General features: G+C 48.8%; 194 protein-coding genes, 1 tRNA gene, 2 other RNA genes and 1 riboswitch (1 of these 198 cut by a window edge). Of the genes, 100 read left to right on the top strand and 97 right to left on the bottom strand.

Features of this window, described 5'->3' with window-relative positions:
- Nucleotides 1-207: 207 nt before the first annotated feature.
- Nucleotides 208-1194 (top strand): nucleoside hydrolase, encoded by a 987-nt coding sequence (locus S7335_RS05290; RefSeq protein ID WP_006457614.1) that lies wholly within the window; start codon nt 208-210, stop codon nt 1192-1194.
- Between the two features lie 121 nt (nt 1195-1315).
- Here the strand turns inward: S7335_RS05290 and S7335_RS05285 are convergent, their stop codons facing one another.
- From S7335_RS05285 to S7335_RS05260, 7 genes are all read right to left on the bottom strand, one after another.
- Nucleotides 1316-1792 carry a hypothetical protein gene (locus S7335_RS05285; protein WP_006457579.1) on the bottom strand — a complete coding sequence of 159 codons (477 nt, stop codon included), beginning with the start codon at nt 1790-1792 and terminating at the stop codon, nt 1316-1318.
- A 316-nt stretch (nt 1793-2108) separates the two neighbouring features.
- On the bottom strand, nt 2109-2960 hold the full coding sequence (locus tag S7335_RS25735) for a low-complexity tail membrane protein (protein WP_006455628.1): 852 nt from the start codon (nt 2958-2960) through the stop codon (nt 2109-2111).
- Nucleotides 2961-2985: 25 nt separating this feature from the next.
- Complete coding sequence (gene infB, locus S7335_RS05275; protein WP_006455324.1) at nt 2986-6066, bottom strand: translation initiation factor IF-2; 3081 nt, start codon at nt 6064-6066, stop codon at nt 2986-2988.
- A 216-nt stretch (nt 6067-6282) separates the two neighbouring features.
- Nucleotides 6283-6561: a YlxR family protein gene (locus S7335_RS26650; RefSeq protein WP_071776908.1), complete on the bottom strand. Its 279-nt coding sequence runs from the start codon at nt 6559-6561 to the stop codon at nt 6283-6285.
- Nucleotides 6562-8115, bottom strand: a complete 1554-nt coding sequence (nusA, locus tag S7335_RS05270) for a transcription termination factor NusA (RefSeq protein WP_006454359.1) — start codon at nt 8113-8115, stop codon at nt 6562-6564.
- A gap of 67 nt (nt 8116-8182) precedes the next feature.
- Complete coding sequence (gene rimP / locus S7335_RS05265; protein ID WP_006456125.1) at nt 8183-8647, bottom strand: ribosome maturation factor RimP; 465 nt, start codon at nt 8645-8647, stop codon at nt 8183-8185.
- 307 nt (nt 8648-8954) lie between these two features.
- Nucleotides 8955-10430, bottom strand: a complete 1476-nt coding sequence (locus S7335_RS05260; protein WP_006455891.1) for a hypothetical protein — start codon at nt 10428-10430, stop codon at nt 8955-8957.
- Nucleotides 10431-10540: 110 nt separating this feature from the next.
- Between S7335_RS05260 and S7335_RS05255 the strand changes: the two genes are divergently transcribed.
- Nucleotides 10541-11524 (top strand): alpha/beta fold hydrolase, encoded by a 984-nt coding sequence (locus tag S7335_RS05255; protein ID WP_006454522.1) that lies wholly within the window; start codon nt 10541-10543, stop codon nt 11522-11524.
- Here S7335_RS05255 and S7335_RS05250 read toward each other — a convergent pair.
- Nucleotides 11483-12007 carry a DUF1643 domain-containing protein gene (locus S7335_RS05250; RefSeq protein ID WP_038015682.1) on the bottom strand — a complete coding sequence of 175 codons (525 nt, stop codon included), beginning with the start codon at nt 12005-12007 and terminating at the stop codon, nt 11483-11485. The two genes, S7335_RS05255 and S7335_RS05250, sit on opposite strands and share 42 nt — an antisense overlap.
- Before the next feature lie 42 nt (nt 12008-12049).
- Between S7335_RS05250 and S7335_RS05245 the strand changes: the two genes are divergently transcribed.
- Nucleotides 12050-13360 (top strand): MFS transporter, encoded by a 1311-nt coding sequence (locus S7335_RS05245; protein WP_006457208.1) that lies wholly within the window; start codon nt 12050-12052, stop codon nt 13358-13360.
- Nucleotides 13361-13494: 134 nt separating this feature from the next.
- Here S7335_RS05245 and S7335_RS05240 read toward each other — a convergent pair.
- A tRNA-Arg gene (locus S7335_RS05240) sits at nt 13495-13568 on the bottom strand.
- A gap of 68 nt (nt 13569-13636) precedes the next feature.
- On the opposite strand from S7335_RS05240, the gene moaC reads away from it, so the two are divergent.
- The 4 genes from moaC (at nt 13637) to S7335_RS05220 (ending at nt 15523) form a co-directional block, all read left to right on the top strand.
- Nucleotides 13637-14170 (top strand): cyclic pyranopterin monophosphate synthase MoaC, encoded by a 534-nt coding sequence (moaC, locus tag S7335_RS05235; RefSeq protein WP_006456086.1) that lies wholly within the window; start codon nt 13637-13639, stop codon nt 14168-14170.
- Nucleotides 14171-14218: 48 nt separating this feature from the next.
- The gene (locus S7335_RS05230) at nt 14219-14482 is read left to right on the top strand and encodes a 2TM domain-containing protein (RefSeq protein ID WP_006454386.1); all 264 of its coding nucleotides are present in this window, start codon (nt 14219-14221) and stop codon (nt 14480-14482) included.
- Between the two features lie 68 nt (nt 14483-14550).
- Complete coding sequence (locus tag S7335_RS05225; RefSeq protein ID WP_006454803.1) at nt 14551-14859, top strand: DUF3181 family protein; 309 nt, start codon at nt 14551-14553, stop codon at nt 14857-14859.
- Nucleotides 14860-15091: 232 nt separating this feature from the next.
- On the top strand, nt 15092-15523 hold the full coding sequence (locus S7335_RS05220; protein ID WP_006456503.1) for a hypothetical protein: 432 nt from the start codon (nt 15092-15094) through the stop codon (nt 15521-15523).
- Between the two features lie 288 nt (nt 15524-15811).
- Here S7335_RS05220 and S7335_RS05215 read toward each other — a convergent pair whose 3' ends face one another.
- Complete coding sequence (locus S7335_RS05215; protein WP_006455540.1) at nt 15812-17161, bottom strand: MATE family efflux transporter; 1350 nt, start codon at nt 17159-17161, stop codon at nt 15812-15814.
- 299 nt (nt 17162-17460) lie between these two features.
- On the opposite strand from S7335_RS05215, the gene S7335_RS05210 reads away from it, so the two are divergent.
- Nucleotides 17461-17949, top strand: a complete 489-nt coding sequence (locus tag S7335_RS05210; RefSeq protein WP_038017142.1) for a DUF3122 domain-containing protein — start codon at nt 17461-17463, stop codon at nt 17947-17949.
- 12 nt (nt 17950-17961) lie between these two features.
- On the opposite strand, the gene lipA is transcribed toward S7335_RS05210, so the two are convergent.
- A complete protein-coding gene (gene lipA, locus S7335_RS05205; protein WP_006456407.1) occupies nt 17962-18921 on the bottom strand; it encodes a lipoyl synthase in 960 nt (319 codons plus the stop codon).
- Nucleotides 18922-19195: 274 nt separating this feature from the next.
- On the opposite strand from lipA, the gene S7335_RS05200 reads away from it, so the two are divergent.
- Nucleotides 19196-19735 (top strand): PleD family two-component system response regulator, encoded by a 540-nt coding sequence (locus S7335_RS05200; RefSeq protein WP_006455121.1) that lies wholly within the window; start codon nt 19196-19198, stop codon nt 19733-19735.
- A gap of 109 nt (nt 19736-19844) precedes the next feature.
- On the opposite strand, the gene xth is transcribed toward S7335_RS05200, so the two are convergent.
- Both xth and S7335_RS05190 read right to left on the bottom strand, forming a co-directional pair.
- Nucleotides 19845-20630 carry an exodeoxyribonuclease III gene (gene xth / locus S7335_RS05195; protein WP_006455022.1) on the bottom strand — a complete coding sequence of 262 codons (786 nt, stop codon included), beginning with the start codon at nt 20628-20630 and terminating at the stop codon, nt 19845-19847.
- A 101-nt stretch (nt 20631-20731) separates the two neighbouring features.
- Entirely contained in the window at nt 20732-21415 is a 684-nt protein-coding gene (locus S7335_RS05190) for a cation diffusion facilitator family transporter (RefSeq protein ID WP_006455518.1), read from the bottom strand.
- Between the two features lie 226 nt (nt 21416-21641).
- On the opposite strand from S7335_RS05190, the gene S7335_RS05185 reads away from it, so the two are divergent.
- From S7335_RS05185 to S7335_RS05165, 5 genes are all read left to right on the top strand, one after another.
- The gene (locus S7335_RS05185; protein WP_006453416.1) at nt 21642-21938 is read left to right on the top strand and encodes a hypothetical protein; all 297 of its coding nucleotides are present in this window, start codon (nt 21642-21644) and stop codon (nt 21936-21938) included.
- Nucleotides 21939-22132: 194 nt separating this feature from the next.
- Nucleotides 22133-24757, top strand: coding sequence for a DUF4912 domain-containing protein (locus tag S7335_RS28750; RefSeq protein ID WP_006455199.1), 2625 nt, complete (start codon nt 22133-22135; stop codon nt 24755-24757).
- Nucleotides 24758-24888: 131 nt separating this feature from the next.
- Nucleotides 24889-25953 carry an ABC transporter substrate-binding protein gene (locus S7335_RS05175; RefSeq protein ID WP_006456271.1) on the top strand — a complete coding sequence of 355 codons (1065 nt, stop codon included), beginning with the start codon at nt 24889-24891 and terminating at the stop codon, nt 25951-25953.
- A complete protein-coding gene (locus S7335_RS05170) occupies nt 25953-26849 on the top strand; it encodes an ABC transporter permease (protein ID WP_006457722.1) in 897 nt (298 codons plus the stop codon). The genes S7335_RS05175 and S7335_RS05170 overlap by 1 nt, the downstream gene beginning before the upstream one ends.
- Before the next feature lie 3 nt (nt 26850-26852).
- The gene (locus S7335_RS05165) at nt 26853-27644 is read left to right on the top strand and encodes an ABC transporter ATP-binding protein (protein WP_006457617.1); all 792 of its coding nucleotides are present in this window, start codon (nt 26853-26855) and stop codon (nt 27642-27644) included.
- Nucleotides 27645-27731: 87 nt separating this feature from the next.
- On the opposite strand, the gene S7335_RS05160 is transcribed toward S7335_RS05165, so the two are convergent.
- From S7335_RS05160 to S7335_RS05150, 3 genes are all read right to left on the bottom strand, one after another.
- On the bottom strand, nt 27732-30845 hold the full coding sequence (locus S7335_RS05160; protein WP_038017135.1) for a GAF domain-containing protein: 3114 nt from the start codon (nt 30843-30845) through the stop codon (nt 27732-27734).
- Between the two features lie 195 nt (nt 30846-31040).
- Nucleotides 31041-32186: a response regulator gene (locus tag S7335_RS05155; RefSeq protein WP_006453925.1), complete on the bottom strand. Its 1146-nt coding sequence runs from the start codon at nt 32184-32186 to the stop codon at nt 31041-31043.
- Nucleotides 32187-32258: 72 nt separating this feature from the next.
- The gene (locus S7335_RS05150) at nt 32259-35471 is read right to left on the bottom strand and encodes an ATP-binding protein (RefSeq protein WP_006455770.1); all 3213 of its coding nucleotides are present in this window, start codon (nt 35469-35471) and stop codon (nt 32259-32261) included.
- 245 nt (nt 35472-35716) lie between these two features.
- Between S7335_RS05150 and S7335_RS05145 the strand changes: the two genes are divergently transcribed.
- From S7335_RS05145 to S7335_RS28365, 3 genes are all read left to right on the top strand, one after another.
- On the top strand, nt 35717-37294 hold the full coding sequence (locus tag S7335_RS05145; protein WP_006454937.1) for an ATP-binding protein: 1578 nt from the start codon (nt 35717-35719) through the stop codon (nt 37292-37294).
- Nucleotides 37295-37815: 521 nt separating this feature from the next.
- Entirely contained in the window at nt 37816-39984 is a 2169-nt protein-coding gene (locus tag S7335_RS05140; protein WP_006454538.1) for a response regulator, read from the top strand.
- A 188-nt stretch (nt 39985-40172) separates the two neighbouring features.
- The gene (locus S7335_RS28365) at nt 40173-40310 is read left to right on the top strand and encodes a hypothetical protein (protein ID WP_006456138.1); all 138 of its coding nucleotides are present in this window, start codon (nt 40173-40175) and stop codon (nt 40308-40310) included.
- A 56-nt stretch (nt 40311-40366) separates the two neighbouring features.
- Here the strand turns inward: S7335_RS28365 and S7335_RS05135 are convergent, their stop codons facing one another.
- From S7335_RS05135 to trxA, 4 genes are all read right to left on the bottom strand, one after another.
- Entirely contained in the window at nt 40367-40792 is a 426-nt protein-coding gene (locus S7335_RS05135) for a biopolymer transporter ExbD (protein ID WP_006454129.1), read from the bottom strand.
- A gap of 51 nt (nt 40793-40843) precedes the next feature.
- Nucleotides 40844-41227, bottom strand: coding sequence for a MotA/TolQ/ExbB proton channel family protein (locus tag S7335_RS05130; protein WP_006454032.1), 384 nt, complete (start codon nt 41225-41227; stop codon nt 40844-40846).
- 125 nt (nt 41228-41352) lie between these two features.
- Nucleotides 41353-41478 carry a hypothetical protein gene (locus S7335_RS29170; RefSeq protein ID WP_006453825.1) on the bottom strand — a complete coding sequence of 42 codons (126 nt, stop codon included), beginning with the start codon at nt 41476-41478 and terminating at the stop codon, nt 41353-41355.
- 72 nt (nt 41479-41550) lie between these two features.
- Entirely contained in the window at nt 41551-41871 is a 321-nt protein-coding gene (gene trxA / locus S7335_RS05125; protein WP_006456924.1) for a thioredoxin, read from the bottom strand.
- A 310-nt stretch (nt 41872-42181) separates the two neighbouring features.
- Here trxA and S7335_RS05120 point away from each other — a divergent pair, with 310 nt between their 5' ends.
- The gene (locus S7335_RS05120; RefSeq protein ID WP_157620096.1) at nt 42182-43084 is read left to right on the top strand and encodes an SMP-30/gluconolactonase/LRE family protein; all 903 of its coding nucleotides are present in this window, start codon (nt 42182-42184) and stop codon (nt 43082-43084) included.
- A 26-nt stretch (nt 43085-43110) separates the two neighbouring features.
- Here the strand turns inward: S7335_RS05120 and S7335_RS25725 are convergent, their stop codons facing one another.
- Nucleotides 43111-43494 carry a nuclear transport factor 2 family protein gene (locus tag S7335_RS25725; RefSeq protein ID WP_006456557.1) on the bottom strand — a complete coding sequence of 128 codons (384 nt, stop codon included), beginning with the start codon at nt 43492-43494 and terminating at the stop codon, nt 43111-43113.
- A gap of 295 nt (nt 43495-43789) precedes the next feature.
- On the opposite strand from S7335_RS25725, the gene S7335_RS05110 reads away from it, so the two are divergent.
- Nucleotides 43790-44374 (top strand): antibiotic biosynthesis monooxygenase, encoded by a 585-nt coding sequence (locus S7335_RS05110; RefSeq protein ID WP_038015675.1) that lies wholly within the window; start codon nt 43790-43792, stop codon nt 44372-44374.
- 223 nt (nt 44375-44597) lie between these two features.
- On the opposite strand, the gene S7335_RS05105 is transcribed toward S7335_RS05110, so the two are convergent.
- Nucleotides 44598-46526, bottom strand: coding sequence for a transketolase C-terminal domain-containing protein (locus S7335_RS05105; protein ID WP_006454234.1), 1929 nt, complete (start codon nt 46524-46526; stop codon nt 44598-44600).
- 197 nt (nt 46527-46723) lie between these two features.
- Complete coding sequence (locus tag S7335_RS05100) at nt 46724-47353, bottom strand: DNA-3-methyladenine glycosylase I (RefSeq protein WP_006457071.1); 630 nt, start codon at nt 47351-47353, stop codon at nt 46724-46726.
- A gap of 351 nt (nt 47354-47704) precedes the next feature.
- Here S7335_RS05100 and S7335_RS05095 point away from each other — a divergent pair, with 351 nt between their 5' ends.
- Nucleotides 47705-48181 (top strand): hypothetical protein, encoded by a 477-nt coding sequence (locus tag S7335_RS05095; protein WP_006457067.1) that lies wholly within the window; start codon nt 47705-47707, stop codon nt 48179-48181.
- Nucleotides 48182-48344: 163 nt separating this feature from the next.
- Here the strand turns inward: S7335_RS05095 and S7335_RS05090 are convergent, their stop codons facing one another.
- On the bottom strand, nt 48345-48854 hold the full coding sequence (locus S7335_RS05090) for a GNAT family N-acetyltransferase (RefSeq protein WP_006455368.1): 510 nt from the start codon (nt 48852-48854) through the stop codon (nt 48345-48347).
- 152 nt (nt 48855-49006) lie between these two features.
- On the opposite strand from S7335_RS05090, the gene ilvA reads away from it, so the two are divergent.
- Nucleotides 49007-50518: a threonine ammonia-lyase, biosynthetic gene (ilvA, locus tag S7335_RS05085; RefSeq protein WP_006453526.1), complete on the top strand. Its 1512-nt coding sequence runs from the start codon at nt 49007-49009 to the stop codon at nt 50516-50518.
- A 33-nt stretch (nt 50519-50551) separates the two neighbouring features.
- On the opposite strand, the gene S7335_RS05080 is transcribed toward ilvA, so the two are convergent.
- Complete coding sequence (locus S7335_RS05080; RefSeq protein WP_006456185.1) at nt 50552-51991, bottom strand: cold shock domain-containing protein; 1440 nt, start codon at nt 51989-51991, stop codon at nt 50552-50554.
- Nucleotides 51992-52320: 329 nt separating this feature from the next.
- A complete protein-coding gene (locus S7335_RS05075) occupies nt 52321-54321 on the bottom strand; it encodes an FAD-dependent oxidoreductase (protein ID WP_006457451.1) in 2001 nt (666 codons plus the stop codon).
- Nucleotides 54322-54752: 431 nt separating this feature from the next.
- On the opposite strand from S7335_RS05075, the gene S7335_RS05070 reads away from it, so the two are divergent.
- Nucleotides 54753-56012 carry a lipid-A-disaccharide synthase-related protein gene (locus S7335_RS05070; RefSeq protein WP_006456501.1) on the top strand — a complete coding sequence of 420 codons (1260 nt, stop codon included), beginning with the start codon at nt 54753-54755 and terminating at the stop codon, nt 56010-56012.
- Between the two features lie 48 nt (nt 56013-56060).
- Nucleotides 56061-57857, top strand: coding sequence for an ABC transporter ATP-binding protein (locus S7335_RS05065; protein WP_006457502.1), 1797 nt, complete (start codon nt 56061-56063; stop codon nt 57855-57857).
- Nucleotides 57858-57936: 79 nt separating this feature from the next.
- Here the strand turns inward: S7335_RS05065 and S7335_RS05060 are convergent, their stop codons facing one another.
- Nucleotides 57937-58812 carry an ABC transporter permease gene (locus tag S7335_RS05060; protein WP_006455438.1) on the bottom strand — a complete coding sequence of 292 codons (876 nt, stop codon included), beginning with the start codon at nt 58810-58812 and terminating at the stop codon, nt 57937-57939.
- Nucleotides 58813-59226: 414 nt separating this feature from the next.
- Between S7335_RS05060 and S7335_RS05055 the strand changes: the two genes are divergently transcribed.
- The 5 genes from S7335_RS05055 (at nt 59227) to S7335_RS05035 (ending at nt 64031) form a co-directional block, all read left to right on the top strand.
- Nucleotides 59227-60459 (top strand): hypothetical protein, encoded by a 1233-nt coding sequence (locus S7335_RS05055; protein WP_227499950.1) that lies wholly within the window; start codon nt 59227-59229, stop codon nt 60457-60459.
- 60 nt (nt 60460-60519) lie between these two features.
- Nucleotides 60520-60963: a hypothetical protein gene (locus S7335_RS05050; RefSeq protein ID WP_006457180.1), complete on the top strand. Its 444-nt coding sequence runs from the start codon at nt 60520-60522 to the stop codon at nt 60961-60963.
- A 41-nt stretch (nt 60964-61004) separates the two neighbouring features.
- A complete protein-coding gene (locus tag S7335_RS05045; RefSeq protein WP_006455299.1) occupies nt 61005-61454 on the top strand; it encodes a hypothetical protein in 450 nt (149 codons plus the stop codon).
- Nucleotides 61455-61557: 103 nt separating this feature from the next.
- Nucleotides 61558-63336: a hypothetical protein gene (locus tag S7335_RS05040; RefSeq protein ID WP_006457708.1), complete on the top strand. Its 1779-nt coding sequence runs from the start codon at nt 61558-61560 to the stop codon at nt 63334-63336.
- A 335-nt stretch (nt 63337-63671) separates the two neighbouring features.
- Nucleotides 63672-64031 carry a Fur family transcriptional regulator gene (locus S7335_RS05035; protein ID WP_006453599.1) on the top strand — a complete coding sequence of 120 codons (360 nt, stop codon included), beginning with the start codon at nt 63672-63674 and terminating at the stop codon, nt 64029-64031.
- Nucleotides 64032-64090: 59 nt separating this feature from the next.
- Here S7335_RS05035 and dnaN read toward each other — a convergent pair whose 3' ends face one another.
- Complete coding sequence (dnaN, locus tag S7335_RS05030) at nt 64091-65227, bottom strand: DNA polymerase III subunit beta (protein WP_038015664.1); 1137 nt, start codon at nt 65225-65227, stop codon at nt 64091-64093.
- A 570-nt stretch (nt 65228-65797) separates the two neighbouring features.
- Complete coding sequence (gene dnaA, locus S7335_RS05025) at nt 65798-67180, bottom strand: chromosomal replication initiator protein DnaA (RefSeq protein WP_006456575.1); 1383 nt, start codon at nt 67178-67180, stop codon at nt 65798-65800.
- A 586-nt stretch (nt 67181-67766) separates the two neighbouring features.
- On the opposite strand from dnaA, the gene S7335_RS05020 reads away from it, so the two are divergent.
- Nucleotides 67767-69125, top strand: a complete 1359-nt coding sequence (locus S7335_RS05020) for an HhoA/HhoB/HtrA family serine endopeptidase (protein WP_006457408.1) — start codon at nt 67767-67769, stop codon at nt 69123-69125.
- Between the two features lie 87 nt (nt 69126-69212).
- Nucleotides 69213-69743 carry a peptide deformylase gene (gene def / locus S7335_RS05015; protein ID WP_006454411.1) on the top strand — a complete coding sequence of 177 codons (531 nt, stop codon included), beginning with the start codon at nt 69213-69215 and terminating at the stop codon, nt 69741-69743.
- A gap of 37 nt (nt 69744-69780) precedes the next feature.
- Here the strand turns inward: def and mug are convergent, their stop codons facing one another.
- The gene (mug, locus tag S7335_RS05010) at nt 69781-70323 is read right to left on the bottom strand and encodes a G/U mismatch-specific DNA glycosylase (protein WP_006457567.1); all 543 of its coding nucleotides are present in this window, start codon (nt 70321-70323) and stop codon (nt 69781-69783) included.
- Nucleotides 70324-70420: 97 nt separating this feature from the next.
- Here mug and S7335_RS05005 point away from each other — a divergent pair, with 97 nt between their 5' ends.
- The 3 genes from S7335_RS05005 (at nt 70421) to S7335_RS04995 (ending at nt 74407) form a co-directional block, all read left to right on the top strand.
- The gene (locus tag S7335_RS05005; protein ID WP_006456927.1) at nt 70421-71068 is read left to right on the top strand and encodes a Uma2 family endonuclease; all 648 of its coding nucleotides are present in this window, start codon (nt 70421-70423) and stop codon (nt 71066-71068) included.
- A gap of 135 nt (nt 71069-71203) precedes the next feature.
- Nucleotides 71204-72961, top strand: coding sequence for an arginine--tRNA ligase (argS, locus tag S7335_RS05000; RefSeq protein WP_006454784.1), 1758 nt, complete (start codon nt 71204-71206; stop codon nt 72959-72961).
- 351 nt (nt 72962-73312) lie between these two features.
- On the top strand, nt 73313-74407 hold the full coding sequence (locus S7335_RS04995; protein ID WP_006456381.1) for a TIGR00341 family protein: 1095 nt from the start codon (nt 73313-73315) through the stop codon (nt 74405-74407).
- A gap of 99 nt (nt 74408-74506) precedes the next feature.
- On the opposite strand, the gene S7335_RS04990 is transcribed toward S7335_RS04995, so the two are convergent.
- Nucleotides 74507-75817: an NRAMP family divalent metal transporter gene (locus S7335_RS04990; protein WP_038015658.1), complete on the bottom strand. Its 1311-nt coding sequence runs from the start codon at nt 75815-75817 to the stop codon at nt 74507-74509.
- A 118-nt stretch (nt 75818-75935) separates the two neighbouring features.
- Here S7335_RS04990 and S7335_RS04985 point away from each other — a divergent pair, with 118 nt between their 5' ends.
- The gene (locus tag S7335_RS04985; protein WP_006456583.1) at nt 75936-76916 is read left to right on the top strand and encodes a methyltransferase domain-containing protein; all 981 of its coding nucleotides are present in this window, start codon (nt 75936-75938) and stop codon (nt 76914-76916) included.
- 229 nt (nt 76917-77145) lie between these two features.
- Here the strand turns inward: S7335_RS04985 and S7335_RS04980 are convergent, their stop codons facing one another.
- Nucleotides 77146-78312 carry a radical SAM/SPASM domain-containing protein gene (locus tag S7335_RS04980; RefSeq protein ID WP_157620095.1) on the bottom strand — a complete coding sequence of 389 codons (1167 nt, stop codon included), beginning with the start codon at nt 78310-78312 and terminating at the stop codon, nt 77146-77148.
- Nucleotides 78313-78408: 96 nt separating this feature from the next.
- On the opposite strand from S7335_RS04980, the gene S7335_RS04975 reads away from it, so the two are divergent.
- On the top strand, nt 78409-79059 hold the full coding sequence (locus tag S7335_RS04975; RefSeq protein WP_038015656.1) for a hypothetical protein: 651 nt from the start codon (nt 78409-78411) through the stop codon (nt 79057-79059).
- Nucleotides 79060-79307: 248 nt separating this feature from the next.
- On the opposite strand, the gene S7335_RS04970 is transcribed toward S7335_RS04975, so the two are convergent.
- From S7335_RS04970 to S7335_RS04945, 5 genes are all read right to left on the bottom strand, one after another.
- Nucleotides 79308-81155, bottom strand: a complete 1848-nt coding sequence (locus tag S7335_RS04970; protein WP_006454049.1) for a diguanylate cyclase — start codon at nt 81153-81155, stop codon at nt 79308-79310.
- Between the two features lie 364 nt (nt 81156-81519).
- Entirely contained in the window at nt 81520-81804 is a 285-nt protein-coding gene (locus tag S7335_RS04960; protein ID WP_038015650.1) for a metalloregulator ArsR/SmtB family transcription factor, read from the bottom strand.
- 236 nt (nt 81805-82040) lie between these two features.
- Nucleotides 82041-83261 (bottom strand): tetratricopeptide repeat protein, encoded by a 1221-nt coding sequence (locus S7335_RS04955; RefSeq protein WP_006453569.1) that lies wholly within the window; start codon nt 83259-83261, stop codon nt 82041-82043.
- A 554-nt stretch (nt 83262-83815) separates the two neighbouring features.
- Entirely contained in the window at nt 83816-84895 is a 1080-nt protein-coding gene (acsF, locus tag S7335_RS04950) for a magnesium-protoporphyrin IX monomethyl ester (oxidative) cyclase (RefSeq protein ID WP_006456008.1), read from the bottom strand.
- A gap of 301 nt (nt 84896-85196) precedes the next feature.
- Nucleotides 85197-86924, bottom strand: a complete 1728-nt coding sequence (locus S7335_RS04945) for a M48 family metallopeptidase (RefSeq protein WP_006454534.1) — start codon at nt 86922-86924, stop codon at nt 85197-85199.
- A 204-nt stretch (nt 86925-87128) separates the two neighbouring features.
- Here S7335_RS04945 and S7335_RS04940 point away from each other — a divergent pair, with 204 nt between their 5' ends.
- The 3 genes from S7335_RS04940 to S7335_RS04930 all read left to right on the top strand — a co-directional run bounded on the left by S7335_RS04940 (nt 87129) and on the right by S7335_RS04930 (nt 89883).
- Nucleotides 87129-87605, top strand: a complete 477-nt coding sequence (locus S7335_RS04940; RefSeq protein ID WP_038015647.1) for a DUF4079 domain-containing protein — start codon at nt 87129-87131, stop codon at nt 87603-87605.
- Between the two features lie 178 nt (nt 87606-87783).
- Entirely contained in the window at nt 87784-88242 is a 459-nt protein-coding gene (locus tag S7335_RS04935) for an NUDIX domain-containing protein (RefSeq protein WP_006453679.1), read from the top strand.
- Nucleotides 88243-88248: 6 nt separating this feature from the next.
- Nucleotides 88249-89883 (top strand): cation:proton antiporter, encoded by a 1635-nt coding sequence (locus S7335_RS04930; protein WP_006457311.1) that lies wholly within the window; start codon nt 88249-88251, stop codon nt 89881-89883.
- Nucleotides 89884-90001: 118 nt separating this feature from the next.
- Here S7335_RS04930 and S7335_RS04925 read toward each other — a convergent pair whose 3' ends face one another.
- From S7335_RS04925 to mnmG, 4 genes are all read right to left on the bottom strand, one after another.
- Complete coding sequence (locus tag S7335_RS04925; RefSeq protein WP_006455663.1) at nt 90002-91108, bottom strand: ABC transporter ATP-binding protein; 1107 nt, start codon at nt 91106-91108, stop codon at nt 90002-90004.
- 61 nt (nt 91109-91169) lie between these two features.
- Entirely contained in the window at nt 91170-92108 is a 939-nt protein-coding gene (locus S7335_RS04920; RefSeq protein ID WP_006456818.1) for a carbohydrate ABC transporter permease, read from the bottom strand.
- Nucleotides 92105-93088, bottom strand: a complete 984-nt coding sequence (locus tag S7335_RS04915; RefSeq protein ID WP_006454838.1) for a carbohydrate ABC transporter permease — start codon at nt 93086-93088, stop codon at nt 92105-92107. Before S7335_RS04915 ends, S7335_RS04920 begins: the two co-directional genes overlap by 4 nt.
- A gap of 52 nt (nt 93089-93140) precedes the next feature.
- Nucleotides 93141-95030, bottom strand: a complete 1890-nt coding sequence (mnmG, locus tag S7335_RS04910; protein ID WP_006457036.1) for a tRNA uridine-5-carboxymethylaminomethyl(34) synthesis enzyme MnmG — start codon at nt 95028-95030, stop codon at nt 93141-93143.
- A 213-nt stretch (nt 95031-95243) separates the two neighbouring features.
- On the opposite strand from mnmG, the gene S7335_RS04905 reads away from it, so the two are divergent.
- Nucleotides 95244-96476, top strand: a complete 1233-nt coding sequence (locus S7335_RS04905) for a HAMP domain-containing sensor histidine kinase (RefSeq protein WP_006454804.1) — start codon at nt 95244-95246, stop codon at nt 96474-96476.
- Between the two features lie 186 nt (nt 96477-96662).
- Nucleotides 96663-97223, top strand: a complete 561-nt coding sequence (locus tag S7335_RS04900; RefSeq protein WP_038015644.1) for a sugar O-acetyltransferase — start codon at nt 96663-96665, stop codon at nt 97221-97223.
- On the opposite strand, the gene S7335_RS04895 is transcribed toward S7335_RS04900, so the two are convergent.
- Nucleotides 97224-98432, bottom strand: coding sequence for a transporter substrate-binding domain-containing protein (locus S7335_RS04895; protein ID WP_006457671.1), 1209 nt, complete (start codon nt 98430-98432; stop codon nt 97224-97226). It abuts the gene before it with no gap.
- Between the two features lie 290 nt (nt 98433-98722).
- On the opposite strand from S7335_RS04895, the gene S7335_RS04890 reads away from it, so the two are divergent.
- The 3 genes from S7335_RS04890 (at nt 98723) to S7335_RS04880 (ending at nt 101729) form a co-directional block, all read left to right on the top strand.
- A complete protein-coding gene (locus S7335_RS04890; protein WP_038015641.1) occupies nt 98723-99622 on the top strand; it encodes a bile acid:sodium symporter family protein in 900 nt (299 codons plus the stop codon).
- Between the two features lie 156 nt (nt 99623-99778).
- The gene (locus tag S7335_RS04885) at nt 99779-100552 is read left to right on the top strand and encodes an HAD family hydrolase (protein ID WP_006453791.1); all 774 of its coding nucleotides are present in this window, start codon (nt 99779-99781) and stop codon (nt 100550-100552) included.
- A 7-nt stretch (nt 100553-100559) separates the two neighbouring features.
- On the top strand, nt 100560-101729 hold the full coding sequence (locus S7335_RS04880) for a DNA double-strand break repair nuclease NurA (RefSeq protein WP_006456214.1): 1170 nt from the start codon (nt 100560-100562) through the stop codon (nt 101727-101729).
- 194 nt (nt 101730-101923) lie between these two features.
- Here the strand turns inward: S7335_RS04880 and S7335_RS04875 are convergent, their stop codons facing one another.
- Entirely contained in the window at nt 101924-102328 is a 405-nt protein-coding gene (locus S7335_RS04875) for a hypothetical protein (RefSeq protein ID WP_038015638.1), read from the bottom strand.
- Between the two features lie 205 nt (nt 102329-102533).
- Here S7335_RS04875 and S7335_RS25720 point away from each other — a divergent pair, with 205 nt between their 5' ends.
- Complete coding sequence (locus S7335_RS25720) at nt 102534-105422, top strand: M14 family zinc carboxypeptidase (RefSeq protein ID WP_198011348.1); 2889 nt, start codon at nt 102534-102536, stop codon at nt 105420-105422.
- A 7-nt stretch (nt 105423-105429) separates the two neighbouring features.
- On the opposite strand, the gene S7335_RS04865 is transcribed toward S7335_RS25720, so the two are convergent.
- From S7335_RS04865 to S7335_RS04845, 5 genes are all read right to left on the bottom strand, one after another.
- Entirely contained in the window at nt 105430-105909 is a 480-nt protein-coding gene (locus S7335_RS04865; protein ID WP_006456650.1) for a GNAT family N-acetyltransferase, read from the bottom strand.
- 102 nt (nt 105910-106011) lie between these two features.
- Entirely contained in the window at nt 106012-106284 is a 273-nt protein-coding gene (locus S7335_RS27240) for an SDR family oxidoreductase (protein ID WP_006456592.1), read from the bottom strand.
- A 34-nt stretch (nt 106285-106318) separates the two neighbouring features.
- On the bottom strand, nt 106319-107767 hold the full coding sequence (locus tag S7335_RS25715) for an AAA family ATPase (RefSeq protein WP_006453445.1): 1449 nt from the start codon (nt 107765-107767) through the stop codon (nt 106319-106321).
- Complete coding sequence (locus S7335_RS04850; protein WP_006457296.1) at nt 107757-108179, bottom strand: VOC family protein; 423 nt, start codon at nt 108177-108179, stop codon at nt 107757-107759. Before S7335_RS04850 ends, S7335_RS25715 begins: the two co-directional genes overlap by 11 nt.
- Before the next feature lie 57 nt (nt 108180-108236).
- Entirely contained in the window at nt 108237-108746 is a 510-nt protein-coding gene (locus S7335_RS04845; RefSeq protein WP_006456317.1) for a TIGR02652 family protein, read from the bottom strand.
- A 135-nt stretch (nt 108747-108881) separates the two neighbouring features.
- On the opposite strand from S7335_RS04845, the gene S7335_RS04840 reads away from it, so the two are divergent.
- The 5 genes from S7335_RS04840 to S7335_RS04825 all read left to right on the top strand — a co-directional run bounded on the left by S7335_RS04840 (nt 108882) and on the right by S7335_RS04825 (nt 111847).
- Nucleotides 108882-109445: a gamma carbonic anhydrase family protein gene (locus tag S7335_RS04840; protein WP_006455757.1), complete on the top strand. Its 564-nt coding sequence runs from the start codon at nt 108882-108884 to the stop codon at nt 109443-109445.
- Between the two features lie 161 nt (nt 109446-109606).
- A complete protein-coding gene (locus tag S7335_RS04835) occupies nt 109607-110527 on the top strand; it encodes a hypothetical protein (protein ID WP_006457704.1) in 921 nt (306 codons plus the stop codon).
- 131 nt (nt 110528-110658) lie between these two features.
- Nucleotides 110659-110756, top strand: an RNA gene (gene ffs / locus S7335_RS26640) — signal recognition particle sRNA small type.
- Nucleotides 110757-110925: 169 nt separating this feature from the next.
- The gene (locus S7335_RS04830) at nt 110926-111297 is read left to right on the top strand and encodes a phasin family protein (RefSeq protein ID WP_006456626.1); all 372 of its coding nucleotides are present in this window, start codon (nt 110926-110928) and stop codon (nt 111295-111297) included.
- A 97-nt stretch (nt 111298-111394) separates the two neighbouring features.
- A complete protein-coding gene (locus tag S7335_RS04825) occupies nt 111395-111847 on the top strand; it encodes a hypothetical protein (protein WP_006453437.1) in 453 nt (150 codons plus the stop codon).
- On the opposite strand, the gene thiD is transcribed toward S7335_RS04825, so the two are convergent.
- The 4 genes from thiD to S7335_RS04805 form a co-directional block, all read right to left on the bottom strand.
- A complete protein-coding gene (gene thiD, locus S7335_RS04820; RefSeq protein WP_006457705.1) occupies nt 111835-112647 on the bottom strand; it encodes a bifunctional hydroxymethylpyrimidine kinase/phosphomethylpyrimidine kinase in 813 nt (270 codons plus the stop codon). The genes S7335_RS04825 and thiD overlap by 13 nt on opposite strands.
- A complete protein-coding gene (gene ftsZ / locus S7335_RS04815) occupies nt 112644-113882 on the bottom strand; it encodes a cell division protein FtsZ (protein WP_006457598.1) in 1239 nt (412 codons plus the stop codon). Before ftsZ ends, thiD begins: the two co-directional genes overlap by 4 nt.
- Nucleotides 113883-114283: 401 nt before the next feature.
- Nucleotides 114284-115111, bottom strand: coding sequence for a cell division protein FtsQ/DivIB (locus S7335_RS04810; protein ID WP_038017096.1), 828 nt, complete (start codon nt 115109-115111; stop codon nt 114284-114286).
- Nucleotides 115112-115555: 444 nt separating this feature from the next.
- Nucleotides 115556-115981, bottom strand: a complete 426-nt coding sequence (locus tag S7335_RS04805; RefSeq protein ID WP_038015634.1) for a hypothetical protein — start codon at nt 115979-115981, stop codon at nt 115556-115558.
- A gap of 343 nt (nt 115982-116324) precedes the next feature.
- Between S7335_RS04805 and psaK the strand changes: the two genes are divergently transcribed.
- On the top strand, nt 116325-116579 hold the full coding sequence (gene psaK, locus S7335_RS04800) for a photosystem I reaction center subunit PsaK (RefSeq protein WP_006457607.1): 255 nt from the start codon (nt 116325-116327) through the stop codon (nt 116577-116579).
- A gap of 134 nt (nt 116580-116713) precedes the next feature.
- Here the strand turns inward: psaK and S7335_RS04795 are convergent, their stop codons facing one another.
- Nucleotides 116714-117028: a hypothetical protein gene (locus S7335_RS04795; protein WP_006454460.1), complete on the bottom strand. Its 315-nt coding sequence runs from the start codon at nt 117026-117028 to the stop codon at nt 116714-116716.
- Nucleotides 117029-117077: 49 nt separating this feature from the next.
- Between S7335_RS04795 and coaD the strand changes: the two genes are divergently transcribed.
- The 3 genes from coaD to ruvA all read left to right on the top strand — a co-directional run bounded on the left by coaD (nt 117078) and on the right by ruvA (nt 119064).
- Nucleotides 117078-117563 (top strand): pantetheine-phosphate adenylyltransferase, encoded by a 486-nt coding sequence (gene coaD / locus S7335_RS04790; RefSeq protein WP_006456486.1) that lies wholly within the window; start codon nt 117078-117080, stop codon nt 117561-117563.
- A gap of 140 nt (nt 117564-117703) precedes the next feature.
- Nucleotides 117704-118444 (top strand): hypothetical protein, encoded by a 741-nt coding sequence (locus S7335_RS04785; RefSeq protein WP_006456788.1) that lies wholly within the window; start codon nt 117704-117706, stop codon nt 118442-118444.
- Nucleotides 118441-119064, top strand: coding sequence for a Holliday junction branch migration protein RuvA (gene ruvA, locus S7335_RS04780; RefSeq protein WP_006456646.1), 624 nt, complete (start codon nt 118441-118443; stop codon nt 119062-119064). The genes S7335_RS04785 and ruvA overlap by 4 nt, the downstream gene beginning before the upstream one ends.
- A gap of 167 nt (nt 119065-119231) precedes the next feature.
- Here the strand turns inward: ruvA and S7335_RS04775 are convergent, their stop codons facing one another.
- The 3 genes from S7335_RS04775 to S7335_RS04765 form a co-directional block, all read right to left on the bottom strand.
- The gene (locus S7335_RS04775) at nt 119232-119783 is read right to left on the bottom strand and encodes a hypothetical protein (RefSeq protein ID WP_006453510.1); all 552 of its coding nucleotides are present in this window, start codon (nt 119781-119783) and stop codon (nt 119232-119234) included.
- A gap of 340 nt (nt 119784-120123) precedes the next feature.
- Nucleotides 120124-120810 (bottom strand): ribonuclease III, encoded by a 687-nt coding sequence (rnc, locus tag S7335_RS04770; protein WP_006455764.1) that lies wholly within the window; start codon nt 120808-120810, stop codon nt 120124-120126.
- 26 nt (nt 120811-120836) lie between these two features.
- Nucleotides 120837-122675 (bottom strand): N-acetylmuramoyl-L-alanine amidase, encoded by a 1839-nt coding sequence (locus S7335_RS04765; protein ID WP_006455097.1) that lies wholly within the window; start codon nt 122673-122675, stop codon nt 120837-120839.
- Between the two features lie 190 nt (nt 122676-122865).
- On the opposite strand from S7335_RS04765, the gene S7335_RS04760 reads away from it, so the two are divergent.
- From S7335_RS04760 to S7335_RS04750, 3 genes are all read left to right on the top strand, one after another.
- Nucleotides 122866-124509 carry a CTP synthase gene (locus S7335_RS04760; protein ID WP_006457021.1) on the top strand — a complete coding sequence of 548 codons (1644 nt, stop codon included), beginning with the start codon at nt 122866-122868 and terminating at the stop codon, nt 124507-124509.
- Nucleotides 124506-126203 (top strand): glycosyltransferase family 39 protein, encoded by a 1698-nt coding sequence (locus S7335_RS04755; RefSeq protein ID WP_006456498.1) that lies wholly within the window; start codon nt 124506-124508, stop codon nt 126201-126203. The genes S7335_RS04760 and S7335_RS04755 overlap by 4 nt, the downstream gene beginning before the upstream one ends.
- 137 nt (nt 126204-126340) lie before the next feature.
- Nucleotides 126341-127312: a Sll0314/Alr1548 family TPR repeat-containing protein gene (locus S7335_RS04750; protein ID WP_006454678.1), complete on the top strand. Its 972-nt coding sequence runs from the start codon at nt 126341-126343 to the stop codon at nt 127310-127312.
- A gap of 98 nt (nt 127313-127410) precedes the next feature.
- Here the strand turns inward: S7335_RS04750 and S7335_RS04745 are convergent, their stop codons facing one another.
- Complete coding sequence (locus tag S7335_RS04745) at nt 127411-127995, bottom strand: thioredoxin family protein (protein WP_006454928.1); 585 nt, start codon at nt 127993-127995, stop codon at nt 127411-127413.
- 176 nt (nt 127996-128171) lie between these two features.
- Between S7335_RS04745 and S7335_RS04740 the strand changes: the two genes are divergently transcribed.
- Together S7335_RS04740 and S7335_RS04735 are read left to right on the top strand one after the other, a co-directional pair.
- The gene (locus tag S7335_RS04740; protein ID WP_038015631.1) at nt 128172-128576 is read left to right on the top strand and encodes an NIL domain-containing protein; all 405 of its coding nucleotides are present in this window, start codon (nt 128172-128174) and stop codon (nt 128574-128576) included.
- A 43-nt stretch (nt 128577-128619) separates the two neighbouring features.
- Nucleotides 128620-129051, top strand: coding sequence for a hypothetical protein (locus S7335_RS04735; RefSeq protein ID WP_006454861.1), 432 nt, complete (start codon nt 128620-128622; stop codon nt 129049-129051).
- Nucleotides 129052-129328: 277 nt separating this feature from the next.
- Here S7335_RS04735 and S7335_RS04730 read toward each other — a convergent pair whose 3' ends face one another.
- From S7335_RS04730 to S7335_RS29165, 5 genes are all read right to left on the bottom strand, one after another.
- Complete coding sequence (locus S7335_RS04730) at nt 129329-130327, bottom strand: alpha/beta fold hydrolase (RefSeq protein ID WP_050765777.1); 999 nt, start codon at nt 130325-130327, stop codon at nt 129329-129331.
- The gene (locus S7335_RS04725) at nt 130328-131599 is read right to left on the bottom strand and encodes a pitrilysin family protein (RefSeq protein ID WP_006456610.1); all 1272 of its coding nucleotides are present in this window, start codon (nt 131597-131599) and stop codon (nt 130328-130330) included.
- Between the two features lie 486 nt (nt 131600-132085).
- Nucleotides 132086-132286: non-coding RNA, 6S RNA (ssrS, locus tag S7335_RS26635), on the bottom strand.
- 112 nt (nt 132287-132398) lie between these two features.
- On the bottom strand, nt 132399-133580 hold the full coding sequence (locus S7335_RS04720; RefSeq protein ID WP_006456036.1) for a 5-(carboxyamino)imidazole ribonucleotide synthase: 1182 nt from the start codon (nt 133578-133580) through the stop codon (nt 132399-132401).
- 118 nt (nt 133581-133698) lie between these two features.
- Entirely contained in the window at nt 133699-133860 is a 162-nt protein-coding gene (locus S7335_RS29165; RefSeq protein ID WP_255346471.1) for a hypothetical protein, read from the bottom strand.
- Between the two features lie 6 nt (nt 133861-133866).
- Here S7335_RS29165 and S7335_RS04715 point away from each other — a divergent pair, with 6 nt between their 5' ends.
- Both S7335_RS04715 and S7335_RS04710 read left to right on the top strand, forming a co-directional pair.
- The gene (locus S7335_RS04715) at nt 133867-134133 is read left to right on the top strand and encodes a hypothetical protein (protein ID WP_038015628.1); all 267 of its coding nucleotides are present in this window, start codon (nt 133867-133869) and stop codon (nt 134131-134133) included.
- Nucleotides 134134-134165: 32 nt separating this feature from the next.
- Nucleotides 134166-135239: an isochorismatase gene (locus tag S7335_RS04710; RefSeq protein ID WP_038017083.1), complete on the top strand. Its 1074-nt coding sequence runs from the start codon at nt 134166-134168 to the stop codon at nt 135237-135239.
- A gap of 132 nt (nt 135240-135371) precedes the next feature.
- Here S7335_RS04710 and S7335_RS04705 read toward each other — a convergent pair whose 3' ends face one another.
- The gene (locus S7335_RS04705) at nt 135372-136334 is read right to left on the bottom strand and encodes a hypothetical protein (protein ID WP_006454220.1); all 963 of its coding nucleotides are present in this window, start codon (nt 136332-136334) and stop codon (nt 135372-135374) included.
- A 121-nt stretch (nt 136335-136455) separates the two neighbouring features.
- Complete coding sequence (locus tag S7335_RS04700) at nt 136456-137244, bottom strand: TIGR01548 family HAD-type hydrolase (protein ID WP_006456422.1); 789 nt, start codon at nt 137242-137244, stop codon at nt 136456-136458.
- Nucleotides 137245-137256: 12 nt separating this feature from the next.
- Here S7335_RS04700 and S7335_RS04695 point away from each other — a divergent pair, with 12 nt between their 5' ends.
- From S7335_RS04695 to S7335_RS04635, 14 genes are all read left to right on the top strand, one after another.
- A complete protein-coding gene (locus tag S7335_RS04695; RefSeq protein ID WP_006455718.1) occupies nt 137257-138177 on the top strand; it encodes a DMT family transporter in 921 nt (306 codons plus the stop codon).
- A gap of 423 nt (nt 138178-138600) precedes the next feature.
- The gene (locus tag S7335_RS04690) at nt 138601-138888 is read left to right on the top strand and encodes a hypothetical protein (protein ID WP_006456671.1); all 288 of its coding nucleotides are present in this window, start codon (nt 138601-138603) and stop codon (nt 138886-138888) included.
- Nucleotides 138889-139088: 200 nt separating this feature from the next.
- A complete protein-coding gene (locus tag S7335_RS04685) occupies nt 139089-140744 on the top strand; it encodes an ABC transporter substrate-binding protein (protein ID WP_227499948.1) in 1656 nt (551 codons plus the stop codon).
- Nucleotides 140729-141760 carry an ABC transporter permease gene (locus tag S7335_RS04680; protein WP_227499947.1) on the top strand — a complete coding sequence of 344 codons (1032 nt, stop codon included), beginning with the start codon at nt 140729-140731 and terminating at the stop codon, nt 141758-141760. Before S7335_RS04685 ends, S7335_RS04680 begins: the two co-directional genes overlap by 16 nt.
- A complete protein-coding gene (locus S7335_RS04675) occupies nt 141757-142623 on the top strand; it encodes an ABC transporter permease (RefSeq protein ID WP_006453420.1) in 867 nt (288 codons plus the stop codon). Before S7335_RS04680 ends, S7335_RS04675 begins: the two co-directional genes overlap by 4 nt.
- 24 nt (nt 142624-142647) lie before the next feature.
- Nucleotides 142648-143577, top strand: a complete 930-nt coding sequence (locus S7335_RS04670; protein ID WP_006455150.1) for an ABC transporter ATP-binding protein — start codon at nt 142648-142650, stop codon at nt 143575-143577.
- The gene (locus S7335_RS04665; protein WP_006453840.1) at nt 143564-144232 is read left to right on the top strand and encodes an ABC transporter ATP-binding protein; all 669 of its coding nucleotides are present in this window, start codon (nt 143564-143566) and stop codon (nt 144230-144232) included. The genes S7335_RS04670 and S7335_RS04665 overlap by 14 nt, the downstream gene beginning before the upstream one ends.
- A gap of 353 nt (nt 144233-144585) precedes the next feature.
- Nucleotides 144586-145518, top strand: a complete 933-nt coding sequence (locus S7335_RS04660; RefSeq protein ID WP_038017073.1) for an MbnP family copper-binding protein — start codon at nt 144586-144588, stop codon at nt 145516-145518.
- Between the two features lie 54 nt (nt 145519-145572).
- Nucleotides 145573-146799, top strand: a complete 1227-nt coding sequence (locus tag S7335_RS04655; protein WP_006455115.1) for a methanobactin export MATE transporter MbnM — start codon at nt 145573-145575, stop codon at nt 146797-146799.
- Nucleotides 146800-147005: 206 nt separating this feature from the next.
- Nucleotides 147006-148907 (top strand): glutamine--fructose-6-phosphate transaminase (isomerizing), encoded by a 1902-nt coding sequence (gene glmS, locus S7335_RS04650; protein ID WP_006455377.1) that lies wholly within the window; start codon nt 147006-147008, stop codon nt 148905-148907.
- Nucleotides 148908-149069: 162 nt separating this feature from the next.
- Nucleotides 149070-149222, top strand: coding sequence for a hypothetical protein (locus S7335_RS27690; protein ID WP_006457557.1), 153 nt, complete (start codon nt 149070-149072; stop codon nt 149220-149222).
- 152 nt (nt 149223-149374) lie between these two features.
- On the top strand, nt 149375-150682 hold the full coding sequence (purD, locus tag S7335_RS04645) for a phosphoribosylamine--glycine ligase (RefSeq protein ID WP_038015622.1): 1308 nt from the start codon (nt 149375-149377) through the stop codon (nt 150680-150682).
- Nucleotides 150683-150795: 113 nt separating this feature from the next.
- Nucleotides 150796-152814 (top strand): two-component system sensor histidine kinase NblS, encoded by a 2019-nt coding sequence (nblS, locus tag S7335_RS04640; protein WP_006455653.1) that lies wholly within the window; start codon nt 150796-150798, stop codon nt 152812-152814.
- A 154-nt stretch (nt 152815-152968) separates the two neighbouring features.
- Nucleotides 152969-153964, top strand: a complete 996-nt coding sequence (locus S7335_RS04635; protein WP_038015619.1) for a transaldolase — start codon at nt 152969-152971, stop codon at nt 153962-153964.
- 150 nt (nt 153965-154114) lie between these two features.
- Here S7335_RS04635 and S7335_RS04630 read toward each other — a convergent pair whose 3' ends face one another.
- From S7335_RS04630 to S7335_RS27685, 3 genes are all read right to left on the bottom strand, one after another.
- Nucleotides 154115-155122: a homogentisate phytyltransferase gene (locus S7335_RS04630; protein ID WP_006454849.1), complete on the bottom strand. Its 1008-nt coding sequence runs from the start codon at nt 155120-155122 to the stop codon at nt 154115-154117.
- A gap of 54 nt (nt 155123-155176) precedes the next feature.
- Nucleotides 155177-156889 (bottom strand): iron ABC transporter permease, encoded by a 1713-nt coding sequence (locus tag S7335_RS04625; RefSeq protein ID WP_006453987.1) that lies wholly within the window; start codon nt 156887-156889, stop codon nt 155177-155179.
- Nucleotides 156890-157091: 202 nt separating this feature from the next.
- The gene (locus S7335_RS27685; RefSeq protein WP_157620092.1) at nt 157092-157349 is read right to left on the bottom strand and encodes a hypothetical protein; all 258 of its coding nucleotides are present in this window, start codon (nt 157347-157349) and stop codon (nt 157092-157094) included.
- Nucleotides 157350-158146: 797 nt separating this feature from the next.
- Here S7335_RS27685 and S7335_RS04620 point away from each other — a divergent pair.
- From S7335_RS04620 to S7335_RS04605, 4 genes are all read left to right on the top strand, one after another.
- Nucleotides 158147-158602 (top strand): Fur family transcriptional regulator, encoded by a 456-nt coding sequence (locus tag S7335_RS04620; protein WP_006454999.1) that lies wholly within the window; start codon nt 158147-158149, stop codon nt 158600-158602.
- Nucleotides 158603-159282: 680 nt separating this feature from the next.
- A complete protein-coding gene (locus S7335_RS04615) occupies nt 159283-159726 on the top strand; it encodes a Fur family transcriptional regulator (RefSeq protein WP_038015617.1) in 444 nt (147 codons plus the stop codon).
- Nucleotides 159727-159971: 245 nt separating this feature from the next.
- Nucleotides 159972-160850 carry an alpha/beta fold hydrolase gene (locus S7335_RS04610; protein WP_006454914.1) on the top strand — a complete coding sequence of 293 codons (879 nt, stop codon included), beginning with the start codon at nt 159972-159974 and terminating at the stop codon, nt 160848-160850.
- Between the two features lie 68 nt (nt 160851-160918).
- Nucleotides 160919-161575: a Crp/Fnr family transcriptional regulator gene (locus tag S7335_RS04605; RefSeq protein WP_050765776.1), complete on the top strand. Its 657-nt coding sequence runs from the start codon at nt 160919-160921 to the stop codon at nt 161573-161575.
- A gap of 721 nt (nt 161576-162296) precedes the next feature.
- Here S7335_RS04605 and S7335_RS04595 read toward each other — a convergent pair.
- Nucleotides 162297-162836: a Dps family protein gene (locus S7335_RS04595; protein WP_006455399.1), complete on the bottom strand. Its 540-nt coding sequence runs from the start codon at nt 162834-162836 to the stop codon at nt 162297-162299.
- Nucleotides 162837-163384: 548 nt separating this feature from the next.
- On the opposite strand from S7335_RS04595, the gene S7335_RS29420 reads away from it, so the two are divergent.
- Nucleotides 163385-163687 (top strand): Asr1405/Asl0597 family protein, encoded by a 303-nt coding sequence (locus S7335_RS29420; RefSeq protein WP_369791673.1) that lies wholly within the window; start codon nt 163385-163387, stop codon nt 163685-163687.
- 211 nt (nt 163688-163898) lie between these two features.
- Here S7335_RS29420 and S7335_RS25710 read toward each other — a convergent pair whose 3' ends face one another.
- Nucleotides 163899-164537, bottom strand: coding sequence for a (2Fe-2S) ferredoxin domain-containing protein (locus S7335_RS25710; RefSeq protein ID WP_006457453.1), 639 nt, complete (start codon nt 164535-164537; stop codon nt 163899-163901).
- A gap of 336 nt (nt 164538-164873) precedes the next feature.
- On the opposite strand from S7335_RS25710, the gene S7335_RS04585 reads away from it, so the two are divergent.
- Nucleotides 164874-166094 carry an acetamidase/formamidase family protein gene (locus S7335_RS04585; protein WP_198011347.1) on the top strand — a complete coding sequence of 407 codons (1221 nt, stop codon included), beginning with the start codon at nt 164874-164876 and terminating at the stop codon, nt 166092-166094.
- A 20-nt stretch (nt 166095-166114) separates the two neighbouring features.
- On the opposite strand, the gene bioA is transcribed toward S7335_RS04585, so the two are convergent.
- From bioA to S7335_RS04565, 4 genes are all read right to left on the bottom strand, one after another.
- On the bottom strand, nt 166115-167398 hold the full coding sequence (gene bioA / locus S7335_RS04580) for an adenosylmethionine--8-amino-7-oxononanoate transaminase (RefSeq protein ID WP_038015611.1): 1284 nt from the start codon (nt 167396-167398) through the stop codon (nt 166115-166117).
- Nucleotides 167399-167529: 131 nt separating this feature from the next.
- Nucleotides 167530-168366 carry a metal ABC transporter permease gene (locus S7335_RS04575; protein ID WP_157620380.1) on the bottom strand — a complete coding sequence of 279 codons (837 nt, stop codon included), beginning with the start codon at nt 168364-168366 and terminating at the stop codon, nt 167530-167532.
- An 86-nt stretch (nt 168367-168452) separates the two neighbouring features.
- Nucleotides 168453-169343, bottom strand: coding sequence for a metal ABC transporter ATP-binding protein (locus tag S7335_RS04570; protein ID WP_006456649.1), 891 nt, complete (start codon nt 169341-169343; stop codon nt 168453-168455).
- A gap of 126 nt (nt 169344-169469) precedes the next feature.
- Nucleotides 169470-170480: a metal ABC transporter substrate-binding protein gene (locus tag S7335_RS04565; protein WP_006455275.1), complete on the bottom strand. Its 1011-nt coding sequence runs from the start codon at nt 170478-170480 to the stop codon at nt 169470-169472.
- Nucleotides 170481-170754: 274 nt separating this feature from the next.
- Between S7335_RS04565 and S7335_RS04560 the strand changes: the two genes are divergently transcribed.
- Together S7335_RS04560 and S7335_RS25705 are read left to right on the top strand one after the other, a co-directional pair.
- Nucleotides 170755-171378 (top strand): TetR/AcrR family transcriptional regulator, encoded by a 624-nt coding sequence (locus tag S7335_RS04560; protein WP_006455224.1) that lies wholly within the window; start codon nt 170755-170757, stop codon nt 171376-171378.
- Between the two features lie 96 nt (nt 171379-171474).
- On the top strand, nt 171475-174180 hold the full coding sequence (locus S7335_RS25705) for a PAS domain S-box protein (RefSeq protein WP_006454182.1): 2706 nt from the start codon (nt 171475-171477) through the stop codon (nt 174178-174180).
- A 434-nt stretch (nt 174181-174614) separates the two neighbouring features.
- On the opposite strand, the gene S7335_RS04550 is transcribed toward S7335_RS25705, so the two are convergent.
- Nucleotides 174615-175040 (bottom strand): response regulator, encoded by a 426-nt coding sequence (locus tag S7335_RS04550; protein WP_038015608.1) that lies wholly within the window; start codon nt 175038-175040, stop codon nt 174615-174617.
- A gap of 531 nt (nt 175041-175571) precedes the next feature.
- Here S7335_RS04550 and S7335_RS04545 point away from each other — a divergent pair.
- Nucleotides 175572-176540 carry an aldo/keto reductase gene (locus tag S7335_RS04545; RefSeq protein WP_006454818.1) on the top strand — a complete coding sequence of 323 codons (969 nt, stop codon included), beginning with the start codon at nt 175572-175574 and terminating at the stop codon, nt 176538-176540.
- Nucleotides 176541-176612: 72 nt separating this feature from the next.
- Here S7335_RS04545 and dnaB read toward each other — a convergent pair whose 3' ends face one another.
- The 5 genes from dnaB to mutS all read right to left on the bottom strand — a co-directional run bounded on the left by dnaB (nt 176613) and on the right by mutS (nt 186889).
- The gene (gene dnaB / locus S7335_RS04540) at nt 176613-177974 is read right to left on the bottom strand and encodes a replicative DNA helicase (protein ID WP_006455842.1); all 1362 of its coding nucleotides are present in this window, start codon (nt 177972-177974) and stop codon (nt 176613-176615) included.
- A gap of 256 nt (nt 177975-178230) precedes the next feature.
- The gene (gene rplI / locus S7335_RS04535; protein ID WP_006453892.1) at nt 178231-178692 is read right to left on the bottom strand and encodes a 50S ribosomal protein L9; all 462 of its coding nucleotides are present in this window, start codon (nt 178690-178692) and stop codon (nt 178231-178233) included.
- 84 nt (nt 178693-178776) lie between these two features.
- A complete protein-coding gene (gene gloB / locus S7335_RS04530; protein ID WP_038017044.1) occupies nt 178777-179550 on the bottom strand; it encodes a hydroxyacylglutathione hydrolase in 774 nt (257 codons plus the stop codon).
- Between the two features lie 367 nt (nt 179551-179917).
- On the bottom strand, nt 179918-183223 hold the full coding sequence (locus S7335_RS04525; protein ID WP_006454853.1) for an alkaline phosphatase: 3306 nt from the start codon (nt 183221-183223) through the stop codon (nt 179918-179920).
- Between the two features lie 780 nt (nt 183224-184003).
- Complete coding sequence (gene mutS, locus S7335_RS04520; protein WP_006457703.1) at nt 184004-186889, bottom strand: DNA mismatch repair protein MutS; 2886 nt, start codon at nt 186887-186889, stop codon at nt 184004-184006.
- 263 nt (nt 186890-187152) lie between these two features.
- On the opposite strand from mutS, the gene deoC reads away from it, so the two are divergent.
- The 5 genes from deoC to S7335_RS04495 all read left to right on the top strand — a co-directional run bounded on the left by deoC (nt 187153) and on the right by S7335_RS04495 (nt 192362).
- Nucleotides 187153-187869 carry a deoxyribose-phosphate aldolase gene (gene deoC, locus S7335_RS04515; RefSeq protein ID WP_006453582.1) on the top strand — a complete coding sequence of 239 codons (717 nt, stop codon included), beginning with the start codon at nt 187153-187155 and terminating at the stop codon, nt 187867-187869.
- Nucleotides 187869-188975 (top strand): DNA repair protein RecO, encoded by a 1107-nt coding sequence (gene recO, locus S7335_RS04510; RefSeq protein ID WP_006453949.1) that lies wholly within the window; start codon nt 187869-187871, stop codon nt 188973-188975. The genes deoC and recO overlap by 1 nt, the downstream gene beginning before the upstream one ends.
- Nucleotides 188959-190398, top strand: a complete 1440-nt coding sequence (locus tag S7335_RS04505; protein WP_006456201.1) for an MFS transporter — start codon at nt 188959-188961, stop codon at nt 190396-190398. The genes recO and S7335_RS04505 overlap by 17 nt, the downstream gene beginning before the upstream one ends.
- A gap of 151 nt (nt 190399-190549) precedes the next feature.
- A complete protein-coding gene (locus tag S7335_RS04500; RefSeq protein WP_006456942.1) occupies nt 190550-191701 on the top strand; it encodes a glycosyltransferase family 4 protein in 1152 nt (383 codons plus the stop codon).
- A 151-nt stretch (nt 191702-191852) separates the two neighbouring features.
- Complete coding sequence (locus tag S7335_RS04495) at nt 191853-192362, top strand: molybdenum cofactor biosynthesis protein MoaE (protein ID WP_006455350.1); 510 nt, start codon at nt 191853-191855, stop codon at nt 192360-192362.
- Nucleotides 192363-192527: 165 nt separating this feature from the next.
- On the opposite strand, the gene S7335_RS04490 is transcribed toward S7335_RS04495, so the two are convergent.
- Nucleotides 192528-192707, bottom strand: a complete 180-nt coding sequence (locus S7335_RS04490) for a hypothetical protein (protein WP_038015605.1) — start codon at nt 192705-192707, stop codon at nt 192528-192530.
- 20 nt (nt 192708-192727) lie between these two features.
- Here S7335_RS04490 and S7335_RS04485 point away from each other — a divergent pair, with 20 nt between their 5' ends.
- Entirely contained in the window at nt 192728-193387 is a 660-nt protein-coding gene (locus tag S7335_RS04485) for a hypothetical protein (RefSeq protein WP_006454774.1), read from the top strand.
- Between the two features lie 27 nt (nt 193388-193414).
- On the opposite strand, the gene S7335_RS04480 is transcribed toward S7335_RS04485, so the two are convergent.
- From S7335_RS04480 to S7335_RS04465, 4 genes are all read right to left on the bottom strand, one after another.
- Nucleotides 193415-194893, bottom strand: coding sequence for a mechanosensitive ion channel family protein (locus tag S7335_RS04480; RefSeq protein WP_006455188.1), 1479 nt, complete (start codon nt 194891-194893; stop codon nt 193415-193417).
- A gap of 71 nt (nt 194894-194964) precedes the next feature.
- On the bottom strand, nt 194965-197064 hold the full coding sequence (locus tag S7335_RS04475) for an adenylate/guanylate cyclase domain-containing protein (protein ID WP_006457654.1): 2100 nt from the start codon (nt 197062-197064) through the stop codon (nt 194965-194967).
- Nucleotides 197065-197146: 82 nt separating this feature from the next.
- Nucleotides 197147-197581 (bottom strand): NUDIX hydrolase, encoded by a 435-nt coding sequence (locus S7335_RS04470; protein ID WP_006453864.1) that lies wholly within the window; start codon nt 197579-197581, stop codon nt 197147-197149.
- A gap of 16 nt (nt 197582-197597) precedes the next feature.
- Nucleotides 197598-198044: a DUF3531 family protein gene (locus tag S7335_RS04465; RefSeq protein ID WP_006454183.1), complete on the bottom strand. Its 447-nt coding sequence runs from the start codon at nt 198042-198044 to the stop codon at nt 197598-197600.
- 163 nt (nt 198045-198207) lie between these two features.
- Between S7335_RS04465 and S7335_RS04460 the strand changes: the two genes are divergently transcribed.
- Both S7335_RS04460 and rsmG read left to right on the top strand, forming a co-directional pair.
- Complete coding sequence (locus S7335_RS04460; RefSeq protein ID WP_006454472.1) at nt 198208-198870, top strand: ABC transporter ATP-binding protein; 663 nt, start codon at nt 198208-198210, stop codon at nt 198868-198870.
- Between the two features lie 65 nt (nt 198871-198935).
- On the top strand, nt 198936-199748 hold the full coding sequence (gene rsmG / locus S7335_RS04455; RefSeq protein WP_006456424.1) for a 16S rRNA (guanine(527)-N(7))-methyltransferase RsmG: 813 nt from the start codon (nt 198936-198938) through the stop codon (nt 199746-199748).
- Nucleotides 199749-199955: 207 nt separating this feature from the next.
- On the opposite strand, the gene S7335_RS04450 is transcribed toward rsmG, so the two are convergent.
- A complete protein-coding gene (locus S7335_RS04450; RefSeq protein ID WP_006457695.1) occupies nt 199956-200405 on the bottom strand; it encodes a DUF4278 domain-containing protein in 450 nt (149 codons plus the stop codon).
- Nucleotides 200406-200442: 37 nt separating this feature from the next.
- Nucleotides 200443-200525, bottom strand: a riboswitch (Glutamine riboswitch).
- A gap of 361 nt (nt 200526-200886) precedes the next feature.
- Between S7335_RS04450 and S7335_RS04445 the strand changes: the two genes are divergently transcribed.
- Nucleotides 200887-201756: a 6-carboxytetrahydropterin synthase gene (locus S7335_RS04445; RefSeq protein WP_038015602.1), complete on the top strand. Its 870-nt coding sequence runs from the start codon at nt 200887-200889 to the stop codon at nt 201754-201756.
- Nucleotides 201757-201929: 173 nt separating this feature from the next.
- Here S7335_RS04445 and ftsH3 read toward each other — a convergent pair whose 3' ends face one another.
- From ftsH3 to S7335_RS29160, 4 genes are all read right to left on the bottom strand, one after another.
- Entirely contained in the window at nt 201930-203771 is a 1842-nt protein-coding gene (gene ftsH3, locus S7335_RS04440) for an ATP-dependent zinc metalloprotease FtsH3 (protein ID WP_006453661.1), read from the bottom strand.
- A 184-nt stretch (nt 203772-203955) separates the two neighbouring features.
- Nucleotides 203956-204810, bottom strand: coding sequence for an aminotransferase class IV (locus S7335_RS04435; protein ID WP_006454781.1), 855 nt, complete (start codon nt 204808-204810; stop codon nt 203956-203958).
- A gap of 18 nt (nt 204811-204828) precedes the next feature.
- Nucleotides 204829-206493, bottom strand: coding sequence for an MBL fold metallo-hydrolase (locus S7335_RS04430; protein ID WP_006454823.1), 1665 nt, complete (start codon nt 206491-206493; stop codon nt 204829-204831).
- 150 nt (nt 206494-206643) lie between these two features.
- A complete protein-coding gene (locus tag S7335_RS29160) occupies nt 206644-206766 on the bottom strand; it encodes a hypothetical protein (protein WP_006454305.1) in 123 nt (40 codons plus the stop codon).
- A gap of 85 nt (nt 206767-206851) precedes the next feature.
- On the opposite strand from S7335_RS29160, the gene S7335_RS04420 reads away from it, so the two are divergent.
- Entirely contained in the window at nt 206852-207526 is a 675-nt protein-coding gene (locus S7335_RS04420) for a DNA-3-methyladenine glycosylase (protein ID WP_006456922.1), read from the top strand.
- A gap of 69 nt (nt 207527-207595) precedes the next feature.
- Here S7335_RS04420 and S7335_RS25700 read toward each other — a convergent pair whose 3' ends face one another.
- Complete coding sequence (locus tag S7335_RS25700) at nt 207596-208243, bottom strand: hypothetical protein (RefSeq protein ID WP_050765775.1); 648 nt, start codon at nt 208241-208243, stop codon at nt 207596-207598.
- Nucleotides 208244-208419: 176 nt separating this feature from the next.
- Between S7335_RS25700 and S7335_RS04410 the strand changes: the two genes are divergently transcribed.
- A complete protein-coding gene (locus S7335_RS04410) occupies nt 208420-209451 on the top strand; it encodes an aspartate carbamoyltransferase catalytic subunit (protein ID WP_006457341.1) in 1032 nt (343 codons plus the stop codon).
- A gap of 98 nt (nt 209452-209549) precedes the next feature.
- Here S7335_RS04410 and S7335_RS04405 read toward each other — a convergent pair whose 3' ends face one another.
- The gene (locus S7335_RS04405) at nt 209550-210212 is read right to left on the bottom strand and encodes a hypothetical protein (RefSeq protein ID WP_038015600.1); all 663 of its coding nucleotides are present in this window, start codon (nt 210210-210212) and stop codon (nt 209550-209552) included.
- 359 nt (nt 210213-210571) lie between these two features.
- Here S7335_RS04405 and S7335_RS04400 point away from each other — a divergent pair, with 359 nt between their 5' ends.
- From S7335_RS04400 to secG, 3 genes are all read left to right on the top strand, one after another.
- Nucleotides 210572-212302: an ABC-F family ATP-binding cassette domain-containing protein gene (locus tag S7335_RS04400; protein WP_006453388.1), complete on the top strand. Its 1731-nt coding sequence runs from the start codon at nt 210572-210574 to the stop codon at nt 212300-212302.
- A 779-nt stretch (nt 212303-213081) separates the two neighbouring features.
- A complete protein-coding gene (gene gpmI, locus S7335_RS04395; protein WP_006455744.1) occupies nt 213082-214695 on the top strand; it encodes a 2,3-bisphosphoglycerate-independent phosphoglycerate mutase in 1614 nt (537 codons plus the stop codon).
- An 83-nt stretch (nt 214696-214778) separates the two neighbouring features.
- The gene (gene secG, locus S7335_RS04390; RefSeq protein WP_006456759.1) at nt 214779-215018 is read left to right on the top strand and encodes a preprotein translocase subunit SecG; all 240 of its coding nucleotides are present in this window, start codon (nt 214779-214781) and stop codon (nt 215016-215018) included.
- A gap of 120 nt (nt 215019-215138) precedes the next feature.
- On the opposite strand, the gene S7335_RS25695 is transcribed toward secG, so the two are convergent.
- Together S7335_RS25695 and S7335_RS04380 are read right to left on the bottom strand one after the other, a co-directional pair.
- On the bottom strand, nt 215139-216038 hold the full coding sequence (locus S7335_RS25695) for a lipopolysaccharide assembly protein LapA domain-containing protein (protein WP_006453477.1): 900 nt from the start codon (nt 216036-216038) through the stop codon (nt 215139-215141).
- A gap of 118 nt (nt 216039-216156) precedes the next feature.
- Nucleotides 216157-218274: a tetratricopeptide repeat protein gene (locus S7335_RS04380; RefSeq protein WP_006456961.1), complete on the bottom strand. Its 2118-nt coding sequence runs from the start codon at nt 218272-218274 to the stop codon at nt 216157-216159.
- Nucleotides 218275-218629: 355 nt separating this feature from the next.
- Here S7335_RS04380 and S7335_RS04375 point away from each other — a divergent pair, with 355 nt between their 5' ends.
- From S7335_RS04375 to S7335_RS04365, 3 genes are all read left to right on the top strand, one after another.
- Entirely contained in the window at nt 218630-219370 is a 741-nt protein-coding gene (locus S7335_RS04375) for a phycocyanobilin:ferredoxin oxidoreductase (protein ID WP_006453724.1), read from the top strand.
- A 58-nt stretch (nt 219371-219428) separates the two neighbouring features.
- Entirely contained in the window at nt 219429-219995 is a 567-nt protein-coding gene (gmk, locus tag S7335_RS04370) for a guanylate kinase (protein WP_038017026.1), read from the top strand.
- A gap of 323 nt (nt 219996-220318) precedes the next feature.
- Nucleotides 220319-223087, top strand: coding sequence for a hypothetical protein (locus S7335_RS04365; protein ID WP_006454811.1), 2769 nt, complete (start codon nt 220319-220321; stop codon nt 223085-223087).
- A 114-nt stretch (nt 223088-223201) separates the two neighbouring features.
- On the opposite strand, the gene drmC is transcribed toward S7335_RS04365, so the two are convergent.
- The 4 genes in view from drmC to S7335_RS04345 are tightly spaced (at most 20 nt apart) and all read right to left on the bottom strand, a layout consistent with a single transcriptional unit that may run on beyond the window.
- Nucleotides 223202-224041: a DISARM system phospholipase D-like protein DrmC gene (gene drmC / locus S7335_RS04360; protein ID WP_198011346.1), complete on the bottom strand. Its 840-nt coding sequence runs from the start codon at nt 224039-224041 to the stop codon at nt 223202-223204.
- Nucleotides 224019-225884, bottom strand: a complete 1866-nt coding sequence (gene drmB, locus S7335_RS04355; RefSeq protein ID WP_006457014.1) for a DUF1998 domain-containing protein — start codon at nt 225882-225884, stop codon at nt 224019-224021. The genes drmC and drmB overlap by 23 nt, the downstream gene beginning before the upstream one ends.
- A 20-nt stretch (nt 225885-225904) precedes the next feature.
- Nucleotides 225905-229825 carry a DISARM system helicase DrmA gene (gene drmA, locus S7335_RS04350; protein ID WP_006455375.1) on the bottom strand — a complete coding sequence of 1307 codons (3921 nt, stop codon included), beginning with the start codon at nt 229823-229825 and terminating at the stop codon, nt 225905-225907.
- Nucleotides 229822-230686, bottom strand: the end of a protein-coding gene (locus S7335_RS04345) for a UvrD-helicase domain-containing protein (protein ID WP_006454894.1). Its footprint extends 1280 nt past the window's final position; only the last 865 of its 2145 coding nucleotides appear in the window; the start codon falls outside the window, past its right edge — the gene reads right to left on this strand; its stop codon occupies nt 229822-229824. The genes drmA and S7335_RS04345 overlap by 4 nt, the downstream gene beginning before the upstream one ends.

Here is a 230686-nt window from a genome sequence, read left to right as displayed (position 1 = left end):
AAGGAGATAAGGGTTATCAGACTTGGACTTAAGAAGTAGTAGAAACCCCTATACGGAGCAGGCGCCGAAAGAGTCCTAAAAATATAGTTCGGCCCATTGTAGAGTAAGGCTTTAAGATCACTTGATTTGTCTTACTGTCGATCGAGTCTACTTCTTAACAAAAGAATAGTTGTATCATCGGCCTTTGGAAAGACTAAGAGTTCTGATATGTCCCCATCTCCGATAGCAGCGACCAAGATCATCATAGACACTGACCCTGGCGGCGATGATATTTTTGCCATTCTGTGGGCGCTGAGCTTGGTTAGACAACAGCATGCTGAGCTAGTTGCTATTACCACTGCAGTAGGCAACGTCGCTGCTCACCAAACCTTTAGAAATAGCAACCAAATCCTTGAACTGACTGGTTTTTCTAACATACCTGTGGGGCGTGGGGTTTTGATTCAAGAAGATTCAAAAGATGCTGCTCACATCCATGGAGCAGACGGTATGGGAAATTTATCTCGAATTCTACCGCCGTCAACCAGCGACTATGAGTCTGCTATCATGGCTGACGAATTACTAATAGAACAGTTAAATAGCAACCCCGGCACTATTACTATTGTTGCTATTGGGCCCTTAACCAATCTAGCTGCGGCTGAGATCAAACAGCCCGGCATTCTTAAACAAGCTAAGGAAGTTGTAGTGATGGGAGGGGCATTTCACTGTTCAGGAAATGTCACACCAATCGCAGAGTTCAACGTTTGGTTCAATCCTAAAGCCGCTCAGGTGGTATTTGATAGCCGCGATGATATTGTTGTATTGCCCTTAGATGTAACTCAAAATTTGGTATTCACTCAAGAGATGGCTAAGGCGGTAATTGAGCCAAATCCCCACAGCCAGCTAGCTCGGTTTATAGTGCAGCTCTGTCAATTCATGGTTGAAACCGCTCTGAAATATCGGGAAACTAGCGGAGAGTTAGGCTTTTTAATTCACGACGCGGCAACCTTGGGCTATCTTTTCTATCCTGATACGCTGGTAATGCAACGCGCGAAGATTCGAATCGAAACCCAGGGCGAATGGACGAAAGGGCAAGCTTTAATAGATACGCGTCAGTGCGCAAAGCCTAATTCAAATGCCTGGGTTGCCTTGCAAGTTGATGCTATAAAGTTCTTCACTAACTTTATCGAGGATTTGAAGTATCTGATAGCCGAGTGAGTGATCGAAGCGAGAGTGGTCACGTTAGAAAGCCTAGACTTCTAAGGTCTAGGCTTTGACGGCATCAGCACAACAATGCGTCATTCGATTCTATTGTTCAGGAATGAGTGGCGGGCGCATGTTAAATGTTGTTAATGGCCTTAGTTTGGCTATCTAGGTGCTCTAGACGGACTTTTTGAATATCGCCAACGGCTTTAGTTTGGTTGTCGAGAAATTCTAGTCGGGTAGTCTGAACGTCTTCAACCGCTTTGGTTTGGTCGTCTAGAAATTCAAGGCGTGATTTTTGAACGTTTTCAACCGCTTTAGTTTGGCTATCTAGGTGCTCTAGACGAACTTTCTGAATATCGCCAACGGCTTTAGTTTGATTGTCGAGAAATTCCAAACGTGTAGTCTGAACGTTATCAGTCGCCTTGGTCTGGCTGTCTAGGTGCTCTAGACGAGATTTTTGAACGTTTTCAACCGCTTTGGTTTGCGTGTCAAGCACCTCTAGGCGACGTTGCTGGACAGAAGTAGAAACAACTTCGGCTGCATTGGCAACAGGGGAGAGAACTAATGTAGCAGCAGTCAATGCAAGAGTGGAAATGAATAGGGTTTTCATGAGTTGGCTCCTTTAGAAATCAATATGTTTGCTTCATTGATTTAAGAATGCCAGCTACAAGTAATGGGCTGGTGAGGGTAGAGTAAGGGGTATCTAAGAACAAACGAAATGATTCAGAAGAAAGTATATAGGCAATCTTCAGCTTCCACTCATAAAGCAACTCCTGGTCACGCTAATAGCGACTGCTCTTGGACAGAATCTGTTAGGCCCGAAGAAGACGAAGTCGGTACATACTATAGATCTCCAAGAGTTGTTCTACCTATGAGGCAAAGGAGTTCTCGTGTTCGAGAGGGCGCTAACCCGAGCCCAAATTCAACTATGGTGATGAACCTTCTTCAGGGGGAAGGCTTTCAGGAATGACAACTTCTACTTCACTAGCCTCATCCGCTGGCGACTCTACATCTACTGATGGTTCTGATGGTTCTAGGACTTCTGCCGGTTCGCTATTAGAGGGCTGTATGTCTTCACCTGGTACTTCTACCGAAGAAGTTTGATCCGGTTCGGCTATCACTGTCGTTTCATGAGCTGCTTGAATCTCTTTATCGAATTCTGTAGCCATCTCCTCTAGGGCTATTTTCCCCGTTGCTGGCGGGTCAGGGACCGCTGGTAAGAGTTGATTAAGCCGGATACCTAGAATGAGAAAGTCAGTGGCGATCGCACTTTCGTCTACAGCAGGAACTCGCTTTAAGGCCGTTGGCCCAATTAGCAACGCTCTTCCTGCACTGATAGAAATTTGCATGAAGCTAGAAGCTATGAAAAACGCGATCGCGCCCCAAATCAATCCAGCGTTTGGCGTCATTAGCGGACTAATCTGCGGCAGCAATAGGTAGATCTGCTTCAATAGCCATAGTGAGAAAATAGCCACTATCACTGATAAGGCTTTGATCTGCCAAGATTTAAAAATCTGTAAACACCGTCGCTGATCTTCACTTAGTGCAGCGGGACTTAAAGCAGAAGGTGGCAAACTGAAAATGTAGAAGGGTTTGAACCACTGCATAGCTAAAGCGGGGACGATTCCAACTAGGGCGATCGCCCAGAACTGCCCATGAAAAGGCAAAGCAGGCCCTGCCGAAGCAAGCCCTGCTAAGCAGACATCCAGCAGCAGAGGAACAAACGCCAACCCGGCGAAATGTATCCAAAGGTAGCGGTTCTGCTGCAACTCAATCATCGCTATTTAGGTCTGTAGTGAGCCTCTACACTCGTGCCAGTGTCCGCCGCTGAGACACCATCTTGAAGGCATCGATAATGTCGCCTTCTTTCCAGTCATTGAAGCCACCGACCGCGATACCGCATTCAAAGCCAGCGTTAACTTCTTTAGCATCGTCTTTCATCCGTTTGAGCGAATCCAGGTTGCCTACGTAAACAACGTCACCACCCCGATTAACCCTAACTCGGCAATTACGCGTTACCTTACCAGAAAGCACATAGCAACCAGCAACCGTTCCTTTGCGCACAGGGAAGACAGCACGGACTTCCACTTGACCCAATGATTCTTCAACCATCTCAGGCTCTAGCAGACCCTCCATCGCGCCTTCGATATCCTCTAGGAGCTTATAGATGATGTCGTAGTCTTGGATGTCCACACCCATATTGTCAGCTTCTAGGCGCGCACTGTTCGAAACTGTGGTGTTGAAGCCGATAATCACCGCGCCACTGGCTGCCGCTAGATCTACGTCTGTCTCGCTGATTTCACCCGGCGCTGCCATCAGCACTCGAATTTGGACTTCATTTTGAGGCAGCTGCTGTAAAGATCCAAGAATAGCTTCTAAGGAGCCCTGTACGTCTGCTTTTAGAATCAAGTTCAACTCTTTGAGCTCACCTTCTTTAGCTTGCTCCGACAAAGAGTTGAGAGTGACGCGGCGTGAAGCCATCGTTTGAGCTAGACGAGACTGCCGCTGTTCAATGGCCTTTTCGTCTGCTGCTGCGCGAGCATTGCGCTCTTCTGAATACACCTCAAACTCTTCACCTGCTGGGGGCACGTCGTTTAGGCCGAGCACTTCCACCGCAAAAGAGGGTTTGACTTCTTCAGAGCGATGGCCTCGGTCGTCAATCATCGCTTTTACTCGACCAAACACAGGCCCCGCGGCAAAAGCATCACCGATCTTTAGCGTACCATTCTGAACTAGCAGCGTCGCCACAGGGCCGCGAGCTTTGTCCAGATGCGCTTCAATTACAGTGCCGCGAGCCAGACGCTCAGGGTTAGCCTGAAGATCTTCTACTTCCGCGACTAGCAGCAGCATCTCTAGAATAGTGTCTACGTTCTCGCCTGTAATCGCACTCACCGGCACCATAATGGTGTCGCCGCCGTACTCTTCAGGCACAAGCTCATATTCCATCAGCTCCTGCTTCACGCGATCTGGATTAGCCGCCTCTTTATCAATCTTGTTGATAGCGACCACAATGGGTACACCAGCTGCTTTAGCATGACTAATCGCCTCAATGGTCTGCGGTCTAACGCCATCGTCAGCGGCCACTACCAGGATGGCAATGTCTGTCACCCTAGTACCTCGCGCTCGCATAGCGGTAAAAGCTTCGTGGCCCGGTGTATCTAGAAAAACAATCTGACCAGATTTGCGATCGCTATTTGGGTTCGACTTTAGATCGACATGGTAAGCACCAATATGCTGTGTAATCCCCCCTGCTTCACCTTCTGTGACCTTTGCCTGACGAATATAGTCCAGCAGACTGGTCTTACCATGGTCGACATGGCCCATGATGGTAACGACAGGCGGACGGGCAACCAGGTTATCGAGATCTTGATCATCAATCATCTCGGTGACTTTACGAGCCTCTGGCGCTTCTTCGGCCGTCACTGCTTCTACACCAAATTCAGTAGCTACCATCTCAGCAGTTGGCATATCTAACGTCTGGTTGACGTTAGTGGCAATCCCTTTGAAGAACAGCAGCTTGATGATGTCGGTTTGAGGAACTGAGAGCTGCTCTGCTAGATCGTGAACGCTTATCCCACCAGTCAAAACGATCATTTCCGGCTTTTCAGGCACCACTTCTTGTCTACGCTCACGTCGTTCGCGGCGAGATGGCGTCCGCTGCTTCGATTTTTTGGTAGTTGGTGCAGGTTTTGCTTGGCGCTGCCCTCTAGGCTTAGGCGGACGCATCAGCGAAAGGCTCATTTGCTCTTGTGAGACATCGCTGCTGGCCGACTGTAGCTCTTCAAAGTCATCGTCATCATCGACAATGACACGCTGACGCTTCGTCTTAGTAACTTTCTTAGGCCGGATCTCCTGCTCGTCATCGTCTTCCACGGCGGTCCGATCACGCCTTTTCGGTGGACGCGGCGCAGTTGGACGACGCAGTTCCAGCGCAGGATCTACGAACGACTGATCGTCATCAGTATCTGTTTCATCGTCGGTATCAGTGCTCTCGACAGCCGTTTTCCGAGAGACCGGACGACGCAGCTCCAAGACAGGCTTTTTGGGTGCGGGTGGTGCAGATAGGCCATCATCCCCACTGCTATCTAATCTAGGGCGGCCCGGACGAGGCTCTCTAGGGCCATTATCGTCTGAGCGACTAGGACCACCGCGATCACGCTTCAGCACAGGCCGAGCAACCCGGCTACTTCTGTCGTCTTCCTCGCTTCTCCCAGCTGGCTTGTTAGCAGGGCGTGAAGGGGGGGCTACCAAACGAGGCTTAAGCTGATCTGGGCGAGTAGCACCAGATGTAGTTACGATTCGCTCTAGGGGTGGTGCCGCGGCTTTCGGCGCTTCAGGCGGCGAGGCCGGAACAGCCGGAGCATCAACACTACCGGCACTATTGGGCGGCTGACTGATCGACGGGCCGCTGTTGGCCTGATTAGACGGTCTACCAGCAGAGGCTGCTGTTCGGCTGCCAGGTCTTGGAGGAGGCGCTGATAGAGTAGGTGGCTTAGGCGTGGCGGACTTAGCATCAGCACTAGGTTTAGCACCTGGCGCTGATGAAGGTTGTGAGCGACTCGCTCCCGGCGGCGTAGCGGGCTTAGGATATCGCCGAATTTCCAGAATCTGCTGCTCGCGAGGCGGGCGAACGGGCTTAGCAACCGGCTTAACGCCAGAGCTACGAGTAGGCTTGTCAACTTTAGGAGGACGCGCCGCGCGGCGAGCGGGCTTGTAATCAGATGAAGTTGCTACTTTTCTAATTTGCTCAGCGTCTTCTTCTGAAATAGTGCTGCTATGACTTTTGACCGCGATGTTTAGCTTTTCGCAGATCGCCAAGATATCCTTATTTTCCAGTTCTAAATCCTTTGACAGCTCATAGATTCTCACTTTGCCTTTGTTCATCCTTATCCTCTTAAAACCTGACTTGACGAATGTGTTTTACATAAGACCTTTTGCCCTTATCGAATCAACACGCTTGGCCCTTAAGCATAAAGTAAAGCGGTTGCTGTTCTATAACTTTAATACAGCAATGCACATTGACTCATGCTCTCGTACTTAATCGATGAGCACTTATTCTAATCAATACGCTCTGTAATGTGGGCTATTTTCACTCAGATATCAGAACTCGGAAGTTATGTTTGCTGATTGACTTTGTAGTCTAGCTTCTAATATCTGATAGATTTCGGATGGCACTGCCGTTCTTAGTGCTTTGGCTAACCCATTTTTCTTTTTTGCCATGCTAAGACAATTAGCATTAGGACAAAGATAAGCAGAGCGTCCTATTCCATAGTCTAATTGTACTTTACGATGGGGGTAGGTACGGACTACTCGCCATAGCTGGTCGCGGTGAGCCGTTTGTCGACAGCTCACGCACAGTCGGTGGTTTTTCCCTGCCATTTATTCTTCTTCAGCATCAGCGCCCTCAGCAGTTGTCTCTAGCACGGTAGCGTCTGCGACGTCGAAAGGCTCTTCGGCGGTAGGCTCTTCAGCGCTCGCCATCTCTGTCTGTTCATCGTATAGACCATCACTTTCATACCCAGCCGCTTCATAATCAGCCGCAGTTGCCTCGGCCGCTTCTGCTAGGGCCGCTTCCTCTGCAGCCTGCGTCACTGCTCGAACTGCTCTTAGCTCTTCTACGCTGATTCCGGCTTCAGCGGCTTCGGCCACTAGCTGCTTCTCTTCTGCGACCGCTCTGGCTTTCGCTCTCCACTCTTCCGCCTCTGCGATTTCGGCCGCTTCTTCGGCCGCTAGTCTTTCGGCTTCTTCGGCCGCTAGTCTTCTCGCTTCAGTAATTTCTGACATCTTTTGGTTTTCGGCTTCGTAGTCATACTTAGCCGAATCCTTGATATCTATTTTCCAGCCGGTTAGCCGCGCTGCTAGGCGAACGTTCTGCCCTTCTTTACCAATCGCCAAACTCAACTGGTCTTCGGGGACTAGCACATGGGCTTGACGGCCCTCGGAATCCATCAAACGAACTTCATCCACACGCGCTGGACTTAGCGCATTGGAAATATAGGTAGAAGGATCGGGCGACCAGCGGATCACATCAATCTTCTCACCGCGCAGCTCGTTGACGACGACTTGAATTCGAGATCCCCTTGCACCAATACAGGCGCCTACCGGATCGACATCACTTTCTGCGGTGTCAACAGCGATCTTCGTGCGAGGACCCACTGAGCGAGAAGGTGGATTTGCCTCACGCGCGACAGCGACGATGCGAACAATTTCGTCTTCAATCTCAGGGACCTCGTTAGAAAATAGTTCAACGACCAAACTGGCATCCGATCTAGATACCAGCAGTTGCGGTCCTCGATGAGACCCTTCTGAGACCCTTTTGAGCGCAACCCGAAAAGTAGCGTTGGCACGGTAATTATCGTTAGGTAACTGGTCGCGCTTGAGCAATTCAGCTTCTGTATCAGGCTGGCCTATACCGCTACTAACGGCCATGATTACAGATTGCCGTTCAAACCTCAGCACTCTAGCATTCAAAATAGAGCCTTCTAGATCTTGAAATTCTTCTTGGATAAGACGGCGCTGCTGGTCTCGTAGCTTTTGAGCGAGTACCTGCTTAGTTTGAATCGCGGCCATGCGGCCAAAGTCATTTTGCTCAGGCGTTACGTCTAAAACAACCGTATCGCCAGCAAGCGCTTCAGGAGCGACCTGTTGGACCTCGGCTAAGCCGATTTGGTGATCGGAATTTTCGACAGCCTCAACGATGGTTTTGTTAGCCAGAACCCGAAAACCCTCGTCGTCGGTATCAAGTTCTACATAGAAGTTATCGAAATATTCTTCGTCGAACTGGCCATCTATTCTCTGGGTGCGGCGGTAGCGTTCGTAGCCTTTCAACAGAGCTTCTTGAAGGGCCATCTCGACGGCGCTTTTGGGTAGATTACGTTCCTGGCTGATCCCATCGATCATCGCTTGTAAACCGGGCAAGGCGACCATGGACATAGGCGTTTCTCCTTAATTGTCAGGGAATGAGTTTAGGCTTTTTCAGTATGGTTGTTCTTCAGTACACTTATTCTTCAGTACTCAGTTGAACAGATTGGACCAGCGCTTGAGGGATTTTGACAGGTCTGCCCTTTAGATTGAGAGTAAGCTTGTCATCGTCACGACCGATGAGACTACCTCGCCAGATTTGTTTGCTTTTGTAAGGTTCGCTAAGTCGGACTTCGACAGGGAATCCTTTAAAGACTTTGAAGTCGCGATCGCTCGATAGGACATCAGAGACACCTGGACTAGACACTTCGAGTACGTAGGCATCTGGAATCAAATTGGACTCATCTAGCGCCTCGGTTAGCGCGATACTCAGCCGTTCGCAGTCGTTTAAGCCAGTATCTTCTTGAGTCGGATTGCGGACATCTAAGCGCAAAACAGGCGGGCTTTGGTTGGTTTGAAAGACCGCGTCGACAATTTCTAAACCAACCCTGTCGGCAACAGGGGCAGCCAGCTCAAGTACCTGAGGAATTAAAGGATGCGTCATAAAACGGCCCAGAGAACAAAAATCCTAGGGAAGAACAATCAAAAAACAACCAATAAAAAAAGCGGGCTTCTCTCTAAAGAAGCTCCCACTTTTCGCAGCGGTCCGAACAGACCAGACGAATTAGGGCAGATCAAGCATTAACTAAGCGTCAACTCAATCTGCAGCAGTTAATTGTTTTGGCATGATACCTATCAAACCGCACGTAGAAACTGCGTAAGATACAGTCTAACCTATGGATAGCGTAAAGATACAGTTCTAGTACCTACGACCTATCAAGTTTATCCTCAGTAATGTTACAGAGCAGTAGTTACATGGAAGCGGGAGGAATAGGACGTCGTGATCGCCTTGAGACCTCATACACGCGATAGCGAGACTCCTCTAATTGCTCTACATCTTCAGCGGCAATTTTATCTACGTAGTTAATTTTTATTTCTTCTAATAAGTCTGAAACCAACATGCGAATCTCTTCTAGCGTTTCTTCGCGCTGTAGCTCACTACGCAAATTACTACCAAAGCTAGCGACTAATTTGTTAGTCAACTCTCCCCCTTTCTGATCGGCAAAGGCGCTTTGCAAAGCTGAGTTTAAGGTTCTAGAAAGCTCAGCGACTATCTGTCCAGAAATTTGGGTAGCAAACCCCTTGAATCCCGGCATTGCCTTTAGCCCTTGATAGGCCGGAGCCTGATGTAGGGCGCTGATCACGCTATGCTGCAAAAGCGCGTCTAGCTCTGGCTTTATCTTTGGCAAGACCTGATAAACCACTACGTCAGATAGGCGCTTGGCAATGGTTTGGACTTCATCGATGCCATTGATGTCAACATATTGACTGCGGTCAGTAGCTGCTAAAATCCAGCGACTGATGTCACCATCACGGATGAGTCTTTGCACTTGATCAATTACCCGTAGTAGAACGATTTCGGTTAGTTCTACTGCAAACTGACTCACGATTGCGCGGCTAATGCGATTGCGAACAGGTTCTAGATTTATCCAGCGCGCTCGGTGAAGTCGCACGGTGGTAGGGATAACACGCAGCCAACGCCAAAAGCCTAGAAACATCGGTAAGTCATAGATCCGCCATAGCATGGCATCTAGCCAGCTAGTCCCTAAACGACGACGACTCAGGACATAGGTTCGAGCTAAAAATTCAGCGGCGAACAGAGCCATAAACCAGATGTCTATTCGCCAGAATAAGTCGGTAGGATTCCCACGTTCGTTGATACCGCGATAGTAGTTAGTCTCCATCAGCGGCCTGATCTCTTCATCGAAAAAGACAATGTTTTCAGCTAAGCCTGAGTCCTCATAGGAGCCACTAGTTGAGGTTAAATCAGCACGCCAAAATTCAGCGAAAGCAGCTTTAGATGATTCTTCATCCATGCGATCGCGCATTGCATTTTTGATCTGTTCTAAAGTGCCAGACTTGTTTGCAACTGCAAAGGGATCCTCATCGATAATCGCGACGCTTTGCTCTCGCAGCTGTGCTAATAGCCTATCTACCCTTAGCTGGTCGGCGGGCGTATCGACACTGGCGATCTGCGCTGATAGCTGATCAACCACTGTTAGATAGCCTGTCGTTGTTCGCTCTGGCTCGATACCTTTTAGCGTTTCTCCGTACCAGATCGTAATTTGAGGCATCGTCTTTAGGTACAAATCGCGAAAGCGGATATAGCTCAGATCGAATAGAACTAACCCAAGATTGACTAGGGCGATCACCGCCATTACTCGTTCAAACCAAGTAACAGTTGAGCTGACTTTTGCGCGGCGAGGTTTGAACGGATATAGCGTCATGTGATCGCTCCAAAGATAGAAATAAGGCCGGAGAATAGGGTCTATGCGGCGGTCTTCTATTGACCACGATAGACTAAACACAAAGACATTTACTTTTCTTTACAGTCCTCATGGTTGCTACCGCTCCTGACCCTATTACTCCCTCTATTCCTTTTGTTGTTCCACCCGCACGTAACGGTGCCTACTGGACCTGGTCTGGCTATAGAATTCATTACGTACATGCTGGAGAAACGCTTAGAAGCGAATACCCGGAACGTCCCCCACTACTATTCATCCATGGCTTCGGTGCGTCTACTGACCATTGGAGGAAAAATATCTCTGGGCTGCAAGATCGCTTTGAGGTGTATGCGCTCGACCTGATTGGCTTTGGCCGCTCATCTAAGCCCAGCAGCGGCTACAGTCCACAGCTATGGCGAGACCAGATCTCAACTTTTATCAAAGACATCATCGGCAGACCTGTCGTCGTTGCAGGTAACTCCATTGGGGGCTACAGCAGCCTATACACGGGCGCAACCTGCCCAGCAGAAGTGGTCGGCGTCTGTATGCTCAACGGCGTGGGCTCTTTTAGCGAACAGCAGCTTGATCAAGCGCCTAATCCCTTTCGAGAAGCCATAGGACAGCTCATCAAGACCGTCGTTCTTTCACCGTTTCCTAGCTGGGTCGTTTTTCAGTTTGTCCGCAAAAAGTCATATATCCGTAGAACGCTAGAGCAGGTATATGTCAACAAAGAAGAAGTAACTGAGCAATTAGTCGAAGATGTCTATCGACCGGCCACTGATCCCGAAGCGCCTGCAGCATTCGCTGCTTTATTCAAAGCAGAGCGCGGCGAGTATGTAGACGTTTTGCTCTCCCAGATGAGCTGCCCGCTGTTGCTGATCTGGGGAGATGCTGATCCCTGGATGAACACCTACAGCCGAGGCGAATTGTTTCAAAAGCACTACGCAAATCTAGAAGAGCACCATATCAATGCGGGTCATTGCCCTCATGATGATGCACCTGTAGAAGTCAACGCACTGCTAAGCGAATGGGTAATGCAAAAAGTTATTGGCAGCTCAGCTAATCAGGTGGCTGGAAACTGGGTACCGTTGAGGTAGAACGCTGCGTTTGATGTATAGCGGATGGCGCGGCTGACCAGAGCGGTTGAGCTGTAGGTAGGTAAGTTTCTCTCGGTAGGGCGCTAATAGCGACAAAATAGCGCGATCGCGTCCTGACAAACAGCCCCAGTTACCCCAAGCTAACACCACCCGCTCGGCCGCTTCGACGGCCTGTCGCAAATAGCGATCGTTTTGATCACCGATAGGATCGTCCACTTGCTTCAACTTCGTCGGATGCGGCGTGCGATAGCCAAACAAGTTCACAACGTCAAGCGCTGCATACTCCCAGCGCTGAGCGAATTGCATGCAGGCTCTAAGCGTTGGGTCATCACGGCTAGCATCCGCCTGGCTAGGATTTAGCATGACAAACGCAACAGAGCTGCCCCCAGATTGCCATCGTCTCCCTAAGCAATATCGATATTGACCCGTCTGATCAAAGATGGCTGTCCTTTCGACAAGATCACCATTAGCGAATTCTCTCATCTTTCAATCCTGATCACCTCGACCATTCAATAGGGCAGTCTCTTGAACGTATTTCGCAAGCTAGAACCTGAGCTTCAACGCAATCTAATTATCTTCTTTTGTGCATCGCTGTGCTTTTGGGGCGGACTAGCAGGCATGATTCCTAACCTGGCGCTATACATTGGCAGTTTTGGCGCTAGCAACCAAGAAATTGGTTGGGTGATGGCCTCTTTTGCGGTCGGACTGCTGTTCTTTCGGCCACGCATGGCTAGATTGACCGACCAAGTAGGCCGCAAGCCCGCGCTATTGACCGGCGTTTTAGTGATTGCGATCGCTCCAGTCCTATACCTAGCAGTGGGGCAACTGCCACAGGGAGTTTGGACACTACCCGTTCTAGGCTGGCAGATAAAGAGCATCACCGTTCTACTAGGATTAGTTCGGATGTTTCATGGCCTTAGCATCGCCGCATTCTCGACAGCCTACACAGCAGCAGTCGCTGATCTAGCCCCCCCTCAGCATCGAGGCGAGCTAATTAGCACAATGAGCCTTGCTAATCCGGTGGGTTTAGCGCTAGGTCCGGCGTTAGGGGGCTATCTATCCGGGAGCTTCACGTTGGCCTTCTTGACGATGACCGGCATGGGAAGCATCGGAGTGCTCTGTGTGTTATCGGCTAAAGAGCCCTCCCGGGAGGTGCTAGATAGCGCTATCCCGGCCAAAAGTACCACCAACCGCGATGAAGCCTCTAGAGCGTCCCCTTTCTGGAGTTTGCTGCTCACCCCACCCATTCGAGTCCCAGCGCTGATCTTACTGATGGTAGGGATTTCTTTTGGATCAATCGTGACCTTCATGCCCCTGTATGTGCAGTCGCAAGGATGGCGGTTCAATATTGGCTTGATCTACACAGCCAGTGCGATCGCCTCTTTTTCGATTCGTGCGTTCACTGGTAGTGCGAGCGATCGGCTTGGCAGAGGGCGATTTATCAGTCTAGGCATCCTCTGCTACAGCCTTTCAACGTTCACTTTATGGTTATCGAGTGGAACGCAAACCCTACTCCTTGCAGGCTTGCTTCAAGGTGCTGGCAGCGGCACCACAATCCCGATCATTGCGGCGCTAATGGCTGATCGCTCACTACCCAACCAGCGTGGTCTTACCTTTGGTCTATGCATGACCGGCTTTGATCTAGGCATTGCTTTGGCAGGTCCGCTGATGGGACGGGTCGCCGACTACACAGGTAGCTACGCCGTTGTCTTTGCGATCGCTAGCTCAATGACCCTGCTGGGTCTCATTATCTTCATCACAACCTCTAGTAAGGATGTTTCTCATTCCATTCGTTTTGCACTCAACGGCGGACGTGATGTTTACGCTATCAAGTGATAGATACTGACATGTCAGCGCCTTCAAGTCCCTTTGCAAAAAAGAGTGCTAGATCAGCAGTAGAAGGCTTCAATCCCTAAAGAACAAAAAAACGGCGATAGATTTTTAATAATCTATCGCCGTTTTCCTATGAGCGAGCCTGGAGAGATTTGAACTCCCGACACCGTAGTTCGTAGCCACGTGCTCTAGTCCACTGAGCTACAGGCCCACATCGGGTTTTAATAGTAGCACAAGACTAGTGCATCCTAGCGGCTCAAAATTCATATTGTTTTCGCCATGCAAAATCCAGACATTCACCCAGATACCAAGCCAACGAACAGCCCAACGCTTACCCACCTAGACCGTCAGGGGCAAGCCCAGATGGTAGATGTCTCTACCAAACAAACAAGTGACCGGCAGGCGACGGCAACCGGCTCGGTTTCTATGCAGGCCAAGACATTAGCAGCTATCCAATCAGGCAATGCGCCCAAGGGAGACGTTATCGGCACCGCCAGGCTCGCAGGCATTATGGCAGCGAAGCAAACCGCTCTACTGATCCCGCTGTGTCATCCACTGCCTCTTAAGAAAATAGAAGTGACTATCGAGCCAGACGACGAGCTACCTGGCTATCAGATCTATGCCACTGTCAAAACAAAGTCCGAAACGGGTGTTGAGATGGAAGCACTAACTGCCGTTTCTGTCGCAGCGCTTACCCTGTATGACATGGCCAAAGCGCTAGAGAAATCCATGTGCATTCGTGATATTCACCTAGTCGAAAAAATTGGCGGCAAATCTGGGCATTGGCAAGCCGCTTCCCCCACACCCGCTTGATCCCTACTCCTTATACTATAGAAGTAACCTATCTAGACCACACTGCTTATGCCTCCCCGCTGGCCCCGCAAACCTGACCGCGCCGACCCTGAATACAGAAAACTAGAAGACCGAATCAACTTTGCGGTGCATTTTGCCATCTTTGGGGCAGTCAACTCATGCATGGGATTTTTCAACACCTTAAACCCCGGATCGCTACCGCTAGCTAAAACAATCTCCTTAGTTTGGACCTGTGGACTAGCCGCGCACGCAATCTACTTCTTTGTCATTGCAGACTACTCAGCTCAACCTGCTGACCAATCTAAAAGCTGATAAAACGGGCTGATAAACCTAAGTAACCTAACTCCATCGAACAACGATCCCTTATCCACAGAACGCTTATGGCTACCCCTAACGCCTCTGAAAATATCGAAGCACTAGCCGCAGAAATTGGCGAAAATATCTATATGGACATCGCTAAATGGCACCTGTATCTAGGCGTGGCTAAGCTGCATACGCCATTGGCAGAAAAACTGATGCCGATGGTAGCTAGTGACGATATCTCTGAAGATAACGTCACCAAAATTCTTGCAGATATTCCAATTAAGCTAGGTGGCGGACGAAAAACCGTTGCTCTAGCCGACCTACTGCCGATGCAGTGCTTAGTCAATCTGCTTGATTTATTAGAAGACTATCAGCGCAATCTCTAAGTAGTCTTCTTTCATTTTCTCAGAAACCGGCGATAGTTACTGGAGTAACGACTAGAACATCTGGCCGATGGATCAGTTTGAACGACCGCACTCGAACGAATGTAGATGTCGAAGGTCTTTCTGGTAGGGACTCATTTGAATAACAAATTCGTACTTTTGTCTTTCTAATAAACGAAATAAAAGTTAGTATAAGTACACATGAAGTTCAACGCTTTCAGAAATTAGGAGAACAATGGGAATTCTAGAATTTGTGTTTGGTAAGAGCGCACCTAAAGACGATACTGCGCCTAAGCAGGCTTATTACCTTAATGATGATGACGCTAAGACCTTTGGCAACATTGACTATATGCGCTCTTCAAAAACAGTAAGGCGGACCTTCGCCAAGAAGAAGGGTCAGGCTGAGCACATGGAGAGCGTTAGGCAAATCTCTTCGACAGCAGCGAAAGTGATTGATGCCAACACCAATTTTTCGACGTCTTCGCAACCTGCTGCCACCTTCAGCTCTTTCAGTACTCCTAGTGTGGCACCAAAGACTGAAAGCACTGCACCTGCTGCTGAAAGCACTGCACCCGCTGTTGAAAGTACTCCTGCGCCTGCTCGTCGCAAGCCTGCAAGCAGCGATATGGATATGTTCCGTAACATGGCGAAAGACATTCGCAAGTAGTAACGCTTCGTTTGTGAATCTAGCCGGATGCTCTGCTTTGTCTGTTAGGAGTCGTATGGCTATTTAGTTATATAGACTTATATAGACAGAGTAAGCGTGCGTTTCTACTTTTGTCTAGGTTAGCAATTGGCACGACAGATGCAACAGCTTTTATGAGATGGATGAGCTTATGAGATGGATGAGCTAAGGAAAGATTGCTGCTGCTGAGAAACAACTTGTATAAAGCGGTGGTCTATCGAGTTAGGTAGGCCACTGTTTTTGTTTTAAACCGTTTTTCTGTAAATGCCTTTAGTGAGTTACTTCAGGCGCTTGGAGCAACAGTTGTTGATTTACAATTGGCACCTGACGGATCAAGGTTGCGCTGCGCAGTACCATTAGCATCGTTAGAGCTAGCCAAAGCAACTGTGAGCTATTCAACCAACTAGCGAGTAGCGCCAGGGGAAAGAAGCCGATTAGTACTGCTATTAGGGTGCTATTGCGTAAAGTTCGCCCGAAGGTGAGTCCTAGAAAGTAGCCGTCTAGCGTAAAGGCAACACCGCCGAAGCCCAAGACGGGGATCAGCCACAACACAGAAGTGGGGATTTGGGTAAGCAGATGCTCGTGTTTGGTTAATAAGCTAAAGAATGGAACAGGCCAGATGGTTAGGGCTAAGGCGATCGCAACGCCTAGAGATACACTTCCGCCTGCACCTATCCACAGCAGCCGTATTAAATTATCAACTGATCTTTGTCCATAAAATCTACCTGCGTAGCTTTCTACCGCGAGTGCAATTCCGTCCATAAAGTGAGCAGACATCAAGACGACTTGCATTAGCAAAGCGTTGACGCCAAGGACTGTCTCACCTAATCCCGAGCTTAGGTTAGTGAAGCTTGACATTGCTAATACCAGTGCAAAAGTGCGAATCAAGATATCTCTGTTCAAGCCAAACAGCAGGCGCAAATCCTTTGGTTGCCACAGTTTCTTTTTGATCTGCGCTAGCAAATGCCAGGGCACTTTACTAGCAATCACGATGCCACACCCTACCCCTAGCATTACGTACTGACTCAGCGCAGTGGCCAACCCTGCGCCATAGCTCTGCCAGCCTAACTGGCGAATAAACCAGTAGTCTAAGACGATGTTGCTACCGTTGCCGATTACCGATAGCCAAACAACTTGAGCACCTTGGCCACGGCCTAGCAGCCAACCCAATAGAACAAAGTTGACTAGAACAGCGGGCGCACCAACAATACGACCATTAAAGAAGGCGATCGCGGCGTCTCTCACGCCTGGGCTCATCTGCAAAAAGTAGAATCCAATCTCTGCGATGGGCTGTCGCAACAGTAAAACAGCAACGCCCGCACCCAGAGCCAGCAGAGAATTTCGGCATAGAATCAGCCAAATGTCCAATTTGTCATTACGACCAGCTGCCTGAGCGACCGGCCCCGTCGTTCCCATCCGGAAAAAGTTGAAGCCCCAGTAGATCACGTTGAAGACGATCGACGCTAGCGCCACACCATTTAAATAGCGAACGTCAGATAGATGCCCTAAAAAGGCGGTATCAATCAGACCTGCTAGCGGCACCATCAAACTAGAGGTTGTATTGGCGATCGCTAGCTTACAAAATGGCCGAATCCAGCTCGGAGCGTGGTTAAACAACAAGATAGGTAGTTCCCTTTAGTTCGTTCCCCTACGCGAATGGGCAACTCAGGCTAGTGATGGCTGATGACAAGATATCTAAAATCATCGAACAGTAACTAATTGTATGAGCAGACTGTAGATTTCCATCGAATCGCAGTAGCGGAAGTCTAGGTCGCTCAAAAGAGAGCTGTACACTAAAAGCAGCCCTCTTTCCTATGCCTATAATGATTTGGCGCTTGGTTGCTTTGGTATTTTCGCTGTGCTGCTTTCTGCTACCTACAACATCTGCAAGGGCATCTTCGCCTACAGTCTCGCTGCCTATGATCTCACTGCTTATGATCTCGCCGCCCGTGATCTCTCTGCCTGTAGCTTCATTGCACACTTACAACGAGAAACCCGAACAGACAACCTTTCGCTCGAAGCAGAGTTTGCGCGATCGCACTGACCGGTCTTGGCAAATCATCCTCTTCAAACGATACGAGTCAGAGCAGCTACAAGGACTCTACCTCAGACTTGTAGGCTTTCCAGGACTGGTCACCGTCGATAGCAAAAAACCCCTCATGATTGCTACCGGGTCTAGTTTGCAGTGGCAAGCGACCGCTGAGTTAGATCGTCAAACCGCAGAATTACCCGACTACGCAGGACAGTACAATGTTGCCACAGTTCTATCAGATCTTTCAGGCGACATTCCTTTGCAAATGAACATTACTTTGGGTGACGGTAGCACCGCCGAGATAGTGGTTCCTCCGTTTGCCGTCCACGAGTGGCGAGAGCTAGCAGCACTCGCTCCTGACGTTTCTGCTATCTGAGGTTTATTTCTTCTAGGGCTGTTCACCCGCGTGATATGAGCTACGCACGAGTGGGCCAGAGCGAACATGAGAGAAGCCTAAATCGCGAGCGATCGCACCTAACTGCTCAAACTCTGCTGGCGTCCAGTACTTTTGAACCGGAAGATGAGCCAGAGATGGACGCATATATTGACCGATAGTGAGACGATCGCATTGCGCGCTCCTTAGATCTTCCATCGCCTCTACGAGCTCTGATAGCGTTTCACCGTGGCCTACCATCAGTCCTGATTTAGTTGGAATAGTAGAATCAGCGGCCTTCACATAGCGTAAGACATCTAGCGATCGCTCGTACTTCGCACCTCTTCGCACCGGTCCTTGCAAGCGCTTTACGGTCTCTATATTGTGATTAAAACAGGCTGGACGAGCAGCTACAACCTTTTCTACCCTCAGCCGCTGTTGAACTTGGGCATCAGGCCCTCCCCAAAAGTCCGGAGTCAACACCTCAATTTCTGTTTGCGAATTCAGCTGACGAATAGCAGCCATTGTCTTGACAAACCAACTAGCACCGCCATCGGCTAGATCATCACGGGCCACTGCCGTTAAGACCGCATACTTTAAACCGAGTAACTTTACAGACTCTGCTACCTTCATTGGTTCGTCTGGGTCTAATGGCATTGGCACATGCCCCTTATCCACCTGGCAAAACGCACAGCTCCGGGTGCAAGTTGGCCCCATTAGCAAAAAAGTCGCCGTTTGATTGGCATAGCATTCACCTCGATTTGGACAACGTCCTTCCTCGCAAATTGTGTGAATTTGCCGCTGCTTTACTACCTTTTGCACAGCGGATATATCGCTTGCCTTTCCGATCGGTCGACGCAGCCAAGTCGGCATCGCTAGAATCTCAGACCGCATCTGTCTACTCATAGATTGCCTTTCACTCGATTGAATCTCTAGCAACGGATCAGGAGAGGTGCGATCGCGAGACATAGACATGAAGTAAAACAGCTTGCCACTAACAACTCATACACATTCTAGCGACTTCGCCCGCTAACCCGTTCTTATGTTTGCTGCGCTCTAACCCTTTTCTAGCTTTGTTCTATCAACCTGGTAATCTGGGCAACTTTAAACTAGGACTAAAGCGGTCTTAAAGCGAAGATTTTAACTTGTTACAAAAACGACTTGTTACGAAAACGAGATCTCGCCTCGCACACGCATTAGTTTGCTAGTTGTCAACTTGACAGTCATCAGATAAAACGGAGAGCTCGTCGTGGCCAATCACAAAATTTTAGTAATCGACGATAGCAGAGTCATCCGCGCTCGGGTACGTGATATGTTACCGAACGGAAATTTTGAAGTCATCGAAGCGACCGACGGAATCGAAGGCATTGATGCCATCCGCAATCAAAAGCCAAACCTAATCATGCTGGACTTTTTGTTGCCTAGGAAGAGCGGCTACGAAGTTTATCAGGAAATCCAGGCAGTCCCTGAATTTCAAAGCATCCCGTTGGTGATGATGTCAGGCCGCCGCGAAGAGCTAACGGAAAAGATTAGCGAACCCTTCGAATTCTTTGAATTTATTGAAAAACCCTTTGAGCAAAAAGAGCTAATCGGTGCAATCAAAGGAGCGATGGCTAAAGCTCGCAGGGCACGACCTCAAACACTCACGCCCACAGCAGCTAGCGATGAAGACACTTCTACTGAATTTGCAGTCCTACAAACGCAAGTTGAAGCGATCGCTCAAGAAGTCGCTGCTCTCAAGGCTCAAAACAACGAGATTCTTGCGTTTATTAAAGAAAAGCTAGCATAAGCGCTCTTACTTAGGGCTAGCTATTGACCAGTCTCTAAATTCCGATAGAGCGCGAGCTTACCAAGACTGGATTTAGTCGGTTTATCAAGCGCTTGGCCAGTAGCTCAATCTAGTACTCTACTGTCACCGGAGCGTGATCACTGGGCCTTTCTAACCCACGAGGAACGGTATCGATCGTGCAACTCGTTGCTATTTCGTAGAGCGAGGGTGAAAGGTAGTGATGGTCAATGCGCCAACCCGTATTGCGAGCGAAAGAGTTGGTGCGATAGTCCCACCAGCTAAAATGACCGCCTTCGTCTGTGAATTTTCGAAAGGCGTCGGATAGACCAACAGAGAGCACATCGCGAAGGGTTTGTCTTTCGACAGGGGAAGACATAATGTGTTTATCTCTGTTTTTGTCTGTATAAATATCTTTATTTTCGAGGGCGATATTAAAATCGCCGCAGACGTTAAGTTTGGGATGCGCTTCTAGCTGGTGAACTAGATATTGTTTTAGCAAGGCGAGCCAGCTAAGCTTGTATTCATATTTCTCGCTGTTGATAGACGAGCCATTAGGAACGTAGAGATTAACAATTCGCACATTGCCAAGAACGCCGCTGATAACTCTTTTCTGGGCATCTAAATCGCCAACAGTAGCTTCATCCAGAATGGCTCCAAAGCCCATCTGCACCGATTCTAGAGGTGCTCTACTCACTAGGGCGACGCCGTTATAAGATTTCTGGCCATAGAAGTAAGCGTGGTAGCCGATATCTATGAACGCTTGCGCCGGAAAATCTTTGTCGACAACTTTGGTTTCTTGAAGACAAAGAACATCAACAGGATTCGCTTGTAGCCATTGAGTAACCTGCTCTAGACGAGTGCGAATGGAGTTGACATTCCAGGAGGTGACTTTCATAGCGGTAGTGTGTAGACCAAAGACGCAAGACTTTTGTATTCTAAGCGGTGAGGTCCGCTAGAACGCGTTGACGACGAAGTCTTTCAGTCTGTTGCTATCACTCAGTTGGTAAGAATGGCCTTAGAACTAAGAGTAGACCAGCTCTGGCGGATGAGCGGAATAGCACTTGAGGTAATGAGCAGAGCGATCGCACCACTGACCACACCGTCGGCCCAGTACCACTGATAGTTGGCAATCAGCACCGCTCCTACCAACACCCCTAGGCAGCTACCGGCATCTGCAACCATGTGCAAGAAAGCGCCGCGCATATTCAAGTTATCGTCAGCATGGCTATGTAATAGATAGGCGTTGAGTCCGTTGATGCCCAAACCAACCGCGGCAGTGGCAGCCACAGGCTGACTTAATATTTCTGTAGGTAGCATTTGCAGCGCCTCGATAGCTTCTCGGGCTAGCCAGCCACTGACCACCAGCAACAGAATGCCATTTACTAGCGCGGCGATCGCCTGTAGCCTTTCAGGACTCGTATTTGAACGTGTATCTGTCTGTGACTTGCTCGCAGCCCATAACGAAAGCAAAATCGCGCCGACATCACACGCCATATGTCCAGCATCTGCCATCAAAGATAGGCTATTCGTATGCAAGCTTACCCAAAGCTCAGCAATAGAGAAGCTAGCAATAAACACGAGGGCAATTCTAAGCGAGCGCACCTGCTGGGGCGTCGACGGTACGCCGTGATGATGGCACCCCGCCGAATGGCAATCTTCAGAATGATGATGCTCAGACATAGCTGATCTCACGTAAAGTCAGTAACCGGATAGCAAACGTAAGCAAGATAAAATGAAGCATACCCTCAAAGGCGTTCAAAAATAGTCGCAGATAGACGGTTTTTGTGACGGCCCGCCTGATGACTCAAGATCGGCAACCAAAAAGGGCACAAAACTTGAGAGCGAAGGACTTTAGCCAAGATCCGAAGCTTCAGTCCAACTCCTGTCATACGCAATTCAAAACATCATGGCCAAATCCAAGCAGCCTAACAAACCACTAGAAGGTGAAGACTTAGTCAAAGAAACCTGTCGTCGAATCCGAGCAGCAAAGGGGCTATGGGATGCACATCGCAACGCGGCCTGTCGGCATGAGCGCGAAAAGGCATTAGCACTCTATCAACAGCTGACCAAAACGCAAAAGGATAAAGTTCCTCAGCAGCTCAGAATCTGGTTGCGCTATCGAAGCGAGAAATACTTTGGAGCCCATCAAACTGCGCCCGGTCAAAACAAACGCTCTGGCAAAAGGAAAGGACAAACTCCTTGATAAAGCTCGTGGGTTGAGAGCGCTTTGTCCTCTTCTACCGGTCTAGATTAACGTTTCATCAACCTGGTAGCTTTAGTCGCAGGTTAGTCGCAAGATCGTTCGGCCTTCTAACAAACGTAATTGACTCGCTGATGATTCACTGAGATATTAAAGTAATTTCATAGATGTGAAAAAATTTTGAAACTTCAGGCTTTATGATGCGTGTCAACCGTTCCACCTTTGCAAAGCTCTGCTTGTTGACGGCCCTTGCTGTTCCGATTCAGCGGTCGGCCTTTGCAACCGGTGCTCAGGATGTCCCGAGGATAGACACTACCGAGCGCTTAATCGCTCAAGATTCTGAGGCGCTAGAGCCGACAACAACAGCCACTAGCCCAGAAGGAAATTTGACGGCGACGACGGATGCGGATGGCCTTGTCATCATCGAGAACGCTGCAGGTGAGGTAGTTGCGGGCCCTTTAGATGAAACAGGTGGACCGGTAACGGCACTAGCATTCAGCGACAATGGTGAAATCCTAGCTACAGGCACCCAGACAGGACAAGTACGGTTTTGGAATACCGATGGTGAACCGCGAGGAGATGTTTTTCAGCCGGTGGTTGGCGACGATAGTGCGATCACTGAGCTGAGATTTGAAGATAATGAGACGCTCTATGTAGGGGCTAGTCAGGGTCGGCAGGGCCTATGGGGACTTGATGGACTGCCGCCAGATAGCGCAGTCATCGGCCAGACAGAAACGCCAGCTACAGAAACGCCAGCTGTAGATACCGCAGCCGATACGGCCGAAGTCGAGGTTGAGGGAACGCCCTGGTGGGTATGGTTAATCCCATTAATAGGAATATTGGGCTTGGCTTGGCTGTTTTTGGGTAGGCGTCGTTCGCAATCAGACCCTACCGAGGCACGTCGGCAAACTTCACCAACTGCGACCGTTGAACCCCCTATAACTGACTTAGAGCGTGATAGAGAAGTATCGAACAGAGCGCAGACAATTGTCTTGAGTGATCGGGTGGTAGATGAGTCTAGAAATGATCTACCTACCGCCAGTACTCCTGAGGCTGAAACCTTATCACTACAAGAATCAAATGATTTGGAATCATCGCCCGATCTAGAAGGCACTAATCTAGATCTACCGGCAGCTTCTATGGCTTTAGAAGGAGTCGCCATAGAGGGAGCAGACTTAGATGGCACAGGCCTAGACGGTGATGCGATATTAGGGGATGAAACACTAAATAATCAGATCGAAGCTGAGCTTGAAGCTGATCCTTGGGACGACGACCTAGGACTCACTTTAGAAGACGCTGAACCAGCAGCAGCAGCACCCGTAGAACTGGCTGAGTCGATACTTGTAAGCAGCCTCGAGCAAGAACCTACTGAGAGTCCTGCGATTGAAACGCCTGCTGTCGAAGCGTCTATTGCCGACACCGCCTCTGTCGAAACACAGCCTCTTGAAGCGCCTCCTGTTCCAGCTTCCCCCACAGCTGCAAAGGCCGAAACGCCACTTGCCGAAGCACCTGCTACTGCGGCCGTGTCGATCTCCACCACGCCGGGTGATCTCGATGCCAGCGGTATCAATGCCATAGAACCCACTCGTGATACGGTCATTGCTGAGATCGAGACTGCCCTAGACATCGAACCCAATAGGGAGACGATTATTGGCGATAGCGCCGTGATCTACGATGGCGTTTCAGCAGCAGCTACGGAGGAATCTACCGCAGAAGTCCTACCTGATACACCTGATACAGCGGAAGAAGAAGAGGCTGAAGTATTGACCAGCAATGGAGAATCATCCCCCTTGACTATTGAAGATCTTGCTAGCGTAGACAACGGTCTCGCAGATTTACCTGAAGGATACGGTGAAAGCCGGATCGTTTTACTGCCTCGCGATCCTGAATGGGCCTATGCCTATTGGGATGTCTCTAATGAGCACAAAGAAGAGCTTCGTCAGCAGGGTGGCCAAAGGCTGATGCTTAGACTGTATGATGTCACCGATTTAGACATAACCTCGCAAGCGCCTCATAGCATGCAGCAAGTGGACTGCCATGAGATGGCAAGATCGTGGTATCTGGAGATGCCGGTGAGCGATCGCGACTATCTATGCGAGATTGGCTATCTCACAGCGGATGACCGTTGGCTGCTATTAGCTCGCTCGACTCCAATTCGAGTTCCTCCAATCTATCCATCAGAATGGGTGAAAGATCAGTTTGTTAGTATCGATTGGCAAGAGCAGCTAGTAGGCCGCAGCTTCGGCGATTTGGGTCAGCCTTATAGCCTAGACTCAACAGAGCCTGCCGAAGTAGGTGAAGCCACAGACCTACCAAGAATCTATGACAACTTATTCGCACTAACCCAAAGTCAAGCGGCGCTACGAGTTGCTGGTTCACTGTACGGTTCAATGCAGCAAAGTGCGCCTGGTGCACTATCACCCTCTGGAGGCCCAATTGGGTTAGAGCGCTTGATGGGTCCACTGGGGCTCCCTGCATCAGGATTGAACATGTCGGGCCTAACGATGTCTGGGATTGGCTCTGGTGGGTCAGTGCTGCCGGAGCGATCGCGCAAATTCTGGCTAGTCGCCGACGCAGAGCTGATTGTCTATGGCGCTACTGAACCGGATGCAACCCTCACGATTGGAGACAAAGTTGTTCCGCTCAACCCCGACGGCACTTTCCGGTTCCATATTGCCTTCCCTGATGGCCAGATTGACTATCCCATTCGCGCGGTAGCAGCTGATGGCGAACAAACTCGCGCCGTTCATCTGCACTTCAAGCGAGAAACCCCAGAGCGCAACACTAACACTAAAGATGAGGCTAAAGACGAGTGGTTCTAGGGAAGTTAGCTAAAGAAGTTGGCTAAAATTACTGCTTGCAAAACTATCTCTCAGCTGTCTGTACGGTAGGTATTTATACTTCTTACACTTTCGAAAAAGCGATACAGTCTCTGCTAAAGAGGAGATCCTTTATGACCTATCGGCCTTACAAAATTCGCCGTCGCTATGCTTTACAGCTGTTAGCAGGTGCTTCTGGAGCCGTCTTACTCAAGGCATGCAACCCACAGAACGACGCTCAAAGCGACACTGCTGAGGATACCTCTGCTGAGGGCACGCAGCCGGCTAGTCTATCACTCACTATGGGCAGTATTCCTTGGGCTGGTCAGGTTCCTATGTACATTGCCCAAGATAAAGGGTACTACGAGGAAGAAGGCCTAGACTTTGAGCTGCGTCTGTTCGGCTCAGGCAGTGAGTACATTGCCGCTTTCTTGAGCGATCAGTTAGATGCGGTAGCACCGGTTACTTCAGAAGCGGTCTTAATCAAATCACAAGGCAAAGATTTCAAGATTGTTATGGTGCAGGATAATTCCGTTGGCATCGATGGCATCTTAGCTAGAGATAGCATTACTAGCATCGAAGACTTTAGAGGAAAAAGGGTTGCTGTAGAAACTAGCGCGGTTGGGTACTTCTTTTTGCTGCAGGTGCTCAAAGAAGCTGGGCTGAGCAAAGACGATATCACTGCGATTAATACCGAGCCTTCAGCCGCCGCCGCGGCCTTTCAGTCGGGGAATGTCGATATTGCGGTGACCTACGCACCTTTTTTACAGGAGGCAGCAGACGCTACTGAAGATGGCCGTATCATCTATGATTCTTCTCAAATGCCGACTGCTATCTCTGATCTCTATGTGTTTGATACAGCCTTTGCAGAAGAGAACCCTCAGACGGTACAGGCCTTTGTCAATGCGACGCTGCGTGGCGTTGAATACTTAAAGGAAAACCCAGACGAGGGGATTGAGATCGGCGCTGCTGTTTTAGAAATGGAAGCGGCGGATCTTGAAAGTGATTTGAGCGGTCTAGAGCTGCCTGATAAGGAAGCAAATCTCGAAATGCTAGCTCAGCCAGATAGCGATCTGTATCTAGGCAAGCCGTTGGCAGAGCTATCCGCCTTTTTGCTTGAAGAAGGTCAGATAGAGTCAGATCCTGGCGATTTGTCTACGCTGATTGAGCCACAGTTTGTTGAGGCAGCAGACGTGTAATGGCGGCTAGCCAACTATCTACCCACCAGCCGGAAGAGAGCCCCCCAGAAAAGCTTAGCCAAGAACGCAGAGAACCTAGATTAGATCGCCGCTATCTACGGCCCTCAGTATTCTGGAGTATTCGTCAGGGTTTTCCTGGATGGCTGCAAGCTTTGCTGGTGATAGTGTCTCTTACAGTTCCAGTCTTAATCTGGGCGGGCCTAAGCTATGGCGAGTTTGTCAATGCTAAGTTCTTGCCAACACCTACTGCTGTGGTTGTGCGCGGCTTTTCGATGCTGCTTGATGGCGATTTGATAGTTGATATCTTCGCTAGCTCGGCGCGGGTGATAGCTGGCTTTACCTTTGCAGCACTGGTGGGCATTCCGGTGGGCTTAGCGATGGGCACCTTTTATAGCATGGATAGCTTGCTAGGTGGATTTATTCGCACAGCCCGCTACCTACCAATTGCGGCGTTCGTCCCGCTGATCATTATCTGGGCAGGGATTGATGAAGCTTCTAAGATCATTATCATCTTTTTGGGAATTGTGTTCTACAACGCCACGATGATTGCAGATGCAGTCAAGTTCATTCCCAATGAGACGCTCAATGTCGCTTATACGCTCGGGGCGACTCGTTGGGATGTCGTGCACCGGGTCATTTTACCGGCAACGCTACCCAGCATTTTGGACACGCTGAGAGTGAATGTTGCAGGCGCGTGGAACTTTTTGGTGCTCTCTGAGCTGATTGCAGCCGAAAATGGGTTGGGATTTACGATTGTGCGATCGCAACGATACTTGCAAACCGATCGCGCCATGTTTTGTATCCTCATCATTTGCCTGATTGGACTAGCTACAGACTTCGCCTTCAAGCTACTGTTTCGGCTGTGGCTTCCCTGGGCCGATTCTAAGATGAGCTAGCCTATGCATCCAACAACATTGCCATCGTCAGAGCCAGTACAGCCACCAGTTCATAAGCTTGAGATTCGCAATATTACCAAAGTCTTTGGCCAGGGCAAGCGAAAGATAACGGCTGTAGATGATGTGAGCCTATCGCTGGCACCCAACGAATTTAGCTGTATTGTGGGCCCTTCAGGCTGCGGCAAGTCCACACTGCTAAGTATTGCGGCTGGGCTGAGTAAGGCAACTAGTGGCACAATCATGGTCGATGGTGCACCTGTCCCTGGCCCCGGGGCCGATCGAGGAATGGTATTTCAGAACTACACGCTTTTTCCGTGGCTGTCAGTTGCCGAGAATGTAGCCTTTGGGCTGAGGCTCAAGGGCATGGCCAGAGCTGAGCTGAATCGCAGAGTTGCTCACTATCTAGACATTGTTGGATTAAGTAGTAGTGCTAAAGCCTATCCAAAGGCACTATCGGGTGGCATGAAGCAGCGTGTGGCGATCGCCCGGGCCCTTGCCAACGAGCCAGAAGTGTTGCTCATGGATGAACCATTTGGCGCACTCGACTCGCAAACCAAAGAGCAGCTTCAGGCCTTTTTTCATGACCTATGGGTAAACAGTCAAATCACGGTGCTGATGATTACTCACGATGTAGAAGAGGCCATATTTCTCTCACAGCAAGTGCACATCATGGATAGAACTGGCAGACTGAGCGAAACTATCCCAATTAATCTGCCCACACATCGCGAGCTAGACATGAAGCTAACTTCTGAGTTTTTGGACTATAAGCGTCACATCGTCCATGCGCTGCGATAAACAAAGGCGATCGCTTTGGGGCCTGGTTGAATACGCTTAGCGGCGTTTTGCTTACCTGATGAGCAGACCTGATAGGCAGACCTGGCCCTAATGAGCCATCTCTTTCTGCTCAATTGGAATTTCTATAACGAACTCTGTTCCTTGCGCCTGCGACGAATGGCAGTACAGTTTGCCATTATGCTTTTCAGTGACAATCTGGTAGCTAATTGATAAACCTAATCCGGTACCTTTGCCCACTGGCTTAGTCGTGAAAAATGGATCAAACACGCTATCAAGCATCTCTTGAGGCATGCCGCTACCATTGTCGGCTATACGAATCGCTACGCTATCAGGCTGATGCACGGATGTTGTAATTTCGATCCGACTAGGATCTTCCTCAAGAGAGTCTTCTGAGCGATCTTGGTTGCGTTCTTCTAAAGCGTCGATAGCATTCGCTAATAGATTCATGAAGACTTGGTTGAGCTGACCTGGGAAGCACTCTACTTTAGGTAGCGAGTCGTAGTTCTTGATGATGTGGATACCTGGCTGGCTAGGTGAGGGCTTTAGGCGGTTCTGCAGGATCATCAGCGTGCTGTCAATTCCTTCATGAATATCGACAGTTTTGGGTGCAGATTCGTCCAACCGCGAAAAGTTACGCAATGAGCTGACAATCTCACGGATACGCTGAGTACCGACCTGCATAGACTGAAAGAGCTTCGGCAAATCATTTCTAATGAAGTCCGCGTCTATGCTGCTTAGGCAGGCTGTGACGCTGCTCTCAGGCGTTGGATAAGCGCTTTGGTAGCAGTCTATTATCTGAAGGAGGTCAGTAACATAGTCTTCTGCGTGCGTTAGATTGCCATAGATAAAGCTGATAGGGTTGTTAATTTCATGAGCAACGCCTGCTACTAACTGACCCAAACTAGCCATCTTCTCTGACTGAATGACTTTCAGTTGAGCGCTCTGTAGTTCTTTTACGCTTTCTGCTAGCTGTTCGGCTTGCTTTTGAGTCTGTGCGTGTAGGCTAGCTTGAAGCAGCGCTACGCTAAGCTGGACGGCGACTTGTTTGACAAATTCAACAGCGCTATCTGCCCAGTGACGAGTATGTTCGCACTGATGAATACAGAGCAACCCCCATAGCTCTGTTCCTTTCATTAGAGGCACAACGATTTGGGCCTTGATTTGCAGCCGTTCTAGAAAATTGACATGACAAGCTTGAAAGTTGGCCGTCAAGACATCAGCAATGATTTGCATTCTACCTTTGGAATATTGGGTAGCATAGCTGTCACCAAAGCAATGATCTTCTAGCATCAAGTTCATGGCTGAACCAAACTTGTACAAGACATCTTCTGCAACAAACTGGCCCCTGCAATAGTTAGAGTCATCTTCAAACTTGAAGATACCTACGCGGTCTGCCCTAAGCGATCGCCGAACTTCTTGAGCGGTAGTATTGAAGATAGTCTCTAGATCTAAAGACTCTCGAATCTTGGCTACGACATCGAACAAGATTTCGCGTTGTTCAGCCGCTTGTTGCAAATCTTCTGCGCGGATCTGACTATCCTTCAAGGTTTTAGCGCTTTGGATAGCCACGCCAAGTTGATTGGCAACTTGAGAAAGAAAATCAACTTCGACTTTCTGCCACTCATAAGGTGCTAGGTGCTGATAGGCCGCAAGTAAGCCCCAAAGCGTTTGTCCCACAAAGATAGGCACTAGCGCGTAGGCTCTTACTTTGTACTGCTCTAGTAGATCGATATGGCAGCGAGCATAGTCTGCTTTGTAGATATCGTTGATGGCGAGCGTCTCGTTGTTGCGATAGCGGCCTCCTTGCGTTTCTTGTAGGTGAGTATCTTCCCAAACAGGTGTCTGTCCGAAGGGAATGCTGACTTCTGCATCAGGATCTTGCCGGTAGAAACTACTGACAAATTGTCCACTCCAGTCTTCATTGAAGCGATAGACGGCGACGCGATCCACTTCTAGTAAGTTGACAGCCTCTTTGCAGGTTGTTATGAGAATAAGATCAATATCTAGTGCTGATCGCACTTTGCTGACGACTTCGGTGAGCGCTTTTTGACGAGATACTGACTTTTCAAGGGCGATCGCCTGTGTCTTTGAATAGCCAAGCAGTTCAGCTTGCTGAATAGCCACCCCAATTTGAGCAGCTAGCTGAGTCAAAAAGTCAATTTCGTAGCCCTGCCAATCGTGTGTAGTCGTATGCTGGTAGGCTCCGAACAAACCCCAGAGACGATCTCCTACAAAAATGGGCGCGAGTGCATAGGCGCGGATCTTGAACTGCTCTAATACATCTAGATGGCAGCGAGCATGATCGGCCTGATAGATATCTGCGACTGTAAAACTTTCATTATTGCGATAGCGGCCCCCTTTGGTTTCCTTCAAGTGGGTATCTTCCCAGACCTGATTCTTCCCAAAAGGATTGACACCGTCTAGCTGAGAATAAGGGCTGTGCTCACAAACAAAATTACCGCTCCAGTCCTTGTCAAACTGATATACAGCGGCTCTTTCTACAAACAAAAGATTGCAGAGTTCTTCACAGGCTGTTTCTAGGATGGCCGAAACGCTGAGCGAAGAGCGAATCTTACCGACAACCTCACTCAAAGAGCGCTGCCTCGCCGCTGAGGACTGTAGCTCTAGAGAGTGCTGGAACGCAATTCCTAAGTAGTCTGCGGCTTGGGCAAGAAAATCGATTTCGTAGTTGCTCCAGTCGCGAGGAGCTGAGTGCTGATAAGCCGCGAGTAGCCCCCACAGTTTATTGCCTGCAAAGATCGGTGCGATCGCATAGGCGCGAATCTGGTACTGTTCGAGCATCTCTATGTGGCATCGTGCATGGCCTGCTTCATAGATATCAGGCACCGCAAACGGATCGTGCGTTTTGTATCGGCCTCCTTGAGTTTCTTGTAGGTGCGTATCTTTCCATACCTGATGCTGACCAAATGCTTCGATTTGATTCCAAGGCGAGCCGGCATAGCCATATTCATCGATGAACTGTCCACTCCAGTCTGCATCAAATTGATAAAACGCTATTCGTTCTACGTTGAGTAGCCGTACAATCTCTTGGCTTGTAGTCATGCAAATAGCATCAAGCGAAACAGAGTTGCGAACTTTATGAAGAATGCGTCCAAGGACCTTCTGATATTCTAGATTGCGAGCTAGCGCCTGTTGGCAATCATCGGTTGAGACAGTTGAAGCAGTAGAGGATGCATACATAGAGAGAGCAACAGTAAGTTTCGATCTTTCTTCTGTAATCAACATGCCCCATCTATCGATACAAACATCGAGCGAGTAAGCCTATCCCTTTGTTTCATAATTGATATTCACTTTTGGGTAGGCGCAACCGGAGCATAGCTGGTTTACAAAGCCATTCCAGCTCTAAAGGTATTGATGCATATAGCTTTTCGTCTACTATCCCAAATCACTAGTGCGCAGTTCGATCCAAAACCGACTTCCTTTGCCTAGCTCGGACTCAACGCCACAGTAGCCACCTAGTTGAGTGATGCCACGCTGCACGATGGCTAGTCCAAAGCCTGTGCCTGGATATGACTCACTACCGTGCAAACGCTCGAACGGCTTAAAGATTCGGGCTTGATCGTCTTCACTAATACCAATGCCGCTATCTTGAAAAAACCAGCGAACGGTTTGTTGTTTTCTCTCAGCGCCAATATAAACTCTCGGAAAGCTACCGGGTTCGACGTATTTCAGCGCATTGGTCAACAAATTACTAGCGACCCTTTCTAGAATTAAAGAGAATCCAACAACACTAGGTAAATCTGGCTGAACTTCAATATCAGCCCCACTGCTCTCAATCGTAGAGCGCAGAGTTTGTAGCGTATTGGCAACAACCGCTTGTAGTGAAACCGGGCCGACTGAGAATTCGGTGCGACTCATCCGGCTGTAGTCCAATAGCGTCTTCAGTAGTAAGTCCATCTCTATAGCGGTTGAACGGATCCGATGTAGATACGTTTGACCTAACTCATCAAGGCGATCGCCATAGTCCTCTATCAGAACTTCTGATAGGCTTTGCAGTCCCCGCAAAGGCGCGGTGAGATCATGGGAAGCGGATGAGGAGAAGAACTCTAGTTCTTGATTTGCCATCTCTAACGCCTGGGCCCTTCTTTGAAGCTGCTGCTGCTGCTCTTCGGCCTGCCTCTGAAGCTGTCTAATCTGTAGCTGATGGCGCACCCGAGCCAGCACCTCAGGAACCTGAAAAGGCTTTGATACATAGTCAGCGCCGCCGACATCAAATGCTTTTACCTTATCAACTGGATCATCTAAGGCACTTAGAAAAATGACGGGGATATCTCGTGTTCGTTTATTAGTTTTGAGCTGGCGACAAACTTCGTATCCATCCATGTCTGGCATACGAATATCTAGCAAGATTAGGTCGGGCGGATCGAACTGTGCTACCTGAATGGCTAGCTGTCCACTGAGTACGCGGCGTAACTCATAGCTTTGGCGACTTAAGGTATCAAGTAGCAGCTGTAAATTCTCGGGCTGATCGTCAACAATTAAGATATCGCCAGTCGTTCGCAAATCATGGGCCGAAGTCATGTATTGGGATCAAGCACTACTGATAATTATACGAGGTAGCGCCAGGTGATTACTCGCCCCTTCAAGTTAAGATTAGCCAGATAACGGTTCGATCAGTTGCTGAAGTAAGTCAAACCGAAGCTGTCCTAGACAGGTTCGTAGCGAATCAGCAACATTCTTCGCTGACAACTGCTCAATGAGCTGTTCGATCTTGTGCTCTCTAGCGCCTAGAACCGCATGGTGGAAATCAACCTGCCAGGCTTCGGGTTGGGCTAGAAGCTGCGATCGCAATGCTGCTATCTGCTCTGGTTCTATCGGCAATACCATCTTAGGCGATGTATCGGTATCGATGTCGCTACTATTGTCGTCTGCGTATTCGTAGAGAGCCCCTGTATGTTCAGCTATTTTCTCGAGAATGACGTTGATTTGAAAGGGTTTAGAGACATAGTCATCAAACCCGAAACTGACTAAGTCGCTGCGAAAGTGATCAATTACAGAAGCGCTCAGCGCGATGATAGCTGGCGGAAAAGTCAATTCGATCGCTGCTTGCTCAGCGCGGATTTGCTGAGTTGCTGCGTATCCATCCATCCTTGGCATGTATAAATCCATCAAAATGCAGTCGGGATGCCATTGCCGCCAGAGGTCTACAGCCTCTTTTCCATCGTTAGCAGTGCAGACCTCAAAGCATATAGTTGTCAGTAGAGATATCAGCAGCTGGCGATTCTCAGCTACATCCTCAACAACTAGAATCCGATAGTCTCTTTGACCTGCGGCAAGCGCGACAACTCGCCGTAGTGGCTGTTTTGGTGCGGTAAGGTCATTTGCTGTCCTCAGGCCTAGCTGGACGTGACAAACAAACGTTGAACCCTCGCCCAACTGTGAGTGCACCTCAATATCTCCTCCCATTAGCCGGGCGTTCTGACGACTAATCGAAAGCCCTAGTCCCGTCCCTTCGTATGCCCGACGGCCTGCTTTAGTCTGCTTGAAGGGCTCGAAGATAGCGTCAAAGTTCTCAGATTTGATGCCGCAGCCAGTATCGCTTACTTCAAATTGAATGCAAGCAGTATTAGATACTTTTTCAGTGATGCTTACGCCTTCTATCTCATTAGTTAGGACTTCTTCAGTGAGGACTTCTTCCTGCTCTTCTGTTAACTTTGCAATAGGCGCCTTACCCATTCCTGACAAGCAGGAAACCCTTATCCTAACTTCTCCATTGTTAGTGAATTTGATGGCATTTCCCACGAGATTGATAATTACTTGCCTAAGCTTGATCTCGTCGCCCCATACGTATTGAGGAACCCGAGGAGTTTGATTGACCTTCAACAACAGATTCTTGTTGCTGGCGCGCAGCGTCAACATCTCTCGTATTGACTCAATAAATTGATGCAGATCAAAACAGCTCTCGTTTAGTCTGAGCTGCCCAGCTTCAATTCGAGAAGTTTCTAAAACGTCGTTGATCAGCGATAGCAAATGCTCTCCGCTACGATTGATAATATTCAACCGATCTCGCTGCTCAAAAGAGAGTGTCTCATGATAGTGGAGCAGTTGAGTAAAGCCTAAAATCGCGTTGAGTGGCGTTCGCAGCTCATGGCTCATTTTTGCCAAGAACTGGCTCTTTGCCCGGTTGGCAGTATTCGCTTCACTGGCAACTCGTTTTAGCGAAGCTTGAGAAAATTCTAACGCTGCTAATAGCAACGTCGAATGCAATTCGTGCGCTGCGACGACTTCGTTACTTTGCCAAGGGAGGGATTGATTGTGTATTGATTCTTTCCAACGCTCAAATGACTGACGCGGAGACAGATACAAGCTGCCGTCTTCACCGACAGTTGTTGACTTTGAGGGGTTGCCAGCCCACTCGACCAATTGAACTAGTTCGGGCCTAAACCACAGCACGTGGTAAGAGGACTGGGATAGGAAGATGGATATGCTCAGTAGTCCACAGGCACGGTTCTGTTCAGACTCAGGTAGCGTAAATTCTTGTACAAGCGAGTGGGTACAGTAAACGTCCTGTCGCTTCTGCACTAGCCACGTTGCTAGCGCATGGACGCTCTCGGCAGCAGGTGTATCGCCTATCAACGTCAGATGCTCGTCGAAGACGATAGCCGCACCGGTAGCATGAACTAGCGCTAACAGTGCCTGCTGATGCTGCTTTAGTACAGAATCAATGGCATAAGTAGGATGCGATCGCATCAACGTCTGCCGAATTTGCTGCTGAATGCTACGAACCTCTGCTAGGTAGCGCTTTTCTGTCCGTATCTGTTGACGAAACAGCTCTAGAGAAGCTATCTGTCCGAGAAACTCACAGGCATTTCGGATATCCAAGCTCACCGATCTAGGCTGAGAGTGATGGCAAGCGATCAGGCCCCACAGACGATTCTCTACAATTAGCGAAATTGACATCGACGCCCGCACGCCCATGTTCTGTAGGTACTCTAGGTGCATTGGCGATACGCTTCTTAGCTCCGCTGCGCCTAGATCGAGCGGACTGTGCGTCAGCGGATGCAAATCTGGAACGATCCCAACTGGCTCGTACCCAACATCTGGAATGGTCCGCGACCAGTTTTTGAGATAAAGATCGCGAGCTTGGGCTGGAATATCAGTCGCGGGATATCTTAAACCAAAGAAGCTTGATGCTTCTAGCGACGGTGCCATTACCTCCGCTATCACCGTCCCGCTGTAATCGGTGGCAAACTGATACACCATAACCCGATCAAATCCGGTTAGTTCTGCTACCGCCTGTACAATCTGATTGGTGAGCGCTGTCAAACCGTCTGCTAGTTGAAACTGGCTAACTTTCTGATGCAGCTTAGTGAATATGTTTTCAGGCTGCTTAGCAGAAGCTGCTGTGGCATCGGGAACAAGCTCTAGAATGATGCTATCTGCACTGACGTGCAAAAGTCCGCGCCATGAAGATACCGGTGCTTCTACCACATCAGTTTGCCTAGCAGTACCAGACAAAATCACTGAGTCTAAAGAGATAGGTGCGCTTCGTCCAGAAGGCTGATTAGACGTCTGTAGCGCTTGGATTGTCTGTCGAATAGACTGGCACTGCTGTTCTTCTGCTATCCGACTTAGCGGCTGACCTAGCAATTCGGCCGGTTCTAGACCTAGAAAAGACCTGACGTTTTTACTTACCTGCAAGATCTCTAGGGTCTTGTCGGCAAGTACTAGTAGCAGTCCATAAGGCTGAATCTGGCCTGGTATACGGATGGGCTCGCGATCGCAAATTGTCAGCGTGACTTCTGGCGGTACCACCGAGCTAGTCGTATCACCAGAAGATAACAGAGCAGGCGGGCGAGCAGACATAGAATTATCCTGGGCTATTGAACTTTTCGCTCATATCAGTTTGTTTATGCTCCTTGAAGATTGTTTATGCTCCTTGGAGATTAGGCGAAACAGTCACTGTTATCGACACCGTTCGATAACAGAACGTACTAAAGCTGACCGATTGAAAGTAACGCGCTTCTGTAAGGTAGCGTTAATAGACATAAGATGATCTTTTTAGACTATTCGTAGTTCTGTATCTAGTCAGCTAAGGCTGCAATTGGCCAATGAACGAGGCTCGCCTCCAAACTATTCTGTTAATAGATGACAATCCCAACGATCGGCTAGTTGTAAAACGCGAGCTTAATCGTGAGTTTGAAGACATCACTATACAAGAAGTCATCGACCAAAAGCAGTTTGATTCAGCATTAGAGAAAGCAGACTTTGACTTTGTTATCACTGATTTTCAACTAGGCTGGTCAAACGGACTGAAGACGCTAAGTGCCATCAAAGAACGCCTGCCTGATTGTCCTATCATCATGTTCACAAACACAGGCACACAGGAGATCGCTGTAGAAGCGATGAAGTCTGGACTTGATGACTATGTAATCAAATCTCCACAGCATTTTGTTCGCCTTCGTCAAGCAGTGCGCTCTACTTGGCAAAAGTTCCAAACTCAGCGCAAAGCTAGTGAGCTAGAGCAACGGCTTCAGTCTTTGCTCAATCAGTTAGACATTGGTATCTTTAGAGCCAATCAATCAGGCCAGCTACTTGAAGCAAATACGGCTGTGCTCAACATGCTAGGGGTAGAGTCGCTAGAAGCAGCGCAGGTGGCACTGAGCCAAAGGCTTGCGGCTCCTCAGCGGCCCCTTGGTGTTTCTTATACTCGCGAAATCGAGCTTAGTCAGTCTTATGAAAATGAGCGATCACTATGGCTAAAGATAATTGCCACACCTAGTCTGATTAATAGCAAAGTGATCATCAACGGTTTGATCGAGGATATCTCAGCTAGAAAGCAGGCAGAGCAAGCACTTAACCAGCTAAATCAGACCTTGGAGCTACAGGTAGGACAGCGCACCGAGCAGTTAGCAGAAATTAACAGGGAGCTAGAGCTATTTGCCTATTCTATTTCTCACGACCTACGGACTCCGATTAGACAGATTGATGGGTTTGTAGGCTTACTCGAAGAAGCGCTCAGGCAGTATGACCAGCATCAACAGTCTGCTAATCAATCTGACATCGGCCAAAAAGCGGACAAGCAGGTAGGGCACTATCTCGAGGTTATCTTAGACTTAGCTAGCCAAGCAAACAAAATGATTGATGCTTTGTTAGCGTTTTCTCGGACCGGACGCGCTGAGATAGTCTATGAACCCGTAGACATGGGTAAAGTTGTGCAACAACTGGTATCTCAAGCAGTAGATAACATGCCAGAGCGTAGTATCTATTGGCACGTTTCACCGCTACCAACGGTAGTTTGCGATCGCTCGATGATAGTTACTGTTTGGCAAAATCTGATCGACAATGCGCTCAAGTTTACAAAGGATCAGGCAGAAGCCCACATTCATATTGGCACCTGGGCAGGCGATCTAGAAAACACTACTAATCTAGAAGCCGCTACGCGATCACAACAAAAGACAATCTTTCTTATTGAAGATAACGGTATTGGCTTTAAGCCTGAAAAGGCCGATCAAATATTTGGCATGTTTCAGCAAGCGCATAATAGTGAGGTCGCGAAGGGTACGGGGATTGGATTAGCGAGCGTCAGGCGCATCATCGCTCGTCACCAAGGTGAAACCTGGGCTGAGGGAAAGATGCATCAAGGTGCTACTTTCTACTTTTCGCTGCCAGCTGTTCCTGACCCATAGATAAAGTATAGTAAGCTATACTACTAACATAAGAACCATACGCCCAAAGGTAGAAGACAGCTTTGGTTTAAGCGAAAGTTTATCGCGCTTTACAAATTGCTAGGAAATAAGAACGACGATAGTTACCCTATCAAGCATAATAAATAGTTGTTTCATAGCAGTCTGCATCTAGCTTGCACTATCACTAAGAGTCCAAGTCTTCACAAGCGAATCTACGTAGATAGCATTCTGTCAATTACCAGCCAACTAAATATCTAACGCCAGTTAGCTAGCTGATATCTGTATTTATGTGCCGAACCACGAGCTTCGCCTTCTTAACAAGTAGCTAGAGCAAATTTAGAATCCAGGCGCCGCTCGGTTCTAGATTTTTGCTCAGACTTGCGCACTTAGACCTGCGCACTTTGCTCAAGCTTCTGCACACAGGAATATCGCTGCTAGCTACAGACGCACTTGATGACTGCTCGGCAACAGAAGTTGATAGTGACTAATCGCAGTGTTAGATAAGCGCTTACGTGAGAGACATGAATCGAGTATCAAATGACTCAAATCAGCTGCGGTGTCTGCTACTCGAAGATAGCACTACTGATGCCGAGCTTATCGTTGCGATTCTTACCAATGCGCAGGTCAGTTGTGATTTTACGCGAGTCGAAACCGAATCTGAATTTCGTTCAATAATAGGATCTGAGCGGATCGATCTGATATTAGCAGACTATTCACTTCCTACCTTCGATGGTCTTAGCGCTATTAGAATTATTCAGGATATATGTCCTGATGTTCCATGCATTCTAGTATCAGGCATTCTAGGTGAAGAAAGAGCCGTAGAAGCGCTTAAGGCAGGAGCAACAGACTATATCGTTAAACAACGCTTAGAGCTATTGGCACCGGCTGTTGAAAGAGCGATCAGAGAAAAGCAAGAGAAACAGGCCCTTCGGCTAGCAACGCTTGAACGAGAAGAAAGCGAGAAGAGTTTTTATACATTGACCGAAACGATGACAGATCCGTTAGCTGTTGTTGTTGCTCAAAGAGATGAAGGCGTAGTAAAGGACTTTGTGATCCGCTATCTTAATAAAGCAGCTTGCAGCTATCTATCACTCCATGTGGAAGAGGCAATCAGCAAATCTATATACGCTGCGGTTCCAGCCTTTAAACGAGCAGGCGTAGGAGATAGCGGTAATAGCTTATTCAGTAAGCTCTTTGGCGTTTTAGTTTCGGGCCGACCTTTGGCACAAGAGATTGTTTTGCAAGGGCACGAGTCAATAACTCAACAGGTTGTTATAGATTTACGAGCTGCCAAGCTTAAGGATAGTCTTGTTCTGACGTGGCGGGATATGACCGAACGCTATCAGCTTGACGAACAGCGCCAACAACTCCTAGCTGACGCTGACGCCGCCCGCAACGAAGCGGAACAAGCTAATCGATTTAAAGATGATTTTTTGGCGACCGTTTCTCATGAACTGAGATCTCCGCTCTCAGTCATTAGAGGTTGGGTGGCCCTTGTAGAGAGTCAACCTGAAGAGATGGGCATTGTCCAAAGCGCTTTCAAGGTGATTGAGAAAAACACCGTGGTGCTAGAGAACCTCATTGAAGATCTTCTAGATGTTTCGCGTATTATGGAGGGAAAGCTTTCTTTCACTCCAGAGCTGCTCTCTTATGATCAGCTAGAGCAGATAGTCGCCCAAGCGGTCGATGCTATCAACATAGTAGCTAGCTCAAAACAACTTCATATCTCATTCCAGGCTCAGCCTCTTCCTACACAAGCGGTGGGCTCAATCTTGAGCGAGGAAAAATCCATTGAAAGTAACACAGACAAACTACCTCCTCAAGTATATGCGTTGTCAACACACATAATGGCCGATGTTGTCAGGCTGCAGCAGGTTATTCGGAACTTACTGTCTAATGCTGTGAAGTTTACTCCTGCTAACGGGCAAGTAGAAGTCTGCTTGAAGGTTGAGGAAAGTGCAATTTCGATTTCGATCAAAGATACTGGCCGTGGACTTAAAGAAACAGAAATTCCTCATCTCTTCAAGCGTTTTTGGCAGGTGCCGGACACCTCAGCAGAGAACAAATATCGACGAGAAAAAGGACTAGGGATAGGACTTTCAATCTCACACTACATCATGGAACTTCATCAAGGTAGTATCCAAGTAGCAAGCGGTGGATCTGGTAAGGGAAGCACCTTCACTATTCAGCTGCCGACGCTCTCTTGCGAGTTGGTGCCAGTTCTAGCTTCAAAAGATGCTGTTGGTTCTCAGATTGATTCTAGAAACATTGGCAGTCGAAGAGCTTCAGGGGAAATAGAAGATTCTCTTCTTCGAGGAATCAAGGTGCTGGTGATAGAAGATTATCCAGATGCATTAGAGATGTACAAGCTAATGCTAGAAGCTTATGGTGCAGAAGTAAGAGGGGTGGCCTCTGCTGAACGTGGGCTAGCGACTTTCGAAACTTTTAAACCAGATATTCTTGTTGTTGATATTATCTTACCTGACTCAGATGGGTACGCACTTATTAGGAACATTCGCGCTCGAAGAGCTCACCAGGGAAGTGATGTACCAGCGATCGCCCTGACAGCTCTTGCAGAACATCAATACCGCACCAAAGCGCTTTTAGCCGGATTTCAGGTACATGTTCCTAAGCCCATTGGACTACAGGAGATTGTAGACGTTGTTGCCCAGCTGACAAAGCGAAGGTAGGTAATGATTTGATCGTATCCTGCCCACCCATAACAGAGCAACAATGCCAGGTTTTGCTTATGAGCACTTATAGCAAGGTGCGGATGCATTCGCGCATTGCGAGTCACTTAGCCTGTTGAAGCACAAGGGTTATAGCCAATGACCATGCCGTAAGCTAAGTGACCAAAGCTATAGTTTGAGAAGTTCCCATGTCAGGAATGCTCGTGTTCAATGATCGAATGCCTATTCGACAAGCAGTTGACGAGCTGTTACTTCCAGTAGACTGTAGTAAGTCAGCAGAATGGAAAGAGATCGTGCTGTACCTACCGCCACAGTTAGATATCTGATTGCGCTCAAAGATTGTGCTCAAAGTATGAATCTGAATTTAACCACACCCTTTATTTTACTGCGCTGCTTCCGTCTGAACTGGCTGCTGGGTCGCCATTCCTAGGCTCGTACCCTCGACCCTTCTTACCCTATCCATCACGGCAATTACGCGGCCATAGTCGATTGTTTCATCCGCCTGCACGGTGACTAGTGCGCCTTCATGGTCGCCAACCTTTTCCCGTACAGTTTCAGCCAACTGGTCTAAAGTCACTGGTTCTTTATCTATAGAAATATCGCCATTTTGCTCAATAGTCACAGTCACCAGTACTTTCGTCTGAGACTGGGCAGTTTCGGCTTCTGGTAGGTCTACAGAAAAGCCTTCTGAGCGGGTTAGAAACAGCGTCGAAATAATAAAGAAGGCTAAGATCGCAAAGATGACATCAATCATCGGCAAAATGTTGATTGTTAAAGGCTCATCCGCTTCATTATCAATTACTCGCATAGGTCGCCTCTTTGCCATTGACTGCCTGGTAGTGCCACTCGTATAGAATCTCTAACTAACCGCCATATTCTTGCAGCAGCGCAACTTGGCGCTTGTAAAAGCCGCGAAACAGATTAGCAAACAGCAGGGAAGTTCTGCCTGCGTAGCGCTTTCTAAAGCTAGCCGAAACTGATTAGGAGAAGCGCCTTTCAGCTCTAGCGCTTCTAGAAAAATACGAGAGACTGGCAGGTCGATATGCTGCTTCAGTTTGGCAAAAACAGCATATGGGTTGGCCCGGTAGATCTGCAAAATGTCTTTGGCAAAATCACGTTCTTGCTTCTTGATACGAAACCAGAACAGACCGCGCTCGATAGTAACCGCGATCGCACACAAAGAAAACAGCAGCAGCGGCCACATGACCACGCCACCAGCCGAGAAAATTTCGGTTAAAGACATACGAGCTGATCAGAAGATGTAGACTGCCACCCTACATCTAACCTTAAGTAGGAATAGATATCAATAGAAGTCCTAACCGTGAGCAAGCGACACTACTAGCTCAACTATAGGGCCTACGATGCTATCTAGTGCGAAATGAAACCAACTAACAGCAACGGCACCAGGAGCGCTACCACCAGAAGCGCGAACAGTGTCTCTGGTGGCGTCTTGATTAGATTTGGATCTTCTTTCTTTTTGTTTGGATTACCCATACAGCTTCTAGACCTTACTCTTTCAAATATAATTGCTCCTATCCCTACAAGAAACAGCTTCTAAAAAAGCTCCTATAGATAGGAAGTCACTGCTTCACTAAAGGTAGAGTAGGGCTTTACACCGATTAGAGTATCCATCAGTTCGCCATTCTTAAAGAACATCACAGCAGGAATGCTCTTGATACCAAACCGATTAGCAACCGCTTTATTGCTATCTAGATCGAGTTTGGACACGGTTGCTTTTCCGTCAAATTCTTCTGAAAGCTGATCCATTAGCGGGGCAACTAGTTTGCAAGGTCCGCACCAGCTAGCTGTGCAATCGACAACCACGACAGAATCCTCTTTGATCAATGTATCAAACGCGGCTTCGTCGGCTATGTATTCTGCGCTCATGATGCGATCGCTCCAAATTTCTTCTCAACACAAGGATCATACACCTGCGGCTAACCCGTTTACCCTCAAACCGCCGTTTGGAAGATAAGTCCCCTCGTTTTTTGCAGTCATTTGCAGTCAATAGAGCTTACCATCTTGCTATTGAGCTTCTTATCACTACGCTAAGGGAAAGCACCACCGAATGAACGTTATTATGTTTGGCCCATAACATCCAGTACTGAATCTTCTGTTAATTTTAGTCCGAAAGGCTCTAGAAGAGCCCTCTCGCCTTACCAAGGAGCCATCGGACTAGATCATCGCGAAGACTGATATGATTAACAGCCAGATTGAGATGTTTGTCGAAAGTATGCATGAGCTGATCTCTTCGGAGGCCCTTCTGGTACAGCTCGATGGCGATTCCCGACATGCCGAAGGACCTGTCTATATTCCTTCGGATGGAAGTGTCGTATGGAGCGATGTGAAAGGCGATCGCATGCTCCGCTGGCATGATGGCAGCGTTAGTGTCTTTAGAGAACCGTCTCACTTTCAAAATGGGAATGCGCTTGACTTAGAAGGTCGTATTGTCGCCTGTTCACATGGCGATCGCGCTATCGTGCGTCAAGCGAAAGAGGGGCAGTGGCGTGTATTAGTTGATCGCTACCAGGGAAAGCGGCTAAACAGCCCAAACGATTTAGTCGTCAAAAGTGATGGGACACTCTGGTTCACCGATCCACCTTTTGGCCTAACTCAGCCGGAAGAAGGCTGTGGCGGTCAGCAAGAACAATCGGGCAGCTTTGTCTTTCGCTTCGATCCAGGCACAGGTGAAATCAATGCCGTTATCACCGACATGGAGCGGCCTAACGGTCTAGCATTTAGCCCCGATGAGACGCTTCTTTACGTCTCTGATACCTCTGCTGTCGAAAGGCCACAGATGTGTCATGACATTCGGGTATATGACATTATCAACGGACGTAAAGCCGCTAACATGCGGATGTTTGCGGTAGTTAAACCGGGTCAACCAGACGGCTTTTGTGTAGATGCAAAGGGGAATATCTTCACTAGCTCTCAAGACAGCGTTCAGATATATTCGCCTGCTGGTGAACTGCTAGGTAAGATACCAATTCCAGAAGTATGTACGAACGTAACATTTGGAGGAGTGAACCGCGATCACCTATTTATTACCACTAGCCATTCTCTCTATCGGATCAAGACTAAAACTAGAGGAGCCTGCTAGCCGTCGGTCGTCAGGAGCACTGTGCACTATACGCCTAAGTCGCCAAAATATTCCCGAAAACCGACGACTTTACCTGCTTCGATTTCGAAGGCGATCGCATTGTGTCCGCGATAGGGTTCACCCACATAGAGTCCCTCTGCCTCGAACTCAAACATCACAGAAGCGCCATCAGTCAAGGTATATTGCGGCGGATGAAGGGTTAGCCTATCTCCTCCAACGGTGTGGTCTTGGCATTTAGCAATCATTTTTTGTCGACCCGTCACACCAGTAAACTTGCCCCTATGAGCACCAGTAGGAAACCAGAAAGTCATCTCCTCAGCTAGTAAAGCGATGTAAGGATCAAAGTTGCCGGTAGCCCAGCCTTGGGCGAACAAATCAAAGGCCTTTCGAGCCGTAGCTGTATCTGCCATCGGTCATATCTAGTCAATTACGCTCCTACTTTACTAGAAAATTCTGGGAGGATAGGCAATGCTAACTAGTCAGCTAGTGTGTGTAGGCTTAGCCTTCTTTACTGAGTATGCATCCGAGGCTAGTTATAAATGGTCAGCACTATCCCGCTGCGATACATCAGCGGGATAGTGCTGACCATTTACAGAACAAGCGTTATTGCTTCTAGTGATGGCTTGAGCTAAGTGCCGATTGTTATATCATTTGGGTGGCGATCGGTACTTAGCTCAAACTGTGGCTCTATTTACAGGAATTATTATGGAGAGAATCTCTGAGACTGCGCTTGATACCCACGAGCAGCAGGTAACGGCGGTCATTTCACATGCTGTCAAGCCGAACAAACAACAGGAGTATGAGCAGTGGCTGCGTGATGTTTCAGCAGTGGCGCAACAGTTTCAAGGATATTGCGGGGTTAGTTTCATTCGCCCTCAAGATTCTACATCTTCTGAGTATGCCATTATCCTCAAGTTTGACGCCTACAAACATCTCAAGCAGTGGATAGATTCACCCATTCGCAAACGCTGGATAGAAAAGGCTCAGCCGCTAGTTCAACGCGATCAAGATATTCAAATTCTGACGGGTTTCGAGACCTGGTTTACCCTACCAGGGAGACTAGCTACGCAGCCGCCTAAGCGCTATAAGATGGCGATTTTAACTTCCTTATCTGTGTTCGTAGTAGCTCAGCTATTAGGCTATGCGGTTGGGCCGCTGTTGCAGTTCATGCCTGCTTTATTGCGTGCTTTGACTTTGGTGACGCTGACCGTTTTCCTATTGACCTATGTGGTCATGCCACGGATAGCTCGCTTGTTTCGCGGATGGCTTTATCCTAAAGCCACACACTAGGTGTTTAGCCCTTGCTATAAGTCCTCTCTGCAACCCCCTGAGGTTGCGAGTTCTCCGAGTGGAAAATGAAGCCATGCACTATTGAACTTAGAAGGATTAGGCGAGCACAGTAGCTAATAGCAACGCACTAGAACGCACTAGATAGTGTAGTAGTAGAGATTTTAGGGACTATCACCTGCGGTAGGTAGTAGCATGTCGACTTCCTACCGCAGGCAACGCCGGTCTACTTACCAGCTAGTTTCTTCACTTTTTGCATGATGCTCTCAGGATCGAGTCCTTGGTGATAGAACTGCTCCCAAAGGCCACCGCCGCCTTCCTCGTGTGTACCCGCGTGGGCAAACTTAGGCGTGTAGCCGCGCTCCAGCAGCCAAGTACCATAGCGAGCACCTAGACCAGTCTTCTCGTTGAATGATTCAACCACCATGACCAAAGGCGACTTGCCGACTTTTTCTAGCATCTGCTCATCGACAACGTTGAGCGTAGACTTATTAATTAGGCCGATATTCAAACCCTCTTCTTTCAACCGCTCGACCGCATCCAACGCGCGATAGAGACCATCACCAAAGCTAACGATGTAGCCATCGGTGCCTTCGCGAATCACGTCATCTTTACCAGGAACAAAGGTGTAATCGCCATCGTACAAAGTCTGACCGCTATCATCTTGTAGCATGGGGACTTTTGCTCGAGTAGAGAAGATGAAACGCAAACCGGGATCGTGGAAAACCTTTTCTACACAAGCCTTCATCTGGTGGGCGTCGGCTGGGAAGTACAAGCGAGTTTCATAGCCGTCGTCTAGGCCATTATCAGCAAACATATTGTTGATACCAAAGTGGCAGGTATTGTCTGCCATATCATCGATACCAGAGTGAGAGAAGTGGCAAAGCAGGTTAGCTTTGTTCAGCCTCGCCATCGTAATTTCAGAGATACACATTTCTAGAAACGCGCTGAAAGTGGCAAAGACACCTTGCTTACCTTCTGCCATACCAAAGCCTGCCGCCGCTGAGAGGTTGCCCCGCTCCATGATGCCGCCGCTGACGAAGATTTCGGGATACGCCTTGTGAATGTGATTTAGACCACAAGAGCCTTCTAGGTCACAGTCAACAACTAGCACCTTCTCTTTGCGCTCAGCATCGCTCATTTTGCTTAGCACTTCTACCGTCGCCTGGCCAAAGACATTGCGGTTAGAGCCGACCTCATCGCTAGAGCCTTTGAACTCATAGCTGTGCTTAGGCTTTTCAATGTTCTTAAGATAGTCGGCGGCTTCTTGGCGACCATGCTTCTCTAGGTACTTTATGGCCAAATCAGTTGGAATCACGTCATGGCCGTGAGTGCTCCCTTCTAAGCCTTCAATGCCAACTGTCATGGGGCGCTTACAAATCACGGCAATGGGGCCGTCAGTGGCGATCGCCTCACAGATATTTGCATACAGCGCATCAATATCTTCACCGTCATTCACGAGTGTCTTAATGCCATGACCTTCTAGCGTTCTTTGGACGCTGTAGCCACCTAAATACTCAGAAGGGTGACCAGCGATCGTCACGTCGTTGTCATCAATGATCAGCTTGACGTTGATGCCTTTGGCCACGGCTAAGCGAGCTGCTTCTGCATCGTCACCCTCTTGCTGCGCGCCGTCAGAGCCCAATAGGAAAGTCGTTTTACCCGGATTCGCCAACGCTACACCATTTACAAACGGCCACATATGACCAAGACGACCAGAGCTAAACTTTACGCCGGGTGTCAGACCTAGCTCGGGGTGGCCAGGTAGCTTTGAATCCGCAGCGCGGTACTGCATTAGCTGCTCGGCAGGTAAATCACCATTGAGCGTAGACATTAGATACTGTGTCCCGACCCGGTGGCCGGCTTCATCGAAGAAAGTCGGCACAAACTTGTCAGGATTGCCTCTAAAGAGAGCGTCTAGGACCATCACTTCAGGCACGGTGTCATAAGGACCGCCAGTATGACCACCCACACCCCGCGCTCCGCCGGTTGCGGTAAAGAAAACGATGGCCTCACGACAAAGTTGAATATTGGCCTGTAGAGCATCGCGCTGTTCGTCGGTCAGCTTGTTATTAGAAGGGTCAAGCGAGATTCGCTTGTAGGCACTTAAATCTATTGGAAAAGCAGATTTGGGCTTAGCTTGGGTTGCTGTCATTAGAGCTATGTCCTAAACACATCTATCTCTTTCAAGCCTATGAAGCGTTCGATGCAGTGAGCAGCGTTTTCAAAGAAGGCTTAGAAAAAGTTAATATTTCCATTCTCCCTGATCATGCCGCTGTGGTTAAGGGCAAACTGAAAATTTGTGATGCAGGCTACTAGATCTACGCGCCCTATCCCTTCCATGTGCTTAACCTACAACACTGGCCTCCTAAACGTTTTTCGCAACTCCTCGGTGCGTGATCGCCACTCACAGCCCTCTACGTGGTCATTTACCATTCCCACGGCTTGCATGAACGCATACGCCGTGGTCGGACCCACGAAAGACCAGCCACGCTTTTTTAGATCTTTACTCATCTCCACTGAGGCAGGCGTCTGACTAAGCGTCATCAGCGTTTCATAGTCGCAGCGAGAGGGCCGATCCGATGGCTTAGGCTCGTACTGCCAGAGATAAGCTGACATCGAGCCGACCTCTTCAACTAGCTCACAGGCGCGTTTGGCATTATTAATCACTGACTCTATTTTTTTGCGATGTCGCACAATCCCCTTGTCTTGAACCAGACGGTCTACATCTGCATCTTTGTATAGAGCAACCTGTCTGTAGTCAAAGTCAAGAAAAGCAGCTCGAAAGTTTTCTCTTTTGCGCAGGATCGTCAGCCAGCTTAAACCTGATTGAAACCCTTCTAGACAGATCTTTTCGAATAGGCGCTGATCATCGGCAACAGGTACGCCCCATTCACTATCGTGATAGTCAATATAGTCTGTCTTATCTTTTGGCCACCAGCATCTACAGCGCCCATCTTCACCTACCATGAGTCCATCCATTGTCAGCTCTCTAAAAAGGTTTGATCAACAACAGCCCTTTTAGAAGTACCGCTCCTCAAGGTAATTAGCAAGTTGTTGTAGCGAAGTAGGCCATCGTGTTGCTCAAGAACGAAGAACAGCCATTACCCCTAACTGGCACACAGAAAAACAGCGATTTTACGCCTATAGAGGGAGATATTTCCTAGTCCACCTCTACAAAGTGTCCATAGCGAAAACGCATTTAATCTCTCCAAGCGATACAACTTAAACATGCGAAACGGAACAACGTTTCTAAACCAAACGCTTCTTGCCTTCGCACTCTCAATTCAACAGCTTCAATACTGTTACTTTTAACCTTGTGAGGACCGTTCCATGAAACTCTTTTCTCGTTTGTCGGCTACTGTTGCGATCGCTGCTACTGCCCTTCTAGCCGTCCCTTTCACAGCTCAGGCACAAACTTTTCCTAACGACAGCTACATCGGCATCGGCGGTAGTGAGGATGGCCTGGTTATCAATGGCAAGCTTTCTATTGTCGACAATCTTTCTGTTCGTCCTTCTATTGCTACAGATTTTAACTTCGACGATGATGAGGATGTCTCTTATTTAGTTCCTATCACTTACGACTTCTCTGTCGGAGCTGGTAGAGCAACCTTCGAGCCCTTTGTCGGTGCAGGTATCGGCGGAGAGCTAGGCGGCGATGGTGACGATGACGCGATTGATTTTGCATTGGTTGCAGGAACTGACTATCGCTTCGCTCGTAACTACGTTGCGAACGGCTCTATCAACTACAAGCCGTTCGCAGGTGATGAAGAAGTTGGCTTTACTGCAGGCATTGGCTACTTGTTCTAAATCATCGATTCCTAACTAGGCTTTGTGCCAATAGGACCAATTTCGTTTCTTTCTTCTGACCAAAGTCTCTGACTTGAGTGTACTGGCTTGAATGTAAAGACTCCTGACACTATCGCCTTTGAAAGCTGCAACGCTTTCGAAGGCGACTTTCTCATAATATAGCCTACCTATCTCCAATTGTTTTCTCAAACCAAGCTACATCCCAGTATTTTCCAAACTTTCGACCAACCTCTTTAAACAGCCCTACTTGCTCAAATCCAAATTTTTGGTGAATGCCAATAGAAACATCATTTGGCAGTGTGATACCCGCATAGGCACGATGCACATCTTCTTTAGCTAACGCACCAAAAAGAGCAGTGTAGAGCTGAGTACCAATGCCTTTAGCGCGAAATGACATATCTAAATAAATACTGGTTTCCACAGAAGTGTCGTATGCAGCTTTTGTGCGAAACTGGCTGCTGCTAGCGTAGCCAACTACTTTGCGATCGCATTCAGCAACCAACAGTCGATGTCTGCCAGAGGCGTGATAGTGAGACATCCAATGTTCTCTACGATACTCAATAGTGTGCGGCGTAATGTCAAACGTGATTGTTGTTTCTTCGATATAGCGATTGTATATATGGACTAAAGCCTCGATATCGCTAGGGTGAAAGTTTCTAATGCGAGTAGACATGATAGATATATTGGAGATAAGCCGCGATGGTGTGTAGCCAAGTCGCACTATGCTACCGCGCTTGTAAAGTAGTTAGGGTCGAATTAGACACATCAGCCGTACAGTATAGGGCGTACAGTATAGAGTGACGCTCATCATCCATTGGCATCCTAGTGGTTTATTCTGACTATTTAGAACGCATTTTGAAGGCCCGCGTTTATGACGTGGCGCAAGAAACGCCTTTAGATATCGCGCCGAGGCTATCGGAGCGGCTAGGTAATCAGGTGCTGCTAAAACGGGAAGATGTACAGTCTGTTTTCTCCTTCAAACTACGCGGTGCCTATAACAAAATGGCGCAGCTACCTTCAGAACTGTTGCAGCGTGGGGTGATTGCAGCTTCTGCGGGCAACCACGCACAGGGGGTGGCGCTAGGCGCTAGAGAATTGGGTACGTCAGCGGTAATTGTTATGCCGATCACGACGCCGCAAGTCAAGATTGATGCGGTGAAGGCCAGAGGCGGACTCGTTGTCTTACACGGTGACACCTACGACGATGCCTATGCACACGCACGCCAGCTAGAAGTGGAAAAAGGACTTACCTTTGTGCATCCGTTTGACGATCCAGACGTCATTGCCGGGCAGGGAACGATCGGCATGGAGATCTTGCGACAGCATCAGAAGCCGATTCATGCCATTTTTGTTGCGATTGGGGGGGGTGGTTTAATTTCGGGCATTGCCGCTTATATCAAACGCTTACGTCCTGAAGTTAAGATCATTGGTGTGGAGCCGGTGGATGCTGATGCCATGCGTCAATCATTAGCAAAAGGGAATCGTGTCAAGTTGGATCAAGTAGGCCTGTTTGCAGATGGCGTAGCGGTGCGCCAGGTCGGGGAGGAAACGTTTCGTCTGTGCCAACAGTATGTCGATGATGTGTTGCTGGTAACTACAGATGATACCTGCGCCGCGATCAAGGACGTATTTGAAGATACTCGCTCAATTTTGGAACCCGCTGGGGCGCTCGCGATCGCAGGTATCAAAGCCTATGTAGAGCGAGAAGAAATTCAGGGAGAAACGTTGGTGGCGATCGCTTGTGGGGCCAATATGAACTTTGATCGTCTGCGCTTTGTAGCCGAGCGAGCCGAGCTAGGAGAAGGAAGAGAAGCCGTCTTTGCCGTTACGATTCCAGAGCGGGCAGGCAGTCTCAGCAAATTTTGCGATATCCTCGGTAGCCACAGCCTTAGCGAATTCAACTATCGGATTGCAGATGCCGATCAAGCTCATATTTTTGTGGGCATTCAGATAGAAAATAGAGCCGATGCGCAGGCGATCGCCCACAAGTTTAGAGACAATGGATTTAAGACGCTAGATCTAACTGATGATGAGCTAGCCAAGATGCATTTGCGGCACATGGTAGGCGGCAAGTCACCGCTAGCTCAAAACGAACTGCTCTATCGGTTTGAATTTCCTGAGCGACCGGGCGCATTAGCTAACTTTGTCACGAAAATGAGCCCAGATTGGAACATCAGCCTATTCCACTACCGCAATCACGGCGCAGACTACGGCAGAATCGTCGTCGGGATGCAAGTCCCTCCACAAGAGATGGCTCAGTGGGAATCATTTCTCAAAACCCTGGGCTATCGGTACTGGAACGAAAGTGACAATCCAGCCTATCGACTCTTCTTATAGCGTTTCATACAGATCTTCAAGAGAGATAAAGGCTCATAAGAGATCTACGTGGGTCGCATAAGCTTTTCCAGCCATCACCTTAACAGTGGCAATCACAGAAGAACCTCGCTCTATCTTGTCAAAAATATCGGCGTTTATATACCTTTGATGGAAGAGAATATCTTTTGAGCCGTCGTCTGGCGCGATGTAACCGTGGTAGTTTCCTGGTTTAATCGTAAACAGCAGCTTGACTGTACCAGACTTAGATTCAAGCTCTTCTGAATTAGTCTGATTTGGTTCCTGACGTGCCGCAGGGATAGCAGTTAGCCAAGGATTAACTGGCTCAGACTTATCTATATTAGGTTCTTCTAGAACCGGCTCTTCCAAGTCTGACTTGTTTGGATCTATCTCTTCTAGAACCGACTCTTCTATGACTGGCGCAGTAAGAACGCTATCAGGTGCTGAGATAAAGGAATCTTTCAAAGTAGGCGCTCGTTCTCGACTAACCACTTCTGAAAGTTGTTCTACATCGGAGTATTCTCCAACGGTCTGCGCTTGCGCGTGCTGGGATTGACTAAACTGTTCTTCACTAGCTTGTTCTTTGTTGATTTGTTCTTCGCCAGCTTGTTCCTCGCTTTCTGGAACTAGGTCAATCTGTTCTTCATCAAAGTGCGCGCGGGAGGTTGTAGATAGACTTTCTTTAACTTCTGATAGTGGAGCTAGCTCATCAACCTCTTCATAGGAAACAGAGAGAACAGATGTCTCTGCTTCAAGACTCTCTTCTACATCACCTCCTTCTAGCTCTACCTCAGCGCTTTCTTTTATCTCATCTCTTTCCTTTGCATCACCGACTTCATCTACTTCACTTTCATAGATGTCAAAGCTAAAGATGGCGGCTGGAGAATCCAAACCTACAGAGTCTTCTTCTGGCTCGATAGCAGGTAGCAGATCGTGGATGGAGGGAGGCTGATCATCGTCAGAAGTTTCTACGGACAATGGAGACCAAGCAGCATCACCGACAGGGGTATGAGTATCTAGATCGGACGGTAGTAGTTCTGATACTGCGGCCTGTGTTGTAGGGTTGACGAACTCTTCGCCCGAGATAGCAGCGGCAGTCGCATCTAGTTTTCTATGGATATCAGCATCTTCTACTAGATCCTGACTTGACCCAGCAGGTGGATCGGTCGCTGACTTGTTTATATCCTTCAAGGTCTCGGCTTGCTGTTCAAGCGCTTCTAACTCCTGTGCAGGAATCGTTGATAGAGAAACTCTTTGTGCTACGGGTGCTACGGAGTTAATGTTGATGTTGTTGAGGCTGATATCTGAGGGGATAGCATTCTCTTGTCCAGGTTCAGATGAATCGGTGACGGGGGTAATCTGCTGCGTAGTGTTTGGTGATCGCATTCTTCGCCGACCGGACAAGACCTCTGCAATCTTCTGAAACTGCCTAAGCAGCCAAACCATCAACCGTTTTATCACCGCGACTGGCTCCATATCCGCGCTTGGATGTACTGAACAAAATTGCCTAGGCTCTTTATCTTATCAGGCACAAGTAAGGCGAAACCTCTCTCTGTCATGCCGCCAAAGAGAAGCTAATTAGTGTCTAGGGGGTTTCACGACCTGCCAAATAATAAAAACAGTAAATGCTAAATAGCCAATTGCAACTATCCAGTTCTGCCAGCTGTCTGTAGCTACCATAAAGCACGTGCTGAGTAAGTGTTGACATCAAAACTTAGCAGCCACCTTATCAACAGACAAACCTCACTTGGGATATTAAATTCGATGGCACAGCTATGATTGGCAAGATCAAGGACGGCAGCTCTCTACCAAACTCGCCATTCTTCCCAGTCTAGGTTGAAGATGGACGTATCGGGAAAGGCCGTGGGGTTACCATCGGCGTTAAGCCTTTTCTGCAGCTTCTCTAGTTCGGGTTCGTAAGCAGGTAGCTGATCGGTTAGCTCATAGGGCATCAGGTTGTTGTCTAGTGCAAAGTCGATGGTTGCACCTGCTGCAACCCCGACGGACCACTCAAAGGAGTGAACTCGATAGGCCGCAGCGGCAATGTTGCTAGTTGCAATCGTTTTGCCAGCGATTAGCAGATTATCTATTTTTTGCGGAATCATCGCTCGCAACGGGATTTGAGCGGGATAGGCTTGGCCGTGGGCCCGGCGGACATTGGCGCGCTCCGTATTGCCAGGCGTCTCGAAAGGATATTCGGCCATGCAGGGATGAAAATCGATCGCATATTGGGCAATGCCGACAGCGTCAGGATAGATAGTAGAGCGCGATCGCCTCTCAATGTCCTCTGCAGGGACTTCATTGGCGATCACACTGGCTGCCTCTAAGCCTGCTAACGTTTGCCAAAGCGAGAGATAGCGTCTGTCGCCTAACGTTTCTCTGTAGTAATCATCTCGATAGTCAACCTTGGAGATGTCTACTTCACTGACGCTAAAGCCATCGGGATAGGTCGTTGATGGCCGACCAATAATTCGACGAGCCTCTCGCATGTAGGGATATTTAGAAAGGCCGTGAGCGGTGCCCATCGGGCTATCAAAGCCAGAGAGAAACCGATGATTGGGCGCAGGGGTTTTGACGTCGGGGCCTAGCTGCGAGTCGGTGTCGCCTTCTACTAGCCAATAGTAATAGCTAAAGGCGTTCTCTTCGGCTTTACGCAGCGCATCTACTCTCAGTCCACCTAACCAGCCCCCGGCTTCTAGCTGCCCAGTGGCGGCGAGCTGATCGGCACTGAAAATCAAGTTGTCTTTGGCGGTCCCAGGACGATAGTCATTTCCCCAGGTCCAGTTCTGCATAGAGATATCGCCAGGTACGACAGCAGAGACGCCAAACTGGGACGTTTCTGGTCTTGGATCGGGCGCGGCAATGCGGCGATAGGTAAAGACATAGTCAAAATAGTCGTTATCTGGACGCGATCGCTCATAGCTAAAATAGGGCTCATATTGCTCGTAGTAGGTTGGTTCTGACTGCGGTTGCGGCGCAGCCATACGTTCCATCGCAAAGGTGTAGGTAAATCCCTGCGTGCAGTAGGGATCAGCGGTTTCGGTAGGAGAAGAGGGGTTAAGATGGGAGCGAGGATCTAAGCCGAGTCGATACGGGACACCAGAAAGCGCAATAATCTCTCCAGTTTCAGTGGCTTCGACTACGTACCAGTCGGCTTTGGGTAAGTCGCTGGTTTGATCGCCTGTATCGGCGCCATCGCCTACAGCTGGCACGAACTGAACAATATGCTTCGTCAGTCGCTCAGAATCTTCGTACTGATAGCTGTCTAAAAAGGTTTCTGATAGTAAGGAGGCGTTGAGCAGCGGGGTGCCAGGTTGGGGAGCATGCTGAATGGCGATCGCGCTATCGATCATCCGACCATCGGCGCTAATCTCTAGCTCCTTCACGACCGTTGCTGGAAACCACTTGAGCTGTCCTCCGCCCTGATTGGCGGCTTCTTCTAGCATGTTGCTCAAAATCGTATGGGCATCCGCGGGCAAAAAGCAAGATAAACTCACCCAGCAATCACCTGGATTTAGCTCGCCGTGAATGGCTTCGATGGTGCGGCGCAGCTGATTATAGCCCTCTGGGTAATAGAGAAGCGATCGCTGCTTGCTGGCCTCGTCTAGCGCCGATGTTCCTTGAGAAGAGATCTGTCCACCCACCCAGTCGGTAATTTCTGTCATACAGACAGTGCGGCCAGAGCGCAGACTTTCATAAGCGGCTGCGGTGCCAGAGAGTCCACCCCCAACGATCAGCACCTCACAATCTACAACTTCGTCGATCGTTGGAGTTGACTGGGCTGGCTGGGCGATCGCCTGCTGCATACCTCCCAACGGTAGCGATGTTCCCATTAGCACAGCACCGAGCATGCTGCCTAGTCTTTTGACATCCCATCTGCTAACACCCGGCCTTTTATCCCTCGGTCTGATAGCAAAACCACGACGAACCAAACGAATAGCCATATCAAAGGAATTGAGTGTAAATGAAACTGAGCAAGACGACTTTAAGGCTAAGCATTCATGCCCCACTTTGACAACCCGTATAAACGCAAATTGAGACTTACACAGTCGGCATCGAATGCACTACAACTATAGGGAATTACGGGCAAAGCGCGAAAGGTTGCACCGTCAAGCAAACGGCTGCTAGTCGCGGTTAGGCGAAGGTAACCATTCTAGCTACAGAAAAGAGTGAACAGGCGAAGCCCCCATCCAGTGGCGGTGTACGATAATATTTCAGCTCGCCCGGAGCTTATGCTATGCCCCAACGCCTTCTCTATATCAGTAACGGTCACGGTGAAGACAATCATTCTTCTCACATCATCAGAACACTGCGCGCCATCCGCCCGGAACTAGAGATTGCAGCGCTGCCGATTGTAGGTGAGGGCAATGCCTACCGCAAAATAGACGTGCCTATTATTGGCCCTACTTACACTCTCCCTTCTGGGGGATTCACATACATGAACCGTCTACGGCTGATAGACGATGTCCGCGCTGGTCTGCTAACGATGACTTGGAAGCAGTACCAGGCCATGCGAGACTATATCGGCAACGTCGATTTTGTAGCAGCTACTGGCGACACTATTGGCCAAGCCTTCGCTTATCTCAGCGGCAAACCGTTTGTTTCTTTTATCTCGCCGTTGTCAGCTATGTACGAGGGCAAACTAAACATGGATTTGATTCTGTGGCAAATTCTAAATACCCAAAGGTGTAGAGCAGTTGCTACTCGAGATGCCTACACCGCGGAAGATTTAAGGAAGCAGGGTCTAGCAAAAGTGACCTTTGGCGGAATTCCTTCACTCGATCGACTTCGGCCCGCTGGCAAGGAAATTCAGCTAACCGAAGCAAAAATGGTCGCGCTGTTGCCAGGATCTAGAACCGCCGAGGCCATACGCAATTTTAAGCTGGAAATGCAGCTCGCTCTAGAAGCCGCTCAGCTCAATCCGTCCTTACAGTTTAGAGCAGCGCTAGTCCCTAGCGTAATGGCCGAAGCCGGGCAGATGGCAGCAGATATGGGGTGGCATTGGACGAGACACACTTCAGGCGATCGCAACTGGATGGTCCTAAGCGCAGGGAAGGATGCCAACTATGCGAAACCTGTAGAAATTCTTTGCTATAGCGATGCGTTTAGTGACATTGTCTGTCAGTGTGATTTGGTTGTTGGCATGGCCGGGTTAGCGGTAGATCAGGCGATGGCAATCGGCAAGCCCATCGTGCAGATTGCCGGGGAGGGACCGCAATTTACCTATGCTTTTGCTGAAGCGCAAGACCGCCTGCTGGGGTTATCTGTGCAAACGATTGGTAAACGCGCTGCGACCGCAGAAATTCTAAAGGAGGCCGCAGGTTGCGTAGTTAAGACAGTTGAAGACGAAGACTATGCAAAGGCTTGCGTCCAAAATGGACAGGCCCGGTTTGGGCCTTTTGGGGCGTCAGCTCGAATTGCGAATCTGATTTTGACCCATCTAGATCAAGCTACAGCCTCAAGCTCATCAGAAAGCGCTACCACAGCAAGTGCCTAACTAGTCCTAATACATAGGCTGAATACAACAGTTTTTGAGCGATCGCCCGTGAATACCTCTGCGCCTAACCTTGTCACCCAAAATACTTCAAAAGAAAACGAGCTTCACACCCGGCAAGTCTCTAGCTATCGCTATTTGTGGCCCTTTATCAAAGCGGAAAAAGCTTTGTTCATCATCACGCTAATCTGCGTAGTGGGCTATGTGATTACCGTGCCAATTCTGCCACATTTAGCTAAACAAGCCGCTGGGGCAATTGGTAGTGGCGATGTCAGGACAACTGCCTACTGGCTCGGTCTAGCTATGCTGGATTTTGTGATCCAAAGCGCTTTTTTGTACGCACAGAGGATATCGGCCACAAAAGGCTCACTCAATGTCGTGATGGCAGTTAGAGAGAAAGCTTACGCTAACCTGCATCGACTGGGCATTGACTACTTTGCCAAGTCGCAGACGGGCGATTTGACCTACCGTTTGACCGAAGATGTGGATCGGGTCGGTGAAGTCATTTTCAAGATGTCTCAGCAGTTTGTTTCTTGCATCCTACAAATCGTGGTGCTTACAGCCTATATCTTCTATCTCAACTGGCAGCTTTCTCTGACGGGTATTGTGATTGCGCCGATTGTTGCCTGGCTGATTGGGCAGTTTGGTCAAAGGCAGCTACAGCTTTCTCGAAAAAATCAGACGGCGATTTCTAGTCTGTCTTCTTTGTTGACTGAAGTGTTTAGCAGTATTCGAATTGTGCAGGCGTTTGCGGCCCAAGACTACGAGAAGAAGCGGTTTCACCAAGAAGCTCTCCTCAACCGTCAGTCCCGGTTTAGAACAGAGTATCTGACATCGGTTCAATATCCGGCGGTGGGTTTGTTGCAGGCGCTAAGCATTATGCTGTTGTTCTTAGTGGGTGCGTGGCAAATTTCTATTGGACAGATGGAAGGAACAGATTTTGTCGCTTTTTTAGCTGCGATCGCCATTCTAATTAACCCGATCGATCTCACTACCCAGCATTACAACCTATACAAACAGACCGAGGCATCAGCAGAGCGGATTTTCGAGCTGATGAACTTACAACCCACATTAGTAGAAAAAGAAGATGCGATCGCCCTACCCGCTATTACCGGCAAAGTAGAATACCACAGCGTTAGCTTCGGCTATGGTAGCGGCGACTCACTAGAGCCTGTGCTGACACAGTTAGATCTGCTTGTTAGCCCAGGTGAAGTCATTGCCCTAGTCGGCCCCTCTGGAGCAGGCAAGACTACCATAGTCAACTTACTGGCTCGCTTCTACGACCCCCAAGCAGGAGAGATATTAATAGACGGTATCGATATCAAAACGGTGACAATTGCTAGTTTACGCCATCAGATTGGTACCGTTCCTCAAGAAACGGCTTTGTTCTCTGGAACCATTGCCCAAAATATTGCCTATGGTCAGAGCGAGCTTGACTACGATGCGATTGAGGCTGCAGCTAAAGTAGCCAACGCTGATGATTTTATCCGCCAGTTTTCTCAGGGCTATCACACCTGGGTAGAAGAACGGGGGAACAACTTTTCGGGTGGACAGCGACAAAGGATTGCGATCGCTCGGGCGATCCTACTTAATCCACGCATATTGATCTTAGATGAGGCAACCAGCGCGCTCGATCCCGAATCTGAAGCTTTGGTACAAGAAGCCTTAGAGCGGGCCATGCAAAGCCGGACGGTTTTTATCATTGCCCATCGGCTTAGCACAGTCAGACAGGCCGATCGAATTCTCTTTTTAGAGCGCGGTAAGATTTTAGAATCGGGAACACATTCAGAGCTTTTAGCGCAAGGTGGGCGGTACGCACAATTTCATACGCAGCAATTTGAAGGGTAGACAACGTGAGTTCAGCCTATAAACGGGCTTGAGCAAACGAATTGAAATCTCCTCATCACTGGCCAACTAGGTCAGCCAATTAGGTCACTATGGCCAACAGAGCAAGAAAAGCAATCACCAAGTCGATAAAAAATAGCGCTATCCAGGCCATCATCACAGCCGAAGTCGCCGACTGTCCCACACCCTTGCCATGAAGTGCTGAAGTTAATCCTCTACTACAGCTGGCGATCGCAATTACCAGACCAAACAGTATTGCCTTACCCATGATTAGCAGGACATCAGACACACTCAAAGCACCGCGTACCCCGTCTAAGAAGGTCCCCATCGGCAGATGATAATAATAGGTTGTTAAGAAGCCGCCACTCATCACACCGCAAACTAGAGCTAAGACGGTTAGCATTGGCAGCATGACAGCGCAAGCAATCACCCTTGGCATGACCAAGTAGTCAATAGGGTCTGTTCGCAGCATCTTTAAAGCATCAATCTGCTGGGTCAGTTTCATAGCAGCGATCTCGGCGGCGAATGCACTCCCTACCTGACAAGCCAGTACACCCGCTGTCAAGATAGGCGCTAGCTCAGAGCAGTAGCCAGCTGCAAATGCGCTTCCTAAAGAACTCACAGCACCAAAACGAGACATCTCCCGAGCTGTCTGAATTCCAAAGATGAGCCCAGCACAGACATTGGTTGCAATGACCGACGCCACACAGCGCGGACCAGCACTCATTAGGTGGTCCATGATCTGGCGTTGGCCAAACCGCCCTCTTAGCAACCGGTGTATCACCTGTCCGGCAAGTAGGAGCGCCATTGTTGAGTGATAGAGCGGATGATCTGGCTCTCTATGTACTGTTGAGCTATGTACTGTTGAGCTTTCTGGCTGCTGAGTCACATATCTAGGATCAGAACGCCCGAATTGCTGTGTTACGTGATGAGAAAACCGCCAATCAGCTTTTGCCATCGGCTCATAACTCCTACTTCATGCAAACTACTGATTCTTCGACAGAACCAACCGAATAGAAACCGTTAGTCACATCCTTCCCTAATCAGTTCCTCTTGATAAGATTACCAAGCAATCTTTCGATAGCAGCATTAACTCGCATTGAAGGCTTGATCGAGCCTACCACCAATCTAGCAACCACTTCCTAAGCTATCACCCAGTTGGTTATCTGGCCGATATCGTTTCATCAATACGGTATGAAGTGAATCCTCCTGATATCAGGGCTTTGACAGGCGTATATCAATAATCGCAGCCATTCGATTCGTGAGGCAGATGATGCTGGCGTTATTTTCATAAGTTGATTTTTATCTGATTTATAGTACACTTGTATTAATCAAGGCTGGCAACTTTCTGAGCCCATTAGCGTATAGAGACATGAGAAACTACGACATGGAACTTCAAGCAATTCGTGAAAAGCTGCATTCTCTACGAGCTGAATCAGCAAGTGATATCGGAATGTCACCTTGGGCGGGGTCTAAGTTGGACCAGATATCCACAAAAAAGTCTAGGAGTCAACGACCACTTTCTATTAGCCAATCAGATGAGGCAAAGACTAGATCCTCAGCGACTGCAATTAAGACGCTAAAGCACCGTTTAGAGCATCAAACATACGAGAGTTTGCACGGCAGCTTTGATGGAAGCAGAATGTGTACTAGCTCTTCTAGTTCCAACTCTCGTTTAGACTCCTTAGATAGTTCTTCTCGAAATAGTTCATCACGAAATAGAGCTTACGATGTCATTGATAGAGAGCTACCTCAACTAGCAGAGCTAATCAGCAGCATTAATGAGCGTTCGCAGCAGCAAGCGAGCGAACTATTGAGCCTAAAACGCTCCGCTCAACAAATAGCTTTCTCTCATCGCCGCAGGGGTACGCGAGTGCATCCGCAGCTCGATATTATTGGTCAATTCATAGAACACTCTTCTACTGCTTCTATTCCCCAGCTCGAGGTTGATAGGAATGGAAAGCTTCATCTTAGCTACTCAACTGTCAATCTCAATCAGGCAGAAACAGACGCTATAGACAACGCAGCGATCGCGCGACAACAGCTTTCATCAACAGTTCCTTTCTCAGAGCCAACAGCCTCTAATCATACGTTGCGTGACTGTCTTGAACCTAGTCAATCAGCAGGCTCTGCCATACATTCAAACAGAAGTAAACGAATATACGCAAACGACAGCAGCCCTAAATGCGAACAAAAAAAAGCCCCTAATCTAGCCCTCAACCAAACAAAACGAACCATAAAACCTTATAAGCGCCTGCTTGTTAATCTAGGACAGGCTATAAGAAAACAAAGTAAAAAGAAGGAAGCTTCTCCTATCACCAAAACTCAACCTGTAGTGGAGAGAAGTTCTGCTGATGTTGATCTTCGCAGCAGCTTTTCTTGGCTAGATGCAACGATTTGGAGTGCTAGCGCTGCGATCCTACGAGTTTTCCTCAACGCGCTTATTCTTAACTATCCGAGTTTCCAGGTGCCGCTGTTGCTGGTGATCGTTTGCACTATCGCTTATTTAATCTACCGTGCTGTTCTTTCACAGTCCAAAACTATGCATGCAACCTTTCGCGCTGGTGCAGTGCTTCTAGGTTTGTTCCTAGGCAGCGTCCTATAAACTCGCTTCTTTTCAAGAGAAATCTTTCGCTCTTTAGGAATCACAGCAGGAGTCACAACCGTGGTACAGTCCCCGCCAACCAAAAAAACATCCGCAGCTGGCTTCAAACCGATTATCGCTGGTGGATTAATCATTTCCTTATTTAGTTTGCTCACAGATTTCAACGATATTAAGACTCTTATCCGTAGTCCAATGGACTTCATTCCAACAATAGGTTCAAAATCAGCTACTGAGAAACTTTCGACCGTTTGTACAGGGGAAGTTATAGACTCTGCGCAGCTCTCTAGGCAGCAACTTGCCGAGCTTCTAACTATTCCAGAACGAGAAAGTATGCAACGTATCCATGAGGTAGTTGAGCAGCCATACTGTCAGCTAACTCCCATAAATGTTCGTGCTGGTGTTGAGGCAAAAAGAGAAGCTTACCCACTTGCATTTGCACCAGATAAAGCGCTTATCATCTTGTACGAAGATGGTGAATATGCAGGTTATGATTTCAAGCTTTGAGTAATTTTCTTGTTCTTTTATCTCTTGCTTACTGACTAACCATGAAAGTTATTTGGCTTTTTTATGTTCTGTTCTTTAGTAGCCTCATAGCATTAGGCTGCGATGCCTCCACTACTCCAGAATCTCGTAGTATCACTTTACAGCAACAGTGGACCTTGAATCCAGGCGACGAAATTGCTGGAAATCTAGTCACCGGTAGTCTAGGTGACATATCCCTGTACTTGGAAGGTCGAAAGGTTAAAGCACCTTTTGACGGTGACTTAGAACTCAGCGAATCAGACGATTGTACGCTGTATTCAACGCCAGAAATCCCAGCGTACCTATTTCGGTTCTGTGGATTAAGTGATGTGAGCTATGGTTCAGTGAAAGCTGGAAAGGTAATTGGAAAAGGCCAGTACCTTAGCTTCGCTACTCTTCGACGACAGCCCGATGGCACATGGATCATTGTTGAGCCAGCTAGAACTGTTCTAGAACAAGCTTTCGAACCATAGAACATAGCCTGACATCCTCAAAAGAACAGAGCTAGCACTCGTTGTCTATTGTTCACTGTTTGTTGTAAATGTTTTTTCTTTTCACAACTGTGTGGATTCAAAGATGCTGAAATTTCCCAATCTATTCGTTCTTACCCTATTGCCCTCCCTATTGGGCTGGACTAGCCTATATAGATCTGCTCAAGCTGCACAGACTAAGCTAGGTATGGCTTTCGAACTATCACAACTCGATTCTCACGCTATCAACTCTCAAGCTATTAAAGCCCTCCCAAACAAAGTAAGACCAGCCGCAAAAAATCCTCACCACCGGGTCAACACTACCAGCGCTTCGATAGAAAGCTACGAACCTGTCCCTGTTCCAAACGTACCCATTCCGATTGAATCTGACACACTAGGGTACGCTCAAGAACTCCTTCCACCTTTTCCTCCCAAACTGACTAATGATAATACTGACCGTTTAAAGCCTGAACACATCGAAACCAAGCCTATTAAGCCCGAACCAGAGCAGCTACCTCATGCCAAAGCAAACGACATCGGACTTCGTTTTTCCAATAGCAGGATTGCGATCAAAGAAAACAATAAATCTGGGACTAACTCTTCAACTTCAGCACTTTCTCCACTAGAAAACGCTGACACAGCCACTATAGCTTCCCGGACTGTTACGTCAGACTCTGTTAATTCTAGGAGCTTCAGTTCAAATCCAGTTTCTTTAAAAGAGGTAAAACTCTCATTTGAACCAACCAATTTAGATAGTGTATCAAGGACATCAGCCATAAAGACAGCACTCACTAAGTCCTCAGCCTCTGGGAGTATACCTTTCGATCCGCCACCTGATATCAAGGCGACTTCCTTAGACGGGACTACTCTCGACGACTGGATATTTCTCGACGGCAGTAACTCCCTCGTAGCTCGCACCGTCGGTAGCGCGGAAGGAACCCGACATTGGAGTGGCGATCGCACTAACGCTTACTACGGTCATATTGACCCTGGCAATGGTGTGTGGAACCTAGGTACGTTCTCATATCAACATGGTGCCAACAGCCCAGAAGAGGCTGATAGAAAACAGCTTCAGCGCCTCAAACGACAGAGCTATCAGATAGAGGAACAGGCAACACGATTGGGCATACAACTATCTCTAGAAGAAAAGCTAAATGCCTTGGATTTGGCAAATCAAGCGCCCTTAGCTGCCTTAGATAAAGGCGGCTATATAGAGCGGCTTGCCCAAGCTCGTCGACTCAAAATGAAAGGAGAAGAGGCCATCCTTTGGGCGCGAACCTATGCCTATCACGACCCTCATACTCGCAATTGGAACGCGCCTGGATTAGGGAATAATGTCCGTAGCATCAGCCGAGACCAAGAGAGGCGTATCTCCGCTGTCTCCAAGGCTCTGAAGGCTTTCTCTCCAAACGAGAAAGCACATAAGTTGGTAGTACCACTCCCCAAAGAACCTGCTTCGAAAGGACAGTCTGCTAGGAATAATGTTCCATCCGTCGTATTTAGCCCTACCCCAGAACTTATGCCTATCACACAGGGAAAGAGAGCTGCAGTCAGTAACGTTAACTCTTCAAACACTAAAGTAGCGACGAGTCTAAAACTACCGGATATTTCACTGGCTAACTCATCGACTGACGAATCAGAGCTCTTTAGCTTAGATGCGAACCAGAAAGACGTGGCTCCTGAGGATTTAGACATTATCGAACCCCAATCAGTCGCATCAACTAGTAACCTAGATGACCTAAAGACACTAGCGAGCAGCAAGACTGCTCAACATCGCCTTGAAAAACTGCAAAGAGGTACGCTCCCACGCGAAGGAGCAGACGAACAAAACAAAGCCACCAAAGGACTTCCAATATACAGAATAGAGAATAGGATTTTGCCCTAGTAGAAGATACTTAGTGCAGTGCAAACATCTACTCTGTCATTTTTAGCCAATCTTTAGTCAGTGTGGTTAAGTACAGTCATACTGAGCAAATCCAGCTCTAGTCTATAAGTCTGTCAATTCTTGAAGGTATTATTCCTCCCTCGCCACAGCTTTGGTTTAGGTTTGCTCTAACACTGATCACAGCTCGATAGACAGTTGTTGGTTCTTCAGGCTAAAGTGGAAGTGACTACGTTTTAGTGGGGAGACACCTAAACACTACCATGCACACTTTTAGTGATCTTCCAGCATCCATAGAATCCTTAGACGAAGCGATTAAAAGATGTCAGGAGTTAGGCATGCGACTGAGTCGACAAAGACGTTACATCCTGGAGTTGCTGTGGGAGGATAAGAACCACCTTTCTGCCAGAGAGATCTATGACCGCCTTAACCAACAGGGTAGAGAAATTGGTCATACATCAGTGTATCAAAATCTAGAGGCCCTATCAGAGAAGGGGATCATTGAGTGCGTAGAACGCTCTGAGGGCAGATTATACGGTCACAGCAACTCATCTCATAGCCATGTAAACTGCATCGATACGCAAAGGATCATTGATATCAATGTTGAGTTACCTGAAGAAATACTAGCGTACGTAGAAGCTGAGACCGGCGTAAAAGTATCAGACTACAGAATAGAGTTTTTTGGTACTAACGCTTGAATGAAGGTCTTTGCCAAGAGGTCTTCGTTAGTAGAATCAATCCGTCTCAACGACCTATCTCAACTACGGATCTGCACAGGCATAACTAGGTAGGTGATTTTCGTTCCTCCTAACGGTTTTAAAACGGACGGACTAGTTGCTGTATTGCACTGAACCTGAATCTCAGAGGTAGGCAAAGCCTTTAATCCTTCTAGTAGGTAGCGAACGTTGAAGGCGATGTCTAGGTCGTCACCCGTCACTTGAGCCGGGAGGTTCTCTAACCCACTACCTACTTCCTGAGCCTCGACAGAAAGAGCTAGCGACTGCTGCGTATTGCTAATCGTTAGCTTGACAATATTATTCCGTTGATCGGCTATCACCCCAATTCGCTCTAGAGATGAGACAAACTGCTTTCTATCTAGCGTTAGCTGTCGCTCGAACTGCTTTGGAATAAGCTGATTGTAGTTAGGATACTGACCGTCTAGCAGACGTGTCGTAATTCGCTGACGACCTAAGTCAAACACAACTTGAGTCTCATCTAGCTTGAGAGCAACGGGTTCACTACTAGGATAGGCTTGAAGGATACGCTCTAGCTCTCTGAGCGCTTTCCCAGGAATGGTCACATTCATTTCTAGATCAGGCGTAGACGTGCCCGTTTCATCAATCGTGTTGACCACAGCTAAACGATGACCATCCGTCGCAGCAAACTCTAGACTTTCGTCCATGGCGGTTAGATGGACACCAGTTAGGACTTGCTTAGTCTCATCGCTGCTGGTAGCAAAAAGGGCACCGCGCAGACCTTCAACTAAGGCATCGGCCGATATTTTGACAGTGTCTGTCGACTCGATCTCAGGAAGATTAGGATAGTCCTCTGCACTAAGGCCACGAACCTGATATCGACCGGCTGAACACGATAGTGTAACCACAGGTTCATCGTTGTCTTCACTAATGTCAATATCTTCGTTGGGTAGACGAGAAACAATGTCACCTAGAAGCTTAGCTGGAAGTGTTGTCGTCCCACTTTCATCAACCTGAGCAGCGAAGGTAGTCTGTATCCCTAAGGTTTCATCAAATCCCACTAGGGTGACTGTTTGAGCGGCTGCATCGGCAGTCACCAAGACATTACCGAGGACAGGTTTACTAGGGCGAGTGGGGACCGCTCGGCTAACCAGAGAAAATTGGGAATTGAATTCGGTTTGCGCGCAGCTGAACTTCATCGCTTGGTGTTTATGGAAAGAAAGGGCAATTACTAATAGGGGAATCAGGGTTTGAAGATGACCAATACTATCACCCTATTTGCCCAGTGTAATAGTTCAGGGCACTAGAGAGGCAAGCGGTTGTTTTGAGCATTACAGTTGCTCTTTTCCTTCTTAGATCTCTTTAGATCATAATTTTAAATAGTCGTAGTAGAGGCTGTGGAAAGCTGGAATAACTTCGACACTACCAAGCTATGCAAACGTTTGACACTAATATCCCTTGTGGAAAACCTGTGGAAAACAGAAGATGTTTTCCACAGGCCTTGCAGTGAATGGACTCTTTTCCACAGACGCGCTAAAGTTCTATACATTCTTTCCACAGGTTTTCCACAGGAATATAAGAGTTTTCCACAGGCACGTCCTGAGTACAAGTAATCTTTCTTAACACTTGCACTTCAAGGCAACCTGCCTAATTTTTAAGTTTCTAGCATCGGAAAAAGCGTTCAGATCACCTAAGCAGAGACTCTGAACGCTTTAAGACTTAGATAGTTGCGCTGTACTTTATCAGGCGGTGTCTAGTCAGCTAGGTGGTTAGCTATTGGAAGCCAAAGTGATGCGATCGCTGACTTCTCGAACAGTTTGGGCCAGATTCAAATCCTGTTTGATTAACTGTGCGATCTTGTCACAGCTATACATCACCGTCGTATGGTCCTTTCCGCCAAACTGATCGCCAATCTTTGGCAAGCTCAGGTCAGTATGCTTACGCATTAGATACATACCCACTTGTCTGGCTTGACTGATCTCACGCTTACGAGAGTTACTTTTAAGATCGTCTAATGAAATTTTGAAAGCGTCTGAAACGGCCTTTATTACTGATTTAGGCGAGGAGTCTACACGCTCAACTGGCGGATTGAGTACCGGCACCAAGTTTTCTACCGTCATCGGCAGACCAGAGATTGAGGTATAGGCGATCGCCCTAGTCAGTGCGCCCTCTAGCTCTCTAATATTTGTTACGTACGACGAAGCAATATATTCAGTGACGTCGCGAGCAATCGATACCTGCTCATACTCAGCCTTCTTTTGCAGAATTGCCATGCGCGTCTCAAAGTCGGGAGATTGAATATCTGCTATCAACCCCATAGAGAATCTAGAGCATAGTCGGTCTTGTAACCTTGGAATCTGATTGGGGGGACGATCAGAAGCTAATACAATCTGCTTACCTGCTTCATGCAGCGTATTAAAGGTATGGAAAAATTCCTCCTGAGTGTACTCTTTACCTTCAATAAACTGAATGTCATCAACTAAAATGACATCAACCTCTCGATACTGTTCACGAAAGCGCTGCATCGTATCGCGGCGGATAGACGCAATGAGATCATTGGTAAAAGTTTCTGTAGAGACATAGGCAACCTTTGCTTGCTGATTGCTCTCTATGCGGTAGTGCCCAATCGCCTGCATCAAATGGGTCTTGCCTAGACCAACCCCCCCGCACAAAAATAAAGGATTAAACTCTCGACCAGGTGATTCGGCTACAGCTAGAGCCGCCGCATGAGCCATGCGGTTATTAGCACCCACTACAAAACGTGAGAAAATAGCTTTTGGGTTGAGAGCAGAAGAACTCTGATTAGTCTTTGACGAAGCCTTTCCTCTCGTATCAGCACTAGCTGCAGGTAAAGAATCGTTTGCTGCCTCCGAGGGGCTTAACGGCTTTTCTGTGTCATCTCTATCTTTGACAGTGACAGTAACATTGATCGTATGGCCCAGCACTTCTGCTGCCGCAGTAGAAATTTGGGTTAGGTAGTGCTTTTGCAGCCAGTTGCGAGCAAATGGATTGTCCGTCAGAAGTACCAGCTGATCATTCGAAAGAGTTTGAACTTTGGTCGGCTTTATCCAGGTCTCGAAGGTCGGTGGGCTAAGCTGCAAAGCTAGCTTCTCTAGAACTTGATTCCAAATGTCTTCTTTGATGACGGCCACAGGTCCACCTCTAGCATTTTGGGATGGGAGTCGGGTAAGTCTGCTGTGAATAATGGTGTACCGACACAAACTGCGTCAGTCCCTGATCAAAGATTAGGTGAGCTTACCTTAGTTTGAATAAAGCTGTTTTATGGGATAGGTTGATCGAGCTGATGCCTCAGCTACGTCTTTGCACAAGCAGTAGACTAGAGATGCCTTACGCTTCTTGCGCTTAGAGTGTTCATATCTACAGACGCTTGAGGGTGACGTTTTTGAGGAGCTTATAGCGTACTAGATATAGCATCCTAAAGTAGTCCAATATCCATAGATAGTATGGGAATCAACTTATTATCAGATACGAGAATGCCTGATTGGCTAAAGGTTCTAAGGACTTTTTAAACTTTTGAGAAAGCGTCTGAATATTTATAAAAATCATAGGAAAGCTTTTACTAGGACAAGTGCGATCGCGCTATTTCTACCTTCCGTTCGTTTGTATTCAAACTGGTGATGGTTAAACTGGCACTGTATAAGACTACAGATACTAAGCAATTCTGTTAGAACGAAAACTGGGTAGTCATAATTATTTAGAACTGGATCTAAACTGGACATGAAGCAGCCTGAAAGAGAACAAAGTGAAAGCGTAATCGCATCAACCGATTCTGGTGATATTCAAGCTAGTCGAGCTATTTCGGCTAGTCGGGCTCACTTGCGTTTTTGGTTCAAAAAGGCGCTGGCATATGGCCTTGTTACTGCTGCTAGTGCCGGTACTGTGCTGCTGCTCAATCGAGAGATAACGCCTACTGCTGCTACCACTCAACTGGCTCGCTATGAAGAGGCACAGTTTTCTGACTCTGCTAACCCGAGCGCAACCTTGGCCCAGTCCGAGACATTGGCCCAGTCCGAGACATTGATCGGACAAAGTGGAACAGGTACGCAGAGGCTGATTGGTAGTGCCAACTTCATTGCTGATGCGGTAGATCGAACAGGTCCTGCAGTTGTACGGATCAACTCAGCTCGAACGGTTACGAATCGCCTACCTGCTGGTTTTGATGACCCCTTTTTTCGTGAGTTCTTTGGTGATGTCGGTCCACGCTCACGGGTAGAAAGAGGGACGGGATCAGGCTTTATCTTAGATGGGAACGGTACGATTGTGACCAACGCTCACGTTGTCGAAGGCGCCGACGAAGTGATGGTAGCCTTGAAGGATGGTCGGGAGCTACGCGGTGAAGTGATCGGCGAAGATTCGCTGACGGATCTAGCCGTTATCAAAGTCGATGCTAGAGACTTACCCACTGTGACGCTAGGCGATTCAGACGCCCTTCGTCCAGGTGAGTGGGCGATCGCCATCGGCAATCCTCTTGGTCTAGACAACACAGTTACAGCCGGAATCATCAGTGCGACCGGGCGGACCAGTGCTCAAATTCGCGTACCCGATAAGCGGGTGCAGTTCATTCAAACCGATGCGGCTATTAATCCAGGTAACTCGGGTGGCCCGTTGCTAAACGAGCGCGGCGAAGTCATTGGCGTTAACACCGCTATCATTGGCAATGCACAAGGTTTAGGCTTTGCTATTCCAATCAACCAAGCCAGACAAATTGCGACCCAGCTTGTGACCGACGGCCGCGTAGATCATCCTTACCTAGGCATTCAGATGCTCACATTAACGCCAGAGCTTAAAGCAGAGCTTGATACTAACCAGGAGTTCAATGCGCCGCTGCAGACTGATTCTGGCGTTGTGATTGCGGCTACTGTACAAGGATCTCCGGCTGCTCGGTCGGGCTTGCGTAAGGGAGATGTGATTCAGAAAATGAATGGCCAAACCATTACTGAAGCGAATGAGGTGCAGCAGATTGTATCAGAAACGGCTCTAGGAGAAGCGATCAAACTCACGCTTAATCGCAATGGCCAAACCCTTACCTTAGATGTACGACCCGGTCCTTATCCGGTTCAAACGGGTCGCTCGTAGGATTTCTACCAGGTCGATTAAGTACTCAAATCAATGGTAGCGTCTACTTTGGCTATAGCTAAGTTCTTCTATGCATGAGGCTTTTTGATGACTAAGATCTTGAAGATTGCAGAGCTAGGAGATCCAGTATTGCGATCGCCTGCTGACAAAGTCTGCGACGTCCATACGCCCGCTGTTCAAACGCTGATCGATCAGTTGATATCGCTCACCCTTGAAAGAAATGGTGTCGGTATTGCCGCGCCTCAAGTTTCACATAGCTTGCAGCTATTCATCGTCGCTTCACGCCCAAACCTCCGATATCTTCATGCTCCGAAGATGGATCCTACTGCGATGATCAACCCTCAGATTCTTCACTACTCTGATGCAGTCACCGCAGGGTGGGAAGGCTGTCTGAGCGTTCCAGGTATGCGAGGACTAGTGAAGCGCTCGAAAGAAATCGAGGTGTCGTACACCGATCGCTACGGTCAGCAGCAACAGCAAATTTTCACCGATTTTGTTGCTCGTATCATCCAGCATGAGTACGATCACATCAATGGGAAGGTCTTTTTAGACAGAATTGACAGCGTGCTGGACGTAATGAGCGAGGCCGAATATCACGCTCGTATTGTCTGTGGCTAATAGACGCAAACGATATGAATGTGAGTAGTTTGAGTCGTTATTGTTCTACAGCAGCGAGCGCCCAACTATAGACTTCTGCGAGGTCGTCCACCTGATAGTGAGCGTTGAGCCCACTCGGATTAGGCAACGCCCAGATCTGTGTATCTTTCCAATCAGGCTGTGGTCCAACCTTGGCTTTAGGCATGCTAAAGGCAAGGCGATAGGCTGTAATACCTAAGAATGCAATACACTTTGGCCGGTAGGTTTGAATCTTATCTGCCAGTAGCTGACGACCTGCTCTGATTTCAGCCTTGCTAAGTTCGTCAGCGCGAGCTGTGGCACGAGGGGCCATGTTGGTAATACCGTAGCCCAGCTCTAATAGTGAAGCATCTTCGCTGGGGTCATAAAGCCTATCGGTAAATCCAGCTTTGTGAAGGGCCTTCCAAAAGCGGTTGCCGGGTCTGCCGAAATGATGGCCGATGGCGACTGAGTAGAGGCTGGGATTGATGCCGCAGAAGAGCACATCGAGATTGGGCGCGATGATGTCTGGCATGGTTTGGCCATGGCAGGCGGCGACTTCGGCTTTTGTCGGGCGGGGCATGGGAGAGCGGTAATGAACGGGGTGAAAAGGTGTTTGAAGGCTGAATGCGCGATAATAGGGGTTTACATGGCGACTGTGATCTGTAGGGTAAGACGCGATGGCTACGTTACAACTGCGACAAATCAGGGTACCTGAGGGGCAGACAGTTGAAATTCAGGATGTCAGTTGGTCTGAATTTAAGACGATTTTGCAGGAACTCGGTGAGAATCGGAATACTCGTATTGCCTACAGCGAGGGGACGTTAACTATTGTGGCACCAATGCCTGCGCATGAGTTTGCCAAAGTTTGCATTGGTGATTTCGTCAAAGTCGTACTAGAAGAGCTGGACAGAGACTATGTTTCTCTGGGATCTACCACGTTCAAAAATGACCGTATGAGTAAGGCCGTTGAGCCTGATGACTGCTTTTATATTCGGAACTACGGAAGGGTGTTGGGCAAGGCAAGACTAGATCTAGGTGTCGACCCACCTCCAGAGCTAGCAATTGAAATTGACGTAACTTCTAAAACGCAGTTGCAGGCTTATGCGGGACTAGGCGTAGAAGAGCTGTGGCGGTATGACGATAAGCAACTAAGAATAGATGTTTTGGTCGATGGAAAGTATGTAGAGGTGGAACAAAGTCCTTCTTTTCCAGCTTGGCTTACTAGGGAAGTGATTGAGCAATTTGTACGGCGTGCTCAGGTTGTGAGTCAAGGAAAAGCAAAGAAGGAGTTTCGGCAGTGGGTGATGGATAGGATCAATGAATAATCGCTTTGTTGATAATGCTGTTGGGACTTAGAATTCGTTCGAGACTAAACTACCGGATCGTTCATCTATGATTAATAGGTCCAATTGTGATTAGTTTAGGGACCACTGGCAGCGCGAGCTTCCGACAATAGAGCTATGAAATCAACGCTGAATGAACTGAAAGATCGTGTGCAGGCTGCACTGGTGGCTGCGTTTGGCGACGAATATCAAGAAACGGACCCGATTCTAGTGGGGACCAACAATCCGAAGTTTGGTGATTATCAGGCGAACGTGGCGATGTCTTTGGCCAAGCCACTGAGGATGAATCCAAGAGCGATCGCCACCAAGATCACAGCAAATCTAGACGTCACCAACATCTGCGAACCGCCTTCCATCGCCGGTCCAGGTTTCATCAACTTCAAGCTCAAAACAGAGTATCTAGAGCAGCAGCTAAAGGAAATGCATAGCAGCGATCGCCTTGGCGTCCCCAAAGCCAACCCGCCGCAAAAAGTAATCGTAGACTACCCAAGTCCAAACATTGCCAAGGAAATGCACGTAGGGCACCTGCGTCCAGCGGTGATCGGTGAGTGTTTCGCAAGGGTCTTAGAATTTCTCGGGCATGACGTGCTCAAAGTCAGCCATGTCGGTGACTGGGGAACGCCGTTTGGCATGCTGATCGCCTATTTGCAAGAAGCGTACCCCGACCCTCAAGCTGCAGCAGCAGCTTCTACAACTGGAGAACTCGCTACGTTTTATCGTCAGGCGAAGAAGCGCTTTGATACAGACGAGGCATTTAAGGAGAATGCTCGGCAGGCGGTGGTGAAGTTGCAAGCAGGCGATCAAGCGGTGCTAGAGGCCTGGCAGCGGGTTTGTCAGCTATCGAAGCGGTCGTATCGCAAGATCTACGATCTGTTGAATATCTCAGAGGACATCATTGATCGCGGTGAGTCTTTCTATAACCCTTATCTTGCAGATGTTGTGACCGATTTAGACAAGGCAGGGTTGCTGGTTGAAGATGATGGGGCAAAGTGTGTCTTTTTAGAGGGGTTTACAAACAAGGACGGCGAGCCGCTGCCGCTGATTGTGCAGAAGTCGAACGGGGGCTACAACTATGCAACCACAGATTTGGCGGCGCTGCGCTATCGAATTACTGAAGACAAGGTAGATCGAATTGTTTATTCAACCGATGCGGGACAGGCAAATCACTTTTCTCAGTTCTTTCAGGTAGCGCGGCGGGCGGGCTGGGTGCCAGAGTCGGTAGAGCTAAGCTATGCGCCTTTTGGACTGGTGCAAGGAGAAGATGGCAAGCGGCTAAAATCTAGATCTGGAGAGGTGGTACCTTTACAGGAGCTGCTAGATGAGGCGATCGCCCGTACCCGCACTGATGTAGAAGGCAGGTTACAACAAGAAGAAAGAACAGAATCAGACGACTTCATTCAAAACGTTGCCGAGAAAGTGGGCATCGGCGCGGTGAAATATGCTGATCTAAGTCAAAACAGAATTAGCAACTACACCTTTAGCTATGACCGGATGCTAGCTTTGCAAGGCAATACAGCGCCCTACATGATGTATGCGTACGTGCGGGTGCAGGGAATTAGCCGGAAAGGAGAAATCGATCTTTCAACCCTAGATGCGCAGGTGAAGCTGACCGAAGAGAGTGAGCTAACCCTAGCAAAGCATCTGTTGCAGCTTGATGAGGTGTTAGCAGAAGTTGAAAAAGAGCTATTGCCAAACCGCCTGTGTCAGTATCTGTTTGAACTGAGCCAGAAGTTCAATCAGTTTTATGATCAGTGCTCGGTATTGCAAGCAGAAGAACCGCAGCGGACCTCCCGATTAGTGCTGTGCGACTTGACCGCCCGGACTCTAAAGCTAGGACTATCGCTGCTTGGTATTGACGTATTAGAGCGGATGTAGAGGTAGCGAGTATGCCCCAAAAGGTTGAAACTAAACTGATATGAACACTGTATCTCTCGAACTACCATTTCTCGAACTACCCCCGTGGAAGTGGAAAGTAGGTTTGAGGTCTGACCAGTGTCGCCTCAAACGATATGTCCGAGGATATACAGCTTAATAAAAATAAATACTGCTATAATGCTCTACATGTCTGGAAGGTTTCAGGCTTCTACTATTTAACTATCTAGCGCAGCGCGTCGGCGCAGCCTCTTTCACAGAGAATTGCCCTCTCATCTATAGGCCTTTTATCTATGGTCTTTGAGAGGGTTTGCTTATGTCTAGTTGATCTTCGATCCAAAAGGACGTGTCAATATGTTGGCTGTTGTAAGCAAGCGGTTGGTTGGTTGGGGTCATCAGAAGCTGTCGGTACTAAAGGACCGTCATAGCGGTAATTGGCACTGGATGGAGTCTAAACCAGTACCAATTGCGAGTTTGAATCGCAGCCTTTGGCGTAGCGCGGAGTCTTCTTCTAATTACTATCTGTTGTTGTTTTTATCGGGGGCGATCGCAACTTTTGGTTTGCTTTCTGGCAGTAGCGCTACTGTCATCGGCGCAATGATTGTTGCACCCCTGATGGGACCGATTGAGGGAATAGCCTTTGCGTTGATTATGGCTAACCGTAGACTGCTAAGGCGAGCGAGTTTGGCGCTAGCTTTGGGTGCGTTGCTAACGGTGGCAACCGCTATGCTAATCGCAAAGATGACGGGGATTGAGACGTTAACAAGTGAAATCTTGGCCAGGACGCAGCCGACATTGTTGGATCTAGGAGTAGCGCTAGCAGCAGGCGCAGCAGGGGCGTTAGCAAAGTCTCGTCGAGGGATTGCAGATGCTTTACCTGGAGTGGCGATCGCAGTCGCTCTAGTTCCACCGCTCAGTGTAGTGGGTATCGGCATTGCCTTTGGCTCAGGTGCTGTGTTTACTGGCGCGCTGCTATTATTTTTGACCAACTTAGTCGGTATTATCTTTAGCGGCGGGCTGGTATTTCTCGGCCTACGCTACGGCTCAGTGCAGCGAGCAAAAAGAGGAATGACCGTTGCGGTCACAGCGCTACTATGTTTAGGCATCCCATTAAGTCTCTCGTTTCGAGACTTAGCAGTCAAGAAGCAAGCGCGTATCAGCGTGAACAGCTTCATCCGTGAGAGTAGTACTTTCTCTGATATGGACATCCAGTCTTTGAACATCCAGAAGCAGGGCGATGAGCTAGCTGTCTATCTCGATGTGGCAACACTACCGGGCTCTATATCTTCTAGGCAGGTAGATTTGGTTCGCGACGCCCTTGCTAGAGAAATAAAGCGCCCTGTTACGTTGAACGTAAGCGTGATTCCGATTGAACAGTTTGTTAGCGATGCCCCCTCATCGGAATCGCGGTCTTCCTTGAGATATAAGATAGCTAAAAAACCAAGATAGTAGGTGAGTCCAAATCCATTTGGGATAGAAATGGATCTTCAGCGATTCCCATCCTGATTCACCTTTATTCTGTCTATGCAGTCGCTATGCCTTGCCGCTTCATAGAACAAATTCGAAAAGCACAAATACTAGGCTAAAGCCAGACAGATATATGAGCCCGACGGTCGCTAGACGCGATAGCCAGGGTTTGGGCTGGGCTTCTATAGGCAGCGTGTCAATACTGCGGATATTGAGCCAGGCGTAGAAAGGAGCAAATACAAAGGCAATGATGGTGATGGTATTAATTAATGGCTCAAACCCGGCGGTAAATAAACCAAGGAGAAGGGCAGCTAGGACGATAATGGTAAAGCCGATTACCCCTCGAATTGGCAAAGTACTTGCTTGAGTGCTAGGCCATAGCTCGTGGATGCTAGCTTCTAGCGTACGGGGAAAAGCATCGACGACGGTAAAGGTCGTAGAGAAGATAGCGGCGATCGCACACATCCCGATCACTGGCTCCGCCCAAGCCCCAATATAGCTGGTATACATCCCCACTAGCTGACCTGCAAACGCTGCTGGCTCCTCCGCCATTCCCTGCTGCGGTAGAGTCAGCGTTCCTAGTATCAAAAACAAGCAGGCCAGCGCTACCGTCAGCACATAGCCAAAATTGAAATCAAAGCTTGCTTCTGGCATCGATGTCGCTTCACCGCTATCTTCGCCGTCTGCTTGCACCCACAGCGACTGCCAAACCGAAAGCTCTAATCCGCCAGGCATCCAGCCCATAAACGCGATCACAAACGGCAACGCCTCAATCGAGAAGATAGAACCTCTTCTAGAGACAGTTGTATTAGCAACTTCCAGCGCTATGGAACTGAAGCTATCAGTAATTGGCTCCGACCATGGCCCTATCACCACTATCCGAACTGCCATCACCACCGCTGCCACCGTCGCAACAGATAGCAGAATCACGCACCATTTCGTCACCTGCTCAAAGAGCCGATAGCGTCCAACTCCAATCAGCCCCCAGCAAAAAAACAGTACTCCAATAGCTAAGACCGTAGCCGGGACCTGTGGCAACCACAGATACTGCAACAGCATAGCCGCCACAAACGCATCTACCGCGAAGCTCCCAACTGCGCTAACAGCGCTAATCAGCACAAACGGTACGAAAAAGCGCTTTCCCTGCTGACGATACGCCTGAATCAAGTTTTGGCCAGATGCGGCTGCGTACCGATGGCCATACTCATAGAACGGATACTTCATCAGATTGGCTAGCAGCACGAAGATCAGCGCTCCCCAACCATACATTGCGCCGGCTCTCGTACTCTGCACCAAATGCGAAACCCCGATCGCCGCACCTGCCATCAGCAGCCCCGGTCCCAGTTTCGAGAAGGAAAACTTCGACCGGGTTTTTTCAGTAGCCGACGTCATATAAGTGCAAAAGAAGCGAGCTTCTATAGCCTACAGGGTCTCTTCTCTCGAAAGGTTTAGATCAGGCAAAAATAGTACTATGAAGAGATGTAACACGCTTCTAGTTTTCCCTGCTCTTATGAACCTATTTCTTTTGCTGCTGATAGCACTGCCTATCGTCGGTCTAGCTGCCTACCTGCTAACGGCTAGGCGCTATGATTCGTCCGATACCGTAGCCGCTTCTTATGACGAATGGACGCAGGATGGCATTTTGGAATTTTATTGGGGTGAGCATATTCATCTAGGGCACTACGGTTCGCCGCCAAGACAAAAAGATTTTCGACAGGCGAAATATGATTTTGTGCATGAAATGGTGAAGTGGGGCGGTCTAGATAAGTGTGCGCCCGGTTCTACTCTGCTAGATGTGGGTTGTGGAATTGGTGGTAGCAGCCGAGTACTGGCAAAGGACTACGGGTTCGATGTGACAGCGGTAACGATTAGTCCCGGTCAGGTAAAGCGGGCAACGGAGCTGACGCCAGCAGGACTAAGCGCAAAATTCATGGTAGATGACGCCATGGCGCTATCTTTTCCCGATGAAAGTTTTGACGTGGTGTGGTCGCTAGAAGCAGGGCCACATATGCCAGACAAGGCAGTTTTCGCAAAAGAACTACTGCGGGTGCTAAAGCCAGGTGGATTGCTGGTAGTTGGCGATTGGAATCAGCGAGACGATCGCCGCCGTCCGCTGAACTTTTGGGAGAAGGTGGTGATGAGGCAACTGTTAGACCAATGGTCACATCCTGAGTTTTCCAGCATAGAAGGATTCTCTGAGCTGCTGGAAGCCACGGGTATGGTAGCAGGCTCGGTAAAGACAGCAGACTGGGCTGAGGAAACGCTGCCGTCTTGGATTGACTCGATCTGGCAAGGAATTATCCGACCACGGGGATTAGTAGAGTTTGGGGTTTCTGGCTTTATTAAGTCTGTGCGCGAGGTGCCGACATTGCTACTGATGCGTTTAGCGTTCGGCAGCGGACTCTGTCGGTTTGGCATGTTCAGGGCGACTAGAGCAAATGTCTTGGCAGCGTCTTCTCGGACTAGTGAAGTGAATACAGTAACAACTTAGTATCAGAATCTGAAGGGCTTTTGCCGACGTCATCCTTCATGCAATCCCTACCAGAGGATATCAAGATAAGATTCTTTGCTGTGTTCAATCGGCTCACCTGATACCAATCGAGGATTCCTATACGGGCTGTATAGTCGAGTACAGCGTCCGATTCGACAGCTAAGCTATGTGAGCAGGGCATGATAGCTCAGAGCTAATGAGTCTGTTGCGAAGCATACATAGACCGCATCTATACTTCTCCCCAGCCAGGATTAAGTCTTTTCATGATGGGATTGTATAGTTTGAAATAGACGATAGATCCAACTTGACGTAAAAGCGATTTTTGCCGAGTGTCTGCACCCAAGCAGCGTTGACACACCGGGTTAATGACCTGGAACTTATCGAAGCCTTCTCGTAAGCCACAGGCAGGTCTTTGTTGATAGAGGATTTGCCTGAGCGTATAGTCGTTCAGGTTGCCAAGAGGAATTTTGCCGTCATAGTCTTTGCAGCAAGGGACGACGGTGCCGTCGTAGAGAATACCTGCCTGGTCGGTGGTGCTATTACAATAGCCAAAGCTAGCTGGGATGACGGTGGTGCTTTCGACGTTGCCCCAGCTATCAAGGGGAAAGGTTTCAAGGGCGAGCTTGGGCGTGAGTTCGATGACTTGCCAGCGTCCAGGCTTGTGGGCGGCGAGGCGACGAGCGAGCTCGGTTTGGCTAGGGCGGTTTGGGTCGTCAGCAGGTAGGTCAAAGAGAAGGCGATCGCACCACTCACGCAATTGTTTTTGCATTTGCTCTTTGCCTTCTACGACATGCATTGCCTTATGAGGCACTAAAAAAGGATGCGGCGTTGTATCTAAAAATTTGAGATGTATCCGTGTGTTTGAACGCTCGCTTGCTAGGTTCGCTCGTACGTATCGCGTGATGCCTTCGAAATATTGTTCTGGTTTGAGATTGGGCGGTGCGCCTCGAATAATAAAGGTGTCTGGATCGGGCGTTTGGAGAGAGATTGTAACTTTGGGAATTCCGGAGGCCACTAGCTTTTCGATGTGCTCTGGGCGAATGTGAAAGGTACTGCCGTTGGTCGTCAGATGTAGATTTAGTTGGCGGGCGATCGCCATTTCAATCGCTTCGAAAATGTGCGGATAAATGAGCGGTTCACCCATCAGATGGAACGCGACAATCTTAGCCAAATCGTATTGCGCAATTTCGTCTAGCGCCTTTTCGAGTAAGTCAATGTCCATATGGCCCCGCTTGCGTTCCATAATGGCATCAGGACAAAACTCACACTTGAAGTTGCAAACGTTAGTCACTTCTAAATGGATACGTTCTAGCGGGTGGTTAGTTTCTACGGGAATGTCATTGGCGGATACTTTACTATGGGCCTGAGCGTGAGATGGAGCGATACTTGCTGGCATAAGACTTTCCTCGTAGTCCGTAGATTGAAACCGATCTAACTGTAACAAGCTAATAGACAAGCGCATGAGAAAGCGCTGAAAATAAAAAGACGCATCATGACTCATTCAACTGCTAGCTCAATCCATAGTTCGATTACAGAGGCTGTTCTCTATGTTGAAGGCGAAGGGAGCGCACCCGATGCTGGTAAAGTGATTGATGCTTTGTTGCAGGCAGAGAAAGAGAGAAAACGAACCAAACGACATTACGACTATGCACAACTGATTGGCCGGTGGCGCTTAGGCTTTGTCTCAGGAACTCGCAAAGTGCCGCCCCGTCCTGGATCAAGCGCTATTACTACCTTGGGAAAGGGGCGGTTTGTTCCTCGGCTCATTCGAATTGCGATCGCGTACGAACCACTTTCTAAAGGTGATCATGCTAACGAAGGCAAGGTGACTAATTCAGTCACCTGTGGGCCTATCCAACTTCGGCTGAAAGGCCCCACTCGGTTTTGGCAAAAGACAAGCAGTCTGGGTTTTGACTTTACAGCAATACAGGTAAAACTAGGCGCGTGGTCTATTTATGAAGGGGAGCTACGCGGCGGATCAAAACGTAATGCTGCTTTCAAGGAACAATCCCTAGGAGACCAAGCTTTTTTCACGTTCTTCTTAGTCACGCAGGATTATATTGCCGCGAGAGGTCGCGGCGGAGGGTTAGCTCTATGGGTAAGAGAAGATTCTGAAGCGACATACAATCGCCGCGTTGATTAGCTATTTTTGATAAGTCTATTTACAGTTGGGATCTAGAGTTAGGGAAAAACCACAGAGTAAGCGAAACGCGATCGCTTGTGCTTGCTACCTGTAGTCGATTCTGTCGTCACTATATCGCTTGCCACTCGACTGGTGCACAGTTTTTTGACTGAAAGCCTCAAGACAATAGGCTAAGTGATTAGCGTAGCCTTCTCTATAAGTAGGCATCCTGGAAGAGTAGGCATTCGAGAAACGCTATAATTCGCAGGCTAGCTGGCCGTCACAGCCTGCTTATAAAGACAAAACTGATCATTCTCTAGAGCGTAGACCAACCGTGAGCCTCGCTGACCATCGCTTACTGTAGGGTGGTTCGTTTCTAGCGGATCAAAATTATGCACCTGCACTCTATTTCTGCCCTTGTTTTTCGCTTCATAGCAAGCACCGTCGGCCAATCGGAGTACTTCTTCTGCGCCCCTAGTATCACGGGTAATTGGCGCTACACCAATACTGACCCCGACGTTAAAGACCTTGTGTTCATAGACAAATCGAAAGCTTCGAAGACTCTCGCAAAGTGCGTTAGTAATCTTCAGTGCGCTAGCTAGATTGCAGTCATACAAAATGAGACCAAACTCATCTCCTCCGAGTCTTGCCAGCAGGTCAGATGACCGAATTTTACTACGCCACAGATGGGCAATTTGTTGGAGAAACAGATCGCCTGCCGCGTGTCCACAGGTATCATTCACACTTTTGAAATTGTCTAAGTCCATACAGCAAAGGACATGCTGCGACTTGTGTGTATGAGCATCTTCAATGATCTCATTCAGAGATTGTTGAAATTTGGATCTGTTGTATAGATGAGTTAGAGGATCGTGGGAAACCTGCCATGCGAGCCGCTTAGCTTTCATACGTTCTTCGGTGACGTCATGGAATATCACTACTGTGCCTACAGTCTCTCCGCTAGCGGATCGGATCGGGGCTGTTGATTCTCTAATCGCAAACTTCCGGCCATGTTTAGAAATTAGGATGGGGCAGTGGTTAATCACACCGGTAGCCGTGCCTTCTGCAATAGTCTGTACAGCTGGATCTTTGAGGCGCTGAGTACTGTTATCAACCAAGTTATAAACCTCAGCAATGGACTTTTGCTGAGCTTCGTGTCTTTTCCACCCAGTTAACCTTTCCGCAATAGGATTTAGATCTTGTATATAGCCTTTACTATCTGTGGTAATTACAGCATCTCCAATTGAGTGCAGCGTAATCTGGGCTAGCTCTTTCTCTTGATATAATGAATTTTCTAGAGACTTTCGCGAAGTGATGTCAGTTTGGGATCCAGCTATTCGATAAGCTCTACCCTGATCACTCCATAACGCAACCCCTCGGCTTAGCATCCACCGATAAGTTCCATCGCTATGTAGCATACGATGCTCGCACTCAAAGTGCTGAAGCTCTTTGTCTAGATAGCCGGTGAGCTGCTGCTGAAACCGCGAACGGTCGTTAGGGTGAATCCGAGAAAACCAGAAATGGGGACTATCATTCATGTCCGATTCTGATAGGCCGAGCAAGGACTGCCATCGCTCTGAGTAGTAGATCCGCTGGTTCTGTAAGTCCCAGTCCCAGATCCCGTCGTTAGTGCCTTTCACGGCTAGCTCGTAGCGCTGCTGACTGATTTCTAGCTGCTGACTGAGTTCGGCTCGCTTGATCGCACATCGCAGCGTCGCAATCAAGCGATTTCCTACTTCCTTGTATGACTTATCGGAGCATGAGCCTTCTAGGTGGGCTGGTGCTAGTATACTTTTCTTAACTAAGTAGTCCTGCGCGCCTTCTTGAATAGCTGCGATCGCAGTTTGCAGATCGTCTACGTCATCGACAGCGACAATCGGTGTCTGTGGTGCTTCACTTTTGAGTCGCTTGATTAGCCCAACCCCTTTGACATCTGGTAGACAAAGATTAAGCAGAATAACTTCAAAGCAAGATTGATGCAGAGCTTTGATTGCTTCATGAAATCCACCAGCGTGAAAAAGTGTCAGCTTTGCGAAATCTGACGCGTCAATAAGCTGCTCAAAGCGCTGAACATCCGAGACATCCTTCTCTATTAAAAGCACATTGATATCAGCTGACATATGCTAGCGAACCTTAAGTGGAAAAGTAAGAAATCAGCAAAAGTAAGAGAAAACTCGCGAAAAGTTGTTCCTGGTCGCAAGCTTTATGCTTGCAAAGGGGTTTGGCATGGAAGGTGAATCTCTCGACTGCTTTATCGGGGGGACCATCCTTTCATTCTTCGCTGCGTATCTACACATAGAGCAAACTACCTCCAAGGGCGGGGAGTGTGGGGAAGTGTCAAACACAAGCCACGGCGTTCTAGGCATCAAATACATCGCTTCAAAACTTCTTGATTAAAAGCTTAAGTCGCAGTGAAATTTCTAGACACAGGAAAAATACTTAAGAATTACTTAAACGTTCTGTATTTGGAACACTTCGGTACATTCAGTGTTCACCGAGCTGCTTCATTTGAGACAGGTAACTCTCTAGAATAGAGAACTGATTTAGGTTGAGACTGTAGTAAATATATCGGCCCTGGCGCCTTGTTATCACTAGGCCAGATTGATTGAGTATCTTCAGGTGAAAGGAGAGCTTAGACTGATTGATTCCTAAACGTTGTGCTATGTCGCTAACACAAAGTTCTCCTACGTCATTTAAAAGCTCGATGATCTGTATACGAATTGGCTCAGACAGTGCATGAAAACCTGGAAATACTGCTGACTTGCTCATAGTGGATGCTAACGGGTGCATAAATGCGGTTTGTCTTAATAGACTCTATGATTCCCATAGCTAAGCAGCTCGATATCAATCCAGTCTGATACCGACTCTCTATTCATTAAAGGGAGTAAATGTATTCTCTATCTGGAAAGTTGAGCTATCCGTCTAGAACAAAGAACTCCCTATCAAGGTATGCTTACAAAGCCTGACAGCTCATACTTAAGTATGGGCTGTTATAACTATGAACTTTAATTCTTTGACTCCTCTCTAAGTGATTTTAGTGTCCGATTCAGCCGACAGATCATCGAGACTCTAGCCATAATTCGTTGGGTATGGGGATGCTTTGAACCTAGAACTTTTTGAAAGATGGTCAAAGACTCTTTAAACAGATCCTCAGCTTCCTGAAATCGAAATTGGTTATCGTAGAGCGAAGCAAGATTATAAAGACTAGCTGCAACGTCTAAGTGCTCGTCGCCAAGAAGCGCTCTTCTCATCTCTAGGGTTCCTTGCAAGAGAGATTCAGCTTCATCGTAGCGATCTTCGTAAACCAAGAGCATTGCCTGCATCGATAACAACCCAGCTCCAACCGCATACAGTGTTACTGACGCTAGCTCTTCGCTTGAGTAGATAGCTGTTTCTTCATCTCTAGGGGTGCTGATATCAGATTGGGACCCTACTATTCGATAGGCTTTACCAAATTGGTCCCAAAGGGCCTCGCCTTTAGTCAGTATCCATATATAGTGTCCCTCTACATGCTGAATACGGTATTCACAATAAATCTGTTGCTCTCGGTGCTCTAGATGGTCCTGCAAGGTTTGCTCAAAGCGATCGCGATCTTCCAAATGAATACGAGCGATCCATTCCTCTGCAGGAATGCTTAATGGAGCCCCATAGAGACCCAGTAAAGATTGCCATCTTGGAGATAAATAGATGCGATTGTTCTTTAGGTCCCAGTCCCAGATGTCTCCATCGTCTTCTGCACTTGCTAACGCATGTTGAGCTTGCTTAATCTCTAGACTTTTCGTCAGCCTAGCGCTTTTAATCGCATGTTCAATTCGATGGGCCAACAGATTTCCAGAATTGTGAGCACCTAGCCTCGGCTGTCGAGACGGTGAGAGAGCGTCCGACTTTGTGAGGCAATCTTGAGCACCTTCTAGAATCGCGGCGACAGCTACAGTTTCATCCTCAATTCCAGTTAGGACAACGACTGGAGTTTCAGGAACCTGCTGCTTCAACTGTCTGATTAAATCTAGCCCTTCACCATCAGGCAGATGTAGATCAAGCAGAATCAGATCATAACTTTCCTGGGCCAGCATTCTTAAAGCCTCTTCGAAGAGACTGGCATACGATAGATTTGGCTTACCTAAGTCAGATGAGCTGATAATTGCTTCGACCATCTGAGCATCCAAAAAACTATCTTCGATCAGCAACACTTTAATGTCTGTATCCACTTTGTTTTTGTCATTCATCAGCTAACTGTCAGCGAATTGTGCCCAAACCCAATCAATAAAAGTTGGTTGAAACATTAAGTTAGGTTTAATTAGCATGCGAGTCTTACTCTCAATAGCACAAGAATACCTTTGTCTGCTAAAAGGCAAATATAGGATAGGAGGGCGTTCTAGAATAGTAGGCAAACTTTGAGTCTGTCTGTGAAATATAGATTTTCTTATGCTTTTTCTTTAATAGGTGGCTAACCGTTCTTCCTTTCAGCATCTTCCTCAAACAGGATTGATCATGCTTGGGTGGAATATCCTTCAGCTACTTTCTTTCATGAATGAAAAAATCTCTTATTGGTTTTATGAACTCTAAGAGACTTGTGTAAGTTTGTTTTTATATTAGTTTTGGAACGTGCTAGGTGGAATGAATGTAGAAAGGGACTACAATCCGCCTCGCCTGTTATGTGATTTATTAAAAAGAGAAAGAGATCGTATACGTTGGTACAATCTCTTTCTCTTTTTGGGGTGATTCAACAGTACTTAGATAGCGCTACATGAAAAAATCACTGTCGAACAAAATTGTAGTTCTATCGAACTATATTCTGGTTAGCCTCCATACTGATAGGCTTCATGAAGTACAGATTCACTAGCTTACTGCCGACTGCAATGATATGAGGAATTTTGCGCAGAGTTTGAATTACCTTATTCTGGCCAGATTGACTAATTTTACTCACAGCAGCAGTGTGCTTAGTACACTTGTCTAATTCAGCGAAGAACTTAGGATCTTCTACATCCAAAATAATTGGGAACAAACGCCCTGCTGACTCGTTAGTCTTTTTAATCACTTCGATGTCATATTCACGAGCATCTAGACCCAGCGCTGCATAAAAGCTCTTGCGCTGGATATCGTTGAGATACATGGTGGCAAATACTGATAGCAAGAAGAAACGGCACCATAAACGAGCCTTCAGATCGTTTAAGAATTGAGGCTGAGATTTCATCATGGCCGCAAAGAAGTCACCATGTCGATTCTCGTCTTGGCACCAGTTATCGAAGAAGTTGAAGATAGGATAAATCGTGTCTTCAGGGTGCTTTTCTAGGTGACGAAAGATTGTAATGTAGCGCCAGTAACCGATCTTTTCTGATAGATAAGTGGCATAGAAGATGAACTTAGGCTTGAAAAAAGTGTACTTTTTACTCTTTGTCAGAAAGCCTAGATCCAACTGTAGATCAAAGTCTGACATTGCCTTATTGAGAAAGCCTGCATGACGCGCTTCGTCACGGCTCATTAGATCGAATCCTTCAGCCAATAGGGGATTGCGCCCTTTAAGCTTGCGAGCGAGTTCTTTGTAAAGCAAGAAGCCTGAGAATTCGGCAGTGCACGAGCGTTCTAAAAACTCAATAAAAACCTGACGGCGCTCACCTTGAATGTGGTCCCACGCACCTTCGAACTGCTCGTTACGAACAAAGTGGTGACGATTGTAGTCGACTTTGAATTCAGCGATGATGGCTTTGAGTTCTTCTTCGTTGCTAGAGACATCCATCTCTGCCATTTCTTCGAAGTCGGTAGTGTAAAACCGAGGAGTCAGAATTGTATCTTTGGCAGGTGCTTTCACACCGGGCCGAATTTCGTCAAATTTCGTCTGATTAGGTTTGGTTGCTACCATTTTTGCCTCTGTCGACCTTCATATCCGAAAGTTATGCATAGTTAGTGTACCAAGCCGAAATGCTGGGAAGTCAGGAGTTTGAGAATTGTAAAGAATCGAGTAGGAAGATGAAGTTGATGGGTGCTCGCTGCTGTGTGAGCAGCGTTTGCTGACTACTCTAAGTAGTCGCTAGTTTCTAGTTGCTTTGTCCAAAAGCGAGTCATTGTCCAAGAGTGAGTCGAAGCAAGGACTGACTCCCCTAATAATTACCAGTTGAGACTTACCAGTCAACCCGATTTGCCGCATCATAAAGGTCTGTTTGCTATTGCGCTTCTACTGCGTCGTCAACGCTATCTGAAGATTGTTCTGCCGCTCGCTGGGCTCGATATGCAGCTAGCTCTCTAGCAACAATTACTTGAATTTCTTCATGACTGGCGACGCCTTCATAGGCATAGCGATCATAGCCGCCGCGTTCTACTAGGGCCTTGAGATAGGTAACGCGATCTTCAGGGTTAGGATGACTAGAAATCCAGGTAGGCACGCTGCGACCGCTTGCCTGGGCTTGCTCGTTGAGAGTGATCATAACGTTGTAGACACCATCGGCCGCGTAGTTGCTCGCTGCAAGAATCTGGGTGCCGACAATGTCGGCTTGTCGTTCCATGTTGCGAGAGTAACCACTCAGAAAAACGTTGTTGATCAATCCACCATATGGTAGGTATTGGGCAATGCTGCTGCTGAGATTGCCTCTAGTCGCAATTTGAAAGCCGTGAGAAAGAACAGCGTGGGCAAGCTCATGAGAGAGTAGGCCGGCTAGTTCTGCTTCGGATTGCGTATCAAGGATGGCACCTGCGTTGACAAAAATTTTGCCACCAGGGAGCGCGAAGGCATTGAGATTAGGATCGAGAATGATATGAAACTCGTAGTCTAGATCGCGGCGACCAGTGGCTTGGGATAGACGATTTCCGATGCGACGTACATAGCCAAGCGCTTCAGGGTTTTGCAGCATCGGAATGCGCTGACGAATTTGATTAGATACTTGAGCGCCAACAGTATTTTCTCCTTGTAGTAGCAGAATAGCGGAGTTGGCAGCGGTGAAAGGGCCAAAGATGCTGCCAGTAAGTGCATAGCCAAGCGCGCCGGTAATGACGTTAGCGATCGCCCCTTCACGAATCTCCGCTCTAGTCTCTTGTTGAAATCGCTGTAGGTTTTGGTCGGCTAGCTGCTGCTGCTGCTCAGTGGCCACGTGATCGGAATTGAGGACAACGAACTGACGCGAGGCGATCGCCGCTTCTAACCACTGTTCTTGTGCCATAAAAAAATCGATCTGGGCTAGGAGCAAATCGCTTTGGCCAGGATATAGGGTAAGTGCGGCTTCAAGCACGTCGCTGGCGGCTTCAGGCTGATCATTTTCCTGCAGGGCGATCGCGTAGCGCAAATGTCCTGGGATGAAAGCTGGGTACTCTTCAGTAAGCAATCCTAATGCCGTCAGTGTCTGGGCGGGTGTTTGATTGTTAGCACCTGCTTGCGCCTCTCTCCAGTAAACCGCTGCGCCAGGTCTTAGCGAAGCCTCGTCTGTAAAAGGCTCAGGTGGAAGCGTTGAAAACTGTTGGGGAATGAGCCAAGTTTGATCCTTAGCCTGCTGATAAAGGGCTCTAGCCGCCGCAAAATTTCCGGCTGCATACTCCCTATCTGCCTGAATTAAGAGCTTTCTGCGGACCCGCTCTTCTGCTGTCACGCTTGGCGAACTGTCCTCAGCGGCATCTTCAGCAGAATCAGCGGACCCCTCAGTCTCTTCTTGGCTACTATCTTCGCTTGGCTCTTCTGATGGCTGCGCTTCTTCGATATCAGCTCCTTCTAAATCAACTGATTCTTCCGCAGCTTCATCAACTTCAAGATCGTTAGTATCAGAATCAGCAGCGACTTCTTCAAGATCGGCAGTGACTTCCCTCTCAGCGCTAGCAACAATAGCTGAAGGCATAGTAGGCACTTTGCCCGTGGCTGATAGCTGAGTACTCACTACGACTACTAGAGTCGTGAACAAAGCCAGCATTGTGGCCTTTGTGAGGGAATGGAAATTTTTCATTGAGTGACTGTGACTCAGGCGCAGAAACAGCAGACGTGAACGGAGACAGAGCTAGTTGATATGTGTCGCTCTAGAACAAGGAACTATATCAAAATCGTCAACGATTAATTTGTTTAGAACGATTGGACCTTTCGCTATACTGAAATATGTAATAAATCTTAAATTGAATCTATGAATTCCGAGACCATTGATGCGATTAAACCCTGGCTTAATTTTATCCATCCAGTATTAATGTGGGGGATTTTTGCCTTAACTCTTTATGCCGCCTATCTCGGCTACCAGCATCGACAGACTCGTTTGGCTACTGGGGAAGAGAAGAAGCAACTGATAAAAGGCAAGTTCCTAGCTCGCCATCATCAGGCGGGGTCTATACTGCTAGCCTCTATGGTGACTGGGAGTATCGGTGGCATGGGTGTTACCTACCTAAACAATGGCAAGCTGTTCTTTGGGCCCCATCTGTTAGCTGGCCTTGGCATGATGGCTCTGATTGCGACTTCGGCTTCGCTAGTGCCGTTTATGAAAAATGGTAATGATACAGCCCGCTATACCCATATCGCTTTGAATACTGTTCTAGTCGGTCTGTTCGGCTGGCAGGCTGTGACGGGCGTTCAGATCGTCCAAAGGATTTTGAGCAGTATGTTTAGCTAAGCAATATGTTTGGCTAAGAAAAAGGCAGACCCTATGGATGATGGGGGTCTGCCTTTGAGCTATCTCACTGTTGATTCACGCAGAGTGCTCCAGAAAGGGCGATTCCGACACAGTGAACAACCGCTCGTGAAACCAATATACCCGTCATACCAGAAAAAATTTCTTAGACTTACGTCCAATGGAGGATATCAATCTAGATAGGTTTCTGGTACGGGTAGCGATGGCCGTTTTATATCGAGAAGGCTGCTTTTTGATGCAGCTACGAGACGACTTCCCAACGATTCATTACCCAGGTGTCTGGGGATTTTTTGGTGGTCACATGGAGGCAGAAGAATCGCCAGAATGCAGCGTAAGGCGCGAACTGATAGAGGAAGTCGGCTATGCGCCTACTCAGCTAAGGCTGTTCTACAAGCGAGAAAGCATCGGCTACAGGCGTTACTACTATTATGGTGAATTAGCGGTGCCGCTGAGCCAGCTGCAGCTGAACGAAGGGCAGGACATGGCACTGTGTTCGGTGGCAGAGGTGCGTTCAGGCCAAAAATATTCTCGAAAGCTAGGTCAGGTGCGATCGCTCGGTGGTCCGCATCGACAGGTACTATTGGACTTTATTGAAAGTGGTCTAGCCTCGTTTGGATAGGATGCGGTGCTATCGAGTTGGATTTGGATTCTACTAGGAGGCTTGATTGCGGGCCGATTAGCTCAGCGGTTAGGAGCGCCGCCGCTGCTAGGTATGGTGCTCGCTGGGGCTGCGTTAGGTCCTCAGTTGGGCAATATGCTTAGCGTGGAGGTGCTGCAATCAGCAGATGCGCTACGCAGCATCGCAGTGATGGTGGTTTTGATGAAGGCCGGGTTAGGGCTAGACCCGGAGAAGCTAGCTCAGCAGGGAACAGTGGCGCTGCGGCTGGGATTTTTACCTGCAGCTTTTGAGGCGATCGCGGTCGCTTTTTGCGCGATGTGGCTGTTTCAATTTGATTTTTTCACTGGATTGCTGCTGGGGTGCTTAGTCGGTGCGGAATCTCCAGCAGTGATTGTGCCAGGAATGCTGCGGCTAAAAAGACTGGGATACGGCGTGAAGAAGGGCATTCCCGATGCCATTTTGATGGGTAGCGCCCTATCAGATGTGCTGCTGCTATTAGTGTTTAGTCTGCTGCTGGCGTTCTTGTCTCAAACGGCGGCGACAGAAGTTGTTTTACCTGGTGGCTTTGTTCTAAGTCCGTTGCAAGTGCTGCCCTTTCAAGTCGTGATGCAGGTGAGCTTGGGTGTTGTTGTCGGCTGGCTGAGTGCGAAGCTACTGATAGTTATGATTGTTCGACAACAATGGGTGCAGCCCGGTATACAGAGTACTTTGATCGTAGCGAGTAGTGCTCTATTGCTGGTCGTAACCGCGCAGCAGACGCTGTTGTTTTCTGGCTATCTAGCCGTAATGGCAACTGGATTCTTTTTGATTCAATCCGATCCACCTTTCGCAAGGCAGCTACGGCAAGGATTCGGCGGCCTATGGACGATTGCAGAGATTGTTCTATTTGTTTTACTAGGCGCGAGTATTCAAATTGGCATTTTAGAAGAGATCTTTTGGCTAGGATTGTTGTTATTAGTAATTGGGACTCTGATAGGGCGATCGCTGGGCTGGTATCTATCTACATTAGGGAGCAATTGGACCTTCAAAGAACGACTGTTCCTATTGCCAGGAAATTCGGCAAAGGCGACGGTGCAAGCTGCAATCGGAGCAATTCCTTTGGCGATGGGCATAGAAGGTGGAGAGGTGATTCTGGCGATCGCAGCGCTGTCCATTCTGATCACTGCACCTGCTGGAGCTTGGGCCATTCCAACATTCGCACCGAAGCTATTGCAGCGTGATCGGGTTGATCCGACAAAAACAACGGTTGATCAAACTTCTGTGCTTCTCGCTGCCGTCGATAGCTCTCCGACAGCTAAACAGGTTTTACTGAAGGCCGCAGAGATGGCGCGCCATAGTGAGGCTAGCGTTGTAGTAATTCATATCTATCAGCAGCTAGATAGCCTAGAACTCGACTGTCTAGAGATTCAGAGCCATAAGTTGCTAGCTGATATCCGCCATCAATTTGTTACAGTCTCAGGCTCGATTGAGAGAGAAATCCTACAGGCTGCTATTACCTACCACGCAACCGATATTGTTGTCGGTAAGAACAGCTTCAGCTTTATTAATGCGCAGACGACTGCTAAAAGATCTGTTGGTTCGGTAGCTCACCACCTCTTAGAGATGAGCGAACTGCCAATTACTATTGTTGAAGCTTCCTAAGCACAGTACTAGGCGCAGTAGAGTTCACTGCTCGTATCAGGTAAATCCTGCTTTTGAAAAGGTGAATGCGCTCCTTTGGTGGTTTGGGAAGGGGCAACGTCTTGCTGGCTTAGGTCGTCTAAATTACCTGCTCGCTTTCCTGATCAAAAAGATGAAAGCGAGTGAGATCGAACTGTAGGTTAAGAGCTTCGCCCGGAGCGACTTTGGCTCTAGGGTCTAAACGGGCGATAAATTCGGTGCCATCTTGCAGCGTGAAGTAAACGATGATTTCATAGCCCATCAGTTCGACAACGGTAGCGGTAGCTGGAATGCTGACCGGAGTAATACCAGGCGGAACATACTGAGGATGGTAGATCCCTTCGGGGCGGATACCGAAAACGACAGGGCGACCCTGAAATTCCAGGTAGCGCTCAAGCCGCTCGGGTGGGATTGGAACAACAATGCCGCTATCGGTTTTGATGACTAGCTCGTCGTTTTGTCGGAGTAGCCTCGCCTCGAAAAAATTCATCGATGGGCTACCTAAGAAGCCCGCCACAAAAATATTGTTAGGATGATCGTAGACGTTTTGAGGTGTGTCAATCTGTTGCAAAATGCCGCTGTTCATCACCGCAATACGAGAGCCCATCGTCATTGCTTCGGCCTGATCGTGAGTGACATAGACAAAGGTAGTGCCAACTTTCTTATGCAGCTGGCTGAGTTCGGCGCGGGCTTGAACCCGGAGTTTGGCATCGAGGTTAGAGAGCGGCTCATCCATCAAAAAAACAGCCGGCGATCGCACAATTGCTCGGCCCAAGGCAACCCGCTGCCGTTGTCCACCTGATAGCTGCTTGGGCTTGCGATCCAATAAGTGTTCAATCCCTAGCTGCTGTCCGGCGGCCTTCACTCGTTTATTAATTTCAGCTTTCGAGACGCCCTTAAGATCTAAACTAAAGCCCATATTCTCGGCGACAGTCATATGCGGATACAGCGCATAAGATTGAAATACCATCGCGATATCTCGATCTTTAGGGGTGACGTTGTTTACCCTTTGTCCACCGATGTAGATGCTGCCGCTAGTAATATCTTCTAGGCCTGCTAGCATCCTAAGCGAAGTGGTTTTACCGCAGCCAGAAGGTCCTACTAGAACCAGAAACTCTTTATCCTCTAGCTGGATGTTTAAGTCTTTTACAGCGACAAATCCGTTTTCGTATTGTTTGGTGACATTCTCAAAGGTGACACTAGACATAGGAATAAAGAGAAATAATAAAGGGTAAGTTTTTAGGGTTAATTTCCTAGGTTTGGGTTTTCTATCCTTTGACGGAGCCTGCTAGCAGACCGCGCACGAAGTAGCGCTGTAGGGCAAAAAAGACAATCATCGGCACCAGCATAGAGACGAACGCCCCAGCGGTGAGAAGAAACCAATCCTGGCCGCGATCGCCCACAATATTTCTGAGTACTAGCGTCACTGGAGCAACATCTTGATTGCCGCCTAGATATACTAGAGCCACAAGCAAATCATTCCAGACCCAAAGAAACTGAAAGACGGCAAAAGAGGCGATCGCCGGCATGCTGAGTGGAACAATGACTCGTGAGAATACCTGTAAGTGGGAAGCGCCATCAACCGTTGCAGCTTCGATTAAATCGCGGGGCAATGAGCCAATGTAATTGCGCAATAGGTATACGCCTAGCGGCAATCCATAGGCACTGTGCGCCAGCCAAACCGCGAGGTAAGTGCCAGAGAGCCCTAGTGCGGTATAGGCTCGCAAGATTGGAATTAACGTCATCTGTAGCGGTACGACTAGGAGCCCAACGGTAATGATGAATAAGGTTTGACGGCCGGGAAATTCCATCCAAGCAAGCGCGTAGGCTGCGAAGGTAGCGATCGCAATCGGAATCACCGTCGCAGGCACGGAAATCACTAAGCTGTTGAGAAAAGCTTGTCCCATGCCCTGATCGAACAAGACTTGAGCATAGTTGCTAAGCGTGAACTGGGTAAATTCAAACGGATTGACAAACACAGTCCACCAGCCGCTACTGGTTAAGTCTTCAGCGGGCCGAAAGGAGCTGATCAATAGCCCTAGCGTTGGCAATGTCCACAGAACCGCAATCGCAACGACCGCAATATGGACTGGCGCTTTGGCCACAAATTGCTCGAACCCAGACTTTTCTTTGCGGCTGCGCTGATAGCGCGGACCCGGTAGCCGTGGCTGAGGCGATTGTGGAGGAATGGATTTGGCGCTCGTCATCGATCTAGCTCCTGCTGGCGAAAGCGGCGAATGTTGGCCACCATGACGGGAATGACCGCGATCAGTAAGATAACTGCGATCGCACTACCCCGACCAAAGTTGCGAAAGTTGAACATTTCTCTGACCATTCGACTGGCGATCACATCGGTATCTAAGTTGCCACCTGTCATCACAAAAACAATATCAAACACCTTCAGTACTAAGACAATCACCGTCGTGGAGACCACTGTTACCGTTGGCATGATCATCGGTACGATAATCCGCCGAAAAATCTGAAACTCGTTAGCACCGTCTACTCTAGCGGCTTCGATTACATCTTTAGGCACGCCTTTGACGGCTGAAGAGAGCAGCACCATACAAAAGCCTGTCTGCAGCCAAATCATAATGGCAATCAGCGCAAAGTTATTGATATCACGCTCGACTAGCCAGCCAATCGGTTCGAACCCGAGAAAAGTCACAACCGCGTTGAGTAGTCCAATCTGTTCACTTCCCGCTGGCCGATAGGCATAGACAAATCGCCAGATAACGCTCGCGCCCACGAACGAAATCGCCATCGGTAAGAAGATCAAGGATTTAGCCAAAGGCTCATATCGCACCCTATCGACTAACACAGCGATGATTAACCCTAGTCCAACGCTAATACCTGTTACTAACACTAGCCATAGCAGGTTGTTGCGAAAAGCAATCAACATATCGGGCGAGGTGAAGGCAAAAATATAGTTTCTCAGTCCGACAAAGCGACTCGAATCGTTGTTGAAAAAGCTGAGATAGATAGTGCGAATGGTGGGTAGCACCAGATAAACCAACAGCAGTAGGAGGGAGGGTCCTACATAAATCCAGGGCAGAATTCGGCGCTGCGTTCCTTTGGGTAGAGCCTTTTCAACCAGGATATTGAGCCCATAGAAGATAGCAATGACACCGCCTGAGCCCAGCGCGATCGCCAGTAGTGCTCTGAGTATCAACAACAGGTTGTTATCCATAAATCAGCTCGTTCTGTGCGCCCCGTACTATTGGTCCAAGGATTTGCTCGAATTATGATGCTTGGCGATCGCGCACCTCCAGGAATACTAGCAGCGCGTTCACATCCGCCGGATTGACACCGCCAATCCGCGTTGCTTGTCCCACCGTCAGCGGTTTGACCTTGTTCAACTTCTCTCTTGACTCCATCGATAGTGTCTCGACGGTCATATAGTCCAAGTCTTGCGGCAGCGATCGATTTGTCTGACGAGAAACCAGATCAATCTGTTTTTGCTGACGCTGAATGTAGCCAGAGTATTTTATATCGATTTCCGCGCCTTCTTTTTCGGCGGTAGTTAATGCTTGATTACCTAGACCGTAGCTTTCTAGATGCTCATAGTGAAACTTAGGCCGGCGAATCAAATCGGCAAGTGTAACTGACCCTTTGATCTTTTGCTGGGTGTCTGCGTAGATTTGTTGGCCAACTTCAGTCTGTTCTTTCACCCTTTCGGTGTGCAAACGCTCTTTTTCAGCGATGATATTTGCTTGCTTCTGTTGATATAGCTGCCAGCGGCGATCGTCGATCAGTCCAATCTCACGACCCAATGGCGTTAGTCTTTGGTCTGCATTATCCGAGCGCAAGATCAGCCGATACTCCGACCGAGAGGTCAGTACTCGGTAAGGTTCTCTCAAATCTTTCGTACAAAGATCGTCAATCAGCGTCCCTAGATAGCTACCTTCACGCGGAAAGACAATCAGCTCTTTAGCTTGAACCAAACGGGCCGCGTTAATACCTGCAACGAGTCCCTGCCCAGCGGCTTCTTCGTATCCAGTCGTGCCATTGATCTGCCCCGCACAAAAGAGCCCTTCAACCTTCTTGGTCATTAGGGTAGGAAAACACTGCGTCGCCGGAATATAGTCGTAGTCTACAGCGTAGGCAGGGCGGAGCATTGTGCAGTTTTCTAAGCCGGGTAGCGTGTGGAGCATGTCCACCTGCAAATGTTCAGGCAGACCCGTCGAGAAACCCTGAATGTAAAGCTCAGGATAGTCGCGGCCTTCTGGCTCGATAAAAATCTGATGGCTTTCTTTATCGGCAAAGCGGACGATTTTATCTTCTATGCAAGGACAGTAGCGCGGCCCCTTGGCTTCGACCCAGCCACCGTAGACCGGTGAAAGGTGTAGATTATCGCGCACTAGCTGATGGGTGGCTGCGGTAGTGCGAGTCATGTAGCAAGGAATTTGCTCTCGTTCTTGCCAAACTTCTGGGTCAAAGCTGAACCAGCGGACGTTCGGATCGCCTGGCTGTTCTTCGAGGCGGCTGTAGTCGACAGAGCGCTTGTCAACGCGAGCGGGCGTCCCAGTTTTGAGTCTGCTGGTTTCAAAGCCGAGACGACTCAGGGTTTCGCTCATGCCGATCGCAGCGGGCTCTCCGGCGCGGCCAGCGGAAAGGGATTTTTTACCGACCCAGATAGTGCCATTGAGAAAGGTGCCGGTCGTGAGAATAGCGGCCTGACATCCAAAGGTCATGCCGAAGTGGGTTTCGATACCGATAATCTCACCGCGATCGCCCAACACTAGATCGGTCGCCATCCCTTCACGCAGGATCAGATTCTCCTGGTTTTCTACGACCGACTTCATCACAGCAGCGTACTCACGCTTGTCTGTTTGCGCCCGCAGAGCCCACACCGCTGGACCACGCGAGCTATTGAGAATTCGCTTTTGTAGATAGGTGCGATCAGCGATTTTGCCAATTTCCCCGCCCAGAGCATCGACTTCGTGAGCAAGCTGTGACTTGGCCGGACCTCCCACGGCAGGGTTACAGGGCTGCCAGGCAATGCGATCTAAGTTCATTGTCAGCAGCAAGGTGCGACACCCTAAACGAGCGGCAGCAAGCGCAGCTTCGCAGCCAGCATGGCCTGCACCTACTACTACAACGTCAAATTGGTCTGAAAAAGAAACACTCATACTGCAGGCAATAGTATCTATGCGACCAACCTAGAGGCGCTCTAGTTGCGGAGGTCAGAACTCACTGTCCGTCCGATATTGGTCTGACATCATTCTAGCGATTGATGGCTGTACCCAAGTGATATTCCTAGAAGACGACCTATAAGGCGTAAGAAGTCTGTAAGCTTGCAGAATATACATAAATTTTTCTTTAAGAAATAGGAAGCGTCAAACATGGATTTTGGTCAGCTGCTGGCTCAGCGCAAACGTGCCATTATTGATACGTGGATGACGCAGGTTCGTGGGGACAATCACATTGAGAGCAGCCAAGATCTGACCTACGAGGCGATTTTAGATAGTTTGCCTAATCTGCTAGATGCGATCGCTCATTTGCTTCGTGATCCTCAGCTCTCAGACGTTCGCGCTGCTATTGATCAAGCTGACGTTCATGGCGAAATGCGCGCTAAACAAGGGTATAGCGCAGGTGAAATCGTACGAGAGTATGGCATTTTACGCGGCATCATATTTGACGAACTAGAAGCGAAGCTGCTGACCAGCGACACCCGGTTAACTCTACGAGCCACCCGATTGATAGATGGTGTGCTAGATAAGACGATCGCCTTTTGCCTAGATCGCTACACGGACGAACGCCTGCGTGAGGTGAAATGGCTGTATGACGAGATGATGGTCAGTAATCAAGAACTAGACCGCTTGGCTCGTAATGAACAGAGGAACATGGCTTATCTTGCTCATGAGCTTAAAAGTCCATTGAGCTGCATCATTGGCTACTCTGACCTGTTTTTGCGGCAGCAGAGTTCGCATACGAAGCCCAACTTTGATTTTATTGAGCAGGTGCTAGCCAATGGCAGGCGACTGCTAACGATGATCAATGAGACGTTAGAGATCTCTTATTGTAGATCTGGACAGATGGCGATCAAGCTTGAGCAGGTCGACCTTAGTAGTTTGATAGAAGAAGTTGCTACTGTCCTCAGCACCTTGGCTCAGCAGAAGGCACTATCGATTGAGGTAGATTGTCAGGCTGATATTGAGCCTATGACAACTGACCAAACTCGGCTAAGGCAGGTACTCACTAACCTGATTAGCAATGCGGTTCGTTATACAGAGGAAGGCAGTATTAAAGTCAAAACAAGGCTAGTGCGAGGTAGGGAGAATAATCTAGTAGAAGTCGCTGTGATCGATAGCGGATTAGGTATCGATAGTGCCGAGCAAGATCGGATTTTTGAACCGTATTATCAAGGGGAAGCGGGCCAAAGGGCGGCAAGTAGTACGGGTTTGGGTTTGGCGATCGCCCGCCAACTGGTAGAACTGCTGCAAGGCAGCATTCGTTTAACCTCTGAACCTAACGTCGGTTCAACTTTCACCATAGTTTTGCCACTTCACTATTCAACCGGCGCTCAGCTAAAAACCCAGACAGAAGCCATTAGTGGCTCCAAAATGCACAGCTGAGCACCTGCTTTAGACGAATCGATTCATCTGATGGCGAAGTTTTTTGGCTACCTAACTTCAATGGATATCTCAGAATTGGATATCTCAAACCTGATGTTCTAGAGTCTCAGAGTCGATAACCTATGTCACCAAGTCGTCTGTCGTCTAGTCGTCTGTCGCCTAGTCGTCAAAAGTCTCGAAAATCCTATGTCACCTAGTCGTCAAAAATCTAAAATGTTGGCAGGCGAGCTATACCTTGCTAACGATCCTGAGCTGGCATCCGCCCACCTACAAGCGCAGTCCATCCTGTCAAGGTTCAACACAACCGCAGCGGATGCAACAGAAGAACGTCGGATTTTGCTGACCGAGCTTTTTGCCCGCTTTGGGGAAGACACCATACTGAAGCCAACGCTGCGTTGTGACTACGGCTTCAACATCGCTATTGGTAAGCGCAGCTTCATCAACTACGACTGTGTCCTCCTTGATTGCAACAAGATCACGATTGGTGATGAAGTGCAAATTGCGCCCGGCGTCCACATCTATACAGGAACCCATCCTTTGGAGGCAAAGACACGTCGAGCCGGGCTTGAGTACGCCCTGCCTGTTTCTATCGGAGATGGCGTTTGGTTGGGGGGTCGAGTCGTTGTCTGCCCTGGTATTAGCATTGGTGAGAACACAGTAGTAGGTACAGGCAGCGTCGTCACACGAGACCTACCGGCTAACGTGTTGGCTGTAGGCAGCCCGTGTCGCGTCATACGGCAACTCTGATTAGTTGTTCTTGGGTAAAAACTGCTCTAGCAATGGCTGCCAGTCAGCGTCAGTTTGCTCCTGAATCACCTGCGCGCTAATTGCTTCTAGCTGCTGGGCATCATTTGGCAGTGCAAAAGCATAGCGCCGAGCCTGAAGTCCGGTAGATTCTACAACGAACCGTCTTTGAAAGCTGTTCTTGTTGATATAGCTCAGCAGTGCTGCGTCATCAACGAAGGCGTCTATCTGGTCATCGGCGATCGCATTCAAACCATCTTCTGGCACATTGATCGGCTGAAAAGAGATCTCTTGTTCTTTTAGCGCCTCGGCTGCATTAGAGCCCTCTACGCTGCCGACTTTTAGCTGCTTGAGGACCGCTACCTGCGTGAGTTGCCCGCTATCGTCCGCAGCCAGCACAGAAGTAATAGACGCTGTCAAGGTTGCCGCTACGGCTAATGCAACAATCATCCAAAGCAACGCTACTAGGCGACCGCCAAACGTAGTGGGTACTTTGTCGCCATAGCCGACGCTGGTCATGGTCACTGCCGACCACCAAAAGCTATCCCAAAGTCCACTCATCATGCCCTTGCCAAAAACTTCTTCATCAGAGCGTCGCTCAAACAACCAGACAATCATGCCCACTACTAGTAACAGCACTGAGAGCCATAGAGAGATCCACAAGAAACGAGGCGTTAGAACGGCCTTAACATTATCTAGAATGTTGCGCTGCGCCGTTTGAGCGATGCCGATAGAGGTGACGTAGTAGCTTTGAGTAAAATCTACCCGCTCTTCTGCTCTAGCGGTTGCAGCAGCAGTGATGGCAATATCTATCGTTCCGTTTTCTACCTGGTCTATCGCTGCGTTGGGCGCGATCTCTTGCCATTCGTAATCAATGCCTAACTCTTCGGCGACTTCTCGCCATAGGTGAACGCCGATGCCGTCCCAGTCTGTACCTGATTCAGTTTTAGTGGCGATCGCAAACGGTGGTAGATGACTAACCCCTACAACCATTGACCCAGTCCCTTGGGCGCTCGCTGGCGGCGTGTCGGCGCTGGTTTCGCGGTTGTCTTCAGTAGTTGGCGGCGCTGTCTGAGTCTGCGCATTCGCAGGTGGGCGCGTTGGTAGATACAGCCCTAAGAAAAACAGCAGAAAAGCTATTCCACATCGCTTACTAAAGATTTGACCGAACTTTCTAGAACGGGCGCTAGCTTGCTTTTGTAAAAAGTACATATGAAGAAATCGCTTTAGCCTTATCTTTATTTTGTCCAGCATGGCGGCTTACTTTGATTCATCCATCACCGTACAGACAGAAATCAAACACCTTCCGTTACTGCTATCTCACTACTGACTACTGTTGACGAACTCTACGCCAGATCTAGCTCATCGCAGTAGCTGATCTATCGTTCCCTTTCGAGAGCAAAGTAGCGAATGCTGACAGCCGCTATTTGTACAGATCACTGTAGTATGACAGCACCAGATCTTGGGCATATAGCCGAGCATGCCTTTAGAAGCCACTTCCTATGGACTCAAATCTACTTACCGCTCTCTTCCTACCCTTAGCGCTTTTCCTTATTATGTTAGGGATAGGCCTTGGCCTGACATTAGCCGATTTCAAGCGCATCGTTGTCGCACCCAAAGCGGTGCTAGTTGGCCTAACTGCCCAGCTGATCCTTTTGCCATGCGTAGGATTCTTGCTAGCTTCTCTTTTTCCATTGAGACCTGAGTTAGCAGTAGGGGTGATAGTCTTAGCAGCCTGTCCGGGTGGGCCTACCTCGAATCTGCTTACTTATTTAGCTGCTGGCAATGTTGCGCTTTCGGTGACGCTAACTGCGATTAGCAGTTTGATCACCGTGTTTACCATTCCCCTGGTTGTGAATCTGGCGACGCAGCAGTTTGTTGGAGAAGGGGTTGCTCTACAATTGCCTTTTCTTGAAACAGTCCTTCAAATTGCTGTCATCACACTTATTCCGATTGGACTGGGTATGTTGCTGCATCGATATGCGCCCTTATTTTCAGCAAATGTAGAGAAATGGGTAAAGTGGCTATCGCTATTTTTCTTAGGTCTCATTATCTTTGGACTCTTGCTAACAGAGCGGAACAATCTAGCTAGCTATATTGTTCAAGTCGGCTGGGTGACGCTAGCACTCAACCTGACGGCAATGACTCTAGGCTATCTGCTAGCTAGGTTAGCCAAGGTAGATCAAAAGAGTTCCATCGCGATTACTTGTGAAGTCGGCATTCAAAACGGAACGTTAGCGATCGCAGTGGCTACTGCCCCTACCCTACTAAACAATCCAACGATGTCTATTCCAGCCGCGATATATAGCCTATTGATGTTCGTCACGGGCGGTGCTTTAGCCGCATGGACCCGGCATAAAAACGTAGAAAACAACACAATTTCCTCAAGCAGGAGCAGCTAGTTTCTTCTAATTTCAGTATCGAATCCATGAACGGCCCTACCTCAGCAATTAGAGGAATACAACACAATTAGCAATACCGAAAACCAAAACCAATTCGACTAGATTATCTTGAGTCATGGTAGATTCCTTCTGACGCTTGTATACTCGGCACCCCATATGAACCTCCCTTCCCTAATTGCATTTGACTTTGATGGGGTGATCTGCGACGGACTCATTGAATACTTCGAGACGGCTTGGCAGGCATATTGTCAGCTGTTTCAGCCAGATGAGACGACACCACCAGATGGCCTAGCAGAGAGGTTTTATCCCTTGCGCCCAGTCATTGAAACGGGATGGGAAATGCCAGTGCTGGTCGAAGCTTTGATCAAAGGCGCTCAAGATCAACAGATTATTGACGAGTGGCCAGAAATGGCACTGCCCTATCTAGAAGCGGCGAATCTGACTAAAAAGCAGTCAGTGCAGGCACTAGATGGCGTACGCGACCAGAAAATTCAGTCAGACTTACAGGGTTGGTTAGACCTGCATCGATTCTATCCTGGGGTAGTTACTCGGCTAAAGGCACTATTAGATAGTGATTTGCCAATATACATTGTTAGCACTAAAGAAGGGAGATTTATTCAGGCCCTGCTATCGCAAAGCGGGGTGGATTTTCCTAGCGATCGCATCTTTGGCAAAGAGGTCAAGCGGCCAAAATATGAGACGTTGCGATCGCTAAAAGAAACGCACAACATAGAACGTATCTGGTTCATCGAAGATCGATTGCCTGCCCTCAAAGCAGTTGCTGAGCAAAGTGATCTCATAGAAGTGCAGCTGTTCTTAGCTGATTGGGGCTATAACTTGAAAAGCGATCGCGTGCTCGCAAGACAAGACGACAGGATTCATCTATTATCATTGCAGCAAGTAGTACAGCCGTTCGATCAATGGATGTAGGTAGCCCATGCTCGATCTTTCCAAACTTGCTCGTCAAATGCAGGGCATCAGCGATCATCTGAGTAAAGAGGCAGAGGCAGCTAGGCGGCGAGTAGAGATTGCTCGAACGTTGATGGTGCAAGCAACAAAAGCTCAATCACCTTTGACTCAACAGCTAGAGGACTACCGCGATCGCCTACTTTTCGCCGCGGCTGAACCGATTGAACCGTTAGATACCAAAGTTGTCCTACACACCGCGCCAGAGGCTCATACGATAGTCTCTTCTGATGGCTCTCAAATCTCTCCTAGCCATCACGAAATTGCCTACTGCTATCTGTTGAATATCAGCAGGGTGATTATTCACTATGGTCAAAGTCGCTATCCTGTGCTTGATAGTTTGCCAGAAGTCATTTACAGAGCCGAAGACCTCTATGCTTCTCGTCAGTGGGGAATTAGTACAGAAGAATGGATGGGCTACAAGCGAACCGCCGCTGAAGCTATCATGCTATCTGAACTAGGAGAGAAAGATTCTGTTCCAACGCTAGCAATGACAGATGGATCCTTGATCTACTGGTTTTTAGAACAAATTCCTACCGCCGCTCGCGATCAAATCCTGTTACCCGTTCTGGCGGCCTGGGAAAAATTGCGAGAAAAGAGAATTCCGATCATGGGATACATCAGCTCATCTCGCAGTAGTGAAGCGCTCAATTTCTTGAGACTCCAAGCCTGCCCGTATGAAGGACCAGACTGTCGTGCCCACTGCGAAGATCAGCGTAGCCAGATGCCCTGTCAAACCTTCTCGCCTTTGCGCGATGTGACCCTATGGGCTACAACGCTATCGCCTGGGGAAAGAGGACCGCTATGGAAAAGCTCGGCAGATATCTTGAGCTGCTATGGCGCTCACACCGTATATTTTTGCTATGTGCATGTGGGTGCGGAGATAGCGAGGGTAGAGTTCCCCCAGTGGGTGATAGAAGATTCCAACCTGCTCGATTCCGCATTGAGCCTAATGCTAGCGCAGGTCCAAAAGGGGTTTGGTTATCCAGTGGCGCTAGCAGAAGCACATAATCAAGCGGTTGTGAGAGGAGGCGATCGCACCCGATTCTTCACCCTGCTAGAACAACAAATGATCCGCGCGGGCCTGAAAAATGTTGGCACCTCATTCAAAGAAGCGCGCAAACGAGGAAGCATCGCTTAGGCGACGAGAATACGGTTGCGATCGCGGCTGTCGAGTTTTTAGGGCACTTTTCTGTTCTACTTAAATCTGTTCTACCTGCGTGTTTGAAGAGATGTTTGCGTTGATGAGGATAAGATACTGCTGTGAGAAGATAGCTGGCAGCTCCGCGGAAGAATGATGGTAGTGAAGTAAGTCGATTTGATTGTTGAGACGGGTTAGCGCGCAAAAACCTCTAAGCAGATGTCTAAGGCGGTTCTATCAGTTGCGGCGATCGCTTCTATGCGTCTGTCATAGTCACTCAAGCTAATCATTTCACCTGGCTGGTAAGTCCATTCAGCATTGGGAGTGTAAGGAGGAAGAACGCGCGTTGCATCCACGATCGCATCCCCATCAACAAAGCCTTTAAAGCAAGCCATCTTAGAGGATGAAATCGTATCGACGCCAATGACAATACGTCCCCATTTTTCTAGGACTAGCGAGCGCTCATCGATCAGTTCACTAGACGTTGGTTCTGCGTAATAATGCTCGCCATCTGGCAGCTCGGATAGCACTAGAGCAAGATTTTGTACCGGCTGAGACATGCCTAGCAGCAGCATTACGAGTGGTGTAACTGCATTCATCAAAAGTCTAGTGAGGCTTCTAACCAAAGTGTATTCAATATAACGACATTCAACGTAAAAATCAGGGACATTGCTTAGTAGCCTAGTTACCGTTCATACATCTAAGACTCATACATTCTAAGACTGAGAAATCGCAGCTACTTCTTTCCATCGCTTCAGTAACGACATCCACTAAACGGCATCTATCGTAACGGTTTCAATGATTATGGCGATCGCTCCCTTATCCTTGCTAGAAGAAGACTTTTCAGGTAACTTTCCACCTTCTGGTTGGACATCTTTCAGCGGCGAGGGTGAAGCGGATGCCGGTGAGACTTACTTTCCAGGTAATCAAGACTGGTCGGTCGGTTCTTTAGGTGGCAATAGCGTTGCCTTCGTATTTGGCGAAGACATCGAGGATGGCCTTGCTCAAGATTGGCTAGTGACTACGCTGCTGCAGCCTACTGTGGCAAACAGCACGCTCTCATTCGACGCGCTGACGTTTCCAGGCAACGCGCCAACGAATTTCGCGATTCAAGTTTCTACTGACGAGCAGGCCGATCAGGCTAGCTATGAGACCGTTGCCGCATACACCTCCGATGACTTCACAGGGGATTTTCAAACCTTTGAGGTGGATCTAAGTGCTTACACGGACGAATCGATCTATGTAGGCTTCGTCATGGAAAATGATGACGGCGATACCTGGGTGCTCGATAACGTAGAGGGAATTCCACTAGCGCCGGATGTATTGGTTTCGGTTCCTGGTGAGCAGTTTGGCCTGAGTGAGGGCGGCACCGAGCAGACTCTAATTGTGGAGCTAACCACGGCCCCTACTGAAGCGGTGAGCGTCAGCTTTACGACCGATACCACCGAAGTCACAGCGGTTCAACCGCTTACCTTTACGCCCACAAATTGGGAGACGCCGCAGCTAATTACCTTCACTGCCGTTCAAGATGACCTAGATGAAGGCGAAGAAGCCATCACAGTCGGCGTTGAAGTGAGCAGCACCGACCCGGCTTACAATGCGGTGGTCGCAGAGGACATTGAAGGCACCATTGTCGATGCAGCCATTCCGTTTTTCTCCAGCTATCGCACGGTAGAAGAAACCTATGGAGACTTAGAGGCACTGGCGGCTGATAATCCAACGCTGGCCACCTGGACCGACATTGGCGACACCTACGACAAGCTCACACCCGGCGGCCCCGAAGGTTACGATATCTTTGCCCTCAAGCTCACTAACGAGGAATTTACTCCAGCCGATGGCGACGAAAAGCCGGTTTTCTACATGCAGGCGGCTATTCACGCGCGCGAATACACTACCACTGAGCTGGTAGCTCGCTTTGCCGAGGAGCTGGTCGCAGGCTACGGCGTCGATCCAGACACCACATGGCTGTTGGACTACAACGAAATTCACATTGTTCCTATTGTCAATCCCGATGGGCGCAAGATTGCTGAGCAAGGCTATCTATGGCGCAAAAACACAAATCCCAATCCTCAGCCGGGCGCTGAACCGGCCCCATTCCCAACCTACGGAGTGGACCTCAACCGCAACTACGGTTTTGAATGGGCTAATGGCGTTGCGGCTGACGGGACAACGGGTATCGGCTCTAGTGACGATCCGGCCTCGACTGGCTATCACGGTAGCGGTCCCTTTTCGGAACCTGAAAGTACTGCTGCCAGTGAGTACGTGGCGACCCTGTTTGAACCCAATGGTCCCGAACTGCTCAATGATCCAACACCTGAACTAGAGCGGATTTATGCGCCGGTTCCAGACGACATTTCCGGTATTTATATCGACTACCACAGCTTTGCTGAGGCCATTCTCTATTCCTGGGGTTGGGCGGAAGGACTAATTGCCCCCAATGATGAGGAACTGAGCAATCTAGCTCGGCGGTACAGTTTTTTCACAGGAGCGGTTGGAGAACCCTATGACGCTCTACCGGCGCAGGTATTTGGCGCTGTGGGCGGTGCGACAGATGACTGGGCCTATGCGACTTTTGGCATCCCTGGTTTGACGCTGGAGATAGGGACTAGTTTCTTTCAGCCCAGTGAGGATTTTGAGAACGAAATCCTACCTGACAACATTCCGGCTATGTACTATACGGCCAAAGCAGCAAGGCGTCCCTATCAAACACCCTTTGGGCCCGAAGTCCTAGGTGGAGCACTGGCCCGGCCCCAGGTCACTGCGGGTACGGCGGTGGAACTAACAGCGATCGCCGATGATGCTCGCTATGCCGACAGTGACGCAATCGGCAACGGGGCTGACGAGATACCCTCGACGTTTCAAAACATCGCTGCCGGGCGCTACTCCATTGATGAGCCTTCCTGGATACCCGATGTTGAGCTGTTCGCGATGACGGTTGCTGATGGCACTTTTGACAGCGCTGTTGAGTCCCTGACCGCGACGATTGATACGACTGATTTTATGCCGGGACGCTACACCATTTTTGTGGAAGGGCAGGATGCTGATGGCAACTGGGGTGTGCCCACGGCAGTCTTTTTGGACATCGTGCCGACGCCAGCGAATGCAACGGTCATGGAAGGCTCAGCCCTTGCTGAGACCCTGGTAGGACAAGGCCAGCCTGATGTGATTTATGCGCTGGGCGGCGATGACACTGTTGCCGGCGGCTTAGGGAACGACGTGCTGTTTGGTGAGGACGGCGACGATGTACTACGCGGTGATCGCAACAGCCGCAACCCGGGGGGAGCTGCCGGCGGCGATGACATTATCTATGGCGGTAACGGGAGCGATCGCATCGGCGGCAAATCTGGTAATGATTCACTCTACGGTGATGCGGGTGACGACTTCATCTGGGGCGACGATGGTGATGACCTAATCTGGGGCGGTCGCGGCAATGATGTCTTAACGGGTGACGATAATTCTGGCGGCAGCGGCAGTGATACCTTTGTCTTGGCCTTTGGCGACGGTACGGATACGATTACCGACTTCGAGGTTGGCACTGACCTCATTGGTCTGTTTGGCACGCTGAATTTCGGTCAGCTATCAGTCAGCCAAGCTGAACAGAACGCCCAAATCGAGTTTGGTGACGAGACGCTAGCGATTCTGCTAGGGATTGAGGCAGAGGCGCTAACTGAGTCCTCTTTTGTCCTGGCCTAATTCTGGTCTAAGTTGATTCAGCTTGATCGAGCGTGCCAGACATGCTTCGCTGCGTACGATCACTCAACTGTTTCAACAAGTACTTGGGATCTTCGACATAGCCTTGACGAGCATAGAATTTATGAGCGCTACTGCGTCTGATATGACAGTGAACCTCAATGCGATCACACTGTCGCTGGATGGCTGACTCGACGATCGCCGCTTCCATACGCTTACCGATGCCTCTTGACCGGCGCTTATGATCGACGCAGAAGTAGCTAATTCGACAGAAGTCACCTTCCACGCCGAGCTGAGGAATAAAGTGTAGCGACGCAAATCCAATAATCCTGTCTACGTTCTCAATAGCCACGATGAGCTGGGCATCAGAATGTTGAATCAATCTATTCAGCTTATTTTCTACAAAGTCGGTGGTTGCTGCATAGCCTAGCTGTCCTAGCAGTTCAGCTATCTGAGAGGCATCTTGTAATCGTCCGTCACGGATTCTCATGACTCTTCTTTCCTAGATCGATATTGTTAGTTGAACAACAGTCTTGGTTGAACAAATTAGTTGTTCTATCAAAAACTCTTTTATATGTGTAACGAACAGCAGCTATACACCACCTGTCACGTTAATGAAGATGCCGGTTGTGAAAGAAGATTTGTCTGACAATAGCCATAGAACTGCCTGCGCAACTTCTTTGGGTTGGCCGCCTCGCTGTAGTAGGACAATAACGTTAGTCGAGAACACTCGGTTTAACCGCGCTAGGTTCATATCAGCACTCATCTGCTGTTCTAAAACACTTGCGTTGTCGACCAAAGCGGTGAGTGAGCCAAGCTGCCGGTCTACTTCACGAAAGAGAAAGATATCAGCTTCTGAAATCATATCGGCGGCCTTAAAAGCCGATTACTATGAGTGGTTATCTGACTAAGTTGATAGAGAGTCCTCTGCTTTTGATAGCTTGTTGGATATGACTGAATGTGACAGTTTTAGCCTGTTTGGATTGGGCGATCGCTACTGCCGCTTGGGCAATTGCGCTTAGCTCCCCACCGCTCACCTTTATCTGTATTGCCAAATTCTCCCAGTTAATTTGATCGCTGCAGACGACGCCAGAAAACGCCTGTCGCAACAGCGTTTTTCGAGCTAGTTTGTGGGGTAAAGGAAACGTAGAAATCGTATCCATCTGCTGTCGCCAGCTCGCCTTGATAGTATGCAAATAGCGAGTGCTAAACAATGTCAAACTGGGTGCGTTTTGTCTTTTTCGCAGCCACTGCAGTAGCGCCGCCGCCGGTAGATCAGCGCGGTGACCAAACCAAGCCGAAGCGGACTTAATCAGAAGAACGGGATAGCGAATAGCGTCGAGGGTGAGCAGAACCGAGAATGCGTCCTCAAGATGAACCTCAGCGAGATCAAGTTCGCATAGCGGTTGGCGCAGAGAAGTCGCGATCGCCCCTGCTGCCATTGTCTTTCCTGTACCCCTGGTTCCGACGAGTATCGCTGTCTGTCCTGAGCGGGTTTGGGTAAGCAAGCTCGCAGATGTCTGTTGACAAAGCGTTTGCAGTTGTGAGATCACTGGGACTGGCAAAATTAACTGATCCCAGGACACCGTTGGCTGACGAATTTTTACCGCGCGAGTAGCTGCAGTAGGCGCAGGCAGTGCTGGGACTGATTGAGCCTGAGGGGTGGCAAGCCGCTTGAAGAGCACTTGCTGGTCAGGCTGTTCTTCAAGTAAGTAATCTACCCATTCCTCGTTTAGCTGTAAGTAGCTGCTAAGCCGGGTTGTGACCTGCGGCGCTACATAGCGAAGAATCTGCTTTTTAACAAGTGACTGTGGCCCTGTCAAACTTGCTCTAGCCCGTCGCCGTTCTAGATCATTGCGACACAATAGCCGCAGCGCCAGGTCGAGCATTGGCAAATCGCAGGCTCGCTTACTATCTTCACCCGTTTGCAAGAAGTGATAGAGCTGACCATAGCGCCGGCTTACCTCAGGCGCTAGCACCATCAAAATCAAGTTTTTTTCGAATAGGGTCAGATTTAGATAGTTGCGCAAGGACGGCAGCGCTAGCACTATATTTTCTTCAGCCGTTAGCTTGATTCGATTTTCGAGCTGATCTTGATAGCCTATCGACTTGCGCGAATGCGATGTGGGCACTACCTGACGATCGTCGTAGCCTGGACTAGGCACTAGAATAACGCCCTTCCACCAATGACTGCTTACCGTATCAGCATGGGTAGCCGCCACTTTTCGCACTTCTTTTGTCTCTTTCTTCTGGCGGGCAACCGCTAGCATCAGCAGCCGATCTAACCAGGCTAGCTCCGTCTTCAGATACGCCCAATTGTCTGCAAATGGTATCTGATCAACGCCCATCCTCAATCCGCCGAATAAATTCCAAAGGCAGCCCGTCTATATCTGCGATGAAAGCAACTTCATAGAGATGATCGCCAATCTGCTGCTGCTGCGGTTCTAACAGAACGCTGAGCCGCCCGCCAGTGGCTTGGGACTGTGTACGTAGGCTCCCCAACCAAACCGGCAAACTCTCAATCTCATCGGTTAAATCAAACGATAGGTGATAGTAGCCGGTGTAGTGCTCGTCTACAAAAGCATCTAGTGCGGGTCTTGGTTCTGGCACTTGGATTAGCTCAATTCGTCCGCCTAGGCCTGTCATCCAGCAGGCCAGGGTGATCCCAGCAGTGAACTGGGTTTCAATTTCAAACCCTAGCCGTTCGTAGAATGCGATCGCCTGATGAATATCCGACGTTTTGATCGAAGCGTGGTGCATGAGAAATTACGAAGGATGAGAACTTAGAAACGAATCAAAAATTAGAGGGTCATCTGCCTAGTCAAACATCTTCAGATATCGATATTGAGTCGGTACGCCCGGTTCCTTTTCCAAATCAAAGTTCACTACTGCCCACTGCGGTGTCACCGAAGCTGGCTCACTAAAACTCACCGGCAATCCATACAGTTTGGGAATCTTTTCACGCCCAGAACTTTGCCAGGGTGCGCCGTGCTCTAAATACGGACTCATCAACTGCCGGTAGCGCTCAGCAATGATTACCCTAGTCGCCCGAAAGCCCTGAGTGTATAGTCGATCTAGCTCCTCATGAATCTCAAACCGGATGCCGTCTGGGTGCGTATGCTGCCGATACCACCGGTCTTGCCAGCGTCGCCAGTGTCGCCCCGACTGCACATGTACCAGCTCTTCAGTTTTAGGGTTGGCTTCAAATGCGCCGTGACGAGAGCACAGATAGCTATCTGTCAGTACCAAAGCCGGAATCGTCTGACGGCAGTGAGGACAGTGTACTTCCGGGCCGAATATGGGATATTGAGAGGCGGAGCCTAGCATCAAAAGTCTCTATAGCTGAGGAGGGATCTGAGTAATTGATGAGTCGAGATGATTTGGCTGGGTGGTGGATGCCGCAACCTAAAGATATATTAGTCGACTTCTTATAGCTAGCGGGGCGTCCTCGCAAATTCAACAATGTCCTTATCAGAGCCTTCTATTCATTCATCTACCCATTCCCTTTTAGAACCACCAGATCTTAGCTCAGCCGCTTTTGTTGCCGACAACGCTACGGTAATCGGCAAAGTCAACCTCAGCCAAGGTGCTAGCATCTGGTACGGCGCTGTTGTGCGAGGCGATGTCGAAATTATTGAAATTGGTAAGCACACGAATATCCAAGATGGCGCGATACTACACGGCGATCCTAACCAGCCCACGGTTTTAGAAGCCTATGTCACGGTTGGTCATCGTGCTGTCATTCACAGCGCTTATATTGAGGTCGGCTGTTTGATTGGGATTGGCGCAATTGTCTTGAACGGGGTTCGAGTTGGTAGTGGCAGCATCATCGGTGCTGGGGCAGTTGTTAGCAAAGATGTGCCACCGCGATCGCTTGTGGTCGGTGTCCCTGGTAAAGTCCGCCGCGCCGTCTCAGAAGCGGAGACCCTAGACCTGATTGAACATGCTAAAAAATACGAGAGACTGGCTCTCGTTCATTCAGGCAAGAGTGGAGTTTCAAGCTTTGATTGGAACGATGAAATATGAATTTATCAAAGATGAATTCATACGGCTCAACTCTCTACAAGGTACTAGTCATTTAAAGGCACTAATCAGCTAAAGACACCAATCATCAAAAACACCAGCCGATTCTTCCCTTTCAGGCTTAGCACTCATCGTTCATACGTCATGGTTTAGATCGCTTTTCGATGCCTGCAAAATTTTTCGTTCCCACAGTCTCTCTCCAAACCCAGCTTGAACAAATTCTTGATACGGTTTGGGAGACCTACCCTCATCTGGCTCAAAACCAGATTGCTGTTACCTGGATTGCCTATAGCCCGCCTTATCGAATCAACACAGGCGGGGCGCTTAGTGCTGAAGAATTCTGGAAGTATCAACCTGAAGGCGCCAGCTATCGAGGCGTAGAACTCATTGAACCAGGCAACCTGGCCTATCTATTCTATTTAGTAGCTATTCATGTCTGGCTAGAGCAAGGGATGGTACAGCCCGCTGCCGATACCGAGCAAGCGATCGCCAATATGATTCAACAAGGCAGTCATGATGCTGCTAGCTACCTAGTCGACGTCCTTAGTGGTGTCTCCAGTGGCCCGGTGCTGCCCGAAGGTCCTATGGAAACCTGGAAGTCTCAACGTAATATTGTCAATCGCTACTTCTCACAGCTCGGTTGGCCAGAGCTACGGTCGATTAATATCAATCAAAAAACCTGGCAGGAAGGTCCCTACGGTCGAGAGCGGATGTTCTTTGGTAAGACGTTTGACAATCGTAATCAGCTAAGCACGGAGGCGATCGCGCGGCTGCTGCACAGCATTATCGGCGGCGTATCGGTGACAAGTCCCCGGTCCCAGTCGATGATGACTCTGCTCAAGGCCCAAACGGACTCGGCCAACATTGGCTTGTCCCCAACAGCTGATGTTTGGCAAATGGCGACCATAGACGATCAGATCAGCCATAGCGCCACCTATGTCGAAGCGCAAGGCGCTCACCCCTACCTGCTAGTGACCTTGAGTGAGCATGCGGCTGGTATCTCTAACCAAGAAGTGATTGCCTTAGTGAATCAATTGGTATTTGAGCGATCGCAGAGCAACTTTGAAACGGCCAGCACACCGTAGCCATTTTTGATTTTCCTGTGTAAACCCGTCATTCAAGCGAATAGCTTTGGCGATTTTTCTTAGCTCTGGTCACGCCAGAATCGATCCCCTAGACTTGTCAGCTTGGGCAAGAGTGATGTTATGGTATAGATGGCTCGGACCCGCGCAATTACAACGCCTAAATCTTGTCAGGACCGGAAGGTAGCAGCAATACGGGATGCTTGTAATAGGCGCGGACTTCGGGCCTCTTTATTTTTAAAGCAGGCTTTAAAGCAAGAAATATCCGTAGAAGAAGCGCTTGATTCGGGTTTGCTCACCTTTTTGGGACGGTTTAAGCGGTGGTTATTTCATGAAAGGCTATTTATCCTAGAAGTATCTAAACCCCAACCCTACTTTTCAAGATTAGTGAGGCAACATCCATGGCAGGCTTTGGCGACTTAGTACAAAAGGCTTTTTACCTGGGTGTTGGCATCGCTTCTTATGCTGGAGAGAAAGCAGGCGGTGCATTTGGCGATCTGCGCGGACAGGCTCAAAAGCTAGTTGATGAGCTAGTCGCTAGAGGTGAACTTACGACCGAAGAAGCTCAAACGATGATGAACGACATGGTAGAAAGGGCTCAAGCAGCAGGACAGGGTCCTGCCTCTACTACCACAAGTAGCAGTGCTACAGCTTCTAGCGAGCCTCGGCAGATTCAAATACTAGACGACGATACAACACCTGAAGAGAGGCAGGCTGAAGCGTTACGCCAGGAAGTGGAAGCTCTGCGTGACGAGTTGAAGCGGCTGAAGTAGCGTTTTAATCTTTCATTAGTATATTTGTGAGAGTATTCCTACAGGGCGAATTTTCTATAGAATCTTTCTTCTACAGCAGACGAGCAGAGGCAAAGCGATGGATGATTGGTTAAAACAGCTACAAGACGAATTCAATACAGCTACTAGGGAAGCTAGTGAGCTATTAGAAGAAGTCGCTAAAGAAGCTGCAAGAGAAACAGAAAGAGCTGCCGATCAGCTGATCGAAGCTTCTAGCTTGATGATAGATGAAGTAGATAAAGTAATCGGGCCTGCTGTTAGAAGTTGGAGCGATCAGATAGATGACTCACTAGAAGCTGGATTTCTCTACGTAGACCAGCATCTCACCCCTTGGATAGCAGAAGTGGCCATGCCTGTGACTCACACTGTTAATCCTTGGCTACAAAACCATCCGACCTGCGTAGGCTGCCGCAACTATCATGGGACAGTGTACGGCGATGAAATGATGGTCTGTGCAATGCATCCCTATGGGCCAGAAACTGATAGCTGCCGTGACTGGGAGTCAATTTGGCCTAGTGATCAAGAATCGTGACTACTTAGTAGTGGATAAAAATGTCCTACCGGTCCTTGGCCACGGCCGATCGAGAGTGCGTGTCTTAGCGCCTGTGTGACGTAGTGTTTGGCTTCAACTACAGCGGTGAAGGGCAATTTCCCTTTGGCAAGATTAGCTGCGATCGCACTAGAAAGGGTACATCCAGTTCCATGCGTATTCTTCGTATTCACTAGCTCAGTAGTCAAAGTCTCTAATTGCTGACCATCGAACCAAACATCTATCCCGCGCAGCTCGTTCTCGAAGCCACCTCCTTTGACTACCACAGTCTTCGAGCCGAGATCATGAATTTTTTTAGCAGCCAACTGCATATCGGCTAGCGTATCAATTTGCATAGCCGCTAAGATTTGAGCTTCGTAGCGATTTGGAGTCAAGACGGTCGCTAAGGGTAACAGTTGATTTATCAGCGCGGCGATCGCACCGTCATCAACCAGCTTAGCTCCAGCTCGTGAAACCATTACTGGATCAACCACTAGCTGTTCAACTGGCTGTGCCTTCAGATACTTGGCTACTGCCTCGATGATCTCCTGATTTAGCAGCATCCCCGTCTTAGCTGCTTGCACACCCATATCGCTAACAACTGCCGTGATCTGAGCAATCACAGCCTCAGGTGCCAACGCATCCACGCGACTAACGCCCATTGTATTTTGAGCGGTCACACAAGTCAGTGCGCTAGTCCCATGAACTCGATGAAACGAGAACGTACGTAAGTCAGCCTGGATACCTGCGCCGCCACCGCTATCAGAACCTGCGATTGTTAGGGCAACCGGGATCGCACTCATCGATTACGACGACGCTGTAAGAAATCAGGAATATCTAGATTGGGTGAAATTACTGGTGGAGTCTTCACTTCTTCGGTCGATTCCTCTTTTAGGGGCAAACTAGATTCTTCTAGAGAGAGGCCCGACGTGCGATCCATTGGTGTTACCTTGGAGCTAGCCATAGAAGGAATGCTGCGACTCTCCATACTAAAGCCTGTGGCGATCACTGTGATTCGAACCTCACCTTGCAAGCGGTCATCGATCACCGCCCCAAAGATGATATTTGCATTGGGATCTACCGACTCATAGATAATCTCAGCGGCCTGGTTGACTTCATGTAGGGTCAGATCGTTTCCGCCTGTGATATTAAAGACGACGCCCCCTGCACCGTTGATAGAGGTTTCTAGCAGTGGGGAGGAGGTCGCTGCGATCGCGGCCTCTCTAGCTCTAGATTTACCAGAGCCTACGCCAATTCCCATCAGCGCCGAGCCGGCATCAGCCATCACTGCTCTCACATCGGCAAAATCGACGTTAACTAGACCAGAGATAGTAATGATGTCTGAAATGCCTTGAACGCCCTGCCTCAAAATATCATCAGCCACTCGAAACGCTTCTTGCACTGGTGTTTGCTCAGAAATCACAGACAGCAGCTTATCGTTTGGAATAATGATTAAGGTATCAACACAAGCTTGCAGTGCCGCGATGCCGCTGTCTGCTTGAGACGTTCGCCGCCGACCTTCAAACGTGAACGGGCGAGTAATCACGCCCACAGTCAAAGCACCCGCTTCTTTCGCACACTCAGCCACGACCGGAGCGGCCCCGGTACCGGTTCCCCCGCCCATGCCTGCGGTAATAAAGACTAGGTCTGATCCCTCTAAAGCTTGAAAGATTTCATCGCGAGATTCTTCTGCCGCTTTTTGTCCAATAGAGGGATTACCGCCAGCGCCTAGACCTCTAGTGAGCTTCTGCCCAAGCTGCATTGCATTCGTTGTGCTTGAATAGGTCAGTGCCTGAGCATCGGTATTTACCGTCCAAAACTCAATACCTACCAACCCAGTGTCTATCATCCGGTTCACAGCATTACAGCCACCGCCACCGACACCGATCACCTTAATTCTTGCAACGCTGCTTGGTACTATATCTCCGTTCATCGGCTCTTCCGCTGACAGCGCACTGCCATTACTAGCTGCAGTAACTGATTGTACACCTGACCCATCGTTCGCATAAGAATCTGTGTGAAGGGATGCGTTATTCATAGGGCGAGCTGATATGTTTGTCTAACGTGTATAAGTAGAGGATAGAGTTAACTCAAGGAATAGAGTACAAGTTAACTAAGAGAAACCGACTGATACAACAGAGTTTTAAGAGTGCCAACGTCATTAGCCGTTACCTCTCGGCTGCCTTTTATGGTCTCTTTACCTAGCAATCTCGTTGGGTTGTTTCCTTCAGGAAAAGTTTATAGAGCTAGATAGCTAAGAATCAACGAACTTAAGCATAAGTATGAAATGGTCAATTTGGGTCAGCGCAACTCTAACCCATCAAGAAATTAGGAATAGCGCTCGACTGACTTTTCTTTCTCCGCACCGAATTGAGTCAACTATAAAGGAACTTGCTTAAAAAGCCAAACGTTGTCCTAACCTAGCTGCGTTCGGCAGTACTACAAGGATTGACCGGCCGCTTGTAAGGTTTCGATGACAGGATTTTTGGGGTCCTTGAGATCAATGAAGGCTACTTGCTCTAGATCGACTTTTTGGCTGAGCGATCGCAGCTGATCTAATGCCGCTAGCTGTGCTGCAAAATGATCCCCATACGCACCAATATGCACCAAGCCTAGCTCACTGCGCAAAATTAGATTGTTTGGATCACTCCAATTGATTGCTGTGATCTTAACAGGGCTACGCTGAATTTCATGATAAATCACTTGCCAGGTGCCGGCATAGCCAGGGCGCATTCCTTCAACTGTAAAAGTGGGGATCGCGATTTCTGCGCCTAGCTTAGAAAAGCTGTCGCGCGGCATCCAGTAACCTTGAGCGTCAATCAAGCCAGGTTCTTGAAAAGGTTGATTAGGAACGGATGGCAGAGGCTGGGCTTGGCTGGGAAGGGCGATCGCTACGGGCTGGCGTTCTGTAATCTGTACATGAAGACCCGGTGGGAGCAGCCGTCGACTCACCCTTGCTGATTCGATCGCAGCTTGCTCAATTAATGTTTGTGCTAGCTTATCCGATTCGACTTCTAGCAATGTCTGTGGATAGGCTATTGGTATCAGGTCGCGCACATTTTGATCTGACAGCGTTTGATTGTCGCTAATCTCTATCTGCCTGGCGCTGTGTAATAGCCAAGCTGGGGATCTAGCTACCCACACCGTCCCTCCTATAAAGCTGACCATCACTAGCGATCGCCAGATCCGTTGATAAAACTTGATCCTCCGCTTTTTCTTCAGCTGTCGCCTACGCTCAGCTAGGTCATTCACTTGGGGTGTTTTCATATCCCGAACAATGTCATACGAAGGGTACATATGTTGATGGCTAATTGCTTGCTAGTTACTCGAAGGCCATACCGTAAACGGTTTGTTCCGAACGAATTGTTTCGTGAACCGTTGAAAAGCTGTACGAGAAAGCCATACGAAGAACCAACCTAAGTTGTTAATCCCCTGACGCTAGAGCTGAATCTAAGAGCTAAGAACTCGTGCCGACGCTCATGTGCCAGCTATTTTTTGAAGGGGATTATATCAACCAAACTTTCATATAGGCTAATTTGTTAAGCAGACTTCCCTGCGTATGCCTCTCAACTGCCAGCTCTCTAACTATTGCCTCTATTACTATTGCCTCTATTAAACCTGTTGCCTCTATCAAGTTAGTCAGGCAAGTTAGCCAGGGGATATTTTAGCTACAACAGAGCTTCTCGAGCCTCAGCTATTTACCCTCGCTATCTACTCAACCACTTGAGTTTGTAGCGACCACTTATGAACTAAAAAATCGAACCATTGACGTGCTATTTCTCCATCTGTGAATGGAATGCTCTTTTTCTTACCCTCTTTCAAGGTAAAGCCTAATGTAAATCGGCCTTGCTTCGGCGGTTGCTCAAGATCAATGCCTTGGCCATCTACCTCCATACAAAGGTGCTTGACCTGAAGTAGATCCAAAGTCTCTGTTTCTATTACACCATTGCGGGTCGGCCGTCCCCATGTCAGCTGATTTTCCTGCTGACCTAGTACCGCATAAATATCGAATTTAGCTCGCTCAAAATGACTTGCCCACTGCTTGTAAACCTCTACTTTTCGATACTCATTCCAACCTGCCCACGTCAGCCCAATGAAGATAGCCAGCAGCGGCAACCATAATAACCCTCTAACCACATCGTGCCCTCGATAGATTGCCTCAAATGCAAATTCACAGCTTGAAAATCAAGTGTTAACTCTTACAACGAATACACTTAATTCTGACATCTCCTCATCCATCTTCATGAAATGATGGGAGAGATAGACGTCTACTGTTCCTCTTGTTCCTCCAAAGTCCTCTGGAGTCATAAAGCTCTAAAAGTTAAGTATGACCAGTTACCATGCGCCAAAAAAGCAACGGTATTACAGGCTACTAAGCGCTTAGAAAAGAACTTAAAAATAAGCGCTTAAAATCGAGGAGCTACAGGGACATATAAATTAGACTCTATTATGACCAAATCTTTTCGTGGAGAGCGTATAAATGCTGTCTTTAGTTGCTGCTGCAGGTGTAGTCCCTAACACGGTCACGTGGGGGCCAAATGTTGCCATCGTCATGATTATCTGTAATCTGATTGCCTTCGCTATTGGCAAGCAGGTCATTCAAATTCCTGATGCTGGCCCTGCGCCCGGTACATTTTTAGGCCTGGGTTTGCCTGCCCTATTAGGCGTTACTAGCCTAGGGCATGCTATTGGTGTTGGCGCTATCTTGGGCTTGGCAAATATAGGCGTTCTATAGCCTAGCATTTATCTATAACGGCCTGGCTTGAGCAGCGTAGTTGTCAGAGCTAGGCCATCGCTCAGAATAAAGATGTGTCTGGTGATAAATATGTTTGGTGTCAACTGTTTGGTGTCAATTCACCAGGTATAGCTTTATTTGGCTTCGTCTAATACTGCCTGTAGTCGTTGCCGAAATTCTCCCTTTGGATGACCGCCCTTCACCTCACCCACAATCTTAAATTCACCTTGGGGATCGTCACAAACGATATACGTTGGCCAGCCCATATCTGTTTTATTCGGATACTGAGCTAACAGCACTTGTCGGTACTTTCGGTAGGTTGCGGTATCTTGCATCTTGATATCGACAAAATCTAGCGATAGTTCCTTTGCAATCTTCTCATCATAGAAAGACATCTTATGACAGATGCCGCAGTCTTCGGATGAGAACTTTAAGACAGCTAGAGACATGGCTCGTACACTAACGTAGAGAACCCTTTCATTTTCTCTCGCTTCATTCATGATTGCAATCTACCCTGGTAGCTTTGATCCCATTACCCTAGGCCATTTGGACATCATCACTCGTAGCAGCAAGCTGTATGAGCGCGTCATTGTCGTAGTCTCGCGTAATCCGGGTAAGAAGCCGCTCTTCCCGGTCGAAAAGCGGCTAGCGCAGATCCGGCAGGTGATTGATCACCTTGATAATGTTGAAGTTGATAGCTTCAATGGGTTGACGGTCACTTATGCCAAAGCGCGCCAGGCTCAGGTACTCATTAGAGGGCTACGAGTACTTTCTGATTTTGAGAAGGAGCTACAGATGGCACATACTAATAAGACACTATCTCCTGAGATTGAGACTGTGTTTTTAGCAACCTCTACTGAGTATAGTTTTTTGAGCAGTAGTCTTGTCAAAGAGATTGCTAACTTCGGTGGTCCCATCGACCATCTGGTGCCTGCCCACATTACCCGCGACATTGAAGATTGTTATGGAAAGAATAGACGTTGAGAGTAGGCTTTATTCAATACTATTATGAGGAGATATAAGGAGAGAACGCGATCAATAGGCTGGGTGATCGCCCAGCGATATTAGTGCTCTATCGACTTTGAAAGTCACCATTTCTTGAAAATACCTTAACTAAAAACTTTGTGAACACTTCTGCAAACGGCGAATATTCCCAAGCTTCGACCTCTGAGCGATTTAGTATTCAGCAGGAGCTAGATCGGATCGAAGAAATTGTGCTTGAAAGCCCTAGAGTGCCGCTTTCAGGTAAGACCATCGTGTCTGAAGATGAGCTGCTCGACCAGTTAGATGTGGTCCGAGTGAACTTGCCTGCAGCCATTCAAGAGTCGGTGCAGATCGTTCAGCAGCGAGAAGGAATTCTACTGGATGCAGATCAGGTTGCACGAGAGATCATCACTTCAGCCGAAAAGCAGGCAGCAGACATCCTCAACGATATGGCTATTGTCCGACAGGCTGAATTACACGCATCCCAGCTAAGAGAGCAAACTGAGCGAGAATGTGCAGCGCTCAAAGATAAGACTCTCAATGAGATCGAACAGTTACAGACTCAGGCTCGGAAGGAATGGGAGGAGACCCGGGCTCGAACGCTTAGCGAAGCTAAGACCATTCAAGAAGATGCGGATACCTATGCTGACCAGGTGCTAGCAAACATGGAGCGTCAGTTTATGGAGATGCTCCATATTCTGCGTAATGGACGTCAGCAGATTCAGGGGGGACAATCATTAGATACTGAAACGGCCACTCCACAGTCGCAGATTAATCCTACGACGGGCGCAGCTCGTCCGGCCACCCGCCGTGAAGCAACGCTTGCTAGAGCCCTGTCAGAACGTCCGTCTCCTCAGAGAAATCCAAGTGCCCGTTCATGATTGGATACGTCAAGGGAATTCTGGCGGATAGTCAGAAGCTGCCTAACGGTCGAGTGATTGCGACAGTAGAGGCGGGCGGCGTGGGCTACGATATGCAGGTGAATCCACGAACGCTGAGTCAGCTGCCCCAGGTTGGTGAGCCGGTCAGGATATTTACTCATCTACAAAGCCGAGAAGATCTACAGATGCTGTTTGGTTTTAGTAGCAAGGCTGAACGAGATGTGTTCCGGCTGCTGATCTCAGTAAGTGGCATCGGTTCGCAGATGGGGATGTCATTACTAAATGCATTGGGGTTGAACGAGCTGATCCAGTCGGTAGTGAACGGCAATGCGAGGGTGTTGACTCGTACCCCTGGGGTAGGTAACAAGACGGCAGAGAGAATTATTTTAGAGCTGAAAACGAAGCTAAGTGAGTGGCGATCGCACTCCGGTATTGTGGCACCGACAGGCGGACCAATATCAGCGGTGCAAGAGGATGTTGAGATGATGCTAGTAGCTTTGGGGTACAGCAACAGCGAGATTAGTAAGGCGCTAGTAGCCGTTGGCAATGGAACGGCGCTCAGTAAGAGTGATGATGTAGAAGATTGGATCAGAGAAGCGATCGCCTGGCTCAGTCAATAGGCTTAGTCAATATCAGTCGATAAACGCTGGCTTTTAGCCGACGCCGGCTCAAGACTGCCTGCCCAATCCCAGATAAATAACTGAGTGGACTGAGCAGGGAGTTAGAGTCAAAAACAATCTCCTAAAAGGGATCGCTCTTCATGTGTAGGAATATGCCCTAATAAAAATTACTCAGGGGCTGCCTCAGGGCTTGCCTCAGGGACTGTCTCAGGGCTTGCCTCAGGGACTGCCTCGGTGGTTTCTTCTATGTCTACAGAAGGGGTTTCTGGCACCTGATTGGTGACGTTCACATCGGGAACATCGACTTCTGGCATCTGAACGTTCACATCTGGAACCGTTACATCAGGGGCCTCGACAGCAGGTGTAGGCACTTCTTTCTCAATTACTGTCGTCTCCCTCTCGATGGTTGTCTCTCTTTCAATTTGAGGAACTGAAACTGGGTCAACATCAGCGCGATCGCCCATCAAGAAATAAATTGCGGCGCCTGCACCGGCTGCTAGCAGTGCAATACAAAGACCGAAGACAACGCCACTAGCGGCGCTGTCATTCGCACGGGCCTGTGCGATTGCTCGCTTTTGACCTCTAACACTGTCTTGTACATAGCTTTCATCAGTACGGCCTTGTACATAGCCATCACGACGCGCGACTTCTTCTGGTGTTGGCTGTCTACCAACAATGTTGTCCGGATGCTGGTTGGGAAGATTGTCGTTAGTAGCCATAGTTTTATCTCCAAGTCGATGGTTGAGCAGTCATAGCTTCTCAAGCCTTTTAGAACGTTCGTTCAAAGCCAAATAAAAGTAATTAAGCGCTGATGCCTTATATGAATACCCAATAGCCAAAAAAAAGCACGATTTTCTTATCAGGAATACGCAAGGTTGACAAAGCCAATATCGAATCGAATCCACTCGTTCTTCGCAGAGAGGTTTTGTACCAGAGGATACGATCAATTTTCTTGATCTTCTAAATTGTCAAAGCAGCAGAAAACCGCTTTATAGCGTTCGCTAATTCAAGTTTTCTAAATTTGATTTATCCGATAGTTGTCGATATAGCGCCTAGCGCTCACAGCATTTCCAGTGTTGATCTAGCTGCTAACTTTTGGGCTTTCTGTTTGCTACGACCGCTCCCACGACCGTAGGACTTACCACCAATTTGGACCTCGATAACAAACTCTTTGGCATGATCAGGGCCTAGCGTGCTAATTTCTACATACTCAGGTACGCTACCCGTTGTTTTTTGAGCCCACTCCTGTAAGCGCGTTTTATCATCTTTGACACCGGCTTCTACATCTGGGGCGATCGCCGACTCGAATATCGGTGTTATATAGTCCTTCACTAGCTGCAGGTTGTGCTCTTGATCTAGAAAGTACGCTCCGATTAGCGCCTCAAATGCGCTGCAAAGCAAGCGAGCACTCTTCCTAGCACCTTCCTTCTCAGCTCCCTTTCCTAACCGTAGATACTCGTCAAGCTTTAGTCCTTGAGCAAAGCGATGCAGTTGAGATTGATCTACCAAAGCTGATCGCATCGGCGTCAGCTCACCTTCGGACTGCTTTGGAAAGCGAACGAATAAATACTCTGCGCTTAGAAAAGTCAAGATCGCATCGCCTAAAAATTCTAGGCGTTCATTGTGCTCTGTGGCAGTCGGCTGCTCGTTAGCAAAAGACTTATGGGTCATCGCCTGCTGCCAAAGCGCAGAATTAGTGAAAGTAGGCAGCGAGAATGTCGCGCTAGTTTCTTCCATAGCTGGCATCTAGAATTCTTCCTCAAAGTAGTCCTTTAGGACTGATTTTCTATCCAGGCTTGAACCCCATCAGCGAGCGTTTTGGCAAGCTCTTTTTGGGCAGCTTCATCGGTGATCCATTCAAACTCTTCTGGATTGATCATAAAACCTAGTTCTAAAAGAACAGAAGGTGTTACAGAGGGCCGAGTCAGCGCTAAGTTGTTCCAGAAAACACCATACGATTCGCGTCCTAGATTATCGACGAGATAGTCGTGTAAAAAAGTGGCTAGATCATGCGCCTGCGGGTAGTACCAAAAAGTTCCAATGCCAGCGGTATTCAGGGCATCCCCTGCATCGGGCAAAGCGTTGTAATGTATGCTCAAAGCCATGGTGGGTTCTGTCGCATCGATAACTTCTACGCGATCGCGTGGGAAGAGATCGTCGTCGCCTTCACGGGTCATTACGACGCTTGCCCCCCGGTTTTCTAACTCATCTCGCAGTAGCTTAGAGACAATCAAAGTGACATCTTTCTCAGGGTAGCCTGTAGGTCCACGCGCACCTAAATCCTCACTACTGCCATGGCCAGGATCTAGCAGGATTGTCGTACCTCCCAAGCGATCGCTGAGCCGGTCGCCGGGCGGTGCATGCCGCAAAGAAAGAATTAGGCTAGTCCCTTCGTAGCGAGTTTTGTATCCCCACTGCTGCGGTTCTTTGAAATGAAAAACAAACTCGGCGCTATTCGTTAGCAGCGGATGAAAGTCCATTCTTTCTACGACCGGATCATCCGAGAAATAGATAGTGTCTGTTTGCGGCGTTGTGTTGTGCAAGGTCAAAGATAGCGACTGTGTATCTTGTGTAATCGTGATTGGCACGGTTGTTTGCAGCGGGAAAATGACTTCAGTCCAATCTTCAACCTGGCGAGCGGTAATACCTCTCATAATGCTAGTCGGCGGTATAGAGGCGCTGCTAACGGCTGTCTCAGCTGCTTTTATCCAGCCGCCGTAGTCTAACCTAAGCCATTCGCCTTCTCGTCCGGTAATCGCAGCGCGAGTCCCCGCCGGCAGAGGGGTGATGCGTGAGTAACTAGTGCTAGGCCCAACGCGAGCTACGCCTTGAGCGGCAGTCACTTCTGCAACGTCTAGACTGGTAGAAGAAAGGATATTCACTTGGCCAGGGGCATCGGCCGTAACTGTGTTGCCCTCAGAGCTTAAGGTAAAACGTGGCGTTCCCAAGTGGCCTGTGTGCTCGAAGGCTGTGCAGCCCGCGTACTCGGTAGCGCGGCTATTCGTCGCTGAAGAGATAGGCTCTATTTGGTCGGTTAGAACCGAGGAGTTTGGCGGCAACTCAACGTTCGATTGTGGGGCGAGCGTAATCGTCTGATCTCCCAGGGTGGCAGATACCACGGCGTCTGTAGGGGCGATCGCGCTGAGACAAATTACCTCACCTGGCAGCCGAGCAATATCTTCAGCAGGTGTCAAAGACCCTTCAGCAAAATCAGTGCCATCAGGTAGCACTGGCTCTGTCGATACTCGGTTGATCTTTAAAGTCAGTTTCTGGTCGCCTTGGGCTAGTGTGACTATATTTTCGCCAAATTCCAGCGGTAAAGTGGGCGCAAAGTGTCCATCCTCACTACGGTTTTGAATCGCTTGCCCGTTGATCGTTACTGGCTTACTTGGGTCGGCGGTGCCAATGAAAAAAATGCGATCAGCTACTGTCTGATGCTCTAGGGGTGGGTAGGCAACAAAGAGGCTACCAGGCGGAGATTGCAAGGGAGACTGGGTTATTTCGGTGCCTTGGTAGCTTTGGGCGATCGCCTCTCTGGGTGAATAGAGTGCCACTAATCCAATCAGGCTCCAGAAGATGCTCAGCTGATTGCGATCACCAAAAACACCCACAACCCTACTCCCCTTAAGATAGCTGCATCGAGAACAAAATTTGACGCATTCTACCTTAGCACTCCAGCCAGAATTAACTGTCTAGGCGCTTCACTTAATCAAGCTCCACAAAGGAAAAGTTCAAGATGCGTTTGCATTCTATTCCTTATGGCACAATTGACGGGTTGAGCCTAAGTCCTGCAAAAAGTCCATGACCAAATTCGTCTTTGTAACCGGCGGTGTTGTTTCTAGTATTGGCAAAGGGATTGTGGCTGCTAGTCTAGGTCGGCTGCTGAAGTCACGCGATTATTCAGTTTCGATTCTAAAGCTCGATCCCTACATCAATGTCGATCCAGGCACCATGAGTCCGTTTCAGCATGGTGAGGTATTTGTGACCGAAGACGGCGCGGAGACAGATTTAGATCTTGGCCACTACGAGCGCTTTACCGATACATCTATGTCGCGGCTCAACAGTGTGACCACTGGCGCTATTTATCAATCTGTGATCAATAAAGAAAGGCGAGGTGACTACGAAGGGGGTACTGTTCAAGTCATTCCCCATGTCACTAACGAAATCAAATCGCGGATTCATCGAGTAGCTCGTAATCGCAATCCCGATGTGGTGATTGTAGAGATTGGTGGCACGGTTGGTGATATCGAGTCTTTGCCGTTCATGGAGGCTATTCGTCAGTTCAAGCAAGATGTTGGCCCGCATGATGTTCTCTATATGCATGTGACCCTAATTCCCTGGATTCCAGCGGCGCATGAGCTAAAGACAAAGCCCACTCAGCACTCAGTCAAAGAACTGCGATCAATCGGAATTCAGCCAGACATTTTAGTTTGCCGAAGTGAGCGACCTTTGCGAGAGGAGCTACGACAGAAGATTTCTAGCTTCTGTAACGTACCACTCCCTTGCGTGATTCAAGCGCTCGATGCTCGCAGCATCTATGAAGTGCCGCTGTACATGGAGAAGGAAGGCCTCGCTGAGCAGACGCTAGACTTCTTGCAGTTAAGTCAGCGATCGCCTGATCTAACCAAGTGGACGACGCTGGTCCAACGCATGCATCGCCCTAGTAAATCAATAGAAGTGGCTATTGTCGGTAAATATATACAGCTAAACGATGCGTATCTATCGGTGATCGAAGCCCTTACCCATGCAGGAACTCACTTCGAGACGGAGGTCAAAATCCGCTGGGTAGATTCAGAAGACATTGAGCAACATGGACCGCAAAAACACTTGAAAGAGGTGGCCGCGATTATCGTTCCAGGTGGATTTGGCTCTAGGGGGGTAGACGGCAAAATCCAAACGATTCAATATGCGAGAGAAAATCGAATTCCGTTTCTAGGCTTGTGTTTAGGAATGCAGTGTTTGGTAATGGAATGGGCGCAAAATATTGCAAAGTTAGAGCAAGCGAATAGCTCTGAGTTTGATGAGCAGACCGCCAACCCAGTCATTAGCTTAATGCCTGAGCAAGAGGATGTTGTTGATCTAGGCGGAACAATGCGTCTAGGTCTATGGCCTTGCCGGATAGAGCCGAATACATTGGCGAGCAAACTCTACAACAAAGAAGTGATCTACGAGCGTCACCGTCACCGCTATGAATTTAATAATGCCTATCGCAATCTGTTCTTAGAGACAGGTTTTATGGTGAGTGGGACTTCTCCAGACGGCAGGCTCGTCGAGATTGTAGAGCTGCCAAGTCATCCATACTTTATTGCCTGTCAGTTTCATCCTGAATTTCAATCGCGGCCTAGTACACCTCATCCGATGTTCTTAGGATTGGTTGAAGCAGCGCTAAAAGATAACACGTTTGTAGAAGAAATCAAGCGAATGGAGACTTCTGTAAGCGTTTGAAGAGTTCAGCATCGTTTCGAGGGTTTTATCTACCATTCATCCTGGTGCTAGCAGCAGTGCTGCGGTTGTATCGGCTGACGGCGAAGCCTCTCTGGGTCGATGAACTCTATACCGCTTTCTACAGTTTGGGGAAAAGTTTGGATATGATTCCCTTTGGGGAGTTGCTTCCTCCCGAACGATACTGGGCGTTAATTGCCGATCCAGGCACGCCTTGGCAGGCGGCGCAGGCAGTGACGACGTATAGCAATCATCCACCACTGTTTTTCATGTTGATGAATGGCTGGCTACAAAGCGTAGGCACTTCTATATGGAGCCTGCGGGCTTTTGCGGTGGGATGGGGCTTAGTAGCTGTGATCGGAGTGTTCTACTTAGGCCGACGAATAGGCGGAAATCGTACTGGTCAAATCGCTGCTCTGCTGATGGCCGTCTCTCCATACGGCATTTATCTATCGCAAGAGGCTAGACACTACAGTTTGGCAGTGGCGATCGCCACTTTTGTACTGGTGAACTGGATAGCCTTACTCCAAGGAGAACGTACTTTCTGGCGATGGCTTAGCTGGGTTGGCCTGAATGTGCTAGGTCTTTACGTTCACTACTTCTATGGCTTTGGCCTGATCGCTCAGTGGCTAGTTACCGCGGTGGTTCTGCTCAGGCGACTTCAAAGCCGCACTCAAACGCTAGCTCAGACGCTAAATCAATCGTTTGGCTGGTTGCTGGCAATCATAGCTACAGCCCTACTCTATTTCCCTTGGGGGCCTACTGCGCTTACACACTTTCAAAGCGATGGTGGAACGAGCTGGTTAAGTCACGATATCCCTCTCTACCAGACGGTTTTATACCCTGTAGTCCACACATTAGCCGCAGCGGTTTTTATGCTAGTGCTGCTGCCGGTAGAACAGGTGCCGTTATGGATGTCAATTCCATCTGCCCTGATCATGCTAAGTGTCTTCGGCATTGTAATACGTCAGTTTATTCAGGGTTGGCAAAAGAATTTACGGATATCAGCCTCTTATTCCAATTCAAAATCCTATTCGCCTGCTTGTGATCTACATGCTGCTGATCTATGGGTAGACGCGCCACTGGTGAGCTATACAACAGTTGTGTTTGCAATCATGATGGCTATCACCTACGGGCTAGGTAAAGATCTGACTAGGGCACCGCGCTATTTCTTTATGCTGTATCCGACTGTAAGCGTCATGTTAGCAATAGGGCTAGAGCGGCAACGACGTTGGGTGCTAAGCGTGGTGATTACCGCTGGCGTTCTCAGCCAAATCCTAATTAGCTATGACATTAGCCTACTGAAGCCATATTTGCCCGGACAGATTGGAGCTCGCATCGCGGCTGAATCTTCTCCTACGGTCGTTCTGATGATGTCTGGTCAAGATAGTCAAGCTAGCTATCAGGCGCTTTTTCTAAGCTATATATTAGCCATCCCACAGACCATTCCTCCGACCTTAGCGACTCAGATAGCGCTAACTGAGTCAGCCAGTTCCAGCATCTGGTCACCTGATATTAGCAGCAGCCCTCCAGATGACTCAGTGCTTTGGCTCATAGAGCCCAAGCGCGAAACACCTTTCCCACAGGCAGTCGTATTGTCTATTCAGACCTGTTTACCTACAGGTGAGGGAATCAACACAGAAGGCACTCGTCAGCAAAGATATCAGTGCAGTGGTAAGGTCCCTAGTGATGAGTGAACTCTTTATTTGAAACCATCTTTGAAATGATTATGCCAGCTCGCAGAGCTTCACAGATTGTGTCACAGTCTCTCGAATCAAATCGCTATACTCAACTTTAGGACAGCCACCCTCTCAACCTTATAAGGATCGCCACTATGACGTTTTGGACTACGACGTTTTGGACAGTGACATCTCGACTGATGAACTCTCTTGCTAGGCTCAAGCGAGGAGGTTTGGCACTCACTGGTGCTTCGACAGTCATGATGCTATCCCTTTTGTCTAGTCCTGCTCTAGCTGGCGATCCCTTCCGTCCGGGCAACGAATACAACATCGGTTCTAATGCAGAAGCTGCCTTCGAAGCCTTCTTTAAAGAGGGTGACTACATTCGTGCTCAAGAAGCGATAGATTTGGCACTAGATTCTGAGGGCGATGAGCCGCTAGTCCATGGCTTAGCGGCTTCTATGGCCTACCTAGATGGTGATTTTGACACCATGGCCCTTCATGCGGAGCTAACTAAATCAACTGCTGCTGCCCTGCTAGAGAGTAGACCTCTTCGAGGACATCTCTATTCTGCAGTCGGCATCTTTCTAGACGGTGCTCACTTAATGTCTACTCAAGGCGTCGCTCGTAGTACACCCACGGCGCTAGGTATGCTTCAGCAGGTGTTTGGTCACTTAGATGAAGCCGAAAAAATTGATAAAACCGATCCGGAGTTGAACTTGGTTCAGGGGTTTATGGATCTGATGCTGGCGGTCAATCTACCCTTCTCAAATCCTGAAGAAAGTATCGAACGCCTAGCGCAGTACAGTAGCCCTAACTATCTGACCTATCGAGGAATTGCACTGGGCTACCGCGATCTTGGCCGGATATCAGATGCCATGATCGCCGTAGATAGAGCCTTGCAAGCGGCTCCAGAAAATCCAGAGCTTTACTATTTAAGGGCGCAACTACAGCGGCGCCAAGAACAGACAGCTGCCAGCGTTGAATCCTTTGATAAAGCCTTGACCTACGCCGATCAGCTGCCGCCTGAGATCGCTCGTATGATCTACAAAGAGAGATGTCGGACGTTAGGTGGTGCTTCTGATGCCTGTGTTACGCAGGCAACCGACTTCGTTGCGAATCTGTAGCAAGGTTTTGTAGCGAGAGTGCCGAGTGTGCTTCTACAGGTCAGTCGCCGCCGATTATTGACTCAGGTTAATCATCTAGATTCGTTAGCTAAGCTAGGTTAGTTAGTCACTTGAGTGCTAACTTGAGCGCCATGACTGCGTGGGTCGGATGCATTGGTAGGTGCGTTGATAGGATTAGTGGCTGTATCTACTGTGGAGATGCGGCCACTTATTTGTGCGTAAGGCAACGATTGGTTAGCGATAAGAGCGTTCAGATTTTCAGCTAGGATAGCGCGAGGTAGCTCGCCGATAGCAGCGCCCTGTTCATCACTGTTGGCGGAGAGGAACTCAAAGTGAGGGATACCATCTACGCGGTAGTTGAGCATTTCGGGAAGCCATTTAGTGTTGTCGACGTTTAGCATGACGAAGTTAACCTGATCGCGATAGCTTTCTTTAAGGGCTTGAATATCGGGAGCCATTGCCTGACAGCTCGTACACCAATTGGCATAGAACTCAATTAGGGTAGGTTTTTTATTGGCCATTGCCGCTTCTAATGGCATAGACTGCTGAGCCATTTCAGACAAAGAAGCAGCAGGAGAGTGGGTCTGCACGCCTAGGATGAGGGCAATGCTAAGAATAGCTGCGACGGCTACGATGACAAAGTTTTTGATCCGTTTGCCCGTTTCTGAAGAATCAACCGACATATGTTCATTTGTAAACAACAGCTTTAACTATCTTATCTCTTTGTCAGCTGCTAGGGTGTGAGCTTCAAACTGTCCTAGAAGATAGACTTGGAAAAGCGCCCGTTTTAAGCAGAGTTTCCTCAAAGGGATCTATCTCAAAGAAGTCACTGTCAACAGATGAGGATGAAGAAACAATCGTGAAAAAGCGACTGACTCTCACTTTCCCAAAGCGCACCATCCACATGCCGATCACCTACCGGCTAGCAAAAGACTTCAACGTGGCGGCCAATATCTTTCGCGCGCATGTAGCGCCTGACCAGGTAGGAAAGCTGCTAGTGGAGCTATCAGGCGATATCGATCGGTTAGACGAGGCAATTGAATGGCTGCGTTCAAATCATATTGAGGTGTCACTTGTAAGTCGTGAGATTGTGATTGACCAAGACAGTTGCGTACACTGCGGATTGTGTACAGGGGTATGCCCAACGGAATCGTTGCGACTGGACGCTGAGACTCACAAACTGGTGTTCGTGCGATCGCGTTGCATCATGTGTGAACAATGCTTGCCTAGCTGCCCAGTTCAAGCCATCTCTACGAATCTTTAGATCTTAGGTAACTCAAAAAACCTTCTTAACATCCTGCCAAGCCATGCGCGCCTTTCCTTGGCTATCAACCAGCTTAGTTTTACTAGCCAACATTGCCTTTGGCTCATTTCTACATGAGCATCGAATCTCAGGATTCACTTGGAGCGCAGCAGTTGTCTACGTCGTTTTACAGTGCAGCGTATTGAGCATTGGGTGGGAAGCTTTTCGTAAGTTTGTACTACTTAGATTTAGATCGGATGTTGGCTATTCTTGTACCGCATTAGCTGGCGCTTCTCTAGCAGTGGTCATCGTGGCTTGGGCACAAATATCGAGTTATTTTTTGATGATGGCTGCAGCTGCCCTATTGCTCCGGATTGACTTATACACTCGGAGAATTGGAGCCAAGCGTTCTTTTTTGGCGATGTTGATTGTCTCCCTGATTGGTCTGGGGATCAGCTGGCTACTTTTGGAAGAAACGCAGATATATAGTAGCTAGCAATCGATTACGATATCCCAGACAACAAACGCTATAGAAGAGAGACTGTGCTGAGCTGTGCCGATGAGATCTTTTTGGAGCTAACTGACCAAAGCCACAGACTTTGTGGCACTCAACAAATCGGCACAGGTTTACTTTGTTTTCATAAAGCTGGGGGCCATTGTATCTACAGCACAAGCGTTTAACTGTTGCCCCTATCCCTTGTCAGGCCGTGACGAGGGATATTTTTTTACCTACTTTGCATGAATCGGTCCTTCATAGCTACTTCACAATAGGTTCATAGGCACTTCTTCGCGATCCATTGCATCACAATCGGATTAACCACTTCAGGCGCTTCATCTTGGGGACAATGGCCAATCCCTTCTAACTCAACAAACTCCTCCACAGCCGGGTAGTCAGCGTAGGCTCGGCCTAGCTCAATCGGCTCCCACGGGTCGACTTGCCCCCATAAGATCAGTACCGGGCAAGTGAGCTGGGGCAACAAATCTTCAGCAATAGGCCCCTGTGAATAGCGAATAAACGCTAGAAAAACATCCACTGCGCCAGGATCAAAGGCAGGCTCTAGCAGCAGTGAAACCAGCTCATCTGTAACCTCATCCTTACGTCCGTAGGCCTGACGAAGAATATTCTTGACTGACTTAGGTTTAGCGAGCTGCTTAAAAAACAGTTGGATTAAGGGTCGATAGCCCAGCACCTTTTGAATATAGGGCGTCGAAAGATTGCGATACCACGGTAGGGTCTGACGTTTGCGATCATGTAGCAGGCGCAAAGAGCAGTCAAGTAGTGCCACGCCACGCACCCAGTCTGGCGATCGCACAGCTGTCTGCATGGCCACAATGCAGCCGATAGAGTTAGCGACTAAGAAAGCCGACTGCCCTACCACCTGCTGGCAAAAGTCCAAGATTTGCTCTCCCCAAGTCTCAAAGGTGTAGTCCAGCGGTTTGCCAGGTGTAGGTTTAGCCGACTTGCCATAGCCCAGTAGATCAATTGCATAGACGCTGTAGCAAGTTGCAAAATCAGGAAGATTCTTGCGCCAGTGGATACTAGAAGCTCCGAATCCATGTATCATCACCACTGCTGGGTGTTCGATACCGTCTGACTTTGGGTCTAATTTAGAACTCGAGTGATCGGGTCTGGCATGTTGGTAGCCAATGGTGAATCCTTTCCATTGCCAAGTAGAAAGGACAGGCGCACTTGAACCTAGAACATAGTCTGAGGAGGAACTCGAAGAAAAGTTCGAAGAAGCGCCTAAAGAAGAGCTGGGAGAAGTAGACATTTAGCGTAGAGACTCGATAGCATCAGCAGGTCCAAGCACAGAGAGTACTTGATTGACTAAGCAGCGTTGGGCAGCGACTAGGACATCTGCGATCGTAACAGCAGCGATTTGCTGCTGAAAGTAGTCATCAAATCCTATTCCTAATCCCAAGACTTCATACCACCCTAGGGTTTGGGCAATCTGACTATTCGTCTGTTTACCAAGAGCGTACTGACCCAGTATTTTGTTCTTCGCTACTTGTAGCTCTTCAGCAGTCAGCGGAGTCGTTGTCATACGGGCTAGTTCGCTACGCAGCTCAGATAGCGCTACTGGAACGTTTTCAGGTGCGGTGCCAATGTATGCAATAAACTGCGATGTCCCCAAACGAGTGGGATAGAATGCGGAGACATCATAAGCTAAACCCTTCTTTTCACGTAGTTCAACGAACAGGCGACTAGAGAGTCCATTCCCTAGATAGGTACTGATGATTTTAAGAGCAGCGTAGTCTAGGCTGTTCACTGAACCAGCCAAGTGTCCTAGAATCACAAAAGCTTGATTTGTATTTTGTACAGTGACAATTTTCTGAGCGGCTACTGATACGGGTGGAAATTGTAGCTGTGGCAGTGAGTGGTTAGGCGATCGCCAGTCGCCGAAGTACTGCTCGATTAGTTTGAGCGTGAGTGTAGGCGACTGGCGGCCGACGACAGTGACCACCATATTGTCTGGGCGAAAGTATTGCTGATGAGCAGCAAGCAGATCGGCTTTGGTAAATGACTCAACGCAGCTTTCGGTTTGGGCATGGGTATGGCCGTATGGATGACCTTTATAGAGTGCCTCTCGTAGCTGGTTGTAAGCCACGTTGAAAGGCTGCTCCTTCATCGATCTAAGACTTTGTAGAATCAGGCAGCGTTCTAGTTCTATTTCTGAGTCTGGAAAACTAGGCAATCTGATCACTTCGGCTGCAAGGGCAAGCACGGTTTCAAAATCAGACGAGACAGTCTTGAGGCTGATGGTGCTGTAGTCAGACGAGACATCTGCACCAAAGCCTGCACCAATAGATTCAACAGTCTCAGCGATATCTAACGCGTTTCTATGATGAGTACCCTTAGTTAGTACAGCAGCAAGTAGATCGAAGATGCCTGAATTTGTAGACGTTTCGTAGACGTGACCAGCGCGAATAAAGAAATGAGCCGCAACGATGTCTGCAATCGGATTTTCAATAGCGATGACGGTAAGACCGTTGGCAAGCTGGGTTCGGACGGTAGCGGACTGTTTGGTCGAGATAGAGGTCACGGGGGCCAGGTAGGAGTATGGAGTATTGACTATGCGTCAGGATCTGTGAAATTCGTGAGGTGATGTCTAGCCTATGTGCTAGGTCAGGTAGGAGGGGTAGAAATGTTTTGTGCTGAAAATACTTTCCGACCTGTAGCTCTTTAGATGGTGAAAGCAATGGCAAGCAGCAACGGTAATGGTAAGCAAGGTCTAGTACCTATCTCACAATCTACAATCTAGCCTTTTTTGAGATTTATTCTCTTTTACTTAGCCTTGTTATTTGATTCAGTTGCTCGCTATGAACTAGAGGCAGCTACAAAGTAAGGGGTATTGAGGGGTATATAGAGAAGCGTTAGTAGACGTTGAAAACTTAGCTAGCTGTAGGGTGACCATCCGCACAACATCGTCGCATTAGCTGCGACCAAGCTTGAAGTCTCCACTTTGAAGAGCCTATTGGAAGCCGCTTTAAAAAGCAAAAATCCTTACCCGAAGGAAAGGATCTTAGTTAGTTCGACCGCAGCGCCGTCTTACCTCAGTTTTTGACCTGGGGTGACCAGGTGGGAATCTCGGCTGTAGGCTTATAGTTTCCGAGTACAAGCCCTATTAGGACAAGCTCGGTATACTGCCGCCTCAGGCATCTCGATACCCTACGAATGAAAAACATAGATCAGAAAACATTGTTGGCAGTCACCAACGCCGTAGCCGAACATGAGCCTATCATAGCGAACTGTTTCCTCAGTTCGACAAGGGCAAATCTATACAGAAGCGTGACGGTTATTCACCCTATCAATCAGATTTTCAAAAGTCATAGAAGTTTATATCATGAGCGATACCAAAGTTCTTCGACGGCTTTAATCGTCTCAGCTATTGCCTTATCGTCGCTTGGGCTGTCTGTCAAAATGGTTACATGTCCCATCTTTCGTCCTAGGCGCGATCGCTTTTTTCCATACCAGTAGACATGGGCATCAGGAATCTCTGATAGTGCCTTGCATTGATTTTGATAGCCGCTAGTTGTAGAGTCCGTACCTAGAAGATTGACCATGATTGCACCGAGCTTCTTCAAGTCGGTAGATCCTAATGGGCGGTTGGAAACGGCCCTAAGCTGTTGCTCGAATTGGGACGTGATGCAGGCGTCTAGCGTGTAATGGCCAGAGTTATGAGTTCGGGGGGCGACTTCATTAATGGTGACTTTACCTTGAGCGCTTAAGAATAGCTCTATACCGAGGACGCCAACGAAGTCTAGATGGGTGATCAAGGTAGTTGCGATCGCCCGCACTTGATCATCAATTTCTGGCCCGACCCGAGCGGGCACGATCACCCGACGACAGACCTGGTCAATTTGCTCAGTTTCTACCACTGGATACACGGCTACTTCTCCTGACGCGCTCCTAGCTACCATCACCGCGAGTTCTTTTTCAAACTCAACAAAGGCTTCGAGCAGCACAGGTTGATAGCCTAGCTTTTCCCAAGTAGCCTCCACATCTGCTAGCGTTTTGAGAATAAAAGTGCCCTGTCCGTCGTACCCGTGTCTGCGAGTTTTAAGAACTAAAGGCAAACCAAGTGAGGCGACTTTTTCGGCTAGGCTAGATAATTCAGTCTTGCTTTCTAACGTAGTGAAAGGAAGTGAGGGCAGATTGAGGCGATCGCAATACAGTCGCTGCTCGTACTTATCTAATAGTGGTGAGAGCGCATCGAGAGAAGGTGCAAACAAAGTTTCGGCTTTGTATATTTGACCTTCGATCTGGCGTAGCGCTGATAAGTCGATAAATTCGTTTTCGAAGGTGATGACGTCGCACTGCTTAGCTAGCTGAGCGGTCACCGCTGCATCGTCAACTTCACCAATTAGGGCAGTCTGTGCGATCTTGACCGCCGGATCCTCATTGCTGGGCGTCTGAACATGCAGCGCGATATTCAGCGCCCTAGCGCCAGCCGCCATCATCCAGGCGAGTTGACCGCCCCCTATGACACCAACACGATTTACCTGCTGATATTCATCCGTCATGGCTACTCCTTCTGCTGCGGCTACCTTTAAATAGTACGTGGTAAATAGTACGGAGTTTTTCGACAATTTCTCGTTCTATAGTTCGAAGTTAAACCTCTTTTATTGAAGTGGCTGATAGTTAGCTGCATTGAATCGGTATAGCTTCACAACTCTGTGAGCTACGCCTATTTTCGCTTGTGTTAATCAACAGTTCCATTTTCAACAATTTGGCGCGAAAGTTTCTCTTGTCCAAATCTCTTTCTAAAATCTGTTCGTATATCTGTTGTAATTGCGAGAGCAAACGTTCTTGCGTAAATGTTCTTGGCAAGAGTTCAAACCCGATTGGCTTATAGCGGATCTTGATTTTAAGCCGAGCGATCGCATCGTCCAAGATCTGACTTGGAAAAATGCTATCTACGATGCGATCGCTTTAGATGGAGACCCCGATACAATGGTGGCAACTACAAATAGTCTTGCCAGGGCTTTCTACGGCGGCGGGCTGAATGTGATTCAGCTAAGAATGCCTGCACAGATTAGACCAGCCGCTGCGAGAGATGACTTTGAGCGTCTGTGATCGCTCGCCCGATCTTATTCCTATTCTCTAGCATGAACTTCCCGATTCCCGCATTCTTCAATTCAAAAACCATTAGTCAAATCTGGCGTGTCCCCTACCAACAGCGGGCAGCAGATGCGATCGCCTATCGTCAGGCTCACAACGTCACTGCTGCGCATATGGACACTGCTTGCGTTTGTCTGCTGGCAATTGATGTTCAAAACACTTTCTGTCAACCCGGGTTTGAGCTTTTTGTGGGTGGCCGCTCTGGCATGGGTGCTGTAGAAGATACCCGTCGACTTTGTGAATTCGTGTACCGTAATCTAGGCACGATCACAGAGATTATTCCAACAATGGATACTCACAATGCTGTTCAGATTTTTCATCCTGTTTTCTGGGTAAACCAGGCAGGCGAGCACCCCACGCCGATGACGATGATTTCGTTCGATGACGTGAAACAGAAGAAATGGCAAGTGAACCCTGCGATAGCTAAAGATTTGTCTCGCTGGCAAGCTGATAGACAGTCAGACAATCTAGGACCGGACGCGACTGCTTTTGCCTATCACTATGTTCAAGAGCTAAGCGATCGCGGCAAGTATCCTCTGACTATCTGGCCCTATCACTCTATGTTAGGAGGAATTGGCCATGCACTAGTTCCTGCCTTTGAAGAAGCCTGTTTCTTTCACAGTATGGTGCGCGCTCATCCTACCCAGTTTGAAGCCAAGGGCGATAACCCACTAACTGAGAACTATTCTGTTTTGAGCCCTGAAGTGCTGACGGATGATAGAGGAGAAGCGATCGCCGAGAAAAACAATCAATTAATTCAGCATCTACTTGAATTTGATGCTGTCATCATCGCTGGCCAGGCCAAAAGTCACTGTGTCGCCTGGACCGTCAGCGATCTGCTCGAAGAAATCAAAAGTCGTGACCCAGCCCTAGCCCAAAAAGTTTATTTGCTAGAAGATTGCACTTCACCTGTTGTCGTCCCCGGTGTGGTTGACTTTACTGACTTGGCTAATGAAACCTATGAGAACTTCCATCAAGCAGGGATGCATATTGTTAGATCTGTCAACTCTTTGGAAGAATGGCCTTTGTTTCCTAAAGTAAAGCTAGATTCTCTGTCATAGCTTCGTGGAGTTACTTATAACAGGCTCATCGACTAAAACTGTCGTATGACAGCAGACAACTTGATTATCAAGTGTTCTAAGGTATCGGGGCACTCGACATCCCAAACACTAAAAGCATTTGCAACGTTTGTCCTATCGCTTGAGTTTGGCTATTAAGTCGTCCTCGCCTCTAATCTCGATTTTTCGTTTGGTTTGATGCCAGATATCTGTAGTGCCGCGATAGATTTCCAAAGCGGTGAGCGCGTCCATAGCATCTTGAGGATTACCGCGCTCTAGTAATGACATTAAAAACGCGATCGCCTCTTCTGTTCTTAGTGTTGCGATCGCCAGCAAAAAGTGGCTACGCAGTTCAGCGGTGCGGGTTCTCTGCCACTGACGCTTGATCGCGCCAAAGGCCTCAGAGATACGGGCTTCTCCTAATGCGATCGCCGCTAGCTCTTGTTCCGCCTCACTACCAGACGCTAATTTCTCGAGCACTATGGGAGACTGATCGCTCGAAAGCTTCAGCAGCGCCACAAAGCATTCAGACATTACCTGCGGCTCATAATCGCCAATGTGAACCTTTAGCCGTAGCAACGGAACACCCGCCGGATTTTGACTGTAGCCAATTGCACGAGCGGCCCCAGCCCTAGCGTCATGTTCATCATCGGCCAGTAAGTCTGCAAGTTCGTTGAGCACGTAGGGATAGTTTGCTTGGACTAGACCCAAAGCACACAAGCTTCGTAGCGGTGGGGCAGTATCGATAGTGCCACCATAGACAGGCTCTGGCTGCGTGTAGCGGATGCCAGATAAAAAGAGATCGGTATTGGGTTTTTCTAACTGGTAAAGGGCGTTTGCGATCGCCCATTTTGCCTTGCAGCCGGGGTCTGCTTTTGCACCTTTATCGAGTAGCTTTTGGAAAGCCGAGATCAGATCAGGGATTAGCTGGATGAGACTGTGGCGGACGATGAGTTTGGTTGTCGGAAGGAATGCGATCACTTGCCTACCCTTAAGAATCCGTTGTAATACAACAACATCATCTTTAGCCAAAATCTCTTGTCTTTGAATTGTTCTAATTTGTTCTAGAGCAAGTTCTAACTTTTTTGACTTTGCCACCTATCTACCTCAAGCCAACACGTATATTTTAGGAAGTTGTTTGACGCTTTATTCTGACGCGTTGGAGGAGCTCTTGTGGAGAGCAAACGATTCGTGTAGGCAACTTTGTCGTAGTCACTTTCTACAACAGACTTTGTAGCCGTTCTGCTGTAATTTGCTGAACGTTTTTAAGCACGATGAGTGCGCCTGCGGTTTTCAGCTTTTCGGTATAGCTAGCTTGATAGTCGCAATTTTGCTGGGCGTGGGGTGGCAAAATTCCGATTGCTAACCATTCTCTTTCAGGGAACTGTTGTTTAGCAGCAACAATCGTTTTCATATCAGCGGTTGTATCACCCGCATAGACAACCGGTAGATTTTTACATCTCGGCTGCTGGGCTTCTACAAGCTGCACGGACATCATTAGACCTGTTGGATCTGGCTTGCTAGGCGCATCTTCCATCGCGACTAGAATAGGATCGATTAGACCAATTCGCCTTTGCAGTACAAAGTTTGCAGATCCTTGGGTTGCGCCACTGAAGAAAGCGTAGGGAATGCCAGATTGGGCGAGGGTGTCTAGATAGCTTTTTTCAACAAGTAGTGGTTCGTTAGAGATATATCCAGTCCACTGATCGGGATCTTCGATATCAGGACCCCGGTAGCGCTTTTGAAAGTAGCTAGTGATCTCTTCGTAGCTAGCGCCAGAGTGAGGTTGCTGCTGCTGCGCGCAATAGCGATGAATCATTTCTTCTGAGGCTTTCCAGTCGTTGTTCCAAATGCCTTCACCTTTGAGCTGATCGATATCTTCTATGGTGGGACGATAGCGGCCATTGGTGTAATGTTCTACGGTATCTGCGATCGCTCGTCGATAAGACCCACCGACATCTCTAATCACACCATCGATATCAAATACGGCTACGGCAAATGGCTTCATAGGACTGACTGAATGACAAAAAACAGCGTATGGGCTCAAAGCTCACTGGCAGTCCTGACTAGCTTACTATTTGCCGGTAGCTTTGTTGCTGGTAAGTACACAACTGATGAAATGGGACCGCTGTTGATTACGCTGCTGCGCTATGTGGTTGCCAGCGCGTTTTTGGCCGTGTTGGTATGGCGAAGCCAAGAGACTAGTCTACGGCTCTCCACGGCGTCTGTTGCCGACAAGATTTGTTTATGCTTACTAGGGAGTACTGGCGTTGTCGGCTACCACTTCTTTTTCTTTTCTAGCTTGCGCTACACGGCAGTGGCGAATTCGGCCATCATCAACGCATTTAATCCAGTGGTTACGGGCTTTTTGGCAGCGGTGATCTTGAAAGAGACACTCTTGGTAAGAAACTATATCGGAGGTACGATCGCTATTCTTGGCGTCCTGATCTTACTGACTGATGCCAACCTCACGGCGCTACTTCAGCTTCAGTTCAACCGGGGCGACTTACTGATGCTGTGTGCTGTTCTTTGCTGGGCCTGCTATTCCATTTTGCTACGCCACCTTGGCAAGCGCTATAGCGGGCTAGCAATGAGCTACTACGGTGCACTTTTTGGCGTTGCCCAGCTCTTTCTTTTGATCCCATTAGAGTTGAAAGTAACTGGTTTCCCTACGCTCTCTCTGCCTGCCCTTTTAGGCGTAGTGTACATGGGGATTGGAGCTTCTGGTATTGGCTACTTACTGTTCACAATTAGTACCCAACGCATCGGACCTACCAAGTCTACTAGTATCGTCTATAGCGGCGTACCTGTTTGGGTTGCTTTACTCGCTTGGCTGTTCTTTGCCGAACCCATTACGCCTTGGATGATACTAAGTATGCTGTTAATCTTGCTTGGATTACGAACCGTCTTACAGACCCCTAAAGAGAACCTAGAAGCGTAAGTCGAGCAGTAATAGTCGTCAAATGTCGAATTTCCGCCCAGACAGGTCCACCTTGCTAAAAGCTCGCTAAATACGTTTAGCAAGTTCCTATAGGTAAAACTTATTCTGTTGTTTTGAAATTACCATTTTACAAACGCTGCTAGCTTGGACATGATTGGAATAGACTTGGTTAGCTCTTTCCACCTATTTTGCTCTCATGTCTATAAGCGATGAGGTGGGCCGAAAAGACGGTATTTGCCTCATTCAAGCATAGAGACTCAAGTATAGAGAATGGCTGACAAGAGAAACTAATCGTAGCGTTGTGACTAGTGCAGTTAGCAAATGCATTTGGCAAAGCTAGCTCGATAGTGGCTGACGCTGCATTGCAATTGTTCAATGCTGTCGATAGCTAAGTAAGGGAACTGATAAGTAAGAGATAGGTCTATGAAAGATACAAAGAATGACCCAAAGCTCAAAACAGTGTCTGTAGATGAAGGCTGGTCCGTGCATGTTTATGATCGCGATCGCCGTTTATGTTGTACCTTAGATGCCTCTCATGCTCGTACTTTCGTCGTTGGCCTGGGTATGGGACTGCTATTTTCAATTGTAGGAATGAGGTTAGTGGCTCCGCAGACTACGAGTGCGGCTCAGTCGTCGTCGCCAAACCTCTCCAAGGTTAGAGAAGCTCCTCGGCCAACTGATCTTAGTACTTTTGTCCCTTGGATTGACTAGTCAACACTGCTCTAGTACTGCTCTAGACATTCCGTTCTTCTAGACAAGTGATTAGTTGATGAGCACTAGTCTCACTCCGTTCTAGCAGTTTGAACTCGTTGATTTTATATCCCCTCCCCCCGGATTGTTGCAATCTGTAGAAGACGATAGTGTTGCTTGTGACCTAGCGCAATGGACACATAAGTTCCAATCTATTTGATATGCAGATAATCAAACGGGATCGCCTGATCAGGATGTTCAGCGTTTTGGTGGCTGGATTGGCGATCGCCAGCTGCTCCCCGACCTCGACTGAGACCACAACCAACAGCAGCTCAGACAACATGGCTGAGAGCGCTCCCCCTCAGTCCGGCTCTGCTGAGCAGATTGTGCTAGCCATTGGTGGTGAGAGTGAAGAAGGCTACGATCCGACTCTGGGCTGGGGCCGCTACGGCGCACCGCTGTTTCAAAGCACACTGCTAAAGCGCGATGAGAATTTAGAGATTGTTAACGATTTGGCTACTGACTATAGCGTCAGTGAAGATGGCTTAACCTGGACGGTCACCATCAGAGAAGATGCTGTTTTTTCAGATGGTGAACCACTGACGGCGACGGATGTTGCCTACACTTTCAACAAAGCTGCTGAAAGCGGTGGCCTCACCGATGTGACTCAGCTAGAGCAGGCCACCGCAGTTGATGAAACGACAGTGGAACTAAAGCTAAAGCAGCCGCAAAGCACCTTTGTTAACCGCTTAATTACGCTCGGGATTGTGCCAGAACACGCCCACGATGATGACTACGCCCGCAATCCTATCGGCTCCGGTCCCTACAAAATGGTGCAGTGGGATGAAGGTCAGCAGCTAATCGTAGAAGCCAACCCTGAGTATTATGGGCAGGCTCCTGGAATTGAGCGGCTGGTGTTTTTGTTTGTTGAAGAAGATGGGGCGTTTGCAGCGGCGAAAGCAGGTCAGGCGCAGGTGGCAGCGGTGCCTCAATCACTGGCGGTACAAGATGTTGAGGGAATGACGCTGCGGGATGTGGTCAGTGTTGATAACCGAGGGCTGATGTTTCCCTACCAGCCTGCTGGCAGCGGTACCACGCCGGACGGCGACCCGATTGGTAATGATGTTACAGCTGATTTGGCCATTCGGCAGGCGGTTAACTATGCGGTTGATCGGCAGGCTTTAGTAGAAGGTATTTTAGAAGGCTATGGCTCACCGGCCTATGGTCCAGTCAGCGGGCTGGCTTGGGAAGAGCCTGAGGCTAATATCGAAGATGCTCAGCCGGAGCGGGCCAAAGAGATTTTAGCTGAGGCAGGCTGGGCCGACAGCGATGGGGACGGCATTGTTGAAAAGGATGGCTTAGACGCTGAGTTTACCGTCTTATACAAGGCAGACGACAGCATTCGGCAGGCGCTAGCCCTGGCAACTGCTGAAATGCTTGAACCTATTGGTATTCGAGTCAACGTAGAAGGGAAAAGCTGGGATGATATCGAGCCTCTGATGCACAGCAATGTGGTGGTATTTGGCTGGGGCAGTCATGACCAAACTGAAATGTACAACCTGTACCACTCACAGTCAGCGCAAGGCGACTATTACAACACGGGCTACTATGCAAATGCAGCGATAGACAGCAGGCTAGATCTGGCGATGGGTGCCCCTTCAGAAGCAGAGGCCATTACCTATTGGAAAGCCGCTCAGTGGGATGGCGATGAGGGCGTCACGACCAAAGGAGACGCCGCTTGGGCTTGGCTGGTAAATCTCGATCACACCTATTTTGTAGATGAGTGTTTGGACGTTGGCGAGTCGCAGGTAGAACCCCACGGTCATGGTTGGCCAATTACCGCCAATATTGCTGACTGGCAGTGGACGTGCGACTAGAAGAAATGCAATTGGGAGAGAGCCAAATCAAAGACTTGTTGTTGTTTGTCGTTCAAAAGCTGTTGCGACTCGGACTGTTGCTGCTAGCGGTGGCTGTGTTTACCTTCGTGCTGCTAAGCTTTTCACCGATTGATCCGGTGCGGGCTTACATTGGCGCGGACATGATGCAAATTAGCGCCGACCAGCAGGCGCTGATCGCTGAGCGGTGGGGGCTAGATCAGCCGATGTGGAGTCGTTTTTTAGATTGGTTAGGTCAGCTTTTGCAGGGTAACTTGGGGACTTCGCTGGTATTCAATCAGCCGGTGAGTGCTGTGATTGCTTCGCGGTTTCAGGCTTCTTTGCAAATGCTGGCGATCGCATGGTTGCTATCTGGTTTGCTCGGCTTAGCTTTGGGCATTGTTGCCGGGACGCTCCGAGGGCGCTGGACCGATCGGCTTATTCGACTCTACGCCTACACGCTGGCTTCTGCGCCGACGTTTTGGGTAGCCTTGTTGCTGCTGATTGTCTTTGCCGTATCGTTTAAAGTAGCGCCGATTTGCTGCGCCGCACCGCCCGGTGTGCTCTCTCAAGAGGTGACGCTTTGGCAGCGGATCCATCACTTGTTATTACCCGCAGCGGCCCTTAGTATTATCGGCATTGCCAATATTACCTTGCACACTCGTCAAAAGCTAATTGATGTGCTCCATAGCGACTATGTGTTGTTTGCCCGTGCGCAGGGCGAAAGCCTATGGAACATTGTGCGCTACCACGGATTTCGCAACATTCTTCTACCGGCAATCACGCTACAGTTTGCCTCCTTAAGTGAGTTGTTCGGTGGTTCGGTACTCGTAGAGCAAGTGTTTGCCTATCCAGGACTGGGAGAAGCCACGGTGCAGGCGGCGCTACGCAGCGACATTCCTCTGCTGGTGGGAATTGTGTTTTTCAGCGCGCTGTTTGTGTATACCGGCAATACGCTGGCTGATTTGGCCTATCCAATGATTGATCCGCGCATTCGCTTGGGAGATCGTTCGGCATGAGGCTCACGGCATCGACACCGCAGACGATACCTCTATTAAAACAACAAAACAACCGCCGACAAAAGACATTAGCGGCCATTGTTTTGGGCAGCATTTTCCTGTTGGGGATTATCGTCAGTCCTTGGATTCTAGGCGATTCAGGACTCTCGACTGTGCTCACGCAGCGCAACCAGCCGCCTACTTGGGGCCATCCTTTTGGCACCGACTGGCTGGGGCGAGATATGTTGAGGCGATCGCTCCATGGCCTTTCGCTTAGCCTGCGGGTAGGGCTACTTGCCGCGAGCGTCAGTGCCCTGATTGGTACGGGCTTGGGCTTGGTCGCCGGGACGGTCGGTGGCTGGGTGGATGCGGTGATCATCTGGATTATCGATGTTTTCTTTAGCCTGCCTCATCTTGTGCTGTTGATTCTAATTGCCTTTGCCGTAGGTGGGGGCACTCGGGGCGTGATTATCGCGGTTGCTCTGACCCATTGGACCAGTTTGGCGCGGGTGATTCGAGCTGAAGTGCTACAGGTGAGCAGCGCTGACTATGTGCAGCTATCTCGCCAGTTGGGTAAGCGATCGCTCTGGATTGCCCGTCATCACATGGTGCCGCACGTAGTACCGCAGCTATTAGTCGGTCTGATTCTGTTGTTTCCGCATGCTATTTTGCACGAGGCGGCGTTGTCTTTTATTGGTATTGGTTTGTCGCCTCATCTCCCAGCGATCGGGATTATTTTAGCCGAGTCGATGCGTCATCTTTCTACTGGCTATTGGTGGTTGGGCGTGATGCCCGGAGCGTTGCTGCTGCTGTCGGTGAAAGCCTTTGACTGGCTAGGTGAGAATGTGCGATCGCTCCTCGATCCGAAAACTAGCCAGGAATAGCCTAAGAATAATCCCAGAACAACAATGCTATCTATCTCTAACTTAGGGGTGACCTTCACACAATACGACCAGGGGTTACGCCGCAAACAGCTCTCTGTCATCACCGATTTAGATTTGGATGTGAACCCTGGCGAGGTCGTAGCGGTCGTCGGCGCGAGCGGCTCGGGAAAAAGTCTCTTGGCTCATGCGCTATTAGGCATTTTGCCCGAGAATGCTGCGATTAGCGGCACCATGCAATTTCAAGGGGAAACGCTCACGCCAGCGCGCTGCCAGGCACTGCGCGGTAAAACGATTGCCTTAATCCCTCAATCCATAGGCTTTTTGGATCCGCTGATGACAGTAGGGTCGCAGGTTCAGCGGGTAGCCCAGCTAGGGGGCCGTACCAAAACAGAAGCCTACGCGAGCGTAAACAAGACCTTTGCCCGCTACGATTTGCCCGTAAGCGTACGCGATCGCTATCCCTTTCAGCTCTCCGGCGGCATGGCCAGACGGGTACTTGTCTCTACAGCAGTAGTGACACAGGCCCAGCTAGTGATTGCCGATGAACCGACGCCCGGACTTCATCCCGATATTGTTGTAGAAACGCTCAATCATCTAAAAGCGCTGGCCTTAGAAGGACGAGGCGTTATTTTAATTACGCATGACATTGGAGCCGCTTTGCAAATTGCCGATCGGGTTGCCGTGTTTTATGCAGGGACAACGGTCGAGATTGCCGCTGTACAAGACTTTTCGAGTGGGAACTTACGCCATCCTTACACCCAGGCGCTGTGGCGATCGCTGCCGCAAAACGACTTTGTGCCGGTTCCGGGCAACCAGCCGAGTCCTGAGCAGTTACCGTCGGGGTGTCTGTTTGGCGATCGCTGCTCGTGGGTGAGCGACCAGTGTCTGGTGGCAAGACCGCCGCTCAGGAAGTTGAATCATGGCTGGGTGAGGTGCGTTCATGCTGAAGGGTAACAATCTGTGGTTTCGCTATGGGAAACAGTCACCTTGGGTAGTGGAAGCGCGTAGCCTAGCGGTCGCACCGGGTGAAATCTTAGGGCTGATGGCCCCCTCTGGCTATGGTAAAACCACGCTCGGCAAGCTGCTAGCGGGCTACTTGCGACCCAGTCGAGGCACGGTAAGCGTAGATGGGCGCTCGCTACCTAAAAAAAGCTATTGCCCAGTGCAGCTTGTTTTCCAAAATCCTGAGCTAGCTATCAATCCGCGCTGGCGCATCCGCCAAATTTTAGAAGAAAGTCATCCTCCTAATCCTCACTGGCTCGAAGCCTTTGGCATTTATCCCGGCTGGCTCAGCCGCTATCCTCACGAACTCAGCGGCGGCGAACTGCAGCGGGTGGCGATCGCGCGTGTTCTCAACCCGGCTACGCGATATCTGATCGCAGATGAGATGACCGCCATGCTTGATGCCAACACCCAAGCACTGATTTGGCAAGGTGTGCTCACGTTTGCACGGCAGCAGCAGGTAGGACTAATCGTGATTAGTCACGATCAGCCTTTGCTAAAGAGAATTTGCGATCGCATTTTGGATTTAAGAAGTTGCTCAACCGCTCCCAAAGATTTGCTATTGAGTGAACAACTAGGCCTTACCCTTCATTCCTCTAGAAACTGAGTTGGCCAGGATGATTTCGTTTGAAGGAAGCAACGCTAAGGGTTACAAAGGCCATGAAGTCGCCTGGCCAAACGTCAAACTCTATCTCTATGATTGTTAGTCTCAGCTATCCCTTGTTTTGAAATGGATGTAAATTCACTTCTCGTATACATTCAGCGGATTGCTGCCGAAGGTTATTGAGACTATCTTACTCATCATCAGCACTATGAAAGCTAGCTTGACTTGCTGTCGTTTGCTTCCGCTTAGTGCTTATACGTATGGTAGGGAACTGCCCCATAGCTTATGCCCCGCTCATGGTTCTTAGAGGTTTAGCCAAACAATCTTTTTGGAAATCAGCTGCTACATTCTTCGCCTTGCCTGTAGTTCTCTTTTGTAGTCAGCTTGCTGCCAAAGCCAGTGCAGATCCAGCCAGTGCAGATTCAACTGATAGCCAAATGGTGACGATTCAGTTTGAGGGCACGGTAGGCGATGAGCCTTTTGCCTGTGGTGATACTTATCGACTAGGATCGGCCGATAGCCTAGTAACCCCCTTAGATTTTCGGTTTTATGTATCAGAAGTTGTGCTGGTCAACGCCGAGGGCGATGCTGTTCCTTTGGTACTAGAACAAGATGGTCTGTGGCAGCATCAAAATGTTGCTTTGATTGACTTTGAAGATAAAACGGGTGGCTGTATCAACGGCACTTCTCAGACACGGGCCCAGGTCGTAGGCGCAGTGCCGCCGGGTGAATATACCGGGCTAAAGTTTACGCTAGGGGTCCCCTTCGCGCTGAACCATATCGACTCGACCCTAGCGCCCTCGCCACTGAATCTGACTTCGATGTGGTGGAACTGGAACTTTGGCTACAAGTTTGCACGAATAGAGTTTGAGAACGTGGCAGATGCTGCTGCTAGTAAGCACACGGCTACTGGCTCTATAGCTACTGGCTCTACAGCTACTGGCTCTACGGACACTAGCTCTGCTGACGAATCAGACTTTTCGCAGGCTTTCGCACTCCACTTAGGCAGCGTTGGCTGTCAGATGGATTCTGCGCAGCCACCTGTGAGCTGTAGCGTTCCTAATCGCCCAGAGATTGTACTAACAGACTTTGATCCGCTTCAGAATGTTGTTGTCACCGATCTGTCGGCCTTGTTAGCCGAGACGAATCTATCAGAGAATCAAGAAGGCACGGCGATCGGCTGTATGTCGAGCCCAGAGGACAGCGACTGTAGCGGCGTTATGCAGAATCTAGGACTGCCTTTTGGTGATCGCCCTACCACTGAGCAAACTGTTTTTAGCGTTCAATAGTCGAGTTTGCCAGCTCAGCTGGGGAATCTAGCACTTGTAGAATCGATAAGATAATTGCACCCACCTCAACCTGTTATAGGACAACCCAACACGAGACAATCCAAAAGGCGATCGCATCGCTGGCTAAGCTGGCTGTTTACAGCTCTGTTGGTATTTAGCCTATCGGTTGGTCTAGATCACGCTATGGGCGCAGAGCCTGCTGTTGCCAGAAGTGATTTTCAGTGGGACTTGCCTAACTGGGTACCCAAGCCTGTAGTGCCCAGCGATAATCCTATGAGCGTGGCCAAAGTTGAGCTGGGCCGGCACCTGTTCTACGAGCCGCGTTTGTCAGCAACGGGTGATTTTTCCTGCGCGACCTGCCATGTGCAGGCGCTGGCGTTTACCGATGGGGAGAAGACCTCTCCGGGTGCGACGGGGCAGCTGCATCATCTGAACTCTATGAGTTTGACGAATGTTGCCTACAATTCGGTGCAAACTTGGGCTAATCCGCTAATGCAGCATCTAGAACAGCAGATGCTGATTCCTTTGTTCGGAGAAGATCCGATTGAGCTGGGCATGGCGGGCAAAGAGCTTGAGCTGCTATCGATGCTGCGAGAAGATCCTGAATATAGGGCACAGTTTAAGACCGCGTTTGTAGAAGCAGATCCGGTTAGCGTTCGAAATATTACGCAGGCGATCGCTGCTTTTGAGCGGACCTTGGTCTCGTTTAACTCACCGTATGATCGATATCGCTATGGGGGGGATCGCACCGCTATCTCAGACTCAGCCAAACGGGGCGAAGCGCTCTTTACTAGCGAACGAATGGAGTGCTTTCATTGTCATGGCGGCTTGAATTTTAGCGACTCCGCGCGCCATGAGCGATCTGGATTTACTGAGGTTGCTTTTCACAATACGGGCCTTTACAACCTAGATGGAAACGGTGCCTATCCTCCCGGCAATACTGGCGTTGCAGAAGTCACACTCGATCCTCATGATATGGGTCGCTTCCGGGCTCCAACCCTACGCAATATCGCGTTGACAGCGCCCTATATGCACGACGGTAGTATTAGCTCGCTATCCGAAGTCATTGATCACTACGCCGCTGGCGGACGAACTATCTCAGAAGGCCCGTTTGCAGGTGTTGGTAGCGAGAATCCACTCAAAAGCTCCTTTATCAAAGGCTTCTCGATCACAGCGTCAGAAAAGCAAGATTTGATCGCCTTCCTAGAGAGCCTAACCGACGAAACATTTGTAACAAATCCCGCCTTCGCTGATCCAAGCGTCAGGAATGAAGCCCAATGAGCAGGAAGTGTTGATCTAGGTGGTGATCTAGAAGTAATCAGCCAGAAAGGGGGCGGTATGCGCGTAGATTAGGCCGATGCATTAACTATTCTAGCCATATTGCCTAAGGTTTACCCGCCAATGCCAAAATGCCTTTATATAGGGTAGCCTTTGTGGGTCAACCAACCTCGTCATCTCAATCTCATCTTCTCTAGGAGTCTTATTGTATGTGCGGAATTGTTGGATACATTGGTACGCGTGCCGCCAGCAATATCTTAATTGAAGGCCTAAAAACGCTGGAGTATAGAGGTTATGACTCTGCGGGTGTAGCTACCATCTCTGAAGGGCAGCTTCAGCGCACCAGAGCAAAAGGTAAGCTAGTCAACCTACAAATCAAGCTAGATGGGCTAGAGGATCCCGCTAGGCTAGGCATTGGCCATACTCGCTGGGCTACGCACGGCAAACCAGAAGAGCACAACGCTCATCCGCATACTGACGAAGCCGAACGCCTAGCAGTTGTGCAGAACGGCATTGTAGAGAATTATAGAGAACTTCGGGAAGAGCTTAAGGAAAAGGGCTATCAGTTTCGCTCTGATACCGATACGGAAGTGATTCCCCATCTGATTACTGAGTATCTGAATCAGCCTCAAAAAGAGGCAGTGTTAACAGACCACTCTCAGCTTCTAGAGGCCTCTCGTCAGGCGGTAAATCGACTCAAGGGCGCGTTTGCGCTAGCTATCGTCTCAGCCGATTTCCCTGATGAGCTGATAGTCGTGCGCCAGCAAGCGCCGCTCGTGATTGGTTTTGGTCAAGGCGAATTTTTCTGTGCGTCTGATACACCCGCAATCATGCCCCACACCCAGGCAGTCCTCACCTTAGAAAACGGTGAGCTAGCTCGTCTAACGCCAATGGGCGTAGAAGTCTATGAGTTCTCTGGTCACCGTTTGAAGAAGTACCCTCGAACGCTGAACTGGAACCCAATCATGGTCGAAAAGCAGGGGTTCAAGCACTTTATGCTCAAAGAGATCTATGAGCAGCCGGGCGTGGTGCGCACCTGCCTAGAGACTTATCTGGATACGAATTGGGATGTGCAAAGCGATCAGTCTCCAGTCAGGCTAGGGTTACCAGATACGCTACTAAATGACTTACAGCATATTCAGATCTTGGCCTGTGGAACGAGCTGGCATGCGGCTTTAGTCGGTAAGTATCTATTAGAGCAGGTTGCAGGCATTCCCACGTTCGTGCAGTATGCGTCTGAGTTTCGCTATGCGCCGGCGCCGTTGATGAAGAACACGCTGACGATCGGGGTGACTCAGTCGGGTGAAACAGCAGATACCCTAGCAGCTCTAGAGATGGAGCAGGCCCGGCGAGCAGCGCGAGGCGACAATGACTATGCGCCACGGATGCTAGGCATTACCAACCGAGTAGATAGTTCTTTGGGCCGGCTGATTCCACACGTACTCGGTACGATGGCGGGTATTGAGATTGGGGTAGCAGCCACGAAGACATTTGTGGCGCAGCTAATGGCCTTTTACTTTTTGGCACTTGATCTGGCAGAGCGTAGGCAGGCGATTTCTTCAGAGCGAATGGCCGAAATTATCGAAGGAATGCGTCAGCTTCCAGCCCAGTTAGAACAGGTGTTAGAAAGCCAAGAGCGCTATGTAGAAGAGCTTTCTCACGACTTTTCTAATACGCAGGATTTTATCTTTGTAGGTCGAGGCATCAATTATCCGATTGCCTTGGAAGGTGCTTTGAAGCTAAAGGAGATTAGCTATATTCATGCGGAGGGCTACCCAGCCGGCGAGATGAAGCACGGCCCGATCGCACTATTAGACGAAAAGGTGCCAGTCGTCGCGATCGCAACCAAAGGCCCTGTCTATGAAAAGGTACTCTCTAATGCTCAAGAAGCAAAGGCCCGAGATGCTAGGCTGATCGGCGTCGTACCTATGAATGATCCAGAGGCAGAGGAGACATTTGATGCGCTGCTGCCGGTGCCCGACGTTGACGAGTTACTTTCACCCATCTTGACAGTCGTACCTGTTCAGCTGCTGTCCTATCACATCGCGGCGAGGCGCGGCCTAGATGTTGATCAGCCTCGCAATTTAGCAAAGTCGGTCACCGTAGAGTAGAAGCTTCGATTCTTAACCTCTGCCTGTATGAGAAAAGGCACAGCGCTTTCTCAGTAAGTTCTCAACATCTTCTTTCTGAAGGCTCAGCAAGGCGATAATGCATAATCGCTATCATATTTATGTATCGAAAGATACATTTGTTTGATTAAATAGGAGCCTTCCATGAAATATCTCACACTTTCTGCTAGCCTCGCACTGATAGGGGCAATCGCTTTAGCGCCGACGCTACCTGCTTTTGGCCTTCAGCAGCGATCTAGCGCCTCTAATATCCACGAACTGGTTCAGTACAATCGTGATGCGCGCGATAAAAACTAGCCAACTAAAAACCGCTAGAGCGGCTTTTCAATTCGAATGTTGATAGAAAACTCATTAGCCTTCTTGACTAAATAGCTCAAGGAGGCTTTGGTGATCTAGGCAAGAAGATGTAGTCTGTCTGGAGCGCTGAATCGACGGGGTTATGCTGGCTTATGAAAGCGATTGTAGTGGGAAGTGGTGGTCGCGAACACGCCTTGGCTTGGGCGCTATTGCGATCGCCTAATATAAAAGAAATTGTTTGCATCCCTGGCAATGGCGGTACGGCGCTACTTTCTGGCTGTCGAAATATTTCGATGGCGCTCAACGAAGCAGATGGTATTGCACAGTGTGCGCTAGTTAACGATGTGGCTTTTGTGGTCATCGGCCCAGAGCAGCCATTGGCAGAAGGGCTAGCTGATGCGCTAAGAAGCAAAGGTATAAAAGTATTCGGGCCTAATCGAGATGGCGCCCAGATTGAGGCGAGCAAAGCTTGGGCTAAAGATCTAATGGCCAAGGCCAACATACCGACCGCCGCTGCCGCAGTGTTTACTGATGCAGAAGACGCGATCGCCTACGTCCAAAAGCAGGGCGCACCGATTGTAGCTAAAGCGGATGGCCTTGCTGCCGGCAAAGGCGTGACTGTAGCAATGGCAGTTGAGGAAGCGATTGCTGCTATAGAATCCGCTTTTAGCGGACGATTTGGCGCCGCTGGGGAGCGCGTCGTCATTGAAGAATTTCTCGAAGGGCAAGAAGTATCGGTGCTAGCGGTGACCGATGGCCAAACGATTCGGCCGCTGCTGCCTGCGCAAGATCATAAGCAAATCGGCGAAGGAGATACTGGCCCTAACACCGGCGGCATGGGCGCTTATGCTCCAACGCCGCTGATGCCGCCTGAGCTATTGAACCGTGTGCAAAAAGAGATATTAGAACCCACATTGAGCGCGCTTCAATCCAAAGGCATCGACTATCGCGGCGTCTTGTATGCTGGGTTGATCATCACACCTGCAGGCGATCCGAAGGTGATTGAATTCAACTGCCGCTTTGGCGACCCAGAAACGCAAGCAGTTTTACCTTTGCTAGAAACGCCGTTAGACGAGATTGTACTGGCCTGCTGTGAACAGCGTTTGCAAGATCTACCTCCATTCAGGTGGCGAGAAGCGGCCTCGGCCTGCGTCGTGATGGCAGCGGAAGGCTATCCGGGTGTGTACAAAAAAGGACTCTCTATTGCCCTTAATGATGCTGAGTCGGAAGACACTGTAGTGTTCCACGCAGGCACTCAGATCAGCGAAGGGACTATCAAGAGCACAGGAGGCCGGGTATTGGGGATAAGTGCGATCGCGCCAAACTTCCAATCTGCTCTCGATATAGCCTACAGCGCTATCAACAAAATTGACTTTCCTGGTAGCTACTATCGGCGCGACATCGGCCACCGCATCAACGCGTTGCAAAAGAGTGATACCAAGTCTGCAAGCGTGGAATAGCACCAGCGTTTAGAATGGTATTAACAAAAAGACACCGACCTTCATAGACGTTCATCTTTATCGCCAAAGGTCCAGCTAGAGCCCCAGCCAGAGAATTCGCTAGAGAAGTCGTCATGCAACTGCTTACCAAAATCAAAGCACTACTCGCCACATGGTGGAGCGACTTCACTTTGCAAACGCGCCTAATGGCCGGAGCGACACTCTTAGTCTCTTTGATTATGAGTGGTCTTACCTTTTGGGCTGTCAACACTATTCAGCAGGATACTCAGCTCAACGATACCCGTTTCGGCCGTGACCTAGGCATACTGCTTGCTGCTAATGCTGCTCCGTTGATCGAGACTAGCGATCGCGCCGAACTTGCCCGCTTCTCCTATACCTTCTACGAAAACACTTCCAATGTCCGCTACATGCTCTATGCCGACCAAGCGGGCGAAATCTTCTTTGGCATTCCCTACTCCGAACCTGCTGTTCAAAACTCACTAACGCTTAGGAGACGAATGAAGCTGCCAGACAACTACGCTAGCAGCGACTCTCCTCTAGTACGCCAGCATATGACCCCGGCTGGCGTTGTGACTGATGTCTTTGTTCCTCTAGTTGTCGAAGGAGACTATAAAGGGATGTTGGCGATGGGTATTACCCCTAACCCAACGGTGGTTGCCTCTTCTCATCTAACGCGCGATGTGACTGTTGCTGTCTTTGTTTCTATCTGGGTAATGGTCATTCTAGGTGCGGTCATCAACGCCCTGACAATCACACAACCGATCAAAGAGCTATTAACAGGGGTGAAAAACATCGCCGCCGGCAACTTCAAACAGCGGATTGATTTGCCCCTAGGGGGCGAACTGGGTGAGCTGATCTATAGCTTCAATGATATGGCTGAGCGTCTAGAGCGCTACGAAGAGCAAAATATCGAAGAACTCACCGCAGAAAAAGCAAAGTTAGAAAGCTTAGTTTCTACCATTGCTGATGGAGCAATCTTGCTAGATGCTAAGACCAATTTGATTTTGGCAAACGTTGCTGCCCGTCGGCTGCTTGGCTGGGAAGCGGCTAGTCCACCTAGCGGCAGTATTTTAGACGGACTTCAGCCCGAAGTTCGCGCTCAGCTTGCACCTGCTCTAGCCCAGGCGCTAATTAGTGAAGCGCATGAAGGCAGTGAATTTCGTATTCTTCTAGATGGCAACCGTACGATTCGTGTTTTGTTAAACACTGTGCTTGACCAGTCGCGAGCTAATGTCAAGGGGATGGCTATTACGCTTCAAGACATCACCCGAGAAGTCGCGCTCAACGAGGCTAAAAGCCAATTTATTAGTAACGTCTCTCACGAACTGCGTACCCCACTGTTTAACATCAAGTCATTCATCGAAACGCTGCACGAATACGGTGAAGACTTGAGTGAACAGGAGCGCCGAGAATTTTTAGCAACTGCTAACAACGAGACCGATCGCCTAACTCGTCTAGTCAACGATGTACTTGATCTATCGCGTTTAGAATCGAATCGTCGCTACGAATTCTCAGCCGTTGAGGTCCATCAGCCGATCGACCAGGTACTGCGAACCTATCAGCTCAATGCTAAAGACAAGCAGATTGAACTAGCAAGCGATATCGAATCTGCCCTTCCTGCCGTCTTAGGGAACTATGATTTGCTGCTTCAGGTCTTTGGTAATCTCGTCGGGAATGCCTTGAAGTTTACGCCTGCTGGTGGCAAAGTCGTGATTCGGGCTTATCATGCCCCGAGCGCTCAGCCGAACCTGTTGCAAAGTGTGCGCATCGAGATTGGCGATACGGGTATTGGGATTGATGATGAAGACCAAGCGGCTATCTTTGAGCGATTTTTCCGGGTAGAAAATAGAGTACATACGCTCGAAGGCACCGGACTAGGCTTATCCATCGTAAAAAACATTATGGATAAGCACAATAGCCAAATTAACTTGGTGGGTGAAGTAGGTGTGGGGACAACGTTCTGGTTTGATTTACCAGTTTACGATCTAGTAGACGAGCGCTCAGATAGCCAGGCACATCTAGTCGATAGCCAACATGCTAGTAGTCAACCTCTAGAAAATGAGAACACATCGGATGAACTAGACCACGCACCAGCAAAGAAAAAAACGTCTGAGGCGAGAGTTAGGGGATGATGCTTGATACTAAGGATTAAGTTCGTATTAGCATTTGCTGAGCCTTCTGAGTTTTATAGATATTCTCTAGGTTTGATGTCTAAATGAAGACGTTTATTCCCAGAGTGGCTGTCTACAATTGAGGCAGATTACTGCCAACTAAAGGAGGCTTGATATCGTGAGTTTACTAGCTCAGTTAAAAGAAGTAACTACTGTGGTTGCTGATACCGGAGACATCGGTGCTATTGAACAATTTACCCCGCAAGATGCGACAACAAATCCTTCACTGATTACGGCTGCTGCCAAGCTACCTCAGTATCAGAGTATTGTAGATGAGACACTAGAGCAGGCAAAGCAAGCGCTTGGTGATGATGCTTCAGATCAAGCAGTCGCTAAAGAAGCATTCAAGCATTTAGCGGTCGCCTTTGGTAAGCGAATCCTCGAAATCATTCCTGGAAGAGTCTCTACAGAAGTTGATGCGCGCTTGTCGTACGATACTGAGGGTACCCTAGCAACGGCGCGTGAGCTGATCGGTGAATACGAAGCAGCAGGCATCAGCCGCGATCGCATCCTGATCAAGATTGCCTCTACCTGGGAAGGTATCAAAGCTGCCGAGATTCTCGAGAAAGAAGGCATTCACTGCAACTTGACCCTATTATTTGGTCTTCATCAGGCGATCGCCTGCGCCGAAGCCAAAGTCACCTTGATTTCTCCTTTCGTGGGTCGCATTCTCGACTGGTATAAGCAAGATACTGGCCGCGATAGCTACCCGCCCGCCGAAGATCCTGGCGTTCAGTCGGTTACTGAGGTCTATAACTACTACAAAAAGTTTGGCTATAAAACTGAAATTATGGGCGCGAGCTTTCGCAACATAGACGAGATCAAAGAGCTAGCAGGCTGCGATCTGCTAACAATCTCTCCTAAGCTATTGAAGCCGCTTTCTGAGACAGAAGGTGACTTGCCTCGTAAGCTCTCCCCCGAAGATGCTAAAGACTTAGATATCGAGAAGAAGTCAATCGATAAGGCAACTTTTGACGAAATGCACAAGGCTGATCGGATGGCAAATGACAAGCTAGCTGAGGGAATTGAGGGCTTTAGTAAGGCACTCGAGGAGCTAGAGCAGCTATTAGTTGATAGGCTTGCTCAGATGGGACAGCCTGCTACTGTATAGCGCCTGTTACTGACATTGCCCAGCCTTGAACTTTGAGATCTCAACTAATCCTTTAGAGATGACTAGAAGTATGCTTCTGTCTCTCTAGAGGAGCTTTTGTTTAATCTGTTTACCTTCATAGGCTATATCACCGTTGAAGATTGATGTTGCTTAGAGAGCTAGCCAACAGGCCAGGGGAAAGATTAGGTATTCTACGAAAAAAAGCTTCCAGATGAACTGGTAGAAGGCTGGATAAGAGATATCTTTTCTGACCGGTGCTGGGTCGAGATCTACTCGGCGGCTGAGCCACCAGAAAGAGAGAATGCCAATGCTGTGGGCAATGGCTAAGAATAGCGCATTGATGCCAGGGAGAAAGGGCGCAGCTATGATCAAGCTACCGTAGCAAGCGGTGAGTACCCAGCGAGCGAGATTAAAGACTTTTTTCTGGCCTAACTGCAAGGTGTAGGTAGAGATATTGAACTGGCGATCGCCTTCTAGATCAGGAATGTCTTTGAAGATAGCAATCACAAAGCTAAACACCAAGACAAATAAAGTAAGTGCCCATATCCGAGCAGGTAGTGTTGTCCCTAATCCTAGCTGCGTTGCAAAGTAGAGATATAGCCCTAAGTTCACAATGGCACCTCGCACTACCAAAATGCAAAATGAAGCCCAAAAGGGAAAGCGCTTGAGCCGGAGAGGAGGTAGGGAATAGAACGTTCCGATTACTAGGCTAAGGCCCACTGTCAGCATTAGATAGATATTCTGAGAGATGAGCGCTAAGGCGATCGCAATTGCCCCGGTTAAACCCACTATCTTTTGGGCGTGACGTTTGGTAAACTCCCCCGATGCGATTGGTAGATGAGGCTTGTTAATCCGATCGATGGCAATATCTTCTACTTGATTGAGTCCAACAATATAGACATTTCCGCACAGGCAAGCAATCCAGGCAACCAACCAGCTAGTAATCACTGAGACTGTGGGTACGGAGACCTCTGGGATTGTGATAGAAGCAGAGGTAAGTGCAATGAGAAACAGAGATAAGGTGCTAAGACTAGTGCCAACAATAGTATGGGGTCGTGAAAACTGCCAGAAAGCCTGTAGCCATGCCACTGGATTCTTCAGGGGATGAAGCGGCTGCTTGGGATCTGTTGGCGGGGCAGACACAGAAGGTTTAGCCATGTTCAAAAAAAGCGTATGAGTATCGGGTTTGCTAACCTTAGTTTGCTAGCCTTACTAGCGAAGGCGTCGGCTCTGGCTAATCTGCCAGCTAAGTATGATTACTGGTAGTAGTCCGACGATGAGTATAGTTAGCGCTGGCGCGGCTGCTTCTCTTAATCGCTCATCAGAGGCATATTGATATACTCGCACTGCCAACGTATCAAAGTTGAAAGGTCGCATGACCAGCGTCGCAGGCAACTCTTTCATCACATCTACAAAGACAAGTATGACAGCGGTCAACAAGCTGCTAGTCATCAGCGGTGTATGAACTTTGATCAGCGTTTTGGTTGGTGAGTAGCCTAAGCTACGAGCAGCATTGTCCAGGTTGGGTCGAATTTTGTCTAGTCCAGATTCAACTGAGCCGAGCGCAACGGCTAAAAACCGGACCAGGTAGGCAAAAACCAGGGCCGTGATAGTCCCGCTGATCAATAAACCAGGTGAGACATTGAAAGCGGATTTTGCCCAAGCGGCGATCGCCCTATCCAAACTCGTCACCGGAATCAGAATACCTACGGCAATCACCGCTCCTGGAATGCCATAGCCCATCGCTGAAAGCCTTACACCCAGACGGATAGGACCACTACCACTCAATCGTTGACCATAGGCAAGCACCAAGGAGAGCATCAAGGCGATTACAGCCGTAAGACCTGATAAGAGCAGGCTATTAACTGACAGCTCACCAAATCGACTACCCAGTGCCCCTTCCCAATTTTTATACACCATCAGCACCAATAGTCCACCGGGTAACAGCAGCCCTAGTCCAACGGGTAGTAGACAAGCTAGGAACGCTAGCACTTCGCGCACACCTGTCAACTCATAAACGGTTGGTGTCTGCAGACTATTGCTAGCCCGATAGTATTTTGCTTGCCTTCTAGACCATTGCTCTAACAAAATCAGCACTAGCACAAACAGCATCAGTGCCGCCGACAGCTGAGCGGCAGCGACTCGCTCCCCCATGCCAAACCAGGTGCGGTAGATACCGGTCGTAAATGTAGGGACACTAAAATACTGCACCGTCCCAAAGTCGTTGAGTGTTTCCATTAGCGCCAGCGAAAGTCCGGCCATAATGGCAGGACGAGCTAACGGGATAGCCACCTTCCGAAAGCTCCGCCAAGGACCACATCCTAGCGAGCGACTAGCTTCAAGCGTACAAACTGATTGATCTAGAAAAGCAACGCGAGCCAGCATGTAAACGTAAGGGTAGAGCGTGAGGGTAAACATTGCGATCGCCCCGCCGATAGACCGCACGTTTGGAAACCAATAGTCACCAGCCGCCTGCCAGCCAAAAAGTGTTCGTACTCCCGTTTGAACAGGGCCATAGTATTCCAGCCAGTCGGTGTAGGTATAGGCCAGCAGATAGGCGGGTGCTGCAAGTGGTAATAGCAGCGCCCACTCGAAAATTCGACCGCCTCTAAACTGACACATCGTGACCAGCCAGGCAGTTCCAACCCCGACTGTCAACACGCCTATTGCGACACCTGCCATCAGGATTAAAGAATTCGTAATGTATGTTGTTAAAACCGTTTCTATCAGATGGGCCCAAATATCGCCCGTATCTGCAAAGACGCTGCCAAGAACAACCAGTATCGGTAAGAAAACTAAAGTAGCAGTGGTCCAAGCGGCGATCGCCCACCCCACGGGTAGATCATTCGCCCCCTGTCTAAGTCGAAGCTTGTGGCGCAGGTTGATCTTAGAAAAAATAGACGAAGACAAGCGTAAACGAGACATGCTCTAAAGAAAGACAGCTGTTAATAGTCTAGGTCACAGCTATCCAAAGGGTCTGAGCGAAGAGCGCCAAGATCTATTCTCTAGAACCTAGAGTAAAGGTATGAGCCGCACCTCTTGCCCACTGAATATCCCTAACAGTCCCGTCTGAATGACCCTGTCTAGGATGCTGATCCTAAGCGGCTCTTCGCAAAAAGCTCAGTATCTACGAATTAGTCTCGCGTCGATTGGGGGAGCTAGCAGGCGATCGCCTCATCCATTTAGAGTGCGTTTTGCCCTGTGCCAAGAGAGATGTCTCCTGACGATCTCGATTTCTAGCTGCTAGAACTTCTGCTCTCACGCGGTAAGCCATTCGCTGTTGCAGCCGCTTTTGTCTTTTCTCTCTATGCCATCGCCATGAGAGCCGTAGCCCATAGCTAGCTACACTCACATAGCAAAAATTAGCAGCCAATGGTGCCAACACGAGGTATCGAACCTTGGGTCATTCATTGCGTACCTACTACCTAAGCAATCGCTACCGGTCTGCGCTTGTTTTGACCATGCTGAGCCCTTAACTTTGCTCCGTCTTATCGGTAGACAAGCGTCTAGTCACATTTAGCAGGTGTTTGCTCACCGTTAACTGTATGGAGAGCATGGAAAAACTACTTACTACACAGCTAGATAGTTGAGAACTGGTCTCGTCAATCCTACGCTAGCCCTCTCAATAAATCAATAGGGCGATCTTAGCTAGAACAACGCATCATAGAAAAGCTAGTGTCAGCTTGCTATCGCTGGGCTCGAACTAGTTGTCAGCTAGCCGCAATCCCTCTTAAAGCAGGTGATACTAACGGCGGAAATATTCAATAGCGTTGGGAAAACATCCAGGATAGCGTTGAGAAAACATCCAGGTGATGACTACTACGAAGGTCTCAAAGATGTGGGAGAAAGTCGTACTACAGCCGTACGAACCAAAACCATATACAGGTACTTTTAGATTAACTAGTTGAAACTATTTCTTGTTAGTTCTTATCAGATAGTTCAATAACATCAGTATTAACAAATTTAAACAAATACTTGATCCCTTAAGCTATTGGTATCACTGAGGGAGAAATACTCTAATTTCAGTGAATACGGTCGTTTTATTCCTATACAAAGGCGACCGACAAGGATGCTATTTAGGTATGTTTCTCAATAAGCCGCTATTGTTGCAAATGCGTCGCCGATTCGCTATTATTCTCATTAGTTAGACGTTATTGATTCTCTCTAAGGAGGGCCTAGGTCATGGTCGCATATACACCAACCGCCCTAAAAGCTGAGCTGCACGAACGTGGCTGGCGTATGACCCCTCAGCGAGAAACTATTCTCAAAACGTTTCAGAATTTGCCAGAAGGTCGGCATCTCAGTGCCGAAAATTTGTGTGACCTGCTCAAAGAAGAGGGCGAACCAATTGGCCTTTCGACCATTTACCGCAACCTCAAGCTAATGGCTCGCATGGGCATTTTGCGAGAGCTAGAGCTAGCTGAAGATCAAAAGCGCTATGAAATCAATCGACCTGCGCCTCATCATCATCATCATTTGATTTGTGTGCGCTGCAATAAGACGATTGAATTTAGGAATGACTCTGTTTTGAAAGTAGGCGCGAAAACGGCAGAGAAATCTGGCTATCAGCTTTTGGACTGTCAACTCTCTATCCATGCGGTCTGCCCTACCTGCCAGCGCTCAATCTTGCCAATGTAGTGATTTTCACTATCACCAATTTTCGCTATCACAACTTAAAGATACTTAGCTAGGCGCATCTACCCACCCAGCCAAATAGGAAGACCAATATTAAAGCGGCCCTGCGAGAGACCCACCCTCTTTAGCAGGGTCTTTTGCAGTCTAGGGTGCATGCTGAAACAAGGCCTGCTCCTACAGGTGGTGCGAATCACTTTATGTATTGCTATATATCGCTCTTCAATGGCTGTAGGGAAAGAATAGCTGTTGCTTCACCCCGATTGCAGTCAATGTGACTGTCCTGACTAACCAGACAAATGCTGTAGCAATTTGCACTTAGCTTTTGTCCCAAGGCAGCCTATCTTGCATAAGTGGTCAAGAAGTGATCGAGCTGCTATCGGCTGCTAGTGATAGCAGTTTTGATCTGTGCTTGAACTTATTTACTATTTTTCTCAACTAGGTCTGTTCTCTAGTCTTCCTCGAAATTGCCACGCATTTACTAAGCTCTCTTGTATAGAATTCGATTGAGACAGCTGAATATCCTCGTTCTGGGGCTATTTAGCGATTAAAAGAGCAGCATTTATGCGAGGGAGTAGCACCCTTATTACTAAAATATAGTGATTTCATAGTCTAAATCATTATCGATGACTTGACCTATTGCCGCATCCTAAATAAGAATGATTACTAGTTTAGGCGGACTGGTTATGCCCTTTTTATCAGATACAGCCTTAAAGGAAGAACTCAACGCGAGGGGATACCGTTCAACGCCCCAAAGAAAAAAGGTTTTGCGCATATTCATGGAACTGACCCAAGGGGAGCATCTCAGTGCAGAGGATCTCCATGCCCTTTTGGAAGCAGATGGAGAGCGCATCAGTCTGTCTACGGTCTATCGCACACTACATTTGATGGTTTATATGGGATTGCTACGCGAGCTAGAATTAGCAGAAGGACATAAACACTACGAACTCAATCGGCCTTTGCGAGACCATCACCACATCGTTTGTGTGTATTGCAACCAGACGCTTGAATTTGCTGAGAACTCGGTGTCGCAGATAGGTGAAAGAACAGCAAAGTCAGCAGGGTATCACGTGCTGGACTGTCAGCTAACGCTATACGGAATCTGTGCGAACTGTACATCGCAGCATTAAGCGCTATCCAATGTAAAAAATGAAAACTAATGATAGTCGCTCTTAATAGCAGAGACTTAGTGCAAACAGAACATAGTGATCGCTACTAGCAAGAATCCTATCTACTTGGTTGATACTAAGACCAGAAAAGCTTCCAATAGCAGACATACTTTTAAGCTAATGAGAATTTTTTCTAATAATGAATTATTAAGGTATACTCCTTGTAATTGTCTATTGAGTATGAATCTCAACAAGGAGCTAGTATCATGTCTTCGAAGAAATCTACGCACCAGAAAACGGAGGCGCTATGGCTGTCTGTAAGCCCATATCTAAAGTGTTTCGACCAGCGGCTGCTAAGTCGATTGTGTAAGGGTAGAAACGTTCGACGCTGGCAGTATTACCAAACGATTGACGAACCTTGTTCGGCTGCGGCTGTTGTCGAAGCGCTACACGAGTATTTGCGATCGCGCCCACTCCAATCAGACGGTCAGCCTGCGCCCAAAGTTCACATCATCGGTCACGGAGTCAGCGGCGCGATTGGACTACTCTATGCTCGCCAGTATCCGCAACATGTCGCTTCGCTAACCCTACTTTCAGTAGGATCTTTGCCTGTTGTTAATTGGCAAGCACATTATTATGCACTCAGGCGACTAATTCCCTGTAGCCGCGAAGTCATTTTAGGTCAGCTGGTTCGACTGTTGTTTGGCGAGCAGGCTCCTAGGTTCACGATGGCGCTAATTCATCTGCTAGCCAAAGACCTAGATAGTAACTTAACCCTACATTCTTTGACGAATAGCATGCACGTTGAATCAGGCGGGGTAGAAGTACCCTTGCTGATCTGCAATGGTGCTGACGATAGGATCACAGTTCATAGTCAAGATAGACCCTGGCAAAAGTGGCTAAAGTCGGGCGATCTCCTCTGGCACTGTCCTAAGGGCCGATACTTCTTCCACTTTTACCACTATCAAAGCGTCGCTAGAACCATTAACAACTATTGGGCCCAGCTTCCTACACAACCGGCTGATCAGTTCACCTTTCAACCTAGTCGTTCGCAGAAACAATTAAGCTCGCACCCAGAAAAGAGCTCAACAGACATAGCCGCAGAAAGTTGTTCTATCACCTGTCGCTCATCTACTAGCAAGTAAGATTGCTAGTAAACAAGATCGCTGACAAATAAAACAAACGTCGTAAATGATGTCTAGGTAAGTTACCTATGCTTAAAACCGCACCTAAACTGCTTCGCGACTCAAGCATCTCGTCTACACACGCTCACTTAGGTCCGATAGATCAATCGACTCAACCACTCCGCCCGCATCTAGTGAGGTTCAAACGCTATGAACAGGTGAACTTCGTAAACCATAGCCTTTGGAAGATTCACAAAGGCTATATTCGCACTCTAACTTACGATTCTCAAGGAGAGCCTGTCCCTACCGGATTTTGGAGTGCAGGGAGCATTATCGGCTACCCCATCGCCCAAACCTATCCTTATATTGCACAGTGCTTGACAACTGTAGAAGCCGAATATCTTGACGTAGGCGATAGGCTGTCTCGCGAGATGCTTCTATCGCAGGTTCGACAGTCGCACACGCTGTTGAAAATTGCCCATTGCAAGCATGCTGAACAGCGCTTACTACAGCTTATCTGCTGGCTATCAGAAGGCTTTGGCCGCTTGGTAGGCGATCGCCGCCAGATTGATTTAAAGCTAACTCATCAAGAGATTGCAGAATCTATCGGAATCACGCGAGTGACGGTAACTAGGCTGATCAAAACCTTAGAAAAAAAAGGGCATATTGTCTGGAATTCTCATGAAAAAATGGTTTCTCAAACAACATTCGAGCAGCATTATGTCTCACTCAGCTCTCAAGCATGAGCACTCAAACTATCCTATCTATCAACAGTTGCGACAATAGTCATTGTCAACCATTGAGAAGAAATAGGATAAGAAGATTGCTTCCCTATGACAGAGACTGAAAGTTCTTCGGACTGTCAGTTCTTTGCCTATATGATAGCCATGTTCTTACGGCCGTTACACTGCTATCAAGACGCTATTTAGGACTGTATGTGGTCTCTCTAGCAAGCTCAACGTTGAAGTTTTCGCACAACACTATTTAAGTTTTTTGCACAACCCTAACTGAACCAGCGAATACCGGGACATGAGAGATAGCAGACAGAAACCATTTTACTCAATTGGCTTCTTGACATTAATTGTCAATTGATTGTATAACCATACATATCAACGCTGATACATTTAAGAGCGCTGCGAAGCAAAGGTCTTACTTTAGTAGTAGTCGCCTTTTAGAGCGCAAAGTTGGGAAACTAATTTATGTTTCAGTTGATAACTATGCTTTTGCAGGAGTTGGTATTGCTTTAATCGAGTCCCATTCGATCTTGAAAACAAAAAATAAACACGCGAAAAAGCAGAAGCCTTCCTTAAAGCCTCTGCCCCCTCGTTTGACTTATTCGTTTGTAGATTTCCAACAACTGTTCAAGATCGCTAACAAAAAGCTTTTATCTCAGGTGTGCATACCTGAAGGAGTCTCTATAGCCAACCCTCTATCCAAACAGCCTGTAAATCTCCAGGTTAAAAAGTCTTAGTTTAGGAAGTTGATGAGTGTATCAGCAGCTAGGAAGTGATCCAAGTGGTAGGCACGCTCTTCGGTTTTTAGAAGGATGCCCTCATAGAGGTAGCGAGTTGCTCTATCCCCTAAACTTTCTGCCTGCGACGCATTCCGACGCAGTACTTTGATGACCTCTTGTTCAGCCTTTAGGTCGTTCACCACCATCTGACGGCAGCCGAAGATGCCATCGAGCTCTTGCTCAAAACAGCAAATTTCAGCAAGCTTTGTAAAGCTCGCAACAGGAACACCGCCTAGTCCATTCAAGCGCTCGCCAATATCATGAACATGTTCTCTAGTTGCAGTGTAGCCTTCTTCAAAAAAGTTGTGTAGTTCTAAAAACTCTGCTCCTTCTACAACAAAGTGGTGCTTTTGATACTGAGTATAAAGACCCTGAATACTAGCTAATGCAATGTTTAAACCTTCACAGACGGGTTCTGTAACAGACTTCTCTAGCAGAATGACGTTATCAGCGACCTGACCAAATGGTGTGATAACAGCAGATGAAATTGCCATAGTGTTTTATCCTCTGAAGTTGATTTTGCTAAGACAAAAAAGATGCCGCTGACATCAGGTAAAACGCTGCGGCATACGCTTTAAGACGTTTTGACTACTGAAGTATAGCTTATTCTCAATAACCTGAAACCCCCTATCTTCGCGGGCTGCGGGCCTAAGTGATTGATATGTATTCTCAATAGAGTTCAAAGGTTCAAATGATAGAAGCCTTCCTACACACTTTGCTAAAAGGACATCTCGAAATGTTTCGTTAGCTGGCGACGTACGATATTTTTGTCTTGGCTATTGAAAGTATCTTCTAGTTACACAGACTTTATCGACAGCCATAAACTTTTTACTGTTAAGTATCCAATGAACGTCTTTATTAGAAAAATTTCGCATTAACCATCGTAATGATACCTTTTCCGATTGAGATATCCATCGACTGCTCTAGAAAGAATATAGATCGCTTACCTCTTTATTCAGAGATATAGAGATATCGGAGACATATTAGAAATACTTCAATTACAAACCAGCTAGCCCAGCACTCATCCATAAGGAGTTTTTTAGTGTCACTATTTAGTTCTGCAAAATCAACTGGTTCATCGGCCAATCTGGGCGGGAATTCAGACGGCTTATCAATCTCAAGTCTGATACTGGTAACTTGTGAGGACCGCTGGCAGGTTTATCATCGCCTGCAAGATCTTGACATTGAGTGTTGTTGCAGTGGTTTTCAGCCACTACAAGTAGAGGTGAGAACGCCGACACAGGCACTGCAATTATGGAGCGTTCTCAAGCGGGTTGCCTATTCTCGAACAGCTTTAGTGGCGTCGCTCAATCGATGTTGGGAAGCCTCAGGTTCGGAGGAATAGATTCCCTAAGCATCTAAGTAACGGTACAATTGGGCGGCAGGAGATAGCTTAGGCGATAATATTGTCGGCTCAGTAATATGGTCAAATAGGCAGCGCTTTATTAACTAGCACAAAATATTAGGTCTAGGATTGGGCAATGCGCTCAAATCTATGTGTTCAATAGAGAAATAGAGAAAGACAGCTTAAGGCAGTATGGACAGACTGACGGACGCTACAGCACAGAAGCAACAATTTTTTTGGCAGCCTTCGGCGTGACTTTCCGATGTCTTTCTTTGGATGTTTTTTTGTTTTTGTCATTAGCTGGTAAAACGACAACGGTCGGACCTGTTTTACAGCATTTGAGACAACCCGTCGATTTGACTATCACCTGGTCGGAAGCTTCTGCATTAGCGATCGCTTTTTCCATCGCATCGCTCACCTTCTGACTTCCCTTCTTACGGCAGCTAGACTTCTGGCAAACCAAGATCCTAGTAGGCTTTGCTTTAGCCGTACTCAGCGATTTCGACTGTACAGAGTGCGATCGCGTCTTCGCCTCTTCCTTTACTTTGGCTACCTTTCGAAGTGAAACTTTCTTTATAGTGCTGGCTTTCCACTCAATCTTGCCTGTTTTTTTGTCCGGTTTGCCCTTACCAGCAATTTTGATCCAATCTTTGGCCTCAATCGAGTGAGACGCTGCCTCTCGAATATCTTTATCTAGCTTGATCTGATAACTTTGGATCGTATCGATAGGTGCGCCTTCTTCGACAGCAACTACCTGAACAATAGCAGATTGATAAAGAGACTTTTTCCCAGGAACAAAAGCTAGGAACTGTCCTACCCAAGAGAAACGATTTTTCTTTGAAGCGACCATACTCTCTGTGGAAAAAACAAATTTAACATTTGACTGAGGATCCTAATTTTATCAGTTAATTGTTCGTAGAGCCTCTGTAAATAGAGGTGTTTCTTGGTGTTTATATCAATAAAGACTATAAAGTGAACGGAGAACCTCATGGAAGAGGCATAAGGATAGCTAGAACAGTAGCTCATATAAAAATCATCCTGTCGTCTAGTCCCTTGTTTGTCAGAGAAGGCAGATTAAATTATCTTCTCTGTAGTTTCTGCTACATATCAATGTAAAAAAGGCTAGTTCACTATTGCGTATTAGTACATATGCATATTAGTAAGCTTCAACAAAGGATGTGTTTCGATGACAGAGAACATGATGTGGCTTAGATCGCTTCTCAGGCGACTCCATAGGAATTTTGTAGGGTCTCAAGAGAAGTTCTCAGCAGGCGAGCTTATGCGATCGCCCCTTGCGCTCTGTTTAACGACAATACTTTCCCTTTTGGTAATCAACGGTTCGCTGAAATCGTTTGCTAGATTGACTGATCCGGTGAATATCTCACAGGCAACTCCTCAGGTTTATACAGTGAAATCCTCGCCCGATAACGTGATTTGGGGTGAACTTTTCAAGCCAGACAGTGCGCCGATTTTAACAGTTCAGTCGGGTGATCGTGTGACCTTAGAAACCGTCTCTCACGAAGGTATTCTGGCAGATCAAGGGGATACAGTTGATTTCTTAACGAGTAGAGGAATTAAACAAGAAGATATTCTACCCGATCAGCTCACCGTAAAAGCCAACGTGGAAAAAACGGGACCTGGTCCTCACGTGATCACTGGTCCTATCTATGTAGAAGATGCAGAACCTGGCGATGTACTAGAGATAAAAACGATTGATATAGCCTACCGTGTTCCTTACGGCGTAATCTCTAACCGCCATGGCAAGGGGTCGCTACCAGGTGAGTTTCCTGTCGATGACGCAGATATCTACACTAAGGTAATTCCGATTGATATGGCCAAAGAAATGGGCATCTTTCGTCCTAGCAATAATCAACCTGATATCGGTATTCCTCTAAAGCCCTTTATGGGAATTATGGGCGTTGTTCCTGCTGATGTAGAAGACTCGGTAAACTCTATTCCGCCTGGTATTTATGGTGGTAATGTAGATATCAAGCTGCTGGGTGTTGGCAGCAGTCTCTATCTGCCGGTTCAAGTCCCAGGAGCACTCTTCTATTCTGGTGACCCGCACTGCGCTCAGGGCAATGGAGAAGTCGCACTCACCGCAATTGAGTGTTCGTTAACGCCTACTTTTGAGCTAGTCCTTCACAAAGGAATGATGCTTGAGCAGCCGATGGGTGAGACTGAAGATCTTTGGATCTCCATTGGACTAGATGAAGATCTCGATGAGGCAATGAAAGAGTCAGTGAGAGAATCTTTGCGAATCGTCAACGAAGAATACGAGTTGACTGAGCAAGATGCGCTCTTATTAGGTAGTGCTGCTATTGATTTTGAAGTTTCGCAAGTTGTGGATATTGTCAAGGGGGTTCACGGCGTTATTTCCAAGCAGCTCTTTGAACCTATGCCCTAGACCACGTTCTAACATAAGCACTAGAGCTTGGCAGCAACTTCGTAAATTGCGGAGGTGATCGCACTGAGCTCTTCCGGTTGGATAATGTATGGCGGCATGGTGTATAGCAATCGACCGAAAGGTCGTAGCCATACGCCCCTCTCGACAAATTGGGGCTGGACAATAGACATATTCACCGGGTCGTGGAGTTCGACCGCTGCGATCGCGCCCAATACCCGCACGTCCTTCACTGCCGATAATGCTTGACAGGACGCCAGCTCTAGTCGCAACTGCGCTTCAATCTTTTTAATCTTCATTGACCAGTCGTAGCTTTCTAACAGTTCTAGATTTGCTAGCGCTACCGCGCAGGCCAACGGATTGCCCATGAATGTAGGACCGTGCATAAATACGCCTGCTTCTCCCTCAGAGAAAGTCTGGCTGATATGCGTGGTTGTTAGCGTTGCGGCTAGGGATATAAATCCCCCTGAAAGCGCTTTGCCAAGGCACATAATATCTGGAGAGATATCTGCATATTCACAGGCAAATAACTTCCCGGTACGACCAAACCCAGTGGCAATCTCATCTAAGATCAGCAGCACGTCGTACTGTTTGCACAGCTCACTGGCTCTACGCACATACTCGGGATGATAGAACCGAACCCCTCCAGCATTTTGCACGACCGGCTCGAAGATAGCAGACGCAATGTGATCGCTGTTCTCTTTCAAAAGAGATGCAAAGCTAGCGATATCCGCTTCCTGCCAATCTTCGCCAAATCGAACCTGCGGTGCATCGGCAAAATACTGTGGCATCAGCATACCGCTGAATAAGTGATGCATGCCGTTGATCGGATCGCAAGCGGACATGGCTGCGAACGTATCACCATGGTAGCCATTGCGAATGGTCAAGAAGCGATTTTTTTCAGTCTGGCCTTTGCTCTGCCAGTACTGCACGGCCATCTTCATGGCTACTTCGACGGCAACAGATCCAGAATCGCTAAAGAAAACATGCTGCAGCTCAGCTGGCGTGATCTCAATTAGCTTACTGGCTAGCTGCACCCCAGGGCGATGGGTCAATCCCCCAAACATCACGTGAGACATTTGTTCAATCTGAGCGTGCGCAGCCGTGTTGAGCTGAGGGTGATTGTAGCCGTGAATGCAAGTCCACCAAGAGGAAATACCGTCGATTAGCGATCGCCCATCTTCTAATTCAATTCGCACCCCTTTGGCTGAACGCACCGGGAACACTGGCAGCGGATTAGGCATCGCCGCGTACGGGTGCCAAACATGCCGACGATCTAGATCTATAAGCTTTTGCAGAGAGTCCATTACCGGATTAGAGAGAATGCACTCTATAGTATCTCTTACTTTGTTGAAGTATATAATTACAGGCTGGAGGTCCCGTAGCGCGACAGGCAAAGTGATCCGCGTGTGTCTAATTTATCCGGTACACGCTATATCTAGCCATCTTTTGAAGGTTGAAGACCCGCGTCGTGCAACGGCCTGCGAAACTTTTGCGACAAAATCCCATACTTTGGCGCAAACAGCATTGCCATTACAAAAAAGATTGTCATTAATACCACAATGCAGCCACCGGTTGAAGCGTCTAAATGGTAGCTGAGGTAGGTCCCAAAAAAGCAAGAAAGGACACTGGTTGCAACAGAAATCATCAGCATTCGATCAAAGCGATCACTTAGCAGATAAGCGGTTGCACCAGGCGTCACCAGCATCGCCACTACCAGAACAATTCCCGCTGTTTGTAGCGCTGTTACGATCGTTAGCGCCAGTACGGAAAGCAGCGTATAGTACATTGCTTGAGTATTCAGGCCAATTGCCTTGGCATGGTTTGGATCAAAGCAAAAAAGCAACAAATCCTTTCTGCGAAACAAGATGATCGCTAGCGTCAAAAAGCCCGCAATTAGCGTTTGAATAATATCCTGTGGAGAGATCCCTAGAACATTACCAAAGAGAATATGAAAAAGGTCAATATTGCTAGGAATCTTGGTGGCAAGCACTAACCCAAACGCAAAAAAACCGGTAAAAATTACGCCGATAACGGCATCTTCTTTTAGTCTAGTTTTAGCTTTCACATAGCCAATCGCTACCGTTGCCCCAAACCCAAAAACAAACGCACCCAAAGCAAAGGGTAGCCCTAGTGCATAGGCAACCACGACGCCCGGAACAACCGCATGAGAAACGGCATCTCCCATTAGCGACCAGCCCTTGAGGGTGATGTAGCAAGAGAGCACCGCACAGACAGTGCCCACAAAAGAGCTTACCCACAGCGCCCGGATCATGAATCCCAGCTGAAAAGGCTCGATTAACCAATTCACAATGGCTTCAAGAGATATTGCAGCTTCAGAGGATACTGCTAGCAGGGCGCTCACGAGTCCAAGCTCCTGGGCTGGGCTACTTGAATAGAGGGATGTCCTGGCTGGCTATGTGATTGGTTACAGTGATGATGCGCTAGGTTTGGCTGATCGGTCGAGGTGGCTTTTAGACTGCTTAGTGGCAAGCCTCCAAAGGTCATAGCAAGATTTTCTTCGGTGAAGGTTTCAGCCGTAGTCCCTGCTGCGAGGATGGTTTGATTGAGTAGAATAACGCGATCACAAAAAGTAGAGATAGCAGACAAGTCGTGAGTAGAGACCAAAATTGTATGGCCCTCGTCACGTAGCTGCATTAACAAAGTGACGATACTTTTTTCCGTCTTGACGTCCACCCCTGTGAATGGCTCGTCTAGTAAGATTACTCTTCCCTCCTGTGCTAAGGCCCTCGCTAAGAAAGCACGCTTCTTCTGTCCGCCAGAAAGCTCTCCAATCTGACGGTCTTTGAACTCACTCATCCCAACCCGTGCTAAGCTCTCTCTGACGATGCGGCGATCCTTACGGCTAGGAATGCGAAAGAGATTCATATAGCCATAGCGGCCCATCATCACCACATCGAACACACTAATTGGAAAGTTCCAATCTACCTCGTCTGCTTGGGGTACATAGGCTATGAGCTGCCGCTTTTGCGCCTTTCCTATTGACATAGCATCAATAGACACCTGCCCCTGACTCGGCGATAGAAAACCCATAATGGACTTAAAGAGAGTAGATTTCCCCCCTCCATTAGGGCCTACAAGTCCGGTGATAGTACCTGGTTCTACATAGCAGCTGGCATTGTACAGCGCTAGTCTGGCGTTACTGTAAGTGACGCTGATATTGTCTACAGCAATGCCATAGGTATCTGGGCAGAGACTGGGGTGCTGAATGTGGGTAGTCGAATCAGGCATAGGTCGATACAAGGGACGCCAAAGGGGTAAGTGAGAGGTTAGAAAGTCGGCTGTAAGGCACGCTTAGGAAGAAGCCAGTCTTAGGAAGAAGCAGGTAACCAGCAGGTAGAAGGCGCTATCAAGGGACTAGGGAACTCCTTCTAAAAGTCCATTCGCAATTAGCTGCGCATCATATTCCAAGAGATCCAGAAATGTTGGAACGGGACCACCTTCCCCAGAGAGCGAGTCGACATATAAATTACCGCCAAACTCCGCATCAGCGGCCTTGGCAACTTCCTCTTGGGCCTCACTGCTCACAGTGCTTTCACAAAAAACGGTCGGTACCTCGTTCTCTTTCACTTTGTCGATAACCTGCTTAATCTGCTTCGGCGTAGACTGTTGTTCAGCGTTGATAGGCCACATATAGACTTCTTCTAGACCATAGTCGCGCGCTAGATAAGAGAATGCACCCTCACAAGTGACTAGATACCTCTGGTCCGAAGGGACCGAATTGAGACTATCAGCTAACGTCGCGTCAATTGCCCTAAGCTCCCGGCTATAGGCGTCAGCATTGAGGTTATAGGTATCGGCGTTGTCTGGATCGAGTTCTACAAACGCCTGGCGAATGTTTTCTACATAGATCAGTGCGTTTCTAGGCGACATCCAAGCGTGCGGATTGGGCTTATCGGCATAGGGCCCTTGGGCGATCGCAATCGGCTCAATCCCCTCAGTAAGAACTACGGCAGGTACGTCATCGAGGCTACCTAGAAATTGATCAAACCAGCGCTCTAGGTTCATCCCGTTGTAAAGTACGAGATCTGCTTGCTGTGCCTTGGCTATATCACTCGGAATCGGCTCGTAGCCATGAATTTCTTCGCCTGTGCGAGTGATAGATTCAACAGTAAGCGCTTCTCCAGCTACGTTTTGAGCAATGTCTGCCAAGATGGTAAAGGTCGTTAGAACCTTCTTTTGGCCGGCTGCTTGACTGGCTGCTTGCTCAGATTGAGAAACTAGCTCACCGCTAGGGCTAGACCCATCTGCTCTGTCAGCGGGCGCACAACTCCACAAACTGGCTGCGAGTGTCAGCATCAGAAAATTGGCACTAAGGAAGCTAATCCTCTGTCGAAAGTGACTTTTGTCGCTAGCCGGACGGTTCATAGAGACCTATGCATTTCATAATCGTTTCACTTTTCATAATTGTTTCATAATTAATTTAAAACGACAATGGATAATTTCCGCGGTCGACCATCTGCCACCCGTTTGTCAAAATTGACCGTCTGTCAAAACCGTCTGTCAAAGTAGAGAAGACGCGGTCACAGACAGCACCCTATAATAGGCCCACTTGTGGCTTTAGGCTGAAGGTGGCGTTGGGTGGAGGCGCTTGTTTAGGGATCCGTAGGTGTACGTATGCTTGTGTTGTGGCTCTGAATTTGTGAAGTTTTATAATCGCTCGGAACGGAAAAAATCGGCTGTCAAGTCAGCGGCAATTCTGCAAGGAGCCAAGCAAGAATTCTTGGCAAACGGCTATGCGGCGACCAGCATGGACCGGGTCGCGGCGGCGGCGGGCGTTTCAAAGGCGACGGTCTATAGCCATTTTCAAGATAAAACTGGCCTCTTTTCTGCGCTAGTACAGCAGATGGCAGAAGAAAAGTTCCGCTCCTCTTCTTTCGATATTCGCCGTGAAAATGCGTTGGCAGGCGAGCCGAGACAGGTTCTAAGTGATCTAGCTAAGGATTTTTTGAATGAAGCGGCCTGCGATTCTCAATTTTGTGAGTTTATGCGACTCATTATTGGTGAGTCAGGTCGATTCCCAGAGCTATCGGAACCCTATATCCAAAATGTGGCCAAACCGGTCTTGGATGAGCTTACCCGCTACCTGTCTACTTGCAGTGAGCTGAAGCTAGGCGACCCGGCCGCCTCTGCGCGGATGTTTATAGGCACGCTGGTTTACTTTGTCATGCTGCAAAGAATGTTGGGCGCCGCCGCTACGATGCCGCTAGAGAGCGATCGCGTGATTAAAACCCTCGTAGATGCGATCGCACCACCGGCTAGCTGATTTTTCCATATCAATATCCATATCAATATAAGTTCATAGGTTATTCGGGGAACATTCTAGTAGCTTGATGACTGCTGCTAAAAGGGAACCAACGCAATGGGTGTGATGCCATCCGAAACGCTATTCAGTGGATTGATAGTACTGACCTGCTGGGGTCTTGCTGGAAGCGTATATCAACTCTTTAGTCGGCTCAGCTCCCGATTCGAGATCTCACCTGCCAATCCAATCCACAAGTCACTTTCTAGATTAGAGCAGGAAGTAGATAGCCTAAAGCCAAGCCAAGCCAATCGGCTAACGCTAGCAACCTTCCGAGAGGCCATAGCGCATACCGCTAGTGGATTAATCATCTGCGACGCTCAGACAATCGACTTGTCTGTGGTCTACGTCAGCCCTAGTTTTGAGTCGCTAACTGGCTACTGCGCGACAGAAATCCTAGGTTGTAGCTATTGGTCTTTACCGACAAAGAAAATGCAGAAAGCGGAGCTAGATACTATCAGTAAAACGGTGGCTGATGGCAACAACTGTAAAGTCTTACTGCAAGGCTTGCGCAAGAATGGACAGTCTTTTTGGAGTGAAGTTACGTTTTCACCTATCTTAGATACTCAGGGTAAACCAACTCACTACGTTAGTACCCATATTGATATTTCTCATCATCTTGATACTTTCAAAGCCCTTCAAGCAAGCGAAGCTCGCTATCGATATCTGTATAAGCAGACCCCGGCAATGCTGCATTCGATAGACGCCGGCGGTCTTATTGTGGGGACTAGCAACTACTGGTTAGAAAAGCTTGGATATCAAAGAGAAGAGGTTATCGGCCAACCTCTCATAGACTTTGTTGCGGATAGTTACAAGCACGAAGTCAGCGAAGGGCTTTCAACATTGATGAAAGATATGTCGGAGCGCGATCGCTTCTGTCAGTTCATCAAAAAAGATGGCACTTATCTAGATGTGTTGCTATCTACTACCGCTGAGGGCAACGAAGGCCCTTGTAGCGATGGCAGTACACTCGGCGTACTCGTAGATATCACAGAGCGTCGGCAAGCCCAAAAGAAGTTACATCGTAACAGTGCGCTCCTACGTGCCATTAATAATTTGCCGCCTACCGGCATCTTTGTATTAGACTGCGATACCAATGAAGCGCTGTTTGTAAATTCTGAATTCTATCGAATCTGGCAGCTAGAGCATTTGCAGCCAGAGGTGGCAAGTGGCAATATCAATGGGGAACAGCTATTGACGGAGTGTCTAAGCAGTATAGACCTTGGCAGATTTGTTGCAGATTCCACTGAAAATGACTTTACGAACGGCACTAAAACAATTGAGGACGAAGTACCGCTATTAGATGGGCGGACGTTGAGGCGGATCTATGGGCCTGTACAACAAGATAACGCTACTTTTGCCTACCTCTACATGTTTGAAGATATTACCGAACGTAAACAGGTGATACGAGAGCTAGCGCATGCGACCAAGGCTGCGGAAGCCGCGAATCAGGCCAAAAGCGAGTTTCTAGCAAATATGAGTCACGAACTTAGATCGCCTCTTAATTCCATACTAGGCTTTACTCATATTCTACGAGAGTCTAATCCAAATCTAGAGCAAGCAGAGAATCTAGATATCATCTATCGCAGCGGTGAACATCTACTCGCTTTAATTAATGATGTTCTAGACATCTCTAAGATCGAATCGGGACGAGTTGAGCTAAACAACACCCAGTTCGATCTGTATTGTCTACTAGATGAGCTTCAGCAGATGTTTAGTAGTGCAATAGATAGAAAGGGTCTACGGTTTCTGATGAGGCGATCGCCAAAGCTGCCTCGAACTGTTGTTAGCGATCACCTTAAGCTTAGACAGATCCTCATCAATTTGCTAAGTAATGCGCTCAAGTTCACAGCCGTCGGCACAATTACCCTATCTGTACACAGCCAGAACCAAGATGGTCAGAACCAACATAGTCAGAATCAATACGGCCAGAACCAACTCAACCATGCCTGTGAAAGCTTAGAGAAGCAAGACAATCCACAGACTACGACTACCAAACCACCTTCGACGCTACTGACCTTTTCAATCAGCGATACAGGGCCGGGCATTGCCGCTGCTGATCAGGCTCATCTATTTGAGGCTTTTGTTCAAACTCAATCTGGCCTGGACTCACCTGAGGGGACTGGACTAGGGTTAGCGATTTCGCACGAATATATTCAATTGCTAGGTGGTAATTTGACCGTTGACTCTCAGCTGGGTGAAGGCGCTACTTTTGCATTTAGTGTTCCTGTTGCCGTTGGCGATCACGCACTTAGCCTTCCTACTACAACTAAGCAGCCCTCAAGACGAGTGATTGGACTAGCTCCCGGACAGCCTGACTATAGGATATTGGTCGTAGATGATGTTGCTGTTAACCGTAAGCTGCTTTCCCATTTGTTGATGAATGTTGGATTTGAAGTGCGTGAAGCACAGAATGGCGAAGAGGCGATCGCTCGCTGGGAGTCGTGGCAACCCCATCTAATTTTGATGGATATGCGTATGCCTATCATGACTGGAGAGGAAGCTACAAGACGGATTAAGACACTAGAAAAAACTAGAATTAACCCCTACCATCAGACTCGAATTGTTGCGCTGACAGCAAACGCCTTTACAGAGGATCGAACCGCTGCGATTGCTTGTGGGTGCGATGACTTTATCAGTAAACCTATTCGAGCTAACGAAATCTTTGAGAAACTGAGTAACCAGCTAGATATTCGCTATCAGTACACCAACAGCCATCGTCAGTCAGTTTGTTGTGCCAGCGCTTGCACGAAGACGCTTTGTTGATACCTTTTGTTGATGCCTTCAAGACCTGACGAGACAACCCAACTCCAAGCTCTCTTTGCACTAAACAAATGACGCCATTCTCTCTCTATTCACTCAGCTGCCTGCGATAGCAGCGATTCCTCTCGTTAGAATAGAACAAGCTTTAGCAAAGTCTGCTGACCAAAAAGCCGTAAAGAATCAGTTGGCAGTCAATCCTAGCGGTTCTCTATTTTTGTCATATCTGGCTTTGTGATATTTGGTTTTGTGGTATCTGGGAGATATCGTCTTTGAGCCACTACCCCATAGCGTCGTTCACTTAGCTAGGGTACAGTTATCCGCCTAGAAGCCTTGCAAAGTCACAGATCAATTGACTTGCGTTCCTCGTAAGCTTACCGTCCCTTATGAGTATGCAGTCAAAAACGCTATATTCACTCTATTTTTCTCGTAACCCGATATCAAGATGCTGATAGCCCCAACCGGCACACCCTTTTCCTATCGATTACCTGAGACAGCAAAGATAGAAAGCTATCCGCATCCTTAATGGGTTTTGCACAAACCGAATCGGCTAGCGCTTCGCTCATTAAACGTCCTTTATTTGTACCTGCACTATTCGTTGTTAGCAATATGACGGGGATGTGCCAGGTCCTAGGATTGGATTTCAATAGACGAGAGAGATCGATGCCCGTTGTTTCTTTGTTTTGCCACAAGGTTCCTGGTAGATTGACATCCATCAGCACTAACTCAATGCTACCAGTCTCGCAGTACTTGAAAATATCTGCGGCCGTACGAGTTAGCTTGACTCTATACTGGCTGGACGCTTCTAACAAACGGGCCATACTGCGACCGAGCAGATAATCATCTTCAACCAACAAGATATTCACAAGCGAAAAGTCCCTTAAATCAGTCAGCGAACACAACCTTTACAGATTTGACGAACTCTAGAAAGGATCGTCTCTAAGTACTAGCTGTATGCTTTATACTGCCCATCCCGAGGGCACCGATAGTCATTATTATTACCTGTAGAGACTCTAATTACGGACACATCCATACACTTAAGGGATAGTCGTTTCGTCAGTTGCTTGATTATCTTCTCTTTGTAGGACAGCACTGATTCATCAGATAAGCGATCAAAGGCCCTAATTTCATATGGTGTGGGAGTTCGCTTATCCATCAAGCTTTACAGCACTTGGTGATGGTGCCAGCTTGCTTTTCTACTATGGACGAGCAGATATGGACGAGCAGATATGAACAAACGGCCTAAGGAAGGCCCGAAAAGAACAGCTTCAGTTTGCATATACTATTCTCTCCGATGAGAGAATAACTATAGACATCATTTCCCCAAACGACTTTTAAGATGACTAAAGCTCTCTAAAGCAGCTATTTTATATAGGCTGATCTCTTTCGTTTTCATCATGGCGAGTTCGAACACGCTACAGACTGTCACCCTTGGACCCAAAGGCCCAAAGGTCCCCGCGCTAGGGCTGGGCACTTGGGCCTGGGGTGACTCAATATTTTGGCAGTACGGTAGCGCTTATGGCATAGATGAAGTTCGAGCTGCCTTTAAGACTTCTTTGGCTGCAAATGTTAATTTCTTTGACACTGCTGAAGTCTACGGCCTCGGTAAGTCGGAAGAGCTGATTGGTCAATTTATCAAAGAGAGTAAAAAGCCTTCTCTAATTGCGACAAAATACATGCCTACGCCTTGGCGCTTCTCCGCTCAATCTGTTGCAGATGCCCTTAGTGCTAGTCTCAAACGACTCAAGCAGTCTTCCATCACGCTCTATCAGGTCCATTGGCCCTTTGATTTTTTCATGAGTCAAAAAACACTCATGAATGCTTTGGCAGATGAAGTAGAGCAAGGACGAATTCAAACGATTGGTGTTAGCAATTATTCTGCAAAGCAGATGCGCGAAGCTCATAGCTATCTAGCCCAAAGGGGTATCCCCTTGGCCGTTAATCAGGTTCAATATTCTTTGCTACACAGAAACATTGAAACAAATGGCATCTTGGAAGCGGCTCAGAACCTCGAGGTGACGATTCTAGCCTATAGCCCTCTGGCACAGGGCCTATTGACTGGCAAGTACACAGTAGACAGCGATCTTCGCCCAGCAGGCGCAAGAAAATTAGATCCTAAGTTCAGCCGGAAGGGATTACAGAAGATTGAACCCGTGCTAGCTGCGTTACAAGCAATTGGCAAGACCCATAACAAAACGCAAGTACAGGTCGCTCTCAACTGGCTAATCTGTAAAGGCAATGTTGTCCCAATTCCAGGTGCAAAAAATGCGAAACAGGCAGAACAAAATGCAGGCGCACTTGGTTGGTCAATGACAGAAGCCGAATGTGAACAGTTGAGTAATGTTTCTCTACCCTGGCTGAAGTAGCTCTAGCTCGTGACTTTACACATCACTTAAACCGTGACAGACGTTGCCGAATCGCTAAGTGTAGCTATCCTTCTAATCGCGATTTGATAAGTCCGATGCTCTATTAAGAAACTGCGTAAATTCGGGCTGAAATAGAAGCTTAACAGTGCCCGTCGGTCCGTTCCGGTGCTTTGTCAAGATGATTTCAGCGATGCCACGATCAGGCGTGTCAGGGTCGTAATACTCTTCGCGATACAGCATCATAATTAAATCTGCGTCCTGTTCGATTGCGCCACTTTCTCTTAGATCAGACATCATCGGGCGTTTGTTAGTTCGTGATTCTACGCTGCGACTGAGCTGAGAGAGCGCGATGATAGGAACGTTGAGTTCTCTAGCAAGTCCTTTGAGCGATCGCGTTATCTTCGACAATTCCTGCACCCGATTATCGCCGGAGCCTTCCATCAGCTGCAAGTAATCGATCAGAATGAGTCCTAATGCGCCACCTTGTTCCGCCTGCAATCGCCGTGCTTTCGATCGAATTTCAGTTACACCCACACCTGGCGTATCGTCGATGAAGATTGGTAGCTCAGAAAGCGTATTGATCGCATGGCCCATGGGTCCCCACTCATGCTGGGCAATCCGCCCGGTTCGCAATCGACCACTCTCAATTTTGGCTTCAGACGAAAGCAATCGATAGATCAACTGCTGCTTTGACATCTCTAAGCTGAAGATCGCAACTGGCTGCTTATGCGTATCGGCAATATTGCGAGCAACGTTGAGTACGAAGCTGGTTTTCCCCATCGCCGGACGAGCCGCAGTAATAATTAAGTCAGAACGTTGGAAGCCCTGAGTCATCGCGTCTAGGTCATAGAACCCGCAGGCCAAGCCGGGTAAGACCATGCCCAGCGATCGCTGCTCGATATCGGTAAACGTATCTGTAAGTATGTCGGATGTTTTGGTGAGTCCTTGGGTAGGGCGCTCTTGAGTAATGCCAAACAGCGTCTGCTCAGACAGATCGAGTACATCTTCTAGGGATGTTTCGGTCTCGTAGCCTAGCTGGATAATTTCTCCACCTGATCGAATGAGCTGGCGGCGAGTGTACTTATCCATTACCAGCTGAGCGTACTGGTCAATATTGGCCGCACTGATAGTGCGATCTACTAGCTGGGCTAATCGACTTTGCCCACCGACTTTTTCTAAAGCACCTTTGTCCTTTAGCCATGAGGCCACGCCCATCATATCTGTAGGCAATCCCCTCGCCTGTAAGTCTAGAGCAGCCTGGTAGATGCTGCGATGAGCACCGATATAGAACGCTTCAGGAGAGAGCAGTTCAGTCACGCGGCCAATCGCTTCGGGATCGATTAAGACACCACCTAAGATAGCTTCTTCAGCCTCAATATTTTGGGGTGGAAGGCGATCGGCGGCAGGCTTGAAGCGGGGTTCGGAAGCAACCATTAGAAGAGTGATAGGAGTGATGAGTGCTGAACGACAAGGTTGAGGGCGGTGCCCTATAGATTGCGCATTATAGGCTGGACTCTGGCAGACAAACGCTTATTTCTATTGAGGGTAGCTAGTCGAAGATAGGACTAGCTGTGTTATCTATCGCTCATACTTCATCCTTAAATATAAAAGGGTAGAGAACAACCACAGCTCTCTACCCTAATAAGTTAACGAATAGTACGTATGTTTGCTAATCGTTTGTAGTGAATGCTTAGTCAGGAGCCACACGTAAGTTGATAGTTGCAGTGACTTCGCTGTGTAGCTTGATATCCACCTTGTACTCACCAAGCTTATTGATATCAGGTAGCGTGATGTCGCGCTTATCGATTTCTTTACCTGCGTTGGCTTGAATAAGGTCAGCGACTTCGGCTGTGGTGACGGTACCAAAGATTGCATCATCTTCACCGACAGCTTTTTTGACGGTGAATAAGCCGATGGTGTTAAGTGCGACTTTGGTGGCTTCGGCTTCTTGCTTAATCGCCTCTAACCGGGCACGTTCACGCTCACGACGAATTTCAACCTGCTTGAGAACGCCAGGGGTTACACGGTACGCTAAGCTGCGTGGGATCAAGTAGTTACGGGCGTAGCCAGGTGCTACTTCTACCAGATCACCTGTGTTGCCTAGTTTGTCGATGTCCTGGCTGAGGACCAGCTGAGTTCTTTTTTTCGCCATTGCCTTTAATATTACTTTCCATCGCAGCGCAGCTTTCTAGTGTAGGCAACTTGGGTCAAAGGTGCAACCATCGAAGATTTCTAACTAGAAACGATCTTTAAGCTTACGGATATGCGCGAAGACGGTGATGGGATCTTGGCTGTTGGCCACTGACTGAAGCTCAGGGCTATTCCAGCGGAGGAAGGGATTGGTGGCTTTTTCAGTGGAGAGTAGTGAGGGAATGGTGGGCTGGTTTTGCTGACGGGCGGTGGTGACAGAGGCCAGGCGCGATCGCAATTCCTCATTCTTTCCTTCAACGGTAATCGCAAACTTCAGATTACTCAGCGTGTATTCGTGGCCGCACCAGACATGGGTGGTGTCTGGCAGGTTACGCAGCTTGGCTAAAGAAGTTGCCATCTGAGTAGGCGTTCCTTCAAATAGCCGTCCACAGCCACCTGCGAACAGCGTGTCCCCACAGAACAGGTCACCGGGTTCATTAGCCTTGATGGGTAGAAAGTAGTAAGCGATGTGTCCTCGGGTGTGACCTGGAACGAAGATGACTCGGCCAGTGCGATCAGCAAAAGAGACGCGATCGCCCTCGCCTAGAAAATGCCTTTGCCCGGGAATGCGCCCCTGATCTTGCGCGCCACCATATACTTCGGCCTTTGGAAAGCGGTCTAACAGCTCACGATTGCCGCCCACGTGATCGTTGTGGTGATGCGTATTGAAGATAGTGATTAAGGTTGCGCCGAGTTCGTCTAGCTTTTGCAGGACTGGAGGGGCATCGGCTGGATCGACGACAGCAGCGGTGTTATCAGCTGGATTATGCAGAACGAAGATGTAGTTATCTGAGCGGGCGGGTAGGCGATAGATTTTCATCTTGAGTAGTGCATCAACATGGAGACGTGAGGTTGATTCTAGTTGAATTGCGCTGATTTTTTTATCTTGCCTAGGTGCAAATATTTTGCCATGGTACATCTCACGCCAATCAAGCTACTTGCCTGGACCTAACCCCTGAGCGTGACCTACCCGATAGCTGCAATTGCCTCGTGGATAATGAGCTGCAGCTACTGATGATGAAATAAGTGACGTCGTCTAGAGAGCTAAATTTGCGTAGCGTAAGACCAAAAAAGCGCTTGATAAAACGTTTGCAATAGCGTCTTACCAAGCGCTTCTATACCTAGGCCATACTCAAGCCATATTGGAGCAGCCTATAGTCCAGCACTGCAATGTGCGGCACCCTGATCTACACAGTCGTAAAGTCGGCACTGGTCAACGCGGTTGCTGATAAACCATTCAAAGTAGCCAGCACTTCTTCACCGAAGCGAATTCCGTCCGTCGCTAACGTTAGTTGATCGAAGCTCAAATCATCGGCTAGGCCAATCAGATCTTGACCCGCATCGAAGTCCATGATCAGGTCAGTGCCTTCGCCCGCTGCTAGGACGAAGGTATCTGCGCCACTGCTGCTGTTGTCATCGCCAAAGATCTGATCATTGCCGGGACCACCGTAGAGCAGATCGTCGCCTGCATCGCCGTAGAGGATATCGTCGCCCTCCTCGCCAAAGAGCTGGTCATTGCCGCCTTTTCCGCCAATGCGATCATTACCTGTGCCGCCAAAGAGGATATCGTCGCCGCCAACCGTGCCGCCAGCGCTACGGCTGTTGTTGTCGCCGCGCAGCACGTCGTCGCCATCATTACCCTCGATGATGTCGTTTCCGAGTCCACCAGCGATCAGGTCGTTGCCGCCTAGCCCAGTCAATGTTTCATTGACCTTGGTGCCAACTAGCTCATCATCATCACCAGTGCCACGTAGCCGAGTTACCGCTACCTCTTCAGGCGCTATGCCAAACAGGGTTTGGTACATCAAGCGATACATATCGGTGTTGTCTGCTGTGGCTGGCAAGTCTTCTGCGTTAAGACCGTACGCCTTGGAGACAATGCCGCCATTAACATCCGTGAGGCTAGCCCAGGCAACCCCAAAGTCGAAGATATCACCGTCTGCGTCGGGAGCACCTGTCACGAATGGCTCGAAGTTACCGTTGTTGCTGCCGTCCATGTCGTCGAGCTGAACCAGGGTACCGTCTGCGCCAGCGCCAAAGGCCTGGGTTTCGGCCTGTGTTCGAATAGTGAAGTCAGATTCTGGTTCAGTGAGTCCGAAGGTGCCTGCGCCGATGGGGGTGTCGTCAACTTCTAGACCGCCTGCGTCGGAGTCGGCTGCCGTTAGTACTAGTGTGTTAGGGTCAACGTTATCGACAAAGTCAAGGGCATGACCAATAGCTTCGTCCGCTCGTAGCGCCGCTTCGATGGTCCCTGCCGCGTTGTTGTTATTGCCAAAGTTGTCCGTGGCTTCCTCTTCTAGTACCAGCATGAACCCATCAGGGTCGCTGTCTAGAATGGGTAGTGCCACCTCCGTCATCTCGGCCACAGTAGGCGGATTAGGATTAAGAGGAGGCTGACCGTAGAAGATCAAATCATCGTCTTCGTCAACGAGACCTTGAGCCCGCAGGTTATCTTCGAAGGTGTCGTTGTAAGTGTCTTCTGCTGCGAAGATCCCTAGCAAACGGTCAGTCGCATCGGTGTCGACTGCCATTAGCTCTTCGCGGTTATACACAATTGTGTAGCCCGCTGCTTCGGCTTCTTCAATTAGGTTGCGACCGTCTTTACGCGTGCCCTCTTCGCCAAAGCGACCGACCGAGCCGATAGGTAGGTAGTCAGTTTCGCCTGCACCTAGGATGACTTCGGCGCGCGAGTCGAGAATCTCGGCGGTAATTTCTTCGGTTGCTCCCCGGTTGTCCGCATCAGCAAGAAAGACGCCAGTTCCGGGCTCAGCAATAAAGCCAGAGTTGATGATGCCAACGGCCTTACCCGCAGCCTGAGCTTCTTGCATGATGGTATCGGGCACGCCAGAGAGCGAGACAATTTCTTCGCCGCCTTCTTCGACTGGCGCGTCAAAGCCGTAGCTGCCTGAAAATGGCTTCACACCGTAGGCATGAACAACCGCGCCCGCGTTGGACGTTGCCACCAAACGATCATCAATATGACCTAAGTAAACGCCCGCTTCACTCATTTGGTCCCAGTTGAGGCGACCGTCTGTACCTACCGAGGCAAACCGAGCAGCAGCGTAGTGAGAGGGGCTTGTGCCGTCTGGATGGACAAAGATGACATTGCCAGTATCAGCAGTTGGATCAGGCGCCTGACGGCCATTGAGATCATCAGGTATGCCCTCAGGTGCATCCAGGCTGACATCGAACAGGCTCTCATACATCAGGCGATAGATCGCCGTGTTGTCTAGCGTTGCGGGTAGACGCTCTGCGCCTTCACCGTATGCTTTGGAGACGATACTACCAGCAAAGTCAGGTAGACCTGCCCAGAGAACACCGTACTCAAAGACGTCGCCATTAGCATCCGGCTGAGCAACAAAAGGAGTTGTATCGCTGCCAGTCGTACCGTCGTAGGGAATTTCGTTACCCAATGACTCACCATCTTCGTCTAGTCTGGCTTGAGCAAAGGTTGTTCCAACGGTTTCACCAGAAACGTCGTCAATCTCTAGGCTACCGCCAGCGCTGTCAGCCGCTGTCACAACAAACGTATTAGCACTGACGTTCTCGATAAAGTTTTGGGCGACGCCGAGGGCCTCATCGGAACGCAGCGTGGCGTCGATGGTGCCACGGGCGTTGTTGTTGTTCCCGAAGTTGTCGGTGCCTTCTTCTTCGAGGACGATCATGAAGCCTGCGTCTTCTGCGGTGAAAGCGTCTAGCTTCAGCGTGGCGTCCAACATCTCTGCCACTGTAGGCGGATTGGGATTGACAGACGGCTGACCGTAGGTGATGAGTTCGCCAGCTTCGTCAACTAAACCAGCTTCAACTAGCGCACCTTCGGGTACGTCGTTGTAGGTATCCTCTGCGGCGAAGATGCCTAGCACTTTCTCGGTATTCGAAGGCAAACTTTCTAGCTGTTCACGGTTGTAGACTACGGTGTAGCCCATTGCTTCAGCTTCTTCGATCAGGTTACGCCCATCTTCTCGGGTGCCTTCTTCACCAAAAACACCAGTGGTGCCCACAGGCAAGTAGTCGATTTCGCCTGCACCCATAATGACGCTAACGCCGGACTCGACAATTTGGGCAGTGATGCCAGCGCGATCGCTGCGACTCTCAGCATCTGCCAAGAACACACCGGTGCCAGGCTCAGCAATGAAACCAGAGTTGATGACCGCAGTGGGACGCCCGGCTGCGATCGCCTCCTCTAGAATGGTTGCATCTTCAGCGGAGCCTTCTACGTTCTTCCCCTGCAAAGCTGCTAGAGACTTATACGCTTCGCCATTCTCATCAAAGCCGTAGCTAGGCGCAACCGCTTTTATCCCGTAGGCATGTACAACCGCGCCCGCATTAGAGGTGGCAACAATCGCGTCGTCCAGATGACCGAGATAGACGCCCGCTTTGGGAGCCTCGTCCCAGTTCAGCCGTCCGTCAGGACCGACCGACTCAAGCCTGGCAGCTGCGTAGTGAGAAGGATCGGCACCATCTGGATGGATAAAGATTACATTACTAGGCATGAGGGGGGCAATCTCCTAAATCAATTTACTTTTAGAAGAAACCAACAGCTTTGAAAGTAGGCCTGAACATCTCAGGACAGACAGGATGTCTGCTCTCATACCGCTGCATACGACAAACTAGCGCTCTCGCGATATACAGCCGCTACACATACAAAAATTGCCAATGTAGTCAGATCGCTACACGGCTTCTCCGGCAATATTTTGATGTTCCGGTGAACTTTCAAGCGTTTGGTTTCAAACTCTTCAAGTAAACCTTCGCGAAGAATTTTAATCGAGAGATTAAGGACGTAATAAATCTGTGTTAACCATTCAAATAGAACACATATCAACCCTTACAACATGCTTTTTACTAGCGGGTTAAGAAATCACTAAAAACCTGTTAAATGAACCCTCCTGACAGATAAAAAAAGCGCTCAGCAACCTGGGTTCAATACCGCTTGGCTGAGCACTTTTGTACGCGTTTACGTTCTATTTAGCAACCTGTGCTTACACCGTTGTAAAGTTGACTTCGCTCAGAGTTGTTGCCTCTACTCCTATTAAAGTAGCGAGTTAGAGGGGCGAGCATTTCTTCACTAAAGAGACTCTCGTTGGCTGGTAGCGTTAGCTCCACCGAAGCCTGGAATACACGCTAGCCTGATCAGATCGATGCCAACCTCGAAGTCCATGGTCAGGTCAGTGTCTGCACCAGTAGATAGGACGAAATAGTTGTTAAAAGGATATGTTGATACATGTGAAAGGATTTGTCGATATGTTTTGGCTGACTAACTCGAAATAGAAATTCTATTCACTAAAGATGTCTAGCTGCTCTTCAGAGTTTGTCGCTGAGGCTTGTTGAAGTGGAACTGAAGGGAGATATGCGTCGATTTCACTCGTTCGATCTTCTGTTGTTTTGATCGCTGTTCCGTTAGTGTCCTCAACAAAATTAGTGTTCTCAGCAAAAGAAGACTCAGCTTTTGGGGATCTCGCTTGTTGTAGTGGTCTTTCGGAGATTTCTACTGACGGATTGCTATCTTTCTGTTCTCTAAGACCTACCGCAATCTTACTATGTTGTTCTATCTGACTCATCACCTGCCTAGCGCGGCTAATAACAGTGGCCGGCAATCCCGCTAGTCGCCCAGCTTCTATCCCATAGGACTTGTCCGCCCCACCAGGGCGAACTTGATGCAAAAAGACGATCTTATCAGGCATCTCTTTGACGGTGACCTGATAGTTCTCAACATTGGAGAGAATAGAGGCAAGTTCGTTAAGTTCGTGGTAGTGGGTGGCAAAGATAGTACGAGCGCCGATGTCACTAGCAAGATATTCGGCCACGGCCCAAGCGATCGAAAGACCGTCGAACGTGGCGGTACCTCGGCCAATTTCGTCTAGTAAGACCAGAGACTGAGCGGTAGCATGATTGAGGATATTAGCCGTTTCGTTCATCTCTACCATGAAGGTCGATTGGCCTGTCGCTAGATCGTCTACAGCACCAACGCGGGTGAAGATGCGATCGCACACACCTAACATCGACGATTTCGCTGGAACAAAACTACCTATTTGAGCCATGAGTTGAATCAGCCCAACCTGACGCAAATAACAGCTTTTCCCGCTAGCGTTTGGTCCGGTTAAGATAATCAAATCCGGGGTGACATTCGTCGGCGCGTTTTCTACGCTACCAAGGCCTGTGTCATTCGGAACAAAGAAACCAGCGGGTAGAGATTGTTCGACGACCGGATGGCGACCATCCTCGATAAAAACAGGCCGACCCTTGACTATCTCGGGCCGACAATACCCTTGATAAACCGCAACTTCGGCAAGCGCTGCTAAAACATCCACCGCAGAAACAGCAGCGGCTACTTGACGAATCAGGCTAACGTGCCCAGCGACTTGATCGCGCAAGCTAATAAACAGGTCGTACTCTAGCTGGCGAATTTGTTCATTCAGGTTGTTTAATCTTGCTTCGCAGTCTTTGAGTTCAGTGGTGATATAGCGCTCTTCGTTCGTGAGCGTTTGTTTGCGAGTGTAGTTTGTCGGGGCTAGATCTGCCTTGCTTCGAGAAATGCTGATGTAGTAGCCAAAGGCTTTGGTGTAGCCGACCTTGAGGTTTGATATGCCCGTGCGAGTACGTTCTGTCGTTTCTAGGTTAGCAATCCACTGTTGATCTGTTGTAATTTGTTGGCGAAGCTGATCGAGCTGTGGGTTTACGCCATCGCGAATTAGATTACCTTCAGTCAGATAGAGTGGTGGGGTTTCGACTAAATGCGATCGCAATAGCGATCCTAATTCTTCTAGTTCTGGCGGCACAAACTGCAGCTTTACGAGATAGGGAGAAGTCGCATGCGACATCAGCCCAGCGAGATCTGGCAGCTTGGCAAAAGAATCTGCCATCGCTACTAGGTCACGACCGTTGGCTGTCCCTGAACCAGCTCGGCCAGCTAGCCTTTCAAGGTCATAAATTTGCTTTAGTAACTGCTGCAGCTGCTGTCGCAAGCTGCCCTGATTCACCAGCTCTTCAATAGTATCTTGCCTAGCCTTGATCCCTTCGACGTTCAGTAGCGGCTGCAATAGCCAGCGCCTGAGTGCCCGGCCACCCATAGCCGTAACGGTTCTATCAAGTGCCCACAGCAAAGAGCCGTGGTAAGTGCCATCTCGGCAAGTGTGAGTAATTTCTAAGTTGCGTTGAGTCTGATGGTCGATGATTAGATATTCGCTTAGAGCGTAGGCTTTGAGCATTTGCAGCGGAGCCAAGCTAGTCTTTTGCGTATCTTCTAAATATTCGAGCAGGCCACCAGCCGCGCGAGTAGCCAATGGCAGGTGAGCGCAGCCCACGCCCTCTAATGATCGCAGCTTCAAACTCTCTAGTAGCCGCTGCTGAGCTTCTGCCTTGGTAAATGGCGTTTGCGAGCGCAGGGTATAGCAAAATTGAGTAGGCAGGCACTTAGGGAGCTGGTTCGACTGCTCACCAGGGCGCAGCAGCCCACCGAGATCGGGCGCGTTACTGGGGACTAAGACTTCTGCGGGCTGTAGCCGCATCAACTCTTGAGCTAGCTGGTCAAGATCCGTCGCCTGCGTCGTGAGAAATTCACCCGTAGAAACATCCGCGTAGGCTAGTCCCCAGTGCTCACCAGCGATGACAACAGCGGCTAGGAAATTATTTTGCCGAGCGGTGAGCATGCCTTCTTCAATCACGGTGCCCGGCGTGATCACTCGGGTGACTTCGCGTTTGACGAGCCCTTGAGCCTGAGCGGGATCTTCTACTTGATCGCAAATGGCGATCGCATATCCTTTTGACACTAGCTGCACACAATAGCGCTCAAGGGCATGATGCGGGATTCCAGAGAGCGGCACTCTCCCGATCGCTTTGCCAGCGTCTTTACTCGTTAGCACTAGCTCTAGTTCACGCGCAATCGTGATGGCATCTTGGAAAAACGTTTCGTAAAAATCCCCCACTCGGTACATCAGCAGTGCGTACGGATGCTGATCTTTTATCTGCGCATAGTGCCGCATCATCGGCGTCATATCTTCCCGATTAACGTCGCGGTAGTCGGCATAGCGAACCGTATGCTTAGCCAATCGTTCGGGAATACCGAGGCTATTAGAGTGATGGTTAACTGTATGGTTGGCCTGATCTGAAGACTGAGTAGGTTTGGACTGGGCAGGTTTGTTCGCGGCTTTTGAAGCAGTCATAGAAGCTGGCTAGAACTAGGCAACAGAAGGACTTAGCAGTAGTAGCAAAGGTGTCCTTCATTTTAAGCGTTTCTGCTGAGATCACCTTGAATTACTTTTCTCGCTCCGTAGAATACGGTGCTTGCCCACGTTGGTAAGTACAAAGTAGATCAGGTGAGATAAGATTGCTCTCCCGAAAGCCCTCATTGCTCTCCGATTAGAAGATAATAAGTTAGTTGCAGCGATCGCCTCTCTAGGTAAGTACCCCTCTAGGTAAGTAACCAATGTCCACTTCTGCAAATACTTTCTCTAACGGTCTTGATAGCCGTTCTCAAGCTGCTTTTGAGATCGAGCTCGCCCCGCTAATTGACCATACGCTGCTAGGGCCTGCTGCGACGACAGAGCATATCCTTAAACTTTGCGACGAAGCCGATCGCTACAGATTCGCCTCGGTCTGTGTCTATCCGGTTCATGTACCCACAGCCGTTGAAAGGTTGTATGACCAACAAGTCAAAGTCTGTACGGTCATCGGCTTTCCTAGCGGGGCTACCACCTCAAAAGTCAAGCTGTACGAAGCTCAAGAGGCGGTTGAGAATGGAGCAAACGAGCTAGATGTGGTCATCAACCTAGGTTGGCTAAAGATGGGGGAGGCCAACCGAGTGCACCAAGAAATAGCCACCATTGTCGAGCTGTGCGATCGCCCCGTAAAGGCTATTTTAGAAACGGCTATTTTGACCAGAGAAGAAAAACAGCTAGCTGCTGAAATCTGCCTGGATGCTGGCGTTGACTTCTTGAAGACGAGCACTGGCTGGCAGGGTGGCGCGACTGTAGAAGATGTGAAGTTACTTCGGCAGATTGGTGGCGATCGCATTGGTATCAAAGCTTCGGGTGGCATTCGGACTTTTGATGATGCGATCGCACTGGTTCAGGCTGGAGCAACTCGGCTGGGGACCTCTCGTGGCGTTGAGATCATTAAGCTACAAGCCGAGGCTGCTAGCTAATGGCTCAGCGAAACTATAAGGCAACGGGCATCAACCTCAAAGGGATGCCGATGGGCGAAGCCGATCGGCTAGTGACCGTACTGACCAAAGAGTATGGGTTAGTCCGTGCGATCGCACCGGGTGCGCGTAAGCACAAATCGAAACTCGCTGGGCGATCGGGTCTGTTTGTCGTCAACGAAGTGCTTTTTGTCAAAGGCAAGTCCCTTGATAAACTCGTTCAAGCTGAAACCGTCCGTTCTTTTCCGGGCCTGAGCAAGGATCTTGCCAAACTCACAGCCAGTCAATATCTCGCTGAGATAGCTCTAGCTTTGGCCCTTAGCGAGCAGCCGCAAGCCGAGCTTTACTACCTCTTGATAGAGCACTTGGGCCGAATCGAGAGTGCCCCTACTGCCCATGTCTTAGCTTGCCTCGCCCAAGCCACCTTTCATCTACTCGCCTTGGCAGGGGTTGCCCCAGAGGTGCATCGGTGCTGTCTGTCGCGATCGCCCTTAGCAATCGATCTTAGCAATCCAGACTGGCGCGTTGCCTTTAGCGTTTGCTCTGGAGGTGCCGTCGCTCTCGAAGAAGTCGAGCGGCTAGAAAACGAATACCTGCAGGAGGTTAAGCAGCAGATAGATAGCCAAAAAGATGACTGGATTGCTGCAGAAGAAACTGCCGAATATTCTATTTCGTCTTCATATCCTCGCGCTTCTAAGCCTTCAAACACTGACGCCCCAGCTTCGAAGCGCACCTTAACCATGTCATCTCGGCTTAGAAGGCAGATCACCAAAGACATTAGCAACCGCCTTGGCATCGTCGCCCATCTCACCGCTGCCGAACTGGCACTCATGCAGCAGCTCAGCAAGTCCGAGCTAGTCCTTTCGCGTCTGGGTTCAACATCCGATCTACACTTTGAACCGATGTCAGGCACAATGAAAGAAGGCATACTTACCTCTAGTCGCAAACCGACCAACAGCACGCTACAGGCTGCTGGCCCCCATCGGATGTGGCGACATATAGAGCAGGCCCTGCGCCAGTACGCCCAGTATCAGCTTGATCGCCCTATCCGATCGGCTGCGCTCATCGACACCTGCTTTACACCACCTACTCATGCTGCGCGAGCCTGACTCCGACATCGACGACATCAATAGCGAATCCATTAGCCACAGCAGTAATAGAGCTCATCTCGACCAGCAGAACAAAGCGTCATCCGCACAGTTAGATGCCGAGGGCAAAAAGCTTCAAGACACTCAGGTATCTGGGTCAGCAGGGCTATGGCCGGTCTTTCGTAATCGCAACTTCTTGACCCTATGGAGCGGGCAGGTATTCTCGCAGATGGCTGATAAGGTCTATCTTGTCTTGATGATTGCGATTATTTCTGACGCATTCAAATCACCCGATCAGACGATTAGTGGCTGGGTATCAGCCATCATGATCGCCTTCACTATCCCAGCGGTTCTCTTTGGTTCGCTAGCGGGCGTATATGTGGATCGTTGGAAAAAAAAGCCCGTCTTGGTGATGACCAATCTGCTACGCGGTCTGCTAGTCGCCATCTTGCCAGCATTACTTTGGGTCACAACGGGCTGGGCGATAGCTGGATTGCCAGTCGGCTTCTACATCTTGCTGCTAGATACTTTCCTGATTTCTACCCTGACTCAGTTTTTCGCGCCAGCAGAGCAGGCGGCGATCCCTTTGATTGTTGAAGAAAGCAATCTATTACCTGCTAATTCGCTATATACCACGACGATGATGGCCTCGGTGATTATCGGATTTGCAGTTGGTGAGCCGGTGCTTGCTTTGGCCGATGCCTGGCTATCGCCTATCGACCATGGAACCGGCGTCGGTAAATCAGTATTAGTTGGTGTCAGCTACGCGGTAGCTGGTGTGCTGCTGCTGCTGATTACGACTAATGAAGTCATCACTGAGCCAACTCAGTCATCGAAGCCTTGGGAGGATATTAAAGACGGGTTGAAGTATCTACAAAAGCAGGTACAGGTACGAAGCGCCCTGATTCAGCTGATCGTGCTGTTTTCGGTGTTTGCAGCCCTAGCCGTTCTCGCCGTACGGCTAGCAGAAGTCATTCCTACGCTGCGGTCATCTCAGTTTGGCTTTCTGCTAGCAGCAGGTGGGGTAGGCTTAGCGGTGGGTGCGATCGCTATCGGTCAGTTCGGGCAGCGGTTTTCTCGGCCTCAGCTCAGCTTGGTCGGCTCGCTGGGAATGGCAACCACCTTGACAGGCCTCTCATTTGCTCCGGCCCAAATCGGACCTAGCTTAGTATTGCTAGTGGGCCTAGGCTTCTTTGGCGCCATGATCGGCATTCCGATGCAGACCACTATCCAAGAAAAGACGCCTGAAGAGATGAGGGGGAAAGTCTTTGGCTTACAGAACAACGTGATTAACATTGCGCTTAGCCTGCCGCTGGCGCTTGCTGGAATTGCAGAGACATTTTTGGGATTACGAGCCGTATTTGGGCTGCTCGCTATGATGGTCGCCGTCGGCGGATTTTTTACCTGGTCTCTGGTCAGAGGAGCAGCTGAAGAAACCGCTTAATGCGTTTGATTCTATGCATTAGGCCATATCGGTGTGACAAACTGATCCCATAATAGTCATAGGCTCTACACAATATGCATATACTGCTAGTAGCTGATAAGTGAAACCACTTACGCTATAGAACGGTTCAAGAAGCGCTTTAAAGAACTCAATGCATATTGCGTGGCTCGGTAAAAAATCTCCTTTTTGCGGCAATGTTACCTATGGCAAAGAGATTACGAATGCCTTACTCGATAGAGGCCACCGAGTTACGTTCTTACATTTTGCTCAGCCGGACGATACCACAGAAGACTCTATCAGCTATGAAGAGGTCTCGCTGCCTTTCATTTTTAAGTCACAGATTCTAACGATTCCAGCGCTAGGATCAGCCAAACTGCTGACCGAGACGCTGCAGAAGCTACAGCCTGATATCGTGCATGCATCGCTGATTCTATCGCCGCTAGACCTAAAGCTGCCGGAGATCTGTCAGGAGCTAGGCATTCCACTGGTAGCCACTTTCCATCCCGCCTTTGATAGCAAGCGCCGAAACCTATCTTCTAGCACGCAGCATCTGGCCTATCAAGTCTATGCACCGCGTCTAGCCAATTACGATAAGGTGATTGTTTTTTCTCAGGTTCAGCAAGCACTGCTAGTAAAGCTAGGCGTCCCAGCGGAGCGAGTAGCGGTCATTCCAAATGGAGTAGACATCTCTCGATATGCACCAGGAAGATCAAGCATCAAGCAACGGTTCGGGGCCCGGCAGCTCTACGTCTATCAGGGCAGGCTATCCATGGAGAAGAATGTAGAGTCGCTGCTAAAAGGATGGCGAGCGGCGAATATGCATCAGCACGATAAGCTGGTGATTGTCGGTAGCGGACCATTAGAGGCCTCACTTAGGGCTTTCTATTCAGACAAGAGTATCGTGTGGTTAGGCTTTGTGGCGAATGAGGACTACCGGATCAAGATTTTGCAGGGAGCGGACGGATTTATTTTGCCCTCACTAGTAGAAGGGTTATCGCTGTCACTGTTAGAAGCCATGGCTTGCGGAACTGCCTGTGTAGCTACTGATGCTGGCGCGGATGGAGAAGTCCTAGACCAGGGCGCGGGTGTGATTTTGAACACGCAGAAAGTATCTAGCCAGCTGCAGACACTGTTTCCCTTATTTAGAGAGCACCCCGATATTACTGCGTTGCTGGGAAAAAAGGCGCGATCGCGCGTTCTTGAGCGCTATACGCTTAGCCGCAATATCACCTTGCTAGAGCAGCTATACAGTACCTTGAGCGCTTCCGCCAAACCCCGTTACTCCCTCAGCAAAGGCGCTTAATATAAACCTAGTGACTGTGCTTCGAGCTATCTTGATAGCAATAGATAGTTTTTACTAGATAGTCTCTACTGGTTTCAACGACTTCGACTGTGACCATCTTCATGTCCCTTAAACCAACACGTTAGCAAACACAGCACTCTTTACAAGTTCTATGCTCGCGGATCCCTCTTTTACAGCTACGGGCCCAGCCCACCTGCATTCGAATGACAGTCTAGCGATCGCCTTCTGCCCACTTGATCTAGCTCAGGCCTATGCGCTAGCGGACGATGGAGCCAATGGTGCGATCGCGCTTTTTAGCGGCATGGTCCGTAACCAAACCGACGGTCAGCCCGTCATTGCTCTCGAATACCAAGCCTACGAACCGATGGCCATCGTGGTATTCCAACAAATCGCCGCCCAAATTCGTCAGCAGTGGCCCGACATCACCCGTATTGTCATCCATCACCGCACCGGCAAGCTGACAGTAGGTGAGATTAGTGTCCTAGTAGCTATCGGTAGCCCGCACCGAGCCGAAGCCTTTGCCGCGTGTCAATATGCTATTGACACGCTGAAGCACAATGCGCCGATCTGGAAGAAAGAACATTGGCAGGACGGATCTACTAGCTGGGTGAGTATTGCAGCTTGTGAAGTCGACCAGCATGAAGCAGCTAGCGTTCCGTAGCCTGAGATTTGTAGGCTAATATCTGAAGATAAGATCCGTAGTTTAGAACACCTTTTCCATTTGCCTTAGCATATACCGTTGAGCGTATCTCGCAGTAGAAGGCTGTATGGACAGGCGGTATCGACCTATATCAATGCGTGGGCATACTCAAAGGGAAGGCTGCGCCTACGTGCGATTGTCTTGGTAGGCGTTCCCTAGCGCCGTACGACGACGCGGGTTCGCACCGCTGTCTTGGTAGGCGTTCCCTAGCGCCGTGCGACGACGCGGGTTCCTACCGCTGCTATCGACTTCGCGCCGGATAGCAGGGGCTGTAGCCTCTTGTGAAGTAGTAAGCAAAGTGCGCAAAGCTATAGTGGTGAGTTCGGGTGGATAGGGTTTTTCAGACCGACGCAGAACTAAAAGAAGCCTACGCAGAGCGTCTAAAGCAGGCTGGAAAAGGGGCCTCGGTTGACGTACCAATTGGCGAGCAGGGAGGTACGGTTGATATCCTTACCGAACGTGAAATTATCTTCTGCACGGTTCAGCTAGATAGAAAGAGTGCCCTTCTGACCAAGTCCAAGCTCGATTTTATCAGCCGCTTTTCACCTAGCTGGCAACAGGTTGTGGTTGTTCAAAATGTCGTTGATCCGACAGCGGTTGGTTTGCTCACCGAAGCAGGCATCCAACTTATCATTCTCCCTACAAATCTTTCAGAAAGTGCTTCGCAAGCGCCTAAAGCGCCTACAGACCAGCTACGACCACCGCTAAATCAAGAGACCTTTGATCGAGAGTCTATCTATGCCTATCCAGCCCTTGATAGCGTTGAAGGCGCAGATGGATTTCGCATAGTCCTGCTTGTGATTGGAGCCGTTATCGTGGTCGGTGTTCTTGGCGTTGTTGTTTCTTTGGTGCGCTCACAAGAACAACCCTCGCCGGACTCATCTTCAGTTTCCCTGCTCTATAGCAATCACCGAACGCATTCAGCCAATCATCTTGATAAGCGTTCCCAAGCGCCCTACGACGACGCAGGATCCTACCGTTGCTAAAGTGGCGAACGCTATAGCTAGCAACGGTCAATTCGTGGTAGATAGTAGCGTACCGTTACGGTGAGCAGTTGGCTGAGCTTCTTTGAGTTTGCGCTGGCGATCCTCAATAACTGCGCCGAGCTGCTGCGCAAAAAGAGGCGTTTGGTTCAGCATTTTTTGAACGGCTTCGATTTCTAGGATCAAAACTTCCAAATCTTTAGTGGCAGTAATCGTCATCGGCGACGGTTCGTTAGCTAAGACAGCAGAATAGCCGAAGAAGTCACCTCTAGTCAGTTCGGCGATGGTGTATTTTTTGCCTTTGGCGTCTTGGCAAAAAGCGATCGCTTCCCCTGCTAATACAAAATGCAGCTTCACTTCCTGCTGATGTTGAACAATCGGCGACTCACCCTTACCAAAATGACGAAAGCTGGCTTGGGCAGCGATGGCTTCTAAGACGCTATCTTCTACTATGGCTAAACTTGGCAAGGATTTCATATAGTATGCCAACCGTTGTAGCGTCTCACCTTCCGTTACCTTTGGCACATGATGATGATACACATCGCGAATTGGGAACGGAATCGATAAACCATTTCGCTGGGCTGCGTACCATATCCGTGTCACGAACTCATCTCTAATAGTGGGTACTAGCGCATAGTTTGCCAGAAACAATCGAACCCGATAGGTGATGGAAAAATCATCGTAGGAAATCGTATGCACAACTGGAGCTGGCTGCTTTAGTACACCGTCTGTGCCTAGTGCTGTTTCTAGCATCACCTGCTTGACCTTATTAGGCGGATCGCTATACGAAAAGCCAATATCGACTGGTTCTATGTGGCGCGGCTGGGGGCCGTTGTAATTACGAATGACAGCCTGAGAGAGAACAGAGTTGGGTACGACTAGCATCTCTAGCTCTCTAGTGACAATATGCACAGAGCGCCAGTTGACCTCGATCACCTTGCCTGTATTGCCGTCTATCTCTAACCAATCTCCAACCTGGAAGGGCCGCTCAAAGAGCAGTGCCATTCCAGAAATGAGATTGCCTAAAGTATCTTGTAGCGCAAAGCCAAGGACGACGCCGCCTAAGCCTAAAGCCGTGATCAAGCCGCCTAGATCTTGACCGAACACTTCACGCAGGACTAGAGCAGCCCCTAGCGCGATCAAAAACACGCGGACTAAGTCACGAAATAGCTTGGGCATCTCCGCTTGCCAAGAGTGCGGCTTTGCTCCCGTGAAGAGCAACACGTTAGCAAACGACAGCGCCGCCGCGATTAGGGCGACCCACGCTAGCGTTTCAATAATTTTGATAACAACCCAGTCACTGCTTAGCTCTAGAACACGCGTTAGCAAAAAAAACAGCGCTGAAAGCGGAAACACGAAGGTCCGCAGCTCTTTAGCTACCTTCACCATGGGATGATTGAGCTTATCTAATTGCAAGACCAGCTCACCGACTAGCAGCATTAGGGTGGGGAAGCCTAGCATTAGGATCAGCCCCCATCGCAGCCAATCATCCGCAAGTGATACATTCATAGCTTTTAGCGCTCTCCAGTTGTTTGAGGTAGTTAGGTTCTCCAGCTTTTGAACAGGGTCTCTATATGTCTCTATATTTTGACTCGAAAGATAGGTAGGTTTTCTCGCGACTCAACATCAAAGGTAGGCTCAAAATCATACAGATCGCTTAAACGGCCAACGACAGCCTTAGTGACATAGATGCTGTTGGGCGCAGCGGCTGACTGTACATGGTGCGCTGTCACTACCGTATCGCCCCAGACGTCGTAAATCAGACGCTGCGTGCCAACTGTTCCGGCCATGACGCCTCCTGTGTGAACGCCTATCCTCATTTTTAGATTGACCTTCCATTCGCGGTTGACTTGAGCGACAATTTGGAGAGACTCGGCTGCAAAGTCGATAATTCGCTTGCTGTGATCTAGCCGCGCTACCGATAGACCACTGACCGCCAAGTACTCGCTGCCAGTTGTCTTAATCTTTTCAACGCCATGACTCTCGGTTGCTTCATCTAGGGCTTTAACGAGATCGTTTAAGACTTCAATTGCTTTTCTGGGCTTTAGTTCTTCTGTTAGGTGCTGAAAATTTAGCACGTTGATAAATACAACCGTGACGCTCTCGGCTTCATCGACAATCAGGTCCTCACCTTTCCTCAGACGCTTTGCTACCGAAGCTGGAAACATATTGAGAAGTAGCGCTTCAGTTTCCTGCGTTTTTTGAGAGACTAACGCGCTAGTTTTACGGTTCTTCTTGACCATGTGGTTGAACGCCTTGGTCAGCTCCCCCAGCTCATCGTCTGCTAGCACGTCGACAAGTACTTCCTGGTGCCCTAGCGCTAGTCGGCGAAAGCCTTCACTTAGCCGGTTGACTGGCTTCAAAAAGGCCCTAGCTAGCCACAGAGAGGCTAACGTAATCAAGAACACTAGCCCAGCTGCCGAGATCAAAACACGCCTTGCAAATATAGAGACAGGTGCAAAGATCTCAGCTTCATCAACTTCTGAGGCGATAACCCAGTCAACGCCTCGAATATCTAGCGGCGCGTAGGCGCTAAGCACAGGTTCACCAAGGTAATTGATCACCGTATCGATGCCAGATTGCCCCTCTTGGGCACTGTCAATCGCCTGGTTGTTAACCTCCTGACTGAGAATAGAGGTTTCTAGCTGCCGGATGCGTTCGATTTGTTCTGTATCTGTTGCGGTGGCTGCGATCGCTGCAAAATACCTATCAGGATCTTCAAGACGCACCCTAGAATCTGAGCGCATCATCGAATCTTCTCCAACTAAGAAAGTCTCACCCGTTTCCCCTAGACCGTCAGCAACCCAGCGTTGGTTGCCTGTCATCACTCGGTTGATTTCGTCTACTGAAAGCTGTATGGCCATCACGCCCACTAGCTCTACTCCATCATAGATAGGCGTTGCCATAAACGCGGCCGGCGCACTATAGGAAGGAATGTAGAACTCAAAATCGACCATAGCTACATAGCCACTATTCTGTCTTTGAGCATCTTTATACACTTCGGCTAGGTTAGAGCTAGCAGCGCCAAAGAGCAGGCTAGTTGCGAAATCGATCTCCTTTTCGACGGAGTAAACAACATTCCCCTGATTATCGATTAAGAACAGATCGTAGTAGCCAAGCTCTTCAACAACTTTCCTGAAGATTGGATGATAGCGTCTATGCGCTTGGCTGTAGTCGGTACTATCGGTCGGTCCTTCAAACTCTTCTTTATCACCAATAGGATTAGGATTTTCGACGATATATTCGAATTGCAGATAGCGAGAAACAATTGTAGAGGGTAAATAGACATCCGAGTCGACAGCGAGCCCTGTTCTCTCGACCAGCGCTGGGACAAATTCGTTTCGATAGAAGTCACGCAGACCATTTGTTCGTCGCACATCGATCGAATCTGATTCATCTAGAACCGAGTCGTATGCCGAGCTGAAAGCCTTCATTGCTTCGATCGTGCTAGGTGTGCTGCCGTAAACTTGGATTTCGCTACGCAGCCTTTGAAAATAGTTCTCTATTTGTCTGGCCTTTGCCGCACGTAGGCTAGTAAGCTGCTTTTCAAAGCTACCGGCTAGCGCTTTTCGACCGCTACGATAGCCTTCATAGGCGATTACGATAATAGACCCGATGCTTACAGCCAGGAGCATCGACATTAGCTTCGATTGAATACTCAAACGGTTGAAACTAGGCACGCGCACCTCTTTCTACAACGCTGTACAAAACAAAACGAAGTCAGCCAAAACGTTAAAATGTTGATTTTGAGTGCAATTGGACTTATTGACTCGTCAAATATTTTAGGCAGCTTTCAGGGACCAGCCGACGTTGCCCAACCAAGACGTCTGCCGTCTTGATCCAAAAGGCTTGGGTAGTGCGATCGCCTTCCACCAGAGCAAATTTCTTATTTAGCTGATAGAACGCCTTGTCTACAAACCGACATCGAAACAACTGAATCAGCTCATGCTTAGGTTTATCGTTGAGCGTAAAAATATTATCCAAACAGCTTAGATACTCAATATCTGTCAGCTCAGCTTGAATTTCTTCTTGAAACTCTCGAACTAGCGCAGCTTTGCTGGTCTCACCAAAGTCGATACCACCGCCTAAAAATCGATAGAACGTTGCTTTGGTTTTTTTGTCTTGTCCTTGGCTAACAAAAAGATGATTTTGGTGTTCTATCAGCCCTAGGGCGATGGGTCGAATGTGCTTGGCCATGGCTTTCTCTTTAAGACTAATCTGGAAAAGCCGCTTCTGGATTTTCTTGAGGGGTGGGCCAATCTTCGTTTTCTCCCCCAATGATGATCCGGCGAATTTCGACGTAATCTTTGCTGAACTGGCGCATGGTGTTGATTAAAATATCTAGCGCGATCGCATCTGTTGTCCCTAAGTCAAACCAGCAGCGACCCCACAGCCCCTTAAACTCAACTTCAGACATATTGTGCATCAACGAAAGCAGCGATTCTTCAGAGGCCTCTTCATCGTAGTCAAAATAGCTGATGTCCACCCCAGTCTCTTGCACCTGAAGATTCTCGGCGTTGAATCCGCCGAGCTTCCCCATAAAATACCAGGAAGCAAAAATCTCCTCAACGTACTGCTGCTCAGGGATAGAGGGCACCGTATCGAACTCCAGCCAAATCCATAGATTGAAAAAATCACACTCGCGAAACTGAACCTGCACAGCGCTACTCCACACAAAAGCCATTAGCACTATAGAGTAAAGGCAGGGGGTTAAAGTCGAAAGTCTAAATAATGAACGATGCAGTGAAAGTATTGACGCTCATCCGAACATCACCCCATTACCCTTACGTTCTACTTAACGTCATCATTTTTCCATTGCTCAAATGCTTCATCTGCGCGATATTAGCTATCACCCCACTGCAACGCCCACGCCTATTCTTAAGCAGATTACTTTTGATCTTGGCCCTCAGCAGCTTGGTTTGATCGTTGGGCCGAGCGGTTCTGGGAAAAGCACACTCCTCGAAATCTTGTCAGGACTGGCCACGCCGACTGACGGCGAGATCTTCTGGAGAGAAAAGCCACTGCTGCCTGAAGCCCTTCAGCAGATAGGAGGTCTAGTTTTTCAGTTTCCTGAGCGCCACTTCTGTGGCCATACCATCTTTGAAGAACTCCGCTTAGGTCACCCTGAGCTTAGCTCTGATCGCGTTTACGAGGCCCTTGCAGAGGTTGGCTTAGAGGGTCTCTCCTTGCAGGCCTCGCCTCAGCAGCTTAGCGGCGGACAGCAAAGACGACTCGCCCTAGCGGTTCAGCTCATTCGCCAGCCTTATTTACTTCTATTAGACGAACCCACCGCTGGGCTCGACTGGTCGATGCGTCAACAGCTCGTTAATCTGCTCGCAAAGCTCAAACAAGAATGGAGCTTATTGATTGTCTCCCACGACGCCGAAGATCTTGTTGATATTGCTGACTATTGCTGGACGATCAACCGTGGTCAGCTTGCCAACGCCAATCCGGATACGCTTCGCCGTCTGCTCCCTTCCGCTTAGTTTTCTTGATCGTTCGTACAGACTAGTCACTCGCGAACAGGGTTAAACCCGATTCCTATCTTTAGATGACAGCTATCCTCCCCTCTTATCTCGATATTTGGCAATCTACGTTAAACTGGCGGCCGACCAGCAAACAGCAGCAGCTATTTCAAGATCTGTATATACAGATATTAGAAGGGAATAGACAGCTAAATCTTACCCGTATCACAGAGCCCCAAGCGTTTTGGGAAAAGCACCTTTGGGACTCGCTCAGCGGACTAGCTCCTTGGCTTTCTGATATTGCAGAAGCTTCTAAGGCAGATACTGAAGCTAAGACTGAAGTAGGCGCTGAAACCATTCCATACTTTGCAAATGATGACTCTGCGCCTCTAAGAATGATTGATATTGGCACTGGGGGAGGGTTCCCAGGAATCCCAGCAGCAATCGCTCTCACATCGCTGGCAATCGATCTGACCCTTGTCGATGCCACTCGTAAAAAGATACTTTTCCTACAAACGCTTTGCCAACAGCTCGGTCTTAATACTACGTGCATTGCGGATCGCGCCGAAGCCTTAGGTAGAGATCCTGAACACCGCGAAACTTATGACTTAGCGCTGATCCGTGCAGTTGGCTCGGCAGCTACCTGCGCTGAATACGTCATGCCTTTTCTTAAAGTCGGTGGCCAAGCCGTTATCTATCGCGGTCAGTGGACCTCAGCGGAAACTGATGGGCTTATCCCTGTGATTGAGTTGCTCGGCGGTGAGCTCACTGACTTACAGCGCTGGAAAACACCCCTGACTCAGAGCGATCGCCACTGCCTGTTCGTTCATAAGAAACAGACTATCTCAACAGATTTTCCACGGGCTGTTGGTGTACCTAGCAAGTCGCCGCTGTCATAGTTTTAATCATTCAATCTGTTTAATAAAGATAGCGGGACTAAAGACCAAAGAAGGGAGAATATTGCTTTCCCCCTTCTCTATATCCTCACAGGATTCTTATTGCCAATAGTTTGCTAACTGGCTAGCAGAACGTATGAGTCACATACTGCTACCTAAACACGCTCAGCGAGTACCGCACCTCAAACGCGGCTAATGAGATGTTGCTAATCAGACACTCTGGCGCATCTCGGACTCTAGCTGTTCTAGCAAAGCTTGATTGCCCTTTTGCTTAGCAACTTCCATTCGATGCTGAAGTGATCGCGCAATATTTTGCTGATGCAAAGCAGTAGACTCTTCGAGCAGAGCCCTTCTAGCCTTTGCCGCCGAACTGTTAGCTCTTAGCTTGCCGCTCAGCTCTGCCCAAGCATTCGGAGTAGTTGCATGGGTAGTTGCATGACCACCTACATGGCTACCTAGCTGCTGCACTCCACCTGTGCGAGTAGTCTGATAGGCCACTCCTCTATAGTTCAGACGCTCAGCAGGCTGGGCAATAGGTACATGGCGAACGTACTTGTATTGAGACTGTTGGCCTCGGTACTGAGTAGGGGTGCTTGCAAGGGTAACCTCTAGCTCAGGTGGATTGTAGTCGTATTCAACGCCGCGATAAGTTAGTTTCATTCTCTTCGTTCCTTAGAAATTAGCGTGGTTGGTTAGGAACGCGTTCCTTCAGGGTCAGCGGGAACTGCTGTCCTTACTTCCGTCTCGAACTACTACCTTGAGGGGATCGAGATGAACGAACTCAGATTTCTCTGTTTCTGTATCTATTTTTACAGTTTTTCCAAAAAGATAACAACTCAACATGACATTCCAATTTCCATCTCATATTTCCTAGAACGTAGTTAGAGACTGGGTTTTATCCAACTGAAGCCATCAACTTTGCTTAAATTCTTTACAAGACGATAAATTAATATATATTCTCGTAACTTACTTAGCAACCTGACAGATGCTGTAGCTACATTTAGAAGGCTATAGCTTACAAACGTCAGCTTTTATTCGGCTATCTGGGATGCTACAAGCGACTAGTTTTATCTAAAATAAGAACTTAATGACCGTCATAGCATGGTTCGTTCTTTGTCGATTTTGGTAGCTTGTCTTCTGCATGAAATGCATCATCAATCGGCGATCGCAATTTTCCGCTAGCCATCGCTATTGGCTGTCCGAACTGAGCCCAGCAGAAAACCTTCAGCGCTTTGGTAAATGCACTAGAAAGCCAGGACATGGACACAACTATGTCCTCGACGTCTCACTTGAAAGTGAGCTTGATCCTTACGGTATGGTGCTCAATCTAACTGAGGCTAAAGCCATCATCCATCGAGAAATCATTGACCCTCTCGATTTCTCGTATCTCAACGAAGCCTGGCCAGAATTCCAAAAGACACTGCCGACTACTGAGCAGATTGCTCGAACAGTTTGGCAACGCCTAGAGGCTTATTTGCCCATTGTGAATATTCAGCTATTTGAAACGCCTGAGCTATGGGCTAACTACAAAGGAAATGGAATGGAAGCTTATCTAACGGTGTCCGATCACTTCAGCGCTGCTCATCAGCTAGCTTTGCCGCAGCTCAGTGAAGAAGAAAATCGGGAAATATATGGGAAGTGCGCCAGTCCTAATGGGCATGGTCACAACTATCAGGTGGAGGTGACGGTCAAGGGGCAGATTGATCAGCGAACAGGTATGATTGTGGACTTAGCGGCATTGCAAAGTGCGATCACCCATCACGTTATCGACAGATTCGATCACACCTTCTTAAACAAAGACGTTCCCTACTTCACCAGCGTCGTTCCCACGGCCGAAAATATTGTTCTTCGCATTTGTTACTTGCTCCGTCAACCTGTTGCTGAGATTGGGGTCACTCTCTATAAAGTCAAACTCATTGAAAGCCGTAATAATTCTGCCGAAGTCCTTGCAGAATCTATTGACTGTCGAGGAAAAACCCAGCTGAACTCAAAATCTCTAGCAGTGATTTAATAGACAGTCTTGGTCACTTTGCTTAAGCAGCTTCGATTAGCAAAGCCTTTTTGCAAGCACAGTGGTCGAGAACCTTCTATTAAATAAATAAAAGCCATCCCTTGTACAAAGGATGGCTTTTAGACTAAGGCCTTCAATTATCTAGTCTTTAAGAAAGACACAAAGAAGCATAATTAGGCAATAGTAGCCATTTTCGCATTGCTGTTAGCAAGCAAGGTCTGTAGCTCTTCAGAATCGACAGTTTCTTTATCTACCAGCATATCTGCTAGCTGATCTAGAATGTGACGGTTTTCTACTAGCACCTGCTTACAGCGTGCATAAGCTTGGTCAACTAGCGCACGAACTTCAGCATCAATCGACGCAGCGGTCTTCTCAGAAAAGTCCCGCTCGCTAGCAATATCACGACCCAGGAACGGATTGCCCTGCTGACGACCAAGCGCTACTGGCCCCAGGATGTCGCTCATGCCAAACCGGGTTACCATCTGACGAGCCGTATTAGCTACCTGCTGCAAGTCATTAGAAGCACCAGTTGTCACTTCTTCATCGCCAAAGACAATCTCTTCAGCTAGACGACCACCGAGGGCTACAGCCATCTGGTTCTGTAGGTAAGAGCGAGAGTACAATCCAGACTCCAAACGCTCTTCGCTAGGCGTGAACCAAGTCAAACCACCTGCACGCCCACGGGGGATAATGCTGATTTTTTGTACTGGGTCATAATCAGGCATCAGAGCACCAACCAAGGCATGACCCGCTTCGTGATAGGCCACTAGCACTTTACGCTTTTCGCTCATCACCCGGTCTTTCTTCTCTGGACCTGCCAAAACGCGATCGATCGCATCATTGACTTCATCCATGGCAATCTCAGTTAGGTTGCGGCGGGCTGCCAAAATAGCGGCTTCGTTTAGCAGGTTAGATAGATCGGCGCCCGTAAAGCCAGGCGTACGGCGAGCAATCTTCTCTAGGTCCACGTCTTGAGAGAATGTTTTACCGCGAGAGTGCACGTTAAGGATCTCCAGGCGGCCAGAATAGTCAGGGCGATCTACTACCACCTGACGGTCAAAACGACCAGGGCGTAAGAGAGCGGCATCCAAAACATCAGGACGATTAGTCGCCGCGATAATGATGATGCCTGTGTTACCTTCAAAACCATCCATCTCGGTCAGTAGCTGGTTGAGCGTTTGCTCACGCTCATCGTTACCGCCGCCTAGACCCGCACCCCGTTGACGACCCACAGCGTCAATCTCATCGATAAAGACAATACAGGGAGCGTTTGATTTAGCTTGCTCGAACAGGTCGCGCACCCGAGAGGCACCCACACCCACGAACATCTCTACAAACTCAGAACCAGAGATAGAGAAGAAAGGAACCCCTGCTTCACCCGCAACGGCCTTAGCTAGAAGCGTTTTACCCGTACCTGGAGGGCCAACTAATAGCACGCCTTTGGGAATCTTTGCGCCAATTGCAGTGAAGCGATCGGCATTTTTCAAGAAGTCAACCACCTCTGTTAGCTCTAGCTTGGCCTGATCGATACCGGCTACGTCGCCAAAGGTAACTTGGGTTTGAGGCTCCATCTGCACGCGCGCTTTGGATTTACCAAAGTTCATCGCCTGACTGCCAGGGCCATTAGAAGCACGGCGGAACAGGAAGAAGAGCGCGACTAGCAGTAGGGCTGGAATAATTAAGGCACTGAACAACCTAACAAAAGCGTTTTCGTCTTGAGTTGGCTGGACTGTGATATCTACATTGTTTTCTGTGAGCAGATCGACCAGACCGGGGTCTTGAGGCAGATTTACAACAACGCGACCTGTCCCATCTGGAGAAGCAAAACGAGCTTGAGATTTATCTGATGTGATAGATACACTCTCAACTCGCCCTTGCTGAACGTCGTTAATAAACTGGCTGTAGCGCTGAGACTGGGTCTCAACGCGAGGTTGATCAAAAAATGCAGTTGCCAATGCGATGACAACAACGACGAGTAGTACGTAAAGACCCGCGTTTCTCCAGCGTTTATTCACCGGGTTAAAGCCTCCTGTAAATAGTTAGGTAAGGATGCTTAGTCTTAAAGCTGGCTAATTTCTGCAGAAGACATCTGAGAGGCTGTAGAACACGTTGCTCTCGCATCGCCCTACAACAAAATGGTCTAAAACTGAAGCCTATAGCTCAACACTGATAGCTTGATTCCTTTGTTATTAACTTATGTTAACTCATTTCAGGAATCATCGACTTTTCTTCTGTCAAACGCGCTAGCTGGTGCTGTAACGCTTTAAGGTTGGCATTTTGAATGTCGTACTCTAGTTTAATGTCTCCGTCTAGAATTGTGTGGACAGGCAAAAGCCCAACGACGCAGTTGCTATAGGCGATCGCCTCAAACCCTTCGATCACCGCTCTAGTCCAGGCCAAGCCACCTACCTCTAGCCCCTTTGCCTGTAGCAGCATTTGTAGCCGGTTTCTCATCAGCCCTGGCAAACACTGTTGTGAGGGTGTCCACCACTGTCCTTGCCTGTATCCCCATAGATTACCCGTCGCCGTCTCTAACCACTCTCCCTGGGCATTTGTCAAGATCGCCTCTTGGGCGCCCGCTGCTTGCGCCTGTTTTTGAGCCTGCCAGCAAGCTAGATAGTTCCCGGTTTTATGTAGAGGAAAGCTCCGCTGATAATCAGCAGAAGCCAACCAGCAAGTAGCGCCTTCCGATTTTCGTTGAGCTAGATCAGGGGGCAGATCGCGACCTGTGATCCAGGCCTTGCCACTGGGGAACACGGTAATTCGGAGGACTAGGAAGTGCGCCTTGAGCTGGCTGGCTCCCTCATAAATAGATGCCCAATCGGGCTGTATCCAATTGAAGTAGGCAAGGGAATGAGCAAGGCGATCGCAGTGCGCCTGCCACATCGTCATTGGGTGGGCAAGATCTTGGCCATACACGCGCAGTGTCGTAAATACGCTCGCACCAAACCGCAGGGCCGCCGTATCGAGAGCCGTATCGAAAGTCAGCCTAACACCGCTTTGCTCGCCGACCGCAAATAGGTCTCCGTTATACCAAAAGGGCTTCCCTGTCATTTAATACTGGTTCAAGAATCATTCACTACTCGAACTGCGACCACTACCCCCAGACCGCTCAAAGACACTGCACGTTCCATCAGAAGTCACCTGCAATCCCACTAGAGGTGACTCAACATTACGACAGCGCTGCCCTCGAAGATGGCGACAGTAATAGCAAGTACGAGTCGGATCAGCAGCCTTTGTAGGTTTGATCTGCATCAGCTCTTGCTGATTGAGTCCTCGAATTACTAGCTGATTGCCTTGCCAGCTCGCCTCTACAATTCCAGTATCCGACAACTGAGCCCAGCGCGGATCGCTTCCTACCAAAGGCGGCAATCGTAACTGCACGCCCTGACTATCTATATTTATTTCACCCTCGTACGGCGTGCCTTGAGGTGGAGCAGGTTGCCAGAAAGCGGACGCCAGCGGCAAATCAATCAACTGAGCTGGCGTGGGTAGGTGCAGGTGATAGCGAGCTTGCAAATCATCCAAGCTAGCCAAATTATTCAACTGGTGTTGGTCGCCATGCACAAAGATGACATGCTGCGGACGGAGATTATGAATGAGCTGCGTGGTCCCTACGCCGTCGCAGTGATTGGTCAGCATGTAGTGTTCAACCGTCTCTGAATCCACCAAGGAGGCTAGTTCTGCTAGCCAATCGAAGCGATGATAGGCACCGTACATCTGTTCTGATAGCTGCGCTTGCCAAAGCGAGATACTCTGCGCATCCGGCACAAATACGGTCCAGTCAGCCGCACTTGCCATTCCATAGGCACTTGGATGAGTAGCCGGATGCACGATGAAAACCGTCGCCTCCGGTTCATCGGCTAGCATTTCTGGAGAAGTTTGTGATTCTAGTCGCCTCACCCGCGGTAGAACTCGCTCGTCCCAAAACAAAGGCTGGTGCTGGGCAAAGTTTTGTACTGTTGTTGGCAGCGCTGACAAACAGCCTAGGTAAGCGTCGCAGCCTCGGGCAATCAGCGGATCTACCCAAACATTGATGGGCTGTCCAGTGAAGTTGTGATGACTACGCATCAGCATCAATAGCTCTTGACCTAATCCCAATAGCGGGCTAGGAAAAACAGCGCGACCCCCGTGAGCTAGCGCTATGCTCAGCCGTTCAACCAGGTAGTTTTCCTGCTGCTTGCGGTGAGGATGACGTTCAGTGCCATAGCTGCCTTCTACAATCAGCACGTCCGGCTTGAGATTTCTTAGCTCTGCTAGGGGCATGCCGTCGACTAATCGCCCATTAGAGAGAAAGCAGTCGCCGCTATAGAAAACACTATAGGTTCGCTGGGTTGTCTGATAGGTGAGCAAGAAAGCAGCTGCACCTGGCATATGGCCTGCAGGCCACAGCTGAACGGATAGCCCTGGAGCGATCTCAACAGGAGATCGCCACGGAAGAGATCGGCAAAAGTTCGCATCACTTTGTCCCGGCCAATTCAACGGTAAAAGCCGAGTAGTCACATCGCTCGCAAATATTGGCAGAAGGGGGAAGGTGCGATGTAGTGAGAGTAGTCCTCGAATATGATCGGTATGAGCGTGGCTACAGAAAGCAAAATCAGCTGACTTCCCTCGAAGCGCAGTGATATCAGCTAGACCGCAGTCAAACAAAATAGAGTAGGGGCCAATCTGAATGCTCAGACAGACCCCTTCGTCTTCATAGCCAACGCTATGGGGCAAACAAGACAGCTCAGTCAAGGGAGGGCGCTACATGCACAGAACTATGCATTGAGAATTGAAAAAACAGGTAGCAAAACAGCAAAGCTGAGGGCTCGCAGTTGGAGAATTGCCAAGGATTACTTGAGTAGGTAGATCCGCAGTGAAAGAATCAGCTTAGAAAGAACTAACTCAATGAGCAGAACCGTTGCCATGATAGTTCTCGGAATCGTAAAAGCCGTTGCGAGTGCCAAAAAACAGGCAGGCTACTGAGAATAACCCAGTCAAGATAAAGAAAACGAGCTTGATGTCCATAGAATTAGGGGCAGAATTAAGTTAATTAACTTCATATAAGATCGTAACAACTCTACCAGCGTGAGCTAGCAATTCTTAATGGTTTATGACAAATAGCTTCAGCGAGGAAAAACCCGAATTTCAATCTCTGCCCCACTCCTACGCCGAATCCTCAGATGCGTCTACAAGCTCACCTTCAAGATTAATTCGATCAGACTGGTGCGATCGCCCTTCTACTCAACTTGCCCCAGCGCTCCTTGGCTGCACTCTCCATCGGCAGCTACCCGACGGTCCTTTGATCCAAGCCACCATCGTCGAAACGGAAGCCTACGCCCCTAATGATCCCGCCTGCCACGCCTACAGAGGGCCTAACAACCGCAATGCGTCTATGTTCGGGCCACCTGGTTATAGCTACGTGTATCTAATATACGGAATGTACCACTGTCTAAATGTTGTCAGTGAATCGGCAGGAACCGGTAGTGCCGTTCTCATTAGAGCGCTAGAGCTTGATACTATCCCCCCTCACCTCACCCCCAAACAAATTGCAAAGCCTCACCGAATTGCGGCGGGGCCGGGTAAGCTCTGTAGAGCGCTATTGATTGATCGAGAGCTAGATGGAATCTCGTACCATCCAGAAAACGGACTCTGGCTAGAGCATCGAACCAAGGCCATTCCCAGCCATCAAATAGTGCAAACGACCCGCATCGGCATCACCAAAGCCATAGAAAAGCCCTGGCGATGGTATCTAAAAAACAGCCAATCGGTTTCTAAACTTACCTAGAGAACCCCATAAATCAAACTAGGTCTAACTAGGTCCAAATCCGACTGGAGATGCTCCTGGCTCTTAGGACTACAGTATTAATTCTTTCCCGCTAGTGGTGAACTTTACAGCCTCTACGTCCCAATCGTTGTTATTTAGCAGCGTTTCTTCGACGCTGCCGAATAGCGCTCTTTGCTCGCAGCTAGAGAGCGAGACAAACTGGCGTTGAGAGCCCGGTGCTAGCTGCATATCGACAATTGCGGTACTGCCATTGATATCCACCTGATAACCCGCTAGCTTGAAGGCATTGTATTCAACTGAGCCCATCGCTTTACCCACAGCAGTGGCGATCGCCTGATCGCTTGGTACCTCTACTGACTGCTCAACAAATTCATTGCACTGATCATCAATTGTATAGACCGAGACGGTCACCATCTCATCGGGTGTAGCTTGCTGCCGGTCAGCCTCAGTGCTCTCTGGCTTCGCTTCATTTGGCTGGACTTTATCTGGCGCCTGCGCTTCATCCGAAGGCGGATCTATTTGAGCAGTGGGGGTTTCTTCTGGGTCAACCGTAACCGTATCCGGTGCGCTTGCACAGCCGACAAAGACCAGACTAAGCATCAGTGCTAGGCCCGCTGTACGAGTTTGGCTAAGCTGGCGAGAAATATGCTTTTGAATAGACTCTGGCAACCGAACCATCTGACGCAATACTGAATACAGCACTATATACAAAGACATCCTCATCCTACAAAACAACTTACCCGACCTGCCAAATTTATGTGCCAATTTGCAAAGCACATCGATAGCAGTTTGTCTTGTCCGATCCTTTATAGTTGGCAGCGAAGCGGTTTTAGTCGATGAACTTGCCCTGAGCAACCAGGCAAATGCTATAGCCGCATAACTACCCCTTCACTATGACTACTCTTCCCTGGATAAGGCAACACATCCTCTCTCTAGCTGACTTTACGCCCTCGGAGTATGAAACCGTTCTTAGCACAGCCCTAAGCTTTCAAGGCGTCCTTGCCCGTCGCAACAAGAAGGTCCCTACCCTACAGGGGCAGGTTGTCGCCAACCTATTTTTTGAACCGTCTACTCGCACTCGTAGCAGCTTCGAACTTGCGGCCAAACGACTTTCTGCTGATACTTTGAACTTTAGCCCAGGCAGCTCCTCTCTTGCTAAAGGTGAAACTATCCTTGATACGGCCAAGACCTATTTAGCGATGGGCACAGATCTAATGGTCATTCGGCATAGAGGGTCAGGCGTTCCTGCGACTATTGCCAAGGAAATGGACCGACTTGGCTCTGGTGTAGGCGTGCTCAACGCGGGAGACGGACAGCATGAGCACCCATCTCAAGCCCTGCTCGATCTGCTGACAATCTGTAACGCGTTAGACGCCGCTCACCCAAAGATAGAAGACCTCAAAGGAAAGAAGATAGCGATTGTTGGCGATATTTTGCACTCGCGAGTAGCCCGTTCGAACCTATGGAGCCTAAGTGCTTGTGGAGCGCAGGTCCATCTTGCCGCGCCGCCCACACTACTACCCAAAGCGTTTGAGGAGGCTTTTTCCACCTCGCTGGTAACGCATAATGGGACGGTAGAGCGTCAGGTGTTTGTTCACTGGGTGTTAGAGCCGGCGCTAGAAAAGGCTGACTTTGTGATGGCGCTTAGATTGCAAAAGGAACGGATGAGCGCTCATTTACTGCCGAGCATCAGAGAGTATCACCAACGATTTGGGATCACGCGCGATCGCCTCAAAGTGTGCCAACCCACTGTCAAGATCTTGCACCCAGGCCCAACAAATCGAGGGACTGAGATTACCTCTGATCTGATGGATGATCCCCAGCTCAGTCTAGTCTCTAAACAAGTTGCTAGCGGCGTTGCTATGCGGATGGCACTGCTGTATTTGATGGGGGGCGCTAAGAACGGCGTAGTCAATAAGCTATAGGGTAGAAGACGCTAGAGTGGAAGACGATAGAGCAGAAAACCCTACAGCGGAAGACCGTAGATATAGAAGACTTCGGCGCGAACAAAAGCGGTAAGGCCCTACAGCACCCCTTCTAAATCTAAATCATCTTCTAGATTTGCTTCTGATTCGACATCAGTGACTTTCTCGAACGAGTTGTGCAACTCCAATAGCTGCTCTTCAACGGCTTCATTTTCCGGTGTGAAGCTACTGAATAATAGGACGGTTTGATCCTCGTAGCCAATGAAAGTTGCGATCGCTCGGCTGAGAGCCATTGGCCGATCGGCTAACCAAATCGTAAACGCTTGGCGATCGTCAATCGTTACCTGACCATAGGGACCTACCGCAGAACCCTCTGTAATGAAGCTATCGATGTTAGCGTCGATCAACACACCTGGCGGCGAATCCACTACAAAAATCTCCGTCACCACCTGATCAGCACTTCCCTTAGTCCCATCTAGAATTTGCACATTTCCAGCCTGATTCACCATAATCTGCCAAGACACCGGATAGTCAATCGACATTTGATCGTCTGAATAGTTGGCCGTTGACAACACCGCAGGCCCTCCCCCTGGCCTCTCTTCGGTGGGCATGTCAAAATTGTCAGTATCATCAGTAGCGCCTAGATCTTCAGCAAGACCTGGAGCTAACTCTGGTATGTCCTGTGCTTGAGCAATCCGGGTATTCAGTAGAGAGGCCGTTCCAAACCAGGCCAAGACCAGCAGAGTAGATTTTATCAACATAAGAAACATCGATTACACAGCCTCTATCATCTCGCTTTGTAACATCTTTGTTAAGATGTCTACATATTCAATATATTCAATCTCTTACTCGACTAACTTTTCTCCCCTCGCTCAAAAGCGAAATTAGCTATAGAAAGCATTCAGTAAGAAATGATCTAGCAGAAAGAAATGATCTAGCAAAGAGACGGTTGAACCCAAAGCAGTGATCGCTTGCTTAGGGTTGCTTAACGACGCTATCGAAGATTAACCCTCCTCCGAGTAGCGCTAGCCAAAAGCAACTAGCTAAGAACCTCTGTCTCTCGCTCGATACAACCTTTGTTCCCTTCCACTTTTACCGCCACTAACGGAGACGTTTGTCTATGCTGCGCTTGGAAAATATCAGCAAGATCTATCCCACCGGAGAAGTTCTAAAAGCTGTGAGTTGGGAAGTTAAACCCGGTGAGCGTATTGGGCTAGTTGGCGTGAATGGTGCAGGTAAATCCACTCAGCTTAAAATTATTAAAGGTGAGATAGAACCCACAACCGGGTCGATTATTCGACCTAGCGGACTGCATATCGCTGCACTTAACCAGGAGTTTGAGGTTGATCCCCGCCGCACCGTCCGCGAAGAATTCTGGACGGTTTTCAAAGAAGCTAACAAGATCCAGCACGATCTAGCAGAGATTCCGATCAAAATGGAAAGTGCTAGTCCTAAAGAATTAGACAAGCTAATCAACCTATTAGATAAGCGACAACGGCAGTTCGAAGCGTTAGATGGCTACGGCCTAGAAGCGCGGATTGAAAAGATTCTGCCAGAGATGGGATTTGATAGCGATGCTGGTGAACGACTCGTGAGCTCCTACAGTGGCGGTTGGCAAATGCGAATGGGTCTTGGCAAGGTTCTTCTACAATCACCTGATCTGCTCCTACTCGACGAGCCGACTAACCACCTGGACCTTGAGACTATTGAGTGGCTAGAGACCTATCTAAAAGGGCTAACGATCCCTATGGTAATTGTCTCTCATGATAGAGAGTTTCTTGATCGTCTTTGCACTTCTATTGTTGAAACAGAGCGCGGGATCTCGACTACATATCTAGGGAACTACAGTGCTTATATCGCCCAAAAAGCAGAGAATCAAGCGGCTCAGCTTAGCACCTACGAACGGCAACAAAAGGAACTAACCAAACAGCAGACGTTTGTAGACAAGTTCAGGGCTAGTGCTACTCGTAGTACCCAAGCTAAAAGTAGAGAAAAGCTGCTTGCCAAGGTGGAAAGAGTCGAAGCGCCTGTTGCTGACCTGCGAGGACTACAGTTTCAGTTTCAGCCTGCACCCCGTAGCGGACGAGAAGTTGTGACTATTAGCGATATGACTCATAGCTATGGAGACAAAATCTTGTTTCTAGGCGCTGATCTAGAAGTAGAAAGAGGCGATCGCATTGCTTTTGTGGGGCCTAATGGTGCGGGCAAATCCACTTTGCTACGTCTGATTACTGGGATCGAATCATCAGACGATGGCAGCGTTACTATGGGCAGCCACAACGTGATCCCCGGTTATTTTGAGCAAAATCAGGCCGAAGCTCTCGACTTGCACAAGACTGTTATTCAGACGATTCATGACGAAGTTCCTGATTGGAAAAATGAAGAAGTGCGTACGCTACTGGGTCGGTTTTTATTCAGTGGCGACGCTGCTTTCAAAAAAGTAGAGGCGCTAAGTGGGGGCGAAAAAGCTCGTCTAGCCTTGGCAAAAATGCTCTTGCAGCCTGCCAATTTACTGATTCTAGATGAGCCTACGAACCATCTAGATATCCCAGCAAAGGAAATGTTAGAAACCGCCCTCAAGAACTACGACGGTACAGCCCTTATCGTCTCTCACGATCGCTACTTCATCTCTCAAGTAGCGAACAAAATAGTTGAAATTAGAGACGGTGAACTTAAAGCCTATCAAGGTGACTATCACTACTACCTAGACAAGATTGCTGAGGAAAAAGAACGGGCAAGACTAGAGCAGATAGAAGCTGAAAAAGCGGCTAAGGCTGCAGCTAGACGCCAAAAGCAAAGAGAAAAGCAGCGGCAAAAGCAAATAGCCCAGTCAGCCGCTAAAAGGACATAACGACTGTAAAAAGTCGCGCTCAGTCTTAGCTATAGTTATCACCGAGTGATTGCCGAGTGCGCCTACCTCATTTTCAATTATTAATTATTACAAGAGGCCTACTTTATTTTTAGGAGAGACTCATGTTAAATGTTTAGTTATATACACTTAGGGTTGTGCTCTTATCATTTCGTACAACCGGAGCGATCACGTACAACCGGGCAATCACGTAGTAGCGACGCTGCCTTGGCATTAAATTCACTATAAAACAAGTCGATCAAAAATATTAAATTCAAACTTAGCTGGCGGGAGATGGAGTTACCTTAAGACTTCAGATACGACTTCGTGTCCTCATCACTCATGTTCACATCCTAGGTGAACAACATTGAGGCAGATAGTAAGCGAGCTAGTGCAGTCAAGATTTTTCTTAGATTGACTTGTTCGGACTAATCCTACTAAGTCGTGATGGTTTTAGCCTGTGGGTTCATTGCTGGGACTTCACCTAAATCGTCTATCAGCCTACCTACCGAGTAGCTCATAGATGAATGGCTCATAGGTGATAGACAATTCAGTAGCTATCAACTAGCTAACTTGATAGTAGCCCTGAACCTAATTCACCCTTGCTGCTAGTTCCTGCCCTTGGCGATCCCATTGTTCCCAGCGGCGTTACATCGTAGCTTCTATCACTATCATCATTGTTGCCCAGTTGAGTGCCGCTTAATAGATAAAAGAGCGATTCTCTAGTCAGCTTTTGATCACTCCATATTCTCACTGTTGCTAACTGCAGAGGTTTTTTTGGTATGGCAGACTCGCCTATTTCCCCAATGGTATTAGTCATCCTCGATGGATGGGGCTGCCGAGATGACCGTGATGGTAACGCCATTAGCCATGCCAGTACACCGGTTGTGGATAGTTTGTGGGATACCTATCCTAAAGCGAAAATCAACACATCCGGCAGATATGTTGGGTTGCCCAAAGGACAGATGGGCAATTCAGAAGTTGGCCACCTCAATATTGGTGCAGGCCGAGTAGTTCCTCAAGAGTTAGTCCGCATCTCTAACGCGGTAGAAGATGGCAGTCTTGAAGAGAATTTAGACCTGCTAAAGGTATGTCAGAAAGTAGCCTATACAGGTAGCAAGCTTCACTTGATAGGACTGTGTTCAGATGGGGGTGTACATGCGCACTTAGACCATCTAATCGGTCTTATAGAGATGGCAAAGCGTCAGGGTGTTGAAGATGTCTGTATTCATGCGGTCACGGACGGACGCGATACAAAGCCTACAGACGGTGAATTTGCCCTCACGAAGCTACAAGATGCAATAGATCGCATCGGTGTTGGCAAGATTGTTACCCTTAGCGGTCGCTACTACGCGATGGACCGTGATAATCGCTGGGATCGCGTAGAAAAGGCTTACCGAGTCATGACTGAAAATGGCGATCGCTTCCCTGAAGACCCCTCTGCCCTAGCGGCGCTGAAAGCTTCATACGAACAAGGTATAAACGATGAATTTGTCGAACCTATTCGTTTAGCACCCGGAGCGATTGAGCCTGGGGATGGGGTTATCTTTTTCAACTTTCGGCCCGACCGGGCTCGTGAGCTGACCCAGGCGTTTGTCATGCGCGAATTTAGAGGCTTTGAGCGTGATCCGATCTTGCCACTGAGTTTTGTGACGATGACACAGTATGATCCCTCACTACCGGTCGGTGTTGCTTTCAAGCCACAAAGTCTCGACAACATCTTGGGGCAGGTCGTTTCAGATCATGGACTCAAGCAGTTTCGTACGGCCGAGACTGAGAAATACGCTCACGTAACTTACTTCTTTAATGGGGGCTTAGAAGATCCATTTCCTGGAGAAGACAGAGAGCTAGTGCCTAGCCCGATGGTGGCAACCTATGACAAAGATCCCAAAATGTCAGCTAAAAGAGTGACAGATGTAGCGATCGCAGCGGTTGACAAACGCAAGTATTCTTTGATTGTGATCAACTACGCTAATCCCGATATGGTGGGACACACTGGCAACATGGAGGCGACGATCACAGCCCTAGAGGCGGTCGATACAGAAGTTGGAAGGCTTGTCTCTGCGGTAGGTAAAGCCGGTGGTACTTCAATCATCATTGCGGATCATGGCAATGCTGAATACATGCATGACGAAGAGGGTCGTCCATGGACGGCGCATACCACTAATCCGGTGCCGTTTATTCTAGTAGAAGGGGAAGGGCTCAAAATTCCCGGTCATGGCGCAGAAGTACAGATCAGGCAGGAGGAAGGCTGTTTGGCAGATATTGCGCCCACTATTCTACAGATCTTGCAGTTGCCCATTCCTGAAGATATGACCGGACAGTCAATGATTTTGCAGGCAAAAGCTGAGTACAAGCAGAGCCGGACACCCGTGAAGGTATCTTTACAGCGGTAAGGGTCTCTTCTATTGAAGGAGCGCTATCAGCTTGCCTATGTTTTGCGATAGACTAAAGCACACCGCCGCATATAGGTTTCCCCATGACAGTTACGGTTATTAGAGTTATTTGGGCGATCGCAGCCGTTGGGGTCTGCGTCTTGGTCCTATTACACAGTCCTAAAGGCGACGGACTAGGTGCTCTAGGGGGTCAGGCGCAGCTTTTTACTAGTACAAAGAGCGCTGAAGAAACCTTGAATAGAGCCACTTGGCTATTGACTATTGTGTTTATGGCGTTAACGGTTGTTCTAAGCGGTGGCTGGCTCGATACAGTCGCTCAATAGATTTGGGCTATCTAGAACGTGATTGTGAAAGGACGCTCGTAGATAGAAAACCAATAGATAGAAAACCAATCGCAAATAGAGCTAGTCAAGTTAGCTGTTGTCGTTGAGTAGGCTACTGAGCTAGCCATCAGTCACTTGAATGATTTTGATATCGTGGTTGGTGATCAGTGAGGTTAGCTGACGCTGACGCTTACCTGTTTCGATAAGGGCTTGTCTAGCCTTGTTGATAATTATTTGCTCTTGGTTGGTTGGATGATCTCGATCGGCGATCGCTCCTCCTATTTTCACACTCACAGCGACCATTGACTCATCGGCTAGTTTCAGTGGCTCCTGAGTCAGCGCAGTTTGTAAGGTCTCCCCGTACTGCCGCAGGCCACTTTTATCTTTGCCAGTGAGCACACACCAGAACTCTGCTCCTTCAGGCGCTGTGCTATCGCAATATAGCCAAGTATCGACCGTGACATTCCTGCGGATGATGTTGGCGACTGCTTCATCTAATAATTTATCCTGTTGCTTAGTCGTACTCACTTCGCCCAAAGGCTCTTTGCGATGGGCTTCTAAGATGAGTAGCCCAATCGAGTCAAACTTAGAATTTCCAGGCTGTAGCTTCATTTGTTGGATCAGAGCGGACAGCGTTTGAGCAAGAACTCTTGAAGAGACTAGTCCCGTATTGTTATCGATTAGCCCTAACGCTTGCAAAAGATTCTGATGGCTTTGACGAAGTGTATCGGTATTGTGATCGCGATTAGCAAGTGTGTGATCCCGCTCTTGCAACTGCTCTTCTAGTGCCGCGGTCTGCTTTTGCGCCCGAGCAACTCGCCAACCTCTTTTGATTAGAGACGGCAGTAGGACGAGTAGACCAATCAAAACGCCAATTGCTAGCGTAGTGAGCAGCAAGAGCGCTAGGGAAAACTGAAACTGCTCTACCAGCAGGTGGACTTCTACTATGGTGTTATTTTGAAGGGCAAACGCGATCGCTAGAAAAGCAATCACAATCGCGACAATGATTAGCAGCGGCATATCACAAAAGTCCTGCGCAAAGACTCTTCTAGCCTAGCAGGGAGGGCTTAACCTTTGATCTACTTAACCTTTCTAAAAGCTATCACTACCCTAAGCGGCATCCACTCGAGGAGAATATCTACAGTGCTGGCATCATATAAGGAATGAGTCGAGACGGCAGTTGATTCAATGCATTTTGCTGGCCAGCAAGACCGCCATACTTGTAGTGAAATCGCAAGTTCCTTAGGATCACAGCGAGTATAGGTTGGAAAAGCGGCGATGCTTCCGTCAAACACCCAATTGATTGAATATAGCTATGCAACGCCTTTTGTAGCGCGTCAGCTATCTCGTCTTCAGGCTCATCTTCAGGGGTAACTTCTACCATTTGCATGTACACATCACCTAGGCAATGGTAGATGGTAGCTGTGTCTGTATCACTCAAAATGCTGCGATCCTTAGCAGTTTTAAGCGCAGCGTTGAAAGCGGCGATCGCATTCCGCTGATAAATAGTTTTTTCAGTCCGTTCGACGATATCTTCTTTGGATAAATCCCAGTAAGCCAAAGCCAAGTTGTTGTAGGTAACTGCGCAGGCTGCTGGATCACTTTCGCAGGTACGGTAGACAAGTGCCGCCTGGTAAGCAGTGATTGCCTGTTCATACAGAGCTATTGATGATTCACGCTTTGCTAGACTCCAGCAGGCAATGCCTAGGTTGTTTTGTACGGCCGCATAGTCAAGATCGCGCGCTCCTGAATCATAGCTTTGTAGCGCTGCTTGGTAGGCGCGGATCGCCAAGCGCAAGTGCTGATCGGTTTGATCGTGGTGAGATAGCTTCCAGTAGCTTGAACCGAGGCTGTTGTATAGCGTCGCCTGTTCTCGAGGCGTATGCGCGTGCGAACCTAGCGTAATAGCCTGGTTGTAGGCAGCAATCGCCTGCTGAAGGCAAAAAACAGGATATCTATAGGACGCTAAGAGGCTATACACTGCGCCAACGTTGCTGTATATCTGACCGGCCATAGTGGGATCTTGCTGCTCTAGCGCCTGTGAGTAAAACTGAGTGCTATAGACCATACAGTCAGCTATCCGCTGCGGATCGCTCAGTTGCTGAGCTTTCAGCCAATAGAGAGTCCCTAGATCGTTCAAGCAGCTAGCTAGGCCAAAACGTTCACCTTCTGCGTCTTCCCTCATTCCATCTGTCAGTGCCCCCTGCGACTCCAAGCACTGTAGACCTGCTTCATAAGCAGCGATCGCAGACTCGATTGTAGCTAACGTGTGATCGCCCGATTCGATTAACCTCCGATGCTGATAACCAACCGAGAAATGCTCATCTGCCCGCTTCTGCCAGTTGAGCCAGTCGGACTTATTTGTAGACGAGTCGCTGTCAGCTTGGGAAGATATCGACTGAGGGTTCGAACTCAAAACATCAACAGAGGCCCCCGCTATAGAACCAGCCACAAACCCAGTCGCAACGTTCGTAGCAGTACCCGCTTCAATCTCCTCACAGTCGTCTGTCTCTCCATGTAATCGAGCAATTATCTGTGTAGATTGTTCATTCCGGTTGGCGAAAAAGCTATCAGCCGTCGCTAGTGACCCCTCTGCTTGCGAATCGATCAGCTGCAGAGTATCAGCTTGCTGAGCAGTCAATATTTCTGTCTTTTCAGTCTTTGATGGATAGTTCGAGTAGGCAGGGGTGGGCGTTGGATCACTGACGAACTCATACACCCCATTACGCCACTGCCAAAACTCGGGCGCAGACGCTTGCATAGTACGTAGCCAGGGCCAAGACACCCAAATGAGTAGACTTGTCTCAAGTTTGGGTAGAAGGGTGTCTATTGTGTTTAGCGATCGCAAAAAGTAATTTTGAGTGATAGCAGGCTGGCGTGTCATCTGCTCAATGCCTAGCACCTGTAGCTGGCTTAGCTGTCTGCCGCTCTGCTCTATCTGGCTCATCCGACGGGCAACCTGTCGCGGCAGATGAGCATCATTAGGCTCGAATTTCAGTCGGCCAATAGTGTTCGCTCCTGGTTTTGTCGTAATCGCACCAAAACTATCGAAGCCAGTGCCTTCAAAGGACGCTTTGCTATTGAACATACTGTCGCCTTCTAGCTGTGTGGCCAACTGCTCTTGCAAAGCGACGCTATCACACACAGCAATCAGAAGCTGCCTACGTAAGTTCAAGCGCAGCGCAGATCTAAGCGTCTGATATGCCTGTTGGTTGATCCCTAGAAGCCGACGGGACTTAGGTTGAACTGCAATCATAGCGATGCGAAGATAGATGACCTAGCAAACATAAGCTCTATGAACCCAAGTGAATATCCCAAGTGAATATACTGGATAGTACGTACGAGGCTCTATAGATCGAGTGACTATACAGATGCCTATGCATCTATAGACCTAATGAACCTGCATGTCACTACAGATTAGAAGGCTCAATATCTCTACCGGAAGGGGAGCATGACCTCCCACTGTTTTCGAGCCGAGTCCTCACCTTTAGGAACAACTAGATATCCCACTGAAACTGCTATGCTCTTAAGTACTTAATCATAAGTAAACTAATCCATCTGCCGCTGCTGGGTGCATAGTCACCGCTCTTTTTTGTTCATTTCTTCAGTAAATGCCGCTTTCTGTCGCTACTTCATCTATTCGTCAGCATCAGCATCCCCTCGTCCGTCAGCTGGCTGAGGGCATAGAAGCCTGCTGGCAGCAGTTAGAGCTTTCTCCCTGCTACCTACCAGAAGATCTAGGCTATGTAGAGGGCAAGCTCGAAGGTGAAAAGCTCGTTATTGAAAATCGCTGCTATCAGACACCTCAGTTTAGAAAGATGCATCTAGAGCTTGCAAAAATTGGCAAGAATTTGGATATTTTGCACTGTGTGATGTTTCCACGTCCAGAGTACGAACTGCCGATTTTTGGCTGTGACATCGTCAGCGGTAGAGGGCAGATTAGTGCAGCGATTGTTGATCTCTCAGCAGCGACTGCTACGGGTAACTTGACCGCCGAATATAACAGTCAGCTCTCCAACCTAGCTCAGACTAGCTATAGTCAGCCTAGAGACCTACCTGAGTGGGGAAAGCGGATCTTTTCAGAGTTTTGTTGCTTTGTGAAGCCCACAAGCCTTGCTGAGGAGCAACAGTTTTTAGTGCAAACTAAAGCCTATCTAAGTATTCACGTACAAAGAGCGCTGAGTAAGATGCCGACACCAGAGCGCCGAACTGATTTGCTAGATCGACAGCGCTATTACTGCAGACAGCAACAGAAAAACGATAAGACACGCCGTGTCCTAGAAAAAGCGTTCGATCCTCAGTGGGCTGAGCGCTACATGACAACCGTACTATTTGATCTACCAGAGGCATAGGACAAGGGCTGTGGGGCAAGGGCTGCAAGAAAGGCATGAAGAAAGAAGCGACATCTATATGTCGACACCAGCAGCAGCTACTGGCCAGTTGATTGTGGTAGCGGGTCCTAGTGGGGTTGGGAAAGGAACATTGCTAGCTCATTTGCGCGATCGCCACCCTGATCTTCGAGTCTCGATCTCGGCGACGACGCGTCAGCCTAGACCTGGAGAAGTTGATGGCCAGCACTACTACTTTGTCAGTAGGGCTAAGTTTGAAGAGATGATTGCCCAAGGTGAGCTACTAGAGTGGGCAGAGTTCGCTCAGAACTACTACGGTACGCCCAAAAGACCTATTAAAGAGGCGATCGCTGCAGGTGAGCGAATTGTTTTAGAAATTGAGCTAATCGGAGCGCGTCAGATCAGAGAGAGCTTTCCAGAGGCGAAGCAGATCTTTGTGTTACCACCTAGCGTAGCGGCGCTAGAAGCGCGAATTCGTAGCAGGGGCCAAGATAATGAGCCCGCGATCGCCAGACGTTTAGCCCAATCGAAAGTAGAGCTAGCCGCTGCCGATGAATTTGACTATCAGATCGTCAACGACAGCCTAGAAACTGCGCTCAAAGATCTAGAAATCGCTCTCTTCAGCTAGGTTATAGAGGCTAGCTAGGCCATAGAGAAAAATGGGAAAATTTTACGTCCCTGTCTATTCGCGTTATTCCTATTGACGCTGTATACCTGTACGCCAGCGGCAACAATAGAGATGGTCAAACCAACAAACCATCTATCAGTGGCGACAATCAGTGTTTAGCCCAGGCAAGTATTTGCTCTGTCGGCTTAGCGCAAGCTACCCAGCAAACCCGTCTGTAAACCTAGCCTATAGGTAGATGTTGGCAGCAGAAAGGGACCTGTGCTAGCGGGTGCTTGGGATTTCGCTTTATATTGTGGATGCTGCTTTTGAAATGTCGCTGCTGTATGACAAGCTCGATTCCCACCCCCGAACATATTCGACTGCAAGAGAGTCAAGCACAGCCCGGAAGAAACTGGAAGAAATGGGGCCCCTACCTCAGCGAAAGACAATGGGGTACCGTGCGCGAAGACTATAGCGCACATGGCAACGCCTGGGATTATTTTCCGCATGAGCAGGCCAGATCTAGAGCTTATCGTTGGGGTGAAGATGGCATCTTAGGCATCTGTGACGATCGCCAGCAGCTCTGCTTTGCCCTCTCTATGTGGAACACTCGCGACCCCATTTTGAAGGAGCGATTCTTTGGCCTTACCGGCAATGAGGGCAATCACGCTGAAGATGTCAAAGAGTACTATTTTTACCTCGACAGTACGCCAACGCATTCTTATATGAAGGCGTTGTACAAATACCCGCAGATAGCCTTTCCCTATCAGCAGCTATTAGAAGAGAATCAGCAGCGCGATCGCCTACAGCCAGAGTATGAACTGATAGATACGGGCGTGTTTGAAGATGATCGTTACTTTGATGTTCAGATTGAATATGCCAAAGCCGACACCGAAGACATTCTGATTCTCATATCTGTCACCAACTGGGCGGATACGACTGCCGACTTACACCTACTGCCTACCCTATGGTTTCGCAATACCTGGACATGGCAAACCGATACCGTTAAACCGACAATCAAAGTCAAAGAATCGAACAGTACTTACTCGATTCTAGAAACTCATCATCCTGAACTAGGACAAAGCTGGCTATATTGCCAATCGCCAGCTGCTCAATCTGAACAAATTTCATCTAGTTCAACTTCACTCGATCAATGGATACCTTTAGGAGAGAACGCAGACGAACTTTCTCTGAAGAACAATCTTCTATTTACTGAAAACGAAACGAACAAAGAGCTACTCTTTGATGTCTCTAACGCTTCTCCCTATGTGAAAGATGCCTTTCATCGTTACTTAATCGAGCAAGATACAGCAGCGGTCAATCCCGACCAGATCGGAACAAAATCAGCCGTTCACTATTCGCTTACACTTAATCCTGGCGAAACTCAACAGCTCAAGCTGAGACTCGCTAACTCGCCAACTATAGAGGACCCGCTAGGCAGCAGCTTTGATCAGACATTCGATTTGCGACAGATTGAGGCTGATAAGTTTTACCATCAAGTCTCTCCGGATGTGCATACTGCCGACTTGCGAAACGTCCAGCGTCAGGCATTTGCTGGGATGATGTGGACCAAGCAATATTATCTGTACGACGTCAGCACCTGGCTAAAGGGCGATCCAACCACGATCAATCCGCCCACCGAACGCCAGCGCGGTCGTAACCAGCACTGGCATCATCTCGACAGTCAAGATATTCTCTCGATGCCAGATAAATGGGAGTATCCGTGGTTTGCCGCTTGGGACACAGCGTTTCACTGTATTCCGCTGGCGATGATCGATCCAGACTTTGCTAAGCAGCAGCTCGATGTTATGACCCGCGAGTGGTACATGCATCCAAACGGTCAGCTACCGGCCTATGAGTGGGCCTTTGGCGATGTGAATCCGCCTGTGCATGCCTGGGCGACCTGGAGACTGTACAAGATAGAGCGCAAGCTAACCGGAAAGAGCGATCGCCTATTCCTAGAACGCTTATTTCAAAAGCTGCTATTGAACTTTACCTGGTGGGTAAACCGCAAAGACACCGAAGGCAACAATGTTTTCGAAGGCGGCTTTCTAGGCTTGGATAATATTGGAGTATTTGATCGCAGCAAGCCACTACCGACTGGCGGCAGGCTAGAGCAAGCTGACGGCACGAGCTGGATGGCAATGTACTGCTTAGACATGCTCTCCATGTCTCTAGAGCTCGCGTTAGAAAATCCTGTCTACGAAGACATGGCGACTAAGTTCTTTGAGCATTTTATCTATATCGCCGAAGCCATGAACGCTGCTGACGAGCATGCTACGCAGCTATGGGACGAAGAAGATGGATTTTTCTATGACGTGCTGCACCTGCCCGATATGAGTCGTATGCCAATTAAGGTTCGCTCGCTAGTCGGCCTCATGCCGCTCTACGCCAACGTCACGCTAGAACCTGAACTGTTGGATCGCCTACCCGGCTTTACCGAACGATTGGAATGGTTCGAGGCCAACCGCCCTGAGCTTTCTAAGAATATGATTACCCACGGTGAAAAAGAAAACAAACGCCGTCTACTTTCTGTTGTAAAACCGGATAAACTACGTCGCATCCTAGCCAAGATGCTGAAGCCTCACGAGTTTCTAGGTCCGACAGGCATTCGGGCACTTTCACGCTTTCATGCAGACAATCCATATATCTTTGATGTCAATGGCACTATCTACCGGGTGGACTATGAACCCGCAGAATCTAGCATTGGCCTATTTGGAGGGAATTCCAACTGGCGGGGCCCAGTATGGTTTCCAACCAACTATCTGCTAATCGAATCATTGCAGCGCTATCACAAGTTTTTTGGCGATCGCTTCAAAATTCAATGCCCCTACGGTTCTGGCCCTGAGATGAATCTATGGGATGTCGCCACAAAGCTAGAAGAAAGAATGATTAGCACATTCATAAAAGACGAAAACGATCGCCGACCCGTTTATGGCAACAATGAAACTTTTCAAACTGATGAACATTGGCGTGACCATATTCTGTTTTTTGAATACTTCAATGGAGATACGGGCGAAGGTATTGGCGCTAGCCATCAGACAGGTTGGACTGGGTTAGTTGCTAAGCTGATTCACCAGTGCTGTGAGTATAGAGAAAGTAACACGTTGTAGGTATGCAGCCTTCTGAGATCGGCTAAGTCAGAGAGCTTTCTCTCATAGTTATTGACTGTAAGGCTTAGACTTTGGCGATAGCCTAGAATGACAATAGTTCTATATTCACTCACGTCATAACTGGTTGACTAAGGTAATGATTTTTTGCTGAATGAGTTGGTCAAAATGGTCTGATACTTGGCAAGACAAGGCTTTGCTATTGACTAGCAATCCCATTTCCATATTGAGTGACATAGCGTAGCCAGTGAGATTAGCGCTGGTGATAAAAAGGCGCTGACGATCTGTGATCGCAACTTTCATATGCAAAGAACCATACCGCCCTGTCTTATCTCTAGGTCTTTTCGCTTTATTCCATTCGTACACCTTTGCCCGCGCAGCAACCTCCTTACCAAGCCCAGCTTCAACCCCAAAAGGGACAGAAGTATCGCCTTCGGGTGTTTCTGCAATAATACTTACTTGAACACCGCGCTCTAAAGCCGCGATGAGGGCTTGGGTAATGGTAGGTACTTTATAAAGTGCAAAGCTCGCCAAAGTAAGCTCTTCTGAAGCGGCTCGGATAAGCTGTTTCAAAACCTGCTCTGTTCGGCGGACAGGTATTCTAGAAACTTCTGGCCCTGTCCAAACAACTTCTACCTTAAGCGCTTCCTCGGCCTGCTTCAGGCAATGCTGCACGGAGCACAAAGCTGTTGCAATAGATTCGCCGCTTAGCCTAGGACTATCTTCGTACCACACAACTAGTAGCTCTGTGAGGGTCTGACGCCAAATGGGTTTAGGTAATTGTTGAAGTAAGGGTACCCAAACTCTTTTGCTATCACTTGCCTGAGGCGTGTTGAAGAGGAACTCAGCGACAGTTGAGAGCACCGACGGTGGCAACTGTTGTGCTAGCTTGCGGACGTAGGTGAGCAGTTTGGGTGAGAGAGATTGCAAAGGACTACTTATGTTGGAAAAAGGCAAAGCTTTCGGTGATTTGATTCACCGTTGCTACGAGTAAGGCTCTGTCGAGGTATTTGTTACCGCGCTCGCAGGAAGTTTCTGGACTAAAGAGGCAGGCATGACAAGCGGAACTATGTAGAGTGCAGTCTTGCATCGGGTCATGTTCGGCGCACAGCGGATCGGAGGCACAGAGTCCAATTTGTTCGAGAGCCTGGTCGATATGTCGCCCTAATACATCAGGCTTTCCGAGGCCGACCAGTCCACCTAGAGTGCCTTCACTATCTGGCGAAGCGGTATAGATGAGAATACCCGCCATCGAAATGTCGTCTCCTCGGCGGCTGGAGTAGATGCGTTCTCGTAGGCTTGCGGCTGCGTAGCCACATTCAATAGCCATTTGACGCATGAGCGCGTGGGCAAAGGAATGCAGGAGCATGTAGCGCAGTTCTGGAAAGTTTTCAGTGGGGTTATCAATATTGCGGACTCGGCGCCATTGGGTGTGGGCAAGGTGGCTTTGTTGTTCGTAAGCTTCTAAAGCAGGATGCCGCTGTATCCAGTCGGCGATCGCATCCTCGCGAAACTGAAGAAAAATGCCCTCTCCTCGAATGTCGCTAGCCGGTACCCATGCGGGTCTTTCTCGGCTGAGCGGTGCTAAAGCAACATCATTAATATCACCGATATCGCTGAGGTCTCCAGGCGATTCAATGCGGGTAAAGCCAACTAGGGCCCTGACCTCGCGCAGTCGCTCAATCAGTACCGTTTTGGTGAAATAGCTGCCGTAGCCCGTAGGTGGCTCTTCTGGCTTTAGCCGAAAGTTGACTGTGTTCAGATCTGGATCGGCGCTCGAAAATACTTCCCACTCGGGTAGCTTCAGGTTTCTGACGTCTTCTGTTTGATCCAAATTAGAAGACTGCTGCCTTTGAATTTCTTGCCAAAGGTCTGTGTCCGAATATTGGGAGAAGGCTTTGAGCTGGCCAATTCGTCGTAAGAACTCGACTTGCGAAGCTTCGGAAATCTCTTTGAAAGTTGCCCAGTTTGCTTCGACTAGCTGGCCGAGAGAGTTGTTGGTACTGGGAATAGAAAGTACTGAGAGCGTTACTGGGAACCAGCTATTAGACGCTCCAAGCAGAATGGATTTCATTTGCTCGGAGCAGCCGTCGTCGCTGAAGTTTCGCAGATGAGGATGGCGACCTCTGCACCGGGGCATGTTTTGCTTGCCAATGCCGCCAAAGGCTTCGGCCAGTGAGCGGGATTGATTGCAGCGATCGCACTTGATAATCACGTCAGCCGCCGATCCTGAAATACCCGCTTCGAGCAGTCGCAGTCGGCCCGGGCATTCGCTTTGTCCTCGATGGATAAAGTACAGCCAAGGGAAGTCATCTAAGTGGCCCTGGTTGCACGCCACCAGAAATCTGGCGGGAATAACGGTGGGAGGATACTTGCCCGATTTGGTGCAATTAGTGTGAACATAGCGAGTTTTGTCAGGTCGATAGAGATCGTCTTTGAGGGTGAACATACTGCTGCTAAAAGGAGCCAACAACCGACAGGCCGGACAAACGCCCCAGCCAGGAAAGGGCGAGACTGGAATGCCGACTTTCGCCGCTTGACTTAGCGAGCTCACTGCGCCACCTTGGTCATTCAACGGCACGGGCGGCGGCATCAGCTTTTGCACCTGTGGGCCTAGCTCCTCACGGACGGCGGCAAGCAACCGCTCCTCCGCCAGCGGATCAGACAGGGTGGTATCCCATTCGTTTAAGCCCATGACCATGACCGAGAGATTGGGCAGGTCAACCACCGCCCCTATCCCAAAGGAGAACATAATTTGGCTGGGACGCAGCTCTCCTACTTTGTATCGTTCAGTATTCATCGTTAAGTATTTAGGGTATTTCAGGCGGGGGGTACAGGCATGGGCTGAGGTGGATTACTGATGTCGTCTTCAGGGACTTGCGGATTGAGAATAAGACCAATGGTCGGCTCTACATTTCGCAGTGAGTTCAGGCAGGTAAAAGGCTGTAAGCCCTCGCTACCAGGCTGTTCGAGCAGGCCAATAGTGACATCGTCTTTGGCTGTTTTATAGCCGAGCTCTTTGCCGCCTTCGGTATCTTGAGCCTGGGCGAGCCAGTAGTCTAGGCGATAGTTCAGCTCACGCCCTACAAACTCTCGGACAGCTGGATCGCCGCTCACATGCCATGCCCTTTCTACAATCTGCTGAATCGCTTGTTGAATGTAAGGATCGTCTCGGCGGATGCGACTGGCCCACTTGTTGAGGTTATATTCTTCGTTTTTTAGGCGAATGAGAGAAACCAGCAGCGCCGCTAGCCCTCGGTCGGTCGCGCCCGGAGAGAAGGGGGTGAGCGATAAATTTTCGACGTGCTGATAAAATGTGGCATGGTAATGTTCAAAACGCTCATAGTGAGAGAGATCTCTAGGTCTAGCCCAGTTAAAAATAGTGACGACTAGGCCAGGGTGCTGACGACCGACTCGGGAGGTCGATTGGATGTACTCGGCGGTGGTTTTGGGCTGGCCTGTGACAGCCATCACGCCGAGCCTACCGACGTCTACCCCGACTGAAATCATGTTGGTTGCTAGGAGTACATCGAGCGGGGTGGTGCGATCTTTACGGCGCTTTCGCTCACCAACGAAGGGAGTTTCCATCCAGTCGAGCACCTTGGGAATATCTGTAGAAGATTTTCGTGAGGTGAGTTCCTCTACTACCAGCTGACGGCGGTTGGAGAGGCCGCGCCGTTCCATTTTGTTGAGGCGCTGCTGAATGTCATCGTCTACCAGTCGGCGGGTGCCGCCCAGTTCTCGCATGGAATTGAAGTAGCCCACTAGGGTCATCCATGGGTCGGCTTTGTCTCCGGCCCTTTCAAACATGTCTTGGGAGGCGGCGAGGATGGCAGTGTATACGCGAATGGTAGCGGCCTTGAGGCGGCGGCCCGTAGCGCAAATGCCTAAATATCTTCTGCCGGGATAGTCTTCGCCAGGTGGGCGCTGGCGAGAGAAAAAGTTGTCGCTAATGTCTAAGCCCTGAGGCGGGAACACATCTACCTTTCGTAAAAAGAGATTGTGCATCTGGGCCTGCGCTTGCCGAATCGTTGCGGTAGAAGCGATGACTTTGGGACGGACTATTTTGCCATCTATTTCCCAGGAGGCAAGCTGGTCTATGGCAGTTTCGTATAGGCCGACGAGGGTGCCTAAAGGGCCACTAATCAGGTGCAATTCATCTTGAATTATGAGGTCAGGTGGACGCAAGTTGTTAATACTTTTGGTCGTGGCTTTGGGCAGGCCATGTTTAGCCGGATGGCTGTCGCTATCTTCAATCTCAGGCGAGCGGTAGCCGTGGCGATCACAATACCCATTCACTCGCCCAAACAGCATTTGCGTCTCTCCTTTCCAAGGCATTTGGGCAAATTTATCAACCGTAGCAATTAGCAGCGTCGGCAGCCGTCGATAAATCTCTTCATCCACCACCACAACCGGCAAACCTTCTTCTTTAGACTGTTTACGGCTGAAGGGGCAGTGCCCCAGAATATCGCCACAGTGAACCAGGGTACGAGCTTTGCCTTTGTTGAGGGAACTGACGCTGATATGCCTGCCTTCATCAATCTCGGTGCCGCACCAGGGGCAGCTAGTGAGCTGATGGGGAGATCCCCCGCTAGGCGGCAGGCTACGGGCTTTGAGCGCTTCGACATAGGCTTCGCTGTCTTTCGTGCGGTTTGGGGTCGTTTTCATCCCCACCCACAGGCCAATGCGAAAGGGTTCTGCTCCCCAAGAGTCAACATCTTCACGGCGGATGACTTCGCAAGCACAAATCAGCGCAGTGGCTCTTTGAAACTGTTGCAGGGTGAGCAACCGGAGCGTATAGCGCATCAGGACGGCAACGCCCGCTGCGCCAGAGCGTCCGGCAATGGTGCCCTGCAGCCGACGCAGGCCAATCGTGTAGGCAGCAAGCCCTAGATACGCTTCGGTTTTACCGCCGCCTGTAGGAAACCAAAGCAAGTCTGAAACGGCTTCGGTGGGATGGCAGCGATCGCGATGCGTCAGATCTGTTGTACTTGGCAGGTTCAACAGAATAAAAGCTAGCTGAAAAGGATACCACTTCGGAGAATCGATGGCATCTAGCGTAATTGTCTCGCCCCGCCTTTTTTGACGAGCGTAGATAGAGCGCACCCGCTGTAGGTGCATCGCCCGGTTCATAAACAGGAAAGCACGAGCGGCTTGCGGATTGGTTCGTAGCGTTTCAATGCCTGCACGAATGCGAGCTAAGGCGCGATCGCACTTCTCTAGCGCTTCGTGAGCACTTCCTTGATAGTTTTCTAAGCCCTCACTCGGATCCGTTAAGCGATCGCGCTGTCCCTGAATCCACTGCTCATAGGCAATCGGCAAAGCCGCTAGCTTGTCTGGCAGCGCTTCGGGCAGTAGCCCAGCGAGCACCTTCATTTCCAGAACTAGCCCTTTGAGTGCAGGTTCTTCGGCGGCAGTGGGCGGCGTAGACTTAGGCACCTCAAACCCGGGAACCACAGTCGTTGCTAGCTCAGTGGCCCGAGTAGGATCGTCAGGCAGCACACTGGCATGGACACCGACACCGTGACCGACGGCAAACTCTACTTGCTTGCGATAGAGCATGTCCATCATCTGCTCTTCGCCGTAGTAAACAGCATCTAGCTTGTGATCAGCGGGGCGATGGTGAGAGCGCTTGAGGAAGATATCTGCTTTTTCGGTGGCTGATTTCACCGAGAGTTCAGGCTGAAACAGCCAGGCGCTGTCAGATTGCTGGTCGGGCTCGGTGCGGTCGTTAACCAAAAACAAAGAGATAATCCAACAGTCTTGCTGACGACGAATTTTACCTTTTACAAAAACGGCGAAGTCTTCGTGAATGCGCCAGTCCGTAAGGGTGCCTTCGCGTAGGGTAATGGCCGGAGACTGTTTGCGAATAGGGTAGCGTTTCCAAACTGTTTTAGGATTTCCTTTTTCAGTTTCTTTGTATTCGCTTTTGGTGCGCTCGTATTGTCCCCAGCCAGCGACGATATAGAATGATTCAGCCTCGTCGCTCACGCAGAAGGTCATCCCCAGTGAGGAAGGGAAAATAGTTTTAGAGGCGACGTTAGCCTGTTCGCTGCTGCCATCTTCAACTGTCTCTATGCCTGCGATTTCTAGCGGTTCTTGTAGCTCTATTAGGGTATCGATTTGAGCCTGCCGATCTCGCTTTTTAGGCGCTAATAGTCCGACTAAGTAGCGATCGCTTACTTTGCCATCATCAATTTCTTCTTGCGGGCCTTCGGCTGGCCCTAACAAATCTTTCACGACTCTAGCTTCTAGCTCTTGCCGAATTTGATAAGGCGTAAAGGTTTGCAGAATTCGGTCGGGGATTTCGGCTGCAGGTGCTGCTTCGTAGAAGTCTAGATCTGTTGTTGTATTTATTGTTGCATTTGTCTTTGAGGCCGTTTCAGAGAGGGAAATCTGTAGTGGCTCAGGTTCAAACAGTCCTTGCTGTTGCCAGACCTCTGGCGTGAGTAAACTATCCGACGCAGTGGCTTTCTTTTGGGGTGGCTTTGGCGGTGGGTCAGCTTGATCAAAATAGGCCATAACCGCATCGCCCAGCTGGTCTGACAGAATTGTGTCTAAGCCTAAGCTTTCTGCATGATCAGAGAGATCTAAGCCCGCCAGCAATTGAGCGAGCTGCGGCCCTTCAAGATTGACAACAGCGCTCCAGTCTAGCTGAACAGCGTGAGTTCTAAGCTGCTGGTTGACGGCACTGAGGTTGAGGACACCAGGGAGCTGGGCGGGAAGCTGAATAATGGTCATACGTCGGTATTTCCCAGGTTCCAAAAGTCAGGGGAGAAAGACTGTAGTAGCGGGCTGAGCTTGCGCTTAGACTGACTCATAGATTGAGCGGCGGGAACAACCACCAATAATGCCCGCATCGCCCGGGTCATGGCAACAAAGAGGGTCCGCCGTTCGCGAGCCAAGATCTCTTGAATTTCTAGCTCGGAGGTGCCTTTGGGAATGTAGGGATAGACACCGTCGAAAAAGCCTGCAATGATCACAATCGGAAACTCTAGTCCTTTGGCAGCTTTGAGCGGCAGTACCTTCACCCCCTTCCGGTTCAAATCTAGATCTTTGCTGGTCATGAAATGGGCTTCTATGCCCAAGTAAGAGAGCTGACCTGCGATCGCCTTTCCTGCTCTATCACTAGGTGTGAGCACGGCACAAGCACCTATGCCTAAGCGAAATTCACGGGCAGCCGCGCGGCAGAACTGAGCTAGTAAATAGCCTTCTTGTTCGCGATCGCTCACAGCGCGAACAACAGGTGGTGGCCCGCTATGAATGTACTGTGGCTCAAGTGTCTTTTCATCTAAGCTGCCGTCGTATAGATAGCTGTGGGCGGCGGCATCAATTTCCTCAGTAGTGCGGTGGTTCACGCGCAGAATACCGGTGCGCCCGACGAACTTCAGTGATTTGCTGACATCGGCCCAGCGAAAGCCACTGCCGTAAATAGACTGGTTGGCATCGGCAGTAATAAACAGGCGATTGGGCTGACGGCACAGCTGAGCCAGCAGCCTCAGTGCGTTTGGCTCTAGGTCTTGGGCTTCGTCAATGATGACTGCGTCGTATACCAGCGGCGACTCGGCAGTGACTAAAATTTCTAACGCTCGGTTACGCAGC

This window comes from Synechococcus sp. PCC 7335, from assembly GCF_000155595.1.
Lineage (GTDB): Bacteria > Cyanobacteriota > Cyanobacteriia > Phormidesmidales > Phormidesmidaceae > Phormidesmis.
The sequence above is the reverse complement of the archived record's forward strand: the minus strand, read 5'-3'. Positions and strand labels throughout refer to the sequence as shown.

Coding starts and splice junctions, on each gene's coding strand:
- S7335_RS04985 (WP_006456583.1), top strand. CDS start 75,936: ATGAACCTATTTCTTTTGCTGCTGATAGCACTGCCTATCGTCGGTCTA.
- rsmG (WP_006456424.1), top strand. CDS start 198,936: ATGACAGCTATCCTCCCCTCTTATCTCGATATTTGGCAATCTACGTTA.
- S7335_RS04730 (WP_050765777.1), bottom strand. CDS start 130,327: ATGTCTACTTCTCCCAGCTCTTCTTTAGGCGCTTCTTCGAACTTTTCT.
- S7335_RS05185 (WP_006453416.1), top strand. CDS start 21,642: ATGGCCAAATCCAAGCAGCCTAACAAACCACTAGAAGGTGAAGACTTA.
- S7335_RS04835 (WP_006457704.1), top strand. CDS start 109,607: ATGCCTGCAAAATTTTTCGTTCCCACAGTCTCTCTCCAAACCCAGCTT.
- S7335_RS04695 (WP_006455718.1), top strand. CDS start 137,257: ATGACAAAAAACAGCGTATGGGCTCAAAGCTCACTGGCAGTCCTGACT.
- S7335_RS04615 (WP_038015617.1), top strand. CDS start 159,283: ATGCCCTTTTTATCAGATACAGCCTTAAAGGAAGAACTCAACGCGAGG.
- S7335_RS05105 (WP_006454234.1), bottom strand. CDS start 46,526: ATGACAGCAACCCAAGCTAAGCCCAAATCTGCTTTTCCAATAGATTTA.
- S7335_RS04420 (WP_006456922.1), top strand. CDS start 206,852: ATGACAAATAGCTTCAGCGAGGAAAAACCCGAATTTCAATCTCTGCCC.
- S7335_RS05170 (WP_006457722.1), top strand. CDS start 25,953: ATGGCGGCTAGCCAACTATCTACCCACCAGCCGGAAGAGAGCCCCCCA.
- S7335_RS05145 (WP_006454937.1), top strand. CDS start 35,717: ATGAACGAGGCTCGCCTCCAAACTATTCTGTTAATAGATGACAATCCC.
- S7335_RS05220 (WP_006456503.1), top strand. CDS start 15,092: ATGGGAATTCTAGAATTTGTGTTTGGTAAGAGCGCACCTAAAGACGAT.
- S7335_RS04925 (WP_006455663.1), bottom strand. CDS start 91,108: ATGTCTAGTGTCACCTTTGAGAATGTCACCAAACAATACGAAAACGGA.
- S7335_RS26650 (WP_071776908.1), bottom strand. CDS start 6,561: ATGGCAGGGAAAAACCACCGACTGTGCGTGAGCTGTCGACAAACGGCT.
- S7335_RS05210 (WP_038017142.1), top strand. CDS start 17,461: ATGATCTCACTGCTTATGATCTCGCCGCCCGTGATCTCTCTGCCTGTA.
- argS (WP_006454784.1), top strand. CDS start 71,204: ATGAAATCAACGCTGAATGAACTGAAAGATCGTGTGCAGGCTGCACTG.
- mutS (WP_006457703.1), bottom strand. CDS start 186,889: ATGACTGCTTCAAAAGCCGCGAACAAACCTGCCCAGTCCAAACCTACT.
- rnc (WP_006455764.1), bottom strand. CDS start 120,810: ATGCCAGCTATGGAAGAAACTAGCGCGACATTCTCGCTGCCTACTTTC.
- S7335_RS04405 (WP_038015600.1), bottom strand. CDS start 210,212: ATGTTGATAAAATCTACTCTGCTGGTCTTGGCCTGGTTTGGAACGGCC.
- S7335_RS04895 (WP_006457671.1), bottom strand. CDS start 98,432: ATGTACTTTTTACAAAAGCAAGCTAGCGCCCGTTCTAGAAAGTTCGGT.
- S7335_RS27690 (WP_006457557.1), top strand. CDS start 149,070: ATGAAATATCTCACACTTTCTGCTAGCCTCGCACTGATAGGGGCAATC.
- S7335_RS05230 (WP_006454386.1), top strand. CDS start 14,219: ATGCCTCCCCGCTGGCCCCGCAAACCTGACCGCGCCGACCCTGAATAC.
- S7335_RS04375 (WP_006453724.1), top strand. CDS start 218,630: ATGCCGCTTTCTGTCGCTACTTCATCTATTCGTCAGCATCAGCATCCC.
- S7335_RS05005 (WP_006456927.1), top strand. CDS start 70,421: ATGGCTACGTTACAACTGCGACAAATCAGGGTACCTGAGGGGCAGACA.
- infB (WP_006455324.1), bottom strand. CDS start 6,066: ATGAACAAAGGCAAAGTGAGAATCTATGAGCTGTCAAAGGATTTAGAA.
- S7335_RS04940 (WP_038015647.1), top strand. CDS start 87,129: ATGAATTCCGAGACCATTGATGCGATTAAACCCTGGCTTAATTTTATC.
- moaC (WP_006456086.1), top strand. CDS start 13,637: ATGCAAAATCCAGACATTCACCCAGATACCAAGCCAACGAACAGCCCA.
- S7335_RS04500 (WP_006456942.1), top strand. CDS start 190,550: ATGCATATTGCGTGGCTCGGTAAAAAATCTCCTTTTTGCGGCAATGTT.
- S7335_RS28365 (WP_006456138.1), top strand. CDS start 40,173: ATGTCAGGAATGCTCGTGTTCAATGATCGAATGCCTATTCGACAAGCA.
- S7335_RS05070 (WP_006456501.1), top strand. CDS start 54,753: ATGCCCCAACGCCTTCTCTATATCAGTAACGGTCACGGTGAAGACAAT.
- S7335_RS04470 (WP_006453864.1), bottom strand. CDS start 197,581: ATGGCCAAGCACATTCGACCCATCGCCCTAGGGCTGATAGAACACCAA.
- deoC (WP_006453582.1), top strand. CDS start 187,153: ATGTCCACTTCTGCAAATACTTTCTCTAACGGTCTTGATAGCCGTTCT.
- S7335_RS04575 (WP_157620380.1), bottom strand. CDS start 168,366: ATGATCCGGGCGCTGTGGGTAAGCTCTTTTGTGGGCACTGTCTGTGCG.
- S7335_RS04840 (WP_006455757.1), top strand. CDS start 108,882: ATGTCCTTATCAGAGCCTTCTATTCATTCATCTACCCATTCCCTTTTA.
- S7335_RS04670 (WP_006455150.1), top strand. CDS start 142,648: ATGCTATCTATCTCTAACTTAGGGGTGACCTTCACACAATACGACCAG.
- trxA (WP_006456924.1), bottom strand. CDS start 41,871: ATGAGCGCAGAATACATAGCCGACGAAGCCGCGTTTGATACATTGATC.
- S7335_RS28750 (WP_006455199.1), top strand. CDS start 22,133: ATGATGCGTGTCAACCGTTCCACCTTTGCAAAGCTCTGCTTGTTGACG.
- S7335_RS04915 (WP_006454838.1), bottom strand. CDS start 93,088: ATGGATAACAACCTGTTGTTGATACTCAGAGCACTACTGGCGATCGCG.
- S7335_RS04505 (WP_006456201.1), top strand. CDS start 188,959: ATGCTGCGCGAGCCTGACTCCGACATCGACGACATCAATAGCGAATCC.
- S7335_RS05075 (WP_006457451.1), bottom strand. CDS start 54,321: ATGCAGCAGGCGATCGCCCAGCCAGCCCAGTCAACTCCAACGATCGAC.
- rplI (WP_006453892.1), bottom strand. CDS start 178,692: ATGGCGAAAAAAAGAACTCAGCTGGTCCTCAGCCAGGACATCGACAAA.
- S7335_RS04605 (WP_050765776.1), top strand. CDS start 160,919: ATGCTTAAAACCGCACCTAAACTGCTTCGCGACTCAAGCATCTCGTCT.
- S7335_RS04435 (WP_006454781.1), bottom strand. CDS start 204,810: ATGACAGGGAAGCCCTTTTGGTATAACGGAGACCTATTTGCGGTCGGC.
- S7335_RS25720 (WP_198011348.1), top strand. CDS start 102,534: ATGGCGATCGCTCCCTTATCCTTGCTAGAAGAAGACTTTTCAGGTAAC.
- S7335_RS05165 (WP_006457617.1), top strand. CDS start 26,853: ATGCATCCAACAACATTGCCATCGTCAGAGCCAGTACAGCCACCAGTT.
- S7335_RS04890 (WP_038015641.1), top strand. CDS start 98,723: ATGGACTCAAATCTACTTACCGCTCTCTTCCTACCCTTAGCGCTTTTC.
- S7335_RS04585 (WP_198011347.1), top strand. CDS start 164,874: ATGACAGAGAACATGATGTGGCTTAGATCGCTTCTCAGGCGACTCCAT.
- recO (WP_006453949.1), top strand. CDS start 187,869: ATGGCTCAGCGAAACTATAAGGCAACGGGCATCAACCTCAAAGGGATG.
- S7335_RS04875 (WP_038015638.1), bottom strand. CDS start 102,328: ATGAATGCAGTTACACCACTCGTAATGCTGCTGCTAGGCATGTCTCAG.
- S7335_RS05120 (WP_157620096.1), top strand. CDS start 42,182: ATGATTAACAGCCAGATTGAGATGTTTGTCGAAAGTATGCATGAGCTG.
- S7335_RS05095 (WP_006457067.1), top strand. CDS start 47,705: ATGAAACTCTTTTCTCGTTTGTCGGCTACTGTTGCGATCGCTGCTACT.
- S7335_RS04665 (WP_006453840.1), top strand. CDS start 143,564: ATGCTGAAGGGTAACAATCTGTGGTTTCGCTATGGGAAACAGTCACCT.
- S7335_RS04400 (WP_006453388.1), top strand. CDS start 210,572: ATGCTGCGCTTGGAAAATATCAGCAAGATCTATCCCACCGGAGAAGTT.
- psaK (WP_006457607.1), top strand. CDS start 116,325: ATGCTGTCTTTAGTTGCTGCTGCAGGTGTAGTCCCTAACACGGTCACG.
- S7335_RS04880 (WP_006456214.1), top strand. CDS start 100,560: ATGCTCGATCTTTCCAAACTTGCTCGTCAAATGCAGGGCATCAGCGAT.
- S7335_RS04935 (WP_006453679.1), top strand. CDS start 87,784: ATGGAGGATATCAATCTAGATAGGTTTCTGGTACGGGTAGCGATGGCC.
- S7335_RS05250 (WP_038015682.1), bottom strand. CDS start 12,007: ATGAGAGAATTCGCTAATGGTGATCTTGTCGAAAGGACAGCCATCTTT.
- S7335_RS29170 (WP_006453825.1), bottom strand. CDS start 41,478: ATGGGTAATCCAAACAAAAAGAAAGAAGATCCAAATCTAATCAAGACG.
- acsF (WP_006456008.1), bottom strand. CDS start 84,895: ATGGTAGCAACCAAACCTAATCAGACGAAATTTGACGAAATTCGGCCC.
- S7335_RS04750 (WP_006454678.1), top strand. CDS start 126,341: ATGACGTTTTGGACTACGACGTTTTGGACAGTGACATCTCGACTGATG.
- S7335_RS04460 (WP_006454472.1), top strand. CDS start 198,208: ATGCTTCATCTGCGCGATATTAGCTATCACCCCACTGCAACGCCCACG.
- drmB (WP_006457014.1), bottom strand. CDS start 225,884: ATGAATACTGAACGATACAAAGTAGGAGAGCTGCGTCCCAGCCAAATT.
- S7335_RS04825 (WP_006453437.1), top strand. CDS start 111,395: ATGGATGATTGGTTAAAACAGCTACAAGACGAATTCAATACAGCTACT.
- S7335_RS04410 (WP_006457341.1), top strand. CDS start 208,420: ATGACTACTCTTCCCTGGATAAGGCAACACATCCTCTCTCTAGCTGAC.
- S7335_RS25710 (WP_006457453.1), bottom strand. CDS start 164,537: ATGGTCGCTTCAAAGAAAAATCGTTTCTCTTGGGTAGGACAGTTCCTA.
- S7335_RS04945 (WP_006454534.1), bottom strand. CDS start 86,924: ATGCTGGCTTTGTTCACGACTCTAGTAGTCGTAGTGAGTACTCAGCTA.
- S7335_RS05150 (WP_006455770.1), bottom strand. CDS start 35,471: ATGTCTGCTCGCCCGCCTGCTCTGTTATCTTCTGGTGATACGACTAGC.
- S7335_RS04380 (WP_006456961.1), bottom strand. CDS start 218,274: ATGATTGCAGTTCAACCTAAGTCCCGTCGGCTTCTAGGGATCAACCAA.
- S7335_RS04760 (WP_006457021.1), top strand. CDS start 122,866: ATGACCAAATTCGTCTTTGTAACCGGCGGTGTTGTTTCTAGTATTGGC.
- S7335_RS04690 (WP_006456671.1), top strand. CDS start 138,601: ATGAAAGATACAAAGAATGACCCAAAGCTCAAAACAGTGTCTGTAGAT.
- S7335_RS05040 (WP_006457708.1), top strand. CDS start 61,558: ATGCTGAAATTTCCCAATCTATTCGTTCTTACCCTATTGCCCTCCCTA.
- nusA (WP_006454359.1), bottom strand. CDS start 8,115: ATGTCCATGGTCGCCTTGCCCGGTTTACAAGCGATGATCGATGGGATC.
- mug (WP_006457567.1), bottom strand. CDS start 70,323: ATGCCCCGCCCGACAAAAGCCGAAGTCGCCGCCTGCCATGGCCAAACC.
- S7335_RS04480 (WP_006455188.1), bottom strand. CDS start 194,893: ATGAATGTATCACTTGCGGATGATTGGCTGCGATGGGGGCTGATCCTA.
- nblS (WP_006455653.1), top strand. CDS start 150,796: ATGCAACTGCTTACCAAAATCAAAGCACTACTCGCCACATGGTGGAGC.
- ftsZ (WP_006457598.1), bottom strand. CDS start 113,882: ATGAATAACGCATCCCTTCACACAGATTCTTATGCGAACGATGGGTCA.
- S7335_RS05110 (WP_038015675.1), top strand. CDS start 43,790: ATGGAGAGAATCTCTGAGACTGCGCTTGATACCCACGAGCAGCAGGTA.
- S7335_RS05175 (WP_006456271.1), top strand. CDS start 24,889: ATGACCTATCGGCCTTACAAAATTCGCCGTCGCTATGCTTTACAGCTG.
- S7335_RS05045 (WP_006455299.1), top strand. CDS start 61,005: ATGAAAGTTATTTGGCTTTTTTATGTTCTGTTCTTTAGTAGCCTCATA.
- S7335_RS04975 (WP_038015656.1), top strand. CDS start 78,409: ATGACTCATTCAACTGCTAGCTCAATCCATAGTTCGATTACAGAGGCT.
- S7335_RS04845 (WP_006456317.1), bottom strand. CDS start 108,746: ATGCTAGGCTCCGCCTCTCAATATCCCATATTCGGCCCGGAAGTACAC.
- drmA (WP_006455375.1), bottom strand. CDS start 229,825: ATGACCATTATTCAGCTTCCCGCCCAGCTCCCTGGTGTCCTCAACCTC.
- S7335_RS04525 (WP_006454853.1), bottom strand. CDS start 183,223: ATGCCTAGTAATGTAATCTTTATCCATCCAGATGGTGCCGATCCTTCT.
- S7335_RS04995 (WP_006456381.1), top strand. CDS start 73,313: ATGTTGGCTGTTGTAAGCAAGCGGTTGGTTGGTTGGGGTCATCAGAAG.
- rimP (WP_006456125.1), bottom strand. CDS start 8,647: ATGACGCATCCTTTAATTCCTCAGGTACTTGAGCTGGCTGCCCCTGTT.
- dnaB (WP_006455842.1), bottom strand. CDS start 177,974: ATGGTTGCTTCCGAACCCCGCTTCAAGCCTGCCGCCGATCGCCTTCCA.
- S7335_RS04445 (WP_038015602.1), top strand. CDS start 200,887: ATGAAATGCATCATCAATCGGCGATCGCAATTTTCCGCTAGCCATCGC.
- S7335_RS04675 (WP_006453420.1), top strand. CDS start 141,757: ATGAGGCTCACGGCATCGACACCGCAGACGATACCTCTATTAAAACAA.
- S7335_RS25725 (WP_006456557.1), bottom strand. CDS start 43,494: ATGGCAGATACAGCTACGGCTCGAAAGGCCTTTGATTTGTTCGCCCAA.
- S7335_RS05255 (WP_006454522.1), top strand. CDS start 10,541: ATGGTTGCTACCGCTCCTGACCCTATTACTCCCTCTATTCCTTTTGTT.
- S7335_RS05155 (WP_006453925.1), bottom strand. CDS start 32,186: ATGACTTCGGCCCATGATTTGCGAACGACTGGCGATATCTTAATTGTT.
- gmk (WP_038017026.1), top strand. CDS start 219,429: ATGTCGACACCAGCAGCAGCTACTGGCCAGTTGATTGTGGTAGCGGGT.
- S7335_RS04495 (WP_006455350.1), top strand. CDS start 191,853: ATGCTCGCGGATCCCTCTTTTACAGCTACGGGCCCAGCCCACCTGCAT.
- S7335_RS04685 (WP_227499948.1), top strand. CDS start 139,089: ATGCAGATAATCAAACGGGATCGCCTGATCAGGATGTTCAGCGTTTTG.
- S7335_RS04850 (WP_006457296.1), bottom strand. CDS start 108,179: ATGCACCACGCTTCGATCAAAACGTCGGATATTCATCAGGCGATCGCA.
- S7335_RS25715 (WP_006453445.1), bottom strand. CDS start 107,767: ATGGGCGTTGATCAGATACCATTTGCAGACAATTGGGCGTATCTGAAG.
- purD (WP_038015622.1), top strand. CDS start 149,375: ATGAAAGCGATTGTAGTGGGAAGTGGTGGTCGCGAACACGCCTTGGCT.
- coaD (WP_006456486.1), top strand. CDS start 117,078: ATGATTGCAATCTACCCTGGTAGCTTTGATCCCATTACCCTAGGCCAT.
- S7335_RS04980 (WP_157620095.1), bottom strand. CDS start 78,312: ATGCCAGCAAGTATCGCTCCATCTCACGCTCAGGCCCATAGTAAAGTA.
- S7335_RS04990 (WP_038015658.1), bottom strand. CDS start 75,817: ATGACGTCGGCTACTGAAAAAACCCGGTCGAAGTTTTCCTTCTCGAAA.
- S7335_RS05035 (WP_006453599.1), top strand. CDS start 63,672: ATGCGACTGAGTCGACAAAGACGTTACATCCTGGAGTTGCTGTGGGAG.
- S7335_RS04545 (WP_006454818.1), top strand. CDS start 175,572: ATGGCGAGTTCGAACACGCTACAGACTGTCACCCTTGGACCCAAAGGC.
- S7335_RS05140 (WP_006454538.1), top strand. CDS start 37,816: ATGAATCGAGTATCAAATGACTCAAATCAGCTGCGGTGTCTGCTACTC.
- def (WP_006454411.1), top strand. CDS start 69,213: ATGACTAAGATCTTGAAGATTGCAGAGCTAGGAGATCCAGTATTGCGA.
- S7335_RS04720 (WP_006456036.1), bottom strand. CDS start 133,580: ATGACGGATGAATATCAGCAGGTAAATCGTGTTGGTGTCATAGGGGGC.
- S7335_RS04885 (WP_006453791.1), top strand. CDS start 99,779: ATGAACCTCCCTTCCCTAATTGCATTTGACTTTGATGGGGTGATCTGC.
- gloB (WP_038017044.1), bottom strand. CDS start 179,550: ATGAAAATCTATCGCCTACCCGCCCGCTCAGATAACTACATCTTCGTT.
- S7335_RS05080 (WP_006456185.1), bottom strand. CDS start 51,991: ATGGAGCCAGTCGCGGTGATAAAACGGTTGATGGTTTGGCTGCTTAGG.
- S7335_RS05090 (WP_006455368.1), bottom strand. CDS start 48,854: ATGTCTACTCGCATTAGAAACTTTCACCCTAGCGATATCGAGGCTTTA.
- S7335_RS04745 (WP_006454928.1), bottom strand. CDS start 127,995: ATGTCGGTTGATTCTTCAGAAACGGGCAAACGGATCAAAAACTTTGTC.
- S7335_RS04865 (WP_006456650.1), bottom strand. CDS start 105,909: ATGAGAATCCGTGACGGACGATTACAAGATGCCTCTCAGATAGCTGAA.
- S7335_RS04630 (WP_006454849.1), bottom strand. CDS start 155,122: ATGGCTAAACCTTCTGTGTCTGCCCCGCCAACAGATCCCAAGCAGCCG.
- S7335_RS25700 (WP_050765775.1), bottom strand. CDS start 208,243: ATGTCTTTGTATATAGTGCTGTATTCAGTATTGCGTCAGATGGTTCGG.
- S7335_RS04365 (WP_006454811.1), top strand. CDS start 220,319: ATGACAAGCTCGATTCCCACCCCCGAACATATTCGACTGCAAGAGAGT.
- S7335_RS04450 (WP_006457695.1), bottom strand. CDS start 200,405: ATGAAACTAACTTATCGCGGCGTTGAATACGACTACAATCCACCTGAG.
- S7335_RS04955 (WP_006453569.1), bottom strand. CDS start 83,261: ATGAATGACAAAAACAAAGTGGATACAGACATTAAAGTGTTGCTGATC.
- S7335_RS25705 (WP_006454182.1), top strand. CDS start 171,475: ATGGGTGTGATGCCATCCGAAACGCTATTCAGTGGATTGATAGTACTG.
- S7335_RS05020 (WP_006457408.1), top strand. CDS start 67,767: ATGAAGCAGCCTGAAAGAGAACAAAGTGAAAGCGTAATCGCATCAACC.
- S7335_RS04960 (WP_038015650.1), bottom strand. CDS start 81,804: ATGAGCAAGTCAGCAGTATTTCCAGGTTTTCATGCACTGTCTGAGCCA.
- S7335_RS04830 (WP_006456626.1), top strand. CDS start 110,926: ATGGCAGGCTTTGGCGACTTAGTACAAAAGGCTTTTTACCTGGGTGTT.
- mnmG (WP_006457036.1), bottom strand. CDS start 95,030: ATGAGTGTTTCTTTTTCAGACCAATTTGACGTTGTAGTAGTAGGTGCA.
- glmS (WP_006455377.1), top strand. CDS start 147,006: ATGTGCGGAATTGTTGGATACATTGGTACGCGTGCCGCCAGCAATATC.
- S7335_RS04900 (WP_038015644.1), top strand. CDS start 96,663: ATGTCACCTAGTCGTCAAAAATCTAAAATGTTGGCAGGCGAGCTATAC.
- S7335_RS04970 (WP_006454049.1), bottom strand. CDS start 81,155: ATGTCAGCTGATATCAATGTGCTTTTAATAGAGAAGGATGTCTCGGAT.
- S7335_RS05285 (WP_006457579.1), bottom strand. CDS start 1,792: ATGAAAACCCTATTCATTTCCACTCTTGCATTGACTGCTGCTACATTA.
- S7335_RS25695 (WP_006453477.1), bottom strand. CDS start 216,038: ATGCCGCTGCTAATCATTGTCGCGATTGTGATTGCTTTTCTAGCGATC.
- S7335_RS05135 (WP_006454129.1), bottom strand. CDS start 40,792: ATGCGAGTAATTGATAATGAAGCGGATGAGCCTTTAACAATCAACATT.
- lipA (WP_006456407.1), bottom strand. CDS start 18,921: ATGTCTATGTCTCGCGATCGCACCTCTCCTGATCCGTTGCTAGAGATT.
- thiD (WP_006457705.1), bottom strand. CDS start 112,647: ATGAGTGCGATCCCGGTTGCCCTAACAATCGCAGGTTCTGATAGCGGT.
- xth (WP_006455022.1), bottom strand. CDS start 20,630: ATGAAAGTCACCTCCTGGAATGTCAACTCCATTCGCACTCGTCTAGAG.
- S7335_RS04595 (WP_006455399.1), bottom strand. CDS start 162,836: ATGGCAATTTCATCTGCTGTTATCACACCATTTGGTCAGGTCGCTGAT.
- S7335_RS05100 (WP_006457071.1), bottom strand. CDS start 47,353: ATGGATGGACTCATGGTAGGTGAAGATGGGCGCTGTAGATGCTGGTGG.
- S7335_RS04710 (WP_038017083.1), top strand. CDS start 134,166: ATGAACTTCCCGATTCCCGCATTCTTCAATTCAAAAACCATTAGTCAA.
- ruvA (WP_006456646.1), top strand. CDS start 118,441: ATGATTGGATACGTCAAGGGAATTCTGGCGGATAGTCAGAAGCTGCCT.
- S7335_RS04625 (WP_006453987.1), bottom strand. CDS start 156,889: ATGTCTCGTTTACGCTTGTCTTCGTCTATTTTTTCTAAGATCAACCTG.
- S7335_RS04700 (WP_006456422.1), bottom strand. CDS start 137,244: ATGAAGCCATTTGCCGTAGCCGTATTTGATATCGATGGTGTGATTAGA.
- S7335_RS05130 (WP_006454032.1), bottom strand. CDS start 41,227: ATGTCTTTAACCGAAATTTTCTCGGCTGGTGGCGTGGTCATGTGGCCG.
- S7335_RS05160 (WP_038017135.1), bottom strand. CDS start 30,845: ATGTATGCATCCTCTACTGCTTCAACTGTCTCAACCGATGATTGCCAA.
- S7335_RS05060 (WP_006455438.1), bottom strand. CDS start 58,812: ATGGCAAAAGCTGATTGGCGGTTTTCTCATCACGTAACACAGCAATTC.
- S7335_RS29160 (WP_006454305.1), bottom strand. CDS start 206,766: ATGGACATCAAGCTCGTTTTCTTTATCTTGACTGGGTTATTCTCAGTA.
- S7335_RS05190 (WP_006455518.1), bottom strand. CDS start 21,415: ATGTCTGAGCATCATCATTCTGAAGATTGCCATTCGGCGGGGTGCCAT.
- secG (WP_006456759.1), top strand. CDS start 214,779: ATGACAGTTACGGTTATTAGAGTTATTTGGGCGATCGCAGCCGTTGGG.
- S7335_RS05260 (WP_006455891.1), bottom strand. CDS start 10,430: ATGACGCTATATCCGTTCAAACCTCGCCGCGCAAAAGTCAGCTCAACT.
- bioA (WP_038015611.1), bottom strand. CDS start 167,398: ATGGACTCTCTGCAAAAGCTTATAGATCTAGATCGTCGGCATGTTTGG.
- S7335_RS04795 (WP_006454460.1), bottom strand. CDS start 117,028: ATGTCTCTAGCTGTCTTAAAGTTCTCATCCGAAGACTGCGGCATCTGT.
- S7335_RS04620 (WP_006454999.1), top strand. CDS start 158,147: ATGGTCGCATATACACCAACCGCCCTAAAAGCTGAGCTGCACGAACGT.
- S7335_RS04775 (WP_006453510.1), bottom strand. CDS start 119,783: ATGGCTACTAACGACAATCTTCCCAACCAGCATCCGGACAACATTGTT.
- S7335_RS05225 (WP_006454803.1), top strand. CDS start 14,551: ATGGCTACCCCTAACGCCTCTGAAAATATCGAAGCACTAGCCGCAGAA.
- S7335_RS27240 (WP_006456592.1), bottom strand. CDS start 106,284: ATGATTTCAGAAGCTGATATCTTTCTCTTTCGTGAAGTAGACCGGCAG.
- gpmI (WP_006455744.1), top strand. CDS start 213,082: ATGGCAGACTCGCCTATTTCCCCAATGGTATTAGTCATCCTCGATGGA.
- S7335_RS04570 (WP_006456649.1), bottom strand. CDS start 169,343: ATGCCTGATTCGACTACCCACATTCAGCACCCCAGTCTCTGCCCAGAT.
- S7335_RS04905 (WP_006454804.1), top strand. CDS start 95,244: ATGGATTTTGGTCAGCTGCTGGCTCAGCGCAAACGTGCCATTATTGAT.
- S7335_RS04810 (WP_038017096.1), bottom strand. CDS start 115,111: ATGAAAACACCCCAAGTGAATGACCTAGCTGAGCGTAGGCGACAGCTG.
- S7335_RS05055 (WP_227499950.1), top strand. CDS start 59,227: ATGAGAAACTACGACATGGAACTTCAAGCAATTCGTGAAAAGCTGCAT.
- S7335_RS04920 (WP_006456818.1), bottom strand. CDS start 92,108: ATGACGAGCGCCAAATCCATTCCTCCACAATCGCCTCAGCCACGGCTA.
- dnaN (WP_038015664.1), bottom strand. CDS start 65,227: ATGAAGTTCAGCTGCGCGCAAACCGAATTCAATTCCCAATTTTCTCTG.
- S7335_RS04735 (WP_006454861.1), top strand. CDS start 128,620: ATGCGCGCCTTTCCTTGGCTATCAACCAGCTTAGTTTTACTAGCCAAC.
- S7335_RS05290 (WP_006457614.1), top strand. CDS start 208: ATGTCCCCATCTCCGATAGCAGCGACCAAGATCATCATAGACACTGAC.
- S7335_RS04565 (WP_006455275.1), bottom strand. CDS start 170,480: ATGAACCGTCCGGCTAGCGACAAAAGTCACTTTCGACAGAGGATTAGC.
- S7335_RS25735 (WP_006455628.1), bottom strand. CDS start 2,960: ATGATTGAGTTGCAGCAGAACCGCTACCTTTGGATACATTTCGCCGGG.
- S7335_RS04610 (WP_006454914.1), top strand. CDS start 159,972: ATGTCTTCGAAGAAATCTACGCACCAGAAAACGGAGGCGCTATGGCTG.